The 224,578-nt window shown below is 63.5% G+C and carries 219 protein-coding genes and 2 tRNA genes (2 of these 221 cut by a window edge); 95 read left to right on the plus strand and 126 right to left on the minus strand.

The features are described 5' to 3' along the window. Together MesoLj_RS10335 and MesoLj_RS10340 are read left to right on the plus strand one after the other, a co-directional pair. Nucleotides 1–1,070: the 3' portion of a reverse transcriptase domain-containing protein gene (locus tag MesoLj_RS10335; protein WP_202325925.1), read on the plus strand. It extends 433 nt beyond the left edge of the window; 1,070 of the gene's 1,503 nt are visible here — the last part of the coding sequence; its start codon lies beyond the left edge, outside the window; the stop codon is at nt 1,068–1,070. A 41-nt stretch (nt 1,071–1,111) separates the two neighbouring features. Next, entirely contained in the window at nt 1,112–1,708 is a 597-nt protein-coding gene (locus tag MesoLj_RS10340; protein WP_244735527.1) for an SLATT domain-containing protein, read from the plus strand. On the opposite strand, the gene MesoLj_RS10345 is transcribed toward MesoLj_RS10340, so the two are convergent. The 7 genes from MesoLj_RS10345 to MesoLj_RS10375 all read right to left on the minus strand — a co-directional run bounded on the left by MesoLj_RS10345 (nt 1,705) and on the right by MesoLj_RS10375 (nt 9,281). Beyond that, entirely contained in the window at nt 1,705–2,589 is an 885-nt protein-coding gene (locus MesoLj_RS10345; RefSeq protein ID WP_202325927.1) for a 3'-5' exonuclease, read from the minus strand. The genes MesoLj_RS10340 and MesoLj_RS10345 overlap by 4 nt on opposite strands. 250 nt (nt 2,590–2,839) lie before the next feature. Then, nucleotides 2,840–4,159: a thymidine phosphorylase gene (gene deoA, locus MesoLj_RS10350; protein ID WP_202325928.1), complete on the minus strand. Its 1,320-nt coding sequence runs from the start codon at nt 4,157–4,159 to the stop codon at nt 2,840–2,842. After that, nucleotides 4,159–4,968: a purine-nucleoside phosphorylase gene (locus MesoLj_RS10355; protein ID WP_202325929.1), complete on the minus strand. Its 810-nt coding sequence runs from the start codon at nt 4,966–4,968 to the stop codon at nt 4,159–4,161. The genes deoA and MesoLj_RS10355 overlap by 1 nt, the downstream gene beginning before the upstream one ends. 13 nt (nt 4,969–4,981) lie before the next feature. Continuing rightward, the gene (gene cdd / locus MesoLj_RS10360) at nt 4,982–5,374 is read right to left on the minus strand and encodes a cytidine deaminase (protein ID WP_140771997.1); all 393 of its coding nucleotides are present in this window, start codon (nt 5,372–5,374) and stop codon (nt 4,982–4,984) included. 166 nt (nt 5,375–5,540) lie between these two features. Further along, the gene (locus MesoLj_RS10365; RefSeq protein ID WP_172372180.1) at nt 5,541–6,611 is read right to left on the minus strand and encodes an ABC transporter permease; all 1,071 of its coding nucleotides are present in this window, start codon (nt 6,609–6,611) and stop codon (nt 5,541–5,543) included. A 1-nt stretch (nt 6,612) separates the two neighbouring features. Beyond that, on the minus strand, nt 6,613–7,752 hold the full coding sequence (locus tag MesoLj_RS10370; protein ID WP_202325930.1) for an ABC transporter permease: 1,140 nt from the start codon (nt 7,750–7,752) through the stop codon (nt 6,613–6,615). Beyond that, the gene (locus tag MesoLj_RS10375) at nt 7,749–9,281 is read right to left on the minus strand and encodes an ABC transporter ATP-binding protein (protein ID WP_140771992.1); all 1,533 of its coding nucleotides are present in this window, start codon (nt 9,279–9,281) and stop codon (nt 7,749–7,751) included. Before MesoLj_RS10375 ends, MesoLj_RS10370 begins: the two co-directional genes overlap by 4 nt. Before the next feature lie 216 nt (nt 9,282–9,497). Between MesoLj_RS10375 and MesoLj_RS10380 the strand changes: the two genes are divergently transcribed. Together MesoLj_RS10380 and MesoLj_RS10385 are read left to right on the plus strand one after the other, a co-directional pair. After that, nucleotides 9,498–9,707 (plus strand): SlyX family protein, encoded by a 210-nt coding sequence (locus tag MesoLj_RS10380; protein ID WP_056577711.1) that lies wholly within the window; start codon nt 9,498–9,500, stop codon nt 9,705–9,707. A 17-nt stretch (nt 9,708–9,724) separates the two neighbouring features. Further along, nucleotides 9,725–10,144 carry a hypothetical protein gene (locus tag MesoLj_RS10385; RefSeq protein ID WP_202325931.1) on the plus strand — a complete coding sequence of 140 codons (420 nt, stop codon included), beginning with the start codon at nt 9,725–9,727 and terminating at the stop codon, nt 10,142–10,144. Nucleotides 10,145–10,628: 484 nt separating this feature from the next. Here MesoLj_RS10385 and MesoLj_RS10390 read toward each other — a convergent pair whose 3' ends face one another. The 4 genes from MesoLj_RS10390 to MesoLj_RS10405 form a co-directional block, all read right to left on the minus strand. After that, nucleotides 10,629–11,618 (minus strand): BMP family lipoprotein, encoded by a 990-nt coding sequence (locus MesoLj_RS10390; RefSeq protein ID WP_140771989.1) that lies wholly within the window; start codon nt 11,616–11,618, stop codon nt 10,629–10,631. A gap of 336 nt (nt 11,619–11,954) precedes the next feature. Next, nucleotides 11,955–12,617 (minus strand): peptide-methionine (S)-S-oxide reductase MsrA, encoded by a 663-nt coding sequence (gene msrA, locus MesoLj_RS10395; RefSeq protein WP_202325932.1) that lies wholly within the window; start codon nt 12,615–12,617, stop codon nt 11,955–11,957. Nucleotides 12,618–12,656: 39 nt separating this feature from the next. Then, nucleotides 12,657–12,980 carry a hypothetical protein gene (locus MesoLj_RS10400; protein WP_140771986.1) on the minus strand — a complete coding sequence of 108 codons (324 nt, stop codon included), beginning with the start codon at nt 12,978–12,980 and terminating at the stop codon, nt 12,657–12,659. Nucleotides 12,981–13,110: 130 nt separating this feature from the next. Continuing rightward, nucleotides 13,111–13,794, minus strand: a complete 684-nt coding sequence (locus MesoLj_RS10405; protein ID WP_244735339.1) for a hypothetical protein — start codon at nt 13,792–13,794, stop codon at nt 13,111–13,113. Between the two features lie 403 nt (nt 13,795–14,197). On the opposite strand from MesoLj_RS10405, the gene MesoLj_RS10410 reads away from it, so the two are divergent. Then, nucleotides 14,198–14,287: transfer RNA gene (locus MesoLj_RS10410), tRNA-Ser, on the plus strand. Between the two features lie 498 nt (nt 14,288–14,785). Here MesoLj_RS10410 and MesoLj_RS10415 read toward each other — a convergent pair. Both MesoLj_RS10415 and MesoLj_RS10420 read right to left on the minus strand, forming a co-directional pair. Continuing rightward, a complete protein-coding gene (locus tag MesoLj_RS10415; RefSeq protein WP_140771982.1) occupies nt 14,786–15,181 on the minus strand; it encodes an ArsR/SmtB family transcription factor in 396 nt (131 codons plus the stop codon). 496 nt (nt 15,182–15,677) lie between these two features. Continuing rightward, on the minus strand, nt 15,678–16,511 hold the full coding sequence (locus tag MesoLj_RS10420; RefSeq protein WP_202325933.1) for a class I SAM-dependent methyltransferase: 834 nt from the start codon (nt 16,509–16,511) through the stop codon (nt 15,678–15,680). Between the two features lie 260 nt (nt 16,512–16,771). Here MesoLj_RS10420 and MesoLj_RS10425 point away from each other — a divergent pair, with 260 nt between their 5' ends. Then, nucleotides 16,772–17,074, plus strand: coding sequence for a DUF982 domain-containing protein (locus MesoLj_RS10425; RefSeq protein WP_172348624.1), 303 nt, complete (start codon nt 16,772–16,774; stop codon nt 17,072–17,074). A gap of 156 nt (nt 17,075–17,230) precedes the next feature. On the opposite strand, the gene MesoLj_RS10430 is transcribed toward MesoLj_RS10425, so the two are convergent. Together MesoLj_RS10430 and MesoLj_RS10435 are read right to left on the minus strand one after the other, a co-directional pair. Continuing rightward, nucleotides 17,231–17,428 carry a hypothetical protein gene (locus tag MesoLj_RS10430; RefSeq protein WP_202325934.1) on the minus strand — a complete coding sequence of 66 codons (198 nt, stop codon included), beginning with the start codon at nt 17,426–17,428 and terminating at the stop codon, nt 17,231–17,233. Between the two features lie 153 nt (nt 17,429–17,581). Beyond that, nucleotides 17,582–17,818, minus strand: a complete 237-nt coding sequence (locus MesoLj_RS10435) for a DUF6894 family protein (RefSeq protein ID WP_140771976.1) — start codon at nt 17,816–17,818, stop codon at nt 17,582–17,584. A 219-nt stretch (nt 17,819–18,037) separates the two neighbouring features. Between MesoLj_RS10435 and MesoLj_RS10440 the strand changes: the two genes are divergently transcribed. Beyond that, a complete protein-coding gene (locus MesoLj_RS10440) occupies nt 18,038–18,757 on the plus strand; it encodes a Crp/Fnr family transcriptional regulator (RefSeq protein ID WP_202325935.1) in 720 nt (239 codons plus the stop codon). A 165-nt stretch (nt 18,758–18,922) separates the two neighbouring features. On the opposite strand, the gene MesoLj_RS10445 is transcribed toward MesoLj_RS10440, so the two are convergent. Then, nucleotides 18,923–19,420 carry a YciE/YciF ferroxidase family protein gene (locus MesoLj_RS10445; protein ID WP_202325936.1) on the minus strand — a complete coding sequence of 166 codons (498 nt, stop codon included), beginning with the start codon at nt 19,418–19,420 and terminating at the stop codon, nt 18,923–18,925. A gap of 81 nt (nt 19,421–19,501) precedes the next feature. Further along, nucleotides 19,502–19,783: a hypothetical protein gene (locus MesoLj_RS10450; protein WP_202325937.1), complete on the minus strand. Its 282-nt coding sequence runs from the start codon at nt 19,781–19,783 to the stop codon at nt 19,502–19,504. Here MesoLj_RS10450 and kdpF point away from each other — a divergent pair. The 6 genes from kdpF to MesoLj_RS10485 all read left to right on the plus strand — a co-directional run bounded on the left by kdpF (nt 19,782) and on the right by MesoLj_RS10485 (nt 27,954). Next, a complete protein-coding gene (gene kdpF / locus MesoLj_RS10455) occupies nt 19,782–19,871 on the plus strand; it encodes a K(+)-transporting ATPase subunit F (RefSeq protein ID WP_019861144.1) in 90 nt (29 codons plus the stop codon). The genes MesoLj_RS10450 and kdpF overlap by 2 nt on opposite strands. A 20-nt stretch (nt 19,872–19,891) precedes the next feature. Continuing rightward, entirely contained in the window at nt 19,892–21,595 is a 1,704-nt protein-coding gene (kdpA, locus tag MesoLj_RS10460) for a potassium-transporting ATPase subunit KdpA (RefSeq protein ID WP_140771971.1), read from the plus strand. A 213-nt stretch (nt 21,596–21,808) separates the two neighbouring features. Continuing rightward, nucleotides 21,809–23,902 carry a potassium-transporting ATPase subunit KdpB gene (gene kdpB, locus MesoLj_RS10470; protein WP_202325938.1) on the plus strand — a complete coding sequence of 698 codons (2,094 nt, stop codon included), beginning with the start codon at nt 21,809–21,811 and terminating at the stop codon, nt 23,900–23,902. Nucleotides 23,903–23,913: 11 nt separating this feature from the next. Then, nucleotides 23,914–24,477: a potassium-transporting ATPase subunit KdpC gene (kdpC, locus tag MesoLj_RS10475; protein WP_202325939.1), complete on the plus strand. Its 564-nt coding sequence runs from the start codon at nt 23,914–23,916 to the stop codon at nt 24,475–24,477. Nucleotides 24,478–24,535: 58 nt separating this feature from the next. Next, a complete protein-coding gene (locus MesoLj_RS10480) occupies nt 24,536–27,265 on the plus strand; it encodes a sensor histidine kinase (RefSeq protein WP_202325940.1) in 2,730 nt (909 codons plus the stop codon). Beyond that, nucleotides 27,265–27,954 (plus strand): response regulator transcription factor, encoded by a 690-nt coding sequence (locus tag MesoLj_RS10485; RefSeq protein WP_140771964.1) that lies wholly within the window; start codon nt 27,265–27,267, stop codon nt 27,952–27,954. The genes MesoLj_RS10480 and MesoLj_RS10485 overlap by 1 nt, the downstream gene beginning before the upstream one ends. Before the next feature lie 26 nt (nt 27,955–27,980). On the opposite strand, the gene MesoLj_RS10490 is transcribed toward MesoLj_RS10485, so the two are convergent. The 6 genes from MesoLj_RS10490 to MesoLj_RS10515 all read right to left on the minus strand — a co-directional run bounded on the left by MesoLj_RS10490 (nt 27,981) and on the right by MesoLj_RS10515 (nt 32,906). Beyond that, nucleotides 27,981–29,417 (minus strand): MFS transporter, encoded by a 1,437-nt coding sequence (locus tag MesoLj_RS10490; protein WP_140771963.1) that lies wholly within the window; start codon nt 29,415–29,417, stop codon nt 27,981–27,983. Nucleotides 29,418–29,710: 293 nt separating this feature from the next. Next, nucleotides 29,711–30,196, minus strand: coding sequence for a DUF992 domain-containing protein (locus MesoLj_RS10495; RefSeq protein ID WP_140771961.1), 486 nt, complete (start codon nt 30,194–30,196; stop codon nt 29,711–29,713). A gap of 165 nt (nt 30,197–30,361) precedes the next feature. Next, entirely contained in the window at nt 30,362–30,838 is a 477-nt protein-coding gene (locus MesoLj_RS10500) for a DUF992 domain-containing protein (RefSeq protein ID WP_202325941.1), read from the minus strand. A 206-nt stretch (nt 30,839–31,044) separates the two neighbouring features. Further along, nucleotides 31,045–31,884, minus strand: coding sequence for a tetratricopeptide repeat protein (locus tag MesoLj_RS10505; RefSeq protein ID WP_202325942.1), 840 nt, complete (start codon nt 31,882–31,884; stop codon nt 31,045–31,047). A 192-nt stretch (nt 31,885–32,076) separates the two neighbouring features. After that, a complete protein-coding gene (rpsU, locus tag MesoLj_RS10510; protein WP_010911429.1) occupies nt 32,077–32,343 on the minus strand; it encodes a 30S ribosomal protein S21 in 267 nt (88 codons plus the stop codon). Between the two features lie 176 nt (nt 32,344–32,519). Then, complete coding sequence (locus MesoLj_RS10515; RefSeq protein ID WP_064981678.1) at nt 32,520–32,906, minus strand: SET domain-containing protein; 387 nt, start codon at nt 32,904–32,906, stop codon at nt 32,520–32,522. Nucleotides 32,907–33,225: 319 nt separating this feature from the next. Between MesoLj_RS10515 and MesoLj_RS10520 the strand changes: the two genes are divergently transcribed. From MesoLj_RS10520 to MesoLj_RS10555, 8 genes are all read left to right on the plus strand, one after another. Beyond that, nucleotides 33,226–34,479 (plus strand): sarcosine oxidase subunit beta, encoded by a 1,254-nt coding sequence (locus MesoLj_RS10520; RefSeq protein ID WP_140771954.1) that lies wholly within the window; start codon nt 33,226–33,228, stop codon nt 34,477–34,479. 2 nt (nt 34,480–34,481) lie between these two features. Next, nucleotides 34,482–34,904, plus strand: coding sequence for a hypothetical protein (locus MesoLj_RS10525; protein ID WP_140772785.1), 423 nt, complete (start codon nt 34,482–34,484; stop codon nt 34,902–34,904). A gap of 11 nt (nt 34,905–34,915) precedes the next feature. Further along, nucleotides 34,916–35,227, plus strand: a complete 312-nt coding sequence (locus tag MesoLj_RS10530; protein ID WP_023765878.1) for a sarcosine oxidase subunit delta — start codon at nt 34,916–34,918, stop codon at nt 35,225–35,227. After that, entirely contained in the window at nt 35,224–38,232 is a 3,009-nt protein-coding gene (locus MesoLj_RS10535) for a sarcosine oxidase subunit alpha (RefSeq protein WP_202325943.1), read from the plus strand. Before MesoLj_RS10530 ends, MesoLj_RS10535 begins: the two co-directional genes overlap by 4 nt. Continuing rightward, the gene (locus MesoLj_RS10540) at nt 38,225–38,809 is read left to right on the plus strand and encodes a sarcosine oxidase subunit gamma (RefSeq protein ID WP_202325944.1); all 585 of its coding nucleotides are present in this window, start codon (nt 38,225–38,227) and stop codon (nt 38,807–38,809) included. The genes MesoLj_RS10535 and MesoLj_RS10540 overlap by 8 nt, the downstream gene beginning before the upstream one ends. Nucleotides 38,810–38,868: 59 nt before the next feature. After that, entirely contained in the window at nt 38,869–39,102 is a 234-nt protein-coding gene (locus MesoLj_RS10545; protein WP_140771947.1) for a hypothetical protein, read from the plus strand. Between the two features lie 78 nt (nt 39,103–39,180). Next, a complete protein-coding gene (locus MesoLj_RS10550) occupies nt 39,181–39,966 on the plus strand; it encodes a ThuA domain-containing protein (RefSeq protein WP_202325945.1) in 786 nt (261 codons plus the stop codon). After that, complete coding sequence (locus MesoLj_RS10555) at nt 39,966–41,015, plus strand: Gfo/Idh/MocA family protein (protein WP_202325946.1); 1,050 nt, start codon at nt 39,966–39,968, stop codon at nt 41,013–41,015. Before MesoLj_RS10550 ends, MesoLj_RS10555 begins: the two co-directional genes overlap by 1 nt. Before the next feature lie 131 nt (nt 41,016–41,146). Here MesoLj_RS10555 and MesoLj_RS10560 read toward each other — a convergent pair whose 3' ends face one another. From MesoLj_RS10560 to MesoLj_RS10585, 6 genes are all read right to left on the minus strand, one after another. Continuing rightward, nucleotides 41,147–41,395 carry a DUF680 domain-containing protein gene (locus tag MesoLj_RS10560; RefSeq protein ID WP_202325947.1) on the minus strand — a complete coding sequence of 83 codons (249 nt, stop codon included), beginning with the start codon at nt 41,393–41,395 and terminating at the stop codon, nt 41,147–41,149. 188 nt (nt 41,396–41,583) lie between these two features. Next, nucleotides 41,584–42,228: a TetR/AcrR family transcriptional regulator gene (locus MesoLj_RS10565; protein WP_140771940.1), complete on the minus strand. Its 645-nt coding sequence runs from the start codon at nt 42,226–42,228 to the stop codon at nt 41,584–41,586. Between the two features lie 92 nt (nt 42,229–42,320). Beyond that, complete coding sequence (locus MesoLj_RS10570) at nt 42,321–43,097, minus strand: SDR family NAD(P)-dependent oxidoreductase (RefSeq protein WP_140772783.1); 777 nt, start codon at nt 43,095–43,097, stop codon at nt 42,321–42,323. Between the two features lie 12 nt (nt 43,098–43,109). Continuing rightward, nucleotides 43,110–44,144 (minus strand): phosphotransferase family protein, encoded by a 1,035-nt coding sequence (locus MesoLj_RS10575; RefSeq protein WP_202325948.1) that lies wholly within the window; start codon nt 44,142–44,144, stop codon nt 43,110–43,112. Continuing rightward, complete coding sequence (locus tag MesoLj_RS10580; protein WP_019861112.1) at nt 44,141–44,626, minus strand: MaoC family dehydratase; 486 nt, start codon at nt 44,624–44,626, stop codon at nt 44,141–44,143. The genes MesoLj_RS10575 and MesoLj_RS10580 overlap by 4 nt, the downstream gene beginning before the upstream one ends. A gap of 39 nt (nt 44,627–44,665) precedes the next feature. After that, nucleotides 44,666–45,481 carry an SDR family oxidoreductase gene (locus MesoLj_RS10585; RefSeq protein WP_202325949.1) on the minus strand — a complete coding sequence of 272 codons (816 nt, stop codon included), beginning with the start codon at nt 45,479–45,481 and terminating at the stop codon, nt 44,666–44,668. A 120-nt stretch (nt 45,482–45,601) separates the two neighbouring features. Between MesoLj_RS10585 and MesoLj_RS10590 the strand changes: the two genes are divergently transcribed. The 6 genes from MesoLj_RS10590 (at nt 45,602) to MesoLj_RS10615 (ending at nt 51,549) form a co-directional block, all read left to right on the plus strand. Then, nucleotides 45,602–46,843, plus strand: coding sequence for an acyl-CoA dehydrogenase family protein (locus tag MesoLj_RS10590; RefSeq protein WP_202325950.1), 1,242 nt, complete (start codon nt 45,602–45,604; stop codon nt 46,841–46,843). Between the two features lie 53 nt (nt 46,844–46,896). After that, on the plus strand, nt 46,897–47,934 hold the full coding sequence (locus MesoLj_RS10595; RefSeq protein WP_202325951.1) for a zinc-binding dehydrogenase: 1,038 nt from the start codon (nt 46,897–46,899) through the stop codon (nt 47,932–47,934). A 220-nt stretch (nt 47,935–48,154) separates the two neighbouring features. Then, nucleotides 48,155–49,351 (plus strand): glycosyltransferase family 87 protein, encoded by a 1,197-nt coding sequence (locus MesoLj_RS10600; protein WP_140771932.1) that lies wholly within the window; start codon nt 48,155–48,157, stop codon nt 49,349–49,351. Next, nucleotides 49,344–50,330, plus strand: a complete 987-nt coding sequence (locus MesoLj_RS10605; protein ID WP_140771930.1) for a glycosyltransferase family 2 protein — start codon at nt 49,344–49,346, stop codon at nt 50,328–50,330. The genes MesoLj_RS10600 and MesoLj_RS10605 overlap by 8 nt, the downstream gene beginning before the upstream one ends. Next, nucleotides 50,327–51,142 carry a ChbG/HpnK family deacetylase gene (locus tag MesoLj_RS10610; RefSeq protein WP_202325952.1) on the plus strand — a complete coding sequence of 272 codons (816 nt, stop codon included), beginning with the start codon at nt 50,327–50,329 and terminating at the stop codon, nt 51,140–51,142. The genes MesoLj_RS10605 and MesoLj_RS10610 overlap by 4 nt, the downstream gene beginning before the upstream one ends. Further along, nucleotides 51,139–51,549: a GtrA family protein gene (locus MesoLj_RS10615; protein ID WP_202325953.1), complete on the plus strand. Its 411-nt coding sequence runs from the start codon at nt 51,139–51,141 to the stop codon at nt 51,547–51,549. The genes MesoLj_RS10610 and MesoLj_RS10615 overlap by 4 nt, the downstream gene beginning before the upstream one ends. A gap of 62 nt (nt 51,550–51,611) precedes the next feature. On the opposite strand, the gene MesoLj_RS10620 is transcribed toward MesoLj_RS10615, so the two are convergent. From MesoLj_RS10620 to MesoLj_RS10630, 3 genes are all read right to left on the minus strand, one after another. Further along, on the minus strand, nt 51,612–54,743 hold the full coding sequence (locus tag MesoLj_RS10620; RefSeq protein WP_202325954.1) for an efflux RND transporter permease subunit: 3,132 nt from the start codon (nt 54,741–54,743) through the stop codon (nt 51,612–51,614). Next, entirely contained in the window at nt 54,740–55,900 is a 1,161-nt protein-coding gene (locus MesoLj_RS10625; RefSeq protein ID WP_202325955.1) for an efflux RND transporter periplasmic adaptor subunit, read from the minus strand. The genes MesoLj_RS10620 and MesoLj_RS10625 overlap by 4 nt, the downstream gene beginning before the upstream one ends. 184 nt (nt 55,901–56,084) lie before the next feature. Further along, on the minus strand, nt 56,085–56,912 hold the full coding sequence (locus tag MesoLj_RS10630) for a MurR/RpiR family transcriptional regulator (protein WP_135881356.1): 828 nt from the start codon (nt 56,910–56,912) through the stop codon (nt 56,085–56,087). Between the two features lie 136 nt (nt 56,913–57,048). On the opposite strand from MesoLj_RS10630, the gene MesoLj_RS10635 reads away from it, so the two are divergent. The 9 genes from MesoLj_RS10635 (at nt 57,049) to MesoLj_RS10675 (ending at nt 67,864) form a co-directional block, all read left to right on the plus strand. Further along, nucleotides 57,049–57,867 (plus strand): N-formylglutamate amidohydrolase, encoded by an 819-nt coding sequence (locus MesoLj_RS10635; RefSeq protein WP_140771921.1) that lies wholly within the window; start codon nt 57,049–57,051, stop codon nt 57,865–57,867. A 21-nt stretch (nt 57,868–57,888) separates the two neighbouring features. Then, nucleotides 57,889–59,448, plus strand: a complete 1,560-nt coding sequence (locus tag MesoLj_RS10640) for an amino acid permease (protein WP_140771919.1) — start codon at nt 57,889–57,891, stop codon at nt 59,446–59,448. Nucleotides 59,449–59,535: 87 nt separating this feature from the next. Continuing rightward, the gene (locus MesoLj_RS10645; protein WP_056577936.1) at nt 59,536–60,906 is read left to right on the plus strand and encodes a glutamine synthetase family protein; all 1,371 of its coding nucleotides are present in this window, start codon (nt 59,536–59,538) and stop codon (nt 60,904–60,906) included. Nucleotides 60,907–61,084: 178 nt separating this feature from the next. After that, on the plus strand, nt 61,085–62,473 hold the full coding sequence (locus MesoLj_RS10650) for an aldehyde dehydrogenase family protein (RefSeq protein ID WP_202325956.1): 1,389 nt from the start codon (nt 61,085–61,087) through the stop codon (nt 62,471–62,473). A gap of 18 nt (nt 62,474–62,491) precedes the next feature. Next, nucleotides 62,492–63,664 (plus strand): iron-containing alcohol dehydrogenase, encoded by a 1,173-nt coding sequence (locus MesoLj_RS10655; protein ID WP_202325957.1) that lies wholly within the window; start codon nt 62,492–62,494, stop codon nt 63,662–63,664. Nucleotides 63,665–63,906: 242 nt separating this feature from the next. Next, entirely contained in the window at nt 63,907–65,013 is a 1,107-nt protein-coding gene (locus MesoLj_RS10660; RefSeq protein WP_140771915.1) for an ABC transporter substrate-binding protein, read from the plus strand. Between the two features lie 64 nt (nt 65,014–65,077). Continuing rightward, nucleotides 65,078–65,995 carry an ABC transporter permease gene (locus tag MesoLj_RS10665; protein WP_140771913.1) on the plus strand — a complete coding sequence of 306 codons (918 nt, stop codon included), beginning with the start codon at nt 65,078–65,080 and terminating at the stop codon, nt 65,993–65,995. Beyond that, on the plus strand, nt 65,992–66,783 hold the full coding sequence (locus MesoLj_RS10670) for an ABC transporter permease (RefSeq protein ID WP_140771912.1): 792 nt from the start codon (nt 65,992–65,994) through the stop codon (nt 66,781–66,783). Before MesoLj_RS10665 ends, MesoLj_RS10670 begins: the two co-directional genes overlap by 4 nt. Nucleotides 66,784–66,799: 16 nt before the next feature. Next, nucleotides 66,800–67,864, plus strand: a complete 1,065-nt coding sequence (locus tag MesoLj_RS10675; protein ID WP_140771910.1) for an ABC transporter ATP-binding protein — start codon at nt 66,800–66,802, stop codon at nt 67,862–67,864. A 20-nt stretch (nt 67,865–67,884) separates the two neighbouring features. On the opposite strand, the gene MesoLj_RS10680 is transcribed toward MesoLj_RS10675, so the two are convergent. Next, on the minus strand, nt 67,885–68,511 hold the full coding sequence (locus MesoLj_RS10680; protein WP_202325958.1) for a glutathione S-transferase family protein: 627 nt from the start codon (nt 68,509–68,511) through the stop codon (nt 67,885–67,887). Nucleotides 68,512–68,634: 123 nt separating this feature from the next. Between MesoLj_RS10680 and MesoLj_RS10685 the strand changes: the two genes are divergently transcribed. The 3 genes from MesoLj_RS10685 (at nt 68,635) to MesoLj_RS10695 (ending at nt 72,166) form a co-directional block, all read left to right on the plus strand. Next, complete coding sequence (locus MesoLj_RS10685; protein ID WP_202325959.1) at nt 68,635–70,188, plus strand: cation:proton antiporter; 1,554 nt, start codon at nt 68,635–68,637, stop codon at nt 70,186–70,188. Between the two features lie 216 nt (nt 70,189–70,404). Next, a complete protein-coding gene (locus MesoLj_RS10690) occupies nt 70,405–71,313 on the plus strand; it encodes an endonuclease/exonuclease/phosphatase family protein (protein ID WP_202325960.1) in 909 nt (302 codons plus the stop codon). A gap of 7 nt (nt 71,314–71,320) precedes the next feature. Beyond that, the gene (locus MesoLj_RS10695) at nt 71,321–72,166 is read left to right on the plus strand and encodes an EamA family transporter (RefSeq protein WP_202325961.1); all 846 of its coding nucleotides are present in this window, start codon (nt 71,321–71,323) and stop codon (nt 72,164–72,166) included. Between the two features lie 6 nt (nt 72,167–72,172). Here the strand turns inward: MesoLj_RS10695 and MesoLj_RS10700 are convergent, their stop codons facing one another. The 14 genes from MesoLj_RS10700 to MesoLj_RS10765 all read right to left on the minus strand — a co-directional run bounded on the left by MesoLj_RS10700 (nt 72,173) and on the right by MesoLj_RS10765 (nt 88,273). Next, on the minus strand, nt 72,173–73,390 hold the full coding sequence (locus MesoLj_RS10700; protein WP_202325962.1) for an MFS transporter: 1,218 nt from the start codon (nt 73,388–73,390) through the stop codon (nt 72,173–72,175). Between the two features lie 89 nt (nt 73,391–73,479). Next, nucleotides 73,480–73,797, minus strand: coding sequence for a Dabb family protein (locus MesoLj_RS10705; RefSeq protein ID WP_172348672.1), 318 nt, complete (start codon nt 73,795–73,797; stop codon nt 73,480–73,482). 11 nt (nt 73,798–73,808) lie between these two features. Beyond that, nucleotides 73,809–75,437, minus strand: a complete 1,629-nt coding sequence (locus MesoLj_RS10710; RefSeq protein ID WP_202325963.1) for a GMC family oxidoreductase — start codon at nt 75,435–75,437, stop codon at nt 73,809–73,811. 11 nt (nt 75,438–75,448) lie between these two features. After that, nucleotides 75,449–76,210 (minus strand): 3-ketoacyl-ACP reductase, encoded by a 762-nt coding sequence (locus tag MesoLj_RS10715; protein WP_202325964.1) that lies wholly within the window; start codon nt 76,208–76,210, stop codon nt 75,449–75,451. Then, nucleotides 76,207–77,721: an FAD-dependent oxidoreductase gene (locus MesoLj_RS10720; RefSeq protein WP_202325965.1), complete on the minus strand. Its 1,515-nt coding sequence runs from the start codon at nt 77,719–77,721 to the stop codon at nt 76,207–76,209. Before MesoLj_RS10720 ends, MesoLj_RS10715 begins: the two co-directional genes overlap by 4 nt. 88 nt (nt 77,722–77,809) lie before the next feature. Then, the gene (locus MesoLj_RS10725) at nt 77,810–78,925 is read right to left on the minus strand and encodes an ABC transporter ATP-binding protein (RefSeq protein WP_202325966.1); all 1,116 of its coding nucleotides are present in this window, start codon (nt 78,923–78,925) and stop codon (nt 77,810–77,812) included. A 20-nt stretch (nt 78,926–78,945) separates the two neighbouring features. Next, nucleotides 78,946–79,890, minus strand: coding sequence for a carbohydrate ABC transporter permease (locus MesoLj_RS10730; RefSeq protein WP_140771888.1), 945 nt, complete (start codon nt 79,888–79,890; stop codon nt 78,946–78,948). Continuing rightward, complete coding sequence (locus tag MesoLj_RS10735; RefSeq protein WP_140771886.1) at nt 79,887–80,843, minus strand: carbohydrate ABC transporter permease; 957 nt, start codon at nt 80,841–80,843, stop codon at nt 79,887–79,889. Before MesoLj_RS10735 ends, MesoLj_RS10730 begins: the two co-directional genes overlap by 4 nt. A gap of 154 nt (nt 80,844–80,997) precedes the next feature. Continuing rightward, nucleotides 80,998–82,251 (minus strand): ABC transporter substrate-binding protein, encoded by a 1,254-nt coding sequence (locus tag MesoLj_RS10740; protein ID WP_056595179.1) that lies wholly within the window; start codon nt 82,249–82,251, stop codon nt 80,998–81,000. Nucleotides 82,252–82,309: 58 nt separating this feature from the next. Then, nucleotides 82,310–83,821: an aldehyde dehydrogenase family protein gene (locus tag MesoLj_RS10745; protein ID WP_202325967.1), complete on the minus strand. Its 1,512-nt coding sequence runs from the start codon at nt 83,819–83,821 to the stop codon at nt 82,310–82,312. Nucleotides 83,822–83,834: 13 nt separating this feature from the next. Further along, entirely contained in the window at nt 83,835–84,611 is a 777-nt protein-coding gene (locus MesoLj_RS10750) for an enoyl-CoA hydratase/isomerase family protein (RefSeq protein ID WP_202325968.1), read from the minus strand. Next, a complete protein-coding gene (locus tag MesoLj_RS10755) occupies nt 84,604–86,154 on the minus strand; it encodes an acyl CoA:acetate/3-ketoacid CoA transferase (RefSeq protein ID WP_446720325.1) in 1,551 nt (516 codons plus the stop codon). Before MesoLj_RS10755 ends, MesoLj_RS10750 begins: the two co-directional genes overlap by 8 nt. 47 nt (nt 86,155–86,201) lie before the next feature. Next, nucleotides 86,202–87,218: a Gfo/Idh/MocA family protein gene (locus MesoLj_RS10760; RefSeq protein ID WP_202325970.1), complete on the minus strand. Its 1,017-nt coding sequence runs from the start codon at nt 87,216–87,218 to the stop codon at nt 86,202–86,204. Beyond that, nucleotides 87,215–88,273, minus strand: coding sequence for a LacI family DNA-binding transcriptional regulator (locus MesoLj_RS10765; RefSeq protein ID WP_140771878.1), 1,059 nt, complete (start codon nt 88,271–88,273; stop codon nt 87,215–87,217). Before MesoLj_RS10765 ends, MesoLj_RS10760 begins: the two co-directional genes overlap by 4 nt. Before the next feature lie 239 nt (nt 88,274–88,512). Between MesoLj_RS10765 and MesoLj_RS10770 the strand changes: the two genes are divergently transcribed. The 5 genes from MesoLj_RS10770 (at nt 88,513) to MesoLj_RS10790 (ending at nt 94,776) form a co-directional block, all read left to right on the plus strand. Further along, nucleotides 88,513–89,667 (plus strand): dihydrodipicolinate synthase family protein, encoded by a 1,155-nt coding sequence (locus MesoLj_RS10770; protein WP_202325971.1) that lies wholly within the window; start codon nt 88,513–88,515, stop codon nt 89,665–89,667. Between the two features lie 99 nt (nt 89,668–89,766). Then, on the plus strand, nt 89,767–90,825 hold the full coding sequence (gene gmd, locus MesoLj_RS10775; RefSeq protein WP_202325972.1) for a GDP-mannose 4,6-dehydratase: 1,059 nt from the start codon (nt 89,767–89,769) through the stop codon (nt 90,823–90,825). A 13-nt stretch (nt 90,826–90,838) separates the two neighbouring features. Next, complete coding sequence (gene fcl / locus MesoLj_RS10780) at nt 90,839–91,813, plus strand: GDP-L-fucose synthase (protein ID WP_202325973.1); 975 nt, start codon at nt 90,839–90,841, stop codon at nt 91,811–91,813. A gap of 6 nt (nt 91,814–91,819) precedes the next feature. Beyond that, nucleotides 91,820–93,256, plus strand: coding sequence for a hypothetical protein (locus MesoLj_RS10785; RefSeq protein ID WP_202325974.1), 1,437 nt, complete (start codon nt 91,820–91,822; stop codon nt 93,254–93,256). A 101-nt stretch (nt 93,257–93,357) separates the two neighbouring features. Beyond that, the gene (locus tag MesoLj_RS10790) at nt 93,358–94,776 is read left to right on the plus strand and encodes a tetratricopeptide repeat protein (RefSeq protein ID WP_244735341.1); all 1,419 of its coding nucleotides are present in this window, start codon (nt 93,358–93,360) and stop codon (nt 94,774–94,776) included. A gap of 137 nt (nt 94,777–94,913) precedes the next feature. Here the strand turns inward: MesoLj_RS10790 and MesoLj_RS10795 are convergent, their stop codons facing one another. Continuing rightward, nucleotides 94,914–96,581 carry a sulfatase-like hydrolase/transferase gene (locus tag MesoLj_RS10795; RefSeq protein WP_202325975.1) on the minus strand — a complete coding sequence of 556 codons (1,668 nt, stop codon included), beginning with the start codon at nt 96,579–96,581 and terminating at the stop codon, nt 94,914–94,916. An 848-nt stretch (nt 96,582–97,429) separates the two neighbouring features. Here MesoLj_RS10795 and MesoLj_RS10800 point away from each other — a divergent pair. Then, nucleotides 97,430–97,648 (plus strand): hypothetical protein, encoded by a 219-nt coding sequence (locus MesoLj_RS10800; protein ID WP_202325976.1) that lies wholly within the window; start codon nt 97,430–97,432, stop codon nt 97,646–97,648. On the opposite strand, the gene MesoLj_RS10805 is transcribed toward MesoLj_RS10800, so the two are convergent. Both MesoLj_RS10805 and cpdR read right to left on the minus strand, forming a co-directional pair. After that, nucleotides 97,637–97,711 (minus strand) — tRNA-Val (locus MesoLj_RS10805). The genes MesoLj_RS10800 and MesoLj_RS10805 overlap by 12 nt on opposite strands. Before the next feature lie 105 nt (nt 97,712–97,816). After that, entirely contained in the window at nt 97,817–98,179 is a 363-nt protein-coding gene (gene cpdR, locus MesoLj_RS10810) for a cell cycle two-component system response regulator CpdR (RefSeq protein WP_006199474.1), read from the minus strand. Between the two features lie 163 nt (nt 98,180–98,342). Between cpdR and MesoLj_RS10815 the strand changes: the two genes are divergently transcribed. Both MesoLj_RS10815 and hisN read left to right on the plus strand, forming a co-directional pair. Then, nucleotides 98,343–99,284 carry an N-formylglutamate amidohydrolase gene (locus MesoLj_RS10815; RefSeq protein ID WP_140771865.1) on the plus strand — a complete coding sequence of 314 codons (942 nt, stop codon included), beginning with the start codon at nt 98,343–98,345 and terminating at the stop codon, nt 99,282–99,284. A 368-nt stretch (nt 99,285–99,652) separates the two neighbouring features. Further along, entirely contained in the window at nt 99,653–100,426 is a 774-nt protein-coding gene (hisN, locus tag MesoLj_RS10820) for a histidinol-phosphatase (protein ID WP_202325977.1), read from the plus strand. A 6-nt stretch (nt 100,427–100,432) separates the two neighbouring features. On the opposite strand, the gene MesoLj_RS10825 is transcribed toward hisN, so the two are convergent. From MesoLj_RS10825 to MesoLj_RS10840, 4 genes are all read right to left on the minus strand, one after another. Next, nucleotides 100,433–101,263, minus strand: a complete 831-nt coding sequence (locus MesoLj_RS10825; RefSeq protein WP_202325978.1) for a helix-turn-helix transcriptional regulator — start codon at nt 101,261–101,263, stop codon at nt 100,433–100,435. Nucleotides 101,264–101,370: 107 nt separating this feature from the next. Beyond that, nucleotides 101,371–101,616: a DUF1127 domain-containing protein gene (locus tag MesoLj_RS10830; RefSeq protein ID WP_202325979.1), complete on the minus strand. Its 246-nt coding sequence runs from the start codon at nt 101,614–101,616 to the stop codon at nt 101,371–101,373. Between the two features lie 3 nt (nt 101,617–101,619). After that, complete coding sequence (locus MesoLj_RS10835) at nt 101,620–101,775, minus strand: hypothetical protein (RefSeq protein WP_202325980.1); 156 nt, start codon at nt 101,773–101,775, stop codon at nt 101,620–101,622. A 163-nt stretch (nt 101,776–101,938) separates the two neighbouring features. Then, nucleotides 101,939–102,916 (minus strand): alpha/beta fold hydrolase, encoded by a 978-nt coding sequence (locus tag MesoLj_RS10840; protein WP_140771856.1) that lies wholly within the window; start codon nt 102,914–102,916, stop codon nt 101,939–101,941. A gap of 476 nt (nt 102,917–103,392) precedes the next feature. On the opposite strand from MesoLj_RS10840, the gene MesoLj_RS10845 reads away from it, so the two are divergent. Beyond that, nucleotides 103,393–103,860 carry an Hsp20 family protein gene (locus tag MesoLj_RS10845; RefSeq protein ID WP_013893124.1) on the plus strand — a complete coding sequence of 156 codons (468 nt, stop codon included), beginning with the start codon at nt 103,393–103,395 and terminating at the stop codon, nt 103,858–103,860. 69 nt (nt 103,861–103,929) lie between these two features. Here MesoLj_RS10845 and MesoLj_RS10850 read toward each other — a convergent pair whose 3' ends face one another. Beyond that, the gene (locus MesoLj_RS10850) at nt 103,930–104,982 is read right to left on the minus strand and encodes a threonine aldolase family protein (RefSeq protein ID WP_202325981.1); all 1,053 of its coding nucleotides are present in this window, start codon (nt 104,980–104,982) and stop codon (nt 103,930–103,932) included. 492 nt (nt 104,983–105,474) lie between these two features. Here MesoLj_RS10850 and gltB point away from each other — a divergent pair, with 492 nt between their 5' ends. Further along, nucleotides 105,475–110,205, plus strand: a complete 4,731-nt coding sequence (gene gltB / locus MesoLj_RS10855; RefSeq protein ID WP_202325982.1) for a glutamate synthase large subunit — start codon at nt 105,475–105,477, stop codon at nt 110,203–110,205. A gap of 143 nt (nt 110,206–110,348) precedes the next feature. Then, nucleotides 110,349–111,803 (plus strand): glutamate synthase subunit beta, encoded by a 1,455-nt coding sequence (locus tag MesoLj_RS10860; protein WP_202325983.1) that lies wholly within the window; start codon nt 110,349–110,351, stop codon nt 111,801–111,803. A 154-nt stretch (nt 111,804–111,957) separates the two neighbouring features. Here MesoLj_RS10860 and MesoLj_RS10865 read toward each other — a convergent pair whose 3' ends face one another. Both MesoLj_RS10865 and MesoLj_RS10870 read right to left on the minus strand, forming a co-directional pair. Continuing rightward, nucleotides 111,958–113,193, minus strand: a complete 1,236-nt coding sequence (locus tag MesoLj_RS10865) for an SGNH/GDSL hydrolase family protein (protein ID WP_202325984.1) — start codon at nt 113,191–113,193, stop codon at nt 111,958–111,960. A 124-nt stretch (nt 113,194–113,317) separates the two neighbouring features. Beyond that, nucleotides 113,318–114,541, minus strand: coding sequence for a lytic murein transglycosylase (locus tag MesoLj_RS10870; RefSeq protein ID WP_140771846.1), 1,224 nt, complete (start codon nt 114,539–114,541; stop codon nt 113,318–113,320). A 211-nt stretch (nt 114,542–114,752) separates the two neighbouring features. Here MesoLj_RS10870 and galU point away from each other — a divergent pair, with 211 nt between their 5' ends. Next, nucleotides 114,753–115,658 carry a UTP--glucose-1-phosphate uridylyltransferase GalU gene (gene galU / locus MesoLj_RS10875; protein WP_027030893.1) on the plus strand — a complete coding sequence of 302 codons (906 nt, stop codon included), beginning with the start codon at nt 114,753–114,755 and terminating at the stop codon, nt 115,656–115,658. Nucleotides 115,659–115,814: 156 nt separating this feature from the next. Here galU and MesoLj_RS10880 read toward each other — a convergent pair whose 3' ends face one another. Beyond that, nucleotides 115,815–117,596: an outer membrane beta-barrel protein gene (locus MesoLj_RS10880; protein ID WP_202325985.1), complete on the minus strand. Its 1,782-nt coding sequence runs from the start codon at nt 117,594–117,596 to the stop codon at nt 115,815–115,817. A gap of 195 nt (nt 117,597–117,791) precedes the next feature. Here MesoLj_RS10880 and MesoLj_RS10885 point away from each other — a divergent pair, with 195 nt between their 5' ends. Next, complete coding sequence (locus MesoLj_RS10885) at nt 117,792–118,793, plus strand: KpsF/GutQ family sugar-phosphate isomerase (protein WP_140771842.1); 1,002 nt, start codon at nt 117,792–117,794, stop codon at nt 118,791–118,793. A 175-nt stretch (nt 118,794–118,968) separates the two neighbouring features. Here MesoLj_RS10885 and MesoLj_RS10890 read toward each other — a convergent pair whose 3' ends face one another. From MesoLj_RS10890 to MesoLj_RS10925, 8 genes are all read right to left on the minus strand, one after another. Then, entirely contained in the window at nt 118,969–119,433 is a 465-nt protein-coding gene (locus MesoLj_RS10890; protein WP_056577499.1) for an NfeD family protein, read from the minus strand. Nucleotides 119,434–119,453: 20 nt separating this feature from the next. Then, a complete protein-coding gene (locus tag MesoLj_RS10895; RefSeq protein ID WP_140771840.1) occupies nt 119,454–120,404 on the minus strand; it encodes an SPFH domain-containing protein in 951 nt (316 codons plus the stop codon). 121 nt (nt 120,405–120,525) lie between these two features. Then, a complete protein-coding gene (locus tag MesoLj_RS10900) occupies nt 120,526–121,737 on the minus strand; it encodes an NAD(P)/FAD-dependent oxidoreductase (protein ID WP_202325986.1) in 1,212 nt (403 codons plus the stop codon). A gap of 155 nt (nt 121,738–121,892) precedes the next feature. Continuing rightward, entirely contained in the window at nt 121,893–122,957 is a 1,065-nt protein-coding gene (gene hemH / locus MesoLj_RS10905; protein WP_202325987.1) for a ferrochelatase, read from the minus strand. Nucleotides 122,958–123,095: 138 nt separating this feature from the next. Further along, a complete protein-coding gene (locus MesoLj_RS10910; RefSeq protein ID WP_202325988.1) occupies nt 123,096–125,189 on the minus strand; it encodes a bifunctional metallophosphatase/5'-nucleotidase in 2,094 nt (697 codons plus the stop codon). A gap of 286 nt (nt 125,190–125,475) precedes the next feature. Then, nucleotides 125,476–125,853, minus strand: coding sequence for a hypothetical protein (locus MesoLj_RS10915; RefSeq protein WP_056577483.1), 378 nt, complete (start codon nt 125,851–125,853; stop codon nt 125,476–125,478). A gap of 182 nt (nt 125,854–126,035) precedes the next feature. Further along, on the minus strand, nt 126,036–127,481 hold the full coding sequence (locus MesoLj_RS10920; protein WP_140771832.1) for a homospermidine synthase: 1,446 nt from the start codon (nt 127,479–127,481) through the stop codon (nt 126,036–126,038). 185 nt (nt 127,482–127,666) lie between these two features. Further along, on the minus strand, nt 127,667–128,413 hold the full coding sequence (locus MesoLj_RS10925) for an SDR family NAD(P)-dependent oxidoreductase (protein ID WP_202325989.1): 747 nt from the start codon (nt 128,411–128,413) through the stop codon (nt 127,667–127,669). A gap of 107 nt (nt 128,414–128,520) precedes the next feature. Between MesoLj_RS10925 and MesoLj_RS10930 the strand changes: the two genes are divergently transcribed. Beyond that, on the plus strand, nt 128,521–129,399 hold the full coding sequence (locus MesoLj_RS10930) for a LysR family transcriptional regulator (RefSeq protein ID WP_202325990.1): 879 nt from the start codon (nt 128,521–128,523) through the stop codon (nt 129,397–129,399). Nucleotides 129,400–129,405: 6 nt separating this feature from the next. Here MesoLj_RS10930 and MesoLj_RS10935 read toward each other — a convergent pair whose 3' ends face one another. The 6 genes from MesoLj_RS10935 to MesoLj_RS10960 form a co-directional block, all read right to left on the minus strand. Then, a complete protein-coding gene (locus MesoLj_RS10935) occupies nt 129,406–130,338 on the minus strand; it encodes a heme-dependent oxidative N-demethylase family protein (protein WP_202325991.1) in 933 nt (310 codons plus the stop codon). Next, complete coding sequence (locus MesoLj_RS10940; RefSeq protein ID WP_140771825.1) at nt 130,335–130,622, minus strand: YciI family protein; 288 nt, start codon at nt 130,620–130,622, stop codon at nt 130,335–130,337. Before MesoLj_RS10940 ends, MesoLj_RS10935 begins: the two co-directional genes overlap by 4 nt. A gap of 13 nt (nt 130,623–130,635) precedes the next feature. After that, complete coding sequence (locus MesoLj_RS10945) at nt 130,636–131,298, minus strand: aminotransferase class IV family protein (protein ID WP_140771823.1); 663 nt, start codon at nt 131,296–131,298, stop codon at nt 130,636–130,638. Continuing rightward, the gene (locus MesoLj_RS10950; protein ID WP_446720326.1) at nt 131,247–132,404 is read right to left on the minus strand and encodes an aminodeoxychorismate synthase component I; all 1,158 of its coding nucleotides are present in this window, start codon (nt 132,402–132,404) and stop codon (nt 131,247–131,249) included. The genes MesoLj_RS10945 and MesoLj_RS10950 overlap by 52 nt, the downstream gene beginning before the upstream one ends. 157 nt (nt 132,405–132,561) lie before the next feature. Beyond that, a complete protein-coding gene (locus MesoLj_RS10955; protein ID WP_202325992.1) occupies nt 132,562–133,329 on the minus strand; it encodes a proton-conducting membrane transporter in 768 nt (255 codons plus the stop codon). A gap of 360 nt (nt 133,330–133,689) precedes the next feature. Then, entirely contained in the window at nt 133,690–135,528 is a 1,839-nt protein-coding gene (locus tag MesoLj_RS10960) for a M3 family oligoendopeptidase (protein WP_202325993.1), read from the minus strand. Between the two features lie 172 nt (nt 135,529–135,700). On the opposite strand from MesoLj_RS10960, the gene MesoLj_RS10965 reads away from it, so the two are divergent. The 3 genes from MesoLj_RS10965 to MesoLj_RS10975 all read left to right on the plus strand — a co-directional run bounded on the left by MesoLj_RS10965 (nt 135,701) and on the right by MesoLj_RS10975 (nt 139,897). After that, nucleotides 135,701–137,227: a sigma-54-dependent transcriptional regulator gene (locus MesoLj_RS10965; RefSeq protein ID WP_202325994.1), complete on the plus strand. Its 1,527-nt coding sequence runs from the start codon at nt 135,701–135,703 to the stop codon at nt 137,225–137,227. Nucleotides 137,228–137,729: 502 nt separating this feature from the next. After that, entirely contained in the window at nt 137,730–139,544 is a 1,815-nt protein-coding gene (locus MesoLj_RS10970) for a DUF882 domain-containing protein (protein ID WP_244735343.1), read from the plus strand. A 176-nt stretch (nt 139,545–139,720) separates the two neighbouring features. Further along, nucleotides 139,721–139,897, plus strand: a complete 177-nt coding sequence (locus MesoLj_RS10975; RefSeq protein ID WP_202325995.1) for a hypothetical protein — start codon at nt 139,721–139,723, stop codon at nt 139,895–139,897. Nucleotides 139,898–139,999: 102 nt separating this feature from the next. Here the strand turns inward: MesoLj_RS10975 and MesoLj_RS10980 are convergent, their stop codons facing one another. After that, nucleotides 140,000–140,893, minus strand: coding sequence for an AraC family transcriptional regulator (locus tag MesoLj_RS10980; protein ID WP_202325996.1), 894 nt, complete (start codon nt 140,891–140,893; stop codon nt 140,000–140,002). 130 nt (nt 140,894–141,023) lie between these two features. Here MesoLj_RS10980 and MesoLj_RS10985 point away from each other — a divergent pair, with 130 nt between their 5' ends. Next, nucleotides 141,024–141,773, plus strand: a complete 750-nt coding sequence (locus MesoLj_RS10985; protein ID WP_202325997.1) for an SDR family NAD(P)-dependent oxidoreductase — start codon at nt 141,024–141,026, stop codon at nt 141,771–141,773. 4 nt (nt 141,774–141,777) lie between these two features. Here MesoLj_RS10985 and MesoLj_RS10990 read toward each other — a convergent pair whose 3' ends face one another. Beyond that, nucleotides 141,778–142,416, minus strand: coding sequence for a 2-dehydro-3-deoxy-phosphogluconate aldolase (locus MesoLj_RS10990; protein WP_202325998.1), 639 nt, complete (start codon nt 142,414–142,416; stop codon nt 141,778–141,780). A gap of 229 nt (nt 142,417–142,645) precedes the next feature. Between MesoLj_RS10990 and trhO the strand changes: the two genes are divergently transcribed. Further along, a complete protein-coding gene (gene trhO, locus MesoLj_RS10995) occupies nt 142,646–143,575 on the plus strand; it encodes an oxygen-dependent tRNA uridine(34) hydroxylase TrhO (RefSeq protein WP_202325999.1) in 930 nt (309 codons plus the stop codon). A gap of 118 nt (nt 143,576–143,693) precedes the next feature. Continuing rightward, entirely contained in the window at nt 143,694–144,434 is a 741-nt protein-coding gene (locus MesoLj_RS11000) for a tellurite resistance TerB family protein (protein ID WP_202326000.1), read from the plus strand. 33 nt (nt 144,435–144,467) lie between these two features. On the opposite strand, the gene MesoLj_RS11005 is transcribed toward MesoLj_RS11000, so the two are convergent. Beyond that, a complete protein-coding gene (locus tag MesoLj_RS11005; RefSeq protein WP_202326001.1) occupies nt 144,468–144,734 on the minus strand; it encodes a hypothetical protein in 267 nt (88 codons plus the stop codon). On the opposite strand from MesoLj_RS11005, the gene MesoLj_RS11010 reads away from it, so the two are divergent. Further along, on the plus strand, nt 144,723–145,478 hold the full coding sequence (locus tag MesoLj_RS11010; protein WP_202326002.1) for an SDR family oxidoreductase: 756 nt from the start codon (nt 144,723–144,725) through the stop codon (nt 145,476–145,478). The two genes, MesoLj_RS11005 and MesoLj_RS11010, sit on opposite strands and share 12 nt — an antisense overlap. Before the next feature lie 30 nt (nt 145,479–145,508). Here MesoLj_RS11010 and MesoLj_RS11015 read toward each other — a convergent pair whose 3' ends face one another. Both MesoLj_RS11015 and MesoLj_RS11020 read right to left on the minus strand, forming a co-directional pair. After that, nucleotides 145,509–145,883 (minus strand): YciI family protein, encoded by a 375-nt coding sequence (locus tag MesoLj_RS11015; protein WP_202326003.1) that lies wholly within the window; start codon nt 145,881–145,883, stop codon nt 145,509–145,511. Nucleotides 145,884–146,034: 151 nt separating this feature from the next. Beyond that, complete coding sequence (locus MesoLj_RS11020; protein WP_202326004.1) at nt 146,035–147,219, minus strand: pyridoxal phosphate-dependent aminotransferase; 1,185 nt, start codon at nt 147,217–147,219, stop codon at nt 146,035–146,037. Nucleotides 147,220–147,302: 83 nt separating this feature from the next. Here MesoLj_RS11020 and MesoLj_RS11025 point away from each other — a divergent pair, with 83 nt between their 5' ends. The 4 genes from MesoLj_RS11025 to denD all read left to right on the plus strand — a co-directional run bounded on the left by MesoLj_RS11025 (nt 147,303) and on the right by denD (nt 150,282). Next, nucleotides 147,303–147,989, plus strand: coding sequence for a GNAT family N-acetyltransferase (locus tag MesoLj_RS11025; protein ID WP_202326005.1), 687 nt, complete (start codon nt 147,303–147,305; stop codon nt 147,987–147,989). A gap of 32 nt (nt 147,990–148,021) precedes the next feature. Further along, nucleotides 148,022–148,993, plus strand: a complete 972-nt coding sequence (locus MesoLj_RS11030) for a cation diffusion facilitator family transporter (RefSeq protein WP_202326006.1) — start codon at nt 148,022–148,024, stop codon at nt 148,991–148,993. 89 nt (nt 148,994–149,082) lie between these two features. Beyond that, nucleotides 149,083–149,295, plus strand: coding sequence for a hypothetical protein (locus MesoLj_RS11035; protein ID WP_140772773.1), 213 nt, complete (start codon nt 149,083–149,085; stop codon nt 149,293–149,295). A 12-nt stretch (nt 149,296–149,307) separates the two neighbouring features. Next, a complete protein-coding gene (gene denD / locus MesoLj_RS11040; RefSeq protein ID WP_202326007.1) occupies nt 149,308–150,282 on the plus strand; it encodes a D-erythronate dehydrogenase in 975 nt (324 codons plus the stop codon). A 171-nt stretch (nt 150,283–150,453) separates the two neighbouring features. On the opposite strand, the gene MesoLj_RS11045 is transcribed toward denD, so the two are convergent. The 4 genes from MesoLj_RS11045 to MesoLj_RS11060 all read right to left on the minus strand — a co-directional run bounded on the left by MesoLj_RS11045 (nt 150,454) and on the right by MesoLj_RS11060 (nt 154,648). Further along, nucleotides 150,454–151,683 carry a nickel/cobalt transporter gene (locus MesoLj_RS11045; protein ID WP_202326008.1) on the minus strand — a complete coding sequence of 410 codons (1,230 nt, stop codon included), beginning with the start codon at nt 151,681–151,683 and terminating at the stop codon, nt 150,454–150,456. Next, nucleotides 151,680–152,348 carry a DUF1007 family protein gene (locus tag MesoLj_RS11050; protein WP_140771796.1) on the minus strand — a complete coding sequence of 223 codons (669 nt, stop codon included), beginning with the start codon at nt 152,346–152,348 and terminating at the stop codon, nt 151,680–151,682. The genes MesoLj_RS11045 and MesoLj_RS11050 overlap by 4 nt, the downstream gene beginning before the upstream one ends. Nucleotides 152,349–152,548: 200 nt before the next feature. Beyond that, nucleotides 152,549–153,448, minus strand: coding sequence for a LysR family transcriptional regulator (locus tag MesoLj_RS11055; RefSeq protein WP_140771795.1), 900 nt, complete (start codon nt 153,446–153,448; stop codon nt 152,549–152,551). A 3-nt stretch (nt 153,449–153,451) separates the two neighbouring features. After that, nucleotides 153,452–154,648 (minus strand): amidase, encoded by a 1,197-nt coding sequence (locus tag MesoLj_RS11060; protein ID WP_202326009.1) that lies wholly within the window; start codon nt 154,646–154,648, stop codon nt 153,452–153,454. Nucleotides 154,649–155,189: 541 nt separating this feature from the next. Here MesoLj_RS11060 and odc2 point away from each other — a divergent pair. Both odc2 and MesoLj_RS11070 read left to right on the plus strand, forming a co-directional pair. Further along, nucleotides 155,190–156,323 carry an ornithine/lysine decarboxylase gene (odc2, locus tag MesoLj_RS11065; protein ID WP_056578400.1) on the plus strand — a complete coding sequence of 378 codons (1,134 nt, stop codon included), beginning with the start codon at nt 155,190–155,192 and terminating at the stop codon, nt 156,321–156,323. Nucleotides 156,324–156,475: 152 nt separating this feature from the next. Then, complete coding sequence (locus MesoLj_RS11070) at nt 156,476–157,045, plus strand: GNAT family N-acetyltransferase (RefSeq protein ID WP_202326010.1); 570 nt, start codon at nt 156,476–156,478, stop codon at nt 157,043–157,045. Between the two features lie 86 nt (nt 157,046–157,131). Here MesoLj_RS11070 and MesoLj_RS11075 read toward each other — a convergent pair whose 3' ends face one another. The 4 genes from MesoLj_RS11075 to MesoLj_RS11090 all read right to left on the minus strand — a co-directional run bounded on the left by MesoLj_RS11075 (nt 157,132) and on the right by MesoLj_RS11090 (nt 159,271). Further along, nucleotides 157,132–157,416 carry an SCP2 sterol-binding domain-containing protein gene (locus tag MesoLj_RS11075; RefSeq protein WP_013529756.1) on the minus strand — a complete coding sequence of 95 codons (285 nt, stop codon included), beginning with the start codon at nt 157,414–157,416 and terminating at the stop codon, nt 157,132–157,134. A gap of 194 nt (nt 157,417–157,610) precedes the next feature. Continuing rightward, nucleotides 157,611–158,132, minus strand: coding sequence for a hypothetical protein (locus MesoLj_RS11080; protein ID WP_140771792.1), 522 nt, complete (start codon nt 158,130–158,132; stop codon nt 157,611–157,613). Nucleotides 158,133–158,262: 130 nt separating this feature from the next. Beyond that, nucleotides 158,263–158,688, minus strand: a complete 426-nt coding sequence (locus MesoLj_RS11085; protein ID WP_140771791.1) for a hypothetical protein — start codon at nt 158,686–158,688, stop codon at nt 158,263–158,265. Between the two features lie 13 nt (nt 158,689–158,701). Beyond that, a complete protein-coding gene (locus tag MesoLj_RS11090) occupies nt 158,702–159,271 on the minus strand; it encodes a rod-binding protein (protein WP_202326011.1) in 570 nt (189 codons plus the stop codon). A 242-nt stretch (nt 159,272–159,513) separates the two neighbouring features. Between MesoLj_RS11090 and MesoLj_RS11095 the strand changes: the two genes are divergently transcribed. From MesoLj_RS11095 to MesoLj_RS11105, 3 genes are read left to right on the plus strand one after another with little or no spacing between them, the layout of a single operon-like run. Further along, a complete protein-coding gene (locus MesoLj_RS11095; protein WP_202327243.1) occupies nt 159,514–160,299 on the plus strand; it encodes a DUF1295 domain-containing protein in 786 nt (261 codons plus the stop codon). Beyond that, entirely contained in the window at nt 160,296–161,324 is a 1,029-nt protein-coding gene (locus MesoLj_RS11100) for an SAM-dependent methyltransferase (protein ID WP_202326012.1), read from the plus strand. The genes MesoLj_RS11095 and MesoLj_RS11100 overlap by 4 nt, the downstream gene beginning before the upstream one ends. Before the next feature lies 1 nt (nt 161,325). Continuing rightward, nucleotides 161,326–161,910, plus strand: a complete 585-nt coding sequence (locus MesoLj_RS11105; RefSeq protein ID WP_244735345.1) for a hypothetical protein — start codon at nt 161,326–161,328, stop codon at nt 161,908–161,910. A gap of 6 nt (nt 161,911–161,916) precedes the next feature. Here the strand turns inward: MesoLj_RS11105 and MesoLj_RS11110 are convergent, their stop codons facing one another. Next, nucleotides 161,917–162,327: a DUF2177 family protein gene (locus tag MesoLj_RS11110; protein ID WP_181179857.1), complete on the minus strand. Its 411-nt coding sequence runs from the start codon at nt 162,325–162,327 to the stop codon at nt 161,917–161,919. Nucleotides 162,328–162,452: 125 nt separating this feature from the next. On the opposite strand from MesoLj_RS11110, the gene MesoLj_RS11115 reads away from it, so the two are divergent. The 3 genes from MesoLj_RS11115 to MesoLj_RS11125 all read left to right on the plus strand — a co-directional run bounded on the left by MesoLj_RS11115 (nt 162,453) and on the right by MesoLj_RS11125 (nt 165,188). Next, nucleotides 162,453–162,836, plus strand: a complete 384-nt coding sequence (locus MesoLj_RS11115) for a DUF2147 domain-containing protein (protein ID WP_202326013.1) — start codon at nt 162,453–162,455, stop codon at nt 162,834–162,836. 155 nt (nt 162,837–162,991) lie between these two features. Further along, the gene (locus MesoLj_RS11120; protein ID WP_202326014.1) at nt 162,992–164,338 is read left to right on the plus strand and encodes an NAD(P)/FAD-dependent oxidoreductase; all 1,347 of its coding nucleotides are present in this window, start codon (nt 162,992–162,994) and stop codon (nt 164,336–164,338) included. A gap of 16 nt (nt 164,339–164,354) precedes the next feature. After that, a complete protein-coding gene (locus tag MesoLj_RS11125; protein WP_202326015.1) occupies nt 164,355–165,188 on the plus strand; it encodes a DUF1365 domain-containing protein in 834 nt (277 codons plus the stop codon). Here the strand turns inward: MesoLj_RS11125 and MesoLj_RS11130 are convergent. The 4 genes from MesoLj_RS11130 to flhA all read right to left on the minus strand — a co-directional run bounded on the left by MesoLj_RS11130 (nt 165,185) and on the right by flhA (nt 169,095). Continuing rightward, entirely contained in the window at nt 165,185–165,694 is a 510-nt protein-coding gene (locus MesoLj_RS11130) for a GNAT family N-acetyltransferase (RefSeq protein WP_244735346.1), read from the minus strand. The two genes, MesoLj_RS11125 and MesoLj_RS11130, sit on opposite strands and share 4 nt — an antisense overlap. A 179-nt stretch (nt 165,695–165,873) precedes the next feature. Beyond that, entirely contained in the window at nt 165,874–166,257 is a 384-nt protein-coding gene (locus MesoLj_RS11135) for a hypothetical protein (RefSeq protein WP_202326016.1), read from the minus strand. 1 nt (nt 166,258) lies between these two features. Further along, nucleotides 166,259–167,011, minus strand: a complete 753-nt coding sequence (gene fliR, locus MesoLj_RS11140; protein ID WP_140771778.1) for a flagellar biosynthetic protein FliR — start codon at nt 167,009–167,011, stop codon at nt 166,259–166,261. Then, entirely contained in the window at nt 167,008–169,095 is a 2,088-nt protein-coding gene (gene flhA / locus MesoLj_RS11145) for a flagellar biosynthesis protein FlhA (protein ID WP_140771776.1), read from the minus strand. Before flhA ends, fliR begins: the two co-directional genes overlap by 4 nt. 172 nt (nt 169,096–169,267) lie before the next feature. On the opposite strand from flhA, the gene MesoLj_RS11150 reads away from it, so the two are divergent. Next, nucleotides 169,268–169,567, plus strand: a complete 300-nt coding sequence (locus MesoLj_RS11150) for a putative quinol monooxygenase (protein ID WP_202326017.1) — start codon at nt 169,268–169,270, stop codon at nt 169,565–169,567. 39 nt (nt 169,568–169,606) lie between these two features. Here the strand turns inward: MesoLj_RS11150 and MesoLj_RS11155 are convergent, their stop codons facing one another. Next, a complete protein-coding gene (locus MesoLj_RS11155) occupies nt 169,607–170,080 on the minus strand; it encodes a MarR family winged helix-turn-helix transcriptional regulator (protein ID WP_202327246.1) in 474 nt (157 codons plus the stop codon). Between the two features lie 62 nt (nt 170,081–170,142). Between MesoLj_RS11155 and MesoLj_RS11160 the strand changes: the two genes are divergently transcribed. The 10 genes from MesoLj_RS11160 to MesoLj_RS11205 all read left to right on the plus strand — a co-directional run bounded on the left by MesoLj_RS11160 (nt 170,143) and on the right by MesoLj_RS11205 (nt 180,004). Next, complete coding sequence (locus MesoLj_RS11160; protein ID WP_202326018.1) at nt 170,143–170,871, plus strand: NAD-dependent epimerase/dehydratase family protein; 729 nt, start codon at nt 170,143–170,145, stop codon at nt 170,869–170,871. Between the two features lie 15 nt (nt 170,872–170,886). Continuing rightward, nucleotides 170,887–171,399: a cupin domain-containing protein gene (locus MesoLj_RS11165; RefSeq protein ID WP_244735348.1), complete on the plus strand. Its 513-nt coding sequence runs from the start codon at nt 170,887–170,889 to the stop codon at nt 171,397–171,399. A 156-nt stretch (nt 171,400–171,555) separates the two neighbouring features. Further along, nucleotides 171,556–173,337, plus strand: a complete 1,782-nt coding sequence (locus tag MesoLj_RS11170; RefSeq protein ID WP_202326019.1) for a chloride channel protein — start codon at nt 171,556–171,558, stop codon at nt 173,335–173,337. Between the two features lie 157 nt (nt 173,338–173,494). Next, the gene (locus MesoLj_RS11175; RefSeq protein ID WP_140771765.1) at nt 173,495–174,154 is read left to right on the plus strand and encodes a helix-turn-helix domain-containing protein; all 660 of its coding nucleotides are present in this window, start codon (nt 173,495–173,497) and stop codon (nt 174,152–174,154) included. A gap of 39 nt (nt 174,155–174,193) precedes the next feature. Next, nucleotides 174,194–175,270 carry an extracellular solute-binding protein gene (locus tag MesoLj_RS11180; protein WP_140771763.1) on the plus strand — a complete coding sequence of 359 codons (1,077 nt, stop codon included), beginning with the start codon at nt 174,194–174,196 and terminating at the stop codon, nt 175,268–175,270. Nucleotides 175,271–175,295: 25 nt separating this feature from the next. After that, nucleotides 175,296–176,165, plus strand: coding sequence for an ABC transporter permease (locus tag MesoLj_RS11185; protein WP_140771761.1), 870 nt, complete (start codon nt 175,296–175,298; stop codon nt 176,163–176,165). Continuing rightward, entirely contained in the window at nt 176,165–176,962 is a 798-nt protein-coding gene (locus MesoLj_RS11190; protein ID WP_202326020.1) for an ABC transporter permease, read from the plus strand. Before MesoLj_RS11185 ends, MesoLj_RS11190 begins: the two co-directional genes overlap by 1 nt. Continuing rightward, on the plus strand, nt 176,959–178,074 hold the full coding sequence (locus tag MesoLj_RS11195) for an ABC transporter ATP-binding protein (protein ID WP_202326021.1): 1,116 nt from the start codon (nt 176,959–176,961) through the stop codon (nt 178,072–178,074). Before MesoLj_RS11190 ends, MesoLj_RS11195 begins: the two co-directional genes overlap by 4 nt. An 80-nt stretch (nt 178,075–178,154) precedes the next feature. After that, a complete protein-coding gene (locus MesoLj_RS11200; RefSeq protein ID WP_202326022.1) occupies nt 178,155–179,540 on the plus strand; it encodes an NAD(P)/FAD-dependent oxidoreductase in 1,386 nt (461 codons plus the stop codon). Between the two features lie 95 nt (nt 179,541–179,635). Continuing rightward, a complete protein-coding gene (locus tag MesoLj_RS11205) occupies nt 179,636–180,004 on the plus strand; it encodes a cupin domain-containing protein (protein WP_202327250.1) in 369 nt (122 codons plus the stop codon). 27 nt (nt 180,005–180,031) lie between these two features. Here the strand turns inward: MesoLj_RS11205 and MesoLj_RS11210 are convergent, their stop codons facing one another. The 31 genes from MesoLj_RS11210 to MesoLj_RS11360 all read right to left on the minus strand — a co-directional run bounded on the left by MesoLj_RS11210 (nt 180,032) and on the right by MesoLj_RS11360 (nt 208,398). Beyond that, nucleotides 180,032–181,675: an MFS transporter gene (locus MesoLj_RS11210; protein ID WP_202326023.1), complete on the minus strand. Its 1,644-nt coding sequence runs from the start codon at nt 181,673–181,675 to the stop codon at nt 180,032–180,034. Nucleotides 181,676–182,009: 334 nt separating this feature from the next. Then, nucleotides 182,010–182,276 carry a flagellar biosynthesis protein FliQ gene (fliQ, locus tag MesoLj_RS11215; RefSeq protein WP_013893193.1) on the minus strand — a complete coding sequence of 89 codons (267 nt, stop codon included), beginning with the start codon at nt 182,274–182,276 and terminating at the stop codon, nt 182,010–182,012. 13 nt (nt 182,277–182,289) lie between these two features. Beyond that, nucleotides 182,290–182,685 (minus strand): flagellar hook assembly protein FlgD, encoded by a 396-nt coding sequence (gene flgD, locus MesoLj_RS11220; protein WP_181179853.1) that lies wholly within the window; start codon nt 182,683–182,685, stop codon nt 182,290–182,292. A gap of 11 nt (nt 182,686–182,696) precedes the next feature. After that, nucleotides 182,697–183,140, minus strand: a complete 444-nt coding sequence (flbT, locus tag MesoLj_RS11225; RefSeq protein WP_140771750.1) for a flagellar biosynthesis repressor FlbT — start codon at nt 183,138–183,140, stop codon at nt 182,697–182,699. After that, nucleotides 183,137–183,484, minus strand: a complete 348-nt coding sequence (gene flaF, locus MesoLj_RS11230; protein ID WP_140771748.1) for a flagellar biosynthesis regulator FlaF — start codon at nt 183,482–183,484, stop codon at nt 183,137–183,139. The genes flbT and flaF overlap by 4 nt, the downstream gene beginning before the upstream one ends. 29 nt (nt 183,485–183,513) lie before the next feature. Continuing rightward, entirely contained in the window at nt 183,514–184,557 is a 1,044-nt protein-coding gene (locus tag MesoLj_RS11235) for a flagellar hook-associated family protein (protein WP_140771746.1), read from the minus strand. 3 nt (nt 184,558–184,560) lie between these two features. Continuing rightward, nucleotides 184,561–186,015, minus strand: a complete 1,455-nt coding sequence (flgK, locus tag MesoLj_RS11240) for a flagellar hook-associated protein FlgK (RefSeq protein WP_202326024.1) — start codon at nt 186,013–186,015, stop codon at nt 184,561–184,563. A 27-nt stretch (nt 186,016–186,042) separates the two neighbouring features. Further along, nucleotides 186,043–187,299: a flagellar hook protein FlgE gene (locus tag MesoLj_RS11245; protein ID WP_202326025.1), complete on the minus strand. Its 1,257-nt coding sequence runs from the start codon at nt 187,297–187,299 to the stop codon at nt 186,043–186,045. A 79-nt stretch (nt 187,300–187,378) separates the two neighbouring features. Beyond that, nucleotides 187,379–188,047, minus strand: coding sequence for a response regulator transcription factor (locus MesoLj_RS11250; protein WP_019860967.1), 669 nt, complete (start codon nt 188,045–188,047; stop codon nt 187,379–187,381). Nucleotides 188,048–188,271: 224 nt separating this feature from the next. Beyond that, nucleotides 188,272–188,859, minus strand: a complete 588-nt coding sequence (locus tag MesoLj_RS11255; RefSeq protein WP_056578273.1) for a transglycosylase SLT domain-containing protein — start codon at nt 188,857–188,859, stop codon at nt 188,272–188,274. Then, nucleotides 188,789–190,156 (minus strand): flagellar hook-length control protein FliK, encoded by a 1,368-nt coding sequence (gene fliK, locus MesoLj_RS11260; protein ID WP_202326026.1) that lies wholly within the window; start codon nt 190,154–190,156, stop codon nt 188,789–188,791. The genes MesoLj_RS11255 and fliK overlap by 71 nt, the downstream gene beginning before the upstream one ends. Then, nucleotides 190,153–191,526, minus strand: a complete 1,374-nt coding sequence (locus MesoLj_RS11265; protein WP_202326027.1) for a chemotaxis protein MotC — start codon at nt 191,524–191,526, stop codon at nt 190,153–190,155. The genes fliK and MesoLj_RS11265 overlap by 4 nt, the downstream gene beginning before the upstream one ends. Continuing rightward, a complete protein-coding gene (locus MesoLj_RS11270) occupies nt 191,523–192,902 on the minus strand; it encodes a MotB family protein (protein WP_202326028.1) in 1,380 nt (459 codons plus the stop codon). Before MesoLj_RS11270 ends, MesoLj_RS11265 begins: the two co-directional genes overlap by 4 nt. Continuing rightward, complete coding sequence (locus MesoLj_RS11275; protein WP_202326029.1) at nt 192,899–193,519, minus strand: hypothetical protein; 621 nt, start codon at nt 193,517–193,519, stop codon at nt 192,899–192,901. The genes MesoLj_RS11270 and MesoLj_RS11275 overlap by 4 nt, the downstream gene beginning before the upstream one ends. Nucleotides 193,520–193,522: 3 nt before the next feature. Then, nucleotides 193,523–195,172 (minus strand): flagellar basal-body MS-ring/collar protein FliF, encoded by a 1,650-nt coding sequence (fliF, locus tag MesoLj_RS11280; protein WP_140771733.1) that lies wholly within the window; start codon nt 195,170–195,172, stop codon nt 193,523–193,525. Between the two features lie 131 nt (nt 195,173–195,303). Further along, nucleotides 195,304–196,374: a flagellin N-terminal helical domain-containing protein gene (locus MesoLj_RS11285; protein WP_202326030.1), complete on the minus strand. Its 1,071-nt coding sequence runs from the start codon at nt 196,372–196,374 to the stop codon at nt 195,304–195,306. A 274-nt stretch (nt 196,375–196,648) separates the two neighbouring features. Then, the gene (locus MesoLj_RS11290) at nt 196,649–197,644 is read right to left on the minus strand and encodes a flagellin N-terminal helical domain-containing protein (protein WP_202326031.1); all 996 of its coding nucleotides are present in this window, start codon (nt 197,642–197,644) and stop codon (nt 196,649–196,651) included. A 252-nt stretch (nt 197,645–197,896) separates the two neighbouring features. Then, a complete protein-coding gene (fliP, locus tag MesoLj_RS11295) occupies nt 197,897–198,628 on the minus strand; it encodes a flagellar type III secretion system pore protein FliP (protein WP_056578257.1) in 732 nt (243 codons plus the stop codon). Continuing rightward, nucleotides 198,625–199,119: a flagellar basal body-associated FliL family protein gene (locus MesoLj_RS11300; RefSeq protein ID WP_202326032.1), complete on the minus strand. Its 495-nt coding sequence runs from the start codon at nt 199,117–199,119 to the stop codon at nt 198,625–198,627. The genes fliP and MesoLj_RS11300 overlap by 4 nt, the downstream gene beginning before the upstream one ends. A 20-nt stretch (nt 199,120–199,139) precedes the next feature. After that, nucleotides 199,140–199,850 carry a flagellar basal body L-ring protein FlgH gene (gene flgH / locus MesoLj_RS11305; protein ID WP_202326033.1) on the minus strand — a complete coding sequence of 237 codons (711 nt, stop codon included), beginning with the start codon at nt 199,848–199,850 and terminating at the stop codon, nt 199,140–199,142. Continuing rightward, the gene (locus MesoLj_RS11310) at nt 199,847–200,431 is read right to left on the minus strand and encodes a MotE family protein (protein ID WP_140771722.1); all 585 of its coding nucleotides are present in this window, start codon (nt 200,429–200,431) and stop codon (nt 199,847–199,849) included. Before MesoLj_RS11310 ends, flgH begins: the two co-directional genes overlap by 4 nt. A gap of 3 nt (nt 200,432–200,434) precedes the next feature. Beyond that, nucleotides 200,435–201,676: a flagellar basal body P-ring protein FlgI gene (locus tag MesoLj_RS11315; RefSeq protein ID WP_140771720.1), complete on the minus strand. Its 1,242-nt coding sequence runs from the start codon at nt 201,674–201,676 to the stop codon at nt 200,435–200,437. Continuing rightward, nucleotides 201,673–202,209, minus strand: coding sequence for a flagellar basal body P-ring formation chaperone FlgA (gene flgA / locus MesoLj_RS11320; RefSeq protein ID WP_202326034.1), 537 nt, complete (start codon nt 202,207–202,209; stop codon nt 201,673–201,675). The genes MesoLj_RS11315 and flgA overlap by 4 nt, the downstream gene beginning before the upstream one ends. 6 nt (nt 202,210–202,215) lie before the next feature. Then, nucleotides 202,216–203,004 carry a flagellar basal-body rod protein FlgG gene (flgG, locus tag MesoLj_RS11325; RefSeq protein ID WP_140704515.1) on the minus strand — a complete coding sequence of 263 codons (789 nt, stop codon included), beginning with the start codon at nt 203,002–203,004 and terminating at the stop codon, nt 202,216–202,218. A gap of 10 nt (nt 203,005–203,014) precedes the next feature. Then, on the minus strand, nt 203,015–203,338 hold the full coding sequence (locus tag MesoLj_RS11330) for a flagellar hook-basal body complex protein FliE (RefSeq protein WP_202326035.1): 324 nt from the start codon (nt 203,336–203,338) through the stop codon (nt 203,015–203,017). After that, nucleotides 203,335–203,751, minus strand: a complete 417-nt coding sequence (gene flgC, locus MesoLj_RS11335) for a flagellar basal body rod protein FlgC (protein WP_140771716.1) — start codon at nt 203,749–203,751, stop codon at nt 203,335–203,337. Before flgC ends, MesoLj_RS11330 begins: the two co-directional genes overlap by 4 nt. A 2-nt stretch (nt 203,752–203,753) precedes the next feature. Next, nucleotides 203,754–204,134, minus strand: coding sequence for a flagellar basal body rod protein FlgB (flgB, locus tag MesoLj_RS11340; protein WP_202326036.1), 381 nt, complete (start codon nt 204,132–204,134; stop codon nt 203,754–203,756). Between the two features lie 156 nt (nt 204,135–204,290). Continuing rightward, a complete protein-coding gene (locus tag MesoLj_RS11345) occupies nt 204,291–205,169 on the minus strand; it encodes a hypothetical protein (protein ID WP_202326037.1) in 879 nt (292 codons plus the stop codon). After that, a complete protein-coding gene (gene fliI, locus MesoLj_RS11350) occupies nt 205,150–206,547 on the minus strand; it encodes a flagellar protein export ATPase FliI (RefSeq protein WP_202326038.1) in 1,398 nt (465 codons plus the stop codon). The genes MesoLj_RS11345 and fliI overlap by 20 nt, the downstream gene beginning before the upstream one ends. Before the next feature lies 1 nt (nt 206,548). Beyond that, complete coding sequence (gene flgF / locus MesoLj_RS11355; RefSeq protein WP_056578233.1) at nt 206,549–207,274, minus strand: flagellar basal-body rod protein FlgF; 726 nt, start codon at nt 207,272–207,274, stop codon at nt 206,549–206,551. A gap of 2 nt (nt 207,275–207,276) precedes the next feature. Next, entirely contained in the window at nt 207,277–208,398 is a 1,122-nt protein-coding gene (locus tag MesoLj_RS11360; RefSeq protein WP_202326039.1) for a DUF1217 domain-containing protein, read from the minus strand. Nucleotides 208,399–208,559: 161 nt separating this feature from the next. Between MesoLj_RS11360 and motA the strand changes: the two genes are divergently transcribed. The 6 genes from motA (at nt 208,560) to MesoLj_RS11390 (ending at nt 213,518) form a co-directional block, all read left to right on the plus strand. Then, nucleotides 208,560–209,435, plus strand: coding sequence for a flagellar motor stator protein MotA (motA, locus tag MesoLj_RS11365; protein WP_140771708.1), 876 nt, complete (start codon nt 208,560–208,562; stop codon nt 209,433–209,435). A 32-nt stretch (nt 209,436–209,467) separates the two neighbouring features. Next, nucleotides 209,468–210,415, plus strand: coding sequence for a FliM/FliN family flagellar motor switch protein (locus MesoLj_RS11370; RefSeq protein ID WP_202326040.1), 948 nt, complete (start codon nt 209,468–209,470; stop codon nt 210,413–210,415). Between the two features lie 17 nt (nt 210,416–210,432). Continuing rightward, a complete protein-coding gene (gene fliN, locus MesoLj_RS11375) occupies nt 210,433–210,831 on the plus strand; it encodes a flagellar motor switch protein FliN (RefSeq protein WP_140771704.1) in 399 nt (132 codons plus the stop codon). Between the two features lie 46 nt (nt 210,832–210,877). After that, nucleotides 210,878–211,888: a flagellar motor switch protein FliG gene (locus MesoLj_RS11380; RefSeq protein WP_202326041.1), complete on the plus strand. Its 1,011-nt coding sequence runs from the start codon at nt 210,878–210,880 to the stop codon at nt 211,886–211,888. 116 nt (nt 211,889–212,004) lie between these two features. Then, nucleotides 212,005–213,087: a flagellar biosynthesis protein FlhB gene (gene flhB / locus MesoLj_RS11385; RefSeq protein ID WP_202326042.1), complete on the plus strand. Its 1,083-nt coding sequence runs from the start codon at nt 212,005–212,007 to the stop codon at nt 213,085–213,087. Then, nucleotides 213,084–213,518, plus strand: a complete 435-nt coding sequence (locus MesoLj_RS11390; protein ID WP_140771698.1) for a hypothetical protein — start codon at nt 213,084–213,086, stop codon at nt 213,516–213,518. Before flhB ends, MesoLj_RS11390 begins: the two co-directional genes overlap by 4 nt. A gap of 185 nt (nt 213,519–213,703) precedes the next feature. Here MesoLj_RS11390 and MesoLj_RS11395 read toward each other — a convergent pair whose 3' ends face one another. Both MesoLj_RS11395 and MesoLj_RS11400 read right to left on the minus strand, forming a co-directional pair. Further along, nucleotides 213,704–214,474 (minus strand): response regulator transcription factor, encoded by a 771-nt coding sequence (locus tag MesoLj_RS11395; RefSeq protein WP_056578217.1) that lies wholly within the window; start codon nt 214,472–214,474, stop codon nt 213,704–213,706. Continuing rightward, nucleotides 214,471–215,181, minus strand: a complete 711-nt coding sequence (locus MesoLj_RS11400; protein WP_140771696.1) for a helix-turn-helix transcriptional regulator — start codon at nt 215,179–215,181, stop codon at nt 214,471–214,473. The genes MesoLj_RS11395 and MesoLj_RS11400 overlap by 4 nt, the downstream gene beginning before the upstream one ends. A gap of 507 nt (nt 215,182–215,688) precedes the next feature. On the opposite strand from MesoLj_RS11400, the gene MesoLj_RS11405 reads away from it, so the two are divergent. After that, on the plus strand, nt 215,689–216,882 hold the full coding sequence (locus MesoLj_RS11405; protein WP_202326043.1) for a TMEM43 family protein: 1,194 nt from the start codon (nt 215,689–215,691) through the stop codon (nt 216,880–216,882). A 70-nt stretch (nt 216,883–216,952) separates the two neighbouring features. Here the strand turns inward: MesoLj_RS11405 and MesoLj_RS11410 are convergent, their stop codons facing one another. After that, nucleotides 216,953–217,984, minus strand: coding sequence for a histone deacetylase family protein (locus MesoLj_RS11410; RefSeq protein WP_140771692.1), 1,032 nt, complete (start codon nt 217,982–217,984; stop codon nt 216,953–216,955). A gap of 23 nt (nt 217,985–218,007) precedes the next feature. Beyond that, nucleotides 218,008–218,661, minus strand: coding sequence for a TetR/AcrR family transcriptional regulator (locus tag MesoLj_RS11415; protein ID WP_140771690.1), 654 nt, complete (start codon nt 218,659–218,661; stop codon nt 218,008–218,010). A 259-nt stretch (nt 218,662–218,920) separates the two neighbouring features. Here MesoLj_RS11415 and MesoLj_RS11420 point away from each other — a divergent pair, with 259 nt between their 5' ends. From MesoLj_RS11420 to MesoLj_RS11440, 5 genes are all read left to right on the plus strand, one after another. After that, nucleotides 218,921–220,600 (plus strand): amidohydrolase, encoded by a 1,680-nt coding sequence (locus MesoLj_RS11420; RefSeq protein ID WP_202326044.1) that lies wholly within the window; start codon nt 218,921–218,923, stop codon nt 220,598–220,600. A gap of 139 nt (nt 220,601–220,739) precedes the next feature. Continuing rightward, nucleotides 220,740–221,834, plus strand: a complete 1,095-nt coding sequence (locus MesoLj_RS11425; RefSeq protein WP_140771687.1) for an ABC transporter ATP-binding protein — start codon at nt 220,740–220,742, stop codon at nt 221,832–221,834. Continuing rightward, a complete protein-coding gene (locus MesoLj_RS11430) occupies nt 221,834–222,754 on the plus strand; it encodes an ABC transporter permease (protein ID WP_140771685.1) in 921 nt (306 codons plus the stop codon). Before MesoLj_RS11425 ends, MesoLj_RS11430 begins: the two co-directional genes overlap by 1 nt. Continuing rightward, the gene (locus MesoLj_RS11435) at nt 222,747–223,547 is read left to right on the plus strand and encodes an ABC transporter permease (RefSeq protein ID WP_140771683.1); all 801 of its coding nucleotides are present in this window, start codon (nt 222,747–222,749) and stop codon (nt 223,545–223,547) included. The genes MesoLj_RS11430 and MesoLj_RS11435 overlap by 8 nt, the downstream gene beginning before the upstream one ends. Nucleotides 223,548–223,569: 22 nt before the next feature. Further along, nucleotides 223,570–224,578 carry the 5' portion of an ABC transporter substrate-binding protein gene (locus tag MesoLj_RS11440; protein WP_140771681.1) on the plus strand. The gene runs 26 nt beyond the window's last position, so only the first 1,009 of its 1,035 coding nucleotides appear in the window; the start codon lies at nt 223,570–223,572; the stop codon falls past the right edge of the window.

Consider the following 224,578-nt stretch of genomic DNA (forward strand, 5'->3'; position numbering starts at 1 on the left):
ATGCTATCTTAAAGATCAAACCACTTTTGAACCGAGAGAAGGTATTCGTTAGCCAGTACGACTTTTCCAAATATTTCGATAACATAGGACACTCATTTGTAACTAGGTCGCTTGGACTCAGCGGCCCCTTTCTCACAACCAGCATGGAGAGGGCTCTTATCCAATCAGTGATGACGCACACGTTCAGTGATGGTTTATCGTCAGGGGTCCGGTCCGTGGGAACCCCACAAGGGAACACGCTGTCTCTCTTCGTCGCAAACGTCGCTGCCCATAGCCTTGATCAAGAACTATCAATTCTCAATGGCTCGTTCGCGCGGTTTGCCGATGATTGTGTTGTCATCAATTATGCTTATGAGGACGCGCTGAAGTGCGCTGAAGCGTTCGCCAAATTTTCGGAGGTTAGTGGCGTCTCTATTAATCGTGATAAATCAATAGGTATTCGATTATTTTCAGAACGACCGGCCGAGATGGCGAATATTGGCCATTTTAATTTTTTGAGCTATCGATTTTCTCCATCTGGCCTTTCTGTAAGCGAAAAATCAATTCGCACAATTAAATTACGCTGTGCGAAGATCATATATAACAACTTGCTGTTGCACCCGAGGCGCACTGGTAAGATATCGGCGAAGCGTTTTGGTGCTGGATTTTATGATTGGGACCTCGTAACTTGTATAAACGAGTTACGAAAATACATATATGGCGGTCTGAGCCAATCAAAATTAGAGGGATATCTTGCCGGTACTACGAAAGTTGGTCGTGTGCTGGGCGCGGTTTCGTATTTCAGTTTGGTAGAGCAGGGCCATCAGTTCCGCGCTTTGGACGGCTGGTTGTTGGACGTGATAAGGCGTGCATTGAAAAAACGGCGCGAGATCGTCAAGGCGGCAGTTGGAAAGACGCTGAAGCCTGTAACCATGAAAAAATTGACCTCCGGAGAATGGTATAATTTCCCCGGCCTCGACATGGAGACCAAGATGCCTAGCTTCTTTCTTGCTTGGCGCTCAGCTAGAAAGAGTTGGGCTCAGCACGGGCTAGGAGGGGTCGACACAACTGGCATGGGGTATTCATATTGACGCAGGATGAAAGAGAATACTTTGATCACCTCGTAAAAATTATGCTTCAGACGCGTGGAGTTAGGTTTACTGCGTCGGAGACAGAGAGGAAGAAGGATTTACACAGCATAATAACTATAGCGTTTCTGTCTATTTATCTGACGGGATGGGCATTTGTGTCGGCCCTTTATCCCGAGGCTTTCAACGCATTTGATCTCCGGGTATTGAGCATTGTTTCGGTGATGGCATCGATATCGCTTCTGGTCATATCCCTATTTGACTACGCGGCGGGCCGCGCGGTTCAATCAGAAAAGTTGTTGCAGAATGCGCTTATGATAAGCCCTTTGGCTCGCGAGATGGAAAGACAGCTTGTCTCTCCAAACCCTAATGTGAAGCGGTTGGGTGATATTGCTTCCGAATACGAACATTTGATCGCGAACACGGGAGTAAACCACACCAGCGCTGACTACCGGCTGTGGGCGTTCGAAAAACGGCAACCGAGTAATTGCATTGAACGCTTGCTGCTGCCGCCAATGAAAATGGTGAGGCGCAGCTTGCTTTTCATGTATTCTGCGATCTTTCAACTCTGCATTATCATTGTGGTGCTCATGGCGACGGTTTGGCTTGCCGTCAATGTATTTTCAGTTGCACCACATTAGTCTCGAAAGCGCTCGAAGGCTGTTAATTTCTCTGCCGTGACCTCGGTGCCGTTTGAGTCTTGGGCCTTGAGCGTTGCCAGTTCTTGTTCGATCATATGGGGCGGTAAGGTAGTTTGCCAGTAACCGGTTTGCCCTCCGCCGGCCTGTCGCCAACGGTATCCTCGGGCTCGTAGTGGCGCAGCCGTCTCGAACCGGCCGCGTACTTGCACTCGGTATGTCGGCAACCGTGCACTTTCCACAATTTTAGTGAACGCAGACTGGTCACCCAACCTAATTTGCAGCAACTGTAGAAGCGCATTGCAATCGCCCATGGCACGATGCGGATCGTAGAAATAGCCGCTTTCAAGTAGCAGATACTTGAGCCTGCTGCTTTCGTAGCCGAATGCCTTCCAGTCCACGCCCGTAGCTGAGCACGCCCACGGTTTTTGCGAGAATATAGGATCGAGTTTCTCGCATTTTGGCCGATCAAAGGAAGCGTTATGAGCGATGATAATGTCTGCTTTCTCCACAAACGCGGTCAACGCGACATGATCAATCTGTCGCCCCCTCAATTCGCTGTTCGTTATGCCCGTAATCCGGGCTGCGTCGGCGGTCAGCGGCTTGGAGGGTTGTTGCAGCGCCTCAAACTGAGAAATTGGACCTATTAACTGTGTGCCCTCGTCATAAGCTACAGAGATCATGGCAATCTCCACGATCTCATCAGAGGCATCGAGCCCTGTAGTTTCGGTATCGAGAAGGATGGCCACCTTGTCCTTGCCGGAGACTGGTCGAACCGTGGATGAAACGCGAGGTACCCGACGAAGGACACGATATTGACCGAGTTCCTCCAGTGTTTTGATGAGTGTCTCGTTTTCCTCGCTTGTTGTCACGCGATGGTTCATCTGTCCTCTAATATCACAGTCAGCGGGCGGCGATCCGCTGGCGCACCTTAGCATATGCAAATGGGGCGGGCTTGGCGGGTCGGAATTGTCCTACGCTACAGCGCTTGTTTGTACGCGCGCCATAAGACCTCCGCCTGCCAGAATTGGCGTAGATATAGGTTGCGCAACGTTTTGCCGCAACTGGGAGCGCTGAAAGCCGGGGTGACCGCGGTTCTGCCAGCCATTTCGCAGACCTATCACGTAGGGCAACCTAGCCGCGCGGCAGGATGCGCCGGATGACGGTTTTGTCCGCCGGTGGTTTCGAGGCGCCGATCGTATAGGCCGAATGCACGGCTGCGGCCGCCGCCTCGGCATCGGAGGGCGAGCGGGCGTGGACCAGCGCCAGGGCATCTCCGGCATGGACTTCCGCACCTATTGGCAGCAGCCTGGTGATGCCGACGCTGGGGTCGATCCTGTCGTCAGGCCTTGTGCGCCCGCCCCCCAGGCCAACCACCGCAAGGCCGATGTCGCGGGTGGCGATGCCGGTGACGAAGCCGTCCGCCGTTGCCTTGACCGCGAATTCCGTTGCCGGTTCCGGCAGATACTTTTCCGGCTTCTCGATGAAATCGGCGGGACCGCCGAGCACCGCCACCATGCGCGCGAAGGTGGCGGCGGCGCGGCCGCTGGTAAGTGTCTCCGTGGCGCGCCGCAGGCCATCCTGGTTGGACGACACCAGTCCCGCCGACTGCAGCATTTCGGCGGCCAGCGCCAGCGTCACATCTTCCAGGCGCCGGTCGCGCAGACGGCCGGTCAGGAAGTCGACGGCGTTGCGGACTTCGACGGCATTGCCGGCCGCCGAGGCCAGTGGTTCGTTCATGCCGGTGATCAGCGCAGAAACCTTCAGCCCGGCGCCGCTGGCCACCTCTACGAGGCTGTTGGCGAGCGCGGTCGCGTCGCGCGACTTCTCCATGAAGGCGCCATTGCCGACCTTGACGTCGAGCACCAGCGAGCCCAGGCCGGCGGCCAGCTTCTTCGACAGGATCGAGGCGGTTATCAGCGGCACCGATTCCACGGTGCCGGTGACGTCGCGGATGGCATAGAGCCGGCGGTCGGCAGGCGCGAGATCGCCGGTCTGGCCGATGATGGCGCAGCCCGTTTCCAGCACCGCCCGGCGAAACAGCGCGATGTCGGGCTGGCTGACATAGCCTGATATCGCATCCATCTTGTCCAGCGTGCCGCCGGTATGGCCAAGGCCGCGGCCCGAGATCATCGGCACATAGGCGCCGCAGGCGGCGACGATCGGCGCCAGCATCAGCGAGACATTGTCGCCGACGCCGCCTGTCGAATGCTTGTCGGTGACAGGCCCCGGCAGGTCCGACCAGTCGAGCACGTTGCCGGAATCGCGCATGGCGAGCGTCAGCGCCACGGCCTCGTCGCGGTTCATGCCGTTGAAGAACACCGCCATGGCGAAAGCCGCAGCCTGGCCGTCGGTGACGGCGCCCGATGTCACACCGTCGATGAAGGCGGCGATTTCACGAGCCGGCAGCCTCTGGCCGTCTCGCTTGTGGCGGATGATTTCCTGGGGAAGCATCAGCTCTCCAGCAGTCCGTCGCGGAACACGCGCTGCAGGACCGTTGCCAGCCGCGAGCCGCCAACCGGCGCCATATCCTTGGTCTCCTGGTGTGAAAGCTCGGCTCCGGTCATGCCGGCGGCCAGATTGGTGATGACCGAGCAGGCGGCGACGCGCAGCCCGAGGAAACGGGCGAGAATGACTTCCGGCACGGTCGACATGCCGACGGCGTTGGCGCCCATGACGCGCGCCATGCGGATCTCGGCCGGCGTTTCGAAACACGGGCCGGAAAACCACATATAGACGCCCTTGTGCAATGCGGTGCCGGTGGCCTTCGCCGCGCGCTCGATGGCCTTGCGGATGCCGGCATCATAGGCTTCGGTCAGGCCGACAAAGCGGCGGTCGCTCGGCTCGCCGATCAGCGGGTTGGTGCCCGAGAAATTGATGTGGTCCGTGATCAGCATCACCGATCCCGGCGACATGTCGGGATCGACCGAACCGGCGGCATTGGTGAGGATCAGTTTCGTGATGCCGATGCCGGCGAGCACTTCCAGCACCGGGCGCATCGCCGCCGCGTTGCCATGCTCGTAGTAGTGGGCGCGGCCGGACAGCATCAGCACCGGCGTGCCGGCAAACAGTCCCGCCACGACCTCGCCGGCATGGCCGCTGACGCCGCTCCTGGGAAAGCCAGGCAGGTCGGCATAGGACACGCGTACCGGATGCTCGATCCGGTCGACAAGCCCGCCGAGGCCCGAACCCAGCACCAGCGCCGTCGACGGCGCCAGCCCGTCCAGCCTTTCGATAAGATGGTCCACCGCCTTTTCGGTCATTGCAGCCAGCCCATCATTTCAAGATGTCGCCGCGAAAACCATAAGGCAGCATGTCGCCCATGGTCACGGTCTCGACGACTCCGGTATTGTCGCAGAGATAGAGTTTTGTGTCCGGCTGGCAGAATTCGGCCAGCCGCTGGCGGCAGCCGCCGCAAGGCGAGCATTTGGCCATGCGTTCGGCAAGGACGGCGATTTCGACGATCTTGCCGCCGCCAGCCATGATGTAGTGGCCAAGCGCTGTCGTCTCGGCGCACCAGCCCTCCGGATAGGAGGCAACCTCGATGTTGGCGCCGGTGAAGACGCGTCCGTCCTCGGTGCGCAAGGCGGCACCCACCGGAAATTTCGAGTAGGGCGCATAGGCCTTGGCCATGGCGGTTCTGGCCGCTTCGAACAGATCATGCGACATTCAGTTGTTCTCTCCGATGATCGTGTCCAAAACCCGGCGCATCCTTGCGCCGAGCCGTCGGCCCTTAAAGCGCGTCGCGTCGAAACGGATCCAGGCGACGCGCTTCAATTTTTTGTCTTATGCATGTCGTTCTCCCAAAACCGAGGTCACTTTTGGGCGACATGCATTAGCGTTCCTTGACGTAGGGCACGCCGCCGGCGCGCGGCGGGATTGCCTTGCCGATGAAGCCGGCGAGCAGGATGACGGTGAGGATATAGGGCAGCGCCTGCATGAACTGCACCGGCACCTTGCCGATGATCGGCAGCGGCGAGCCCTGCAGGCGTATTGCCGCGGCATCGAGGAAGCCGAACAGCAGGCAGGCGAACATGGCGTTGACCGGCTTCCATTTGGCGAAGATCAACGCGGCGAGCGCGATGTAGCCCTTGCCGGCGGTCATGTCCTTCACGAAGCCGCCATTCTGCACCATCGACAGATAGGCGCCGGCGACGCCGGTCAGGATGCCGGTGCAGATCAGCGCGCGATAGCGCAGCCAGGCGACCGAGATGCCGGCGGTGTCGACGGCGGCCGGGTTCTCGCCGACGGCGCGCAGCCTGAGGCCGAAGCGGGTGCGAAACAGCACCCACCACGTGAACGGCACCATCGCGAAGGCGAAGTAGACGAGGATGGAATGACCAAGCACAAGCTCGGCGAACACCGGGCCGAAGCCGGGGATCCTGGCGAGCGCATCGAACAGCAGCGCCGGCAGGTAAAGGATGAGCCCGCGGATCGAAGCCAGGACATCGGCGAGGCTTGCGGTGCTGAAGCTGTAGGTGGACAGGAAGTTCGAGATCACATCAGCCGTTATCGATTCAAACCGTTCGCCCGGCTGAAGGGCCGGGGTGCGCCCGCCCTGCTGGAACCAGGCCTGGCCCAGGATGATGGTCGATCCGGCGGCGATGAAGTTGATGGCCACGCCGGAGACGATCTGGTTGCCGCGATGGGTGATGGAGGCGAAGCCGTGCACCATGGCGAAGGCGACCGAGATCAGGATGGCCATGCCAAGGCCGAGAAAAGCCGAGTGGAAGACCGAGGCCGCGGCGGCCCCGGCGAAGGCGCCGACCAGCATCTTGCCTTCCAGCCCGATGTCGAAGATGCCGGACCGCTCGGAGAAGAGGCCGGCAAGGCAGGCGAGCAGCAGCGGCACCGAAAGGCGGATGGTGGAGTCGAGGACCTGGACGACAGCGTTGAGAAGATCCATCTCAGGCGCCCTTTCCCTTGACCGCTTCCATGCCGACCGACCGCGGACTGAACGAGGCGAACAGCGCCTGGATATAGGGCCTGAACATGTGTTCGAGCGCGCCGGCGAACAGGATCACCAAGCCTTGAATGATGACGATCATGTCGCGGCTGATGGCCGGCATCTCGAAGGCGAGTTCGGCGCCGCCCTGATAGAGCATGCCGAACAGGATCGCCGCCAGCACGATGCCGACCGGATGCAGGCGCCCCATCAGCGCCACGGCAATGCCGACGAAGCCGGCGCCGGAGACGAAGTCGATTGCGACATTGTGCTGGTCGCCCATCACCGGGTTGAGCGCCATCATGCCGGCCAGCGCGCCCGAGATCATCATCGCGGTGATGATGATGCGGGCTTCCGAGATGCCGGCATAGCGCGCCGCCTTGGGGCTGTGGCCATAGGTGCGCATCTCGTAGCCGAGCCTGGTGCGCCAGATCAGCAGCCAGACCAGGAAGGCCATGACCAGCGCCAGCAGGAAGGTGACGTTGAGCGGCGCCGAACGGATCTTGGCGCCGAACAGTTCGATGATCCAGTTGAGCTTCGGCAGTTCGGCGCCGGCGAGGAAGTTGCGGGTTTGCGGGGCTTGCGACCCGGCCGGCTTCAACGGCCCGACCAGCAGGTAGACCATGATCGAGGCGGCGATGAAATTGAACATGATGGTGGTGATGACGATGTGCGAGCCGCGCCTGGCCTGCAGATAGGCGGGGATCAGCGCCCACAAGGCGCCCACCAGCGCCGATGCGACGATGGCCAGCGGGAAGGTCAGCCACCAGGGCAGCACGCTGTCGAAGGACAGGCAGACGATGGCGATGCCGAGACCGGCAATGTAGGCCTGCCCCTCGGTGCCGATGTTGAACAGGCCGCAATGCGCCGCCACCGCCACCGAAAGCCCGGTGAAGATGAAGGTGGTGGCATAAAACAGGGTGAAGGCGATGCCTGTTCCCTTGCCGAAGGCGCCCTCGACCAGGATGACGGCGGCGCGGAATGGATTTTCGCCGACCAGAAGCACGACGAAGCCGGCGACGATGAAGGCCACCGACAGGTTGATCAGCGGGATCAGCCCATAGTCGGCCCAGGCCGGCAATTTGGCGTAAGGCGTGCTCAAAGGGCGGCCTCCTGGTGCTCGACACCCGCCATCAGCAGGCCAAGCTCGCCCTCGGTCGCCTCCGGACCGCGCTCGCCGACGATGCGGCCGGCAAACATCACCAGGATGCGGTCGGAGAGCGAGCGGATCTCGTCGAGCTCGACCGATACAACCAGCACTGCCTTGCCCTGGTCGCGCATGGCGATCAGGCGCTTGTGGATGAATTCGATGGCGCCGACATCGACGCCGCGCGTCGGCTGGCCGACGATCAGCACGCCGGGATCCTGTTCGATCTCCCGCGCCAGCACGATCTTCTGCTGGTTGCCGCCGGAGAAATTGGCGGTCTTCAGGCGTGGATTGCCCGGACGGATATCGTATTTCTCGATCTTGTCCCTGGCATCGGCCATGATGGCATCGACGTTGAGGAACGGCCCTTTGAGATAGCGGGGGTCGTCGTGATAGCCGAGGATCGAATTCTCGTGCTCCTCGAAGGCCAGAACCAGGCCGACATGGTGGCGATCCTCCGGCACGTGCGCCAATCCCCGGTCGCGCAGTTCGCCGGGATCTGCCGCCCCGGTCAGGTCGATCGGCTTGCCGTCGAGCATGACCGAGCCGGAAACGGCGCGCCTGATGCCGGAAATCGCCTCCAGCAGTTCGGATTGACCATTGCCGGCGACACCGGCAATGCCAACGATCTCGCCGGCGCGCACGTCGAAGGAGATGTCGTCGACCATGGTGACGCCGCGCGTATCCTTGACGGTCAGCTTCTCAACCGCGAGCTTGACGGCGCCGGCTTGCGCCTCGCCCTTCTCGACCCTCAAGAGCACGCGCCGCCCGACCATCAGTTCGGCCAGTTCCTCGACGGTGGTCTTCTTCGTCTCCCTGGTCGCCACCATCGTGCCCTGGCGCATCACCGACACGGTATCGGTGATGGCCATGATCTCGCGCAGCTTGTGGGTGATCAGCACCACCGTCTTGCCCTGTTCCTTCAACTGCCTGAGGATGCGGAACAGGTGGTCGGCCTCGGCCGGCGTCAACACACCTGTCGGCTCGTCGAGGATCAGGATCTCGGCGCCGCGATAGAGTGCCTTGAGGATCTCGACGCGCTGCTGCAGGCCGACCGGCAGTTCCTCGATGATGGCGTCGGGATCGACCTCCAGCCCGTATTCGCGCTCCAGCCGCTCCAGTTCCGAACGCGCCTTGGCGATGCTGCTCTTGAGGAGAGCATCGTTCTCCGCGCCGAGGATGATGTTTTCCAGCACCGAGAAGTTGTCGACCAGCATGAAATGCTGGTGCACCATGCCGATGCCGAGCGCGATGGCGTCATTGGGTGTCTTGATCGAAGCCGGCTTGCCGCCGACATGGATCTCGCCGCTGTCGGCCTGGTAGAAGCCGTAGAGGATCGACATCAGCGTCGACTTGCCGGCGCCGTTTTCGCCGACAATGCCGTGGATGGTGCCGCGCGCGATCTCCAGATTGATGTCGCGGTTGGCGCGAACCGCGCCAAAACTCTTGTTGATGCCAATCAGTTCGATTGCCGCTTGCACCATGCAGCCTTGTCCCACTCTTATTTTTTTATCGCTTGGTCAAAATGCCTAGCATGACGCTCCGCTCATGCCAATTGGCCCGAGCAGAGCCCACTCTCGACAAATCCCCGCGCGCTTGTCAATTTCGAACGTGGCCGACGCTCTCACATTCGCTAATATGGCGAAGCCGATTTGACACTTGTGGCGCAAGGCATCGCGGTACGAAACTGGGGACTTTGCATGACCATGCCCGCCGACCGGCTGACGACGCTGGAAATCCGCGCCGCCGAGCAGGAGAAGACCATCGAGGAATTGTCGGGCCAGATCGCCGAGCAGTGGACGGTGATCGAGCGCATGCAGCGCAAGCTTGACGCGCTGACCGAACGCTTCCTGGCGTTGGAGGAACAGGCGGCACCCGACGTCCCTGTGACCAAGCCGCCGCACTGGTAGGGGAGGGGGCGGGAGCCATGGCCAGTGAAAGCGATCGCATCGCACGGGCCGGCGATTATGTGCTCGGCCTGATGAACGATGCCGAGCGTGAACGGGCAGAGCGCGATCTGGAGATCGATCCTGCCTTCCGCGACGCGGTGGTGCGGCTTGCCGAACGCATGCATGTTTTCGACCGCGTCGAAAAACCCGCCTTGCCCGCCAATCATTGGACGCTGGTCACGCAACGCCTCGCCGAGTTGCCGCAGATGCGCAGTGTTGGGCTGGACGGGTCGAAACCAACGCCGGTGATCCGCAGTCTGGAGCGCCGGCCTAACGGCATCGGCGTGCATTCACTTGGCGGCCGGCGCGGCGCCGTCATCGCCATCGTGCTGATCGCGGTCTTCGCGCTGGGCTATCTCGTGGGGGTTTGGTCTACCGGCGGCGCGCTTTTGCCCTGACCCTTGCATGATCGCATAGGGTGCTCCCCCACTCCGTCTCGGCTTCGTCGAGCCACCTCTACCCCCACATCCGTGGGGGAGAGGAAACCCAAGCCTTTCAAGGCAGCGATCCTCGGCGATTAGCGATCTCCTCTCCCCCATGTACATGCAGGGCAATCGCATATGAGTTTTTATGAAGAGGACCCCCACCCTTAATCCCTCCCCACAAGGGGGAGGGAGACTTGGTAGGCGCTGATCTCCGCAAATTGCCTAGGCTCGATGCCAAAAAAATGGCATGCGGCAGCGTTCCCTCCCCCTTGTGGGGAGGGTTAGGGTGGGGGTCCTCTTCGCAAAAAACCATATGCGATTGCCCTGCATGTACATGGGGGAGAGGTGGCTCGGCGAAGCCGAGACGGAGTGGGGGCTGGCACCGCCTTATTCGACTGTCTCCAAAACAAAACCGCTGGGCTTTCACCCGGCGGTTCCAAACCTCAGTGCTTGCCGATCAATACGGGCAGGCGTTGTCAGCCGTGTAGTCGTGCACCTGGATCTTGCCGGCGATGATGTCGGCCTTGGCCTTTTCGACGGCGGCCTTCATCTCGTCGGTCACCAGCGCCTTGTTGTTGTCGTCCATGGCATAATCGACGCCACCTTCCTTGAGGCCGAGGTTCTCGAGACCGCCCTTGAAGGTGCCGTTCTTGCCGTCCATGAAGGCGGTGTAGACGGCAACGTCGACGCGCTTCATCATCGAGGTCAGCACCTTGCCGGGCTGCAGGCCGTTCTGGTTGGAATCGACGCCGATGCCGAGCTTGCCGGCATCAGCCGCCGCCTGCAGCACGCCGACGCCGGTGCCGCCGGCCGCGGCGTAGACCACGTCGGAGCCCTGGTCGATCTGCGTCTTGGCGATTTCGCCGCCCTTGGCCGGATCGTTCCAGGCAGCCGGCGTGTCGCCGGTCATGTTCTGGATGACTTCGGTGGCGCCGGCCGCCTTGGCGCCGCCGACATAGCCGCATTCGAACTTGCGGATCAGCGGGATGTCCATGCCGCCGATGAAGGAGACCTTCTTGGACTTCGATGCCATCGCGGCCATGATGCCGACGAGGTAGGAACCTTCATTCTCCTTGAACACCAGCGAGCGGACATTGGGCAGGTCGACGGCATCGTCGATGATGGCGAAGTTGAGATCGGGATATTCGGCCGCGACCTTCTTCAGCGCGTCCTCCCAGGCGAAGCCGGCCATGACGATAGGGTTGTGGCCGTCCTCGGCGAAGCGGCGCAGCGCCTGCTCGCGCTGCGAGGCGTTGGACACCTCGAATTCGACATAGGGCGTGCCGGTCTCGGCCTTGAACTTCTCGGCGCCATGGTAGGCCGCCTCGTTGAAGGATTTGTCGAACTTGCCGCCCAGATCATAGAGGATGGCCGGCTGGACATCGGCGGCGAAAGCCGGAAGAACCATTGCGGTTGCGGCCAGGAGGCCGAGAACGATACGTTTCATGTGATCCACACCCTGTCGGTTATTTTTTCCGTTACGCCTCGCTTGCCCGCCCGGTTCTGCGGCAGGCATGCGACGTCAGCCAGGAGTGTATTTCCTCCCGCTCGGCGGCAATCTGGCACGGCCCGAAACAAAATTCACGCGGAATTTTGACCTTTTGGAAAAGCGTGCCACGGGCAGGCCGTGCAGCAGTCCGATCCTTGCGCGATAGAGCGGTTCATCGTTTCACGGATACGCCGAACCGCTCTAACTTCGTGTTTTGACGCAATTCCTGTTGGCAGAGCGCCATGCGCTTTGCCTGGGAACCGCTTCGCACTTTTCCTGGAATTGCCCTGGCCGTCAGGAGGCGGCGGCCGGCATGGCGCAGGCTATGCCGGTGCCCTTAAGGTTGCAGTAGCCGTGAGGGTTTTTCGCCAGATATTGCTGATGGTCGGCTTCGGCGAAGTAGAAGGCGGGCGCCGGTGCGATCTCGGTGGTGATACCGCCGTGGCCGGCACCCCGCAGCGAGGCCTGGTAGGCCTCGCGCGAAGCGCCCGCCGCCTGGAATTGCGCATCGCCCGATGTGTAGATCGCGGAGCGGTAGGCGGTGCCGACATCATTGCCCTGGCGCATGCCTTGAGTCGGGTCGTGGCTTTCCCAGAACAGCCGCAGAAGGTCGGCATAGGAGACGGTTTCCGGGTCGAAGACGACCAGCACCACTTCGGCATGGCCGGTCAGACCGGTGCAGGTTTCCTGATAGGTCGGGTTGGGCGTGATGCCGCCGGCATAGCCGACGGCTGTGACCCAGACGCCTTCGGTCTGCCAAAACATGCGCTCCGCGCCCCAGAAGCAGCCGAGCCCGAACATCGCCGTCTCAAGCCCATCGGGATAGGGGCCCTTGAGCGGCCGTTTCGAAACAAAGTGCCTGGGCGCGGTCGCGATCGCCCTGGCGCGGCCGGGCAGCGCCTCGGACGGCTTCGGCAGATTGAGTTTCCGGTTCAGCATGTCGCTCAGAAAGAACATGCGCGGCCTTCCTTCCCTTGGCGGGATGCAAGAAATCGATCAATTGGTGGCGAATTGGCCCGTGCGCCGCTGGCGCCTGTAGCCGATGGCGTAAAGCAGGAAGGCCAGCACCGCGAACACGGCAAAGCCCGGCTGGTTGAGCACCCAGGCGACGGCGCCATCCCACAGAAGCGGGCCGGCCTTGGCGCGGACAAAGGTTTCGAACGCCGCCCGCGTGTCCGGCGAGACGGCCAGCCAGCTGGCGTTGAGCGGGGTCAGCACCAAGGCCGAAGCCGCCACCGTGCGCGTCGTGTCGAGCACCGCCATGATGACGGAGACCGACAGCGCGATCATGGCGGCAAGACGAAAAATGAAGCGAAACATCAAGCTCTCCCCCGGCCGATCCCAGACGCTTTCCCTGGGATCTCCGGCACGTGTCCCGAACGAGAAATAGAATGCGCGTGACCTGCCCGCAACCGCGATACGCGAATTTGAAGGCTTGGGCCTTCCGCCCCTACGCCATCGGCCTGCGTCCGCGCCGGTGAACGAACCAGACGGCGAGAATACCGCCGCCGATCGCGCCGACCACCAGCCCGGCGAGGCCGATGAAGGCGGCGAAATAGCCGCAGCCGCCCTCGAAGCAGCTGACCTCGGCGACCTCGGCGATCACGGAACCGGCGAAGAAGCCGCCTAGGGCGCCGACAACGGCGCCGAGGATGATGCCGAGCAAGGCGGCGACAATCGAAACGAAAACCGGCGGCGCCTCGGTTTGCTGCTTGGCATAAACGGTCTCGGCGCCGGAGCCGCGGCGCAGCAGGTAGATGCACAGCAGGCCGATGCCGATCTCGATGGCGGTGATGCTCAGGCCCCTGGCGGAGAAGACGAAATCCGGCACGGTAAGCACATAGGCCTGCCTTGCCAGCAGCCAGACGATGGTGGCGACCTGCCAGATGGTGAAATGGCGTGGGAAGCGCCCGGAGCGGCCAAAGGCGAGGCCGAGCAGATAAAGACCCCACAGGATGGTGATGACATTGGCGACGAGCCCGCCAAGGAGGAAATAGAAGATCTTGTCCGGCAGGCCGGAATTTCCGACCAGCCACCAGGCCGACGCCAGGCCATAGACCGACCACGCCATGACGAAGATGAGCCAGCCCACGGGGACGTAGGACAGGTCGTTGCCCGCGCGCCCGGCCGGCATCTGTCCACTGCCCGGTTGCTCACCTGATGTCATGTCCGGACGATGCCCCCCGCAAAGCCTCAGCTTCACTCGACAGGCGGCCGGCGGCGAAGTCAAGCACGGCAGGCCTTGCTGGCTTGGCTGTGCACATCATTCGCGGCGCGGGCACCCCGAAAACGGGCGCGACAGCGGCCTTGCGAAACACCATGTGTCCGGCAAAGCGAATAGACTGCCGTTATGGCTTGGCATTCGGCGCGGGATCGACTAGATGAGCCCCGCGCCTGTTGCTTTGACGGCTCAGGTGCCGGGGAAGGATGTCCGCTGGTTGGGCGGCGTCCACGGCGCGGACATTCCGCACCGAAGCCCCAAGGGAGAGCATCTCCCCAACCCGCGCGGCGAAACCGGCCGGCGCGAAGGCAAGGACGGAGAGGTGGCCGAGTGGTTGAAGGCGCACGCCTGGAAAGTGTGTTTACGGGAGACCGTAACGCGGGTTCGAATCCCGCTCTCTCCGCCATTCCACAGGAACCGCAAGCCATAGCCGTCGAAGTAAACGGTGTTTCGCTTCACACCTAAAAATTCGAGCTTCGCTGTAAATGATCAGCACTGCGAGCGCGCCCTTTGGCAACCCCAGGCATTGCCTTCGGCGGGAAATTTGCGCCAACCGCGATGAAGCCGCCGGCGGCAAGCATCAATGCGCAGGCCAAACGCAAAAAGCCCGCCGGTGGAGCCGGCGGGCCTTCAATGCTTTGCTTTAAGAGATCAACCAAGCGGCGGTGTGGTTGAAGGGCCCGATGCAGCAGTGACGGTCGAAAGGCGGTCGCGTTTCGTGAGCACGGGCTTTTCGTAGATTTTCTTCATTCCTAGAACCCCTTAGACGTTGGTGAAACTGCCTGCGCCGCTGCCGCCGCCAAACGCTCGCGTCTGGTCAGGATCGGCTTCTCGTAAATTTTCTTCATGGGAATCCCCCGGTTGTCCCTCAAGCCGGCAACGTGCCTTGCGCGAACCAAAATTGTCAACCCGGCGGATTTGAGGGTGCCCCGGGAAGCATGTCATTTCGGGCCAGATCATCCAGCAGCCGGATGACAGCCTTGGCGTCTTCCGACTTGCAGGAATAGTAATGCCAGGTGCCTTCGGCGCGGCATTCCACAATCCCGTGTTCAACAAGCACGCTGAGATGTTTTGAAAGGGTGGTCTGACTGCCGCCCACCCGGGAGACCAGGTCGGTCACCGTTCTTTCCTGATCCACCAAATGAATAACTATCAACAGGCGCTTGTCCTGCGCCAGGACAGCAACCCACCGCGCCGCGACGCCCGCCTGCTTGCGCAGCGTAAGGCGTTTGGTCCGGCGCCACCGCAGAGCGGGGTTTGCCTTGATTTCCGCAAGTCTTTGCCTGACGTATGAGGCCATTTTTATGTCCCTGTCCGCAGCGGAGCAAAATCGTTGCCCCGGCTTCGCGAGTCAACAGGCGTCAAAAAGGCCCACTGCCGGATAGGTAATGGCAGCGGGCCAGGGTCCGAGTGCTGGGATCAACCAGCATAGGTCAACGAGCTGCCGCGGAGTTGGTTGCGACTACCACCGCAACCCAACAAGCCGAATCGGCTATTCTCCTTTCGGCATGCGGGCCTATGTCTCCAAGCAGTCCTATTCAGCCCGAGCGTCGTTCATGCCTGCTCCTCGTCGTCTAATAGAATACACGGCAATCGTTGCGCTGATCTGGCGATATGGTTCGCGGTCAAGAATTGGCTTCCTGAACAGATGATGTGAGGTGCTGCCCCGCAGTGCGCGCCAGATGGCCTCAGCAGCACCGTTTTTCACACTTGTGATATCGTCGTTGGTCCGCCGGAAGGGGTTGGCTCCGCGGTCAATTTGGGGATGCGCGTGGGCAATCTGACGGACCGGTTGATCAACGGCCAAGTGAGCGAGCCCGTTTGACAAGGCGATCAAGCCAGCGATCAAGCCTCGTTTCCGGCCGCGTTCGTTCGATTGCCGTCCTTTCTCCCTTGGCTGAAGCAGGCTTTGTGCAGACGATCAGGTCTGTGTATTCGCCAAGGATGCCGTGCGTGCGATCGGCGAAGCGATACACGCGAACATCAAATGCCGCCCACTCCGCGATGGCCAGATGCAGATCGTAGCCGTAGTCGATAGTCACGATTGAACCTTCGTTGCTAACCGGATTTCCGTGGATTTCCGGCTCCTTCAAATGCTCTCTCGTTCCATCCCCATGCTGGATGAACCTGCGTTCCCACGCGCTGGTCTGAGATTTCCGGACCGGAAAAGTACAGATGTAAATTCCACCGGGTCTCAGAGTTCTGAAGACCTCGGAAACTACCTTGTCCGGATGATACACGTGCTCCATCACGTCAAGCGTCACCGTGATATCAAAGCTGCAATCACCAAAAGTCAGATTTTCGAGATCCTCGTTGCGGACCCCCTTGTGCATCGAGCCAAATGGCTGGTCCGGGAAGTATTGAGACGCAATGTAGTGTCGCGCGTCACGTTTCATGACCGCCGATATGCCCCTGCTTACGGGCGAGGACTCATGGATATGCAAGCCGCGCCAGTCGGGTCTCAGCTCGTTGAGGATGAGCGCCAGTGCTCGTTCCCGGGGGATTGATCCCTGCGGGCAGGATGTGCAGACCAACTCGTCACGCAGCCAGGCGCCCTTTGCCACAAATTCCGTATTTTTCTGGCAAATCGGGCAAAACCCGGAAATTTTCCAAGCCTGAAAGTCCCTCATGGTTGTCGATAGCCGATAGCCGGCGACATCTCAACCGGCACCATCCACCGTGTGCGTGGCCGGGCCAGGCGAGCGAGGTTTTGTATACGCTGGCTGGCGCGAACGGTGGCTGCCGAAAAGCGGCAAGCGGGCAATCGCCGTTTTCTCGACTGGCAACTCTTGGCCCGGAACCTCTTGGCCCTCCGCGCGTTTCACGGCGTCCCATTCGTGGACCAGCCCGGATATCTCTCCTGGCGCTGCGACAATCAGGAGCCCGCTTCATGCACGACAAGCTGTTTCATTCACCGGTCGCACTGACCGTCGGCCTCGGCTTCAAGCGCGAGATCGCCTCGTTGGCCGAAATGCACGACTTCCTGACCAATTGGACGACCTCGCGCCGCGGTCCCCTCCATCGCAATGCCGTGGAGGCGTGTGGCCTCGCATTGGAAGGCTGCATCACCAGGGATGAGGCGCGCCATGCGCTCGTCGAATTCGCGAAAGCCGCCGGCATCCTCTGGCCGGAGATCGAGCCGGTCATCGTGGCGCGCGCCGTCGCGCGCGGCTATGGCGGCTACGCCGCCTGAGTTCGAGGCCACCTCCGTTGTGGTGGCCAATTTCGCATTGGCCATCATGGAAAGCCCGGCTTGGCCCTCCCGAGCCGGGCTTTCGCCTTTGCCGCGCGAAGATCGCAAAGATCACAGCTATTTTTACCGCTAATGTTGCGCGGCGCCTTTGGGGCATCAACCTTTCGAATGTGCGCCCCGGCGCGTCGGCTTGAGCCTCGCCGGATCAGGCTCCGGCGCTGACTGCGCCGCAAGGCGCAATTCTCTCAACCTGGCTGTCTTTGCCTCGCGAGCCGCGCGCTCGGCGTCAATCACGATCTGCGATTCACGCTTGGCGCGCTCGTCACGCTGGGTGTCGACCTTTGCACGGACCATGTGCTGCTACCTCCATCCCACGGGGCGTTGGTTCGGAACAATCGCCGCCTCCATCATCCGCCGGCTCCGCATGGTGCAGCGTTGCGGCAAGGGTCGCGATTACAAATGATGGTCGGGACACTTTTTGCCGCCGATGCCTGAAGCGAAGAGCTGTCAGTCACACCAACCGGACGAGACGACGAGCGACGCCTCGAAGATCTGGCGTCCGCCCTCGTCGCGGACCTTGACCGTGATGGCGGTGTGGTCGTTTTCGATGATCTCGTCGCGGACGATGTCAGGCAGGATGCGGATTGCCTCGCGCCGCATGCGCTCGCGCGTTTCGAAGACCTGGCCGTCATCATCCACCGTGAGACCGTCGCCATTGTAAAGGTCAAGATAATATCGAGGCATGATGGGCTGGACCTCAGACTGATGAAATGGCGAGATATTCAATCGACAATTCGCAGACTGGACAGTTGTTCCATCAGCGGCGGCATTTGCTGCGGAACAAGCAGCTCTAACAAATGTTAATGCCTATCAGCGGCCAAAGGCTTAGTGCATCCCGAGCCGCCTTTGCTCCCGACAGAACACATGGCGATGGCTTCCGAAGCCCTTTCGCGGGAGATTGCGGTGCTTGAATCCCTCTACCTCAACCTGGGCCAGCATGACGCGCTGTCAGACGCCGAGAAGGCGCTGCTGGCCGGCGCCATGACCTTCGAACGGCATTTCGCCATCGGCCAGGACATCGTCGCTTCCGGGTCGCGGCCGACCTATTCGACGCTGATCCTTGACGGGCTGGCGGCGCGCTACAAGGTGCTGGAGGATGGCGGCCGGCAGTTCACCTCGTTGCAGGTGCCCGGTGACTTCGTCGATCTCCACGCCTTCCTGCTGAAGACCATGGATCACGGCATCGTCGCTTTGTCGCCTTGCCATGTCATGTTCGCCGATCACGCCCGGCTTCGCACCATCACCGAGCAGGCGCCGCATCTCACACGGCTCTTATGGCTGGACACGCTGGTCGACGGCGCCATCCACCGCGAATGGATCGTCGCCATGGGGCGGCGCTCCAAGACCTCACATCTGGCCCATCTCGTCTGTGAGCTTTTCGTGCGGCTGCAAGTGGTGCAACGGACCAACGGGATGAGCTTCCATCTGCCGCTCTCGCAAGCAGAGATGGCCGACGTGCTTGGCCTCTCGGTGGTGCACATGAACCGGGTCATCGGCGCCCTGCGAAAGGTCGGCGTTGTCAGCTGGGCGAACCACACGGTGACCATCCTCGACTGGCACCGGCTGCAGGAAATCGCCGAGTTCGATCCAACCTACCTCAGCATGATGCGGGAACCACGCTAAGGTATGTTGATGTCCAGGTGAGGCCGGCCTGCAAAGGATGGCTTTCCGCGCTTCCGGTGCCCACGTACTTCAAGCACGCTCCGCTCCGGTTCTCGAACCACCGCTTTCGGCGCGGCCTGACCTTGAATCCCACACGCCTTAAGGGCCGCTCCGACCTTTGCGGATCTATGCCGCTTCCGCCGCGACGTTGACCGCCGACTCCGCGATCTGCGTCAACGCTTCATCAGTCGCCTTCTCTTCCTTCAGCGTCGCTTCGAGCAGTGTCACGGCCTCGGTCAGGCCGAGTTCACCGGCCCACGTCCTCAGCGTGCCATAGCGTGAGATCTCATAGTGTTCGACCGCCTGCGCGGCGGCCAGCAGGCCGGCGTCGAGCGCGGGCGATCCCTTGTACTCCTCCATGATTTCGGCACCTTCCTCGGTGATGCCCATGATGGCCGCGCAGGTCTTGCCGACCGGCTTCTTGCCGATGACGCCGAAGACTTTCTCCAGCCTCGCAACATGGCCCTCGGTCTCGGTGCGGTGCTTTTCAAAGGCGGCCTTCAATTCGGCGCTTTGCGCGGCCTTGGCCATTTTCGGCAGCGTCGCCAATATCTTCTTTTCGGCGAAATAGATGTCCTTCAACGTGTCGTGAAAGAGGTCGTCGAGCATTTTCTGCTTTGCCATTGTCATCTCCTTTGGTGATCCCTCAAGGCCGACAATCTCCGGCCGCAAGATTCGTTCCCGCCGTTGCGAAGCGGAAAACCTTTATAAAATTCCTATTTCTTTCCGCCCTTGGCCGTCTCGAACCTTTATGGCGATCGGGTCCATATTCCCTATTGGAAAACGTCGAACGCTGTCACTGCTCGAAGTGCGGCGCGCCGTTTCACGTAATTGTCCGCCTGCATCCGGCAGGTGCGAAGTAAAAAGCGGAAGCAAGGAAGAAGCACAATGGACATCATTGTTGTCGGGATAGGGCTTTTGTTCTTCGCCCTGTCCTTGGTCTACGTCAAAGCCTGCGACAGAATTTGAGCTGAAGGATCGCATCATGCTTTTCGATTACATCCTCGGTGGCGGCGTGACCTTGTTCCTGCTCGCCTACCTGACCTATGCGCTCGTTCGTCCAGAACGCTTCTGAAGGCACGGAAAGCCACAGCCATGACACTCAACGGTTGGATACAGATCCTGGTCTTCTGCGGGATCATCGTTTTGCTGACGAAGCCGCTTGGCTTCTACATGCACCGCGTCTTCAACGGCGATCGCACACTGCTTTCGCCGATCTTCGGCCCGCTCGAGCGCGGACTTTACCGCGTTTGCGGCACCAGCGAACGCGAGGAGCAGCACTGGACCAGCTATGCGGTGGCCCTGCTGCTCTTCAACGTTGCAGGCTTCCTGGTGCTTTACCTCCTGCAGCGCCTGCAGGGCAGCCTGCCCTACAACCCGGCCGGCATGAGCGCGGTCGATCCGGCGCTTGCTTTCAACACCGCCGCCAGCTTCGTCACCAACACCAACTGGCAGAACTATGGCGGCGAAAGCACCATGTCCTATCTCGTGCAGATGGCGGGGCTGACCGTTCAGAATTTCGTTTCGGCGGCCACCGGCATCGCGATTGCGGTTGCGCTGATCCGTGGATTTGCCCGTGCCTCCGGCAAATCGATCGGCAATTTCTGGGTCGACATGACCCGCTGCACGCTCTACCTGCTCCTGCCGCTGTGCATCGTGCTGACGCTTGTCTATGTCTGGCTCGGCATGCCGCAGACGCTTGGGCCTTACGTCGACGCCACCACGCTGGAAGGCGCCAAGCAGACGATCGCTCTCGGCCCGGTCGCCTCCCAGGTCGCCATCAAGATGCTCGGCACCAATGGTGGCGGGTTCTTCAATGCCAATGCGGCACATCCGTTCGAGAATCCGGACGCGATCTCCAATCTGATCCAGATGGTGACCATCTTCGCGCTGGGTGCCGCGCTGACCAACGTCTTTGGCCGCATGGTCGGCAACCAGCGCCAGGGCTGGGCGATCCTCGCCTCCATGGGCGCGCTGTTCATCGCCGGCGTCGCCGTCTGCTACTGGGCGGAGGCCGCGGGCAATCCGCTGGTCCATGCGCTGGGCATCGACGGCGGCAACATGGAAGGCAAGGAAACCCGCTTCGGCATCGCGCTCTCGGCGCTGTTCGCTGTCGTCACGACGGCCGCATCCTGCGGTGCGGTCAACGCCATGCATGACAGCTTCACGGCGCTTGGCGGCATGATCCCGCTCATCAACATGCAACTCGGCGAAGTCATCGTCGGCGGCGTCGGCGCCGGCTTCTACGGCATCCTGATGTTCATCGTGGTCGCCGTCTTCGTTGCCGGCCTGATGGTCGGCCGCACGCCCGAATATCTCGGCAAGAAGATCGAGGCCAAGGAGGTCAAGATGGCGATGCTGGCCATACTGTGCCTGCCGCTGGCGATGCTGATCTTCACGGCTATCGCCGTTGTCCTGCCCAGCGCCGTGGCTTCGATGGCCAATGGCGGCCCGCACGGCTTCTCCGAAGTGCTCTATGCCTACACTTCGGCCGCGGCGAACAACGGTTCGGCCTTTGGCGGCCTCACCGGCAACACGCCCTGGTACAACATCACCATCGGCATCGGCATGCTGATGGGCCGCTTCCTGGTCATCATCCCCGCGCTTGCCATCGCCGGCGCGCTGGCGGCCAAGAAGACGGTGCCCGCCTCGGCCGGCACGTTCCCGACAGACGGTCCGCTGTTCGTCGGGCTGCTGGTCGGCGTCATCGTCATCGTCGGCGGCCTGACCTTCTTCCCGGCGCTCGCCGTCGGGCCGATCGTCGAGCACCTGGCGATGATCCACGGGCAGACCTTCTGAGGCGATCATGCCCTGGTTCAGCACCATGCGCCGCAGGACCCGGCGGCCAGCCGGCAATGAGGGGGAGGCGAAGCCTCCTCCCTTCCCGACCGTGTCCACATTCCTTGGCATTGCGGCGGTCATGATCGTGATCTGGCTGCTGGTCTACGGCCCACCCTTTTCGGCATCCAACCGACCGGTGCCGCCCACCAACACTGAAGCCGGAGCTTCAAAATGAGTCACACGAAATCGGCCAGCATCATGGATGCCGGCATTCTCTGGCCCGCCATTGGCGGTGCCTTCCGCAAGCTCGACCCGCGTACGCTGGCCCGCAACCCGGTGATGTTCGTCGTCGCCGTCGTCTCGGCGCTGACATCGGTGCTGTTCATCAGGGATCTCATCGTCGGCGGCGGCGATCTGCGCTTCACATTGCAGATCATCATCTGGCTGTGGTTCACGGTGCTGTTCGCTAATTTCGCCGAAGCCGTCGCCGAGGGGCGCGGCAAGGCTCAGGCGGATTCACTGCGCAAGGCGCGCACCGAGACCCAGGCAAAGCTCCTGGCCGGCGAAGACAGGACCAAGTTCAAGCTCGTGCCCGGCACCAGCCTGAAGGTCGGCGACATCGTCCTGGTCGAAGCTGGAGACATCATCCCGTCGGACGGCGAGGTGATCGAAGGCGTCGCCTCGGTCAACGAAGCGGCGATCACCGGTGAGTCGGCCCCCGTCATCCGCGAATCCGGCGGCGACCGCTCGGCCGTCACCGGCGGCACGCAGGTGCTGTCCGACTGGATCCGCGTGCGCATCACCGCCGCCTCCGGCCACACCTTCCTCGACCGCATGATCTCGCTGGTCGAAGGTGCCGAACGCCAGAAGACGCCCAACGAAATCGCGCTCAACATCCTCTTGGTCGGCATGACGCTGATCTTCGTGCTGGCCACGGCGACGATCCCGAGCTTTGCCTCCTATTCGGGCGGCTATATCTCGGTGACCGTTCTGGTTGCCCTGTTCGTCACCCTGATCCCGACCACCATCGGAGCGCTGCTGTCGGCCATCGGCATTGCCGGCATGGACCGGCTGGTGCGCTTCAATGTGCTCGCCATGTCCGGCCGTGCCGTGGAGGCCGCCGGCGACGTCGACACGCTGTTGCTCGACAAGACCGGCACGATCACGCTCGGCAACCGCCAGGCGACGGAATTCCGTCCGGTCAAGGGCGTCACCGAACAGGAACTGGCCGACGCCGCGCAGCTTGCTTCGCTCGCCGACGAGACGCCGGAAGGCCGTTCGATCGTCGTGCTGGCCAAGGAGAAATATGCCATCCGCGCCCGCGACATGGCGACTTTGCACGCAACCTTCGTTCCCTTCACCGCGCAGACCCGGATGAGCGGCGTCGACGTCGACGGCTCCTCGGTGCGCAAGGGCGCAGTCGATTCCGTGCTTGCCCATGTCAACCAGTCGACATCAGCCGGCCACGCGACGCGGCCGAACAGCGATACGGTCAGGGATCTGCAGGCAATCGCCGACGAGGTCGCCAAGTCCGGCGGCACGCCGCTGGCGGTCGAGCGGGACGGGCGCCTGCTCGGCATCGTGCACCTCAAGGACATCGTCAAGGGCGGCATACGCGAGCGTTTCGCCGAGCTGCGCAAGATGGGCATCCGCACGGTGATGATCACCGGCGACAACCCGATGACGGCGGCGGCAATCGCGGCGGAGGCCGGCGTCGACGATTTCCTTGCCCAGGCGACGCCCGAGGACAAGCTGAAGCTGATCCGCGACGAGCAGGCCAAGGGCAAGCTGGTTGCCATGTGCGGCGACGGCACCAACGACGCGCCGGCGCTGGCGCAGGCCGATGTCGGTGTCGCCATGAACACCGGCACGGTGGCGGCGCGAGAGGCCGGCAACATGGTCGACCTCGACAGCGATCCGACCAAGCTGATCGAGATCGTCGAGATCGGCAAGGCGCTGCTGATGACGCGCGGCTCGCTGACCACCTTCTCGATCGCCAACGACGTGGCCAAGTATTTCGCCATCATCCCGGCCATGTTCGCCGTCTTCTATGTCGCGCCCGGCCAGGCAACCGGCCCGCTGCAGGCGCTCAACATCATGCATCTGGCGACGCCGCAGAGTGCCATCCTGTCCGCCATCATCTTCAACGCGCTGATCATCATCGCGCTGATCCCGCTGTCGCTGCGCGGCGTCAAATACCGGGCGATCGGTGCCGGCGCGCTGCTCAGCCGCAACCTTCTCGTCTACGGCCTCGGCGGCATCATCGTGCCGTTCGTCGGCATCAAGATAATCGACATGGCCGTCACGGCCCTTGGCCTTGCATAAGGATCATTCCGATGCTCAAGCAAATCAGACCCGCGATCATCATGATCGTCTTCTTCACCGTGCTGACCGGCCTGGTCTATCCCCTGGGCATGACCGGCATCGCCCAGGCGCTATTCCCGCGTCAGGCCAATGGCAGCCTGATCGAGAAGGACGGCAAGGTCATCGGCTCCGAGCTGATCGGCCAAGCCTTCGCCAGCGACAAGTATTTCCATGGCAGGCCTTCGGCCGCCGGCAACGGCTATGATGCCGGCGCCTCCAGCGGTTCCAATCTCGGCCCGACCAATCCCAAGCTGATCGACCGCATCAAGGGCGACACCGAGAAGCTGAAGGCGGAGAATCCGAACCAACCCGTGCCGATGGACCTGGTGACGACGTCAGGCAGCGGCCTCGATCCGCAGATCAGCCCGCAGGCCGCCTATTTCCAGGTGCCGCGTGTGGCCAAGGCCAGGGGCCTCGACGAGGCCAAGGTCAAGGCGCTTGTCGACGGCCAGGTCGAGGCAAGGGAACTCGGCTTCATGGGAGAGCCGGCGGTCAATGTGCTGACGCTCAACATGGCGCTGGACGCCGCGAAATAAGTGATGGCCGGTGCCGGGGATCGACAGCATCCCCGGCGCCATTCATGATCGGTTCTTGATGCCGGAAGACAGAAGCAACGAGAACAGACCTTCCCCCGACGCGCTGCTCGAGCATGCCGAGCGGGAAGGGCGCGGCCGGCTGCGGATATTCCTCGGCGCCGCGCCCGGTGTCGGCAAGACCTACGAAATGCTGATGTCGGGCCGCGCCAGGCTGACCGACGGCATCGATGTGGTGATCGGCATCGTCGAGACGCATGGCCGCAGGGAAACCCAGGCCCTGGTCGAGGGTTATGAAGTCATCCCCCGCCGCAAGGTCGACTACAAGGGGCGCATCCTCGAGGAGATGGATATCGACGCCATTCTCGCCCGGCGCCCGGCGCTGGTTCTCGTCGACGAACTCGCCCACACCAACGCATCCGGCAGCCGTCACCCCAAGCGCTATCTCGACGTCCAGGAGATCCTGGCGCGGGGCATCGACGTCTACACGACGCTCAACATCCAGCATGTCGAAAGCCTGAATGACGTCGTGGCGCAGATCACGCGGGTCAGGGTGCGTGAAACGGTTCCCGATTCCATCATCGACCAGGCCGATGACGTCGAAATCATCGATCTGACGCCCGACGACCTGATCAAGCGACTGGAGGAGGGCAAGGTCTATTTCCCCAACACCGCGCAGCGCGCCATCGAGAATTATTTCTCGTCAGGCAATCTGACGGCACTGCGGGAACTGGCGCTGCGCCGCACGGCCCAGCGTGTCGACGAGCAATTGCTCAATCACATGCAGTCCCATGCCATCCAGGGTCCCTGGGCCGCGGGCGAGAGGGTGCTCGTCTGCGTCGACGCAAGACCGGGCGGTGCGGCCCGCATTCGCTACGCACGCAGGCTGGCCGACCGGCTTCGTGCGCCATGGACGGCGCTTCATGTCGATACGCCTCGCTCGGCCGGCATGTCCGAGGAAGACAAGGACCGGCTCGCCACGCTCCTGCGCCTTGCCGAGCAACTCGGCGCCGAGGTGACGACCATTCCCGGCCAGAATGTCGCGCAGGACATTGTGCGCCATGCGACGGCGAACAATTTCACCCATATCGTGGTCGGCAGGCCGACGCGGTCGCGCTGGCGCGAGCTGATCGAGGGCTCGCTTACCTATGACCTGATCCGCAATGCCGGCGATATCAGCGTCCACGTCATTTCGGGTACCGAGCGGGACACCGAGGCTAGTTCGAGAAGCGTCAGGGCGGCCGACGAGCAATGGCAATTCCAGATATGGCCCTATCTCAAGGCTACGGGGTTTGTCGCCGGCTCGCTGGCCTTCGCCGTCCTGCTCGACCAGTTTCTCGACGTTCGCAACCTCGCCATCATCTTCCTCATCGGGGTGCTGACATCGGCGGTGACCGGTGGCCTCTGGCCGGCTCTCTATGCCTGTGTCGTCAGCGCCCTTGCCTTCAACTATTTCTTCCTCGAGCCACGCTATACGCTGACGATCCGGGATCCGGAGAGCATTGTCGCGCTTGGCGTGTTCCTGGTCGTTGCCGTCATTGCCAGCAACCTGACGGCGCGCGTGCAGCGCCAGGCGGTCGCCGCCCGCTCGCGGGCGCGGGCGACGGAAGATATTTATCTCTTCTCCAAGAAGCTCGCCGGCGCCGGCACGCTCGACGATGTGCTGTGGGCCACCGCCTTCCAGATCGCTTCGATGCTGAAGCTGCGCGTGGTGCTGCTGCTGCCGGAAGACGGCTCGATTACCGTCAAGGCCGGCTATCCGCCCGACGATACGCTGGCCGAGGCCGACATCGCCGCAGCCCGCTGGGCCTGGGAGCACAACCGCGCCGCCGGGCGCGGCGCCGACACGCTGCCTGGCGCCAAGCGCCTCTACCTTCCCTTGCGCACGGGGCGCACCGCGATCGGTGTCGTCGGCCTCGACAATGACAAGCAGGGCCCGCTGCTGACGCCCGAGCAACAGCGCCTGCTCGACGCGCTGGCCGATCAGGCGGCGGTGGCGATCGAACGCATCCAGCTCGTCGCCGATGTCGACCGCGCCAAGCTCGCCGCCGAAGCCGACCGGCTGCGCTCGGCTTTGCTGACTTCGATTTCGCATGATCTGAAAACTCCCCTCTCGGCCATCATGGGAGCGGCCGGCACGCTCAAGGAATTCGCGCCCGATCTGCCCGAGCAGGACCGGGTGGAGCTTCTGTCGACGGTGATCGACGAATCGGAGCGGCTGAATCGCTTCATCGCCAACCTGCTCGACATGACCAAGATCGAATCCGGTGCGATGGAGCCGAATTACGCCCTCCATTATGTCGGGGATATCGTCGGCACGGCGCTCAACCGCGCCCGCAAGATCACCAGCGAACACAAGATCGAGGTCGATATTCCATCCGATCTGCCGATGCTGAAGCTCGATCCCGTGCTGTTCGAACAGGTCCTGTTCAACCTTCTCGACAATGCGTCGAAATATTCCCCGCCCGGCTCAACGATCCGCGTGCAGGGATGGGCCGACAATGGGTCCGTCATCGTGCAGATCATGGATGAGGGGCCGGGCATCCCGGCGCAGGACCTGGAACGCGTCTTCGACACTTTTTATCGGGTGCGCAAGGGTGACCAGGTGCGCGCCGGCACCGGGCTAGGTCTATCGATCTGCCGTGGCTTCGTCGAATCGATGGGTGGCACGATCTCGGCCGCCAACCGGACCGACCGCCCCGGTGCCGCTTTCACCATCAGGATGCCGGTGCCGGCGGAAATGCCCGATGCCGACAATCGTGGCGAAGAGACCAGCGTGGATCAGCCGTGATGACCAACTCGAATGTCAGGATACTGGTTGTCGATGACGAGCCGCCGATCCGCAAGCTGCTGCGGGTCGGGCTTGGCAGCCAGGGCTATTCGGTCAGCGAGGCGCCGAACGCCAAGGTGGCGATCGAGCTGATGGAACAGGAAAAGCCGGACCTGGTGCTGCTCGACCTCGGCCTGCCCGGCATGGGGGGCCATGATCTCCTGCGCAAATGGCGTGACGAGGGCGTCGACATTCCCGTGGTCATCCTCTCCAGCCGCACCGATGAGGCCGGTATCGTCAACGCACTGGAACTCGGCGCCGACGACTATGTCACCAAGCCATTCGGCATGAACGAACTGGTGGCGCGCATCCGCGTGGCGCTGCGGCACAAATTCCAGCAGCAGGGCGAGAAGCCGATTTTCCAGAGCGGTGACCTCAGCGTCGATCTGGTCAAGCGCATCGTCAAGGTCGAGGGCAAGGAGATAAAGCTCTCGCCGAAGGAATACGACATATTGCGCATCCTGGTGCAGCATGCCGGCAAGGTGCTGACCCACCACTTCATCCTGAAGCAGATCTGGGGGGACTCGACCGACGTGCAATATCTCAGGGTCTATGTCAGGCAGCTCAGGCAGAAGATCGAGAAGACCCCGGACCAGCCACGCTACATCACCACCGAAACCGGTGTCGGCTATCGTTTGCGGGTCGAGTAGGACAATCTCCTTCGATTGACCCCGAGTCAGCCAATGGCTTCCAGCGGCCGGTTTGCCGTCGATGATGCCCGCAAGGCCGCCAGGCAGCCGAGAATGCCAAGCGGGACGAAGGCCAGAAAGAGCCAGCTCGCGACATTGGCCGCCGCGTCGTGGTTCAGCCCCTGCGAAAAGCCGCTGGCATTGGCGACGATGCCGGCGAGAGCGGCGCCCACGGCATAGCCGATACGCTGCATGGTCGGCACCGCGGCCGAGGCGATGGTCTGTTCGTCGTCCGGAGCGGAGGCGACGATGACGCGGGTCAGGAACGGCCAGGCGATGCCGAAGCCGCCGCCTTGCAGCAGGGCGCAGAGCAGGATCAGCGGGATCGAGCCGAGCGGTATCGTGTAGGCGAAGCCGGCGATGCCCGCCGCGATCATCAAGGCGCCGCACACAATGATCAGCCGCTCGCGCTGAGGCGGGGCGTTGGCGACAAGGATCGACAGGATCGACCAGGCGATAGATTCGGCAGCGATAATGTAGCCGGTGGTCAGCAGCGGAATGTCATGCAGGCTGGTCAAAAGCAGCGGTCCGTAGACGCCGAAGGAACAGGTCGCGATGGAAAAGGCGGCGACCATGGTCATGCCCGCGCCCACCGGCGTCCGCCACGAGAACAGCCGCGCCGGGAAAAGCCGTGAGCGCGGCTTCAGCGCGTCGACGTAGAAGAACAGCGCCAGGCCGGCCAGGCCCAGCACGATCAGCAGCGAGGAGCGCAGCAGCGCGATATCAACGCCGGCCGAGGCGATCAGCACCACGGCGACGGCAAGACAGCCAAGCGCAGCGAACGGGAAGGGGGGTGCCTTGCCCGCGCCGGCGATGGGTCGCTTTGCTTCCGGAGTGTTCAGAACGAGGAAGCTGGCCAGAGCCATGGCGGTGCCGCCGAAGGTGAAGACGCCGAAGGCCCAGCGCCACGACAGAAGCTCGGTCATGATCGCGCCCAGCAACGGGCCGCTGAAGGCGGCGACGCCCCAGATCGCCGACATGATGCCGAAAAGCTGCGGCCAGATGGCGCGTGAAAACAGCCGCTCGACCGAGACGAAGGCCAGCGACACCAGCGCGCCGCCGCCAAGGCCCTCGATCAGGCGGCCGGCGAGGAACAATTGCATGGAGGGAGAGGTGGCGCAGATCAGCGCGCCGGCGGCATAGAGCAGGGCCGCGACGACCATGTTGGTGCGCAGCGCCACATAGCTCACCATGCGTCCGGCCGCGGCGCCGGCGACGATGGCGCCGAGTTCGTAGACCGCCAGCGACCAGCCGACGAGCTGTACGCCGGCCATTTCACCGACCATGGCCGGCATGACGGTCGCCACCATCGTCTCATTGGTAGCGTGCAGCAGGATGCCGAGGCTGATGAAGCAGAAGCGCGCCAGGTCGCCGCTCGCCCACAATGCGCGCCAGTCGACCCTGTTTGTGCTGATTTCAGTCATATCCACCCTATGCTTTGCATATCTCGATCGCGGCGTACGGCACCAGAAGCCAGCAAGGCTTTCCGGCAGGACCATGCGCGGCGATAGCGCCGTATCCAGGCGCTGCTCAGTCGGGGCAGGTTTGTAAGACCTCAACCACGGTTGAGTTCAAGCGGTTCGTTTCGGTGGATCATCGCAACGTTCGAGATTGGCCGAAGCCTCGCAACTTCGTCGTCACCCTAAACGCCAGGCTCAGAGACGCCACCATTCCTCAGAGTTGATGACGAAACGACAAGCGACCGCCCTTGACGCGATCAGTTCTCGATGCTGCGCAGTTGGAACTGGCTGACGCCGATGGCGAGATTGACGCCGGTCTGGGTCTGCAGGCTGAGTGGCTGGAGGGTGAAAGCCTGCGAAGAGCCGCCGACCAGAAGATTGGCGCCGGCTCCAACGGCCGCCGTGACCTCCGCGCTGGCGCCGATATAGTCGCCCGCCAGCGCACCGGGCGCGTAGATGTTCTTCAGCGGCGTCAGCACGAGCCATTGCATCACCGCCTGCTTGGTCGTGCCGATGTCGAGGCCGTATTTGTTGACGGCACCGAAATAGGCCTCAGGCGCGAAGGTCTTGTCGGCCGGAGTGAAGGTGCAGCTGAGGTCCTTGGACGAACCGAAGATGAAGCCGGTGCCGCCTGATATGGCGCATTCAAGGGTACCGAGTTCGATGCCGCGGTCCTGCGCCTGCGCTGGTGCCGCGCCAAGCACGAGTGCAATCACGGCAGCGGCGATGGCTGTCTTCGGCATGGCGTTCCCCGGGCGGTTCGGAACCGCTCTATCTTTTTGTGACGCGATTCCAGACGGAAAGCCGTTTCACACTTTTCCTGGAATTGCTCGTAAAATCAAACGGCGCGGAACCATCCTATATGGTTCCGCGCCGCAAGGTAGAGAGGAGCGAGTAGCTCCTTGCGATCACTTGAGCGAGTGGATCAGCTGAAGCGAGGTGACAGCCACGGCGAGGTTGACGCCGGTCTGCGCCTGGACGCTGAGCGGCTCCAGCATGAAGGCGCTGTCGAAGCCGCCGACCAGCAGATTGGCGCCGCCGCCGGTTACGACGCTCGCCTCGGCGTTGACGCCATAATAGCTGCCGGCAAGGTCACCCGCGTCACGGTCGCGGGTTGCGGCCAGCACGGCCCAGACGAGCTGGCCCTGATGCGTCTGGCCGAGATCGACGCCGATCTTGGAGATGACGCCGGTATAAATCTCCGACGGTCCGTGATGGTGAGGACGGAAGACGCAGGACACGCCCTTGTTGGAGGCCACGATATAGGCGGTGCCGCCGTCGATGGTGCAGTCGAGCGTGCCGAGCTGCAGCCTGCCGGCGCTGGCCGGGGCGGCAGCGAACACGGTCGTTGCAAGGGCAGCGGCGCAGACGAGTTTCTTGATCATGGGAGGGTCCTTTCGCAAATCGCTTGGAAATAACGGCTTGAATGGCCAGACCGTTCCGCTGAAAACTTGGCGCGAACAAGGCAAGGGTTAACGGCCTGCCGCAGGGGTTAATGCACGGTTGCCGGATTGCGGGCGATCTTCAGCGCCGCGTGTCCTTTTGGACACGCGGGATGGCGCTGCAATATCGGGATCGGCCGAAGCCGAGGTCAGCTGACGCGGGCGAGGCCATCCTTGGCCGGCTGATAGCTGGGGTCGAGGCGCACGGCCTCGCGATAGGATTTCGCCGCCTTGGCCTTGTCGCCGCGCCGCTCGTAGATCAGCGCCTGGTTGGCCCAGGCCTCGGCGTTCTTGCCGTCGAGCTTGATGGCCATGTTGAAGTCGGAGAAGGCATTGTCCTCGTCGCCCGTCGCCAGATAGGAGAGGCCACGGCCGTTGTAGGGCTCTGCCGCATCCGGCGCCAGCGAGATGGCGGTCGAGAAGTCCTCGATGGCGAATTTGTGCTGGCCCTGGCTCTGATAGATCAGGCCGCGATTGTGATAGGCGCGGGCGTCCGTCGTATCGAGCTGGATCGCCTTCTGGAAGTCGCTGAAAGCATCCTGGGTCCGGCCCGCCTTGCGGTAGAGATTGCCGCGGCCGATATAGGCGGCATCATAATTGCCGTTGATCTGGATCGATCGGTTGTAGTCGGCGAGAGCGGCTTCCTGGTTGCCGAGGAAGCGCTGGATGAGAGCCCGGTTGGAATAGGCCTGGTAGAAATTCGGGTTGAGCTGGATGGCCTGGTTGAAGTCCTTGAGCGCCGCCTGGTACTGGCCGCCACGGCCATAGGCCGAACCGCGCACATTGTAGCCTTCCGGATCCTGGGGATTGCGCTGGATCACCGTCGACAGCGAGGAGATGTTCTCGCTCGATCCCTGCGCCTTGTCGATGTTGTTGAACTCGCCGGTCGGCCCCGATGTCTGGCACCCGGCAAGCATCAGGGAAAGCAGGGCCGCTGTCAGGGCGAAACCACGCAATGCGGTCCCGCGCTCCACGCTTGTTGCGTTCATGTCTGCCCTGTCCTCACTTGCGCCGTCGTTCAGGTCCGGTTCCCCCCTCCGGGCCGGGTCACAATGTCATAAACTGTCAGAGCGTGATTTGTGCGCCCAGATGGTCGCGAGTCGCTCTAAACAAAAAGGTGGCGGCGATTCCGCATCGCGCCACCTCAGTATCCTTCGAAAAGGACGAAATATTGGCGATAATCAGCGCGGCGGACGCGCTGCACCGGCAGCGCCGCCGGCAGCCACCGGACGCGGCGTCATCGGCAGCAGGCCTTCGCGCTGGGCGCGCTTGCGGGCCAGCTTGCGGGCGCGGCGGACGGCCTCGGCCTTTTCGCGGGCGCGCTTCTCGGAAGGCTTCTCGTAGTGACCGCGCATCTTCATTTCGCGGAAAATGCCTTCGCGCTGCATCTTCTTCTTGAGCGCGCGAAGCGCCTGATCAACGTTATTGTCGCGGACGAGTACCTGCACGGGCAATCCTGTCTTTCGGGTTTGATATCATCAGGCAAGTGGCCATAGCCACTAGCCTCCGCGGCGGTCGACACCACGAATTGTGGCGGCTGATAGCAGAATCAGGCCGCGCTGTCCACAGTCGAAATGCAGGACGTCTGCCAAATTGCCACGGTAGCGCCGAGATAGGGCGCCGACTACGCCGTGGCCAGGTGCAGCCGCTCGAAATCCTCGAAGAATTCGCCGTAGTCGCAGGTGATCTCCTCGCCCGCGGCGATGTCGCGCGTCGCGGTCGCGCCGCCATACTGTGAAAAGTCGGTGTTCGGCGTCGCCGAATGGTTCATGAAGCGGCCATTGTCGACCTCATAGACCATGAAACCCGGCCGATCAGGGCTCGGATAGGCGTAGCGATCGAGCAATTCCTTGAGAGGCTGCGGTGCGGCCTCGTATTTGTCCATCGGGATCAGCCGGTCGAAATCCGGGTCGAGCCGCCAGATCGAGGCGCCTTTCCGGATCGGTTCGGCGGCGAACATGCCGACGCCCTCGATTGCGCTCGCGGCGACATAGGTTCGGATCAGCATCATGGTTTCGGGACCCGTTTCGACACGAGACGGAATCGCCAAATCGCGCGGAAAAAGCAAGACCGGCAAGCTGCGTCACTTGGACGAACAGGCCTGTTGGCGGCAAAAACCCTTCACGTCCGGTTGATCGACGGAAGCCACCGAACCGGCCAATGTCTCGACGCCCTCGCATGGGTCTTTTTCGTCGCGGCGCAAAACGGCAAGCGCCGTCGCAAACAGCGCAAGGGTGGAAGCGCTGTTTCGCTAGTGATACACCTCGCGCGCCGGGCCTGACAAAAGCCTGGCTGCAATCCGCGAGATCTGTTGGCGCGAGGCTGGGACGTTGAAAAAATATTCGGTATTCGCCATCGCCCGCGAGGCCATGCGCGGCCACAAGGGGTGGGAGGAGCAATGGTCCTCGCCCGAGCCCAAGAAGGAATACGACGTCATCATCGTCGGCGCCGGCGGCCATGGCCTGGCCACCGCCTATTATCTTGCCACGGTGCACGGCATCACCAATGTCGCGGTGCTGGAAAAGGGCTGGCTCGGCGGCGGCAACACCGGCCGCAACACCACCATCATCCGCTCCAACTATCTCTATGACGAGAGCGCCGGCATTTACGACCACGCGCTGAAGCTGTGGGACGGGCTCTCCCAGGAGCTCAACTACAACGTCATGTATTCGGCGCGCGGCGTCATGATGCTGGCGCATAATGTGCACGACATCCAGGTGCTGAAGCGCCATGTCCATGCCAACCGGCTGAACGGCATCGACAATGAGTGGCTGACACCGGAGCAGGCGAAGGAATTCTGCCCGCCGCTCAACATTTCGAAGGACGCACGCTACCCGGTCGTCGGGGCTGCCCTGCAGCGCCGTGGCGGCACGGCGCGCCACGACGCCGTTGCCTGGGGCTATGCGCGCGGCGCCTCGGCGCGCGGCGTCCACATCATCCAGAATTGCGAGGTCACCGGCGTCAAGCGCGCGCCGAACGGCGCGGTCATGGGTGTCGACACGACGCGCGGCTTCATTGGCGCCAAGAAGGTCGGCGTGGTTGCCGCGGGCCATTCCTCGGTCATCATGAATATGGCCGGCGTGCGCATGCCGCTGGAAAGCTATCCGCTGCAGGCGCTGGTGTCGGAGCCGATCAAGCCGGTCGTGCCCTGCGTGGTGATGTCGAACACGGTGCACGCCTATATCTCGCAGTCCGACAAGGGCGAGCTGGTGATCGGCGCCGGCACCGACCAGTATGTCTCCTATTCGCAGACCGGCGGCCTGCACATTCTGCAGCATACGCTGGATGCCATCTGCGAGATGTTCCCGATCTTCACGCGCATGAAGATGCTGCGCTCCTGGGGCGGCATCGTCGACGTCACGCCCGACCGCTCGCCGATCCTGGCCAAGACCCCGGTACCGGGCCTCTATGTCAATTGCGGCTGGGGCACGGGCGGCTTCAAGGCCACACCCGGGTCGGGCCATGTCTTTGCCCACACGATCGCAAAGGACGACCCGCATCCGATCAATGCGCCCTTCACCATCGAGCGCTTCCGCACCGGCCGCCTGATCGACGAGGCGGCTGCGGCGGCGGTGGCGCACTGATGATGATGGCCGAAATGGCTGTCGCGATGCCGCTGATGCTGGCGGGGGAACAGGGCATGTTCCATTTGCCGTCGCCAGAAGAGGTGCGCACGCAGCCGATCAGCCGCGCCGGAAACGAGGCCAACTGGCCGTTTTCCGTTGACGACGGCATATTGGCCTGCGTGTGGAGCGGTGGCCAGAAGGTGGTGATGTTCGTGGAGAACAGGCCTGCCGATCTCGGCGAGGACGATCCATTCGAGCCACGCCGCGTCATCGTCACGACGGATCCGGTGCAACTCACCATCGGCAACATGGCGTATCGCGACCTGTTTCGTCCGGCCGCGAGTGTCGAGGAGCGCATCCGGCTCGTCGCGCCGTTTGCGGCAATGGGCCAGAAGCTTTGCGACCAACCCCCCGGCGCCCGCGTCGGCCACGGCGAATTGTAGGAACGAACAGAATGCTTCTCATCCGCTGCCCCTATTGCGAGGAAGAGCGCCCGGAACTCGAATTCCGCAACGCCGGCGAGGCGCATATAGCGCGCTCAGCCAACATGGCCGGCGAGAGCGACGACGACTTCGAGAAATTCTTCTTCATCCGCTCGAACCCCAAGGGCATCATCTATGAACGCTGGCGGCACATGCATGGCTGCGCGCGCTTCTTCAATGCCGTGCGCGACACCGTCACCGACAAGTTCGTCATGACCTACAAGGCCGGCGAACCCAAACCCGCCAAGCTGCCCAAAAACTCCAACGAAGTGGTTGCCAAATGAGCGGCGCGTTCCGCATTCCGGGCGCCGGTCGCCTCAGCCAGGCCAAGACGGCGCGGTTCAGCTTCGACGGCCAGTCCCATACCGGCATCGAGGGTGATACGCTGGCGTCGGCACTGCTTGCCAATGGCGTGCATCTGGTCGGCCGCTCGTTCAAGTATCACCGCCCGCGCGGCTTCCTGTCGGCCGGCGCGGAAGAGCCCAACGCACTGGTGCAGATCGTGCGGGACGATGCGCGCAAGACGCCGAACGTGCGCGCCACCGTGCAGGAACTCTATGACGGGCTCGCCGCCAACTCGCAGAACCGCTGGCCGTCGCTGTCCTTCGACGTCGGCGCGGTCAACGACCTGGCGTCGCCGCTATTTTCGGCCGGCTTCTACTACAAGACCTTCATGTGGCCGAAAGCAGCCTGGAAGAGCCTTTACGAGCCCAAGATCCGCGAAGCCGCCGGCCTCGGTGTTTCTCCGGACAAGCCCGATCCCGACCATTATTCCTCGCGCTACGCGCATTGCGACGTGCTGGTGCTGGGCGGTGGTGCCGCCGGCATCGCGGCGGCATTGGCCGCGGCCGAAACCGGCGTGCGCGTCATCCTGGCCGACGAGCAGGCCGAGTTCGGCGGCAGCCTGCGTTTCGAGACCGGCGCGAAGATCGACGGACAGAACGGTTTTGCCTGGGCTCAAGCGGCGGTGGCGAAGCTCGCCGCCATGGACAATGTCCGCGTGCTCTCGCGCACGACGGCCTTTGGCTACTACGCGCAGAATTTCGTCGGCCTGGTCGAGCGCGTCAGCGATCACCTGAAAGCCCCCGGCCATGACCTGCCGCGCGAGCGGCTGTGGCAGATCCGTGCCAAGCGCGTCGTGCTGGCCTCCGGCGCCATCGAGCGCCATATGGTGTTCGCCGACAATGACCGGCCCGGCATCATGCTGGCGGGCGCGGCGCGCACCTTCCTCAACCATTATGGCGTAGCGGTCGGCAGAAATGTCGGCGTCTATACCGCCAATGATTCAGCCTATGCGGCGGCGATCGACCTCAAGAAGGCCGGCGTCAACGTCGCGGCGATCGTCGATCTGCGCGACAACCCGACTGGGCCGGTCATCGACGAGGCGCGGGCGCTTGGCATCGAGATCAATTTCGGCCGCGCCGTGATCCGCGCCGGCGGCAAATTGCGCGTGTCGTCGATGACGGTGCAGCCGAAGAATGGTGGCGGCGAGCGTACCATTCCCGTCGATGCGATCCTGATGTCGGCCGGCTGGACACCGTCGGTGCATCTGTTCTCGCAGTCGCGCGGCAAGGTTGCCTTCAACGACGAGACCAAGCGCTTCGTGCCCGGCACCTATGCGCAGGACTGCGTCTCGGTCGGCGCCTGCAATGGCACGGATGGGCTGGCTGCGACGGTGGACGAGGCCTATGCCGCCGGTGCCAAGGCGGCGAAGGATGCCAATGCCAGGGATTATGGTGCGAAGACTGCCAAGGGCACCAAGCCGAAGGTCGATGCCTCGGAGAGCTGGTCGCGCGGCATGCTGGGTGCCGCACCCGGCGCCGGGCCGGACACGACGGTGAAGGCGTTCGTCGATTTCCAGAACGATGTCACCGCCAAGGACATACGCCAGGCGGTGCATGAAGGCATGCGCTCGATCGAGCACGTCAAGCGCTTCACCACCAATGGCATGGCCACCGATCAGGGCAAGACCTCCAACATGCATGGCCTGGCGATTGCCGCCGAGACGCTGGGCAAGCCGATCCCCGAAGTCGGCCTGACCACCTTCCGTGCGCCCTATACGCCGGTCACTTTCGGCGCGATCGTCAGCCATGCGCGCGGTCCGCTGTTCGATCCGACACGCAAGACGGCGACGCATCCGTGGGCCGAAGCGCAAGGCGCCGTGTTCGAGGATGTCGGCCAGTGGAAGCGCGCCTGGTATTTCCCCAAGGCGGGCGAGGACATGCATGCGGCGGTCGACCGCGAGTGCGTCGCGGTCCGCACGACGGCGGGCCTGTTCGACGCCTCGACGCTCGGCAAGATCGAGGTGGTCGGGCCGGATGCGGCGAAGTTCATGGAGCTGCTCTACACCAATCCGTGGGAGAAGCTGGAGCCCGGCCGTTGCCGCTACGGCATCATGCTGCGCGAGGACGGCTTCATCTATGATGACGGTGTCGTCGGCAGGCTGGCGCCGGACCGCTTCCATGTGACGACGACGACGGGCGGGGCGCCGCGCGTCATGAACCATATGGAAGACTATCTCCAGACCGAGTTCCCGCACTTGAATGTCTGGCTGACTTCGATCACCGAACAGTGGGCGGTCATCGCGGTGCAGGGTCCCAAGTCGCGCGACATCATCGCGCCGCTGGTCGAAGGCATCGACATGTCGGACGAGGCGCTGCCGCATATGTCAGTGCGCGAAGGCAGGATCTGCGGCGTGCCGACAAGGCTGTTCCGCATGTCGTTCACCGGCGAGCGCGGCTTCGAGGTCAACGTGCCGGCCGACTATGGCCAGGCCGTGTGGGAGGCGCTGTGGGCCGAGGGCCAGAAACATGGCGCTGCCGCCTACGGCACGGAGTCCATGCACGTTCTGCGCGCTGAGAAGGGCTACATCATCGTCGGCCAGGATACGGACGGTACGGTGACGCCGAACGATGCCGGTCTCGACTGGGCGGTCGGCAAGAAGAAGGCCGACTTCGTCGGCATCAGGGGCATGGCGCGGCCGGATCTGGTCGCCAAGGGGCGCAAGCAGCTGGTCGGCCTGAAAACCAAGGATCCCAAGGTGGTGCTGGAGGAAGGCGCGCAGATCGTCGAGGATCCCAAGCAGGCGATCCCGATGAAGATGATCGGCCATGTCACCTCCAGCTACTGGTCGCAGAATTGCGGCCGCTCGATCGCGCTGGCGCTGGTCGCCGGCGGTCGCGAACGCATGGGCGATACGCTCTACGTGCCGATGCCGAACGGGGTGATCGAAGTGGAGGTTACCGGCATGGTGTTCTTCGACGAGACGGGAGGCCGCCTCAATGGCTAAGGCTGCTGCAAAGAAGACGGCTGCGGCCGCATCGCCTTCGGTGGACCGCCGCCCGGCATTGGCCGGCCGCGCCACATCGGGGGCCGGCGTGAAGGTTGAAGTGCTGCCGCCGGCCGAGCGCATCTCGCTGCGCGCGCCTGAGGCATCGGTCGCCGCGCTTTCCAAGGCGCTTGGCCTGGCTTTGCCGAAGAAGCCGAAAACTTCCGTCTCGAAGGGCGGGCGCACCGCGCTGTGGCTCGGCCCTGACGAGTGGCTGGTGATCGACGAGGCTGGCAACGATCCACTCGCTGATTGCGCAGGGGTTGCCGCGCTGCATTCGGCGGTCGGCATCTCGCACCGCAACATCGCGATATCCATCGCCGGCCCGGCGGCCGAAACCACGATCAATTCGGGCTGCCCGCAGGATCTGTCGCTCGAAGCCTTCCCGGTCGGGGCGGCCTCGCGCACCATCCTGGGCAAGGCCGAGATCGTGCTGTTGCGCACCGCCGATGATGCCTTCCGGGTCGAGTGCTGGCGTTCCTTCTCGGACTATGTCTTTACTTTCCTCTCCGAGGGAGCCCGCGACGCGGCTGGCTGACCCCGGAACGTTTGCCGCCCGCGTCCGTTGTGCGGCGACAGCTCGAGGGAGAAACGCCGATGCCGTCGAAGTCCGCGCCGAAGTCGCCGCAGTCCAAAGCCAAGACCGCGGCGGTCCGCTCGCTCGAACACGAGCGGCGTGAGGCCGACGCCGAAGAGGAACTCGAGGAAGGCCTGGAGGATACTTTCCCGGCCAGCGATCCGGTGTCGATCACCAGTTCGGCTATCCCCGGCGCGCCCGCCAAGCCCGGCAAGGCCAAGACCGTGCCTGGCCGGAAAACCCGCAAGCCCTGATTTTCCGTAATTTTGGTCGCTAGGCATCTTCCCAAGGCCTCCGCAGATGCGATATTCAAAGCGCTTTGGAGAGGAATAATGCCGATAAAAGCTGTTGTCTGGGGCGAGAACGTCCATGAGCAGACCAATGCCGCCGTGCGCGACCTCTATCCACTGACCATGCATGGCACGATTGCCGCGGCGCTCAACCAGGACCAGGGCATCAAGGCGACCACCGCAACTCTGCAGGAACCCGAACACGGTTTGAGCGAGAAGCGCCTCGCCGCCACCGATGTGCTTTTATGGTGGGGGCATGCCGCGCATGGCGAGGTCAAGGACGAGATCGTCGAGCGGGTGCAGAAGCGGGTCTGGGAAGGGATGGGGCTGATCGTGCTGCATTCCGGCCACTACTCGAAGATCTTCAAGCGGCTGATGGGCACGCCCTGTTCGCTGAAATGGCGCGAGGCAGGCGAACGCGAGCGCGTCTGGGCGATCAACCGCGGCCACCCGATCGCGCAAGGCATCGGCGAATGCCTGGAGATCGGCGAAACGGAAATGTATGGCGAGCCGTTCGCGGTGCCGGAGCCGCTGGAGACGGTGTTCATCTCCTGGTACGAGGGCGGCGAGGTGTTCCGGTCCGGGCTGACCTACCAGCGCGGCGCGGGCCGCATCTTCTATTTCTCGCCCGGCCACGAGACCTATCCGATCTATCACAATGAGGGCGTGCAGCAGGTGCTGCGTAACGCCGTGCACTGGGCGCACAATCCGGCGCCCGCATGGTCGGGCATCACCAATGCGCCCAACGTGCCGACGGACAAGGCCAAGGAGAAGATCGTGCAGAAGGGCCTGCGCTTGCATGCCGATGGCGACAAGGGCCTCAACTGATGCATCGACTTCTTCTGCTCGGCACCGGCGGCATTGCCGGGCATCATGTCGAGGAGTTCGCAACGTTACCCGGCTGCATCATCGTCGCTTGCGTCGATCAGGTGCCAGGCCGCGCGGCTGCATTCGCGGCCGCCAACAAGATCGGCGACTTTTTCGAGAGCCTGGAGGCGGCGATTGCCTGGGGCGCGTTCGACGCCGCCATCAACGCGACGCCGGACGGTGTGCACAAGGCAACGACGCTGGCGCTGTTGGCCGCCGGCAAGCATGTCTTTTGCGAAAAGCCGCTGGCGCCCAACCATGCCGACGCGCTGGCGATGACGGAAGCGGCCGAAGCGGCTGGCGTAATCAACATGGTCAACCTGACCTATCGCAATTCGCCGGCGATCCAGGAAGCGCGGCGCATGGTGCAGGCCGGGAAGATCGGCGCGTTGCGCCATGTCGAGGCGAGCTACCGGCAGAGTTGGCTGGTCAGTAAATCCTGGGGTGACTGGCGGGTCGAGGACAAATGGTTGTGGCGCCTGTCGAGCCGGCACGGTTCGACCGGCGTGCTGGGCGATGTCGGCATCCACATCCTCGACTTCGCCACCTATGGCGCCGCTCAGGATATCGTCAGCCTGCATGCTGATCTGGTGACGTTTCCGAAGGCCGAAGGCGACCAGATCGGTGACTACGTGCTCGACGCCAATGACAGCGTGGCTATGACGGCGCGGCTGACGTCCGGCGCACTCGCCACGATCGTTGCGAGCCGCTACACGACGGGCCATGCCAATGATCTGTCGCTGGCGCTGCACGGCACCAACGGGGCCATCAAGGTCGAGACCGACGGCAAAGTATCGAGCCTGTCCGCGTGCCTTGGCGCGGATATCGACGAGCAGCGCTGGCGGATGCTGGCGCCGCCTGACGTCAAGCGCAACGCCCGGCGCTTCGCCGATGCGCTGGATAGCCGGCAGAACGGCGATCCGTCCTTCCGGCGCGCCGCCGACATGCAGAGGCTGATCGACGCCGCCTTCGAGAGTTCAGCTGCCAAGCTGCCGATTACAACAGGCTGACATGGCCGCCCGGCCGGCTTGCGCCGGTCAGGCGCGTTTCGGCGTAACTTTTTGTTTGGACGCAATTCCCAAGGGCAAGCGCTACGCGCTTGTCCCGGGAAAACCGCTGCACACTTTTCCTGGAATTGCTCTTAGAACGCGCTAGGCACGATCCAGGGATTGATGCTGATGCCAAGGCGCGGGCCCTTGCCTTCGGCCTTGTTTTCCGTGGCGGCCTTCTTCTCGACCGAGCCGGTCGATGCGCAATCGAGCTTCACATTGGTCTTGGTGTCGACGCAGGTCGCGGCCGGCGGGTGCTTGACCGGCTGGGTGGCACCGGCGGCGAAGGCCGAGCCGGAAAGGGCCAGCACTGCGGCGAGGGTGAGGAGCGCCTTTTTCATTGTCAGTCTCCGTTTTCGACGGTTGAATTCTTTTCCGTACATGTACGGTACTGCGTACAAATACGACCGCCGATCACGAAGTGCAAGTCAAGATCGTACGCGTACGATAAATTTTTCGTTAACCAAGAATCTGCCCTCGGTTTGGTTCGAAGGGAGGCGAGGAAGCGTGGAAACGAACGAGATGTCGTTCAGCAGTTGACCGGTGCGTCGGTCAATGGCGGCACGTTCTGCGTGCTGAGTGCGGCCAGTTGGAAATCGCACATGCGTTTCACGAAAGCATGCGGGTCGCCGAAGGGATAGAAGGGAAAGGTGATCAGCAGCGAGATCGTGCCGTGGCCGACCGCCCACAGCATGGTGGCGATGGCGCGCGGATCGCCTTGCAGTTTTCCGGCGGCGACGCAGGCTTCGACCCGCGTGATCAGCACCTTCATCGCCGGGTTGGCCTCGTGCATTTCTTGAAAACTCCGACCTTCCGGCGGCCTGGTCTTTTCGGTCATGAAAACGGTGCGGTATTCATTGGGATTGCCGAGCCCGAAGGCGGCATATTCGGTCATCACCGCCTGCAAGGCCTCGATCGGATCGTCGGACGGATGCTCCTCGATGCGGCGGGCAAGCGTTTCGAAGGCGTCCTCTGCCAGCGCGAACAGGATGTCCTGCTTGTCGGCGAAGTAGGAATAGACCGACATCGGCGCATAGCCGACCCGCTTGGCCAGCTTGCGAATGGTCAGGCCTTCATAGCCTTCTTCCTGGACAAGCTTGTGCGCGGCCTCGACCAGTTCGGAGCGCAGCTCGGCCTTTTGTTTTTCGCGGCGTGTCTGGACGCTCGGCGGCAAGATCCCGTGCCTTCGTTGGGTTGGTGCGTGGCTAAATTATATACGCTGTACGGAAACGGACAAGGGCGTCGCAGGTTCCCAAACGGCAGGCGTCAGATGGCACCGACACCGCCGTCGACGGCCAGTGCATGGCCGGTCATGAACGAGTTGGCCGGGTCGGCGGCGAACAGGATGGCGGTGGTGATTTCGTCGACCTCGGCCACGCGCCGCATCGGTACGCCGCGTGTCAGCTCGGCCAGGGCTTCCGCCTCCGATGCGCCGGAGACGCGCACGAAACTGTCCACCATCGCCGTCCTTGTATGCGCCGGGCAGATGGCGTTGATGCGCAAGCCCTTGCTGGCATATTCGATTGCCGCCGAGCGGGTCAGGCCGACGACGCCATGCTTGGCGGCGGCGTAGATCGAGAGTTTCGGCGCGCCGGACAGGCCGGCGGCCGAGGCGATGTTGACGATGGCGCCGCCCCTGGCCGTAGACCTGAACTGTCGTTCCATCTGCGGGATCTGGTGCTTCATGGCGTAGAAGACGCCAAGCAGGTCGATCTCCAGCACGCGGCGGGCTTCGTCCGACGGCACCTGTGGCAGGCGCACGAAACTCTGGACGATGCCGGCATTGTTGACGGCGACATCCAGCCGGCCGAATTTCTCGACCGCCAGCCCGACCAGATCCTCGGACAGTTTTTCGTCCGCGATGTTGCCGGCCAGGATCGCCGTTTCGGACGGCAAGGTCGCGGCAAGATCGGCGAGCGCCCTTTCGTCGATGTCCGACAGCACTAGTCGGGCGCCTTCGGCGGCAAAGCCCTTGGCCGCACCACGGCCAAGCCCGCCGGCGGCACCCGTGATCAGCACCGTTGCTCCGTCAAAGCGGCCCATCATGGCTCCCCATCATCTCTGCTTGTCGATCAGTTCCGCGGCGAGACGCGAAAGCAGCTTCACCGCCTCGCCATAGGTCCTGGCCTTTTCGGGGTTGGAGGCGTTGCCATCCAGCGCGCGCCTGTAGACGCCCTGGCAGATCGCCGCCAACCGGAAGAAGGAGAAAGCGAGGAAGAAGGTCCAGTTGCCGATGCCATCCAGCCCGCGCCGGCGGCAATAGGCGGCGACGTAGGCCTCTTCGGAGGGGAGCCCGAGCGCGGCGCGGTCGATACCGCCCAGGCCGCGAAAGCCGGAAGCATGCGGCAGACGCCATTGCATGCATTGATAGGCGATGTCGGCGAAGGGATGGCCTGACGTCGACAGTTCCCAGTCGAGCACCGCCAGAACCCTTGGCTGGTCCGGCGCGAAGATCAGATTGTCCAGCCGGTAGTCGCCATGCACCAGAGAGACACGGCCGTCATCCGCGGGCATGTGCGTCTCCAGCCAGGCAATCAGCCGGTCCATGTCGGCAATGGTGCCGGTCTCCGAGGCACGATACTGGCTGGTCCAGCGTGCCAGCTGCCGTTCGAAATAATTGCCCGGCCTGCCGAAATCGGCGAGACCCACGGCCTCGACCTCGACATCGTGCAGGGCCGCGAGCGTGGAGTTCATGGCGTCGTAGATCGCGGCGCGCTCATCATTGTCGCGCGCTTCAGGCAGCGCCGGATCCCAGAAGATGCGGCCGTCGAGGAAATCCATGACGTAGAACATGCGGCCGATCGGCGAGCCCTCCGCCGACAGATGCAGCATTTCGGGTACCGGCACGGCGGTGACGGCCAGCGCCTTCATCACGCGGAATTCGCGGTCGACCTGATGCGCCGATTTCAGCAATTGCCCGGGCGGCTTGGCACGCAGCACGTAGCGGCCGCTGGCCGCCGTCAGGAGATAGGTCGGATTGGACTGGCCGGATTTGAATTTTTCGATTGACGCGAGCCCGCAAAAGCCCGGGATTTCCGCCTCGAGATAAGGCGAAAGCGCTGCCTGGTCGAGCGCGTTGGCGTCGCTCATGCGGTCTCGGGCTGGCGCTCGATCAGGGTCAGCGTCAGCCAGCGAGCGGTCAGCGCCGGCTTCTTCGAGCCCTCGATCTCGATCGTCACGTCGTGCGCCGTCTGCACCCAACCCGAGGGTCTCACCTTGACATCGGCCAGCACGAAACGGGTGCGTATGCGCGCGCCGGTCTTCACCGGGGCCAGGAAGCGCAGCGAATCGAAGCCATGGTTGACGCCCATCTTGCCGTTTTCCAGCGGCGGCATGGTCTCGAACGTCATCGCCGAAAGCAGCGACAGCGACAGGAAGCCATGCGCGATGGTGCCGCCGAACGGCGTTTCGCGCTTGGCCCGCTCGGGGTCGCAGTGGATGAACTGGTGGTCGTCGGTGGCGTCGGCGAACTGGTCGATCATGCGTTGCGTGACCACCCGCCACGGTGAGACGCCGACTTCCTTGCCGACACTGGCCAGAAGCACATCGAGACTGATTGGTTCCACGCTCATGTCCTCCAGTTCACCTCCGGCTTCTGCGGCCGGAAAATGTCATTCCTTGAACAAGGTCAATCCATGCTGCACCGACTGCCCGCCGTCGATCGGCAGGATGGCGCCGGTGACATAGCTGCCTGCACGGCTGCACAAATAGAGTGTTGCGCCGGCAATGTCATCCGGTGCGCCGATACGGCCGATCGGAACGTGGCCGCCGACATGGCTGGCCTGTTCATCCGTGCCGGTGGCGAAAGCCGTCATGCGGCTCTGGAAGGGGCCGGGGGCAAAGGCGTTGACGGTGATGCGGCGGGCGGCGAACTCGAGCGCGAGCGTCCGCGTCAGGTGATGCACCGCGGCCTTGGACGCCGTGTAGGAATAGGCATCGTCGGCCAGCGGCTGCGTACCCATCACCGAACCCAGATTGATCACCCGGGCCGGATCGCTATCGCTTGCGGCGGCTTCGAGCAGCGGCAGCAATTCGCGCGTCAGATGGAAAACCGCGGTGACATTGACGCCGAAAACCTTCGCCCATGCCGAATAAGGGAAACTCTCCAGCGGCGCGCCCCAGGAAACGCCGGCATTGTTGATCAGAATATCGAGTTTTCCGGTCCGCGCCTTGACCTCGGCGACGAGTGCGGCGATGCCGGCCTCACTTGAGACGTCGCCGGCAAAGCCATCGGCCCGGCCCGGCGCGCCAAGCCCGTTCAGTTCGGCGGCGACCTTGATGCAATCCTCGCCCTTGCGCGAAGCGATCATCACGTCGGCGCCGGCTCTCACCAACGCGGTTGCCGCCATGCGGCCGATGCCCGTCGCCGCTCCCGTTACCAGAGCCGTCTTGCCGGCCACAGAAAACAGCTCGTCGAGATAGGCCATTCCAATCCTCCACGCTTCGCCTCGCCGTCGGGCAAAGAGTTCGCGTTGACAAGGCTATCCGAAGTACGGTCATCCTTGCCACGGGTAAAATGCCCGGCCTGCATGAAGGGTTAGCGACCGATGACGGAGATGAATCTCGGCATGACCGAGCGGCTAAAGCCGATCCACGCACGCGTCGCAGCCATGGTGCGCGACGAGATCATGCCGCTCGACAAGGAATTCTTGGGCGAAGTGGGCAAGGCAGGCGACCGCTGGGTCTACAGCGCGCGCCAAAGCGAGATCCTCGAAGGGCTGAAGAAGACCGCAAGGGAGCGCGGCCTGTGGAATTTCTGGCTGACCGGCTCGGATCGCGGCTACGGTCTTTCCACTGTCGAATACGCCTATCTGGCCGAAGAGATGGGCAAGGCGCATTTGGGGGCCGAGACCTTCAACTGCTCGGCGCCCGACACCGGCAACATGGAAGTGCTGGAACGCTACGGTTCGGCCGACCATAAGAAAGCGTGGCTGGAACCGTTGCTCGAGGGCAAGATCCGCTCGGCCTATCTGATGACCGAACCGGACGTGGCGTCATCCGACGCCACCAACATTTCGATGCGCTGCGAGCGGCAGGGCGACGACTACGTCCTCAACGGCGAAAAGTGGTGGGCGTCAGGCGCCGGCGACCCGCGCTGCGCGATCTATATCGTCATGGTGCGGACCGGTGGTGACGAGGAACCGCAGCACCGCCGCCATTCTATGATCCTGGTGCCTTCGGATACAAAGGGCGTGACCAAGGTTCGCGCCATGCAGGTCTATGGCGACGATGATGCGCCGCATGGTCACATGCACCTTCGCTTCGACAATGTCCGGGTCCCGGCCTCGAACCTCATTCTTGGCGAGGGCAGGGGGTTCGAGATCGCGCAAGGACGGCTCGGCCCCGGCCGTATCCATCACTGCATGCGCGCCATCGGCCAGGCCGAGATGGCACTGGAGATGCTGTGCCAGCGTTCGGTGCGGCGCGAGGCCTTCGGTCAGCCCCTGGCGAAACTCGGCGCCAATTTCGACATCATCGCCGAATGCCGCATGGAAATCGAGATGGCCCGGCTGCTCTGCCTCAAGGCGGCGTGGATGATCGACCAGGGCGATGCGCGCGCGGCCGCCCCCTGGATCAGCCAGATCAAGGTCATCGCGCCGCGCGTCGCGCTGAGGATCACCGACGAGGCGGTGCAGATGTTCGGCGCGCAAGGCATCAGCCAGGACACGCCGCTGGCGCGCTCATGGACGCATCTGCGCACGCTGCGTCTCGCCGACGGCCCCGACGCCGTGCATCGCCGCCAGGTGGCGCGGACGGAGCTGAGGAAATACACGCAGGAGAAGATCTGAGCAGCTCGGCCCGCCGCATTCGCGGATTTCGCCGACGAACAAGGAGTGTGACAATGACCATTCCCTCCGAAATGAAGGCGCTGCTCCTGGTCGGTGACGGCTACACCAGGACACCGAGCGGCAGCGTGCTCGAGGCGATGGAACCCTATCTCGAGCCGGGTAGCATCGCGGTGCCGGCGCCCGGACCGAGCCAGGTGCTGATCAAGGTCAGCCTGGCCTCGATCAATCCATCCGACGTCGCCTTCATCAAGGGCCAGTACGGCCAGCCGCGCGCCAAGGGCCGGCCGGCCGGCTTCGAGGGGGTCGGCACCATCGTCGCCGGTGGCGACGAGCCTTATCCGAAAAGCCTCGTCGGCAAGCGCGTCGCCTTCGCCACCGGCCTCAGCAATTGGGGCTCGTGGGCCGAATATGCCGTCGCCGAGGCAGCGGCCTGCATTCCGCTGCTCGACACGGTGCGCGACGAGGACGGCGCGGCGATGATCGTCAATCCGCTCACCGCGATCGCCATGTTCGACATCGTCAAACAGGAGGGCGAAAAGGCCTTCGTCATGACCGCCGGCGCCAGCCAACTCTGCAAGCTGATCATCGGCCTCGCCAGGGAGGAAGGCTTCCGGCCTGTCGTCACCGTGCGCCGCGACGAGCAGATCGCGCTGTTGAAAGAGATCGGCGCTGTCCATGTGCTCAACGAGAAGGCGCCGGATTTCGAGGCCACGCTGCGCGAGGTGATGAAGGCCGAACAGCCGCGCATCTTCCTCGATGCGGTCACCGGGCCGCTGGCTTCCGCCATCTTCAATGCCATGCCGAAACGGGCGCGCTGGATCATCTATGGCCGGCTCGACACGGACGCCACCATCATCCGCGAGCCCGGCCAACTGATCTTCCAGCACAAGCATATCGAAGGCTTCTGGCTGAGCGAATGGATGCGGCAATTCAAGGAGCGGCGCGCTCCCGCGATCCTGGAAGCGCAGAAGCGTTTTTCCGACGGGCGCTGGTCGACCGACGTCACGGCCGTCGTGCCGCTCGCCGAGGCAATCGCGCGGGTGCCGGCGGAACTCGCCAAGCCCAACGGCAAGGTTTTCATCCGGCCTTGATGCCGTTCGAAGGCGTGCGAAAGCGCGAAAAAGAAGGCTTTCTGAACACCTTTCCCAGCGAGATCGTTGCCATGCCCGACCATCCGCGACGTCCCGCGAAGTTGATGGCCGCGTCTTTCAGCCCCCTATGCCGTGCAGCTTTGTCCGTGATATGCCGCCGCCATCGAATGCCGGGACGGTGCTGGACTGAGCCTGTCCCGGATGTTGTTGGGGTGTCTTGATGACGATGTCCAAGCCGGTTTTCGACCGTTTGGGATTTGGCCTGTGGATCGGAGCGTTCCTGGTCGTTCTTGTCCTGGTCTTGTGGTCACCCCATACGCGGACGGTCTGGCAAGCCTATATAGACGGCAGCGAGGCGCTGCTGGCCCGCCGGCCGCTCTACAATATCCAGTCCGAGATGGGATATCTCTATGCGCCGGCCTTTGCCGCGCTCTATGTTCCGGTGGTGAAGCTCGGCCCGCATCTGGGCGGCCTGGTGTGGCATACTATCGGTTTCGCGGCGCTGACCTTCGCCGCGATGCGGCAGGTGCGCAAACTCGGCGGCGGGGAATTGCCGTGGCTGCTTTCCTTCGGGCTGTTCCTTGCCCTGCCGATGGCGCTGGGTGCGATCCGTAACGGCCAGGCGACAATCCTTTTGACCGGTGCCTGCTGGCTTGTCACTTTGTCGGCGCTCGAAGGGCGGCGCGCCGAAACCTTCTTCTGGGCTTCGCTTGCCATCATAGCCAAGCCGACCGCGATCATCATGCTCTTGCTGGTGGGAGCCCTGCGTTTCCGGCTGATACCGGTGCTCGTGCTGGCGGTACTGTTCGTGCTCGCCTTACCCTACGCTTTCGCGCCCGCCGGCTATCTCAACGACCAATATCGTGCTTTCGCCGGGATGCTGACCGCGATGGCGGTCGACAACACCAGCCATTTTGTCCCCACCGACTTCACGGCACCGTTCACCAAAATGGGGCTGCCCATCCCGGAATTCGGCGCCACGATCGTGCGCATCGTCATGGCCCTGTTTACGCTCTCAGCCGTCATCTGGTTTGACCGCAAGCTCGAACGCGGAACGGCTGGCCTCGCCATCTTCCTGACGGCGACGTTCTACATGTGCGTCTTCAACCCGCGCGTCGAGCCCAACACCTATGCCATGATCGCCGTTCCCGCCGGCCTCGCTATTGCCCTGTTGTGGCGCGAGGAACGAGGCGGCATGTTGGCCTCGGTGCTGTCCGTTATGCTGCTCCTGACAGGATTGACGGGCGTCGAGCGCCATATCCAGGATTTCACGTACCCCTGGTTCCGGCCGATCGCGGTCACCCTTATCGCCGGTTCCCTGATCTGGTGGTTTTGGGCGAGATCCGGTGACAAGGGGGCGCGAGACATGATGAGGCGAGACAAGGTGATGAATGAAAGGCCTGTCGCAAATGGCTGAGTCGCGGCCCGTTCTCGATATCGTGGCGCCGTTCCTCAATGAGGCGCAATCGGCATCGGCTTTTGCCGCATTGCTCGACAAGCTTGAAGCCGCGGTAGCGCAGCGTTTCGGCATGGAACTCCACAAGATCCTGGTCGACGACGGCAGTCGCGACGATGGCGCCGAGCGGTTTTCGCGGGCGCTGTCGGGTTCCTGGGAGATCGTGCGGCTTAGCCGCAATTTCGGCAAGGAGGTCGCGGTGCTCGCCGGCCTCGACCGGTCGCGCGGCGACATGGCGCTGGTCATGGACGCCGACCTCCAGCATTCCATGGACACCAGCCTGAAGATGATCGCAGAGCTGGTGGAAAACCCCGATATCGATGTGGTCTACGCGCAGAACGACCGCCGGGAGGCGAGCTGGCGGCGCAGCCAGCTGGCGCGGCTTTTCTACAGCCTGATCAACAGCAGCCAGCGTTTCGACATTCCCGAGAATGCGGGAGATTTTCGCGTCATGCGTGGTGCCGTGGTGCGCGCGCTGACGAGCCTGCGCGACAAGCGGCGCTTCAACAAGGGCCTGTTCGCCTGGGCCGGCTTCCGCCAGAAAGCCATACAATATTCGCCGGAGAACCGTGTCACCGGGACGTCGAAATGGAGTCGGCTCAACCTGATCGCCTTCTCGCTGGAAGGCTTTACCTCCTTTTCCGTCATTCCGTTGCGCATCATCAGCCTGAGCGGGATGCTGGCGGCGTTGGCGGGCCTCGTCTACGGAGCCAAGGTCTTCTTCGAGGTGATGTTCTACGGCATCGCCGTCCCCGGCTATCCCAGCCTTATGGTCGCCGTCGTCCTGCTTGGCGGCCTCAACCTCACCTTGCTTGGCCTGATTGGCGAATATGTCTGGGTCACGCTCTCGGAAAGCAAGGACCGGCCGGTCTATATCGTGCGCGATGTCATGCGCGGCGAGATGGCCCCCGACCGGCCGCCGGGCGCTTCCGGAACATGACGCGGCGCATCCGCCTGATCGCCGACGATTACGGCCTGGCGCCCGGCGTCTGCGCCGGGATTCTCGACCTGCTCGATCGCGGCCGCCTGACCGGCACCAGCTGCATGACCGGCTTTCCGGAATGGCCTGACGCGGCGGCGCGTATCAAGCCGCTGTGCGGCCGCGCGGCGGTCGGTCTGCACCTGACCCTTACCGACCAGCCGGCCATCACCGGCCGGTCGAGCCTGGCGCCGGAAGGCCGGCTGCCGCCGCTGCGTTCGCTGGCATTGCCGGTCCTGCGCGGCCGCGTCGACGCGTGGGACGTCCATGCCGAGCTCGATGCGCAGTACAACCGCTTCGTCGAGGCGTTGGGCCGCCAGCCTGACTTCATAGACGGGCACCAGCACGTGCATTTCCTGCCGGCCGTGCGCGCATGGCTGCGGGCACGTTTTTCCGAAGGCGCCAGGCCGGCGTTGCGCGGTGCTCCGGCGATTGGCAAGGCCGCCGTGGCGCCTAAAGTCGCGGCAATCGCTGCCCTGGCCGCCGGCTTCAACCGGTCGATGGCGCGCGCCGGCTTCATCATTTTCGAACCGCTCGCCGGCATCTACGACTGGCGGCAACCCGAGAGATTTTCTCCGGTTCTGCAAGCTGCCGTCGAAGCACTGCCGCAACGGGGTCTGTTCATGTGCCATCCCGGCCATGTCGACGAGACGCTGCGGGCACGCGACCCGATGCAAAGCGTGCGCGAGGTCGAATTCTCGGTCCTGGCCTCGGACGCGTTCGGCGCGAGCCTGGCGCGCGCCGGTGTCGAGATCATGGACGGCAAGGGATGAGCGGCGCGGAGCAGCCTCGCCGTTCGACCGGCAGCAAGATCGTGCGCTTTGCTATTGTCGGGCTGGCGAACACGGCCATCGACCTTGCCGGCTTTTTCCTGCTGCTCAAGCTGCATGTCTCGCCGCTGCCGGCCAATGTCGTCTCATGGTCCATCGCCGTCGTCTTCTCTTTCGTGGCCAATGGCTTCTGGTCGTTCGAGCGCAACCACGCCATCCGGCTGCATGACGCCTTCCTGCGGTTCGTCTCGCTTGGGGCGCTGATTTCGCTCGGCGTTTCCAGCCTGTCGATCGCACTCTTCGCCGGCATCGCCGGCGTGTGGCCGGCGAAGATCGGCGGCGTCATCGTGGCGGCAGTGCTGAATTTCCTCGCCGCGCGCTGGTCGATCGAAGGACGGCTGCTGAAATAGCGGCACTGTCTTGTCTGACGAAGCCGCGGGCGGAAAACAGCCATCCGCTTCCCGGATTTTGCCTACTCCGCCGGCTCCATATTGGTGTAGGCGGCTTCCTCGAGCTCACGCTTGAGGCGTGCCTCCTCATGGGTCTTCGGGGTGACGAAGCGGCCAAGCAGCAGGTAGGCGACGGGCGTCAGGAACAGCGTCGAGATGGTGGCCAGCCCCAGCCCGCCGACGATCACCCAGCCGAGCGCCACGCGCGCCTCGGCACCGGCGCCGGCGGCCAGCACCAGCGGCACGCCGCCAAGTATGGTGCAGATCATCGTCATCATCACCGGCCGCAAGCGAATGGTCGAAGCCTGCTCGATCGCTTCGCGCACGCCGAGCCCACGGTCGCGCAGCTGGTTGGCGAATTCGACGATCAGGATGCCATTCTTGGCCATGACGCCGACCAGCAGCACCAGGCCGATCTGGCTGTAGGCGTTGAGGCTGGTGCCGGACAAGAGCAAGGCAAAGATCGCACAGGCGAGGCCGAGCGGCACGGTCGCCATGATGATGACGGCGCTGACGAAGCTTTCGAACTGCGCTGCCAGCACCAGAAGGATGATGACCAGCGCGAAGCCGAAGATGGTGACCATGGCGCTGTTGGTCTCGCCCAGCGTCGCGGCCTCGGCCAGCGGCAGGATACGGCTGCCCGGCGGCAGCAGCGGCGTGGCGATCTCCTCGGCGCGGGTCAGCGCGTCGCCAAGCGCGAAATTGCCCGAGAGGTTGGAGGTGATGGCCACCGATGGCTGCTGCTGCTCGCGCGACAGAGACGGCGGCACGGCGCGTTCGGTCAGCTTGGCGATGGTCGACATCGGCACGAAGCGGCCGTCGCCCGTCTTGAGGAAGACGTTTTCCAGATCGGTCGGATCGTTGATCGGGTTGGTGGTGGAGACCAGCTTCACGCCATAGCTGCGGTCGGCGATGTAGACATCGACGACATCATTGCCGTCGAGCATGGCCTGCATCGTGTTGGCGAGCCCCGTAATGTCGATGCCGAGATCGGAGGCGCGCTCGCGGTCGATGGCGACGGCCAGCTGCGGTTGCGTCGGATCGATCGACAGGCGCGGCGTCTGGAAGCGCGAGTCCTTCTGCATCTCGGCGATGATCTTGACCGCCGCGTCGCCAAGCGCCTTGCGGTCGTTGCCGACCAGCGCGAACTGCAGGCCGTTGCCGGCGCCGCGGATGCCAAGGCTGTTGGGCTGCACCGGGAAGATGCGCACGCTCGGCACCTGCTTGGTCAGCTGGCTGATCTCGGCCATGATCTCCTGCTGGCTGCGGCTGCGCTCGTTCCAAGGGGCGAGCGTCATCACCATGAAGCCGGAATTGTAGGAGCCGTTCTGGCCGGCATTCTCGAAGGTTGAGCGGATCTCGCCGGAATCGCGCATCGGCTGGATCAGCTTCTCGATCTTCTGCATCTGCTGCGTCGTATAGTCGAGGCTGACGCCTTGAGGGGCATTGATGCGCAACAGCACCGCCGCGCGGTCCTCGGTCGGTGTCAGTTCCTGGCGGATGGTGCCGAACAAAGTGAAGGCGGTGCCGGCAAACAGCACAGCGACCAGAACCACGATCCAGGGCGCGTCGAGGCAGGCGTGCAGCGCGCGCCTGTAGGCGGCATTCAGCGCACCGCCGATACGGGCGCCGATGCCCTGGCCGCCTTCATGGTGGAGCGATGCGTTTGTCAGCATGCGCGAGGCGAGCATCGGGCAAAGCGTCAGCGCCACCACGCAGGACAGGAGCACCGACATGGCAAGCACGAAGCCGAATTCGCGGAACAGGCCGCCCGTCTGGCCCGGCAGGAACGAGATCGGCACGAAGACGGCAACCAGCGTCAACGTCGTGGCGACGACGGCGAAGAACACCTCCTGGGCGCCGAGCACGGCGGCGGCGCGTGGTCCCATGCCTTCGTTGCGCCGTCGCACGATATTTTCCAGAACGACGATGGCATCGTCGACGACAAGGCCCGTGGCCAGCACCAGGGCGAGCAGCGTCAGGATGTTGACCGAGAAGCCGGCCAGATAGATTGCGGCGATGGTGCCGATCATGGCGACCGGCATCGACAGGCCCGGGATCAGCGTCGCGCGCCAGTCGAGCAGGAAGACGTAGATGACGATCAGCACCATGGTGACCGACAGGCCAAGCGCGATCTCGACCTCGTGCACTGCGCCCTTGACGAAGACGGCGTCGTCGCTGGTGATCTTGATCGCCATGCCCTTGGGCAGGTTCTCCTGCAGCTTGGCGACGGCGGCCTGGACGCCGGTCGAAATATCAAGCGTGTTCGATTCCGCCTGGCGGATGATGCCGATACCGATGCCGGTCTTGCCATCGGAACGCAGCGTGGTCTGGCCGACATCGGGGCCGAGCGTGACAGTGGCGACATCGCGGATGCGCGTCGTGCCGCCGATGATGATGTTTTCGAATTCCTCGGGCGTGGTCACGTCGGCGGTGGTGCGGACGATCAGGTCCTGGTTGGTCGTGGTGATCGAACCGGCGGGCGAATCGAAAGCAACCGAGGCAAGGGCTGCCCTGAGATCGGCCACGGTGAAGCCGAGGCTGGCGAGCTTGTTCTGGTCGACGTCGATGCGGAAGATCTTGTCGCGGTCGCCATAGACCTGGACGTCGGCGACGCCAGGCACGGCGGCCAGTTCATCCTCGATCTGGTCCTGGACCACCACGGTCATGTCCTGGATCGACATGTTGTCCGAGGTCACCGCCAGGCGCATCACTGCATCGGAATTGGCATCGGCCTTGACGATGCGGGGCGGATCGGCCGTGTCCGGCATCTGGTTGGCGACGCGGCCAACGGCATCGCGCACGTCGGAGGCGGCGACATTGAGGTCGACACCATCGTTGAACTCGATGGTGACACGGCTCGAGCCGAAGGAGGAGGAAGAAGAGATCGACTTGACGCCGGAGACACGGGCGACGGCGCCCTCGATCGTGTCGGTCAGTTCGCGGTCGACGGTCTCGGCGGCCGCACCCTCGAAAGTGGTCGAAACGGTGACCACCGCGCGATCGACATCGGGCAATTCACGGATCTCGACGCCGTAAAAGGCCGCGAGACCGGCAACCGCGATAAGCACGTTGAGCACGAAGGCCATGACCGGCCTGCGAATGAACAGGGCGGTGAAGCCGGTATCGCTGGCGGCGTTGGCGGGTGCGGTCATGAGCCTTCGGCGGTGTTGGCGGCGCGCTGTTCCTGGCCGGCGATGCGGACCTCACCGCCTTCGCTGACGCTCTGGGTGCCTTCGGTGACCACCATGTCGCCGCTGTCGATCTCCGCGTCGATCAGAACGGTCTCGGTGTTGCGCTGGATGATGCGCACCGGCACGCGTTTGGCCTTGCCGTCCTCGATCTGCCAGACATAGGCGCCGTCCGACCCCCACAGGATCGCCAGCGGGCTAACGGCCGGATAGGTCTCACCGGGGAATTTCATGGTGATGGAGAACGACATGCCGGCGCGCAGCGAATCGGCGGGATTGGCTATCTTGGCCTTGACCAGCAGCGTGCGGCTCTTCTCGTCGATGTGGTTGTCGATGGCCGAAACCGTGCCGGTATAGGCGTTGCTGGGATTGGCGATCGGCGTCGCGGTCAATTGAGCGCCGACCTTGACGGCGGCGGCGAAGCGCTCGGGCACCTGGAAATCCACCAGGATCGAGGAGCGGTCGTCGAGGGTGGCGATCGCCGACTGGTTGGTCACATAGTTGCCGGCCGATATCGGCAGGATGCCGACGGTGCCGGCGATCGGTGCCAGGATGGAGCGGCGCTGCAGCGCAAGCTCGGCGTCCTGGAGCGCCAGCTTGGCATTCGACAAGGTCACCTCGGCGTCGGCCACCGCCACCGGGGTGGCGGCATTCGAGGCGCGCAGCGATTTGACGCGATCGAGCTTGGATTGCGCATCCTGCAAAGCGAGTTTCGCCCGGTTCTGGGCGATGACCTCGGTCTCGGAATCGAGCGTCGCGATGATCTGTCTCTTGTCGACATGGCTGCCGGACTCGACCAGCAGTTCGGCAAGGCGGCCGGAACTGTAGGGATTGACGGTCACCGAAGCGTTGGCGCGGCCGGTGCCGATCGCCTGCAGGCGATCGTTGATAACAGCCGAGGCGGCCGGCGATGCAACGATGGTGGCAATCTGGGCACGGTTGCCCCCCGTCTGCCGCGAGCCACCTGCCGCCGTTTCCTTCGTTGGAGGTGTCGCGCCATAGGCCCAGTCGATGCCCCAGCGCGCCAGCACTTGCGGGGCGCCGGGGTAGAAGCGCGCCCACGCGGCCGCGGCGGCGACCACGATCACAAACGCAAGGACAATCTGTTTCCAGCTCGGCATCGATACTCCAGCGGCAAAAATCGTCTGCCGGTTCCAGGTGGAAGCGGATGCAGCGACGATACGGGCTGGCAGCGAACACCGGCCACGCCACACCCGATATCACCGGTTTATGGCAATTATCACGCAATCGTGCACATTAAATCTCGGTAACGTGAAATCCGCGACGCCCGGTTGGAGCGGATGCCTAACGCAGGCCTTCCATCTCGCGGATGCGACGGGCACCGTCGGCTTCGAGCTGTCTTGTGACGGCGCCGATCAACGTTTCGGCGACGACGAAAAGTGCCGCCGAAGAATCCCATGCCGACGGCACGGCGGTTCGTCCGGCGATGACATGGCGGGCAAACCGGGCGATCGGCGACAGCCACTGATCGGTGAACAACACGATCTGGACGCCGCGCTGGTGGGCCTTCTCGGCGAAGCGGACGAGACTGTCCTGGTAGCGCCTGATGTCGAAGATCACCAGTACGTCGCGCTTGCCCATGTCGATCAGCCGGTCGCGCCACATGCTCTCCTGGCCGGCGAGGTGAAAGACATCGGGCTGGATAACGGCAAGATGGGCGGCCATGTAACGCGCCAGCGGGTCGGTGAAGCGGCCGCCGATCAGAAATGTCTTGCCACGCCGATCGGCGAGCCGCGCCGCGATATCGGCAAGCTGCCTGTCGGAGAGGTGGCGGAAGGTCTCGCGCATATTGTCGAGCGTCGCTTCCAGCATCGGCGAGACCGTGCCGCCGCCGGGCGAGGGCGGGTTGAGGGTTCGTATCGCCGGCGATTGCAATTGCGCCGCCAGTTCGTCCTGCAGGGTCGACTGGAATTCCGGATAGTTCTGGAAGCCGAGCCGGGCCACGAAGCGCAGGATCGTCGGCGAGGAGACACCGGCCGCGGCCGAGAATTCGGCGACCGTCTTCAGGCCGATCATCGGATAGCTCGCAATCAGCGTCTGGGCCGCGCGCCGTTCGCCGGCCGGCATCGCGCCGATGCGGTCGGCGATCAGTTCGGCAATGCTGGAAATCATGTTTTCCCCCACCCGCTGGCCCTGCCCACGAGATCGCATTTGACAAAGCCGGGCAAACTGTATGAAATCATCCACAGGGACGCAATGAGGCAAAATACGTAACATACGATACAGCGCTCCCCGGGGACGGCAGACTATGGAGAAAGCACGGCCCGCCAGCCTTGCATCGTCTGATACCGTGGGGGTGACCAACCCTGGCGGATCAAGCCCCTTCGTGCTGACCTGCGATCACGCTTCCAATTTCCTGCCCGCCGAATTCGGTACGCTCGGCCTTGCCGCCGAGGACCTGTCCCGCCACATCGCCTGGGATCCCGGCGCGCTGCCGGTTGCGCTGCGCATGGCGCAGGCGCTGGATGCGACGCTGGTCGAAACCAGAATCTCGCGCCTCGTCATCGACTGCAACCGGCCGCTCGATGCGCCGGACCTGGTGCCGCCCGTCAGCGAAACGACGGTCATTCCCGGCAATGCCGGCCTGACCGACAAGCAGCGCGCGGCGCGGGTCGCCCTGTCATGGCAGCCGTTTCACGGCGCCATCGAGCGCATCGTCGAGGAACGGCTGGCGCGCGGCCAGGAGACCCGGCTGGTTTCCGTGCATTCCTTCACGCCCGTCTACAAGGGCCGCAACCGGCCCTGGCATATCGGCATCATCCACGATGAGGACCGCCGGCTGGCCTCGCCGCTGATATCGGCGCTCGGGCGGCTTGCCGGCATTACCGTCGGCGTCAACGAACCCTATTCGCCAGCCGACCGCGTCTATTTCACGCTGGAACGGCATGCGCGCTCGCGCGGGCTGCCCTGCGCGATGATCGAAATCCGCAACGATGAAATCTCCGGCGAGACCGGGCAGCGGAAATGGGCGGATCTGCTCACGGGCATTTTTTCGGATCTGGAACCAGAGGAGGCCACGCGGCCCAGATCGCATTCAGTCAGAAAGTCAGTCCAATCGGCCAGCTGAAAAACAAACAGGGGACTTCCAATGGCAGCACCGGGTTATACAGACGTTGACAAGGCGGAGGACGTAAAGCACCTCCACAGCATGGGCTATGCCCAGGAACTGGAGCGGCGGCTCAGCCGCTTTTCGAATTTCGCGGTTTCCTTCTCGATCATCTGCATCCTGTCGGGCGGTATCAATTCGCTGGCGCAAGGCACCTCTGGTGCCGGCGGCATCGGCATCGGCATCGGCTGGCTGGTCGGCTGCTTCGTGTCGCTGACCTTCGCGGTCGCCATGTCGCAGATCAGCTCGGCCTATCCGACCGCCGGCGGGCTCTATCACTGGGGTTCGATCCTCGGCAATCGCGGCACCGGCTGGGTCACGGCCTGGCTTAACCTGCTGGGCCTGATCACCGTCCTCGGCGCCATCAATGTCGGCACCTGGACGTTCTTCATCGGCGCTTTCGGGCCGGCGCTGGGAATTGACGGCTCGCTGACCAACCAGATGATCTTCCTGGTCGTCATCACCGGCCTCCAGGCGCTGATCAACCATCTCGGCATCAAGCTGACGGCGAAGCTGACCGACTTCTCCGGTTATCTGATTTTCTTCGGCGCGATTCTGATCGCGGTGGTCTGCCTGATTTTCGCCGAGCATTGGGATGTCAGCCGTCTCTTCACCTTCCACAACTACTCCGGTGATGCAGGCGGCGGTGTCTGGCCGTCGGTGTCGAATGCCTGGGTGTTCGCGCTCGGCCTGTTGCTGCCGATCTACACGATCACCGGGTATGATGCTTCGGCGCATACATCGGAAGAAACCATCAAGGCGGCCTCTTCCGTGCCGCGCGCCATGGTTATGTCGGTCGTCTGGTCGGCCCTCTTCGGCTATCTGTTCCTCGCCGCTTTCGTGCTGATGATCCCAAACATGGACGATGCCGCCAAGCAGGGCTGGAACGTGTTCTTCTGGGCCTTCGACCAACGCGTTCCCTCCGGCCTCAAGGAGTTCGTCTATCTCGTCGTGTTCATCGCGCAGCTTCTGTGCGGTCTCGCCACCGTCACTTCGGCGTCGCGCATGATCTTCGCCTTCTCGCGTGACGGCGGCCTGCCCGGCTCGGCGACACTCGCCAAGGTCAGCCCGACCTACCGCACGCCGGTGGCGGCGATCTGGACGGCATCGATCCTGTCGGTGCTGTTCGTCTGGGGCTCGACGCTGGTTTCAGTCGCCGGCACCTCGGCCTACACCATCGTCGTGTCCTGCACCGTCATCTTCCTGTTCCTGTCCTTCACCGTGCCGATCGTGCTCGGCATGCTGGCCTGGGGCACGCCGAAGTGGGACAAGATGGGGCCGTGGAACATGGGGCGCGGCGTGTTCATGCTGTTCGCCTTCCTGTCGATCGTATCGATGATCCTGATCTTCATCATCGGCATCCAGCCGCCGAACGACTGGGCGCTCTACATCACCGTCGGCTTCTTCATTCTGACGGCGATCGTGTGGTTCGCCTTCGAACGCAACCGCTTCCAGGGGCCGCCGCTCGGCGACATTATCGCGGCGCGCCAGGCAGCGATCAAGGCGGCGGAGCAGGCGGTCGGCGAAACCGGCGGTCACTGATCTCGACCATCAAGGCCATGGCCGGCATCGTGCCGGCCATGGTTTCGTTTATCCCTTTCAACGACCAAGCATTGGAGCGCCAAAGGAATGGCCGGAAATTTCTCGTTCGATCAGTTGAAGAAAGCGGTCTCCAGCGGCGAGATCGACACGGTGCTGGCCTGCATCGTCGACATGCAGGGGCGGCTGGCGGGAAAACGGTTCCTGGCGCAGTACTTCGTCGATTCCGCGCATGACGAAACGCATGGCTGCAACTATCTCCTGGCCGCCGACATCGATATGGAGCCGGTGCCCGGCTACAAGGCGGCGAGCTGGTCGAAGGGCTATGGCGATTTCGTCATGAAGCCGGACCTTGCCACGCTGCGGCGCATTCCGTGGCTGGAAAAGACCGCGCTGGTGATCTGTGACGTGCTTGACCACCACACCCATGACGACCTGCCGCATTCGCCGCGCGCGATCCTGAAGAAGCAGGTCAAGCGGCTGCAGGAGCGCGGCTATATCGGCTACTTCGCTTCCGAGCTCGAATTCTATCTGTTCAACGAGACCTATGATTCCGCTCGCAAGAAGCACTGGCAGGGCCTCGATACCGCTTCGCCCTATATCGGTGACTACCAGATCGGCATCACCACCAAGGAAGAAGGCGTCATGCGCCGGCTTCGCAACGAGATGGAAGCGGCCGGTATCCCGATCGAAAACTCCAAGGGCGAATGGGGCCCGGGCCAGGAAGAGATCAATGTGCGCTACGCCGAAGCGCTCGACATGGCCGACCGGCACGTCATCCTGAAGAACGGCGCCAAGGAGATCGCCGAGTCCGAAGGCAAGGCGATCTCGTTCATGTCCAAGTACAATTACGGGCTCGCCGGCAATTCCAGCCACATCCACAATTCGCTGTGGAGCGCCGACGGCAAGACGCCGCTGTTCTTCGACAAGAAGGCCGACTGGACGCTGTCGACGCTCGGCCAGCAATGGGCGGCCGGGCAACTGAAATATGCCAAGGAATTCACCTGGTTCCTGGCGCCCTACATCAACTCCTACAAGCGCTTCCAGGCCGGCACCTTCGCGCCGACCAAGATCATGTGGAGCGAGGACAACCGCACCGCCGGCTTCCGCCTGTGCGGCGAGGGCACCAAGGGCATCCGCATGGAATGCCGTATCGGCGGCGCCGACCTGAACCCCTACCTCGCCTTCGCGGCGCTGATCGCCGCCGGCCTTGCCGGCATCGATGAGAAGCTGGAGTTGCAGAAGCCTTTCGTCGGCGATGCCTATCAGGCATCTCGCTTGCCGGAGATCCCGAAGACGCTGCGCGACGCCACCGAGACGCTGGCCAAGTCGAAGATGCTGAAGCAGGCGCTCGGCGAAGACGTGCTCGAGCACTATGTCCATACCGCCAAGTGGGAGCAGTTCGAATACGACCGCCGCATTACGGATTGGGAACTGCACAGAGGGTTCGAGCGGTACTAGGGTAGCAGCCAACGCCCGGCGCTGCCCCTCACTCTTTCCCAGTGAGAATGGGAAAGAGTGCGCCAGCGTTGGAGCGCTTCCCTTCCTCGCCACTGCGGGAGAAGGTGCCGGCAGGCGGATGGGGGTAGCGCCAAGCCATGTGATTTTCGATTGTTGTAAAAGTGCGAGGACTTAGAAAATGACCGAAACGGTCAAACTCATTACCCCCATAGACGGCTCGATCTATGCCGAGCGGCCCGTGGCAACGGACCAGGCGATCAATGCCGCTGTCGAGCGCGCCAAGGCGGCGCAGGAGAAATGGGCCGAGACGCCGATCGTCGAGCGCGGCAAGTACATGCTTGCGATGCTCGAAGCGCTGGTGGCGATGACCGATGAGATCGTGCCCGAGATCGCCTGGCAGATGGGGCGTCCGGTGCGCTATGGCGGCGAGTTCGGCGGCGTCAAGGAACGCACCAATTACATGGTCGAGATCGCTGAGGCGGCGCTGAAATCCGTGCCGGCATCCAACCCGAAGGACGGCTTCCGCCGCTACGTGAAGAAGGATCCGCTCGGCGTGGTCATGGTGATCGCGCCCTGGAACTATCCCTATCTGACCGCCGTCAACACGATCGTGCCGGCGCTGATGGCCGGCAACGCCGTCATCCTCAAGCATGCGGCGCAGACGCTGCTGGTCGGCGAGCGCTTCAGCCAAGCCTTCGAGAAGGCCGGCCTGCCCAAGGGTGTGTTCCAGAATATCGTGCTTAATCACGTCCAGACCGAAAAGCTGCTTGGTTCGGGCAAGATCGACCATGTCAACTTCACCGGTTCGGTCGGCGGCGGCCGTGCCATCGAAAAGGCGGCGGCGGGCACCTTCATGACGCTCGGCCTTGAGCTTGGCGGCAAGGATCCGGCCTATGTGCTGCCCGACGCCAAGATGGATCACGCTGTCGCCAATCTGGTCGACGGCGCCTTCTACAATTCCGGCCAGTGCTGCTGCGGCATCGAGCGCGTCTATGTGCACGAGAAGGTCTATGACGAGTTCGTCGAGGGCTTCATCGCCGAGACGAAGAACTATGTCGTCGGCAATCCGCTGGAGCAGACGACGACAATGGGGCCGATGGCGCAGGCGCGTTTCGCCGACCTGATCCGTGAGCAGAAAGCCGAAGCGCTGCGCAAGGGCGCCAAGGCGCACATCAACATGAAGGTGACTAACGACAGGGCGGGCTCGCCCTATCTGGCGCCGGAGGTGCTGACGCAAGTCGACCATCAGATGAGCGTCATGCGCGAGGAAAGCTTTGGCCCGATCGTCGGCATCATGAAGGTGCGCAACGACGAGGAGGCGATCGCGCTGATGAACGACAGCCCCTATGGGCTGACGGCCTCGATCTGGACCAGGGATACCGAGCATGCGGTGGCGATCGGCAACCGGGTCGAGACCGGCACTGTGTTCATGAACCGCTGCGACTATCTCGATCCGGCCCTGGTCTGGACCGGCGTCAAGGACACCGGCAAGGGTGCGGCACTGTCAGCCATCGGCTACGACAATCTGACCCGGCCGAAATCCTTCCACCTGCGCGAAGCCATCTGATTTTTCGAAAGACAAGCAATGTCCAAGCTGATCTCCAAATGGAACTACCCCACCACCGTCCGCTTCGGCGCCGGGCGCATCAAGGAATTGCCTGAGGTGTTGGCGGCTACCGGCATCAAGCGGCCGCTCTTCGTCACCGATCCGGGCCTGGCGAAACTGCCGGTCGTCGCCTCGACGCTGAAGATTCTCGACGATGCCAAGGTGCCCTACGGCGTGTTCTCGGAGGTGAGGCCGAACCCCGTCGAGTCCAACCTCACCGCCGGCATTGCCGTGTTCAAGAAGGGCAAGCATGACGGCGTCATCGCCTTCGGCGGCGGCTCGGCGCTCGATCTCGGCAAGCTGATCGCCTTCCAGGCGGGCCAGACGCAGCCGGTATGGGATTTCGAGGATGTCGGCGACTGGTGGACGCGCGCCAACTCCGACACCATCGCTCCGATCATCGCGGTGCCGACCACGGCTGGTACCGGATCGGAAGTCGGCCGCGCCGGTGTCATCACCAATGAGGAGACGCACACCAAGAAGGTCATCTTCCATCCGAAGCTGCTGCCGGCGATCGTGATCGCCGATCCGGAGCTGTCGGTTGGCATGCCTGGCTTCATCACCGCCGGCACCGGCATGGATGCGCTTGCCCACTGCCTCGAAGCCTATTGTGCGCCGGGCTACCATCCGATGGCCGACGGCATCGCTGTGGAAGGCATTCGCCTGGTGTTCGAGAACCTGCCGAAGGCCTTCGCCAACGGCAAGGACCTCGTCGCGCGCGCCCATATGATGAGTGCGGCCGCCATGGGCGCCACCGCCTTCCAGAAGGGGCTGGGCGCCATCCACTCGCTGTCGCATCCGGTCGGCGCGCTCTACGATACCCATCACGGCATGACCAATGCCGTGTTCATGCCCTATGTGCTGGCCTTCAATCGCGACTCCATCGAGGAGCGTATTGCCCGGCTCGCCGCCTATTGCGGCATCAAGGGAGGCTTCGATGGCTTTGCCAAGGCCATCATCAAGCTGCGCAAGGAGTTGAAGGTGCCGCACGCGCTGCCGGGCCTGATCAAGGGCCTCGACATGGACAAGAAGCGCAAGGCGCTGATCGCGGACATGGCGGTGGTCGATCCGACGGCCGGCGGCAACCCGGTCAAGCTGACAAAGAAGGCGGCGCTGACGCTGCTGGAAAACGCTATCGCCGGCACGATCTGACGGCGTGTGACTGCCAGAAAATTGATCTGGAAAATCAGGGCAAACCAAGGGGGAAGGATGAAATGCAAGGCACAAGGTGATTAGCCGGAAAAATAAGTGACGGCTAATTGCTACAGTCGGTTAAAAAGAGTTAACTTTTTCTGCTGCCGGCCAAGGGTTTCACAAAGCTTTCATCTGGCTGTCACATGAAAACGATACCGCATCGCAGGCGTTCAACAGCGTCAGTTCAACGGAGAGAACACATGTTCAAATTCACGGGGAAGGTGCTTTCCCTTTCGGCCGCGACCCTCATGGTGTCGTCGGTGATTTCGTCCGCGGCTTCGCTGGACGATCTCGTCAAGGCCGCTAAGGCCGAGGGCCAGCTCACCACCATCGCGCTGCCGCACGACTGGTGCGGCTACGGCGACGTCATCGCCGGCTTCAAGGCGAAGTATCCGGAAATCACCATCAACGAGCTCAACCCCGATGCCGGCTCCGGCGACGAGGTCGAGGCAATCAAGGCCAACAAGGACAACAAGGGCCCGCAGGCACCCGACGTCATCGACGTTGGCCTGTCCTTCGGCCCGACCGCCAAGGCCGATGGCCTGCTGCTGCCTTACAAGGTGTCGACCTGGGACTCGATCCCGGACAGCGCCAAGGATGCAGATGGCGCCTGGTACGGTGACTATTACGGCGTTCTCTCGTTCATGGTGAACAAGGACCTGGTCAAGGAATCGCCCAAGGACTGGGCCGATCTCCTGAAGCCGGAATTCGCCAATTCGGTGGCGCTTGCCGGTGATCCGCGCGCTTCCAACCAGGCCATCCAGGCCGTCTACGCTGCTGGCCTTTCCGGTGGCGCGGCTGCTGGTGAAGCCGCCGGCACCGCTGGCCTCGACTTCTTCAAGAAGCTCAACGCCGCCGGCAATTTCGTTCCGGTCGTCGGCAAGCCGGCAACGCTCGCCCAGGGCCAGACCCCGATCCTGATCAACTGGGACTACAATGCGCTCGCCGGCCGCGATACGCTGAAGGGCAACCCGCCCGTCGACGTCATCGTGCCGAAGACCGGCGTGGTCGCCGGTGTCTACGTGCAGGCGATCAGCGCCTTTGCGCCGCATCCGAACGCAGCCAAGCTTTGGATGGAATACCTCTATTCCGACGAAGGCCAGATCGGCTGGCTGAAGGGCTATTGCCACCCGATCCGCTTCAACGATCTCGCCAAGAACGGCAAGATCCCCGCGGACGTGCTGGCCAAGCTGCCGCCGGCGGAATCCTATGCCTCGGCCGCGTTCCCGACGCTCGACGAGCAGGGCAAGGCCAAGGAAGCGATCAGCAAGAACTGGGACGCCGTTGTCGGCGCCAACGTCAAGTAAGACTTGAAATCCACCGGGCGGCCGCGAGGCCGCCCGGCTTTCCCTCGAAGACGGTAGCCGGCGCATGACCGATCTTACGCTTTCAAATCAGGCACTTGCCACCAAACCCGCGCCGCCGAACGAGGCGACCGCCTTCCGCCTGCCGACGCAATGGATCGGCGTGGCGCCGTTCTTCATCTTTGCCCTGATGTTCCTGATCCTGCCCACGCTTTATCTCGTGCTGGGCGCGTTTCAACGCGGTGACGGCTCGTTCACCCTGGACAACATCCTGCAGCTGGTCACCGACCCGTCGATCAGCGCCTCCTATTGGGTTTCGATCAAGATCAGTTTCTGGTCGGCCATCATCGGCGCCTTTGCCGGCCTCGCAATAGCCATCGCGATCGTGCGTGGCGGGCTGCCAAGCTGGACGCGCTCCGCGACACTGACTTTTTCGGGCGTCGCGTCGAATTTCGCAGGCTTGCCGCTGGCGTTCGCGTTCCTGGCAACGCTTGGCCGCGTCGGCATCGTCACCACGCTTTTGCGTGACGTCCTCAATATCAACATCTATGCGATGGGCTTCAATTTCCTCACCACATCGGGCCTGATCGCGGTCTATCTGTTCTTCCAGATCCCGCTGATGGTGGTCATCATCGTGCCGGCCATCGACGGATTGAAGAAGGAATGGGGCGAGGCGGCGGCCACGCTTGGCGCCACGCAGTCGCAGTATTGGCGCATGGTGGTCATCCCGGTGATATGGCCGAGTTTTCTCGGCACCGTCATCCTCTTGTTCGCCAATGCGTTCGGCGCCATCGCCACGGCTTACGCGTTTGCCGGCCCGGCGCTCAACATCGTTCCCATCAAGCTCTATTCGCAGATCAATGGTGACGTGCTGCACAATCCGCAGCTTGGCTACGCCATCGCCTTCGGCATGATCGTCATCACGGGCTTGGCCAACGTCTTCTACATCTGGTTCCGGACTCGCTCCGAAAGGTGGCTGAAATGAAGTCGGGTAAGTTCTGGGCCTGGGTCATCTTCGTTGTCGGCGCGGCTTATTTCTTCATACCGCTGATGGCGACGGTCGAGTTCTCGTTGCGCATGCGCCGCGGCGTTCATTCCTTCGACGCCTATCGGATCGTGCTCGGCGACGCGCGCTTCCAGTCGACCTTCCTGTATTCGGTGATCGCGGCCATCTTCACCATCATACTCGGCGTGCTGATCGTGGTGCCGGCTGCCTATTGGATAAGGCTGCGTCTGCCGCAGCTCAGGCCGATCGTCGAATTCATCACCTTGCTGCCGCTGGTCATTCCGGCCATCGTCATCGTTTTCGGCTATATCAGGATGTACGGTTCGAATTCGCCGCTGCCGTTCCTGGGAAGCAATATGGGTGCGAACGCCCTGCTGGTCATCGGTTATGCAACGCTGTCGCTGCCTTACATGTATCGTGCCGTCGACACCGGCCTTCGCACCATCGATGTGCGCACGTTGACGGAAGCGGCTCAAATCCTGGGTGCCGGCTGGGGCACGATCATTGGCCGTGTCATCCTGCCCAATGTCCTGATTGCCGTGCTGTCGGGCGCCTTCCTCACCTTTGCCATCGTCATTGGCGAGTTCACCATGGCGAGCCTGCTCAACCGCCCGGCCTTTGGTCCTTACCTGCAGAATATCGGCGCCAACCGTGCTTATGAGCCGGCCGCCCTTGCCATCATCGCTTTCGCCATTACCTGGGGCTGCATGTCGCTCATCCAGATCCTGTCCCGCTTCGCGCCGAAATCGGCGAACCGACCGAACTGACCTGAGAGAAAAAGCCATGGCCGAGCCATTTCTGTCCATCCAGCATGTGCGAAAGTCCTACGGTTCCAACACCGTGGTCCAGGATTTCAGCCTCGACGTCGAGCCGGGCGAATTCGTCTCGTTCCTCGGACCGTCCGGCTGCGGCAAGACGACGGTGCTGCGCATGGTCGCCGGCTTCGAGGAGCCGTCGGCCGGCAAGATCGTCGTTGCCGGCAAGGACATTACGCGGCTGAAGCCCAACCAGCGCAATGTCGGCATGGTGTTCCAGGCCTACGCGCTGTTCCCGAACCTGACCGTGGCACAGAACATCGCTTTCGGACTGAAGGTCGCCGGCATGTCGAAGGCAGATGCCGACAAGCGCGTCGCCGAGATGCTCGACATGATCAAGCTGCCGCAGATGGCCGACCGCTATCCCTACCAGCTCTCAGGCGGCCAGCAGCAGCGCATCGCGCTGGCGCGCGCGATCGCGCCGAAACCGAAGCTGCTGCTGCTCGACGAGCCGCTGTCGGCGCTGGACGCCAAGGTGCGCGTGTCGCTGCGCGAGGAAATACGCTCCATCCAGAAGAAGCTCGGCATCACCACCATCTTCGTCACCCATGACCAGGAAGAGGCGCTGTCGATCTCCGACCGCATCGCCGTCATGTATGGCGGCAAGGCCGAGCAGGTCGCCACCCCATTCGAGATCTACAACCGGCCGGCAACCAAGTTCGTGGCGAATTTCGTCGGCACGCTGAACGTGCTCGAGGGCAAGGTCACCGATGCCGCGTCCGGCAAGGTGCAGGTCAACACGCAGGAAGTCTCTCTCAAGGGCAAGCTCAACGGCTCGAAGTCGGGCGACACGCTGTCGCTGGCGCTGCGGCCGGAAGCGATCTCGCTCGGCCGCCAGCCCGGCCGAGACTCCAGCTTGACCGGAGAGATTTCCGAAGTGCACTTCCTCGGCTCGGTGATCCGCGTTCGCGTCGGCATCGGCGGCAACACGGTGTCGCTCGACACCTTTAACAACTCCGCCACCCCGCCGCCCGCTGTCGGCGAGAAGGCCGAGATTTCGTTCTCGTCGGGGGATATGCTGGTCCTTCATTGAGATGCCGTTGAGCGCTGACCTCAAGCCGGCGCGATGAACGGCTGCGATATCTCCTGAAAGACGGCCAAGGCTTCCATACGCTTGGCGTGTGCGCCGAGGGCCGGGAAATCGGCCAGCGACACCAGGCCCGGATGCGCCTCGCCGATAAAACGCAGCACCGCCGCGACCGCGATATCGGCATGACCGATATGGTCGCCGAACCAATACGCTGTCGGACGTTCGGCCCGTTCGGCCTCCAGCATGGCGAGCACCGCCTCTATCTGCATGCGGCAGCGCCCGATCCAGACATGGGAAATCTTCTCGTGCAGCCGCTTCTCGTAGAACAGGCTGACCGCCTTGTCGCCGAGCCCGGTGGCCAGGGCTGACACTTTCAGCGCCTGATGACGCATGGGCTCGCTCACCGGAAACATCCTGCGATCGGCCGGAACAAGGCTGTCGAGATAGTCGAGGATCAAATGGCTTTCGATCAGCACCTCGCCATTGTCCAGCACCAGGGTCGGCACCCGCGTCAGCGGATTGTAGGGACGGATCTTCTCGGCATCCCCGAAGGCCGACCACGGACGGTGCTCGAAGGAGATGCCATACAGGGTCAGCGCGATGCCGACACGGCGCACGAAAGGCGAGTCATATTGGCCGATGAGGATCATACCTGTCTTTTAAGCGGGAGGTGGTTTGACGCCTACTGCCAGAGGGCTTGAGTTTGATGGCCAATCCACCGCATCCTGCAGGCATATCCGCGCCGGCAATCCCGTCTCACGGAAGTACCGCTCATGGCTCTTTTCGAACTGACGCTTGTCCTGCTTTTGACTGCCGTCGCGCTGACAGCGCTGTCGCGGCGGCTGGAGATACCCTATCCGTCGCTGCTGGCCTTGGCCGGGGTTGCGATCGCCTTCGTGCCCGGTGCGCCGATGATCGAGATCGATCCGGAGCTGGCGCTTGCGCTGTTCATCGCGCCGGTGCTTCTCGATGCCGCCTATGACACCTCGCTGCGCGACCTGAAGCGCTACAGGCTGTCGCTGGTGCTGCTGGCACTTGGCGCCGTTGTCTTCACCACTGTCGTCGTTGCCTTCGTCGGCTGGAAGATGGCCGGCCTGCCAATAGCGGCGGCGATCGCGCTCGGCGCCATCGTCGCGCCGCCGGACGCGGTGGCGGCATCCGCCGTACTGGGGCAATTCAAGGTGCCGCACCGCATCACCGCCATCCTGCAGGGCGAGAGCCTGCTCAACGATGCCACGGCCCTCCTGATCTACCGGCTGGCCGTTTCGGCGGCGCTCGGCTCGATCATGTTGAGCAACGCCATTCCGACGATCTTGCTGTCGACCATTGGCAGTCTGGTCGCGGGGTATGTGCTTGGTCGCTTCTCGCTGCTGACGCTCACCCGCATCGAGGATGCGGCGAGTAGCACCGTGGTGCAGTTTGCCGGAACATTCGGCGTTTGGATCCTGGCCGACAGGCTCGGTCTTTCCGCCATCATCACCATCGTCGTCTACGCCATCACCATCGCGCGCCGGGCGCCCCGCCGCATGTCGGCGAGACGCCGCGTCAGCACCTATTCGGTCTGGGAGTCGGCGGTGTTCGTGCTCAACGTGCTGGCTTTTGTGCTGATGGGCCTGCAGGCGCGTTCGATCGTCGGCCGGCTCTCCGGCGAAGGGCAGGGCGAAGCCTTTCTCTTTGCCGCGACGGTGCTGGTTGTCGTCATCGTGGCACGCCTCGTCTGGGTGGCGAGTTACGTTGCCATCATCCGGTGGTTCGCCCGCCTCGGCGGCGAAGACCGGAGGCGGGACGCGCCGACGTTTCGCGACGCGGTGCTTGTCGGCTGGTGCGGCATGCGCGGGCTTGTGACGCTGGTGGTGGCCATTGCCCTGCCGGCCGGTTTTCCCGGCCGCGATCCGATCGTGCTTGCCGCCTTCGCCGTGGTCCTGGGCACGCTGGTGTTGCAGGGGATGACGCTGAAGCCCTTGCTGCGGATACTCAACTTCGATCCGGACAGAACGGTCGACAATGAGGTGGCGCAAGCGCGCGTCGCCGTCATGCAGGCCGCACTCGACGTGTTGAGCCGCAAGACGTCAGCCGCGGCGGCTGTCGTGCGCGAGCAGTACGAGGCCCAGCGTGTTATTGCGGAAAACCCGGAGGACGCACAGGCGGCAACCGAATACGACCGGTTGCGGCTCTATGCCATCAATCGCCAGCGCGACACGCTGGAGGAGTTGCGCCGCAACGGCACGATCGGCGACGAGGCCTATCATCGGCTGGAGGAAGAGATCGACTGGGCGGAACTGGCGGCCTCACCGGCGGGCCGGTTCCAGCCGCTGACGACGGATTAGGACGGTTCCCCGCGGGATCTGACCCGCCGGCGTTGGCACGAGAAGCCTCGCGGCGTTTTCCGGCGCGCGGAGAATACCGAAGCGATCCGGAATCGGTGCATGATCGCACAGCAGGCGCAGGGGAGGCTTCTGGCACAAGCCGCTTCCATTCTCCTGCACATTGCAACCAATCCACCGAACCGCTACTGCCATCACCGAAAGTGAGCCGGATAAGCAATGAAGCTGGTCAGCTACAACATCCAGTACGGGTTCGGCGGCGACGGGCGCTACGATCTTTCGCGCGCGGCGCGGGTCGTCGACGGTGCCGACATCATTGCGCTTCAGGAGGTCGAACGCCACTGGCAGCGCAGCAATTTCGACGACCAGCCGGAACTGCTGTCGCGCCTGCTGCCCGGCTATCACTGGGTCTACGGGCCGGCCTTCGACATGGATGCCAGCGAGCGGCGCGATGGCCGCCTGATCAACCGGCGCCGGCAGTTCGGCACCATGGTGCTGTCAAGGCTGCCGATCGTCTGGTCTCGGCTGCATGCGCTGCCGATGCGCCGGACGCTGCGGCCGCTCAACACCCGCAACGCGGCACTCGAATGCATGATCCGCACGCCCGCCGGCCCGGTGCGGGTGTTTTCCCTGCATCTCGCCCATATCGCCGCGGAAGAGCGGCTTGAACAGATCGACTATCTGCTGGCCGAGCATCGCCGCGCGCTATCTGACGGCGGGCCGTGGAGCGGCACTGATGACGAACCTTCGCGCAACTGGACCAGCGGCGAGGCCGAGCCGGAAAATCCGCTGGCGGCGATCTGGATGGGCGATTTCAACATGGAGCCGGGCAGCGCCGAATACCGCCGCATCGTCGGCAGCACGCCCTATCATCGCGGTGCCGCCTATCTCGACGGCTTCGTCGATGCGGCTTCCGTTGCCAGCGAACCGGCGGCGGATTTCCACACGCATGAGAAGATCATTGACGGCAGACTGGCAAAGCGCCGGCTCGACCACTGTTTCGTCGGCGGGGTGTTCGCCGGACGGGTGCGCTCGGTGGGATCCGACATAGGCGAGGTGGCGTCCGACCACTTCCCGGTCCGGATCGATATCGATCTCGAGACGCCCTTCGGCTTGGGAGGTCGATAGACCTGAAATGACGCTTTTCGTCTTCTTCGCGGTGCTTGCCGCCGCCGCCATGCACGCGATCTGGAACGCGCTGGTCAAGGTCCATCTCGACCGCTTCCTGTCGATCACGCTGATGACGCTCGGCATGGGTGCCGCCGCACTCGTGGTGCTGCCCTTCGTCGAAGTGCCGAAGGCCGAGGTGTGGCCCTACATCATCGCCTCGGTCATCTTCCACATGGGCTACCGCACATTCCTGATCGGCGCCTACCAGGCCGGCGATTTCGCCCAGACCTATCCTCTGGCGCGCGGCACGGCACCTTTGCTGGCCGCGATTGGAGGCATGTTCGTCGTCGCTGAAGTGCCCGCGCCGCTCGCCATTGTCGGCATACTGCTTTTGTCGGCCGGCACGCTGGTGATGTCGTTTCGCGGCGGTGCGCATCTGGAGAAGCTCAATCTGCGCGCGGTCGGTTTTGCCTTCGGCACCTCGGTCTTCATCGCCAGCTACACTCTGTCCGACGGCAGCGGCGCGCGGCTGGCGGCAACGGCGCAGAGCTACGCCGCCTGGCTGTTCATCTGCGATGCTTTTGGCGCGCTGGTGCTGTGCCTGATTTTTCGTGGGCCCAAGGCGCTTCCGGTTCTGGCGCGCGACTGGAAGACCGGGCTGTTCACCGGCGTGCTCAGCGGTGCGGCCTACTGGATCGTGATGTGGGCGATGACCAAGGCGCCGATCGCCTCGGTGGCGTCGCTGCGCGAGACCTCGATCCTGTTCGCCATGATGATCTCGGTCTACGCGCTCGGTGAGAAGATGACGGGTTGGCGCGGCGCGGCCGCGCTCAGCATTGTTGCGGGTGTCATTGCGCTGCGGCTGGGCTAGCCGCCTCTAACTCAGCACCGTCATCACCTGGCCGCGCCGTTCCGGGCTGAAGCGGATGACGACGATGATGCAGACGGCGACCACGCCGGCGAACAGCGCCAGCGCGTAGCCGTAGCTGCCGCCGGGCGCCTCGGCTATGCTTGCCTGGTACGGGCCGCCATAGGACGCCGCGAGATTGCCCGCCTGGTAGATGAAGCCGGGCAAGGTCGCGCGCACCGCACCCGGCGACAGTTCGTTGAGATGCACAGGGATGACGCCCCAGGCACCCTGGACCGCGACCTGCATGACGAAGGCGCCGATGGCGAGCATGAAGGGCGTGGTGCTGTAGGCCCAGAGCGGGATCGACGGCAGGGCGATCAGGCAGGCAAACGTGATGGCGTTGACGCGGCCGATCTTCTCGGACAGCGCGCCAAATGCCAGGCCGCCGACAATGGCGCCGAGATTGGCGACGATGGTGATCCAGCTCACCGTGTGCGGGTCGAAGCCGTGCTGCTTCTTCAGGAAGGTCGGGTAGAGATCCTGCGTGCCATGGCTGAAGAAGTTGAAGAACATCATCAGGACGACGGCATAAAGCGCGACGCCCCAGTGCTTCTGCAGCGTTTCCAGCAGCCCCGGCTTCACCGATTTCTGTGCCTCGACGAAGGCGGGCGATTCCGGCACGTGCGAGCGGATGAAGAGCACGATCAGCGCCGGCACGAAGGAGAGCAGGAACATGGCGCGCCAGCCGATCGTATAGCCGCCGATGGTCTGCTGATAAAGCAGGCCATAGACCACCGCCGCCAAGAGGTAACCTGCCGGATAGCCGCATTGCAGGATGCCCGAGACCATGCCGCGGGCACTCGGCGGGATGGATTCCATGGCAAGCGAACTGCCGAGCCCCCATTCGCCGCCCATGGCTATGCCGAACAGAGCGCGCAGCGCCAGGAAAATGCCGAGATTGGGCGAGAAGGCGGCGAGCGCGCCGATCACCGAATAGCTGACGATGTTGAGCATGAGCATGGGTTTGCGCCCATATTTATCGGCGAGCATGCCAAAGAAGAACGCGCCGATGAAGCGCGTCGCCAAGGTCAGGAACAGTGCCTTTGAGACTGCCGGGACATCTGTGTGGAATTCACTCGCAATATCGGTGAGCAGGAATGTCAGAAGGAAGAAATCAAAAGCGTCGAGCGTCCAGCCCAGAAATGAGGCCAGAACGGTTTTCTTCTGCTCACCAGTGAGATTCAAGGCATCCTCCTTTGGTCCCCCAAAGGAACGATATGTCGCCCTGCTCGCAAAAGAGAACAGCGATCAGCCGGCTTTCGAAGAGCCGCCGGTCACTTTTTCGTAAGATCGAGATCGAAGACCATCAATCCATCGGTGCCGCCTTCGAGTGCGGCGACCAGTCTTGCGCCGGCGCGCTGGTGCGCCTCATGCACGAGATAGGCGTCGCGCGCGGCGGCATCGCGGAAATCGATGGTGAAGCCGTGATTGAAGCCGCGCGCAAAAGGCTCCGGGCTGACATTGGCGCTGAAGTGGACGGTGTCCATGCCGTCGATCACCTGTCGCAGCGCTTCCAGGTCGGCATGGATCGCCGCGCGCTCGCTGTCGGGAACATCATCGCGAAACCTGACGAAGACGCAGTGCCTGATCATTTTCTTTCCTTTCAAGCAGCCCGGTTTCCGGAAAACACAGCCGGTGGCAGCGGTTCGCGACCGAGGATCAGGTCGGCGCCCTTTTCGCCGACCATGATCGTCGGTGCATTGGTGTTGGAGGAGGGCACGCGCGGCATCACCGACGCGTCGCAGACGCGCAAGCCTTCGATACCGCGCAGCCGCAGGTCCGGTGTCACCACGGCCATGTCATCATGACCCATGCGGCAGGTGCCGACAGGATGGTGATCGGTCTTCGAGGTGCGGCAGGCATAGTCGACCAGTTCGTCATCGCTGGCCAGCGACGGGCCGGGCAGCACTTCGCGCAGGACGTAGGGGGCAAGCGCCTTCTGCCGCATGATCTCGCGCGCCAGCCGCAGCCCCTTCAGTGACATGGCCCGATCATAGGGGTCGGACCAGTAGTTCGGGTCGATCAGCGGATGGTCGGCCGGGTCGGCGCTCTTCAGCCGCACAGTGCCGCGCGAGCGCGGCCGCAGGAAGGCCGAGTTCAAGGTGACGCCGGGGTTGTGCAGCTTCTCGACGCCGGCCTCGATGCCCGAGCCCAGGCCGAGATGGAACTGGATGTCGGGCGAGGCGGCGGTCGGGTCGGCGTACCAGAAGCCGCCGGTCTCGAACAGGCTGGAAGCCACCGGCCCCTTCTTGAGCAGCAGGTACTGCAGGCCAGCCCAGGCCGTGCGGTGCAGCTTGGCGTAGTTGTCGTAAGTATGGTCGCCGGTGCACTCGGCGATGACGAACAGATCCAGATGGTCCTGCATGTTGGAGCCGACGCCGGGCAGGTCGTGCACCGGCGTGACGCCGACCGATTTCAAATGATCGGCCGGACCGATGCCCGATTGCATCAGCAGTTTCGGCGAGCCGATGGCGCCGGACGAGACGATCACCTCGCGCTCGGCGCGCAGGATCTTCTTCTCGCCCCCCGGTTTGTCGGCGATCTCGACGCCAATGGCGCGGCCCTTCTCGACAACGATGCGGGTGACCAGCACGTCGGTTCGGACGGTGAGGTTCTTGCGCGCGCGGATCGGCTTGAGATAGGCGACCGAAGCGGATGAGCGCCGGGCGTCCTTCTGCGTCAGCTGGTAATAGCCGACGCCTTCTTGGGCAGCGCCGTTGAAATCCGGATTGAAGGGAATACCCATCTCCTGGCCGGCGCGGAAATAGGCCTCGCAGATCGGCAGCGGCGAGATCGGATTCGACACGCCCAGCGGTCCCTGGTCACCGTGGAAATCGTTGGCGTAGCGCTGGTTGTTCTCGGCGCGTTTGAAGTAGGGCAGCACATCGCGATAGCCCCAGCCGGCGAGGCCCTCTTCCTTCTCCCAGGCGTCGTAGTCGCGGGCGTTGCCGCGCGTGTAGATCTGGGCGTTGATGGAGGAGCCGCCGCCGACCACCTTGGCTTGCGTGTACCAGAAGACGCGGTCCTTCATGTTTTTCTGCGGCACGGTCGACCAGCCCCAGGACGCGATGCCCTTGGTCATCTTGGCGAAGCCCGCCGGCATATGGATGTAGGGATGCCAGTCCTTGCCGCCGGCTTCGAGCAGCAGCACGGAATTCGCCGTATCCTCGCTCAACCGGTTGGCCAGAACACAGCCGGCCGGGCCGGCGCCCACGATGATGTAATCGGTCATGTCGTTTCCACTTACAATCGCGGCACGGAGAGCGCGCCATCGACATTGATGATCGAGCCGGTCGAAAAGCCGAGCTTGCCGGTGGCAAGCGTCGCCACCACCGAGCCGATGTCGGAAGCCTCGCCCCAGCGTTTGGCCGGCACCAGTCCGCCGTCGATCAGGGCATCGTATTTGGCGGTCACGCCTGCCGTCATGTCGGTGCGGATGATGCCGGGCCGCAGCTCGAACACGCCGATGTTTTCTGGAGCGAGCCGAAGCGCCAGGTTCTTCACCCACATGGAAAGCCCGGCCTTGGAGATGCAGTAGTCGGAGCGTTCCGGCGAGGCCATGTCAGCGCTGACCGAGGTGATGGTGATGATCGATTGTGTGCGGTCGCCCGGTGTGGCCAGCATCGCCTTGGCGACGGCCTGGCTGAGAAACACGGTGCCGCGCAGGTTTATGCCGAGCGTACGGTCGAAATTCTCCGGTTTCAGCTCCATCAGGTCGCCGCGCACCACGGCACCGACGCCGGCATTGTTGACGAGGCAGTCGATGCGGCCGAAGGCACGCAATGTGGCATCGACGAGTGCCGCGTGGCTGGCAAGATCGGCGATGTCGCAACGGACATAAGCGAATTTCGCGCCGCGTGCCGTGATGTCGGTCGCCAGATCGTCCGGCGCCTGTTCGGCCAGATCGGCGACCAGAATGTCGAAGCCGGCATCGGCCAGGGCCTGGGCACAGGCAAGACCAATGCCGCGCGCGCCGCCGGTGACGATGGCCGCGGGGCGGGTCATGCGGCAAGCTCGCTCTTGCGGATATGTTCGGCCACCCGCAGCGCTTGCGCTGCGATCGACAGGGCCGGGTTCACCGCGGCCGATGTCGGCAAAAAACTGCCGTCGACGACGAACAGGTTCTGGTGGTCAAACGACCGGCAGAATGGATCGAGCGGCGAGGTCGCCGGATCGCCGCCCATCTTGATCGTGCCGCACTGGTGCGAGGGCGTGCGTTTGTCGAAGGGGCGCGACAGCACGATGGGATAGCCGCAGGCGCGGAAGTTTTCGCGCATCACCTTGGTCAGCCCGTCGAGCGACTGCATGTTGGAGCGCCGCCACTGCATGACGATGTCCTTGCCGTCGACCATGATGCGGCTTTCCGGATCGGGCAGGTCCTCGCACATCAGGTACCAGTCGACGGCATGGCCGGCCATGTAATCCAGCGCGAATCTCGGCATCGTCTTCACATTGGCCTTCAGCATGTTGCCGTCGATCTTGCCGAGCAGTTGGACATTGCCCAGTGGTTTGCCGCCCTTGCCGTCCGAGAGGTAGTAGTCGTTCAGCATCAGCGTCTTCTGGTAGACGGCATCATTTCTCCGGCGCGGGTCGATGGCCAGCATGGCGCTGGAATTGTGGTTCATGAAATTGCGGCCGACCTGGTCGGAGCGGTTGGCAAGGCCCTTGCCGCCCTTGCCGTTGTTGGATGATGGCGAACGCAGCAGGATGACGGCGGAGTTGACCGCGCCGGCGGACAGGATGACCAGTTTTGGCGTGACTTTCTTCGCCTCGCCCTTCTGCCGGTAGTGAATGGCGGCGATGTTTTTACCATCGGGCGCCGCTTCGAGATATTCGACATAGCAGCCGGTCTCGAGCCGGATGTTGCTGTCCTTCAACGCCGCCGCGAGCGGTGCCGTCTGGGCGTCCATCTTGCCTTGACCGGTGTTTGGAAAAGCGTCCCAGCCGGTCCTGCCTTCTTTCAGCCAGGTGTCGATGTCGACGCCGAGCGGCAGCGAGGCCGGATGCAGGCCCAGCCCCTTGAGTTCGGCGCGGGCACGCGCGATCGGCGTTTCGTCGGGCACCGGCTTGTAGGCGTAGGGGATCGAGTGGAACGGCTCGGTCGGGTCTTCCCCCAGCGTGCCGCGCACACGAAAGAGCTGCTCTGCCTTCGAATACCAGGGTTCGAACTCGTCATAGGAAAACGGCCATGCCGGCGAGGCCCCGCCGAAATGCTCCATGGCGGAGAAATCTTCCTTGCGGTAGCGGATAAGCACCGCCCCGTAGAATTTCGAATTCCCGCCCACATAATAGTAATTGCCAGGATTGAAGGCGGCTCCGCCGGCTTCGCGCCACATCTCCTTCGGCCGGTAGTGGCCGTCGACGAAGATGGAGCGCGTGTCGCGCGCATGCGGCGTTGCCGGCAAGGGCTCGCCGCGCTCCAGCATCAGGATCGAGGCGCCGCTGCCGGCCAGACCGGAGGCGATCGTGGCGCCGCCGATGCCGGAGCCGATGATGACGATGTCCGGATTTGTCATGGCCTAAATCGCGTCCCGACGCGCTTCAGGTTTTTGTTTTGATGCATGTCGTTGCCCCAAAACCGGATCCACTTTCGGGCGACATACATCAGCGTATGCGGTTCTCGGTCGCTGGATCGAAGAACACAGCCTTGGTCAGGTTGAAGGCCAGTGGCGTGTTGGTGCCCGGCTGGATGTTGGCGTCGGCGCGCAGACGCGCGACCACGCCCTTGCCGCCGAGATTGGTGACGGCGAAGGTGTCCGAGCCTGCCGGTTCGACAACCTCGATATGGCAGTCGGCGGTGGCGATATGCGAGGCGTTGCGCTCCGCGCCCTCCGGATCGGTCAGGGCCTCCGGCCGGACGCCGAAGATGACCGGCTTGCCCTTGAACGCCGACAGTCCGGCTGGCGCATTGGCCATCGGCAGCGTGATCGGCTGACGCGCCTCGCGGTCGAGCACGACAGCCAGATCGCTGCCGTTGCCGCCAATGGTCGCCGGGATCAGGTTCATCGCCGGCGAGCCCATGAAGTCGGCGACGAAGACATTGCTCGGGTTATTGTAGATCTCGGCCGGCGTGCCGAATTGCTGCACCTCGCCGTCTCGCATCACGGCGATCTTGGTGGCCAGCGTCATCGCCTCGATCTGGTCGTGGGTGACGTAGACGATGGTTGTGCCTGTCGTGGCGTGGAGGCGCTTGATCTCGATGCGCATGTCGGCGCGCAGCTTGGCGTCGAGGTTGGACAGCGGCTCGTCGAACAGGAACAGTTTGGGGTCGCGCACCAGCGCCCGGCCCATGGCGACACGCTGGCGCTGGCCGCCCGAAAGCTGGCTTGGCTTGCGCTGCAGGAGATGGCCGATCTGCAGGACCTTGGCCACCTTGTCGATCGCCTTCTGGCGCTCGTCGGCGGGCACGCCGCGCATTTCCATGCCGAAGGAGATGTTCCCGGCCACCGTCATGTTCGGGTAGAGCGCATAGCTCTGGAACACCATGGCGATGTCGCGTTTGGATGGGTGCAGATCGTTGATGGCGCGGCCGTCGACGCGGATCTCGCCCTCCGTGATCTGCTCCAGGCCGGCGATGGTGTTGAGCAGAGTGGACTTGCCGCAGCCTGACGGGCCGACCAGCACCAGGAAGCCGCCCTTTTCGAGTTCGACGTTGATGCCCTTCAGGATCTCAACATTCCCGAAGCGCTTCTTCAGCCCATCAATTTCCAGAAAAGCCATGGTCGTTCCTTCTGAATTGGTCAGCCCTTGACCGCGCCCGCCATCAGCCCGCGCACGAAATAGCGGCCGGCGACGACATAGACGATCAGGGTGGGGAGAGCCGCGATCATCGCGGCCGCCATGTTGACGTTGTATTCGACGACGCCGGTCGAGGTGTTGACGACGTTGTTGAGCGCCACCGTCATCGGCATCGCGTCGCCGGTGCCGGCGTAGGCGGAAGCGAACAGGAAGTCGTTCCAGATGTTGGTGAACTGGTAGATGACGGTGACGACGAAGATCGGCATCGAGTTCGGCAGCATGATGCGGCGGAAGATCTGGAAGAAGGAGGCGCCGTCGACCTGTGCGGCCTTGATCAATTCGGTCGGGAAGGCCTCGTAATAGTTGCGGAAGAACAAAGTGGTGAAGCCGATGCCGTAGACGACATGGACGAAGACAAGGTTGACCGTCGGATTGCCGAGGCCGAAGCTGGTGCCGACCGAGTTCTGCAGCGAGACGCCGAAGCGGCCGAGGCTGCCCAGGATCGTCGCCATCGGCAGCAGCACCGACTGGAACGGGATGAAGCAGGCGAACAGCATCAGCCCGAACACCAGAGTCGCGCCGCGAAAACGCCATTTGGTCAGCACGTAGCCATTGAGTGCCCCGAGCATGGTCGAGATCAGCACGGCCGGAACCACCATCTTGATGGAGTTCCAGAAATAGCCCTTGATGCCGGCGCAGGTGAGACCGACGCAGGTCTCGCCCCAGGCCTTCAGCCACGGGTCGAAGGTCGGCGCCTTGGGCAGCGCCAGCATGTTGCCGTTCTGGATCTCGTCCATGGTCTTGAACGAGGTGACCAGCATGACGAACAGCGGCATCAGGTAGAACAGCGCAAACAGTGCCAGAAGCCCGTAGATGACGATGCGGTTGACGAGTTTGACGTTGACGCCGCCTGAAGCCTGGCGGGCGGGAGTGGTGACAGCGCTCATCGCGGCTTCTCCCTGAGTTCGGAATAGAGATAGGGCACGATGATGGCGACGATGGTCATCAGCATGATCACGGCACTGGCCGAACCGACAGCCATCTCGTTGCGCTTGAATGTGTACTCATACATGAAGTTGGACGGCAGCCAGGCCGAGCCGCCGGGGCCGCCGCTGGTCAGCGCGACCACCAGATCGTAGGACTTGATGGCGAGGTGGGCGAGCACGATGAAGGCCGACAGGAAGATCGGCCTGAGCAGCGGAATGACGATGCGGCGGTAGAGCTGGAAGGTGGTGGCGCCGTCGATCTGCGCCGCCTTCATGATCTCGCCGTCAATGCCGCGCAGGCCGGCCAGGAACATCGCCATGATGAAGCCGGAGGCCTGCCAGACACCGGCGATGACCACCGTGTAGATGACGAAATCCTTGTTCTTGATCCAGTCGAAATGGAAGCTCGTCCAGCCCCATTGATGCAAGGTCTGCTCGAGGCCGAGTCCTGGATCGAGGAACCATTTCCAGGCGACGCCGGTGACGATGAAGGACAGCGCCATGGGATAGAGGTAGATCGGCCGCAGCACGCCTTCGCCGCGAATCTTCTGGTCGAGCAGGATGGCCAGGAACAGGCCGAGCGCCAGGCAGATCAGGATGTAGAGAAAGCCGAAAATGCCCATGTTGGTGATCGACGTGTACCAGCTCGACGGCGGGTCGGTGTCGAAGGTCCAGCCCCACAGCCGCTGATAGGCGCGCGCGCCGGTGATGACATAGGACGGGAAGGTCTTGGAATTGGTGAAGGACAGATAGATCGTCCACAGGATGAAGCCGTAGACGAAGACGATGGTGATGGCGAAGCTCGGCGCCAGTACGATCTTCGGCAAGGCGTCCTGCAGGCGCGAGCGCACAGAGGCACGGGGGCGTGCATGCTCCGGCGTCAGCTTGATCTGGCTTGTTGCTAGCGTGCTCATGAGCTCCTCCCGTTTTCGGGTCGTCCCTGCGCTGCCGTCAGGCGGCAAGGCGGCCCGTGCGGACGGGTCCTTGGTCGGCATGGTGTCGAGCCGGCCAATCGTTAAGATGAAACCTTCCCCGCCGAAGCGGGGAAGGTGTTTTCGTGGCCGGCGCTTACTTGGCGTCGTCGATCGCCTTGACCAGTTCGGTCACGGCTTCGTCCGAGGTCTTGATCTGGCCATGGACGAACTTCGAGACGACGTCCTTGTAGGCATTGGCGACCGCCGGAGGCGCGCCATAGCCCTGGGCCAGCGAGCCGAACAGCGTACCGCCGTCATTGGCTGCCTTCAGGTCGGCGATGCCCTTCTTGCCGCAAGCGTCGAAGTCGGTGTCGGGAACGTCGGTACGGGCCGGAACCGAACCTTTGACGACGTTGAAGGCCGACTGGAAGCTCTTCGACAAAGTGGCGGTGGCCAGTGCGACCTGGGCGGCCTTGCGGTCGTCCGGAACGTTGAACATGCCGAACATGTCGGAGTTGTAGATCACGGAGCCGTCAGTGCCCGGGAAGCGGTAGCACAGGAAGTCGGTGCCCGGGGTCTTTTTGGCGGCGTGGAACTCGCCCTTGGCCCAGTCGCCCATGACCTGCACCAGAGCATCGCCCTTGATGACCATGGCGGTGGCAAGGTTCCAGTCACGGCCCGAGAAGTTCGGGTCGACATAGGTGACGAGCTTGGCCAAATTGTCGAACGACTTCTTCATCGTGTCGGACTTGAGCGAAGCGTCGTCGAGGTCGTTGAAGGCCTTCTTGTAGAACTCGGGTCCGCCGGTTGACAGCACGACCGAGTCGAACATGGTGGCTTCCTGCCAGTTCTGGCCGCCGAGAGCGAGCGGGATCACGCCTGCAGCCTTGGCCTTGTCGAGCAGGGCAACGAAGTCGTCGAAGGTCTTCGGCTCGGTGCCGCCGATCTTGTCCATGACGGCCTTGTTGATCCACAGCCAGTTGACCGAGTGGACGTTGACCGGAGCCGCGACCCACTTGCCCTCATAGACCGAGAATTTCTGCAGGGCGGCCGGAACCGACTTGTCCCAGCCTTCCTTCTTCGCCGTCTCGGTCAGGTCGCCCATGACGCCGGCCGCCGCATAGTCGAGCACGGTGTAGCCGAGCATCTGCGAGGCGGTCGGATAATTGCCGGCCGCGACCATTGCCTTCAGCGCGGTCATGGCGGCGTCGCCGCCACCGCCGGCCACCGGCACGTCCTTCCAGGCATAGCCTTCCTTGGCCAGATCGCCCTTCAAGACGTTGAGGGCAGCCGCTTCGCCGCCCGACGTCCACCAATGCAGCATCTGCACTTCCTTGACGTCCTCGGCATGGGCGGCGAAGGCCAGACCCGATGCGAGAGCCGTTCCGATAAGCAGTTTGCGCAACATGTACTTCCTCCCTTGTTGCATTACACGACCGGTGGAAGCCCACCGGGTTCTTCCAAACTCAGCCGACCCACCATCCTGTGCGCTGGCCGCGATGAAACTGGATTGTCTTTTCCTCGGTATAGTCCTCGACGGCGCGTTTGCCGAGTTCGCGTCCGAGACCGGACTGCTTGTAGCCTCCGAAAGGCAGCTCGGGATAACCTTCCATGAATGTGTTCACCCAAACCGTCCCCGAACGCACCCCACGCGCCACCGACATGCAAGTGTCGATGCTGGCGCTCCACACGCCCGCCGACAGACCATAGGGCGTGTTGTTGGCGATGTGCAACGCCTTTTCAATCGTTTCAAAAGTCAGCACGGAGAGCACCGGCCCGAACACTTCTTCGCGTGCGATGGCCATGTCCTCGGTGACGCCGCGGATGATGGTCGGGTTGAGATATTGGCCGGCATTGGAGGCCAATTGCCGGCCGCCGCTGTAGACATTGCTGCCGCCGCTTGCAGCTGCCGTTACGTAACCGGTCACCTTGGCCAGATGGTCGGACGAGATCATCGCGCCGACCTTGGTTCGGTCGTCCAGTGGATCTCCCACTGCTACTCTCGACGTAAGTGCCTTTACGGTGGCAAGAAAATCGTCGGCGATCGCCTCGTGCACAATCAGCCGGCTGCCGGCATTGCAGCATTCGCCGGCATTGAAGAAGCCGCCGAACACCGCCGCGTCGGCGGCCGCTTCGAGATCGGCATCGGGGAAGACGATCTGGCCGTTCTTGCCGCCGAGCTCCATCGAGACCTTCTTGAGCGACTGCGCAGCGGACGCCATCGTCATCTTGCCGACGCGGGTCGAGCCGGTGAACGACACCATCTCTACCAGGGGATGGCTGACCATCGGCGCACCGACATCGCCGCCCAGGCCGGCAACGATGTTGACGACGCCGGCGGGCAGGCCGGCCTCAAGCAGGATGTCGCCGAGCACGAAGGTCGAGGCCGAGGTCATCTCGCTCGGCTTGACCACGGCCGTGCAGCCGGCGGCAAGCGCGAAGGGCAGTTTCTGGCTGACGATCAGGAACGGGAAATTCCACGGCGTGATGATCGAGACGACGCCGATCGGTTCGCGCACGACCACGCCCAGCATGGCGTCGCCGAGATTGGCGTAGCTCTCGCCGTGCAGCGTGCGGGCGAGCGAGGCGGCATAGCGCCAGATGTCGACGGCGCCGCCGATCTCGCCGCGCGCCTGGGCAATCGGCTTGCCCGATTCCAGCGCGTCGAGCCGGGCGATGTCTTCCAGCCGCGTCTCGATCAGGTCCGCCGCTCTGAAAAGGATCGCGGCGCGCTCGGCCGCCTTCATGCGAGGCCAGGGGCCGGTCTCGAACGCCCTGTGCGCGGCTTGCACGGCCGCTTCCACCTCGGCCTCGCCGGCCTGCGCATAGCGCGAAACGGTGAAGCCATGGCCGGGGCTCTTGCGCTCGATCGTGCGGCCGTCGCGGGCATCGACATGCTTGCCGTCGATCAGCAGCCGATAGGTTTTCGGCGCGGCTGACGCCTCGGCGGGCATGGCGATGTTGAGGGGGGCGTTCATCAGGATTTTTTCTCTAGCTTCTTGAAAATGCTGGTTTCTGCTTGGTCTTGAAGGCGCTTACACCAGCCTTGAGGTCTCCGGAGAGCGCGATGAAACCGCTGGCCAGTGCTTCCGTTGCCGCCGCACTGTCCTCGCCTTCGGCCACGGCGATCATCAGCTTGGCGGCTTCGGTCGCCAACGGCCCGCGGTGGGCGATTTTTTCGGCCCAGCTTTTGGCCTCGGCCAAGCCGTTGCCGGTTTCAACCACCCTATCGACCACGCCAAGGGCCAGCGCTTCGGGGGCGAGAAGTATCTCGCCACCCAACGCCAAGCGGCGCACTGTCTGGGCTCCGAAGCGGCGTACGGCGCGCTGCGTGCCGGACCAGCCGGGCACGACGCCGATCGAGGTTTCGGGGAAACCCAGTTTCACCTGCGCCTCGGCGACGCGAAAATCGCAGGCGACGGCAAGCTCCAGCCCGCCGCCCAGCGCATGGCCCGACAGCACGGCGATTGTCGGCTGCCGCAGCCGCGCCAGCCGGTCGAACACCCGGTGGCCGTAGCGCACCCATTGCACCTGGAAGTCGGCCGCGTTCATCTGCGCCCACGCCTCGACATCGCCGCCGGCGCAAAAGCCCTTGCCTTCGCCGCGCAGCAGCACGACGCGCACGCCATCAGCGGCCTCGGCCGTGTCGAGCGCCGTTTCCAGCGCCCGCAGCATCGGAATATCCAGCGCGTTGAATTTTTCCGGTCGCCGCAAGGTGACGATGCCGATGGCGCCGTCCTGTTCGAAGGTGACGAGAGGCTCAGCCATGCGTGCCTCCGAGCGAGGCGCCGCCATTGAGCGACAGGCCGATTGGCCGATCCTGATAGAGCGCGGCCGGAGTCACCTTGAGGTCGTTGGCGACGCCAAGCGGTGTTTCCGACTGCGCCAGCACGTCGCGCTCGAGATCGATGCCGGGCGCCAGTTCCGTCACCATTAGCCCATCAGGCGTCAGCTTCATCACGCAGCGCTCGGTGACATAGGTGATGTCCTGCCCTTGAGCGACCGCGCGCCTGCCGGAGAAGGAAATATGCTCGACCTCGTTGACGATCTTCTTGACCTTGCCCTCCTGGTCGATGCGGATGCCGCCATCGGCCAATGAGAGTTTCGCGCCGGCATTGAAGAAGCCGGAGAAGACGATCTTCTTCGCCCGCGACGTGATGTCGACAAAGCCGCCGGCGCCGGCGGTGACATGCGGCCGCGCCGATAACTTCGAGACATTGACAGAGCCGTGGCGGTCGATCTGCAGGAAGGAGAGCAGCGAGGCGTCGAAGCCGCCGGCCTGGAAATAGATGAACTGGTGCGGCGAGGGCATGATCGCCTCGGCATTGGAGGCACAGCCGAACTTGAAGTCGAGCAGCGGCACGCCGCCGACCGCGCCCTGCTCGATCACCCAGGTGACCTTGCCGTGCTGGCCTTCTTCCAGGAGGATGCGCGGCACATTGGCGGAGATACCGAAGCCGATGTTGACGGCCATACCGTCGCGCAATTCCATGGCGACGCGGCGGGCGATCACCTTCTGCACGTTCATCTCGGCATTGCGGAAGGTCGACAGCGGCCGGAAGATCTCGCCCGAAATCGCCGGATCGTAGGGCGTCAGCGTCGTCTGCAGCTGGTCGGGCGCGACCACGATGTGGTCGACCAGCACGCCGGGCACGCGCACGTCGTGCGGCTTCAGCGTGCCGTTCTCGACCACACGCTTGACCTGCGCGATGACGACGCCGCCATTGTTGCGGGCGGCGAGCGCCTGCTCGAGGCCGCCAAGATAGGCACCTTCATGCTCATAGGTGAGGTTGCCGCGCTCGTCCGCCGTGGTGGCGCGGATGATCGACACCTGCGGCACGATCGAGCGGAAATAGAGCCATTCCTCGCCGTCGAATTGCTGCACGGAAACGATTGGCTCGCTTGCCGCCGCGTTCATGGCGCAGCCCTGATGGCGCGGATCGGCAAACGTGTCGAGACCGACCTTGGTCAATACGCCCGGCCGCTTGGCGGCGGCTTCGCGGTGCATGTCGAACAGGATGCCGGACGGCACATTGTAGGCGGCGACCGAATTGTCGCCGATCATTTTCCAGATCTGCGGCGGCTCGGCGGAGGAGGGGCCGGATGGATAGGAGCCGCACAAAGTGCGCTTCAGCAGGCCGGGCTTGGCAAGGTGATCGATGCCCTTGATGCCATACATGTCGCCGGCGGCGATCGGGTGCAGCGTGGTGATGTTCTTCGGGTGACCTTCCGCGTCGAAACGTTCGCCGATGGCGGCCAGCACCGCGTCCGGACAGCCAAGGCCGCTCGATGACGACACGGACACGACCATGCCGTCCTTGATCAGGCTGGCTGCCTGCGTTGCGGAAACGACCTTGCTCACTTCAGGCTCCCGAGTTTCGGGTCGATCTTGACGGCCTTGCCGGAGCTAGCCGATTGCAATGCCGCCTCGGCCGCGGTGAGCGACCAGATGCCGTCCTCGCCGGTGGCGGCAGGCCGGCCCTTGCCGAGGATCGCGGCGTGGAACTGACGCACGGACCTGACGTAGAGATCCTCGCGGTCGAAGCTCAATTGCTCCTCACCCTTGGCCGTGCGCAACAGCACTGAGCCGTCCGGCTTCTGGGTCATGACATTGCCGGCGATCAGCGAGCCTTCCGAGCCGTGCACCTCGAAACCGGTGCCGGCGAATTTGGTGGTGAAGCCCTCATGCGACTGGGCGATAAGGCCCGACTTGAAGCGCCAGATGCACATGGCGCCGTCTTCCAGCCCGCTACCGGCCATGCCGGCGGCTTGCGTGAAGGTCGAGACCTCGACCGGATCGTCGCCGAGCACGAAGCGCAGCGTGTCGGCATCGTGCACGGTGATGTCGAGCACCACGCCGCCGCCCGCTTCCGGCTTGGTGATGCGCCAGCCCTGCAGGTTCTCCGGCAGGTAGACGGAATGGAAAACGCGTGCGGCGATCGGCTTGCCGATGCGGCCGGTGGCGATGGCGTCCCGCATGGCGCGATGCGCACCGGCGTTGCGCAGATGATGGTTGGTGCCGAGCACGACGCCGGCAGCGCTGGCGGCCGCGACCATCTTGCGCGCGTCGGCGCTGGTCAGCGCCAGCGGCTTCTCGCACAGCACATGCTTTCCGGCCTTGATGGCGGCAAGCGCCTGCTCGAGATGCAACTCGTTGGTGGTCGAGATGTAGACGGCGTCGATGCCGGATCCAAGCAGGGCATCGAGGCTCGACACGGCGGCTGGAATGCCATTTTCCCGCGCATAGGCCGTGGCGCGTTCCGGGCTGGAACTCATCACCGTCGCGACCTCGCCATCCTCTTGCGCACGAATGGCATTGATCATGAATTGCCTGGCGATCGTGCTGGCGCCGATCAGTCCCCACTTGATGCTCATGCCGCGCCTCCCGTTCCTGCAGGCCTGTTTCGTGTGCGGCGATCCGGGCCGCAGCTTTCCCTGACAACGAGATTGACCGCGCCGATATGGTCTTCGGCACGCGTGGTACGCGACTGGATCATCTTGAGCATGACGTGTGCGGCGCGTTCGCCGAGACCGGCGGTGTCAACCGCGACGCTGGTCAGCGCCGGCATGTAATGTTCGGCCTCGACCACGTCGTCGAAGCCGACGACGGCGAAATCCGGTCCCGGCTCAAGCCGGCGCTTGCGCAATGCCAGCATCACGCCGAAGGCGACGGCATCGTTGAAGCAAAGCGCCGATGTCGGCGGCTCGGCCATTGCGAGCGCGGTTTCCAGGCAAGCAATGCCGCCCTTGCGGCTGGTCTCGCCCTCGATGACGAGCACGTCGCGAGTGGCGATGCCCAGCGTTTCGCAGGCTTCGCGAAAGCCGCCCAGCCGTTCCTGATAGACCACCAGGTCCGATGTGCCGCCGAAGAAGGCCAGCCGGCGATGCCCTTTGCCTATGAGATGAGCAGCGGCAAGATAGGCGCCGCGATGATTGTCGGGCGCGATCACCGGGATGCGGCTTTCAGGCAAGCGGCGCATGGCGAAGACGACCGGCACGCCAGCCATCTCCAGCCGCCGGAAAGCGCCCGGCGTGGTGCCGCGCGCCGGTGACACGATGAGGCCGGCGACGCCTTGCTCCATCAGCGACTTCAGCACCTCTTCCTGGCGTACCGGATTCTCCGCCGTATTGGCGATGAAGGGCACGATGCCGGCCGACTGGAAGACGCGCTCCATGCCAACCGCCAGTTCGGCGAAGAACGGATTGGTGAGATCATTGATGACCATGCCGATGACGTTGGAATGGGCCTTGCGCAGATTGGCGGCGCCGCGGTTGTAGACATAGCCGACATCCTCGATCGCCTTGCGCACCTTGACCGCCGTCTCGGGCCGGATCAGCCCGCTGCCCTGGAGCACGAGCGACACCGTCGATTTGGACACGCCTGCCTCGCGGGCAATGTCGAAGATCGTCGCCTTGGCCCGGCTGGCCATCCCGATATCTCCTCCCGGTTTCGGTTCAAGTTTATTGGAACGTTCTAATCACTGCTCCAATCGAGAGTCAATCGGGATTTTTTCCCGGCCTGAAGAATCGATAGTTTGGCGCTATAGGCCCTGTCCAGCAACGAGCGGCGTGCTGCGATGCAGCATTTTACAGAAGGCCGCTCGTGAATCTTAAAGGTTCTTGATTTATTGGAACGTTCCATTTATAGGCGCGGTAAAGGGAGAGCTCGATGGATATTGCCTTGCCTGGTGAGGGTGGCTACAGCAGCCGCTACGCGCTTGTCGGACAGCCGGTGCAGCCGGTAATCGGCGCGCGGTTTTCGCGCATCGCCTATGCCGCCGCGCATGTCGTTGCCGATCCCCATGAAATGACCGATCCATGGTCGCGGCCCGTGGTCGACTGGGACAGGACTATGGCGTTCCGCCATCATCTGTGGCGGCTCGGCTTCCGTATTGCCGAGGCGATGGATACGTCGCAGCGCGGCATGGGTTTCGACTGGCCAAGTGCACGGGACTTGATCCGCAGGTCGATCGCCGAGTCCCGCACGGTCGATGGCGCCGATCTTGCCTCGGGCGCGGGAACCGACCATCTGGCGCCGGCGTCGGCCAGGACACTGGATGATGTGATCGCCGCCTATGAGGAGCAGTTCGCTTTCATCGAAGGACAAGGTGGCAAGGCGATCATGATGGCCAGCCGCGCATTGGCGGCGGTGGCGAAGGGACCGGACGACTACGCCACCGTTTACGACCGGATTCTCGCCCAGGCCTCCGGCAAGGTCATCCTGCACTGGCTGGGCGACATGTTCGACCCGGCCTTGAAGGGCTATTGGGGCAGCGACGATTTCGAGACCGCGCTCGATACGGTGGTCGCCATCATCGAACGTCACGCGAACAAGGTCGAAGGCATAAAGATATCGCTGCTCGATGCCGGCAAGGAGGTTGCGCTCCGCGATAGGCTGCCGCCCGGCGTCGTGATGTTCACTGGCGACGATTTCAACTATCCCGAACTGATCGCCGGAGACGGCCGTGGACATTCGCACGCCTTGCTCGGCATTTTCGACGCCATCGCGCCGGTCGCCAATGCCGCCCTGGCAAGGCTCGCCGAGGGCGACCGGGCCGGCTATGACGCGCTTATGGCGCCGACGGTGCCGCTGTCGCGAAAGATCTTCGAGGCGCCAACCGAATATTACAAGGCCGGCATTGTCTTCATGGCCTGGCTGAACGGCCACCAGGATCATTTCACGATGATCGGCGGCATGCAGTCGGCGCGCGGCATCCGCCACTATGCGGAGGTCTTCCGCCTTGCCGACCAGGCAGGCCTGCTGGCCGATCCCGACCTTGCCATATCGCGGATGAAGAGCCTGTGCGCCGTGGCGGGCGTCTGAGCCGAATGAAATTCGGCTAGAAGTATCCCCCGCTTGGGAGATTTGCGATATTGGTCTCAGCCCGTATTGGGGAAGCGCGGATCAGTGGACCAGTAGCCGATGGCAGACAAAGTGGCCCTCATAACCGGGGTAACCGGCCAGGACGGGGCCTATCTCGCGCAGTTGCTGCTGCGAAAGGGCTATATCGTTCACGGCGTCAAGCGCCGTTCGTCCTCGTTCAACACCGAGCGTATCGACGATATCCGTGTCGACCCGCATGAACGCGACACCAGCTTCTTCCTGCACTATGGCGATCTCACCGATGCCACGAACCTGATCCGGCTGGTGCAGGAGACGCAGCCCTGCGAAATCTACAATCTCGGCGCCCAGAGCCATGTCCAGGTCAGTTTCGAGACACCTGAATACACGGCCAATGCCGATGCCCTGGGGACGCTCAGGCTGCTCGAGGCAATCCGCATCCTGCGCCTGGAAAAGACGGTGCGCTTCTACCAGGCCTCGACTTCGGAACTTTACGGCAAGACCCTCGAGGTGCCGCAGCGCGAGACGACGCCCTTCCGTCCCTGCTCACCCTATGCGGCCGCCAAGCTCTATGCCTACTGGGCGACGGTAAACTATCGCGAGGCCTACGGCATGTTCGCGGCCAACGGCATCATGTTCAACCATGAGAGCCCGGTCCGCGGCGAAACCTTCGTGACCCGTAAGATCACGCGGGCAGTTGCCTCGATCCACCATGGCCGCCAGGAGACGCTCTATCTCGGCAATATCGATGCCAGGCGCGACTGGGGTCATGCACGCGACTATGTCGAGGGCATGTGGCGTATCCTGCAGCACGACGAGGCCGACGATTTCGTGCTGGCGACCGGCGAGGAGCACTCGGTGCGCGAATTCGCCGAACTGGCCTTTGCCGAGACCGGGAGGACCATTCGCTGGCAGGGGCACGGTGTGGACGAGATTGGCGTCGACGCCGGCTCGGGCGCCGTTCTGGTGCGTATTGATCCGCGCTATTTCAGGCCGGCGGAAGTCGACCTGCTTGTCGGCGACCCGTCCAAGGCCAGGACCAGGCTCGGCTGGTCGCATGTGACCGGGTTCAAGGATCTGGTGGCGGAGATGGTGCGGTCGGATCTGGCCCGCGCCGACAGGCCCAGTGGCCGTTCCTGACGGAGGCAGTGCGATGAACGAGACCTTCGATCTCAAAGGCAAGCGGGTTTTCGTGGCCGGGCATCGTGGCATGGTCGGGTCCGCCGTCGTGCGCAGGCTGGCGGTCGAGGACTGCGAGATCCTGACCGCGACGCGCGCCGAACTCGATCTCCTCGATCAGGCCGGCGTGCGGCGCTGGATGGCCGACCGTCGGCCGGATGCCGTGGTGATGGCTGCGGCCAAGGTCGGCGGCATCCTTGCGAATGACCGGTTTCCGGCCGATTTCCTCTATGACAATGTCGCGGTGCAGACCAATCTCATCGAGGGCGCCTTCCGCACCGAAGTGGGCAAATTGCTGTTCCTCGGTTCATCCTGCATCTATCCAAAACTGGCGCCGCAGCCGATCCCCGAGGAGGCCTTGCTGACCGGCCCGCTCGAACCCACCAATGAATGGTATGCGATCGCCAAGATCGCCGGGTTGAAACTGTGTCAGGCCTATCGGCGTCAATACGGCGTCAACTACATCTCGGCGATGCCAACCAATCTCTATGGTCCAGGTGACAATTTTCACCTTGAATCCAGCCACGTCATACCTGCGTTGATGCGCAAGGCACATGAAGCAAAGCAGGCCGGCCACAAGACCCTGCAGGTGTGGGGATCGGGCACGCCGATGCGCGAGTTCCTGCATGTCGACGATGCAGCCGATGCCCTGGTCTCCCTCCTGAAAACCTACAACGGGGAAAGCCATGTCAATGTCGGTTCGGGTCAGGACATCACCATCGCCGAATTGGCCAGGACGGTCGCCTCGATCGTCGGCGGAGACGTGGAGATCACGTTCGATGCGACCAAGCCGGATGGCACACCGCGCAAGTTGCTGGACGTTTCGCGGCTGTTTGCCACGGGATGGCGTCCCCGGTACTCGCTGCACAGCGGGCTGGAGCAGACCTATGCATGGTTCCTCCGGCATATCGAAGCCGGCCAGGTCCGGCTGACAGCACTGGAAAGTTGATGCCGCTTGGGTGATTTCTCGACGAAGACATTGGCGGCGACCAGGGCGGATGGCCTTGGAGGGCGCCTGCTTGCCATGGTCAATGCAAAATGTCTCGCCGACAAAATGGGGTGCCGTTTCGGCTTCACCTGGAACCGCCGGTCCATCGACGACATGCAATTCCATATTGTCGATTCCGTCGACAAGGTTTTTGCCGCCGAGTTCATCGAAAGACACTGGCTGGGTGAGAAGATCGACACTGCCCGGTTCGGCGTCCTCGATGGAACCCGGTTCACCCGGTCCAGCCTGGCGGCCGACGCCCTTCAAAACGGCTTCCAGGGGTGGATCTGCGATGATTTCCGCATCCTGAGATCGTTCCGGCAGGGCTGGTTCAGGACGATGCTGCCCGCCAACAGGTCGGCCCGATCGAGGCATCGGACGTTTGGCACGTTTGGCTTTTCCGAATCCGTGAGAGCCACGATCGCCGCTGCCGGCAAGCCTCGGTTTTCCCGGCCGATGGCCGCGCTGCATCTGCGCAGCGGCGACATCATCCACGGGAATTATCGCTCGGAGCTGGAGTTTTGCGACAAGGTCATTCCCGCACCTCTAGCCAAGGCGATCGTATCGAAACTGGCGTCAAAAGGCCTGGCGACGCTGGTGATCGGCCAGGACCGGGCAACGCTCGACTATCTGAAATCGGAGACCGGAGCCTTCCTCGCCGACGATTTCGGCGCGAGCCAGTTTGAAGACGAGACACTCAAGGCGTTTTTCGAAATGGCATTGATGGCTCGGTGTCGACAGATCCATGCGGGAAGCAGCGTGTTCGCGACAATCTCGTCGGTGATGGGCGGCATCCGGGTCATCAGGCCAAGAGCCTTGTTCGGCAATCGCGGGACAGCGACGGTCATCCTGGACGAATTGAAGGCTCGGCAATCCGATTACCATCCGCTGGAAGCCGCCTTTGGTTATCAGTCGGCCTTCGTGCTGACGGAACGCAGCACCAGCCCGGCGCAGGCGAGGGGAATTCTCGAAAAGGCGGCCGCGCTCGATCCACAAAACCCTGCCTATGCATTGAAGATGGCGGCCGGCTATTTTCGAGACCGGAATTATCAAGGCGGCGAGGCGGTTCTGAAAGCGTTCATGCTCAAGGAGGTCGACGCCCGCGCCGAAAATCCGATGCGGATTCTGCAGGTTCTGACCCGCCCCTCGGCGCGTGGCCACATCATGGCCGGTGACTTCGAACTCTACCTTGCCGCGGCCAAGGCAGGGTATCCCTATGCCGCGGCATGCTCGGCCCAGATCCTTCACACGGCTCTGGGCAGAACCGAGGCCGCCTTGGCGATGGCTGCGCTTTCCCTCAAGGCGGAACCCGCCAATCGGCTTTTCCAGGAGATCGAATCGGCGGTCCGGGCAAGCGCGACGGCAAGCGACAGCTCGTCCGTGCGGCAACTGGCCGGCGGTTGACGCGTTCGGACCTCGCGGTGGATTGGAACAGACATATGCATGGTTTCTCCGCCACATTGAAAAGGGCGACGTCCGGCTCGGGGCTGCGTGACGGAGGATCGATGCTGATTGTCGTCAACAGGGAAGATGGGCTGGGCGGCCGACTGCTGGCGATGGCCAATGCGAAAGCCCTTGCCGACAGGCTCGGCTACCGCTTCGGTTTCATCTGGAGCAGCCGGGATATCATCGATCAGGAATCGCATACGGTCGACGTGGTCGGGAAGATCTTCTCCGCGGATTTCATCGACAAGCACTGGCTGGGCGATACGATCAAGGTTGCCGACTTCGGTGTCCTTGGCGGCACGGCCTTCGCACAGTCGGACCTTGAAGCGGCGGCAAGAGGGGGAAAGCTGCGCGGCTGGATCTGCGACGACTTCGACGTTCTCGATTTCTTCCGTGACCAGGGTGTTCAACCGGATCGGTCCGAAGCGCTGCGGGCCTTCGGGTTCGCGCCGGCCGTGCGGCAGGCTCTGGATGCCGCCGGCAAATGCCGCTTTCCCGGCCCGATGGCCGCCTTGCATCTTCGCAGTGGCGACATTGTCTACGGCCACCATCGCAGAAGGCTGGTTTTCGCCGACAAGGTCATCCCTTCGACCCTGGCCAAGGCTGTTGTGTCGGAGCTCTCGTCGAAGGGCCTGACGACGCTCCTTGTCGGCCAGGATCGCGCGACGCTCGATTATGTCAGCGCGCAAACCGGGGCAATGCGGACCGACGATTTCGGTGCCGCGGACTTCAAGGGAGAGGAGGCGCTCAGCGCATTCTTCGAGATGGCGCTGATGGCAAGGTGCCAGCAGATCCATGCCGGCAACAGCATCTACGCGGCGGTAGCGTCCGTCATGGGCGAGGTCCCGTGCCTGGACATCAGCGCGCTGTTCAGCAAGCCGCGCGCGTCGGAAATCATCATGCAGGAATTGCAGGCGCATCAAGCCGACTATCATCCCCTTGAAGCCGCCTTTGGCTACCAATGGTCGTTCCTGTCGCTGGAAGACAAGATCGACCCGGCGCGGGCAAGGGAGTTGCTGGAAAAGGCCCAGGCGCTCGATCCGGAAAACGACGCCTATGACCTGAAGCTGGCGGCGGCGCATTTCCGCGAAGGCAACTATCCGGCCGGCGAGGCCATGCTGAAATCGCTGATGATCAGCCAATCCCGGCTGCGCTCCAAAATTCCGTTGCCGATGATGGATATCCTGACCGACCGGATTGGCGGCTTCCTGACGATGGCCAGGGATTTCGAGGTCTTCCTCGCGGCGGCAAGGGCCGGCTATCCCTACGCCATGGCGTGCTCGGCCTATGTCCTGCTCGAAGTGCTGGACGACAGGAAGTCGGCGGTGGAGATGGCGGCAAGGCTGGTGAAGATCGAGCCTGGAAATGCGATCTTCAGGAGAATCAGGCGGCGGGTCGAGCTTGGCAAGAAGCCGAAATCCGGTCGGCTGGCGAAGGCACGGTGGCGGCTCGGCCGGCTGAAGACGTTGTGGATCTGACGCCTCACGGTGCGATTGCCGAGCGCCGCATCGGAGACCCGATCTATGACAGGCGATACAGGTACCATCTGCTGGCCCACTGGCGTGATCAGGTGTCCGGGATCAAGCCCGCCAAGCTCATTGCAATGTAACCCCCGTCAGGGGCCATCAGCCTTCGCTGACGCCATATCCGGCAGCAATCTTTGTGCGTCAGGCTCGAGGTAGTTCAGTGACAGATCTATCGAATTCCAATGCACGGAGTCGGAGAACAACCCGAAGATGTCACCGCTGGTGAATTGCGGGGAGCGGGACGTTGCGGCGAAGAGCGACTCGTCGTATTCGGACGCGATGTCGGCGGGACTATAGCCCATCAGCTCCAGCACGGTGGGGACGATCTGGAAATGGCTCGCCTTGTCGCGATTGGCCGCGGCGCCGACTGCGAAACGCGCCCTCAGCGCCGGATCGGCGGCATAGGCCATCAATGGAACAAGACCCACACGCGGATCGGGATCATAGATGGTGCAGTGGGTCGATTTGCCGACGTTCAGCGCCTGTCCGTGGTCGGACGTATAGATCATCGCGGTATTCGAAAGATCGGCGCTCTCGAACAGCTTTTTCATGAAGAGGTCGACCGACCAGCGGACCGCATTGCGGTACGACGCCAAGCGTGTCATGGCCGTGTCCTTGCCGGCCGACGCGACTGTCGGTCCGTAGACGGCTTCCGATGCAGGATAGGACCAGTCATAGGGAAAATGAGCGCCGTTCTTATTGGCGTAAATGAAGACTGGCTGGCTGCCGGCCAGCTCGCCGCGCAGGATGTCGATCAACCGGAAATCGGCGCGGTCCATTCGTACGTCGTCCATGAAATAGGTCTTGTCGATGTCGCGCTTTTCTCGCACCGTCATGAAATTCGTGCTCCCCAGGAGGACGGCTGCCTTGGCGGTCGACTGCGCGTCGATATATACCGTCCGGTATCCGGCCTTCTTCGCGTACTGCCAGATCGTTGGGTTGGTGTTGACGGAATGGGCGAGATCGCGGCGCGACGCCGTGAGGCGCAGTATGGCGTTCGAATAAACACTGCAGTCGCCGCCGGACACGGCGGGACCGAAATCGACAAATCTGTCGGCGAGGGCGGCGATGTTCGGTGTGTACGAATTGCCAGGCGAGAGATCGACGAAATCGGCGCGAACGCTTTCGTCGATCATCATGACGATGTTGCGAGGCCTGGCCTGCGCCGTGGCGTTCCATGTGACGGCGCGTCGCTCCGGGGCGCCTTGTGTCACGATCCGCTCCGCGGCCATCGCGGACAGAGCCAGCGGAGCAAACTGCTTCGGCAGGCCGGAGGAGCCGCCTCCGTCCTTGGCATAGACCACGGCCGCGATAATCAGGATCGGCAGCAACGGGAGCCACGCCATGCGCCTTACCCATATCGAGAGCCGGGCGCCTGTCACTGCCGGTGGAATCGAAATCGACGTCACGCCAAAGGCCATGATCGCCACGGCGGGCCAGATCAGCCGATCGTAGAAACCAGCGGCCTCGCCGATGGAATTGCGGCTTGCCCAGAGGGAAAGGATATCGAAGACCGACAGATCGGCGTGACTTACCTGGAAATAGACCCAGGCTGCCGCGCTCGACAGTGCAAGCGGCACGGCCCATAACAGGCGTGTGACGAGCCGGGGCTGGAATGACGCAAACAACAACGCCACCATGGCCAGTCCCCAGATTGCGAGGAATGGAGCCAGCGTGGTGAAGCGCCCGTTGGCGAACAGATTCCCGACGCGATCCCAGAAATCGAAATTGGTGACCGCCACGAAAATGGCGATCATGGTCAATTTGACACATATGGCTGTAACGCCCCAGCGACTGCGATGATGGGCCGGAGCCTGATCGATGCGTTCACCCGCCCCAGGCATGACGACCCTCCGTATTTTGTATAGTTTTGACGACAGGGCCGCGGTGATCGTTGCGTTGGACGTGCACCGGTCTCGGAGACGATTCCGAACTGCGGACAATCCACTCGGCCGCCCCTGGAAAACGGCCGTTCAGACAGCGTTCCAAGAAGCTGCCGCCCCGCATCGGGGCTTTGTTCGGTGACCGGCGGTCAGCGAAGCGTTCGCTGGTACAGCTTGGTTCGTGCGTCCACCGACGACGGAACCATTGGGCAAACGCTCGCATGCGCTGCAGTTCGTCGAACTCCAGCCGCGATACTCCTCGCCACGTTGAACCGATCCCCTGGCGTAGCATCAGCGTTTCAAGATCGCTGCCATTGCGCTTGATCAGTTGGCGAGGTTGGTCTTCCGGTATGCTCCGTGCTCCACCAGGTAATCATAGTCTGCAGCCACCTGCCATGCGTATGCGGTTGTCCGGCGGCCACGCAATGGCGGGTGGGCCTTTAGCAGCCTAACTAACCTGATGCCTCATGGGCCTTCAGTTCCAGCAATATGTGCTGATCTGAAACCCGTAGCTTCATTCATATGAAGGAGGCCGGTGTGCGATCCCCCGGCTGCTGGTTTTCGCGACAGCCGCCTCTACCTGGACCCCAAGCGAAAAGAGTGGGTCGGGTCGGCAGCCAATGCGGCGCGATGCATTGGGGAGGGGCGTTGCGGAAACGAACAAGCGTCAGCCGCCGGTGCGGCCGGGAGGGCGAACCAGCGCACACTTGCGCCGATGGAAGATGCTCGACGACATCGCGCGTGACGAAGCCGCCGGGCAGGCTGATGAACCCGTATCGATCTATCTGAATGTCGTGAGCCAAATGGGGCGCGGCGTGGCGATGAGGTCCGTGGCCACCACCACGTTGATCTTCAGAAGAACGCGGCCGAGGTTTGGACCGGGTTTCTGGGCCAACCGGCACAAGGTCTTAGCCAAGTATTTGAAAGGATGGTGGGCGTGACAGGGATTGAACCTGTGACCCCTGCAATGTCAATGCAGTGCTCTCCCGCTGAGCTACACGCCCATCCGAAGCCGCGCATACACCACTTTTGGTCCGGCGCGTCAATAGCAGGAAAAAGGAAAGAAGGCGTCGTCTCGCCGCAGCGGCGATGCCCTTGTGGAAAGCGGCTCAGGCCGCCTGCAGCATCTTCTCGACCTCATTGACGAGATCGCGCAGGTGGAAGGGCTTCGACAGCACCTTGGCGTCTTTCGGCGCCTTGGAATCCGGGTTCAGCGCAACGGCGGCGAAACCGGTGATGAACATGACCTTGAGGTCGGGATCGATCTCGGTGGCGCGCCGTGCCAGCTCGATGCCGTCCATCTCCGGCATGACGATGTCGGTCAGCAGCAGCGAGAACGGTTCCTCGCGCAGCCGCTCATAGGCGCTGGCGCCGTTGTCGAAATCGCTGACCTGGTAGCCGGCGCGTTCCAGCGCCTTGACGAGGAACCGACGCATATCGTCGTCGTCTTCCGCCAGAAGAATGCGTGCCATGATATCCCGTCCGAATCACCCGCCCGAGACTGCCGCCCGGGCAGCCCGTTAACCATCCTGTATATGAGGAGGTGACGGTAAACATCAAGTGAACGCGGCGAAGCATTATCCGCATTTGGCAAGGCGATGAGGACGGCGAAATGCTGGACATGCGGCCAGCAAGGTGGCACTTTCATGCGATGATGCATTGGTGTTTTCGGGTTCGTGCAAATTGAAGACGGCAGCCGAGGATTTTTCGGTCGTTCAACCCTTCGAAATCCGATCGGGCGCCGAGCAGCGCGTCCCCTTCCTGTTCAACTCACCACATAGCGGCCGCTACTATCCGGAACGCTTCCTTGCCATGGCAAGGCTCGACCGCAACGCCATCCGCCGCTCGGAGGATTGCTACGTCGATGAATTGTTCGGTGGCGCCGTGGCGCTGGGCGCACCGATGCTGGCGGCGAATTTCCCGCGCGCCTATCTCGACGTCAATCGCGAGCCATGGGAACTCGACCCGCGCATGTTCGCCGAGCCGGTGCCATCCTTCTGCAACATCCGCTCGGCGCGGGTGGCGGGCGGGCTTGGCACCGTGCCGAAGCTGGTGGGCGAGGGGCTCGACATCTATTCCGGCCGCTTGCCTCTGGCCGAAGCCGTTGCCCGCATCGAGGCCGTGTACAAACCCTATCACGAAACGCTGAAGCGGCTTTTGACCAGGACCCATGCCCGTTTCGGCTTTGCCGTGCTGATCGACTGCCATTCGATGCCGGCGAGCATCCGCGTCGGCGACAGCGGACTGCGGCCCGATTTCATAATCGGCGACCGTTTCGGCATTTCGGCCACCGCTGCCCTGACCGAGACCGCGATCGGCCTGCTGACCGCCATGGGCTATACCGTCGCCCACAACAAGCCTTATGCAGGCGGCTTCATCACCGAGCACTATGGCCGCCCGGCGCGCCATCTGCATGCGTTGCAGATCGAGGTCAATCGCGGGCTCTACATGAATGAGCGGACGTTTGAGAAGGCCGCCGGCTTCGACGCGCTGGCCGATGACCTGACGCGATTCTCAGCGGATCTGATGGCAATGCCGGACCATCACTTCATCGACCTGCCGCTGGCGGCGGAGTGAAATCGGGTCTTGTCCGTGCATGTCGTTGTCCCGAAACCGCCAGGCGCTCTTGGGTGACATGCCATTGAAACCGCAGTGTAAAAAAAGACCGCATCGTTTGCACGATACGGTCGAAGTCTAGGGAGGAAACGCCCAAGGAGGGCATGGACAGGAAAACCTGTCCGAGGTCGAGGGTATTGTGCAGTGCACAAATGTCAAGCGATCTTCAGGCTTTTTTAATTCAGAGTGATGTGGAAACTGCGTTTCGATGACGTTGATGTGACATTTGGGCAACAGCCGTCGCGACGAATAAATCGATAAACAGGCTTGTTTTGGCGGGAAAGTGTCGGCAGAGCCCGGTTGGGCACTCTGCAATGCGGGAGAATCAGTTGGACGTCAGCATCGATTTCATGCGCCGCATCGCGCAGGCGGCAGCGGCGGAAACCCTGCCGCGCTTTCGCGCCCAGGGTGCGGTGGCCAACAAGGAGCAGGGCAGTTTCGATCCGGTCACGGAAGCCGATCGCGAGACGGAACGCGCCATCAGGGCGCTGATATCGGCGCAGTATCCCGACCATGGCATTCTCGGTGAGGAGCATGGCAGCGAGAACATCTCCAGCCGGCATGTCTGGGTGATCGACCCGATCGACGGCACGCGGGCCTTCATTTCCGGCCTGCCGGTGTGGGGGACCCTTGTCGGGCTGACGGTCGACGGCGACGCGGTTGCCGGCATGATGGCGCAGCCCTTCACCGGCGAACTGTTCTACGCCAACGCCTCCGGCTCGCACTATGAAGGGCCGGGCGGACCGCGCCAACTTTCGACCCGCAAGACGACAAGGCTCGACGAGGCAACGCTGTTCACCACCACGCCGGCGCTGTTCAAGGGCGAGGCGCGCACGCGCTATGACGCGTTCGAGAAACAGGTCCAGCTCGCCCGCTACGGTGCCGATTGCTATGCTTTCGCCATGATCGCCTCGGGAAGCGTCGACATCGTCGCCGACCCCGGCCTGAAGCCCTACGACATCGTGGCGCTGATCCCGATCATCGAGAAGGCGGGTGGTGTCGTCACCACCTTCGACGGCGGACCGGCGGAAAAGGGTGGCGATGTGCTGGCGGCGGCGACGCCGGAGCTTCACGCGGCCGCCATGGCTGCCCTGCGCGGCTGATCGGCCTCAGCGCGATCTGATCGAGCGCTGGAATTCCGCGGGCGTACGGCCATACACCTGCTTGAACGACGCGCTGAAATGGCTGTGGCTGGAAAAGCCGAGGTCCATGCCCAGCGTGGTCAGATTGTCGTAGCGGCCGAGCAGGTCGAGCCCGCGCGCCAGACGCAGGCGCAGATGATAGCGATAGAGCGGCATGGCCTCGACCTGCTGGAACAGCTGGGTCAGATAGACCGGCGAAACGCCGACCTCGGCGGCAATCCCGGCCAGCGTCCAGCGCCGCGACAGATCCGACGACAGCACGAGCTTGGCCCGGTCGACCAGCTTCTGCCGTCCCGGGCTGGCACCCGCGACATGCGAGGTGCGCTCGCCGAGCGAGCGCCGCACCAGTGTCAGGGCAAGCGTCTCGGCTTCCAGTGTTTCGGCGATATTGCGGCTCAGGCTGTGGCGCAGCATTGCCACCAGTGCCTGCGCACGCGGGTCGATGCGCCGGCGCTGGCGCCGAAACGCCAGGCGGTCGGCTGGGCGCAACTGCTCCTTCGGCGCCAGTTCGCGCAGCTGGCCTTCCTCCATGACGAGATCGAGGCAGGCATCGCCGCCCTCGACGGGGTGGCTGACCTGATAGGGCTCGGCTTCATTGAAGAACAGCAGCTGGTTGGCTTCCGCGACAGCGTCATTGCGGCCGACATGGCGCACGAAGACGCCGCGATAAGGAAACACCAAATGCGTGGACGACGTGCATTCCTCATCGCTCCTGTGACGGCATTCGCCGCTGCAGACGACGTCCCGCACCTTGACGATGCCGGTATCGAGAAGCGGCTGAACCGTGAATTGCGACATGGCCGTTGCGCTTTCTTCTCACGCCGAAAAATCATTCCGGCATCGCGATGGGCACTTTACGCGAACGGCCTGCCCATTCCTGTCAGGAGACTTCTCGAAAACGCCTCTCAGTTCCGCAATTGGCGCTTGAACTCCGAATAGACCTGGCCGCGTGACAGGCCGATGTCCTTGAGCTGTTCATCGCTCATTTCGAGCAAGGCAAGGCGGCTTCGGCGTTTCTCCATCTGACGGCCAAGCCATCTGGCCACGGCAACGCATTGGGCGGGCAGGGTCCGCCGGAGGGTTTCGGTGCGGATTACCGGCGCCGGGCCCGGGCCAGCCAGGCGTTGCGCCGCGGCATGATCGGGGCGCATGGCTCAACCCTCGCTCACGCCGGACGCCGAGGCGCCGGCTTCATTCAGCGCCTTGGCGCATTCCTCGCAGCAGACCTCGACGGTCTTGCCGCCGACCTTGACGCGGATCGGGTTGGCGTCCAGCTGGCAATCGCAGACGGCGCAGGTTTTCTCGGTCATGATCTCATCTCCATGGCGTTCAATTCGACGCATGCAGATGAGCATTCCCGGGTGGGTCGGGCTGTCAGAATCTTTAGCACTTTGCGTGCTGCTAGGCAGGCCGAAGCCCCCTTCCTGACAACGCTGTGTCAGCTATGCCTGCCCATGGAGGACAGCGCCATGGTCAGGCCGTCGGGTCGTCGGAGCCGGGAATGAAGGCGTCGAAGGCGGCCAGGAATTGCTCGCGGTAGAGGTCGACTTCCTGCAGGATTTCATGCTTGGAACCGTCGATCATCAGCAGGGAACCGAGCCGCAGGCTTCTGGCATAGGTTTCGACCGCCTTGGTCGAGACGACCTGGTCGGTACCGGCGGCGATGATCAGCAAGGGCACCTGGATCCGGGCCATGAAGTCGGGGTCGCTGATTGCTTCCGACGCCTTCGCCGCTGCCTGCAGCCAGCGGATCGTCGGGCCGCCAAGCGCCAATTGCGGATGCTCTTCATAGATGCGCGTGTTGCGCCGATAGCGCTGAGGGTCAGAGGTCACCTTGTTGGCCTCGAACGGCAGTGTCTGTCTCGGCCGCGGACCCCAGGCGGCGTAGAGCCGGCCGAGCCCCAGTGCACAGAAAAACGAACACACACGGCGGACCGTCCCGATCGAGACCGGCAGGTCGGGCAAGGTCAGGAACGGCGCGATCAGCACCATGCGGCGCACACGGTTCACCATGGACGGCGCGGCAAGCAGCGTGATCACCGCACCCGCCGAGTGGGCCAGGATATAATACGGCCCGCGACAGTCAGGCAGCACGATCTCCTCGAAGAACTGCTCGAGGTCCGCGGTATAATCGCGGAACGACCTGACATAGCCGCGCTGGCGATCGCGGATCAGTCGGTCGGAATCGCCCTGGCCGCGCCAGTCGAGCGTGGCGACACCAAAGCCTCGGGCGGCAAGGTCGCGGATGGTTTCGAAATACTTCTCGATGCACTCGTTGCGGCCGGACAGCAGCACCACCGTGCCGCGCATCGGCCGCGCCACCGCCGCGAACAGGCCATAGCGGATCTTCTTGCGATCGCGCGTGACGAAGAAGCCGCCGGTGGCGTTTTCCGGTCGCGGATTGCCCTCGGTTTCGTGGAAAAGCGGCGTGTCGTGGAGAAGGTCCGTCATTCGGCGCTTTGTGCTCGGCGTCTCACCAGCCTTTCGCGGCTGGCCTCGTCAAGGTGATAGACGTCAATGCGTCAAAAGCAAAGGAATTCCGGGCGAGGGGAGATCGGCAACGGGAAAGCCGGAAGCCGCTTGAGAGCGTACTTCCGGCCCCTGTCGATCCGGGAGGAAGGGACGTTAACACCCGGTTCGGCCTCGTTGCGGCGCCTTTGCGAAAACTAGCGCCGCCAATCCTTGATCTTGAGGTCACTCTAGCGGCACACGTCTGAACGAGCGCCGAAGGTCCGGTTCATCTGCCGTTCATCAAGGGGGCGGGCGGCGTGGTTTTTTGCCATTCGGCGAAACTTGAAATGCATTCGGGCGCTCCCCAAATGTGGAATGCGGTCGCCAATGTCGGGGCCGCTGGTCTTCCCGAAACGCCGCTCAAGGGTTTCGCACCGACCATACGCAAACCATGTTGCTCAACAGGAGAACACCTCATGCGTCACGTTGATTTTTCCCCGCTTTACCGTTCGACCGTCGGCTTCGACCGTCTCTTCACCATGCTGGATTCGCTTGCGCAGCCGGATGGCGCGCAGACCTATCCGCCCTACAACATCGAGCGTACCGGTGAGGATTCCTACCGAATTTCGATGGCTGTCGCCGGCTTCTCGGACGAAGAGATCTCGATTGAAGCCCACCGCAACGTGCTGACCGTCAAGGGTGAGCGCAAGGACGAGGGCACCGGCGAAGGCTCCGAGCTGCTCTATCGCGGCATTGCCTCCAGGGCCTTCGAGCGCCGCTTCCAGCTTGCCGACCACGTTGAAGTCGTCGGCGCCGCGCTGAAGAACGGCCTGCTCTTCGTCGATCTCAAGCGCAACATTCCCGAGGAACTGAAGCCGCGCAAGATCGCGATCACCTCGGCCCCGGCCAAGGCCAAGCAGATCGAGGCCAAGACCGCTGCCTAACGTTTAAGTCTCCTCCCGAGACGGAAGCGGCGCCGAAAGGCGCCGCTTTTTTGTTGTCCGCAAGGTCGCCTATCCGGCGATCAACTGGCCAAAGCGGTCGACTTCCTCGGCTGACGTCGCAAAGCTGGTGACGAAGCGATAGAGCAGTTCGTCCTCGCCGACATGGCCGTCAAATCCATGCGGCTTGTGCCAATCGTAGAAGGCGGCACCGGCGGCCTGCAGCCTGTCGGCTTCGGTTTTCTTGATCACCGCGAACACCTCGTTGGCCTGCGGCAGCCAGGCCAACTTCGCATGGGCCGAATCCTCGATTGCCGCCGCGAGGCGTGCGGCCATGGCGTTGGCGTGGCGCGCGGTATCGAGCCACTGATCGTCCTTGAAGTAGGCTTCGAACTGCGCCGCGACGAAGCGCGACTTGGAAAACAGCTGGGCGGCGCGCTTGCGCAGGAAGGCCAACTCCCTGGCGCGGTCGAGGTCGAACAGCACGATCGCCTCGGCGCACCAGCAGCCGTTCTTGGTGCCGCCGAAGGACAGGATGTCGACACCGCGTTTCCAGGTCATTTCGGCCGGCGTCGTGTCGAGCGCAACCAGCGCATTGGCAAAGCGGGCGCCATCCATGTGCAAGGGCACGGAATGCTGCTTGGCGATGGCCGAAATCGTCTCGATCTCATTCAGACCATAGATGGTGCCAACCTCGGTCGACTGGGTGATCGAAACCGCCATCGGCCGTCCCCAATGGACGATTTCGGGCGCGAAGCGGCCAATGGTTCGCTCCAGATTGTGCGGGTCGATCTTGCCGAGCGCGCCGTCGATGGCATGCAGCCGCGCGCCGCCGGAAAAATATTCCGGCGCACCGCACTCGTCTTCGATGACATGCGATTCGCGGTGGGCGAAGGAAATACCACCAGGCTTGTTGAAAGTGGTCAGCGACAGCGAATTGGCGGCGGTGCCGGTCGCCACGAAGAACACCGCGACCTCGCGTTCGAAAATCTCGCTGAAGCGCTGGTAGACTGCCTGGTCGAGCGCGCTGTCGCCGTAGGCAGCGGCAAAGCCGGCGGACGCGGCCGACAGGCCGGCAACGATATTGGGATGGGCGCCTGCCCAATTGTCGGAAGCGAAGAACATGCATCTGCCTGTGTTGGGGAAATCGGCGCGGAGTTGACCGGTTTAACGCGTCAACCGCAAGAGCCAGATGCTGGAAAACCGTTGAAGCCAGCCGTGGCGGCAGGCGGGAAACGGCGACTGAAGCTTACGTTTTCTCTCAACTTCACGTAATTTTATGTCGCGGAAGCCTCAAGTTTTTTGTGAATCGGTCTTGTGTGCGCCAGGGAATTCTGCCATAAAAATTTAGGACAGTAGTGCTGTCTTATTTTGTCGCACAAAACAGGCTGGATTGGCGTAAAATATTGGCCTCTCCGGCTGTTGCCGCGAGCGACAGGTGGACGGCCAGACGCTGGCCTGTACGATACCAGATGCGAACCATGCGGAAAGCCGCCTGGTTCGGCAAGGATTTCGCAAGACGTGCCGCAAGGATCAGGGTGAGCCAAGCGCTTGCCGAGGCAAATTAGCGACCGAAGAATGGCCAGCGCCTGAAGGGCTGGAATGGAGGACAGGACAATGACGGACATGACGCTCTCTGCGACGAACGGCCAGGCCGCGCAGACGAAAGCGGCTGCCGTCAAAAATACACCTCGAACCGACATTGGCCGAACCGGTTTTGCCTCTCAGGGCCTCTACGATCCGCGCAACGAGCATGACGCCTGCGGCGTCGGCTTCATCGTCAACATGAAGGGCGTGAAGTCGCATCAGATCGTCAAGGACGGCCTTGCCGTGCTCGAAAACCTGACGCACCGCGGCGCCGTCGGCGCCGACCCGCTGGTCGGCGACGGCGCGGGTGTGCTGGTGCAGCTTCCCGACCAGTTCTTCCGCGAGGAAATGGCCGCCAACGGCATCGAACTGCCGCCGGCTGGCCAGTATGGCGTCGGGCACTGGTTCATGCCGCAGGACGCGGCGCTGCGCGCCCATATCGAGGACATCATCGCCGAATCGGCGCAGTCCGAGGGGCTGCCTCTGCTCGGTTTCCGCGACGTGCCCGTCGACAATTCGTCACTGTCGAAGGCGCCCGACATCGTGGCGTCCGAGCCGTTCCACCGCCAGGTGTTCATCGGCCGCACGGCGGACATTCCCGATGATGAGGAATATGAGGCCCGGCTCTATCTGCTGCGCAAGGTTATTTCGGGCCGCATCTATGCCGAGAACGACAACAAGGATATCGGCGCCTATTGCGTGTCGCTGTCGGCGCGCACCATCGTCTACAAGGGCATGTTCCTGGCCTATCAGGTCGGCGCCTATTACAAGGATCTCAAGGACCCTCGGTTCGAGACGGCGCTGATCCTGGTGCACCAGCGTTTCTCGACCAACACCTTCCCGTCGTGGAAGCTGGCGCACCCCTACCGCATGGTCGCGCACAATGGCGAGATCAACACGGTGCGCGGCAACAACAACTGGATGGCTGCGCGCCAGGCGTCCGTCGATTCCGAACTGTTCGGCAACAACATCTCGAAGCTGTGGCCGATCTCCTATGACGGCCAGTCCGACACGGCGTGTTTCGACAATGCGCTCGAGTTCCTGTTCCAGGGCGGCTACAGCCTCAGCCACGCCATGATGATGCTGATCCCGGAAGCCTGGGCCGGCAACAAGCTCATGGATGCCGACCGCAAGGCTTTCTACGAATACCATGCCGCGCTGATGGAGCCGTGGGATGGGCCGGCCGCGGTTGCCTTCACCGATGGCCGCCAGATCGGCGCCACGCTCGACCGCAACGGCCTGCGCCCGGCACGCTACATCGTCACCGATGATGACCGCGTCATCATGGCTTCGGAGGCCGGCGTGCTGCCGGTGCCGGAGGAGAAGATCGTCCAGAAGTGGCGGCTGCAGCCCGGCCGCATGCTCTTGATCGACCTTGCCAAGGGCCGCATCGTGCCTGACGAGGAGATCAAGTCGGAGATCGCCACCAAGCATCCCTACAAGACCTGGCTCGCCAACACGCAGCTCATCCTGGAAGATCTCAAGCCGGTCGAACCGCGCGCGCTGCGCAAGGACGTGAGCCTGCTCGATCGCCAGCAGGCATTCGGCTACACCCAGGAAGACACCAAGCTGTTGATGTCGCCGATGGCGACCACCGGCCAGGAAGCCGTCGGCTCGATGGGCACCGACACGCCGATCTCGGCGATGTCGGACAAGTCGAAGCTGCTCTACACCTATTTCAAGCAGAACTTCGCCCAGGTCACCAATCCGCCCATCGATCCGATCCGCGAGGAGCTGGTGATGAGCCTGGTGTCCTTCATCGGGCCGCGGCCGAACATTTTCGATCTTGTGGGTAGTTCGCGCCGCAAGCGGCTCGAAGTGCGCCAGCCGATCCTGACCAATGGCGATCTCGAAAAGATCCGCTCCATCGGCCACACCGAGGACCGTTTCGACACCAAGACGATCGACATCACCTATGGTTCGAACGAAGGCTCCGCCGGCATGCAGGGCGCCATCGACCGGCTCTGCGAACGCGCGGAGGCGGCGGTTGCCGGCGGCTACAACATCATCATCCTGTCCGACCGCCAGGTCGGGCCGGATCGGATCGCGATTCCCGCCCTGCTGGCGACGGCCGCTGTGCATCATCACTTGATCCGCAAGGGGCTGCGCACCTCCGTCGGCCTGGTCGTGGAATCCGGCGAGCCGCGCGAAGTGCATCATTTCTGCTGTCTCGCCGGCTACGGCGCCGAAGCGATCAACCCTTACCTTGCCTTCGACACGCTGCTCGACATGCACAAGCGCGGCGAGCTGCCGGAAGAGGTAGATGCCTACGAGGTCGTGTCGCGCTACATCAAGTCGATCGGCAAGGGCATCCTCAAGGTGATGTCCAAGATGGGCATCTCGACCTACCAGTCCTATTGCGGCGCGCAGATCTTCGACGCCATCGGGCTCAAGACCGATTTCGTGCAGCAGTATTTCACCGGCACCGCGACGCTGATCGAAGGCGTCGGGCTGGATGAGGTCGCGGGCGAGACGGTCAGCCGCCATACCGATGGTTTCGGCAGCGATCCGGTGTTGCGCAGCAGCCTGGATGTCGGTGGCGAGTACCTCTTCCGCATGCGCGGCGAGGCGCATATGTGGTCGCCCGACGCGGTCGCCACCTTGCAGCACGCCGTGCGCCAGGGCTCGTGGGAGACGTTCAAGGACTATTCCGCGCAGATCGACAGCGAGACGGCCCGCGCGCAGACCATCCGTGGCCTGTTCAAGATCAGGCTGGCGGACGAGACCGGGCGCAAGAAGGTCGCGCTCGACGACGTCATGCCGGCGGCCGACATCGTCAAGCGCTTCTCGACCGGGGCGATGTCGTTCGGTTCGATCTCGCGTGAGGCGCACACCACGCTGGCGCGCGCCATGAACCAGATCGGTGGCAAGTCGAACACCGGCGAGGGCGGCGAAGAGGCCGATCGCTATCTGCCGCTGCCTGGCGGCGGCAAGAACCCGGAACGCTCGGCGATCAAGCAGGTCGCCTCGGGCCGCTTCGGCGTGACGGCAGAATACCTCGTCAATTCCGATGTCATGCAGATCAAGGTCGCGCAGGGCGCCAAGCCTGGCGAGGGCGGCCAGTTGCCCGGCCACAAGGTCGACGCGACCATTGCCAAGGTCCGGCACTCGACGCCGGGCGTCGGCCTGATCTCGCCGCCGCCGCATCACGACATCTATTCGATCGAGGATCTGGCGCAGCTGATCTACGATCTGAAGAACGTCAATCCGGCGGCCGATGTATCGGTCAAGCTGGTCTCGGAAGTCGGTGTCGGCACGGTCGCGGCGGGTGTCGCCAAGGCGCGCGCCGACCACATCACCATCTCGGGCTATGATGGCGGCACGGGTGCCTCGCCGCTGACCTCGCTCAAGCATGCCGGCTCCCCGTGGGAAATGGGCCTGGCCGAAACGCACCAGACGCTGGTGCTCAACGGTCTGCGCAGCAGAGTCGCGCTGCAGGTCGATGGCGGCTTGCGCACCGGGCGCGACGTCATCATCGGCGCGCTGCTCGGCGCCGACGAGTTCGGCTTCTCGACCGCACCGCTGATCGCGGCCGGCTGCATCATGATGCGCAAGTGCCACCTCAACACCTGTCCGGTTGGCGTCGCCACCCAGGACCCGGTGCTGCGCAAGCGCTTCAAGGGCACGCCCGAACATGTCATCAACTTCTTCTTCTACGTGGCGGAAGAGGTGAGGGCGCTGCTGGCCGAAATGGGCTTCACCCATATCGACCAGATCATCGGCGACGCCGACCTTCTGGAGAAGCGCGACGTGATCCAGCACTGGAAGGCGCAGGGCCTCGACTTCTCCAAGATGTTCTACAAGCCCGATGTGCCGCATGAAGCGGCGCACTGGACCGAACGCCAGAAGCATCCGATCGACGACGTGCTCGACCGCAAGCTGATCGAACTGGCCAGGCCCGCGCTGGAGGCCAAGCAGCCGGTCAAGATCGAGGTCGACATCCGCAATGTCGACCGTTCGACGGGCGCCATGCTGTCGGGCGAAGTCGCCAAGCGCTTCAAGCACAAGGGCCTGCGCGAGGACACCATCCAGGTCAAGCTGACCGGCACCGCCGGCCAGTCCTTCGGCGCCTTCCTGGCGCGCGGCGTCTCGTTCGAACTCGTCGGCGCCGGCAACGACTATGTCGGCAAGGGCCTGTCGGGCGGACGCCTTGTCATCCGGCCACCGGAAGAGGCCAGGATCGTCGCTGCCGACTCCATCATCGTGGGCAATACGGTGCTCTATGGCGCTACCGAGGGCGAAGCCTATTTCGCCGGTGTCGCCGGCGAGCGTTTCGCGGTGCGCAATTCGGGCGTCGCTGCCGTCGTCGAAGGCGTCGGCGACCATGGCTGCGAATACATGACCGGCGGTGTCGTCGTCGTCATCGGCAAGACCGGCCGCAACTTCGCCGCCGGCATGTCGGGCGGTGTCGCCTATGTGCTGGACGAGGCGGGTGATTTCGCCGAGCGCTGCAACATGGCGATGGTCGAGCTTGAGCCAGTGCCGGAAGAAGACGATTTGATGGAAAAGCTGCTGCACCATGGCGGCGACCTCGACCACAAGGGCCGTGTCGACGTCACGGGCGACATGACCAGCCATGACGAGGAGCGGCTCTACCAGCTGATCTCGAACCACGTGCACTACACGGGTTCGGTGCGCGGCCGCGAGATCCTCGACGACTGGACGACGTTCCGGCCGAAATTCCGCAAGATCATGCCGGTCGAATATCGCCGCGCGCTGATCGAGATGGAGCGCATGCGCATGGGCGTCGCGGCCGAATAGACCTATGAGAACTGCCGGGGAGCCCAGGCTTCCCGGCCCACCTTCATCGACAGTTTGACCTCCGGGGCAAGGTTGCCATGGCTGCCTCAAGAGGTTAACGGGTGCGGCGAGAACCGCACCATCTGGACAGCAGGAACTGGACTATGGGCAAGGTAACAGGCTTTCTCGAAATCGACCGGCAGGTGCACAAGTACCAGCCGGCCTCCGACCGCATCCGGCATTTCCGCGAATTCACGCTGCCGATGTCGGACAAGGAGGTCGAGAAACAGGCCGCGCGCTGCATGGATTGCGGCATTCCGTTCTGCCACGGGCCGACAGGCTGCCCCATCCATAACCAGATCCCGGACTGGAACGACCTCGTCTACAACCGGGACTGGGACAACGCGATCCGCAACCTGCATTCGACCAACAATTTCCCGGAATTCACCGGCCGCATCTGTCCCGCGCCCTGCGAGGAAGCCTGCACGCTGAACCTTGAGGACATTCCGGTCGCCATCAAGACGGTGGAACAGGCTATCGCCGACAAGGCCTATGAGACTGGCCATATCAGGCCCTATCCGCCGGAGAAGAAGACCGGCAAGCGGGTTGCCATCATCGGCTCCGGCCCGGCCGGCATGGCGGCTGCGCAGCAGCTCGGCCGCGCCGGCCATGACGTCCATGTCTACGAGCGCGAAAGCCGCCCGGGCGGGCTGATGCGCTACGGCATTCCCGACTTCAAGATCGAGAAGCACTATATCGACCGGCGCATCGAACAGATGCAGGGCGAGGGCGTGACCTTCCATTGCGGCGTCAATGTCGGCGTCGACAAGCCTGTCGCCGAACTGCTCGCCGAACATGATGCCGTGCTCTATTGCGGCGGCTCGGAAACGCCGCGCGCGGCCAATATTCCGGGAGACGATCTCGGCGGCGTGCATGACGCCATGCCTTATCTGGTGCAGCAGAACCGCCGCGTCGGCGGCGAGCCGATCCAGTCGGTGGCCTGGCCGTCGCATCCGATCATCGCCGGCGGACAGCATGTCGTCGTCGTCGGTGGCGGCGATACGGCGTCCGACTGCGTCGGCACCGCCTTCCGCCAGGGCGCGGTGCGGGTCACCCAGCTCGACATCCGCCCGCAGCCGCCGGAGAAGGAAGACAAGCTCGCGGTCTGGCCCTATTGGGCGACCAAGATGCGCACCTCGTCCTCGCAGGCCGAGGGTGCGGAGCGCGAGTTCCAGGTGGCGACACTCGAATTCATCGGCGAAGACGGCCAGTTGACCGGCGTCAAATGCTGCGAGGTCGACGAGAAGCGCAAGCCGATCGCAGGCACCGAATTCGTCATCCGCGCCGATCTCGCCTTCATCGCCATCGGTTTTGCCGGCCCGGCGATGGCCGGCGTGGCGAAGGAGCTGGAGGGTGAGATGAAAATCACCACCGACAGCCGCCGCTCCCGGAATGTCGAGGCCAATGACCGCGACTACCGGACCAGCGTCGACCGGCTCTATGCGGCGGGCGATGTCCGCCGTGGCCAGTCCCTTGTCGTCTGGGCGATCCGCGAGGGCCGCCAGGCGGCGCGCTCGATCGACGAGGCGCTCATGGGGTCGACCGTATTGCCGCGCTGAGATCGTTTGGAAACTCTACTCCTGCGGCCATCTGAGGGCGTTTTCTGTGCTTCCGGTGCTCACGTACTTAAATGTACGCTCCGCTCCGGTTCTCGAAAACACCATCATATGACTCGCAGGAGCGAGTTTCGAAACGGTCTCGGAGGCTCCGCTACTAAGGGGTGATCGCCGTCGTCGTGTCGGCCGCGGCGGCCGTCGCCGGCGGCTCGGCCTTGGGCGGCCAGGAAAAATCGTCGGCGCGTCCAGGCGACGCCTCGGAAGCCTTGCCCTCGATCACCAGTCGTTCCCCGGGAAGAGCCGGATTGGCTTTTGCCGGGGGCGCGGCGCCGAGCAGTTCGGTGCCGCCGTCGAGTGCTGGGTCGCTGAGCAGCATGGGTGCGGTGCGGTCGATTACGATGGGTGCCGCGGCCGGCGCCGGAGCCTCGACGGGCGCACCCGCCGGTGCCGTCGCCGGGGCTATGCTGCCGGGCGCGGCCAGGCCCAGGATCTTCATCAGCGGCTTTTCGGTGTAGAAGGCGAGCTTGCGCTTGCCGGCCTTGGAGACGTTGATGCCGTCATCGGCGCGCAGCCGAACAGGCTGGCCGTTCATGTCGGGGCCGGTGGTGACGAAGGCGCCGTTCTCATCGACGAACCCGTCCCAGACATCGACGAATTCGCCGCCATGGCTTTCAGCGGCCTGGTGATAGATGTCGTTGAAGGCCAACATGTCGGAGGTCATCTTCGGCACCCGGAAGGCCGGCATGCCGACCCACAGGAAGGGCACCTTGGCGGTGGCGATAGCCTTGCCGAGTGCATCGGTCCGGCGCTCATATTCCTTGGTCCAGTTCTCGGACCGGGGTTGCTCGCGCACGTCCCCCACCTTCATCTGCTGGCGATCGTTGGAGCCCAGCATGACGACCACCGCGGCCGGCTTCTCGGTCTCGATCAGCGATTTGATCTGTTCGGGCCAGTTGTAGAAGTCATCGCGCACGAAGCCAGACGAGCCATTGCTGCGCACGACGATCCTGACGCCGGGATTGTCGGCGAAGGCGGTGTCCAGGCCTTCGGCAAGGCCGGACGCCATGAAGTCGCCGACCACCAGCACGGTGCGGGCGTCCGGCGCCTTTTCGACCACTGGGGTTTCAGGCTCCGCCGGCGGGCGCGGGGCCCGCGGTTTCTTGGGCTTGGGTTTTGGTTTTGCCTTTTCGATATCGAGCGGTGGCTCGACGCGCTCGCTGCGGCGCGGGAAAAGCAGATCGCGCAACGACCAGCCACGGTTTTGCTGCGGCTGTTCCTGTGCCATGGCCGGCGCATGGAAGGCAGCGGCGGCGCCGACCGCCAGCAGGACGATCGCCAGAAAAAGGATCGGCGTGCGACGAACAAGGATCGCGATACGCGCGGCCGAAACCAATCACTCCTCCATCCCCTTGCGCCCGATCCCGCAAACCGGAGCCGGTTTTGCGGCCGGGCGCAAGTTCAAAGTGCCATGGCGCCGGATGCGTGCGCCAAAAATGCGCGCGGCGGCGTCGCTGGCTCTATTTTTGCCTGAGCCATTTGAGCACTTCCATGCTCGGATAGCCGTCCTGGGTCAAGCCGACCTTTGCCTGATAGGCCATGATGGCGGTTTTCGACCCGTCGCCGATCTTGCCGTCGAACTTGCCGTCGTAAAGCCCGTGCTGCGAAAGCCGCTTCTGCAACTCCTGCCTTTCCTCGAAGGAGAGCTTGGTGAAGGGCCGCTTCCAGTCCTGGACAAGGCCGTTGCCACCGGCGATCTCGTCGGCGAGAAGACCAACGGCAAGGGCATATTTGTCGGCGTTGTTGTAGGCCTTGATGACCGAGAAATTCCTGATCATCAGGAAAGCCGGGCCGCCACGGCCGTCCGGCACCTTCAGCGTCGCCTTGTCGGTGAGGTTCTTGAACGGCTTGCCGCTGGCCCTGACGACGCCGAGCGCTTGCCATTGCGCCAGCGTCTTCGAGCCGCCCGGCAGTTTGCCGGCCGGTATGGCGACTTCGTAGCCCCAGGTCTTGCCGGCCTGCCAGCCATTCTTCTTCAACAGATTGGCTGACGTCGCCAGCGCATCGGGGATGGAATTCCAGATGTCGCGCTTGCCGTTGCCGTCCATGTCGACGGCATAATGCTGGTAGCTGGTGGGGATGAACTGGGTCTGGCCCATGGCGCCAGCCCAGGAGCCCATCAGGTGGCTTTCGTCGATGTCGCCGGTCTGTAGGATCTTCAGGGCCGCGACCAACTGGGTGCGGGCATATTTGGACCGCTTCGGGTCGCCATACCCCAAAGTCGCCAGCGAACGAATGACGTTGCGCATGATGTCGTCGCGCTTGAGTATCTCGCCATAGTTCGATTCCATCGACCAGATGGCGAGCAGGATGTAACGGTCGACGCCGAACCTCGCCTCGATCCTGTCCAGCCACGGCTTCCACTTTTTCGCCATCTGCTGTCCGACGGCGACGGACTGGTCGTGGACGCGGTTGTCGAAATAATCCCAGGCGGGCGCGGTGAATTCGGGCTGGGTGCGCGCCTTTTCCAGCACCACCGGATCGGGCTCCTTGATGTCCCGGAAAGCCTGGTCGTAGACCGCGCCGGAAACGCCGCCCGCGACAGCAGTGGCGCGGAAGCCGGCGACCCATTGCCGGAAACCGGCGTCAGCGAAAGCCGGACCGGTGGGCATCAGCAGGGCGAGCGAGAGGCTGGCTGCCGTCATGACGCTGGTCAAACGTTTTGCGGCATTGCGAACGGACATGTTTTCCTCCTTCTCTGTCTCAGGAAAGACCATTCATCGCCGAACCGGGTTAGGAATTAGTTTACCATAGGCGTCGCCTGGAACGAAAAGACACCTCGATGCTTTAACCGGTGGAAGTTTCCCTCACCCGCTCCAGTAATCTTCAATTCCGGCGTGAAAATGTCGCCAGGCGGGGATTGCGGAGCCGGCCTGCAAACGGATAATTGAAAGCATGAAGAGAGTTCGCAAGGCAGTTTTCCCGGTCGCCGGTCTCGGCACGCGGTTCCTCCCGGCCACCAAGGCCGTTCCCAAGGAGATGCTGACCGTCGTCGACCGGCCAGTCATCCAATATGTGGTGGATGAGGCGCGGGAAGCGGGCATCGAGCATTTCATCTTCGTGACCGGCCGCAACAAGGCGGTCATCGAGGACCATTTCGATATCCAGTTCGAGCTCTATGACACACTGGCGCAGCGCGGCAAGGACGAGCAACTGGCCCGCCTGCAGCGGCTGCAGCCGGCGCCGGGGCAGACCAGCTTCACCCGCCAGCAGGTGCCGATGGGGCTCGGCCATGCCGTCTGGTGCGCGCGCGAGCTGGTCGGCGACGAGCCGTTCGCGCTTTTGTTGCCCGACATGATCATGCAGTCGGAAAAGAGCTGCATGAAGTCGATGGTCGAACTCTACGAGGAAACCGGCAACAACATCATCGCCGTGCAGGAATGCGACCCGGCGGAGGCCCACAAATACGGCATCGTCGGCCGTGGCGAGGATACGCATCACGGCTTCCGCATCACCGAGATGGTGGAGAAGCCGAAAACCGGCACAGCACCCTCCAACCTTTACATCAACGGCCGCTACATCCTGCAGCCCGAGATCTTCAAGATCCTGGAAGGCCAGGAAAAGGGCGCCGGCAACGAGATCCAGCTCACCGACGCGATGCTGAAGCTGGAGAAGCAGCAGGCCTTCTACGGTTACCACTATCAGGGCCGCACCTTCGACTGCGGTTCGCCGGAAGGTTTTGTCGAGGCCAATGTCGCCTTCGCGCTGTGGCGCAGCGACATGAACGAGAACATGGCCGGTGTCATCCGCACGCTGCTCGACGAGATGAAGCCGTCGGAGCGGCGTGGGGCCGCGTTTTAGGGTACGCCGATATTCAGGTGAGGCCGGCCTGCGAATGGCGGCGTTCTGCGCTTCCGGTGCTCACGTACGAAAAGTACGCTCCGCTCCGGTTCTCGAACACCACCATTCTCGGCTCGGCCTGACCTGAATCTCGACATACCCTTGGCGCGAATGCGTTCAGCGCTGCACTTTGAGGCCAAGGTAGATGCTGTTGGCGGTGTAGTCGCGGCCGGGCAGGTTGCTGGTCAGCTTCTCCGTTCTCACCCGGCTGGTGAGACCGGCATAGCGGTTCAGCCACCAGGTCAGTCCGGCCTCGGCGCTCAATATCCTGTCATGGCCATCGATGCCGATATAGTCTCGCCAGTCGAGCCCCAGAGCCGCATTTGCGGTGAGGTTGGCACGGATCAGCCGTTCCCCCGTCAGGCGGCCGGAATAGAGGATATCGCCGCTTTCGCCCGCGGTGGTCGTGGTTTCGACGGTGGTCTTGCCGGTCAGGCCGATCGTGGTTCCGCGCTGCGGCGACCATTTGAGGTCGGCGTTGACGGTGGCGCCCGAAATCGCTTCCAGGCTCTTGTCATCGATCGCTTCCCTCAGCCAGCCGGCGGAGAATTCACCCGACAGCTTCTCACCCATGTCGAGTTGCAGGCCGGCGCGCGCGCCGAGCCGCGTCGAGGAGCGCTCGAAGCCTTCATTGTCGATGCGCTGATCGTAGACCCGGCGGCCGACCTCGATCTCGGTGAACGGGGTGAGGGCCGGAGAGATTTCGTAGCCGGTGCGCAAGGTCGCCGTATAGAGCGTGTTGTCCTGATCCTTCTGCGACAGCGAGGTGCCGTCCGAAAGCTCCGCGTCGCCATAGAAGTCGTGCGAGACCGCGCCGGTCAACGTGTACTGCATCTTGCCGGCGGCCTTTTCGACACCGAGGCTGCCGTCGATCGTCTGGCGCAGCGGCTGGGTACTGACGCCGGCAATGGCGTTGGGCGATGACGCCGTTTCCGGCACGGCTTCGTAGCCGAGCTTGGCGATGGCGCGCAGTTCATTGTCGAGATCGACATTGAGCTGGCCTTCAATGCGACCCTGCGCGTCGTGGACCGGGTAGCCCGACACGGTCTCGCGGAACAGGCCATAGCCGTCGATGGTGGCGGAGTTCTCGCGCCAGTCGGAGATGGCGGAAAAGCGCAATGCCGTTTCCGACAGCAGTGCCGATGTGCCGGCACTGCTCGAATCACCGTTCGTGGTCGCGGTCAGACCCTGTTCGATCGACGGCCGGATGACGAAGGATCCCCATTTGACGCCGGTGGCGGCGAATGGATCGTCCTCGGCTTTCTTGTTCTGGCCTTCGATGGCGGCGGTGCGCTCGGCACCGGGGTCGAGTTTCTGCCTGTCGGCGCTGTCCACGGTCAGGGCGCGGCGGTTGGCCGTTTCCTGATCGGTCGCGGCGTTGTCGGCATCGTCTGTCGCGGCGGCGTTAGTGTCCCTGGTCGCGGCTGTCGTGTTCTTTTTCTTTTTCGATTTGCCGGTCGTTGTGGCGTCCGTCCTGGTCTGGTCCTGATCCGCGGCAGTCTGCCTGGCGGTCGATGGACGACGGCGAGGCTTGGATGGCGTCGGAGTGTCGGTCGAGGGGTCGTCGGTCGCCTGCGGTGGATCGAAAATGCTGCCGGTGGCGGCGTTCGTGTCGGTGTCGTCGGGGACAGCGCCGGCGCTGGCCGGCAAATAGGTGCGTGGCGGCGTATCGTCCTGCGCGGCCGGCGCCTGCTGGCCCTGGGCGGCAAGGGCGAGTTGCCTTGCCTTGCGTTGCTGGTCGGACAGGATCGCCGATTCCGAAACCTCGCCGCGCAGCTCCGTTTCCTGGGCATGAAGCAGGCCCGGACGCGTCAGCGCAAAGATGCTGGTCGCCAGCAACAAGGCGCATACCGCCTTGCCCTGTCGTCCTCTTGATTTTTCTGGCTGGGCCCCGGACATCGCCACCACTGCTTGCGCGGCGCTATGCGCGCCATACTTACCGAACCGTAAATGGTGATGGTTAACGGAGGGTTGAGGCGGTTGCCGTTCGGCCGGTTAAAGCGGGGATCGCGCGGCGCGCGGGAGGTCCCGCCCGGGGGCATCAGTGCCATTTCCGTTGGACAGGCGGACGGCAAAGCGCTAATCGCATCATCCATGCATGCGAGACCTCTCGATAAGAAGCCCCTGGACCGGCAAGCGTCGATTGATTCGGCCCTGAGAACGGTGGCGACCGAGCAGGCGGGGATCGCCGCCCTTGCCGAAGCGCTCGAGAATGGACTGGCCGCGCCTTTCGCGCAGGCTGTCGACATGATCTCGAACATCGAAGGCCGGCTGATCGTCACCGGCGTCGGCAAAAGCGGTCATATCGGCTCGAAGATCGCGGCCACGCTGGCCTCGACCGGCACACCGGCCTTCTTCGTCCATCCCGTCGAGGCCAACCATGGCGATCTCGGCATGATCGCCAGGGACGACGCCATCATCGCCATCTCCTGGTCGGGCGAGAGCAAGGAGATGATGGGCATCGTCGCCTATTCCAGGCGCTTCTCCATTCCGCTCATCGCCGTCACATCTGGAGAGACATCGGCGCTGGCGCGCGCCGCCGACGTCGTGCTGCTTTTGCCGCGCACCCCGGAGGCCTGCCCGCACGGCTTGGCGCCGACGACGTCGACGCTGCTGCAACTGGTCGTCGGCGACGCGCTGGCGATCGCGCTGCTCGAGGCGCGCGGCTTCACGCCGGACCATTTCCGCACCTTCCATCCCGGCGGCCAGCTCGGCGCCAACCTGACCATGGTCTCCGAGATCATGCGGGTCGGCGACCAGATACCGCTGGCCGCGCTCGGCACCAAGATGCCGGAAGCGGTGATGACGCTGTCGCAGAAGAAGGTCGGCTGCGTCCTGATCGTCGACACCAATGGCGAATTGGCCGGGATCATCACCGACGGCGACGTGGCGCGCAACCTGCACCGCAACCTGGCCGACGTCATCGTCGACGAGGTGATGACCCGCACCCCGAAGACCGTTGACCCGCAGACGCTTGCGGGCACCGCGATCGCGCTGCTCAACGAGCACAATATCGGCGCGCTGGTGGTGACCAAAAACAACATGCCGCTCGGCGTGGTGCATTTCCACGACCTCCTGCGCATCGGCGCCGCCTAAGATGTGCTGATATTCAGGTGAGGCCGGTCTGCAAATGGCTGATACCTGCGCTTCCGGTGCTCACGTACGAAAAGTACGCTCCGCTCCGGTTCTCGGTATCAGCCATTTTCGACTCGGCCTGACCTGAATCTCAACACATCTTGTGCGTCGGCGCCCGGCCTGAAAGTTTCAAAATTCAGACACGCTCCACCGTCAGTTCCAGGTCGGTATCGGCTGCCCCGGTGACACGCACCTGCGTGCCGGCCGGCAGGTCGGGGCCGGAGACACGCCATAGCGTGTCGCCAAGCTTGATGCGGCCACGGCCGTCCCGGATCGGTTCGGCAAGCGTTGCCATCCTGCCGACCAGTTGGGCGCCGCGCCGATTGAGCAGCGGCTGGTCCGTCGGGTCGTGGCGCCGGCTGACCCATCGCTTGCCGACATAGGCCGAGAGCAGCGACAGCGCCAGGAAGGCGAGGACCTGAACCTGCCAGGTCCAGATCGCCGCATCCCAGATCAGCAGCGATATTGCGGCGATGATCAGGGCAGCAATGCCGATCCAGAGCATGAAGATGCCCGGCGCGATGATTTCCATGACCAGCAGGACGAAGCCCAGAACCATCCAGGTCCAGGGTCCGAGTTCGGAGATGACGCGATCGAACATAAGAGGGACCTCCTATGGACTCAGTTTTCGTTCGGCCGCACGACGGGCGGGCGGGCGGCCTGGCGCTGGGCGCCGGTCGTGCCTTCGCTGCGGAAGACTTCCTTGGCGATCTCGCCAATGCCGCCAAGCGTGCCGATCAGCGACGAGGCTTCCAGCGGCATCAGCACCACCTTGCTGTTGGTGGCCGAACCGATCCTGGTCAGGGCCTCGGTGTATTTCTGGGCGACGAAATAGTTCAGCGCCTGCACGTCGCCCTTGGAAATGGCTTCGGACACCACCTGGGTGGCGCGGGCTTCGGCCTCGGCCGAACGTTCGCGCGCCTCGGCGTCGCGGAAAGCGGCTTCCTTGCGGCCTTCGGCCTCCAGGATCTGCGACTGCTTGAGGCCCTCGGCGGCGAGGATCTGCGCACGCTTGTTACGCTCGGCGGTCATCTGGCGGCCCATCGATTCGATGAGGTTTGCCGGCGGGTTGATGTCCTTGATCTCGACGCGTGTGATCTTGATGCCCCACGGATGCGCCGCCTCGTCGACAACGCGCAGCAGGCGCTCGTTGATGGCATCGCGGTTCGACAGGAGCTCATCGAGGTCCATCGAACCCATGACGGTACGGATATTGGTCATCGTCAGGTTGAGGATGGCGTTCTGCAGGCCGGCAACCTGATAGGCGGCCTGTGCCGCATTGAGGATCTGGTAGAAGGCGATGCCGTCGACACCGACGATGGCGTTGTCGCGGGTGATGATCTCCTGGCTCGGAACGTCGAGCACCTGCTCCATCATGTTCATCTTGGCGCCAATGCGGTCGACGAACGGCGTGATGATGTTGAGGCCGGGGCTCAGTGTCTTGGTATAACGACCAAAGCGTTCGACGGTATAGTTATAGCCTTGCGGAATTGTCTTGATGCCTTTGAACAGCACCAGCACGACAAGCGCGACAAGAACAATGATCGCAATATCGAAACCACTGAAATCCATTTGGCTCTCCCTCAGAAGCGGGCCGCGAGAGCCATTCCCGCGCAGCCGACTTCACCAAAGACTTAAGTGTGTTTCAGGTGCGTTACAATCAGGTGATGAGGGATTGTTTGCAGATTTACAATCAACGGTTGAAAGCGAACAGCTCTGCATCCGTGTCGGTCATCCCTTTGATCGAAGCGGAAACAATTTCGGAAGCGATGCGCGAGAAAGTGATGCCATTGCCGCCATAACCCATGACGGCATGGATGCGAGGATGCCTGGGGATGGCTCCGATATAGGGCAGGCCGGTGGTGGTTGTGCCGAAGGAGCCGGTCCAGGCGAATTCGGGCCTGACATCGAGTTGCGGAAATACAAGGCCAAGCTTTTCGGCGATGCGTGCGGCCTTGTCGGCGATCAGTTCATCGCGCCGCGTCTCGTCGACAAAATCCTCGTCCTCGCCGCCGCAGATGACGCGACCGTCGGCGGTCGCCCTGACGTAGAGGTAGGGGTCCGACGCTTCCCAGATGAATGCCGCGCCCGGCCAGAGCTTTCCCGGTTGCGGGCGGGTTGCGATCGCCCAGGTCGAGATGATCTGGTGTGCGGCCGCCGGCACGATGTCGACCAGTTCATAGCCAGTGGCCAGAACAACCTGCCGTGCGGTGATGGTCGGGCCGTCCTTTGTGGCCACGACCACCTCGCCGGTACTGTCCTTGATCGCCGTCGCTTCGACGGGAGCGTAAAACCGTGCCTTTCGCTCCAGCGCCTTGAGCAACAGCCCGGCCGTCAGCTTGCGCGGGTCGAGCGCGATATTGCCATGGCTGAGGATGGCGCCATCGCGGTCGATGCCGAATGTCTCCGCCAGAGGCCGCGGTGTCAGATAGGACGCGGCAATGCCCGCTTGCCGCCGCGCTTCGGCTTCATCGCGAAGTTCCGAGGGGCCGAGCATCGTGCCAGCCAGATAGAGCGACTGGGTGCGGCGCAGGCGACAGTCGATTGCGAGATCCTCGATACGGCCAGCCAGGTTGGAAACCGCGAGCCGCGAGCGCCGCCAGGCCTGCTCGGCGCGGGCCCTGCCGATCATCTTCGAGAGCATTGAAAGCGGCTGGTCGATTTCGAACTGGACGAGCGCGGTGGTCGCTGCGGTCGAACCCTTGAGCGGCCCACGCCGGTCGATGCAGATCACGGAGTGACCATCCGCCGTCAGCGCCTCTGCCATCATGGCGCCGCTGATGCCCATGCCGATGATCAGGACGTCGGTCTTGACGTCCCGGGTCAGCGCCGACGTCGGCACGGCCGGCGCCCGGTAGGCGGACCAGACGGTCCGGCCAGTTCTGAGGTCGAGTTTGCGGGGCATCGAATTCTCCGGAAGGTGCGGCTCAACGCCCCGGAGTGGCTGTTGTTCCGATGTCAGAGCGGCTCACCGCTTCACGGAAACGGCGAGCCGCTCTAACTCTTTGTTTGACGAAATTCCGGACGGAAAACCGTTTCACACTTTTCCTGGAATTTCTTCTAGACCCAGCCGGACAGTTCGCGCCGCACCATCGCCTCGATCACCGCCATCCCCTCGGCGCTGTCGTTGAGGCAAGGGATGTGGGCGAAGTTCTTGCCGCCGGCGTGATGAAACGTCTCGGCCGCCTCGCGGCCGATCTCGTCCAGCGTCTCGATGCAGTCGACGGAAAAGCCGGGATTGACGATGGCGATCGATTTCACGCCGTCCTTGCCGAGTTTCTCCACAGTCTTGTCGGTGTAAGGCTGCAGCCATTCCTGGGCGCCGAAACGCGACTGGAAGGTGGTGATGAGCTTGCTCTCGCTCCAGCCGAGCTTTTCGCGCAGCAGCCGCGTCGTTTCCAGGCAATGCGCCTGGTAGGGGTCGCCCTTGTCGGAATAGGGTTTCGGGATGCCGTGATACGAGGTGATCACCACCTCCGGCTCGAAATCGAGGCTCGCCAGATGCCGCTTGATCGAGTGGGCCAGCGCTTCGATGTAGACGGGCTCGGCATAATAGGGCGGAACGCTGCGGATGGCCGGTGCCGCCCGCATCTTCATCAGCGCGCGAAACAGCTGGTCATTGGCCGTGGCCGTCGTGGTGGCGGAGTACTGGGGGTAGAGCGGAAACGAAACTATGCGGTCGCAACCCTGGGCAACCAGCCTTTGGGCAACGCTTGCCGTCGAAGGGTTGCCGTAGCGCATCGCCCAGTCGACGACGACATTGGGCAGGTCGCGCAACGTCTCGGCCAGCTTTTCGCCCTGGGCACGCGTGTAGGTGCGCAGCGGCGACTCGTTCTTCTCCTGGTTCCAGATCCTGGCGTAATTGGCCCCCGACTTCTTCGGCCGCGTGGTGAGCACGAGCCCATAGAGGATCGGATACCAGATCGCCTTGTTGAGCTCGATGACGCGCGGATCGGACAGGAATTCCCTGAGATAACGCCACATCGGCTTGAACTCGGTGCCGTCGGGCGTGCCGAGATTGACCAGCATGACGCCGACCTTGCCGGCCTCGGCCGGTTGGGATCCGGTAGGCTGCGGACCGGAGGCCTTCACGGCTTTGGGGTCGACAGGAGTGGAAAGCGTCATAATTGGTCTCCGAACACGGCGCGAAACTAGCGATGCCACGCCGGTTTTCAATGCAGCGTCTGGCCGCACCTTACCTGAAAACGCAAAACCCGCCCGGTTTCCCGGACGGGTTTTGCGTCGAAGAACCCTGAAGCGGTGTTATTTCGGCGGGATGGTCAGCGTCGCGCCGAGGGTAAGCCGGTGCGGCCTTTGACCCTTGTTGGCGTCATAGATGAGTTTCCACTTGGTGGCGTCGCCATAGGCCTTCTTTGCCAGATCCCAGTAGGTATCGCCGGTAACGATGACATGGCTGCCTGTTGCCGGTGCGGCTTCAGCCGGTTCAGCAGGCTTTGCGGGTTCCGCTGGGACGGGTGCCGCCGGCGCAGGAGCAGCTTCGGCCGGTTTTGCCGGTTCGGCTGGTGCAGGGGCTGGAGCAGCGGGTGCCGGCGGGGGAGGCGCTGCCTCTGTCGCGATTGCCGGTGGCGTGTTGGCGATGTCGCCCGAGTTGGCAGGCAGTTCGGGCATCGCGGGTGCAACCTCGGCGGGCTTTGCCGGTTTCGCGGCCTCGGCCGGCGCCGTCTCCGCCGGCTTTGCGGGTTCGGCTGGCTTGGTCGGCTCGGCGGCGGGTGCCGCCGCGACAGTCGCGGCGATCTCGGTGATGCGGCCGTCGAGCTTGGGTGTGTAAGGCCGGTGGGCACCGAGGTAATCGGCAACGACCTGTTCGAGGCCGGGGCCGTAATCGTAGGCGTTCTTGGCCTTGTCGGCGAAGACCTTGTAGCCGTCGCCGCCCTGGCGCACGTAATTGTTGGTGGCGACGAGATAGTCCTTGTCGGGATTGATCGGCGCCCAGGCGCCGTTCTCCATGACCTCGACGGATTTGACGCGGCCCGCATTGGGCGCGACCGACTTGTCGAAGGAATATTTGAGGCCCGCCACCTGCGGGAAGCGGCCGGCGCCGTCCTCGATCTGGCTAAGACCGCCTTCGAGGCCGGCGACCAGGTCCTTGCCGGAAATCTGGAAGGTGGCCAGCGTGTTCTGGAACGGCAGCACGGTCAGCACCTCACCCATGGTGACGGTGCCCTTGTCGATCGAGGCGCGCAGGCCGCCGCCATTGGAGATGACGATCTCGACGCCCTGTCCCTTGACGCGGTCGAGTATGGCGTCGGAGACGAGGTTGCCCATCGCGCATTCCTTGGCGCGGCAATTCTCGCGGCTGCCGTCGATGACGTCGGTGGTCTCGGCCACTTCCTTGTTCTTCAGGGCTTCGATCGGGGCGCCGAGTTCCTTGATGCGGGCGAGCACGGCGGGATCGGGCGTGATCGACTTGTCGAGATAGATGGGGTCGCCGCTCGCCGACTTGACGACGCCATTGTCGTCGAACACCACCTTGAACTCGCCGAGATATTTCGAATAGGACGCCGCCTGCACCACAGGCACCTTGTAGCCGTCCGGGTTGTCGACCATCGTCGGGTAGGGGCCTAGCGCCTTCGGATCGGTGTTGGACAAAAGCGTATGGCTGTGGCCGCCGACAACCACGTCGATGCCCGGGATCTTGGCGATGACATCGCGCTCCCTGTTGTAGCCGATATGGGTCACCGCGATTATCTTGTTGACGCCTTGCGCCTTCAGCTTCTCGACTTCCGCCGTGATCGACTTGACGTCGTCCGCGATGGCGATGTTCGGGCCGGGGGAAGCGAGCTCGGGCGTGTCGTTGGTGACGGCACCGACAATGCCGATCTTCTGTCCGCCGACCTCGACGACGATCGACGGCTTGATCTTGCCCGCCGCGCCGGACTTGTCGTTGGGCACGACATTGGCACTGACGATCGGGAACTTCGCCTTGTCCAGGTAAGGCACCAGCGCGCTCTCGCCGTCGTCGAATTCGTGGTTGCCGAGCGTCACAGCGTCGGGTTTCAACTGATTGAGGAATTCCTCTTCGACGGCGCCCTTGTAGGTGGTGTAGAACAGCGATCCCTGGAAACTGTCGCCCGCATTGAGCAGCAGCACGTTCTGCCCTTCGAGCTTCTTGCGTTCCTGGGCGATCGCCGTGATCAACCGGCCGGCGCCGCCGATGCACTCGCCCTTGGTCTCCTCGTCGGCCGAACAGGTCGACTCGTATTTGTTGTTGCCTTCGATGCGGCTGTGCCAGTCATTGAAATGCAGAATGTTCAATGTGTAGTCGGCAAAAGATGCGCCGGCCGACAGGCCAAGCGCCGATGCGGACAGGGCCAGAATGGCGGCAATCTTCGTCATCTTCGTCTCCCGGTAGGCTGATCAGAAGCGTTTAACGCCCTTGCTTGACTGGGATATAACAGCCAGCGTTTTGACCATGTTCCCATCGCGTTCCGGCTGACGCAAGCAGAAATGCCGTCGGTATTTTCTTGCGAAAAACCGGGGGTATCTTCTTGCGAAAAACCGGGGGTATTTTCTGGCGAAAAACCTGGGGTATTTTCTGGCGAAAGTTCTGGTGAAAGCCCGGGGCGCAAAAAAGAACGGCGGCCAGTGGCCGCCGTTCCCGATGAGTCCTGTGTTCGCCGGTTCAGGCGCGTCGCGTTAGCACGAAGTTCTGGCCGGATGAACTGGTGCAGTTCAGCTGGCTGGTGGAAACCAGCAGGCAGTTGAAGCTAACCGGCGTCTGACGGATCAGCGACGTGCCGTTGATCTCGACCGAGGTGGCGCCGGTCATCGTGTAGCTGCCATCGGCCAGCTTCTGGCCGGTGTCGGTGGCGACGGTCGTGAATTTACCACCTGTCAGCGTCGACAGGCCGGTGCCCTTGGCATCGATCCACGAGCCCTCGACGCCTTTCGGCGCGGCTGCCATCGGCGGTGCATCGGGACCGCTTGTGGTGCAGGCAGCGAGCATCACGGCAAAGGAACCCGCCACGCCCATCGAAAGAATTTTGCGCGCAATAGTCATCTGAAATCCTCTCCAAACGCACCGGCCCAAAAATCGGATTCGATTTTGGAAGGCATGATGCGAACGTCCAAAGTGCTGGAACGGGCGTGCGTCCCGCAAGACGCACGCTGCCCCAGGCCGCATCTCTTCAATCGCCCGATTTCCGGGCGATTGCAAGGCAATGGCGCAGGGTGTGCGCGATGCTATCGGACGAGGATGTTGCGGAATTGCCACGGATCGCTGCGGTCGAGGTCCTCGGGGAAGAGCCCCGGGCGTTTGTCGAGCGGCGTCCAGTCGGTGTAATGGCCTTCGACCGGCCCCAGATAGGGCGACTGCACTTCCAGACAGCGCCGGTAGTCCATCTCGTCCGCCTCGACGATGCCGGCGTCCGGATTTTCCAGGGCCCAGACCATGCCTGCCAGAACCGCCGAGGTGACCTGCATGCCAGTGGCGTTCTGATAAGGCGCCAGCTTGCGCGCCTCGGCGAGCGAGAGGTGCGAGCCGAACCAGTAGGCATTCTTGTCGTGGCCGTAGAGCAGGACGCCGAGTTCGTCGACGCCGTCGACCAGCTCGTTCTCGTCAAGCACATGGTGTACCGGTTGAGGCTTGCCGGCGGCACCGAACATCTCGTCCAGCGACAGCATCGCGTCGTTGCAGGGATGGTAGGCGTAATGGCAGGTCGGCCGGTATTGCACCTTGCCCTTCTTGGAGCGCACGGTGAAGAAATCGGCGATCGAGATCGCCTCGTTGTGGGTCACCAGCAGGCCGTATTGCGGGCCCGGCGTCGGGCACCAGGAGCGCACGCGCGTGTTGGCGCCGGGCTGCTCCAGGTAGATCGCGGCCTTGGAGCCGTGCTTGTGCTTCTTGGCGTTCTTCGGCATCCATTTCTCATGCGTGCCCCAGCCGAGTTCGGCCGGCTGCAGGCCTTCGGAGATGAAGCCCTCGACCGACCATGTGTTCCAGAACACATCCATCGGCTTTGGTTTCTTGGCGCGCTGGGTGTCGCGTTCGGCGATATGGATGCCCTTGACGCCGGCCTTCCTCATCAGCTTCGCCCAGCCCTCGCGGTCTTCCTGTGCGGGCTCGGAAAACTCAAGGCCAAGATCGGTGGCGAGGTTCACCAGCGCCTGCTTGACGAACCACGAGACCATGCCGGGATTGGCGCCGCAGGTGGAAACCGCCGTAGCGCCGCCCGGTTTGTCCTGCTTTTCCTTGATCAGCGATTCGCGCAGCGCATAGTTGGTGCGGCTGGCATTGTCGGCGTTGGCGTCGAAATAGAATCCAAGCCAAGGCTCGACGACGGTGTCGATGTAGAGCACGCCGAGCTTGCGGCAGAGCCGCATCAGGTCGACCGAGCCGGTGTCGACCGACAAATTGACGCAAAAGCCCTGGCCGCCGCCATTGGTCAGCAACGGCGTCAGAAGCTTCTTGTAGTTCTTCTCGGTCACTGCTTCCTGGACGAAGGCGATGCCGCGCTCGTCGAGCAGCTTGCGGTCGGTGTCGCGCGGATCAAGGACCGTCATGCGCGACTTGTCGAACTTGAAATGGCGCTCGATGAGAGGCAGCGTTCCCCGTCCGATCGAGCCGAAGCCGATCATCACCACAGGGCCGGTGATCTCGCCGTAGACTGGCCAGTTTTCATTCGCCATTTTATCGAGCACTCCTTAAAAATCACTCCAGAACAGCCGCTTGGCCGCGGCGCGACAAACCATAGATCATTGTCACAATAAAGGGAAAAGCAGCGAAACGCCTGGGAACGCCGCTTTGGAAGTGCTCCGCGAGGCCACCGGGAGGCCATTGCCTGCCCGATGGCGGATGTTGAGCCGGCGTCGTATCAACGAGCGCCGCCGGACGCGTTGATGCGTTCGCCGGTCAGCCACGCCGCCTCGTCCGAGGCGAGGAAGGCCACTGTCGGGGCGATGTCGTCCGGCTTGCCGAAGCGCTGGCCAAGGGGGACGCCGGCGATCAGCATATTGCCGAAATCGGTGCCGACCATGCCTTCGGTCATTTCGGTGTGGGTATAGCCAGGAGCCACGATGTTGACACGGATGTTGCGGGCTCCGAGTTCTCTCGACAAGCTGAGCGTCAGCGTATCGATCGCCGCTTTGCTGGCGGAATAGAGGCTGGTGTTCGGCACCGGGTTCCAGCTCGAGATCGTGCCGATGTTGACGATGCTGCCGCCAGTCTCGGGGAAGTGGCGCATGGCTGCCTTGGTGGTCAGGATCGTGCCCAGCACGTTGGTGTCGAACAGCCGCCGATAGTCCGCCTCACTGGCTTCCTCGAAAGTGCCGAAGCTGGCGGTCGCGGCGTTGTTGATCAGAATGCTTGGCTTGCCGAATGCGATCTCGGCGGCCTCGAACGTCTTCTCGACTTCGGCGGCCTCGGCCACGTTGCCCTGAACCGCGGTCGCCTTGCCGCCGGCGGCGACGATCTCCTTGACCGTGCGTTCCGCAGCCTCGCGGCTGGAGGCGTAGTTGACGACGACAGCGGCGCCTTCCGCCGCCAGCCGTTTGGCGATGCCCGCACCGATGCCTCGCGCGGCGCCGGTGACGATGGCGACCTTGTTGTTGAGCTTGCCCATTTTGGTTCTCCGAATGGATGGATGGATTTGACAACCGCCAATTGGCCATTCCTGGATGGGTCAGGTAGAGTGAACAAAACCATATAACTAATTCCAAGGTGGAATAAATGGACAGGCTCATGGTGATGAACACCTTTATAAGGGTCATCGAAACCGGCTCGTTCTCGGCGGCCGCGCGACATTTGCGCGTCGGGCAGCCAGCCGTCTCGAAGGCCATCGCGCAGCTTGAGGAACGGCTCGGCGTTCGCCTGCTGTCGCGCACCACCCGAGGTCTGTCGCCGACCGATGCCGGCCTCAGCTTCTATGAAGGCGCCAAGCGCGCGGTCGACGAGGCCGACGAAGCGGAGAACGCGGCGCGTGGCACCGCGGCGGCGCTTACCGGTTTGCTGCGCATCGGTACGTCGGTAACCTTCGGCCGCCTGCATGTCGTGCCGAAGCTGAAAGCCTTCCTGGACGCTCACCCAAGGCTAGACGTCGAGGTGGCGATGGACGACAGGAACGTCGACCTCGTCGAGGAAGGGGTGGATGTCATGCTGCGTCTGGGTGAAAGCTTCGCCCCCGCTCATATCGGGCGCAAGATCGCCACCTGTCGTCGTCTGGTGGTAGCGGCACCCTCCTACCTGGCACGCGAGGGCGAACCCATCGCGCCGGATGAGCTGTCGCGGCACGAGGCGATCCTTTTCGTCCGGGCAGGCACTTCCAGCCGCTGGACGTTCCGGCGCGGCGCCGAAGAGGTTTCGCTTGCCGGCCAAGGGCGGCTGCGCGTGACTTCCGCCGAAGGGATACGTGAGGCGGTGCTTGCCGGCATCGGCTTCACGGTCGGCTCCGAATGGATGTTCGACGCGGAGCTGCGCAGCGGTGCCGTGCGGCCGATCCTGGTCGACTGGGCGCTGCCGCCTGTCGAATTGTGGGCGCTGTTTCCAGCCGGACGCAAGGCCAGCGTCAGGGCAAGGACATTCGTCGATTTCCTGGCGGGCAGCCTGTAGCCGGCTTCAGCCGGCCATCGTCTTCAAATGTTCGATCAGCCGGTCGCGGTCCGATGTCAGGCCCTTGTAGTCGAGCTGGTCGAGATCGAGCGCTTCGAGCTGGGCGGCAAAGGACAGAGCAAGCGTCGCCCGATCCGGGTGCCGCTCCAGCACGGCGAGCGGGTCGAGATGGATGCGGATGGTGAAGAGGATGTCGCGCGAGGCGGGCAGCTTGCGCAGCGTCTGGCGCTCGACGCGGATGAAGGCGTGCGCCTTGACGTCACCATCGGGGAACCGTGTCGGCCGGCTGGTGGCACGGTCGATGCGCTCGACATTGGACAAGGGATGGTAGAGCGCATTGTCGGCCTGGATCGACCAGTTGAAGCGCTCGACCGCTTGGCCCTGCAGGCCGTCGAACATGCGGTTGATGAGTTCGGCGGGGCGCGTGCCCGGGCCGAAGCCGGGCACCGGCTCGTGAATCTGTTGCAGCGGCTTGCCGAATTTTTCGAGCAGCGACCAGGACGAGGGAAAGCACAGCGAGCCGGCGGCGAGCCGCCAGCCGCTGTCGTCGCGGCGCATCAGGATCAGGTCTTCCTGGACCAGCAGCGAGGCCGCGACCAGCGGCGCGTCGGCGAGACCCATAGGCAAAGCAGGGTGGTTCGCGGCGCCCACCACCTCGATGCCCGCATCGGTGTGGCGATGGGTGCGCGGAAATCGCTCCGGCAGATAGGCGCCGAGCAAGTCGAGCACTTCCTGCTGGGCGTCTCGCGTGCCGTCTTCCTCGACGAAAACCCGTTCGGGAATCTCGGCATAAAGCCGGCGCTTCTCGGCGAGATAGGGCAGGAGATGACCATCGACCTCGATCCAGTTCGCGGGGTCCAGCGGCTTCAGCCCGATGTTGAACAGCTTCGAGGAACCGTCATAAGGGGTATGGGTGGGCAGGGCTTCGACCAAGCTCATGCTTCCTTGAAGGCTTCGAGACCGGCGGCGGTCATCCTCGCCAGGAATTCGGTGACGTCGTAGTCCGCGGCGCCTGCCTTGGCGAAGGGGTCCGCGGCCAGCCTGGCATCGAGGATCTCGCGCGAGCATTGGGCGACGATGATGCCGCCGGTCCTCGGCTTCTTCGGTCCGGAGGCAATGAAGACGCCCTCTGCATAGCAGGCCTTCAGCCATTCGACATGCGCCGCCTGCAGGCGGTCGATCTCGGTCAGAGGCACCTTGTAGTTCAGCGAAACGACGAACATGGCGTTCTCCCGGTCACACCAGCCTTGCGGGGATCAAGCCGCGCAGCGAATTGCCGACAAAGAGAGCCTTGGCCGACTTCAGATCGTCAAAGGTGTAGATTGCTTCCGCCGCCCGGCCTTCATCCAGAAGCGCGGCGCGCAATACGCCAGGCAGCAGGCCGCAGTCTAGCCGGGGCGTAGCCAGCACGCCGTCGCCGAAATCGGCGAAGACATTGGTGATGGTGCCTTCGCAGATCTCGCCGCGCTCATTGGCCAGGATCACCTCGTCGGCCTGGGTGACGAGATATTCGGATCGGGCATGGGTGTAGAGCTGGCGCCGGCTTGTCTTGTGGCGCAGCAGCGTATTGCTCGAATCGAGCCTGGTCCGTGCCAGCCGCAGCACCCAGACCTTGTCGGCGGCGAGCGGTTCGTAGGGTTGCGCCGAGGCGGTGGCTTCGCCGTTGCGCGCCAAGGCGAGCCGCGTGCGCATGGCGGTACGGGCGCCGTCGACCGCGTCGCCCAGCACGGCGCCAACCTTTTGCGGATCGCAGTCAAAGCCGAGTTCCGCCGCCGAGCCATAGAGGCGCGCAAGGTGGCGGTCGAAGCGCAGGAAGCCGGTCTCGGGCTGCCAGCGCATGGTCTCGATCAGCTCGAAATCGGCGGGGTCCCCGTCGCGAAGCGGGCCTTGAGCAGACACTCCTGATACTCCTCCTGCGCCGTCGAATCGAAGACGATGCCGCCGCCGACATTGTAGACGGCCTCGCCGCTGGCAAAGAGCGATATGGTGCGGATCGCCACGGAAAAGCGCATCGTGCCGCCGGGCGCGATCCAGCCGATGGCGCCGCAATAGACGTCGCGCGGCGTGCCTTCCAGATCGTGCAGGATCTCCATGGCGCGGATCTTCGGCGCCCCGGTGATCGAGCCACAGGGAAACAAAGCCGCGAAGATCTGGCGGATGGTGAGGCCAGGCAGCAGCTTCGCCCTGACGTCGCTCACCATCTGGTGGACGGTCGGGTAGCTCTCTATGCGGAACAGTTCGGGCACCTCCAGCGTGCCGACCTCGCTGATCAGCGAGATGTCGTTGCGCAAGAGGTCGACGATCATCCGGTTCTCGGCCTGGTTCTTCTCGTCATGGCGCAGGAAGGTCTTCTGCCGCTCGTCCTCGTCCCTGGTCGCGCCGCGCGGGGCCGTGCCCTTCATCGGATGCGTCTCGATCATCCCGGCGGCATTGATCTCGAAGAACAGTTCGGGCGAGCGCGACAGCACGATGGGATCGCCAAGCGCCACCAGTGCGCCATACTTCACCGGCTGGCGTTCGGTCAGCGCATCGAAGGCGGCAAGCGGGTCGCCAGACCATTGCGCCTGTACCGGGAAGGTCAGATTGCCCTGGTAGCAATCGCCTTGTCTGATGTGTTGATGCAGCCGCGAGAAACGCTTCTCGTAATCCTCGAACGACCAGGCCGCCCTTGCATCGAAGATCGGGCCGTTGGTGGCCGTTTCGTTGCGTGGCGGCACGGCGTCCTCGACCGGAGCGTCGAAGACGCCGAGGCAGATCAGCGGTGCGCGGCGCCGGCCCGGCAGCAAGGGAACGAGTTTCGGCTCGAGCAGGTAGCCCGCCTCATAGGAGAAATAGCCGGCCAGCCATTTGCCGGCGTCGTGCGCGGCCTGCGCTGCTTCCAGCGCCGGCAGGAAATCACGCGCCTCATGCGCCACGATGATGTCGGCCGGCCGGTCGAAAACGAGCTGGCGCGCGCTTTCGTCGTTGCGGAAAATGGCGGCGGGCAGGGACATGGGGACCAGGATCGATGAAGCCGTCGATCGCTCTATATGGGGGGCCGCCCGCGTGCAATCGAGGGAACGGCACCTTGCCCCTCAAAGCCGACCTCTTGGCGGCCTTGTCCGCCAAAAAGAAATCGGCGGGGCCTGTGGCCCCGCCGGCTTGGTGATCTGCCTGTGCGGTTCAGGTGTTGCTGGCAGTCCCGGCTGTCGGAAACTGCTTGGCGAATTCCTTCTCGTCACCGGCGGCGAGCAGCTTGGCTTGCTCGATCCAGTGTTCGCGCGCGATGCGGCCGTCGAAGTTCATCACGTCCTCGATCCGCTTGATGTCGGCCGCCGTCCAGGCGGCGATCTGGGCGAAGGTGGTGACGCCCTGCGCCTTGAGCAGCTTCTCGTTGACCGGGCCGATACCGATCAGCCGGCGCAGATTGTCGGGCTTGCCCGCCGCAGGCTTGGCTGCCGCCGGTGCGGCCTTCTTGGCGGCTGCCGGCTTGGGCGGGGCCGAGCTCTTTGCCGAGGAAGCGGCGGAGGCCGCGGCTTTGTTTGCAGCGGGTTTGGCTGCCGCTGGCTTCGGCGCCGCCGACTTGGCGGCGGCGGCTTTTGCCGGCGCTGCAGGTTTGGCAGGCGCAGCCTTGGCCGCGGGCGGAGCGGATTTGGCGGCGGCCGGCGTCGACAGCAGGGCTGCCGGGGGTTGGCTGGCGGCCTTTGCTCCGCCACCCGTTGAAGCCTGCGCGTCGCGCAACTGGCGCTCGAGGTCGGCGCGGGTCTTGCCGCATGCATTCAGTTCGCCGGTCAGACGGTCGCTGTCGGCACGCAGCCGGTCGCGCTCGCCGCGGGTTCGGTCGAGGTCGCCGCGAAGGCTGTCGAGTTCGCCACGCAGGCGACCCCAGATGAACCAGCCAACCAACACGCCTACCAGGAACGCCAGGACCACATAGAAAAAAGTGCCCATTGTCTCTCTCCAGTCAGATCCGTCTGCCGTGGGTCATGACCTTCGGCGATGGACTACTCGGTGATGTTTCCGCGGGTTCGCAGAACAGCCGGCTTCGGTTCGAGCTGTTGGCAATCGGCTTTGCTTGCCCATGGCCAACGGCCGTTGTCGCGTTCGCCTGAGCGTCACGGCCGGCTGAGATTTCCCTCGCCGATCCGCATGCGCTCCGGCTGAGCTTGGAGCGAAGGCTATCATAGAGCTTACGGAAAGCTATGGGAAAAACTTCTGCCTAGAGTTCTTCAAGAACAAATATTTAGCGCAAGAATACTGCAATCCCAACATGCATTCCGGCTAAACTGTTCTGCCGATGCGAGACGCGTCTCAGCTGTCGAGGGATTCCAGTTCGTCGATCAGGCCGCTGATCACGCCAAGCCCGATCTGCCAGAAGGCGGGATCGGTGGCGTCGAGGCCGAAGGGCGCCAGAAGCTGCGAATGATGCTTTGTGCCGCCGGCGCGCAGCATCTCGAAATACTTGTCCTGGAAGCCGCGCTCGGCATTCTGGTAGACGGCGTAGAGCGAGTTCACCAGGCAGTCGCCGAAAGCATAGGCATAGACATAGAAGGGCGAATGGATGAAGTGCGGGATGTAGGTCCAGAAGACCTCGTAGCCTTCGCGCAGCTTGATCGCGGGCCCCAGGCTTTCGGCCTGCACTTCCAGCCAGAACTGGCCGAGCCTGTCGGACGTCAGTTCGCCGTTGCGGCGCTCGGCATGCACCTTGCGCTCGAATTCGTAGAAGGCGATCTGGCGCACCACCGTGTTGATCATGTCCTCGACCTTCTGGGCGAGCATGGCCTTGCGCCCACGCCTGTCGGTGGTCCGCTCGAGAAGCGAGCGGAAGGTCAGCATCTCGCCGAACACGGAAGCGGTCTCGGCCAGCGTCAGCGGCGTCGAGGCCATCAGCGCGCCCTGGCCGGCGGCCAGCACCTGATGCACGCCGTGGCCGAGCTCATGCGCCAGCGTCATCACATCGCGCGGCTTGCCCATGTAGTTGAGCAGCACATAGGGGTGCGCCGACGGCACGGTCGGATGGGCAAAGGCGCCAGGCGACTTGCCGGGCCTTACCGGGGCGTCGATCCAGTTGCGGTCGAAGAAGGTGCGCGCGATCTCGGCCATCTCGGGCGAGAAGCTCTGATAGGCGGACAGCACGGTGTTCCTGGCCTCGTCCCAGCCGATCACCGCTTGCGGCGTCTCCGGCAGTGGTGCGTTGCGATCCCAGTGGTTCATCACCTCCATGCCGAGCCACCGCGCCTTCATGGCGTAGTAGCGGTGCGACAGGCGCGGATAGGCCTCGCGCACCGCGGCGGCGAGCGCATCGACCACGCCGCGCTCGACACGGTTGGCGAGATGGCGTGAATCCGCGATGTCCTCGAAGCCGCGCCAGCGGTCGGATATTTCCTTGTCCTTGGCCAGCGTGTTGGTGATCAGCGTGAAGGTGCGCAAATTCTTGCGGAAGGTCGCGGCCAGCGCCTCGGCGGCGCGGCGGCGCACCTCGCCGTCGGCATCCTGCAAACGGTTGAGCGCCGGCTCCAGTGTCAATTCCTCGCCATCGATGTCGAAGCGAAGGTCGGTCATCGTCTCGTCGAACAGGCGGTTCCAGGCGCCGCGTCCAGTGATCGACTTCTCATGGAAAAGCTGCTCGACTCGATCCTCGAGCTGGTAGGGCTTGTCCATGCGCAGGTCGAGCACCCAGGGCCGGTAGTGGCCGAAAGCGGGATCGCCGGCGAGCGCGCTTTCGATCGCGGCGTCATCGATCAGGTTCAGTTCGAGCGCGAAGAACAGAAGATGCGCACTGGCGTCGGTCATCCTCTCCTGGATGTCGCCATAGAGCTTGGCGCGCTGGGGGTCGGCGGTGTTGCCGGCGTAGACCAGGCCGGCATAGGAGACGATGCGCCCGATCAGTTCCTCCAGCGCCTCGTAGGCCACCAGTGCCTCGCCCAGCTTGCCGGCGTTGCCGCGCCCGGCCTCGGCCGCGAGCGTACCCTTCCAGCGGGTCTCGAAAGCGATCGCGTCGGCGGCGGCCCTGGCGATGTCACGCTTCAGTTCCGGGGCTTCCATGCCGGCATAGAGGTCGGCAAGGTTCCATTCCGGCAGATCGCCAAGCTCGGCCGCGCCCTGACCGGACGCTGGTGCCGCAAGCCGCCGACCAAACATCATGCGCATCGACATACCTTCTGTGAATCACGGGGTCAGAATCAAGTGGCCAGAATCGGGGAGAATGGAGAAGCCGGTCAAATCCTAAGGAATTCGTTCACCGGGTTTTTTGAAACCTTGTTTAGAACCCTGTGCCAAGATGATCCATGGGGATTTCGGGCGCGGGCAAATCAAGACAGTCATGACAGGTTCCATACTCATAGTCGATGACGATCCCGTGCAGCGCCGGCTGCTCGAGGCCGCGGTGACGCGCTTCGGCCACCCGGCGATCGTCGTCGACGGCGGTGCCGCCGGCCTCGAAGTGCTCGACGGGCCAACGGCCCGCGACGTTTCGGTGGTGATCCTCGATCTGGTCATGCCCGGCCTCGACGGCATCGGCGTGCTGCAGGCGATGCGTGAACGCGACATCACCGTCCCGGTCATCGTCCAGACCGCCCAGGGCGGCATCGAAACCGTTGTGTCGGCGATGCGCCATGGCGCCTTCGATTTCGTCGTCAAGCCGGCCTCGCCCGACAGGTTGCAGGCGTCGATCGCCAACGCGCTCAAGGTCGAAGCGGTCGAGGGCGAGGTCAAGCGCACATCGCGCAGGCGCGGCGGACTGCTGACCTTCAGGGACATGATCACCCACAGCCCGGCCATGGACAGGGTGATACGGCTTGGCCAGAAAGCGGCCGCCTCCAACATCCCGATCCTGATCGAAGGCGAATCCGGCGTCGGCAAGGAGCTGGTGGCACGCGCCATCCAGGGCAGCGGCGACCGCCGCTCGAAGCCTTTCGTCACCGTCAATTGCGGCGCCATCCCCGACAATCTGGTCGAATCGATCCTGTTCGGCCACGAGAAGGGCTCGTTCACCGGCGCCACCGACAAGCACACCGGCAAGTTCGTCGAAGCGCATACGGGCACGCTCTTCCTCGACGAGATCGGCGACTTGCCACTCGACGTCCAGGTCAAGCTGTTGCGCGCCGTGCAGGAGGGCGAGGTCGATCCGGTCGGCGGCCGCTCGACCGTCAAGGTCGACATAAGGCTGATTTCGGCGACGCACCGCAACCTCCTGCAGCAGGTCAAGGACGGCAAGTTCCGCGAGGATCTGTTCTACCGGCTGAATGTCTATCCGATCTTCGTGCCGCCGCTGCGCGACCGCCGCGACGACATTCCGCACCTGGTCACGCATTTCATGGAGAAGGTGGCACCGGCCGACCCGCGCCATCGCCTGCAAGGCATTTCGACGCCGGCACTTGCCGTGCTGCAGGCCTATGACTGGCCCGGCAACATCCGGCAGCTGGAGAACGCCGTCTTCCGCGCTTCGGTGCTGTGTGAAGGCGACGTGCTCGATGTCGATGATTTTCCACAGATCCGGGCGCAGGTCGAAGGTACCGTCAATCTCGAAACGGATGTCGCCACGCCACCGCCGCTGGAACCTCGCGACGATGATATCCTGGCCGGCGAGGCAGCCTCGATGGCCGAGGCCGAACTGCCCCCCCGGCTTCAGCCTCGCTTCGGCACCCTGCGGGCGCTCGATGAACGCGGCAATGTGCGGGCGCTCGCCGACGTCGAACTCGAGATGATCAAGCTTGCCATCGACCATTACAACGGCCAGATGAGCGAAGTCGCGCGCCGCCTCGGCATCGGCCGTTCGACGCTTTACCGCAAGCTCAAGGAATACGGCATCGACCCGGAGACCGGCCGCGTGGAACGGCTGGCGTCCTAAATCGCATCGCGCCGAACCGGATAGCCGCCGCGTGTCAGGCCATGTTCCCGTGCATGTCATTCGCCCCGAAACCGAGGCCACGTTTGGGCAACATGCATCGGACGCAAGGCCGGGACCAGCTTGCGATGCCAGAGTTTGTCCCGCTGTCAGCGGGGTTCGGCCGGAATATGGCAAGCCCGTGGACAGCTCTGTTCACGCATTAAGGCTAATGGTAACAGATCGTGTTCTGTCAAAAGCCGGAATCCTGATCTAAACCAGCGGTTTACCAAGAAACCTTGTGAACAATTTTTGACGGGATATCGCCATGGTGTTACCGCATTTCGGCTTCAATAAGCGATGATTAACCATTAGGATTGATATTCGGATGTGAAAACCACACGTCCGTTTGGGCAAATCCGGGGACAAACGGCAGCCTGCAAGGCCTTTTGATTTGAACAGAATCGAACGACTCACAAACGGGCGGCATCATCATCTGAGCGTCTGGCCGAGATGGCTGGCAGCGGTGATTGTCGCTTTTGGTTTTGTTGCCGCGGCCGCCACCGGCGCCCAGGCCGAAGTTCGTTCGCTGAAGCTCTACCACCTCCACACGCACGAGAAGGCGGAGATCGTCTACAAGCGCAATGGCCGCTACGATCCGGAGGGCCTGAGGAAGATCAACATCATCCTGCGCGACTGGCGCCGCAACGAGCCGACCAAGATGGATCCGCGCCTGCTGGACCTGGTCTGGGAGGCATATCGCGAAAGCGGCGCCACCGACTATATCCAGGTCGTCTGCGGCTACCGTTCCCCGTCGACCAACTCGATGCTGCGCAGCCGCAGCCGCGGTGTCGCCGAGAAGAGCCAGCACATGCTCGGCAAGGCGATGGATTTCTACATTCCCGGCGTGCCGCTGAAGAAGCTGCGCAACATCGGCCTGAAGATGCAGGGCGGCGGCGTCGGCTACTATCCGACCTCCGGTTCGCCGTTCGTCCATATGGATGTCGGCAATGTGCGCCACTGGCCCGGCATCAGCCGGCAGGAACTGGTCAGCCTGTTCCCCAACGGCAAGACCCTGCATGTGCCGAGCGACGGCCGGCCGCTGCCGGGCTATGAGCAGGCAATGGCCGCCTACAAGGCGCGCAAGGGTGCCGGTACGCCCAATGTCGAGCTTGCGAGCGCCGGCGGCAGCGGCAAGAAGTCCGGTGGCTTCCTCTCCGCCTTCTTCGGCGGTGGCGGCGACGATGAAGCCGACGACAGCGCCGACGTCGAGACCGCTTCGGCTGCCCCTGCGCCCAAGCCTAGAAACCTGAAGCCGGCCGCGACCGCCAAGAGCAGCAACCTGCCGGGCATCGCCATCGTCGCGCCCGAGAACGCGCAGCGCGCCAACATCCCGCAGATTGCCGACGAGCAGGCTCCGGAACCGGTGAAGGACACGCCGGAAACGATCATCGCCGCGCTGCCGGCCAAGGAGATTCCGCTGCCCGATTTCGCGCCGCGGCCGAAGGCCGATGTCGGTGCGCAGCCTGAGAATGTTCCGTTCGCCATGGCGGACGCGACTGCGACCACCGAACAGGCCGTGGCGACCGCGCAGGCGCCGGCGAACATGCCGTTCAGCAAGGCTGATCCCACCACTGTGACGGCGGCGGCCGCGGCGGCCGATCCGGCGCAGGTTGCCGTCAACAACATCCCCTTGCCGACGTGGCGTCCCGAACGCACGCTTCCGGCCGATCTCGCACCGCCGCCCAGCAAGGATGTGCTGATGGCGCTGGCGGATACGGCCGAACAGGGCAAGACCGCGTCCGATGCGTTCTCGGTGCTGCCGACGGCGCGTCCCGAGCCGGCCAAGCCGGACGCCGTCAAGGCCGTGCTGGACGAGGCCAATGCCCAGGTCGGCAATGCCGACGAATACAAGGTTGCGTCGCTGTCGGAAGAACCGCGCTCGGCCTTCAACGATCCATCAGGTGTCGATGCCGCATCGCCACGCCAGGCGGTTGCCGCCCGCCCGGCCGGTTCCGATCCGGCCGCCGCGATCGGCGCCGGCGTGAAGACGACCCGCAAGGAAGCCAGGGCCACCGCCCGTGACCAGAAGCCCGGCCCCAGGGCCATGGTGGTCGCAGCAGCGCCCCAGGCCGCCCGTTGGGCGCTGACCAGCGGCGAGAACGTCGCCACCGCTTCGAGTGCGACGACGGCGCCGGGCTACGCCTACAACATCGTGCATACGCCGCCGAGCGAGGTCTATACGGCCGGCTTCCAGCCGAGCAACCAGGTGGCCGACGCCAACCGGTTCACGGGCAACGCTGTCAAGTTCATGTCGGTGGCCCGCTTCCAGACGAAATAGCCTGCTGGCCAGACGAGACAAAGCCGCGCCGGGCGACCAGCGCGGCTTTTTGCTGTCCGGGCGTGATGCGTGAGGCGCGAACCCCGCGGATCACGCGCGGCTGAACTTCTCGTGAGGCCGGAACGGCCTGGCTGTTTGCGGGTTAGCATGGGTACGTTCCAACCCTGGGGATATTCATGAAGAAAATTCTACTGGCATCCGTTCTGGCATTGGTTGCAGCATCTGCCGCGATCGTTCCATCGCAAGCCGAAACCGTGATCATCAAGAATGGCAAGCATCACTGCAGGACCAAGCTGGTCACGCATTGGGTGCACCATCACAGGGTGACCGAGAAGGTCAAGGTCTGCCGCTGATCCGGAACCGCTGGGATCCGGGAGAATTGGCCCGGTCGACGAGAGTCGGCCGGGCTTTTCATGTGCCAGCTGACGCAGCGCTTACGCTTGGTTCCGAGCGCTTTAGTCGATTTCCATCGTGGCTGCTTCGCCCCTGGCCAGAAGCCGCGCTGCGTCGCGCGCCGGCGGTAATCCGAAATGGCGCGCATATTCCCGGCTGAACTGGGAAGCGCTTTCATAGCCGACGGCAAAGGCGACACGCGTGGCGCTGCCCGGCTCCGCGATCAGCAGATGACGAGCCTCCAGCAGACGCACCTGCTTCTGATACTGGATCGGGCTCATGGCGGTCGCCGCCTTGAAATGGCGATGGAACGAGGCATTGCTCATATGCGCCAGTTCGGCCAGCTCCGTCACATCGATGGGTTCGTTGTAGTGTGCTCGTATCCAGGCGGTGGCGCGGCGTATCTGTGACAGGCGGCCATCAGCGTGCGCGAGCTGCCGCAACTTCGCCCCTTGCGGACCTTGCAGCAAGCGGAATGCGATCTCGCGCTCGAGCATGGGCGCGAGCACGGGGATTTCGGTTGGGCGGTCGAGCAGCCGCAGCATGCGGCGCCATGCATCGAGCAGTTCGTCATCGGCCCGGTTGGTCACGAAGCCGTCGCCGTCGACCGCCGGCTTGTGGTCGATGATCAGGGCGGCGATCAGACCGACATCGAGAGCGAAGGCGATGGCCGTGTAGGGACGGGCGCTGCTCGCCTCGATCAGTTGGCTGGTGGCCGGCGTCTCCACCGCATAGATGAAATAGCTGCCGGCGCCATAGCGAAGCGTGCGGTCGCCGATCAGTACCGTCTTGGTCCCCTGCAGCACGAACAGCGCCGTCGGTTGGCAAAGCTCGGGCAGCGGCGGGGTCGCAACCTCGCTGCGGCCGATCGTGACGCGCGGGATCGCCGTTTTCGTGCGCCGCCCATGCGCATGGCGGCCGGCGATGCCGATCAATTCCTGCAAAACCTCTTCCATTCTTCAGCATTGCCGATCCGGGCGGCCCGCGCAACTGGTTGAGAGGATTAGGCAAGAGGACGCGAGTATCCGGCGCGCGAAACCGGCCGAGGCACGTCATCTCTAGGTCACCAAAGAAGGAGACATCGATATGACGACGCAGAGGAATGCGCTGGTCACCGGCGCCAACAAGGGTATCGGCCTCGAGACCGCTCGCCGGCTGGCGACAAAAGGGTTCAAGGTCTGGCTCGGCGCCCGCGATGCCGGGCGCGGGGAGGCCGCGGCGAAGGCGCTGCGCAACGACGGGCTCGACGTCGAATGGCTCGAGCTGGACGTCGCCAGCGACGACAGCGTGGCGGCCGCGGCCAAGGCCCTGACAGCACAGCTATCCAGCCTCGACGCGCTGGTAAACAATGCCGGCATTGCCCCCGGCTATGTCGACGCGCTGGGACCGGACGGCCGCTACGAACGGCCCCCGAGCCGCGAGGATGTCGCCGATATGAAGGCCACCTATGACGTCAACGTCTTCGGCCCGGTTCGCGTCACCCAGGCATTCCTGCCGCTGCTCTTGGCATCGCCCGCCGCCCGCATCGTCATGGTCAGCAGCTCTCTCGGCTCGATCGCGCGCGCCGCCGGCAACAGTCAGTCGCCCAATGTCATGGGTTATGGCAGCTCGAAAACAGCGCTCAATGCCATCACCGTGGCCTTCGCCCGGGAGCTCTCGCCGCGCGGCATCATGGTCAACGCCGCCGCTCCGGGCTACACCGCGACGGACCTCAATGCGCATAGCGGCGGGCGTACGGTGCAGCAGGCTGCCGGGATCATCGTGCAATTGGCGACGCTGCAGGCGGGCGGGCCCACCGGTGGGTATTTCGATGAGAACGGTCCGCTGCCCTGGTGATCGGTTATTTCCTGAGCTTGCTCGCTTCACGTGCAAGCGCTTCGATCTCGTCCCACTTGCCCGCCTTGACCATGTCGTCGGGCGCGACCCAGGAGCCGCCGACGCAGATGACATTGGGCAGGCTGAGATAATCGGCGGCATTCTTGCCGGTGATGCCGCCGGTCGGGCAGAATTTGACGTCGGCGAGCGGCGAGGCGAAGGCCTTCAGCGAAGCGATGCCGCCGGACTGCTCGGCCGGGAAGAATTTCAGGAAGCGCAGGCCAGCCTCGCGCGCGGCCATGATCTCGCCGGGCGTGATGGCGCCGGGCAGCAACGGGACGGCGCTGTCTTTCGCCGCGGCCAGAAGCTGGCTGGTGATGCCGGGGCTGACAATGAATTTCGATCCAGCCGCCGCCGCTTCACCGAACTGGCGGGCGTCGAGAATGGTGCCGGCGCCGACAATGGCGTCCTCGACTTCGGCCGCAACGCGGCGGATCGCTTCCAACGCATCGGCGGTCCTCAGAGTGATCTCGATCGCCGGCAGGCCGCCACGTGCCAGGGCGCGGGCCAGCGGCACCGCATCGGCAACATTGGCGATCTTCAGCACCGGTATGACCGGCTGGCCATTGAGGAGCGACAGGAGTTGTTCGGTCTTGCTGGGCATCTGTCTCTCCGTATCCTAAGCGCGTCGCATGAATCCGTCTCGGCGTAGCGCGCTCCTGGTTCATTTCAACCGATTAGCAGACGGGTGTTTGCCTGTCCACGAAACCGGTCGCGTCGCGATGTCACGCGCTGTCGGACAGCTTATCGGCTCTTCCCCGACAGGGCCATGACAGGCGCCAAAGCCCGTTTCACCTTGAAACAGCATTTACGAGCGTCTAGTTGCTCTGGCAATGACACCGTCCACACCATCCCACCCCGTCCGCGTCGCCGCGCTCTACCGGTTTGCCCGGCTCGATGCCTTTGACGAACTGCGCGCGCCGCTCGCCGCCTTCTGCTGCGGCCGGGGCATCAAGGGCACGCTGCTCCTGGCGCATGAAGGCATCAACGGCACGGTCGCGGGCAGCGAAGCAGCGATCGCCGAACTGATCGATCATATCGAAGCCATCGACGGGCTGGCGGGCCTCGAGGTCAAGTATAGCGGCGCCGCGGAAATGCCCTTCCACCGCATGAAGGTGCGGCTGAAGCGCGAGATCGTCACCATGGGCATCGAGACCATCGACCCGGCGACGAGCGCCGGCACCTATGTGGCACCGGCGGATTGGAACGCGCTGATTTCCGAGCCCGACACGATCGTCATCGACACGCGCAACGCCTACGAGGTTTCGATCGGCACCTTCAAGGGCGCGGTCGATCCGGCGACCGCGAGCTTTCGCGAATTCCCGGCCTGGGTGGAAGCGCATCGAGCCGAGCTCGAAGGCCGCAAGGTGGCGATGTTCTGCACCGGCGGCATTCGCTGCGAAAAGGCGACGGCCTATGTCAAGTCGCTCGGCTTCGAGGACGTGTTCCACCTCAAGGGCGGCATTCTCAAATATCTCGAGGAGGTTCCGGCCGAGCAGAGCCTTTGGCAAGGCGAGTGCTTCGTCTTCGACGAGCGGGTTTCCGTTTCGCACGGCCTCGCCGAGGGAGACGCCGAACTCTGCCGTGCTTGCCGCCATCCGCTGACGGCAAGCGAGCTGGCGTCGCCGAAATATGCGGCCGGTGTCTCGTGCCCGCATTGCTTCGATGCCCGGTCGGACGAGGACCGTCAGCGTTATGCCGAGCGCCAGCGGCAGGTCGAGCTTGCCGAGGTGCGGGGCAAGGGGCCGCATATCGGGTCCTGAATGAGGCTCCGGAGCCGCGGCAAAGCGGCGGCCTGTCATTGCAATGTCAAGTCCCGGGACCTACGTCTTCGGCGTTCGAAACCTGCCCGTTCGGCCGGGCACATGCTGGAGGCACTGAATGTTCGATCCCAAGAAGCTTCTCGACGATCTGCTCGGCTCGCAAATTCCCGGCACCAGCGGCACCGTCCGCGACAAGGCTGGCCAGGCCGTGCAGATGGCCAAGGACAATCCGCTTGCGGCCGGCGCGCTCGCGGCCGTGCTGCTTGGAACCGGCGCCGGTCGTCAGGTGACAGGCACGGCGGTAAGGCTCGGTGGCCTGGCCGCGATCGGCGGTCTCGCCTACAAGGCCTACCAGAACTACAAGGCCGGCAATGCTCCGGAGCAGGCGCCCGCGGCCGGCGAACCGGAATTGCTGCCGCCGCCCAAGGACACCGCCTTCCACCCTTCGCAGGCGCCGCAAGGCGAGGATGAGTTCACGCTGACGCTGGTCCGCGCGATGATCTCGGCGGCCAAGGCCGACGGCCATGTCGACGACGAGGAGCGCAAGAAGATCGCCGGCAAGCTCAGCCTTGCGGGGATCGGCACCGATGCCGAGAAATTCCTGATGGCGGAGCTGGAAAGCCCGCTCGACCTCGACACGCTGGTCGCGGGTGCCCAGACCGACGCGCAGAAGCTCGAACTCTACACCGCATCGCGGCTCACCATCGATCCCGATACACGCGCCGAGCGCGGCTATCTCGACCTGCTGGCCGGCCGGCTCGGTTTGCCGGACGCGCTGGTCGACCATGTCGAGGCGACGGTTTCGGCGGCCAAGGTTCCGGCTGGCAAGGCAGGCACCTCGCCCAACCCGCGCTGGTAGGCCAAAACGGCACAGAGAGCCGTTTACCTTTCGTTAACTCAGGAAGCGCATGATTCTACATAGTCGGATCGGCTTTTCCTCCTCCCAAGCCCGGTTCAGATCAGGGCGGTCGCCAATGACCGCCCTTTTTGTCGGCCCCTGCCGGGCTTTCTCCGAAAACGGATTCCACTTTTTCAAGGGCATGCCCTGGCGGCCGCGCTTGCCATCGCTGCCGTCATTTGCGATGCCTTCTGCCGAGCAAAATCCCTGAAAATCAGGCACGCGCGGCGCGGCCGGAGGATATCTGTCATGACCGAGCAAAAAACCGCCATCGTCACCGGCGCCGGGACGGGTATCGGCAAGAGCGTTGCCACGGCGCTGCTCAAGACCGGCTGGAACACCGTGTTCTGCGGACGCCGCAAGTCGGTGCTGGATGCCGCCATCGCCGAGGCCGGCCGGACCGAGGCCAGGGCTTTGGCGGTCGCCTGCGACATCAGCAAGGCCGGCGAGGTCGACGATCTGTTCGAGACGGTGGCGGAGGCCTTCGGCCGTGTCGACCTGCTCTTCAACAATGCCGGCATGGGTTACAAGTCGACGCCGATCGACGAGATCCCGGTCGAGGTCTGGAATGATATCGTCGGCGTCAATCTCACCGGTTCGTTCCTGTGCGCCCGCGCCGCCTTCGGCGCCATGCGCAAGCAGCGGCCGATGGGCGGCCGCATCATCAACAACGGCTCTGTGTCAGCCTATGCGCCGCGCCCGGGCTCGGTGCCCTATACGGCGACCAAGCATGCCATCACAGGACTGACGAAGACGCTGGCGCTCGACGGGCGACCCTATGACGTCGCTTGCGGCCAGATCGACATCGGCAACGCGCTGACCGACATGGCGCAGCCGATGACCGTCGGCGTGCCGCAGGCCAACGGCTCCATCGCCGCCGAAGCGGTGATGGACGTCCAGCGCGTCGCCGACGCCGTCGTGCACATGGCGAGCCTGCCGCTCGACGCCAATGTGCTGTTCATGACCGTGATGGCGACCAAGATGCCGTTCGTCGGGCGTGGTTGAGCGGCGGGCACCGGCAGGGCTTTCGCCGCTTCATTTTCCCGCCAGCGGTACGCCGGGCTTGAAGAGCAGAATGGGCCTGATCTCGTAGACGGCGGTCGGATTGACGCGGCGAAGGTCGCGGGCGATGGCGATTGCCTCGTCCCGCGTGGCGCAGTCGACGACATAGAGGCCGAGCAACTGTTCCTTGGTTTCGGCGAACGGGCCGTCGATGATCACGCCGTCGCCAGGGCCGCGCAAGGTGCAGGCATCCTGTGTCGCTCCCAGACGCGCGGACGGTCCAAGCGTGCCTTCCTCATGAAGCCGGGTGTTGATCTTGAACAGCTCGGCCATCAGCGCCGCATCTTCTTGCGGCGTCAGCGCCTTGATTGCGTCTTCCACGTGATAGGCAAGGATTGCATAAAACATCTAGGGCATCCCGGTTCGATCCTGATCTCAGGACCGTAACCGTTCCCGACATGGACGCACAGTCTTGGCCGTGAGCCTCCGGACGGATCATGACATCGACATGGCGGCCGGCCGCAAACCATCCGAAAATGGCTCCGGCCTGCTTTGAGGCCTACTTGGCCAGGAACGCCCCGATCCGCTCCAGCGCGCGCAAGATGTTCTCCTCGGAATTGGCGTAGGAGAGCCTGACATAGCCTTCGCCGAGAATGCCGAAATCGGGGCCGCCGATCAGCGCCACGCCGGCGTCGTCGAGCAAAGCGGAGGCGAGCTTCTTTGCCTTCCAGCCGGTCTTCGACACGTTGGGGAAGGCGTAGAATGCGCCCTTGGGCGTGATGCAGGAAATGTTTGGCAGAGCGTTCAGTCCCTCGACCACGACCTTCCTGCGGCGGTCGAAGGCGCGCATCATGGTGTCGACGTCGTCCTGCGGGCTGTCGATGGCGGCGATGCCGGCGAACTGGCTCGGCGCGTTGACGCAGGACCAGCAATTGACCGCCAGCTTGCGCACCTTGTCGTAGAGATGCGCGCCCTTGTCGCCGTTCGGCCAGATCGACCAGCCCATGCGCCACCCGGTCATCGCCCATGTCTTGGACCAGCCATTGAGCACGATCAGCCGATCGCGGATCTCGGGATAGCCGAGCAGCGAGCAATGCGTCTCGCCGTCATAGGTCATGACGTCGTAGATCTCGTCGGAGAGGATCGCGACATCAGGATGCTTCTCCAGTCCCTTGACCAGCTTTTCGATCTCGGCACGCGGCGTGACGCCGCCGGTCGGGTTGGCCGGCGAGTTGAGGATCAAGAGCCTGGTCTTCGGGGTGATCAGCGCCAGCGTTTCTTCCGCCGAGAAGGCAAAGCCGTTTTCCTCGCGCATCGGCACGGGAATGGGGGCGGCACCGGTGAATTCGATCATCGAGCGGTAAATGGGAAAACCGGGATCCGGATAGAGGATCTCCGCGCCGGGTTCGCCGAACATCAGGATGGCGGCGAACATGGTCGGCTTGCCGCCGGGCAGGATCATCACCGTCTCGGGCGAGACCTCGACGCCCGTGGTGGTCAGCGTGCGGCGAACCACCGCTTCGCGCGTTGCCAGAAGCCCGTTGGCGGGTGTGTAGCCGTGATGGCCGTCACGCAGTGCCTTGATCGCAGCCTCGACGATATGCTGTGGCGTCTTGAAGTCCGGCTGGCCGATGCCGAGATTGACGATGTCGCGGCCCTGTTGGGTAAGTGCGGTCGCCCTCGCGAGCACCGCGAAGGCATTTTCCTCGCCGAGACGGTCGAAGGCCGAAATCGTGTGGAGCATTTTTCCCGTCCATGTGGTTCTTGCTGTGAGGTCGTGTTTTTGTGAGCTTCGGCCCGCAAAAGTCAAACGGATTGGAGTCTTCGGTGTCGGAAAATCTCGCGAATTGGCAGCCACGCCCGCGTCCGGAGCGCAAGGCGATCGACGGTCGCTATGTCCGGCTTGAACCGCTGAGCGCCGCAAGGCACGGTGATGGGCTCTATGAGGCGTCTTCCGTGTCCGATGTCGACGGCCGCTTCGCCTGGCTGCCCGACTATCCGCCGGAAACCCGCGCAGCCTTCCAGCCATGGCTGGATAAGGTCGAGGCCAGCGAGGACCCGCTGTTCTTTGCCGTCATCGACAAGGCCAGCGGCAAGGTCGCCGGACGCCAGACATTGATGCGCATCGATCCCGCTTACGGGGTCATCGAGATCGGCAACATCTATTGGGGGCCGCTGATCTCGCGCAAGCCGGGCGCGACGGAAGCGCAGTTCCTGTTCATGAAATACGTCTTCGACGATCTTGGCTATCGCCGCTACGAATGGAAATGCAACAACCGCAACGAACCGTCGAAGCGCGCCGCGGAGCGGTTCGGCTTCAAGTTCGAGGGCATTTTCCGCCAGCACCTCATCGTCAAGGGTGAAAACCGCGACACCGCATGGTATTCGATCATCGACAAGGAATGGCCGGCCCTTCGCAAGGCCTATGAGGCGTGGCTCGATCCGGCCAATTTCGATGGCGACGGCCAGCAGAAGCGGCGGCTCGAGGATTTTCGCTCGGCGTTCGGGGCGTGAGCTGATTTCGGGGCTCAACGGGAGTTTGCCATTTGGCGCATACCCATTCCCACGACCACGGCGGCCATGATCATGGCGGTGCCGGTCACGTGCATGGCTCTACCGACAAGAAGCGTGTGCTGGTCGCGGCCTGCCTGACGGCAGGGTTCATGGTGGCGGAAGCGCTTGGCGGCCTCTTCACCGGGTCGCTGGCGCTGCTGGCCGATGCCGGCCACATGCTTGCCGACGCCATCGCGCTTGGCCTTGCCTGGTATGCCTTCCATCTTGCGGGGCGGCCGGCGACCGGCCAACTCACCTACGGTTTCGGCCGGGTCAAGACCCTGGTGGCCTACACCAACGGCATCGCCATCTTCGTCATCGCGCTGTGGATCGTCTACGAGGCATGGAGGCGCCTGCAAATGCCTGCGCCGGTGCTGGGCGGCCCAATGCTGGTGGTGGCGATCCTTGGCCTCCTGGTCAATATCGCCTCCTTCCTGGTGCTGCATGGCGGCGACCGCGAGAGCCTCAACATGCGCGGCGCCATCCTGCATGTAATGGGCGACCTGCTCGGCTCGGCGGCGGCAATCGTGGCGGCATTGGTGATCCTGGCGACCGGCTGGACGCCGATCGACCCGATCCTGTCGGTGCTGGTCTCGCTGCTGATCCTGTCGACGGCATGGTCGCTGATGCGCGCCGCAGCGCACGTGCTGCTGGAGGGCGTGCCGCCAAGCCTCGACCGGGATCTCATCGCCAGTGATCTCGCGGTAACGGTGAAAGGCGTGCGCGAAGTGCACCATATGCATATCTGGTCCATCGACGGCTCAAGCAACATGGCCACACTGCATGCCTGCCTCGACGAGGGCGTCGACGCGCATCAGGCGGTCAGCACCATAAAGAAGCGGCTTGCCAGCGAGCACGGCATCAGCCATGCCACCGTGGAACCGGAATTCGGCCAATGCGCCGACGAGGGCGATGACCACGATCATGGGCACGATGCGGCCCCGCATCACGACCACCACCACTAGGTTCGATCCGTTGATATCGATCGGCCTTGCCTCAGGAGTTCCATAGCTTTGAAAGCCAGCCCGACGAACGCCTGCTGTCCCGGTGCAGCATGATGGACCGCGACACCAGGAACGCGGCTATTGCCGCGCTGTGGATCATGCTTCTGTTCGGCATCGCGGCCTTCTACCTGCCGACTGTGATGCTGGCACTCGGCAGTTTTTCGACCGTGCTGGCCGGCATCTTCGGCATCGTTTTCGTGCTGGCGTTTTTCCTCGTGTTCTGGCTGCGCGCGCGCAGCCAGCGCAAAAATCAGGGCAAGTAAGGGATATCTGACATGCGCATTCTGATCACCGGCGCCGCGGGCATGGTCGGCCGCAAGCTCATCGCCAGGCTGGCCAAGGACGGCACGCTGCGCGGCAAAAAGATCACCGCGCTCGATTTGCATGACATCGTGCCACCGCAGGCCCCGGCCATGGATGGCGTGAGCATCGACACCCATACCGGCGACCTTGCAGAAGCGGGCGCCGCCGAGAGCTTGGTGGCGTCGCGGCCGGATGTCATTTTCCATCTCGCCGGCATCGTGTCGGGCGAGGCGGAATCGAATTTCGATCTTGGCTACCGCGTCAATCTCGACGGTACGCGCGCCCTGTTCGATGCCGTCCGCCTGGCGGGTTTTGCGCCGCGCGTCGTCTTTACCTCGTCGATCGCGGTGTTCGGCGCGCCGTTCCCGGATGTCATCCCCGATGAGTTCCATCCGACGCCGCTGACCTCCTATGGAACGCAGAAGCAGATGAGCGAGGCGCTGCTGGCCGATTATTCCAGGCGCGGCTTCTTCGACGGTATCGGGATCCGGCTGCCGACGATCTGCGTGCGGCCCGGCAAGCCGAACAAGGCGGCCTCTGGCTTCTTCTCCGGCATCATCCGCGAGCCGTTGAGTGGCCAGGAGGCGATCCTGCCGGTGCCGCGCTCGGTCGTGCACACCCATGCCAGCCCGCGCTCGGCGGTGAACTTCCTGATCCATGCGGCCGAGATCGACGGTGCCGCCGTCGGGCCGCGCCGCAACCTTACGATGCCTGGCGTCGCCGTTACCGTCGGCGAGCAGATCGAGGCGCTGGAGCGCATCGCCGGGCCGAAGACGGCAGGCCTGATCCGCGAGGTGCCAGACGAGACGATCTGGGCGATCGTCAAGGGTTGGCCGACCCGCTTCGAGGCAAGACGCTCACGAGAACTCGGCTTCAGCGCCGAGAAGAGTTTTGACGAGATCATTCGCGCGCATATCGAGGATGAACTGGGCGGCAAGGTGTATTGATATTCAGGTGATGCCGGCCTGCGAACGGCTGATACCTGCGCTTCCCCGTTCTACTGCGTCGCAGTAGAACTGTGCTCACGTACTTTGAGTACGCTCCGCTCCGGTTCTCGGTACCAACCGTTCTCGGCACGGCCTGACCTGAATCTCAACACACCCTTCGGGTGCTACTGGTCAAACGCTGCCGGTTAAGCTCGCCGACAAAAGCAGCAATCCGAACAGGAAGACAAAGGCGGCGCCGCCGATCTCGACGATCGAGTGGATGCGGTTGCCCATGCGGCCGTCGCCGGCGAAATACACCGCCCAGTTCTTGGCGGTCACGGCAAGCGTCGCCAACGCCGAGACGGTGATGGCGGTGCCCAGCGACATGGCCAGCACCGACAGCAGGCCGCCCAGCCAGAGCCCGTTGAGCAGCGCGAAGCTGAGCACGATCAGCGCGCCGGAGCAGGGGCGGATGCCGACTGCCGCCACCGCCGACCAGGCGGTGCGCCAGTCGAAGCGATCGCCCGACAGCAGCGCCGGATCGGGCGCATGCGAGTGGCCGCAGGTTTCGCAGACCTCGCCCGCCGCATGGTCGTGATGTCCATGATCGTGTGTGCCGTGATCATGATGGTGGTCATCCGCGCCATGGCCGTGATGGTCGTGCGAATGGTCATGAACATGGTTGTGATCGTCATGCACCTGCAGCGCGTGCGAACGGGCATGCGCCGAATGGCTGTGCGCGGCATGCGAATGGCCGGCGTGGGAATGACCGGCATGCGAATGGCCGGCATGGGAGTGGCTCCCATGGGAATGGCCCGCATGAGCCGCGGAAAGACTGTAGGCAGGTGCTCGGCCGAACAGGCGCAGGATGGAAGGGCCGAGCTTGCGCCACAACAGCCAGGCGCCGAACAGGGTAACCAGGGCAAAGCTCATGATCTCCATGAACCAGGCCGCGTCTGTCATCGAGATGGTGGTGCCGCGCAGGACGAAATAGGCGAGCAGCATGACCACGATCGCCGTCAGGCCCTGCAGCAGGGCCGAGACGAAGGACAACAGGATGCCGCGCCGCAGCGCCACTTCATTGGCGACCATGTAGGACGAGATCACCGCCTTGCCGTGGCCGGGGCCGGCGGCATGGAAAATGCCATAGGCGAAGGACAGGCCGATCAGGATCCAGATTTTGCTGCCATCCTGGCGCATAGCCTTCATGGCGCCGGCAAGAGCGCGGTAGAATTCCTGCTGCCGCAGGTTGATCCACATCAGGATGTGGGCGAACGGACCGGTGGTCGGCGCCATACCGTCATTGACGCCGATGCCGAGTGAACTCTGGGCGTGCGCGGCGTTGGCGAAATGCATCGCGGCAAAGGTGAGGGCCAACAGGCCGAATGCCAAACGCAGGGACGGTTTCGTCACCGGCTTCATCCTTCTGGCTGACAGGTCAGTTCGAGCTTGGTGGCAAAGATCTTGCTCATGTCGGTGCCTGTCGGGTCGTTGAAGAAGGCATCCGTCAGTGTCTTCTGGTTTTCCTTGATGGCCTCATCCGGATCCGGACGGATCACCTTGCTGGTGCAATTCGACGGCAGGCCCTCGACCGTGATGTTGGAATCCTCGGTGAAGTCGATCGCCGTGTAGAAAGTCGGATCATAGACGCCGATGTCGATCGTGCCGGTCAGCTTGATCGGCGCCTTGGGTTCGGACTCGAACAGGATGATCAGCTGGTCGTTGTCGAAATTGGCCATCAGGTGTGGAGGCGGCACCATCGTCACGTCCTTGCCGTTCTGCGTGACGAGCTGGAAATAGTTGAATTCGGCCAGAGAGGCATGGACGGTGTCGGCGACATCCTTCAGCTCCTTGTCGTCAAGCTTCAGGTCCGAGTTTTTGTCGAACTCCATCATGACAGTACTCGAAAACAGGTCGTCGAAGCGCCAGAGATGGCGCAGCGCTTTCACACTTTGGTGATCCGGGGACAGGATCACATCGAGCCGCGCCTCGGCGAAGACGTGCGGATGCACGTAAGCCGGTCCCGTGGCGGCAAAGGTCGCCACCAAGGCCGAAGCCAGTGTGATTGCGTGCCGCTTGAGATGCATTCCCGGTCGCGATTCCCTTGGCTTTGGAGAGGAACCGAAGGTCACCAGAAAGGGGGCGAAATTGGGACCGCCAGTGCGTGTCACCCAAAAGTGCGCAGCGGTTTTGGGACGATGACACGCACCAAGCTCAAAGCGTGTCAGCCAAAAGTGCGCAGCGGTCTTGAGGTAACGACGGGCACGCTGCGAGAATTCGAGGCCGCTCACGCGATCTCACGCGTCCTGAACCACTGCACCAGGAAGTCGACGAAAACGCGGACCTTGGCCGGCAGATAGCGGCGGTGCGGGTAGACGGCGAAGATGCCGCCGCCCGACAGGATTCGGTCATCGAGCGCCGTCACCAGCTGGCCGCTCTTGAGATCGGGAGCGGCGATGAAATCCGGCAAGATGCAAAAGCCAAGTCCGGAAATGGCGGCGGCCCGCGCCGCCATCGGGCTGTTGACCTCGATCGGACCCGACACCGCGACGCTCAGCTGATCGTTGTTGTCGCCCTTGAACGGCCAGTTGTTCAGCCCGCGGCCATTGGTGTCGACGATGCAGGGCATGTGGCCGAGATCCTGCGGCCGCGTCGGCATGCCATGCTTGGCGATCAGTTCGGGAGAGGCGCAGAGTTTTATCGAGAATGGCGCCAGCCGCCTGGCGATCAGCGACGAATTCTCCAGGCGCGAGATGCGCACCGCGAGGTCGAAGCCTTCCTCGACCAGGTCGACGAAGCGGTCGTCGAGCTGGATGTCGAGCACGATGTCGGGGTGCTGCTTGGCGAAGTCGATCAGCGACTGGCCGATCGGCGCATCGGCGAAAGTGCGCGGCGCCGACAATTTGATCCTGCCGCGCACGTCGCCGGAGGATTCGCGCACGGCGTCCGCCAGGCTGTCGACCTCGCGCACGATCTCCGAGGCGCGCCGGTAGTAGGTGTGGCCGGCCTCGGTCATCGAGAACTGGCGCGTGGTGCGGTTGAGCAGCAGCGCGCCGAGTTCGTCTTCCAGTTCGCGCACATATTTCGACAGCAACGCCTTGGAGCGGCCGATCTTGCGCGCCGCCGCCGAAAAGCCCTCGGCCTCGACGACGTCGATGAAGGCGCGCATGCGGGTCAGTGTGTCCATGGTTCAGGCCCTCTTTGCTGCGTCGAGAAGTTTTCGGCCGAGCCGTATCAGGGCAACGTCGCTGCCGGAAGGGCCAAGCAGCGACAGGCCGAACGGTGCGCCGGCGACAGAGCCGATGGGCAAGGTGATCTGTGGAAAGCCTGAGAGCCCGGCCAGACACAGAAGATGCAGGGCTCGCTCGCGATAGGCCTGGAACTGCTCCGGCGTCGAGTCGACATAGGGCGCCGGGCCCGGCACCGTCGGCAGGACGAGGAAGCCGTCCTTGCCGAGCAGGGCGCTCAGTTCGCCGCGAAAGGTCAGCCGGCGCACCTTCTCGGCCTGCGCTGTCCGGTCGTCGACGGCGCGGCCGAAGCCGAAGCGCTCCTCGACGCCGGGGCCAAGGTCGCGTTCGCCGCTGGTGATCCATTCGCCATGCACGCCCCAGGCTTCCTTGGCCTGCAGGCGGCGAAAGCACCAGTAGAGTTCATCCGGGGAAGAGGAGAAGTACGTTGTCGGCGTCGCCAGTGCACCGAAAACCGCGCTCGCCAGTGCCTTCATCCTGGCATATTCGGCTAGCGCAGGGCGCGCCACCATCTCGTCCAGCCAGGTGAGCGACAGCGGGCGGTCCAGCGAATGCAGGTGAGGGTCGCGGCCAAGCAGCAGTTTGCCGACGGTCTCATAGGTCTCGATGTCGTCGGCGAACCAGCCGAATGTGTCGAAGCTTGGCGCCAGCTTCATCGTGCCATCGAGCGAAATGCGGCCATGCGTGGTGCGCAGCCCGATCAGCCCGCAAAAACTCGCCGGCGCACGGATCGAGCCGCCGGTGTCGGAGCCGGTGGCAATGTCGGCCAGCCTGCCCGCCACCGCCGATGCCGACCCCGACGAGGAGCCGCCGGTGACGCGGTCGGGGGCCGCGGGATTCACCGGAAACGGAAAATGCGCGTTCTGGCCGAACAGCGCGAAGGCAAGCTCGTCGGTCTGGGTCTTGCCGGCGAAGCGTGCTCCGGCCTCGAGAATCGTCTGCACGGCGGGCGCCGTGCGCGAGGCGGCCTGGCCCTCGGCGAACTTCCGCAAATTGCCACAGCCGGTGCGGTAGCCGGCAACATCGTAGATGTCCTTGACGGCCAGCCGCAGGCCGGCGAGCGGGCCGAGTTCGGCGTGCGCCACCGGCATCTGGCGAAGATCGAGGAAGGCGTTGTAGGGGCCGTGCGTGCCTGTCATCGTTCGATATCCGGATACGGTTTTCCCAACATTGTTCGATGCCAGAAATTTTACAACCTGCGATACGATTTTTATTGATTGTGAAACCCTTCGCTCCTATATCGCGCTTGCCCAAAGTCGCACGTGCCTGTGGGTGTCCGCCGATCCTCGAATGGTGAGGGAAATCGGTAAGGTAACTGGAGCTAACCCCTCCAGTCGGTTTAGCGGCCAACCGCCAGACCGAGGACACCTTGAAGCAACGACGGTGCGGGCCTTTCTGGTTCTCTGCCGGTTGTCCAAAGACCGGGGTTACTGAAGAGGCACACCTTCATTGCCGGCAGTGCGGAACGGGGTTCTCCCAATCCAAGCCAAGGCAGACAAAGCGAACCGAAGCCGGGCAAGGCTAGGTTCATCGCCGCGAGACGGCGTTTCATGGTTCCGGGGTCTCCACCGGCTGGTTCCATGGAATTTTCGTCCCGCCTTTGTTTGACCGCGTGTTCGCGAGGCCGACAGCCCGCGTCCGCACCCTTGTGCGCGCCGAAAGGCGTGATGGAGAAACCCGATGGCTACTCAGCGCATCCTCGACTTCCTCGCCACCCGACGTCCGTCCGGCCCCTGCCTCGTCGTCGACCTCGATGTCGTGCGCGACAATTTCCGCGCCTTCGAGAAGGCGCTGCCCGATTCCAAGATCTACTATGCGGTGAAAGCAAACCCGGCGCCGGAAATCCTGCGCCTCCTTGCTGCGATGGGCTCGTCCTTCGACACCGCTTCCGTTGCCGAAGTCGAGATGGCGATGGACGCGGGTGCGCCCGCGGACCGCATCTCCTTCGGCAACACCATCAAGAAGGAGCGTGACATCGCACGCGCCTACCAGCTCGGCATCCGCCTGTTCGCGGTCGACTGCGTCGAAGAGGTCGAGAAGATCGCCCGCGTCGCTCCCGGCGCGCGCGTGTTCTGCCGCGTGCTGACCGACGGCGAAGGCGCCGAGTGGCCGCTGTCGCGCAAGTTCGGCTGCGTGCCTGCCATGGCCGTCGACGTGCTGCGTCATGCCAAGGGCCTTGGTCTCGATGCCTATGGCGTGTCGTTCCACGTCGGCTCGCAGCAGACCGACCTGACCGCCTGGGACCGCGCGCTGGCCGACGCCAAAAAGGTGTTCGCCACGCTCGCCGAGGAAGGCATCGTCTTGAAGATGGTCAATATGGGCGGCGGTTTCCCGACCCGTTACCTCAAGGACGTGCCGGTGGCACAGGCCTACGGCCAGGCGATCTTCTCGGCGCTGCGCAAGCATTTCGGCAACGCGCTGCCCGAGACCATCATCGAGCCGGGTCGCGGCATGGTCGGCAATGCCGGTGTCATCAAGTCGGAAGTCGTGCTGATCTCCAAGAAGGCGGACAATGACAATGTGCGCTGGGTGTTCCTCGACATCGGCAAATTCGGCGGCCTCGCCGAGACCATGGACGAGGCGATCCGCTACCCCCTCGTCACCCGCCATGACGGCTCGGAGACCGCGCCTTGCGTGCTCGCCGGCCCGACCTGCGATTCGGCCGATGTGATGTACGAGAAGACGCCATATCCGCTGCCCTTGTCGCTGACCATCGGCGACGAGGTGCTGATCGAAGGCACCGGCGCCTACACGACCACCTACTCGGCGGTCGCGTTCAACGGCTTCGAGCCTCTCCGATCCTACGTGATCTGACGGCGCTTTCTCAGCGCATTTTCGAACGGCGAACCGGTCACAACTTCGCCTGAAAATGCGCTGAGAGCCGGTCGGATCATCCCAGGTGGGCGCTTGTCGTCCACCCGGGTCTCGCTTGTGGAACAGATCTCCGCTCGTGAAGGATTGCGGAAATGGAAATGTCAGTTGAAATCGTAGCTCATGCGCCGGCCTTCTCCATGGTCGCCGAAACCGCCGCCGACATGGCTATGCGCGAAGCCTTGCTCGATCGTGCCATGGGGCCGATGCGGCGGAAAAAATCGTCGGAGAAGCTGCGGCGTGGCCGTCGGCCCTCGGAAGGCCTGGCCTTCGTCGCGCGCGATGCGTCGGGCGGCGTGGTCGGCACGGTGCGGCTGTGGGACGTCGCGCTGGGCGAGGGCGGTCCGTCAGCGCTGCTGCTTGGCCCGCTCGCCGTCGATCCGTCGCTCAAGAATGCAGGCATCGGCTCGGCGCTGATGCGGCATGCCGTGGCCGAAGCAGCGCGTCTCGGTCACGCGGCGATCCTGCTGGTTGGTGATGCGCCCTACTATGGACGTTTCGGCTTCTCGGCCGCCAGGACCGGTTCGCTCGCCATGCCGGGACCTTATGAGCGGCACCGCCTTCTGGCGCTGGAGCTGGTGGACGGCGCGCTCGACGGCGCGCACGGCACGCTGAAGGCTTCCGGCCGCAAGCTGAAGGCGCCGGCGCCGACAATGGCAGCCTAAGCGCCAAGTCCGCTTAAAACAAAACGCCGCCTGAAAAAGGCGGCGTTTTTCGTGGGCCATGAGCCCATCGCTGCAATGGAGTCGGCTCAGCCGATCAACTGGCTGAGCGCCATGGCGACGGTCATGTCGCCTTCGACTTTGATCTTGCCGGTCATGAACGCCATGGTCGGGTTCAGATCACCGGCGATCAGCGAGTCGAGATCGTCGAGCGAGAGCTTGATGGTGCAGTCGGTCGGGGCATCGGTGTTCGAGACGGTCGCGCCGTCGATGACGATGACGCCGTCGCTGCCGGTGTCGAATTTCACGGAACGATCGAATCCGCTGCTGGCCACGCGCGACTTGATCTTCTCGGCAATCTCCTGAACGCTCACGCTGTTCTCCCTGTCTGGTTGCATCTATCGCGCAGGGCATTTCGGTCCGGCTGAAGCCCACGCAGCACTTCGCGATCATGGTCGCTGGCGCATATAGCTTTGGATTGACGTTTACGTCAACGCGGATTGCGGAGACTGGTTCCTATCGCCGCACCGGGTGAAGTGTCGGGACCAGCCATGCCGGCCAGTGCCGCTCAATGCGCGCTGGCCGGCTTGGCCGCCTCGGGCGCCGTGGTGCCGGCATCCTGCCGGCGGCGCAGCCAGTTGTCGCGGATCTCGTCCTTGCTCAGGAAATTGACCTGGTCGATCAGAACCTCATGCACGAGGGTTGAGCCGACGCGGGTGTTGACGGTGTCGCGGATCGCGGCGCGGAAGGCGTCGAGGTCTATCGCCTCCTTCTTGCCGAAGTCGATCTGGGGGTGTGCGTAGAGATAGCTGTAGACCTCGTCGGTGATCAGCGCCTCGGCCGGAATCGACAGTTTCTTTATCTGCTCCGGCTCGACGGTGTAGACGAGCTTGGCCAGGAAGTAGCCGTCGATCCTGGAATCGTGGATCAGCGGCACCGAAATGATGTCGGTCTTGACGTAATCCAGCCCGCCCAGCATCGGCTTGGGTTTCTCGCCGACGCCGCGGTCGCCCGCGGCCTGGAACGAATAGAAGACCGCGCCGAGCGTGGCGGCGCAGACCCAGACCGCGATGGCGATGACCTTTATCATTCGGAACTCGAGCCCGGCATCACCGCGCTCTAGAGCCTGTTCCATCCCGATTCAATCGGGATGGGGCTCTATCTCTTTGTTTGAGCATGACCTTTTCCAAAAACCGGCATCCACTTTTCGGAATCATGCTCTAGCCCTTCATCCGGCCGAACTCGCCGGCGGAGTAGGTGCCGTCGGTTTCGGCGCGCTGGATGGCGCTGCGCAACAGGTTGGCGACCTCGTTGACGGCGCTCAGATGCGCCAGGATCGCCGCCTCGTTCTTCACCAGTTTCTGGCGCAGCCGGGTCAGGCCCTCGCGGTGCTGTTCGAGGAACTCGGCTTCGCTGCCGCCCTTCATGGCGCGGGTCAGTTCGTAGAGATAGCGGCTCTTGCGGGCGTTGGAGGCCTTGAGGTCATAGCCGGTATCGCTGCGGATGCCGGCGGTCTCTTCCTCGACCACCTCCTCGATGCGGCCAATGATGGCGGCAAGGTTTCCAGGCCGCGCGAATGGGATCGGAGCCTCCGGCGCGGTCGTGCGCGCTGGCAGGTTGGCGGTGAATTCGGAAGAGTCGGCCATGGTGTTTCCCAGTCTAGATCTTGGTGTCTGTTTTTATGGTTGTCTCGTCGCCGGTCATCGACCTTGCGGCCTTGCGCTGCAATTCCTGGACGAGCGAGGTGGACAGACGGGTTTGCTGATCGATCTCGGTCTTTTCCGGTCCATTTGAAACCGGGCCGATCGGCACCTTGCGCTTGCCGTCGAGATAGTGGTCGGCGAGCAGCGACTTGGCGATGCCGATGCCGCCGCGCTCGGCCATGACGTCGGCGACGCGCTCGGCCAGCTGCGATTTCCACATGTCGCCGGCAAGACCGGTGCCGTAGACGCCCTCGGTGTCCTTGGGCAGCATGTTCTGGATGAAGGTTTGCAGGACCATCGCCTCGAACTTCTTGAATTTCTTGGCCGGATCGGTTCCGGCCGCATGCTCGGCGGTGGCGCGTGACAGGATCGAGCCGGCATCGACCGACGCGGCGGTCTCGACCGAGAACGTGCCGGCAGCGCCGGCCGCACGCTTCGTCAGCGCGGCACGGGCAGCCTCGATGTCCGCTGGCTCCGCGGCTCGGGCGACATCCATAACGATGTCGCTGGGTGGAGAAATCGCCAAGAAGGTCCGCCTTTTTGCCAGGTTTCCTTGGCCAGACCATGCCTCAACAAGCTTGTGGCAGGCTTGCCGGTTTGCATTTTGCCGTTCGGCCGCGATGCGCGTCCGGCAAAACTGCAAGGGCGCGAGAAACTTGCCACCGTGTCGACCCGTAACTCACCCAACAGATCACAGTGATCGTGCAGGGCCATATTGTGACGTTTGCAATCTTGTTTATCGGTGTCGGCATTTGCGTTTTTCTCGCCATGTCGGTCGCCTGGGTGGTTGCGATTAGAAGCGGCAAGTCCGGCTGGGTGGATGCGATCTGGTCGTTTGCGGTGGGCGCCGCCGGCATCGCCATGGCGATTGTTCCATTGCCCGGCTGGCAGCACGCGTCGACAAGGCCGCCGATCGTCGCCCTGCTCGCGGCGATCTGGTCGATCCGGCTTGGCCTGCATATAGTCGTCAGGACCCTGAACGGTGGTGACGATCCGCGTTACGCGCAACTGCGCAGCGAATGGGGTGGGGATTTTCCGCGCCGGCTGTTCTGGTTTCTGCAAGTGCAGGCCTGCGCTGCCTTGCTGCTCTCACTTTCGATCTTCGCTGCCGCCCGCAATCCGGTACCGCAACTGCAAATCGGCGACTGGCTAGGCATCGTCATTTTGGTGATTGCCATCCTTGGCGAAGGCGTGGCCGACCGCCAGCTCGCACGGTTTCGCGAAAACCCGGCAAACAAAGGGAAAGTCTGTGACGCCGGGCTTTGGGGACTTTCGCGCCATCCCAACTACTTCTTCGAGTGGTTCGGCTGGCTGGCCTATGTCGTGATCGCACTGGATTTGACCGGCGCCTACGCATGGGGCTGGGTGGCAGTGTCCGGCCCGCTCTTCATGTACTGGCTCCTGGTCCATGTGTCCGGCATCCCGCCGCTCGAAGCGCACATGCTGAAATCACGTGGCGACACGTTCCGTGCCTATCAGGCGCGCGTCAACGCATTCTGGCCAGGTCCGCCCCGCCATACCTCTCCCCAAACTTCGAAAGGTCAGCCGTCATGAGCCTCATCGCATCCGCCATATGCACGGTCGAACGCAACCGGTTTCCTGACCCCGTGACCCGGACGGGGATTGATTTTCTGGTCGGACGCACCCGCCGAAACCTGCTGGAGAGCCCCGCCAAGCATGAGCAGGCCTTCGTCCATGCCATGGCCGATCATCCGATTGCCGAGCACACAGACGCTGCCAACGAGCAGCATTACGAATTGCCGCCGGCTTTCTTTGGTCTGGTTCTCGGGCCGCGGCGCAAGTACTCCTCATGCTTCTACCAGCGTGGTGACGAGACCTTGGAGCGGGCCGAGGTGCTTGCTCTGGAGGAGACCGTCGCGCACGCCGATCTGGGAGATGGCCAGGACATCCTGGAACTCGGCTGCGGCTGGGGTTCGCTGACGCTGTTCATGGGAGAGCGTTTTCCCGCCGCCAAGGTCACCGCAGTCTCCAACTCTGCCCCCCAAAGGGCATATATCGAAGCGCAGGCCCGGGAGAAGGGCCTCGCGAACATCCGCGTCATAACCGCCGACATGAACAGCTTTCATCCGAACGGCATATTCGACCGGATCGTTTCGGTCGAGATGTTCGAGCATATGTCGAATTGGCAAAAGCTGCTCGAACGCGTGCATTCCTGGCTGACGCGGGAAGGGCGGCTCTTCATCCATGTCTTCACCCACAAGAGCCGGTCCTACCGTTTCGACCATCGCGACAAGTCCGACTGGATCGCACAGCACTTTTTCACGGGCGGCATCATGCCGAGCCACGAACTGATCCGGCATTTCCCAGCACTGTTCGAGGTCGAGCAGGAATGGCGATGGAATGGGCGCAACTACCAGCGCACCGCAAACCAGTGGCTTGCCAATCTCGACGCCAACCTGCCCGAGATCGACCTTATCCTCGCTCAGGTCTACGGCAAGGACGCCTTGATCTGGCGCCGGCGCTGGCGTCTGTTCTTCCTCGCGACCGCCGGGTTGTTCGGACATGCGAACGGCGAGGAATGGGGCGTCAGCCACTATCGCCTGCGGGCGGCCAAGTAGATTGGCAACGCCGGCCCGATCGGGAGTGCTGGGGGCAGGCTGGCAGGCGGCGAAGGCCTACTTCGCCGATGACGATCCTCTCGTTGCCGCCGCCAATCTGGTCGCGCTTGTCGTGCTGTGGAACCAGCCCTTCTATCCGCTCTATGTCTACTGGGCGGTCGGTCCCGACATTGCGCCGACCTTCTACACATTCATCTCGACGCCGTTCTTCCTCGCGGTGCCGGCTGTTGGGCGCATCAACGCCCGGGCCGGCCGTGCGCTGCTGCCGCTCGCCGGGATAGGCAATACGGTGCTGAGCGCCAAGGTGTTCGGCGTCGCCTCCGGCGTGGAGGTTTTTCTGCTCCCTTGCGTGCTGCTCGGCTTCGTGCTGTTCCGACCGAGTGAACGGATCATTGCGATCGCCATAGCGGTCGTCGGTATGCTGGCCTTCACGGTCCTGCATGGGCGCTACGGCGCACCCATCCACCTCTATTCGATCGAGGAATATGCGGGTTTTCTGAAAATGAACGCACTTAGCGCCGGCACGCTTACAGCCTTCATCGGTCTTCTCGTGATGAACCTGATTGGCCTCTCGGCCAAGCACTGACGGCCGCTACGCCGTTCGCGACAGAGCACTGCAGACGAGAAACCCCGCTGTTGCCGCGATAGCGGTGAGCACGGTTCCCCAAAAGATATCCGCGATGGTGACCGCGACGGGCCAGTTCCTCAGCGTCGCCTGGTTGGTCAGATCGTAGGTGGCGTAGGCGCAGAAGCCGAACACAGCGCCGTGCACCGCCGCGGTCGCCCACGATCCGGTCTGCAAGGCTGGCTGCACCGCGAAATAGACCGCGCCGCCAATGTAGATGATGTAGAAAAGTGCTGCCGCCTTGACGTCGAAACTGTCGAGCAGGATCGGCCCCAGCAACGGCTTGTAAAGCCGGCTGGCCATCACCGACAGCCAGACGGCGTCGACACACAGGAACACGATCGCCGTCGTCAGATAGGCGATGCCGTAGGTCTTGATCATTTTCGCTCCCGAATTCGCGCTGGCTGTCGTTCAGCAACGGTTTTTATCGGCGATAGTTTCGAGGGGACGAAACTCACTCTGCCTGTCGACCGTACCTTCGCAAACAGATGACAGGGTGAGTGATGAACCGACTGGCAGCGGCGGCAGCTCTGGTAATTTGCGTCCCGCTCTGCGGATCGGCGTTTGCGGCATCGGCGCCTGACCCCAGCGGCACGTGGAATCGCGGTGATGGCAATGCGAAGGTCCGGATCGCTCCATGCGGCTCGAACATCTGCGCGACCAATGTCTGGATCAGGGATACCAGCGGCGGCGAAGCCGTAGGCGACAGGCTTGTGATGACGCTGCGGCCGAAGTCCGCCGACACGCTGGCCGGCAAGGCCTTCGATGCAAAACGCGCGCTGACCTATGCGATCCAGCTCAAGGTGGCCGGGCAGAGGCTGGTCACGCGTGGCTGCGTTGCTGGCGGGCTGGTTTGCAAGTCGGTCAACTGGTCTCGCGCCCGCTGACCGTGCGAGCGACCGGTTCAGTTCGGCACCTCTTCACCTCGCGATGAAATAGCTCGACCTCACAGTGAAACTCACGCCGCATCCTCCCGTATCTACAAAGTTACCTCCGGGCGCTGCCAGTGCCTTACAGGATTGATTTCCAACAAGGATTCTCGATGAACATCGTGCCTATCAGTCGTGGTCGTCCGGACGGCAAGAAGAAAATCGCTGTCATCGGTTCAGGGATTTCCGGCGCTGCCGCCGCATGGGCTTTGCATGCGAGCGCAGACGTTACTCTTTACGAGGCATCCCACCGCGCCGGCGGCCATACCGCCACAGTCGACATCGACTATGACGGCACACCGATTTCGGTCGACACCGGCTTCATTGTCTACAATGAGCTGGCCTATCCGGATCTGACCGCGCTGTTTTCGCATCTTGGCGTGGCCACGCATGAGAGCGACATGGGCTTTTCGCTATCGCTCGACGGTGGCAAACTCGAATGGTGCGGCTCGACGCTGCGCACCATATTCGCCCAGAAGCGCAATGTCTTTTCGCCCGGCTTCCTGTGGATGCTGCGCGAAATCCTGCGCTTCAACAAGGCGTGCATCGCCGAGCGCGACTCCGGCACCTTGGGCAACGTCTCGATCGGCGACTATCTTCGCACCCGCGGTTTCTCCGCGGGTTTTCGCGACAATTATCTCATGCCGATGGCGGCGGCGATCTGGTCGACTCCGCGCGCCAAAATGCTGGACTATCCGGCCGCAAGCTTCATCAGCTTCTTCGAGAACCATCGGTTGATCGACAATGATACGCGGCCGATGTGGCGCACGGTGAGCGGCGGTTCCCGCAACTACCTGCAAAAACTCTTGGCGCCCCTCGGGTCGGCTTTGCGCCTGTCATCGCCGGTCAAGACGATGGTGCGCGATGCGTTCGGCATTACTGTCTGGGCCGGCAATGACACGCCGGAGCGCTTCGACAATGTCATCATTGCCGGCCACAGCGACCAGGCACTTGCCATGCTCGGCGATGTATCGAGCGTCGAAGAATCGATCCTGTCAGCAATACCGTATCGGCCCAACCGGGTCGTACTGCACAGAGATCCCCGCCTGATGCCGAAGCGGCGGGCCGCCTGGGCGGCCTGGAATTATCTGCGCTGCTCTTGTGACGGTGCAGAACCGGAGGTGTCGGTCACCTACTGGATGAACCGCCTGCAAGGGATCGATGCCGCAAAGCCGCTCTTCGTTTCACTCAATCCGGTCGTCGAGCCGCGACCGGAACTGGTCTTCGGCGAATGGATGTTCGACCATCCCCAATACGATGCTCGCGCCTTGTCCGCGCAAGCCCGCCTCGATGACATCCAGGGCGCGCGCGGCACCTATTTCGCCGGTGCATGGACCGGCCACGGCTTTCATGAAGACGGTTTACGGTCGGGCCTTAACGCGGCGATTGCGCTTGGTGCTGAAGTGCCGTGGCGGCGCGGCGTGGAGGCTTCGCCCAAGGCGCTCATGGCTGCGGAATAAAGGCCTTTTGCGAGCTATGGAGCAACGCGTCACCACCCTGGAGCAAAATGGTCCGCCGCCACTGGCGGCGGGCGTGCTCTATCCGGGTGAGGTCATGCATGCCCGACTGAAGCCGTTCGGCCACCGCTTTGTCTATCGCGTGTTCTCATTGCTGGTCGACATAGACAGGCTACCCGAACTCGGCCGCATGACATGGCTGCTGGGGGTCAACCGGCCCGGCCCAGCCTCTTTCCGTGAGAGTGACCACGTCGGGATCCCAGGCGAAACCCTTCGGGTTTTCGCCGACAGGCTGCTTGCCGATGCAGGCCTTGGCAAGCCGGCTGCGCGTGTGTTGTTGCTCGCCTATCCCCGCATCTTCGGCTACGTCTTCAATCCGATCTCGGTCTATTTCTGCTACGACGAGGCCGGCGCGCTGATCGCCTTGATCTATGCCGTGCGCAATACCTTCGGCGGGCGGCATTTCTACGTCGCGCCGATCATGTGCGGCGAACTCGGCCCCGGAGGGGTGCGCCAGACAAAAGCCAAGCTCTTTCACGTCTCGCCCTTCATCGGCATGGATGCGCGCTATCATTTTCGCATCCTGCCGCCCGGCAGGGCGGTCAGGCTTCGCATCCATGAGACTGAAAATGGCGAGCCATTGCTGTCGGCGACCTTTGCCGGAAGCGCGCGCCCGCTTGCCACGCTGAACCTTTGCGCATGCCTGATCAAGTTTCCGCTGATGACCTTGAAAATCATTTTCGGCATTCACTGGGAGGCACTGAAATTGTGGCTGAAAGGCGCACGGTTTCATCCGAGCCCTGAAACCCCGAAGGTTGCCGAGCCACAAGCGGATGTTTCGTTGCGAACCTAGACCGCCCGCAGTGAACATCCGTTGCCTGCGTCGAGCGCAAAACGTTCGCAGCGCTCGCCGTCGGACTCATCGATGAAGCTTTCGATATGTTTGAAGCCGAGCTTTGCCAATATTCGCAGCGACGCGAAATTGCGCGTCGCCGCCTCTGCCGTCACCTGTTCGAGCTCCAGGGTTTCAAAGGCGTAGCGCAGGACTTCGCGCGCCGCCTCGCTGCCCAGTCCGTGCCCCCAATGCGCACGCGCCAGCACAAATCCCAATGCGGCTGCCCTGGCGCCGGTTGCGTCGAAGGACAGGGTTATCGTTCCGATCGCGTCCGATACTCCTGTTTGGTCCATGGACCACTGGATCGCCTTGCCGTCGGCGAACCGCTGACGCGAACGGGCGAACCATCGCTCGCCCGCGTCTATGTCGTCGGGAACGGGATCGCCGGCCAGAGAGGCGGATTCGACATCCGTCGCGCGCGCGAACCATGCCGGGATATCGCTTTCGCTCGGCGCCCGAAGCACGAGCCTTGGTGTCGTGAGCCTGGGAAATCGGACTGCTTCCATGGGGGCATTTTTGACCTGAGGCCGCGCCAATGCAACGGTGCCGGCAGACCGCACCGGTGGAAATGCGAAACGCAACCTTGTTCGACGAACCAGGACGGTTGCCCGAGGACAATCGGGTCCTCGCCAAATTCCCTCAGCTACTCCTCGCCCCGCTTCTGCGCGATCAAATCAAGCCGCTCGCGGTCGGAGCGTTCGCGTTCGTCGCGGTTGCGCACATCCTTGTAGGCACGCTCGACCATATTGGTGCGCGCATTTGCCGTGGCGATAAGGCCGACCTCCTGCCTGGCGCTCTCCAGGCTCTTCTCCTGGCGTACCACCGCCTGCGCGATGCGGCGATGATAGAGATCGGGGAACAGACCGGAGAGGGAATTGTCCTGGTCGAAATGGCCGATCAATTCCCTGGCCTCGGCCTCGGCGGCGTTTGCCGCGGCCAGGAAGGTGGCGTGGCGGGTCTCGTGCAGCGCCTTCAGCTGCTCCTGCACCTTGACCAGTTTCCGCAGGCGGTCCTTGCGCGTGCTCATGTCACCTCGCCAGAGTCAAGTCGACGAAGCCGTCGACGAACAGCGACAGCATGGTGCCGACGGCGAAATAGAAGATGATCATGCCGCCGGCGATGACGAAGGGCTGGGAGATGAAATAGATCGGGATCTGCGGGGTCAGCTTGTTGACGAAGCCGATCGTCAGATTGACCAGAATGGCATAGGCGACAAACGGGCTGCCGAGGCGGATGACCAGGAAGAAGGTGTCCGACACGGTGTCGGTGATGTCGACGAGCGCTGCCTGGGGGTTGAAGAAGACGTTGACCGGCGCGACCGTGTAGGACGCCACCAGGGCGCGCACGATCTCATGGTCGAAATCGAAGACGAACAGCATCAGCAGCGCCGAGAACGAGATGATCGCGGCAAGGGCGGCCTGCGGTTCCGGTTCCTCGATCGCCGGTCCGCCCGAGCCGCCATAGCCGATCAGCATGGCGATGGCCGAGCCCATGAAGCGCAGCGCCTCCATGTAGAGCCTGGTCATGGCACCGATCAGCCCGCCGACCAGAAGTTCCGAGATGATCATCGGCACCAGGATCTGCGGGCGCGGATCGACGAAGGGAATGATGCGGTCCCACAGGAAGGCGAGCAGGCCGCCAGTGGCAGCGACCGCCACGAACAGCCGGACCTGGACCGGCACGCGGGCGCTGGACAGGCCCGGCATCAGCATGAAGCAGGCGCCGATGCGGCAGAAGGCCAGGAACGCCGCGATGACGACGCTCTGCGAGAGAACGCTCACGATATGGTTCCGAGCACCTTGATCTCGACGCCCTTGGCGATTTCGACGTGAGAGAGCACCGGCAGCGTGGTGAACAGGCGTTCGATGATCATGCGCACATAGGGGCGGGCGTCCGGGGCGGTGACAAGGACGAAGCGCTCGCCGGCCTCGAGGAATTTCTTGATCGCCTTGGTGGCGTCCTGGCCGAATTCCTCGAGCTGGCGCGGATCGATGTCGAACTCGCGCACCTCGCCCTTGGCGTCGCGCTTGAGGCTTTGGTGGAAGGCGAGGTCCCAGCGGTTGCCGAGGCGCAGCACCTTGAGCACGCCGCCTTCCGAAAGGTCGCCGCAGATCTGCTGCGCCATGCGGATGCGCACATGTTCGACGATCTGCTCGGTGCGGCGCACATGCGGCGCGATCTCGGCGATGGCCTCGATGATCAGGTGCAGGTTGCGGATCGAGACGCGCTCGGCGAGCAGCAGCTTCAGCACCGCCTGCAGGCCGGGATAGGAGATGTGCGTGGTGCAGATCTCATCGGCGAGCTTGCGGTACTCCTGGTCCTGGCGTTCGAGCAGGGCCTTCATGTCCTTGTAGGACAGGAGCTGCGGCAGGTTGTTGCGGATGACTTCGGAAAGATGCGTGAGCAGCACCGACATGTTGTCGGCGAAGGTGTAGTTCTCGCGCTTCAAGTCCTCGGCGAAGGTTTCCATGACGGAATAGGCGCGCATGCCGAAGGCCGGCTCGCGGATTTCTTCGCCGGGTATTTCGGGCACGTCGCGGCTGCCGAGCAGCACCATGATCTCACCGACGCGCATCGAATATTCGGCCACCACCGTGCCGTGCACCTTGATCTGGTAACTCTTCGGCGGAATGGCGAAGTCGTCGGCGACGCGCACTTCCGGCACGACGAAGCCGTATTGCTGGGCGAATTTCTTGCGCATCTTGGCCATGCGGAAGACCAGCTCCTGATGCGAGACCAGGAGCCGGGTCGACAGCTGCTTGCCGATCAGCAGTTCGATCTCGGCGGTGGCGAGCGAAGCCTTGACCGAGTTCTTCTCTTCCTCGGCCTTGGACACCTTCTCCTGGGCCTTCAGCGCCTCGGCCTCGGCGACTGCCCGGTTGGCGCGCAGCGGAATGATGTAGCCGAGGCCGGCCATGCCGCCGGCCAACGCGAAGAATGGAAACAGCGGCAGGCCGGGCATCAGGCCGAGCAACACCAGCAGCGCCGCCGCGACGTAAAGCGCGCGCGGATGGGCGCCGAGCTGGCCGAACACGGCCTGGTTGGTCGAGCCGCGGGTGCCGCCCTTGGAAACCAGCAGGCCGGCGGCGAGCGAGACGATCAGCGCCGGAATCTGGGTGACCAGGCCGTCGCCGACCGACAGCTTGATGAACACATCGGCGGCCTCGCCCATGCCCATGCCGTGCCTGATGTAGCCGATGGCGATGCCGCCGACGATGTTGATGGCGGTGATGATAAGACCGGCGATGGCGTCGCCGCGCACGAATTTCGAGGCGCCGTCCATCGAGCCGAAGAAGGAGGATTCCTCTTCCAGTTCGCGGCGGCGCAACTGCGCGGTCTTGTCGTCGATCATGCCGGCGGAGAGATCGGCGTCGATCGACATCTGCTTGCCGGGGATGGCGTCGAGGGTGAAGCGGGCGCCGACCTCGGCGATACGCGTGGCACCCTTGGTGATGACGATGAAGTTCACCACGATCAGGATCATGAAGACGATGAGGCCGATGACGAAGTCGCTGGCCATTACCAGCTTGGAGAAACCGGCAATCACGTATCCGGCCGCATGCGTGCCCTCATTGCCATGCGACAGGATCATGCGCGTGGTGGCGATGTTGAGCGATAGCCGCAGCATGGTGGCGATCAGCAGCACGGTCGGGAACGAGGAGAAATCGAGCGGCCGCTGGATCCACAGCGCGACCATCAGGATCAGCACCGAAAGCGCGATCGAGAAAGCGAGACCGATGTCGATGAGGAAGGCCGGGATCGGCAGGAACAGCACGGCCAGGATGATGACGATGCCGAGCGCGAAGAAGATGTCGCGGCCGTTCTTGGCCACCGCGCCGGGCTGGATGCTTTCGCTGATCGCCATTTAAGTCCTCGAACCATAGGCTGCCGCGCATACGACAGCCCGGCGAGGGTAGCTGGCCAAGCTTGCGCGAGGGTGGGAGACCTTGTTTTATGCATCTCGTCTTCCCAAAACCGCGGCCACTTTCGAGCGACATGCAGTAGGCGGATAGACCATCTCGCAAGAAGGAAAGCCCATGCTGCTGATCATCGGCACGATCCGTCTGCCGCCCAACAGGTTCGAGGAGGCAAGGTCCGCGATGGAGCGCATGATCTCGGGCAGCCATGCCGAGACTGGCTGCCTCGAATACTCCTATGCCCGGGATGTGCTCGACGCGGGGCTGATCCGAGTCACGGAGGTGTGGCGTGACAAGGCGGCGCTCGATGCGCATTTCCGCTCGCCGCACATCGCCGAGTGGCGTTCGAGCTGGCCGGCGCTTGGCATAGGCGAGCGCAACCTCGTGCTCTACGAAGCCGGCGAGCCGATGACAACCTGATCGGCCGCCGCTCGACAATCGTCAGCCGCCGGCAAACGATCAGGGCACGGATGTGTCAGCCATGGCGACGCCGACCAGCCAGCGCCTGACGGCTCTTTCGTCCTCGGACGACAGGCCTTCCGTCAGTTCGCGCTCGATGGCATGCACCCGCTCGCGGCATTCCCGCAGCAGCGCCTGTCCGCTGTCGCTGAGCTCGATATGCTGGATGCGGCCATGGACGGCATGCGGCCTGCGCACCAGCGAACCGGCCCGTTCGAGATTGGCGACGATGACGCTGAGCGTTTGCGGGGTGAGCAGCGCCAACCGGGCCAGATCGGCGTTGGAGAGGCCGGGATAGGCGCCAAGCATGGTCAGCGTGGCAAATTGCGGCTGCGTCACGCCGAGATCGGCCAGCGCCCTGTCAACCCTCAGCCGATGCGCGCCGGCGGCCTGCCGCAGGAGATAGCCGAGATAGCCTTCCTCGCCGCGCTTGCCTTCGCCCGGAGCCGGAACTGTCGGATTTGCCTTGCGCATCATATCAGAGCTCTTATATGTTGTTCGTGTGCTGATACTACGACGATGTGGAGTTCATGACGATGGGGCATCGAATTTTCCTTGCCGGCGCTTCTGGCGCCGTCGGGCAGCGGCTGATCCCGCAGCTTCTGGCCGCCGGCCATCATGTGACGGGTACCACGCGCAGTCCTGACAAGGCCGCGACACTGCGTGCCCTCGGCGTCGAATCGGTGATCGTGGATGTCTTCGATGCCGAGGCCCTGTCGCGCTGCATGCTTGCCGCCCGGCCGGACATCGTCGTCCATCAATTGACCGACCTGCCGCCAGGGCTGGATCCGAGCCGGATGGGCGCGGCGGTCGTTCGCAATGCCCGCATCCGCGAGGAGGGTACCCGCAATCTGGTCGCGGCGGCCGCCGCGTTCGGCGCCCGGCGCATGGTCGCCCAAAGCATCGCCTGGGCCTATGCGCCAGGACCAGAGCCGCATGGCGAAGCCGACCCGCTGGACGGCGGGGCGAGCGGCAGTCGCGGCATCAGCGTCGGTGGCGTCATCGCCTTGGAAAAGGCTGTTCTCAACGCACCATTCGCCGGCGTCGTCCTGCGATATGGCCAGCTCTATGGACCGGGAACGGGAACCGATGCGGCTACCGGCGCCTCGCCTGTGCATGTCGATGCTGCTGCCCATGCGGCGCTGCTCGCACTCGAAAAGGGCGCGCCCGGCGTCTTCAACGTGGCGGAACCCAACCAGGCTGTCTCGACGCAAAGGGCGGTCGAGGAGCTGGGTTGGCGTGCTGATTTCCGTTTGCCCGCCTGAATCGGAGATATCGAGATGATCGGCAATCGAGCTCGTCCGCGCGCCGGCGAATTTGTCATCGCGGCCAGCGCTGTCGGGGTTTTGTTCGCGCTCGCGGCAAAGTGGGCCGGCCCCGGTTTCACAGGCATCGTGCCGAAAGGCATGGAAATGCATGTGCAGATGGCAAATGCCGATGTGAACGGTGTTGCCGGGGCGCGGCCAAAGACGGTCGTCACGCCGGTCTCCTGCGAAAAACTGCCTGACGTGCCGGGCAAGTCGATCACCACGGTGATCGTGGCATTTCCACCAAACGGTTTTACGCCTCGTCACCGGCATCCGGGCTCGGTCAGCGCCTTCGTCCTGAAGGGCACGCTGCGCTCGCAGCTGGAAGGCAGCCCGGCCGCGGTCTTCACCAAGGGACAGACATGGTTCGAGCCGCCCGGCGCGGTCCATCTCTTCGCCGAGAATGCCAGCACCACCGAGCCCGCCGAACTCTTGGCGACCTTCGTCGCCGATGACGATTGCGGGCCGCTGACCATACCGGACTGACCGCGGAGCCGGCTGCCTCGCGATCAGAAGGCTGCAAGACGAAATCAGCTGGTTTCACGGCCACAATGGCGCCTTTGATGTCGCCATTGTGGTTGTCATGTCGTGCCGCCCGGCGTATCAGGCGGTTCTGCCTTTTGATGTCGGCGAGCCGCCCCGGTGCTTTCCAGAAACCACAGCGAAGTCTACGCCCGCCGGCTGCGCGCGGTGCTTCTGAGATCCATTCCTCTGCTCGAGGCGCGCGGCATTGCCGTGGTCATCCTCGCCGGCGTCGTCGGCGTCATGGCGGGCATACTGGTCACCGCGATGAGCCAGATCGTGCAGGATTTGCACGGGCTCCTGTTCGGCGTCCAACCCGGCGGCCGGCTGTCCGGCATGTTCTCGCTCGCCAATCCGGTTCAGGCGCTGATACCGGCGATCGGCGGCGCGCTGCTCGGGCTGACGGTGATCTGGCTGCGATTGCGTAAATTCCGCACTCCGGTCGATCCGATCGAGGCCAACGCGCTCTATGGCGGGCGCATGTCGCTGACCGATACGTTCATCATCGCCGGCCAGACCATGATCTCCAGCGGCTTCGGCGCGTCGGTCGGACTGGAAGCCGGCTACACGCAGGTCGGGTCCGGCCTGGCATCGCGGCTGGCGCGCATCTTCAGGCTGCGCCGCAACGATGTCCGCGTCCTCGTCGGCTGTGGCGCGGCCGGCGCCATCGCTGCCGCCTTCGATGCGCCGCTGACCGGTGCCTTCTATGGCTTCGAGCTGGTCATCGGCATCTACTCGGTCGCCAATGTCGCGCCGGTCATGACGGCCGCGATCTGCGCTTCGCTGACGGCTGAAATGTTCGGCGGCGTGCCGTTTCCGCTCGAGCTTTCAGGACTGCCGCAACTCACCGCCAGCCAGTACGTGCCGTTCCTGCTGCTCGGGCTGCTCGGCGGCGCCGCTTCGATCGCCATCATGCAGCTGGTGACGCTGATCGAACGTGGTTTCAACAGGCTGTCGGTCGATGCCTCGCTGCGCCCCGTCATCGGCGGCGTCATCGTCGGCCTCCTGGGGCTGATCACGCCGCAGGTCCTGTCCAGCGGCCACGGCGCGCTGCATCGCGAGTTCGCCATGAACTATGGTCTGACCGTGGTGGCCAGCGTCTTCGTGCTGAAATTGGCGGCGTCGGCGATCTCGCTTGGTTCGGGCTTTCGCGGCGGCCTGTTCTTTGCGTCGCTGTTCCTCGGCGCACTGCTCGGCAAGGCTTTCGCCGGCATGATGGCGCTGATCTCGCCGGCAACCGGTATCGACCCTTCGGTCGCCGCCGTCGTCGGCATGACTTCGCTTGCGGTCGGTGTCGTCGGCGGCCCGCTGACGATGACGTTCCTGGCGCTGGAATCGACCCGCGACCTGACACTGACCGGCGTCGTGCTGGCGGCCTCGATCATGGCGGCGATCCTGGTGCGCGAGACATTCGGCTATTCGTTCTCGACATGGCGCTTCCACCTGCGCGGCGAGACGATCCGCAGCGCCCACGATGTCGGCTGGATGCGCAGCCTTACCGTCGGCTCGATGATGCGCAAGGACATCAAGACCATCGATGCCTCGACGACACTGGCCGCCTTCCGCAAGCAGATTCCGCTCGGATCCGGCCAGCGCGTCATCGCCGTCGACCCGGGCGATCAGTATGTCGGCGTGCTGATCGTGGCCGAACTGCACAGCGATCCCTCCGGCGGTGACGTGCCGGTACGCGATCTTGCCCAGTACAAGGATGCGGTTCTGGTGCCCAGCATGAACGTGCAGGCCGCCGCCGAGACGTTCCAGCGCGCCGGCGCCGAGGAACTGGCCGTCGTCGAGGATTTCACCGACCACATCGTGCTCGGGCTGCTGACCGAGGGACATCTCATGCGGCGCTATGCCGAGGAGCTAGAAAAAGCGCGTCGGGACCTGTCCGGCGAGGGGTAGGCTCCCTACGCGTTCCGACGGTCGCGGCTTACTTCAGCCTACAGATCATCCCAGCTTGCAAGCCTGGCCCAGCCATTGGCGAGGTCCTGGCGCCACGCGTGGCTTGCCAGTTGTGCAGTGGTACTGTACACATTGTTAAGTGAAGCGAGGAGATAGCATGCGCAAGGCCTCTGGCGCGGCTTCGGTAAAGACGGGCGACGCGCCCGCCGCGACCCATGCACATGAAGTGCTGGGCATGCGCCTCAAGAGCCTTCGCCTCGCCCGCAGGTTGTCATTGCGGGAGCTTGCGGAGGCGACTGGAACCAGCGCCAGTTTCATCAGCCAGCTCGAACGCGGCCTGACCGGGGCCAGCACCGCATCGCTCAACCAGATGGCTTCGGCGCTTGGCGTCAGCGTCGCCATGTTGTTCGAGGAAAGCGCGGCGCAAAACCATGGCGTCCTGAGACGAAGCGAGCGGCCGAGCCTGCCGCCCAGCGACGGCTGCCGCAAGATGCTGTTATCGCGCCCGCCGCTGAGCGACATGGAAGTCTATGTCGGCGAATTCGACATTGGCGGTTCGACCGGGCCCGATCGCTACACTCATGGCGACGCGCACGAGATGCTCGTCGTGCTGCGCGGGATCGTCGAGGTCTCGCTGGGTGAGGCGCGCCACGTGCTCGAGGAGGGCGACAGCATCGAATACACGACGTCGACACCGCATCGCTCAGAGAACATCGGCAGTGGCCGAGCCGAAGTGATGTGGATCATCGCGCCGCCGACCTCGGCGCGCGCCGAACTCGAACAATATACGGCCTGGAAACCGCTCGCGGCCAGGTAGTCCGATCAAAACGCGGGCATGAATGGGAGAGTTAGTGTGATGTTTAAATCGAGATTTGCAGGCCTTGGCGCCATTCTGGCGCTTGGCGTTGTGGCCGGCGCGGCCTTTGCGCAGGACAAGCCGGTGGCGGGCGAGGTGAAGGAAGGCTCGCTCAAGGGCAAGACTCTGACGCTCGTTTCCTATGGCGGCATCTACCAGGACGGCCAGGCGGCCGCGCTGAAGGAATTCGCCGACAAGTCCGGCGTCAAGCTGCTCAATGACGGCCCGACCGAGATCGCCAAGTTGCAGGCGCAGGTCGAGTCCGGCAACGTCACCTGGGACGTTGTCGATACCGACGACCTGCCGCCTTACGTCTATTGCGGCAAGCTGTTCCAGAAGCTGGATCTGACCAAGCTCGACGTCTCGAAAATCCCGGAAGGTCAGGTCGGCGAATGCTCGGTGCCGGCGATGAACTACGGCGTCGTGCTGATGTACAACACCGAGAAGTACAAGGATAATCCGCCCAAGAGCTGGGCCGACTTCTTCGACACGGCAAAGTTCCCGGGCGTGCGCGGAATCGACGGCTCCGGCAGCCCGACCGGCGGCTTGCTCGAACAGGCGTTCAAGGTTGCCGGCGGCGACCCGAAGGCAATGACGGTGGCCGATATCGACAAGGCCATCGACGTGGTCCGCAAGCTCGGCCCCGACACGATTTTCTGGAAGACGGGTGCCGAATCGCAGCAGCTCGCCGAATCCGGCGAAGCCGATATGCTGATGATGTGGACCGGCCGCGCCATGACCGCGGTCAAGAACGGCGCCAAATATGCGCCCGCCTGGCAGGATTGGCTGGTGGTGATGGACCAGATGACGATCCCGGTCGGCGTCAAGGACACGGACGCGTCCTATGCGCTGCTCAATGCCTATCTCGGCAAGCATGCCCAGGAAGTCCTGGCGGAGCAGACGTCCTATACGCCGATCAACAGCGACGCGCAGCCCAAGGTCGACGCTTCCGTTGCCGCCTTCCTGACCAATACTCCGGACCGCCAGAAGCAGGGCTACAAGCAGAACTTCAAGTTCTGGGTCCCGAATTTCGCGGTGGCGCAGGAGAAGTGGTCGGCGCTGATGGCCGGCAACTGACCGGCTGACCAAGAAGGCAAGGCCCGTGAGCGCGCACGAACCGACGACGCCATCCGCCCCGAAACGGGCCGGATGGGCATGGCGGCCGTTCGCGCTCACGCTGCCGGCGCTGGTGTTGCTTGCCGCGGTGATAGGTTATCCGCTGCTCACCATCGTGCTGCGCAGCCTGTCGGAACCGCAATGGGGCGTGCAGAATTACGCCTGGTTCTTCGGCGCGCCCATCAATCTCACGGTGCTACAGCGCACTTTCACCATCTCGGCCTGGGTGACGATCGTCTGCGTGATCTGCGCTTACCCTTACGCCTATCTGATGACCGCCGTCGGGCCGCGCGTGCGGCTCGTCCTGGTGCTCTGCGTGCTCATCCCGTTCTGGGTAAGCGGCGTCGTGCGCACGCTCTCCTGGGTGATCCTTTTGCAGGATTCGGGCGTCATCAATTCGCTGCTGCGCGCGGCCGGTTTTGACGGCATCCGGCTGATCCGTACCCAGACCGGCGTGGTGATCGGCATGGCGCAAGTGCTTCTGCCCTTCATGATCCTGCCGCTCTACTCGGTGATGAAGGGCATCGACCTCAGGCTGATGCGGGCTGCGCAAAGCCTCGGCGCGCGACCTTCGCGTGCGTTCTTTACCGTCTACCTGCCGCTGTCGCTGCCCGGCGTCTATGCGGGCGCGATCATCGTGTTCATCCTGGCTCTGGGCTTCTACATCACGCCGGCGCTGCTCGGCGGGCCGCGCTCGACCATGCTGTCGACGCTGGTGCAGACCCAGGTGCTCAGCCTGCTGCAATGGGGCCGCGGCGGTGCCATGGGCGTGGTGCTGCTCGTCACCACGTTCGTGCTTCTGGCGCTCGCGGCACCCGTGATGCGCTCGCGGTACCGAGAAGCGGGACGGAGCTGATGGAGATGAAGCCGCTCACCCGCGTGATCCTCGGCCTCGTCTGCCTGCTGGTGGCGATATGGCTTGTCGCGCCGACGCTGGTCGTGGTGCCGATGTCGTTCAACGAGAACAAGTCGCTCGCCTTCCCGCCGCAAGGCTTCTCCTGGCAGTGGTACCAGAACTTCTTCACCAATCCGGACTGGTCGTCGAGCTTCCTCAACTCGCTGAAGGTCGCCTCCGTGGTGGCGGTGCTGGCCACGGTGCTTGGCACGCTCGCGGCCTTCGGCCTCGATCGCATGAAGGCAGGGCCCGCCAACCTGTTGCGGATGCTGATGCTGACGCCGATGGTGGTGCCGGGCGTGGTGCTGGCCATCGGCATCTACGCCGTCTATCTCGACACCCATCTCGTCGGCACGCTGCTGGGCTTCGTGCTTGCCCACACCATCCTTGCACTTCCCTTCGTGCTGATCGCGGTTTCCGCCAGTCTCGAAGTGTTCGACAGGCGCCTCGAGACGGCGGCGGCAAGCCTCGGCGCGGGAGCGCTGACCGCGTTTCGCACGGTGACGCTGCCGCTGATCCTGCCCGGCATGCTGTCCGGCCTGCTCTTTGCCTTCGCCACCTCTTTCGACGAGATCGTCGTGTCGCTGTTCATCACCAACCCCTATCTCAAGACCTTGCCCGTGCAGATATTCTCCTCCATCACCCGCGACGCCGACCCGACGGTTGCCGCCGTCGGCACGATCCTGCTTTTGGCCACCACGATCCTGATCGGCGGCGGCATGCTTCTTCTTGGCCACGAGCGGAAAGGACGCCCATGAAGCCGGGACAGGAGAGCAAGGGCGCGGCGATCGATCTCGAATCGATCAGCAAGGCCTATGGCGGCTTCAAGGCGCTGGATGGCGTTTCGCTGCGGATCGAGCCCGGCGAGTTCATGACGCTGCTTGGCCCGAGCGGTTCCGGCAAGACCACGACGCTGAACGTCGTGGCCGGCTTTACCGACGTGACCAGTGGCAAGCTGCAGGTCGGCGGCAAGAGCGTGGTCGGCGTGCCGGCGCACAAGCGCAACATCGGCGTTGTCTTCCAGCACTACGCGCTTTTCCCGCATATGAGCGTCGGCCGCAACGTCGCCTATCCGCTGACGCTGCGTGGCGTCGACCCGGCGGAGCGAAAGGCGCGCGTGGCAAGAGCGCTGGACATGGTCAAGATGGGCGACTTCGCGCATCGTTACCCCAGCGAGCTGTCGGGCGGCCAGCAGCAGCGCGTGGCGCTGGCCCGCGCCATCGTCTTCGATCCGCCGCTGCTTTTGATGGACGAGCCGCTCGGCGCCCTCGACAAGAAGCTGCGCGAATGGCTGCAGCTCGAGATCAAGCGCATCCATCGCGAACTCGGCACCACCTTCGTCTATGTGACGCACGACCAGGAGGAGGCGCTGGTCCTGTCGGACCGCATCGCCGTGTTCAATCGCGGGCGGATCGAGCAGGTCGGCACCGGCCGTGAACTCTACGACGAACCGACGACGCTGTTCGTCGGCCGCTTCATCGGCGATTCCACGGTGCTGCGCGGAGAGGCGCGAAGCGACGGCGCAAGCACGGCGCTGACCATCGCCGGCGAGACGGTGACGGCGCCGCGGCGGATGGCGGGCGAAGCCCGTCCGGTCATGTTGCTGCGTCCAGAAAAACTCGTCATCCGTCGGCCAGGCCAGAGCGCTGCGGGCACCACCAACCGGCTGCCGGGGACGATCGCGGAAGCCATCTATCTCGGTTCGGGATCGAAATATGAAGTCAGGCTCGCCGACGGCTCCACGGCGATCGTGCGCTCGCCGCTGACCGGCGACAGTTTTGGCCTGGGCGAGAAGGTGGAGCTTTGCTTCGACGGTGCCGATGCCAAGCTTCTGGCCGATGACAGCACCGCCGACGCGACGCTGACCTGATCATCTTTTTGTTTTAACGCAATTCCGGACGGAAAACCGCTTCACACTTTTCCTGGAATTGCTCTACCGAAAGTCATCCCATGCAAGCCAAACGCAACGGCGACATATCGTTCTGGTATGCGGATCTGGGCGGGGTTCCCACGCCCCGGCCGCCCTTGCCCGGCGATGTCGAGGCCGATGTCGCGATCGTCGGCGCCGGCTATACCGGGCTGTGGACGGCCTATTATCTGAAGAAGGCCAAACCATCGCTGCGCGTCGTGCTGATCGAGCGCGAGTTTGCCGGCTTCGGCGCTTCGGGCCGCAATGGCGGCTGGCTGTCGGGTGGCTTCTCCTGGTCGCGCGAAAAATATCTCAAGACCTCGACCCGGCAAGGGGTGAGCGCCATGCAGGCGGCCATGGCGGGCTGCGTCGACGAGGTGATCCGGGTGGCGAGCGCGGAAGGCATCGATGCCGATATCCGCCGCGTCGACAATCTGACGGTGGCCACCAACCCGGCGCAGCTCGAACGCGCGCGCGAGGAATGCGAAACGATCCGCGCCTGGGACGTCGATCCGGACCGCGTCGAGATGCTGGATCAAGCGGCGACGCGGGCACGCATCGATGTGCGCAATGTCATGGGCGGCTTCGTCGTCCATGGGCAAGCGCGGGTGCAGCCGGCCAAGCTGGTGCGCGGGCTTGCCGCCGCCGTCGAGCGCCTCGGCGTGCCGATCTACGAACAGACGACGGTGACGGCCATCGCCAAGGGCACAGTGACGACCGACCACGGCACGGTGCGAGCGGAGACCGTCATCCGCGCGACGGAGGGTTTTACCGCAGGCATTCCCGGCGAGGAACGGACCTGGCTGGCGCTCAACAGCGCGCAGATCGTGACCGAGCCGCTGCCGGAGGCGCTTTGGCGCCAGATCGGCTGGGAAGGTCACGAGCTTCTCGGCAACGCCGCCCACGCCTATTGCTATGCCCAGCGTACGCGCGAGGGACGCATCACCATGGGCGGGCGCGGCGTGCCCTATCGCTACGGCTCGCGCACCGACGTCAATGGGCAGACGCAGCAGGCCACGATCGACCAGCTGCATCAGATCCTGACGACGCTGCTGCCGCAGACGGCGAACTGCCGCATCGAGCACGCCTGGTGCGGCGTGCTCGGCGTGCCGCGCGACTGGTGCACGACCGTTGGCCTCGATCCCGCCACCCGTATCGGCTGGGCCGGCGGCTATGTCGGACTTGGCGTGTCGAGCTCCAATCTTTCGGGGCGCACGCTGGCTGACCTGATCCTCGGCCAGCAGACGGAGCTGACGAGGCTGCCCTGGGTCAACCGCAAGGTCAGGCCATGGGAGCCGGAGCCGTTCCGCTGGCTCGGCGTGCATTCGATGTACCAGCTTTATCGCATCGCTGACGGACGCGAAGCCGCCGGGCTTGCGCATACGTCGAGACTGGCCGCGCTCGCCGACAGCATTACGGGTCACTGAAGCGGTTCAGCGTTCGCTGAACCGCTCCAGCAATTTGTCTTTACGCAATTGCGGACGGAAAACCGCTGGACACTTTTCCTGGAATTGCTTTGTTCATGGAGTCCAACTTGATCGACCTTTCGACCTTCCACGATCTCGCCAAGACCGACATCGGCGCGTTCTCACCCAAGCCCACTTCCATCGAGGGAGATCAGGTCGAAGCGGCGCGCTCGCTTTTCCAGTCACCGGACGGCACCGTCGATATCGGTATCTGGGAGTGTACGCCCGGCCGCTTCACCGCCGACCGGTCGGATTCATCGGAAATTTGCCACATCATTTCCGGACGGGTGGAGGTGAGCCGCGCTGACGGCGAGGCGCGTGAACTGGGGCCGGGCGACCTTCTCGTGCTGCCGCGGGGATGGAAGGGCGAATGGCGGATCCGGGAGACCACGCGCAAGCTCTACATGATCCAGTCGGCGGGGTGATCGACGGACGTCAGCGGCGTATCGAAATCAGTGCTCGATCGGCCCCTTGGCCATCACCAGCGCTGTGCCGGCGGTGGTCGGACGCTCGATGACACGCCGTACGCGCGGCGGTTCGTCACCGCTGTGCAGTGCCCGCAGGCGATCGCCGACCATGGCATCGGCATGGGTGATGCGGCCGTTGTGCCTGACATATTCGAGCCAGGTCGGCGTGTGGTAGTGCTCGATCCATATCGTCGGATTTTCGAGATCGCGCGCCAGTGTCCAGTTGCGGGCACCGTCGCGGCGGCGGATGCGGCCGCGTTCGGCCATGGTGGCGAGGAATTCCGCCTCGTCCTCATGGCGGATGATGTACTCGATCATGATGGCGATAGGCCCGCTGCGCGGCTTCAGGTCGAGCGCCAGATGCGGCTCCTTGAAACGGTTGAGCGGGTCGAGGTTCAGCACCTGCTGCTGCGGCAGCGGTAGCACCAGGCCGATGGCGCCGCCGGCGAGCATGGCGATGGCGGCCGCGATCAGCGCCGTCTCGGCGCCATGCGCATCGGCCACGACGCCCCATATCCAGCTGCCCAGCGCGATGCCGCCGAAGGTCGCGGTCTGGTAGACCGACAGCACCCGGCCGACCACCCAGCGTGGCGTCGCCATCTGCACGGTGACGTTGAAGTGCGACAGCGCGATTACCCAGCAGGCGCCGCCGACCAGCAGGCCGAGCGACGTCTGCCAGGCGTGATGGCTGATCGCGGCGTTGAAGGCGCAGACGGCGAAGCCGGCGAAGGCACAGCGCACCATCGTCTCGCTGGAGAGCATTTGCCGCAGCCGCACGCTGATCAGCGCGCCGCCGACGGCACCGATTCCGAACGAGCCAAGCATGATGCCGTAGGTCAAGGCGTCGCCCTTGACGACGTCGCGCGCGACGAGCGGCAAGAGCGCCAGGACAGCGCCGGCGCTGAAGCCGAAGGCGGCACCCCTGACCAGCACCTTGCCGATGTTGGGCGACATGGCGACATAGCGCAGGCCGGCGCCCATGGCAGCACCCAGAGACTCGCGCGGCAAGGTCGATACCGGCACGTCGGGCTTCCAGCGCGCCATCACGACGATAAGGCCGATATAGCTGACCGCGTTCGCCGCGAAGGCGGCCGCGGCGCCGGCGGCCGCGACAATGATGCCGCCGATCGCCGGGCCGACGCTGCGTGTCAGGTTGAACCCCATGGAGTTCAGCGCAACGGCCGCGGGCACCTTGTTGCGGGGAACCATGTCGCCGACGGACGCCTGCCAGGATGGGCTGTTGAGCGCCGTGCCGCTGTCGATCAGGAAGGTGAAGGCAAGCAGCGTCCAGGGCGTGATCAGGCCATACCAGGTGAACACCGTCAGGAGCACCGAGACGACGAGCATGAAGGTCTGCGCGACCAGCATCACCTTGCGGCGGTCGAAGCTGTCGGCGATGGCGCCGGCGACAAGCGCGAACAGCATGATCGGCAAGGTGGTCGAGGCCTGGACCAGGGCGACCTGATAGGGCGAGGTGGCGATCGTGGTCATCATCCAGGCGGCACCGACGCCCTGGATCAGACCACCGAAATTGGAAACGAGACTTGCGGACCAGACGGCTCGGAAAATGCCATGCCGGAAGGGCGCCAGCGCCGAAGCGCCTTCGCTATCCGGTTTCTCGTCAATCATGGATGGGTCCCTGCCACAGCGTGCTGATCCTTGCGGTGATCCGTTTCTCCGCATCGTTTGCCGAAACTATGGCATCGCGCCGCAAAGGGCGAATGCGATGCGAGGAAGATCATGGTCCAACAAGGGGATAGAGGAGGGCCACACCTCCGCATCGCGAAAACCCAAGCCATCGCTCACGGCCGGACGCCGGCCATGGCGCACATGGTCCGCCGGTCGGTCCGGGGTGGTCCGGGGTTTTGCGAGAGGCCCTTGCGGCGAACGCCGCTATAGAGCCCTGCGACTTGCCGGATCATGGACGTCTCGGACGGCCCCCCGTGCATCCCCGCTGGTTGCGTCAGAACCCGTTCTGGATGCGCTCGAAGATGACGTTGGTGAAGGCCGATATCTGGCCGCCGATGAACGGACCCGTGAGCGCCACCACCAGCATGATGGCGACGATCTTCGGCACGAAGGTCAAGGTGATTTCCTGGACCTGCGTCAGCGCCTGGATGAGGGCAATGCCGATGCCGACCGCCATGGCGACCAGCACAACCGGCGCGGAGGCGGTCAGCACCGTCCACACCGCGTACTGGACGATGTCGAGTGCGTCGGCCTCGTTCATGTGGGAGGTTGGCCTAGCTTGCCGGCTTGATCGACACGCCTGCGCCGACGGGGATCTGGGTGCCATCCTGCAGCACTGCGATCAGTCCGCTGCTGGCGAGCGTCACCGAAGACACGATGCCGGTGGTCTTGCCGTCGGCCGACGTGATCGAGCGGCCGATCAGCGCGTCGGCCTGCGACAGCGCCGAGGACTGCATGATCTGGTCGAGCTTGGTGTTGGTCTGCACCGATTGCTCGACCTGCGAGAAGGTGGCGAGCTGGGCGACGTACTGCGTCGAATCCATCGGCTTGGTCGGATCCTGGTTCTTCATCTCGGCGATCAGAAGCTTCAGGAAGGACTGGTAGTCGACCGCTGTCTTCGAGGTCGACGTGGTCGCCGAATTGGCGCCAACCGGTATCGTCGTCGTCATGTCCACGGTCATCAGTAGCGTGCTCCCACGGCCAGCGGGCGCGGTGCGCCCGGAACATCGTCATTGCCGCCAAGCGCGCGGCGTTCGAGAGGATAAAGCGAACGGATCGCCTTCAATGCCTCGTAGATATGATCCTCGCCGACCATGCGGTCGATCTGCTTCAGAGCGCTGCAGATATCAGCGTCCTCGAAACTCGCGATGAGCAGCGGCAATGAGCGGCGGAACATCTCGCGCGCCTCGCCAGCACCGGCCGGGTTGATCAGCATGACCTGAACGATGAAATACAGCTGCCTGAGCGGCGTCGATGCCTGGTCGGCCTGGATCACATGGCTTTCGAGCAGGAACTGCACGTCGTTCATCAGTTCAACGGTGACCTTGCGGTCGACGCGGATGACGGCCCCGTTGATGTAGATCTTCTCGTTGGGCTTCAGCGATATCTTCAGCGTGTTGGTCATTGAATGCCGTCGCGGATGATCTGGGACACTTCGATCAGCCCTTCGAAATTGTTGGTGCGGCCCTGGCGGATGTCCTCCGCCTCGCGCAGCAGCCATAAGCCGATGGAAATCAGGTTGGCGCGCAATTCCTTGGGAAGCGCATTGTCGCTGGAGCCGAGATCCTCGACGAAGGTAGTCCAGACGCGATTGGTGAAATGCAGTGCCTCCACCGCCTCCATCGAATCCTGGCCGGCCACTGCCGCCGCAGCCAGCATGTCGATCGAGCGGGTCAGGAGTTCGCGCTCACGATCCTTGGCATCCGAGACGGAGGTGCTTTGGACGTCGGCATAAGAAAATTGGTACATCGGTGGCTCTACCGTTCCGCTGGGAGTTGTCAGGTCAGGTAATTCAACAGGCTGAGCTGCTGCAGGCGCGCCGTCAGAGCGAAGGACGTCTCGATATGCTGCGTCAGATCGGCGACGCGGGTCGCGGCTTCGGCCGGGTCGACGGCCTCGAGATCGAGGATGTGCCGTTCGAACAGGTCGACCTGCGTCTTCATGCGGTCGCTGGCATCGGAGACACGCTTCTGTACGATGCCGGTTTCGGACTGGACCTGGGCGATGCCGCTCAGCGCCTCGCCGACCAGTGTCTGCGAATGGCTGACGATGCTGTCCTTCGCCGCCTGGCTGATGTTGGTGGACATCAGGCTGGAGACAATGGCGGCGGCCATTGCGAGCTTCTTGATGCCGTCGCTGTTGGCGCTGGTCGAGGTGGCGGTGGTTTCGTTGAGGGCGATGCGGCTGACGATCTGCTGGTCGGTGGCGTTCGACATGTTGGCCTGCCAGCCCGCGCCGAGGAATTGCGGCGTAACATCGTTGGTGATGAAGTCGTCCATCTGGGCGGTGGTGATATTGGCGGCGGCCGGATCATCGGGCGTGAAGCCGAATTTGGCGACGAAGGAGGCATCGAAGGCGGCCTTGGCCGTTGAGCCGGCGGCGGTGAAATCGTTGATCGGCTTGACGTCGGTGTTGGTGCCGGCGAACAGATACTCGCCGTTGACACTGGTGTTGAGGATCGAGGCAAGCTGCTGGATCGTCGTCTGGCCGGTCGATTGGGTCAGGCTGTCGGAGTTGTCGCCCGAAGATGCGGTGGTCAGGCTGGACAGGAAGGTCTGCGCCACGCCGGAGAGCTGGCCGAGCGCGGTCTGGGTCGACGCAAGCCGGGCGGTGACCAGCCCGTTGGAATCGACGATGACGTTCAGCCGGTCGAGGTCGCGCGAAAAGGTGACGGACTGGGCGGTGCGTCCGCCCAATGCCAAGCCGACATCGGCGACCTTGCCGGTCGATGATTCCTTCGTTGCTTTGACGAGGTCGGCCTGCATGCGCATCTGCTGATAGCGCATGGCATTGGAGAGGGCGGCCGAGGAAACTGAGGTCATGGATTATCCCACCGCGTTCAACAGGGCCGTCATCATGTCGTCGACGGTCTTCATCATCCGGGCTGATGCCTGGTAGGTGTGTTCGAGGTCGAGCAGCAGCGACATTTCCTGGTCGACATTGACGCCGGTCGCATTGGACAGCGCCTCGGAGCTGCGCTGCGCCAGTGCCTCCTTCGCGTCGGCGGCGGTCGAAGCCTGTTGGCGCATGCCCTGGAGCCAGCCGATCGAATTGGCGGCGTAGTCGGAAACGCTGGAGGTCGCCGAAATGCCGGCGGCGGGATCGAACGTCATCGGCTGGTCGAGCCGATCGCCATAGGCGACCAGAAGGCTGGAATAGGAGGCGCCGCCGCTGGTGTTGGAGACGTAGGCCGCGCCGTTGGCGCCGCCGTCGCGCAGCAAGGTCGGATTGCCGCCGGTGCTCGGATCCATCGCCGTATTGATGCTGATCGTGGAAGCCAGGCCATTGACCAGAGTGCCTGCGGCGGGCACCGCCGGCGCGCCGGACCAGGTGAACAGGCCGGCGGCATTGGGCATCGATGTGGCGGTCTCTGCAAAGGCCGTGATCAGGCCGCGCGCGGTCTCGTCGAGCTGGCTCTGCATGGTCGAGGCGACGCCGTCGCGCAATTGCAGCAGGCCCGCAAGCTTGCCGCTGGCGCTGGTGTTGCCGCCGGCTCCCGCGGAGACCGGCACGTTGTCGATATAGACGGTGTTGCCGGCGGCTCCGGCGGCATAGCCGGCCGACGGGGTGAAGCTCACCGTGCGCGGTATGGTCTCGAACAGCGTGGTGCCATCACCCGTCGTGATGACCATGTCGTTGTCGCCGCGCGTGAAGGTCGATACCGGAACATAGTCCGCGATCTTTTTCAGCAGCGCGTCGCGCTGGTCGAGCGCGTCGGAAACATCGGTGCCGGAACGGGTCCCGGAAATAACCGCCTGGTTGGCGTCCTGGAACTGGCTGAGCAGCGAATTGAGGTCCTTGACCGCCGTGTCGATCTGGCTGTCGGTCTGGGTGCGGAAACTCTGAATGGCCTGGGAGCCTTCATTCAGGGAGCGCACGACCTGCTTGGCCGCGTCGATGACGCTGGAGCCGAGATTCTGGTTGGACGGCGAGGTGGCGTAGAGTTGCAGCGCCTGCTGCAGATTGGCGATGGCGGTCGAGGGCGAGGAGGCGTTGTCGACGCCGTTGACCGAAACGTCCAGCTGATCCATGCCGCTGTAGAGCGCGTTCTGGCCGCTATACGCCGACAAGGCGCTGAGATTTTGCCTAAAGAGCAGGTCGTTGGTTACGCGCTGGATATCAACCGAACGCGCGCCGGGCGCCGTGCTGGTGACGACGGCGATGCGGCGCGTGTAGTCTGGATTGGAGGCGTCTGCGACGTTGCGCGAGACAACGCTGGTCTGCCGCGCGGTGTTCATAAGCGCCGATTGGGCGATGCTCAATGCGGAAGATAACGACATGCTGGTCTTTCACGGGCCACGCCCGGTTTATCTCTTCAGGTTGACAAGGACGTCCATCAGGTCGGAACCGGTCTGGAAGACTTTCGAATTGGCGGTGTAGCTGCGCTGCGCCGCGATCATGTCGGTCAGCTCTTCGGCGATGTCGACGTTGGAATTCTCGAGCGCGCCGGAGATGATCGAGCCCAGCTTGCCTTCATTGGCAAAGCCGACGCGGACCGCGCCGGATTCGGTGCCCTGCGCGTAGACGTTGCCGGGGAGGGCCTTGAGCTGGTCGGGGCTCTGCACATCGGCCAGCGGAATCTTGTAGAGCGCCTTGGTGGAGCCATCCTTGTACTGGGCGTAGATGGTGCCGTCCTTGCCGATCTGGACCTTGTCGATGGTGCTTGGCGCGTTGCCGTTGACCTTCGCGTCGGAAACCGTGAAGCCGGTGCCGAGCTGGGTCATCGCCGATAGGTCGAGATTGAGGCTGGCGCCGCCCGGTACGGTAAAGGTAACGCCCGTGGTGGCGCCGGTGAGCTTGCCGGTGGTGGTGTCGAAGGTCAGGTTGGCTGTGCCGAGCGCGCCACCTGTGTAGGGGAACGATGTTCCCGGCGTCGCCTTGGACTGGTCGAAAACCGCCACCTGCCAGGTGCCGGCGCCGGTGTTGGTGAAATAGACGTCGAGCAGCTTCTTGTTGCCGAGATTGTCGTAGGCGACCATCGAGGATTTCGAAGTGTACTGCGCGCCCGCCGAGTTGGTGGAGGGCAGGTTGGCGGCGACGACCGGGGTCGCGCCGGCCGACAGGTTGCCGGTGTAGTTGCCCTCGGTGCTCGGCGTTGCGGTCATTCCCTGGTCGGAGATGACAACCGGGACCAGTCCTTCGAAGCCGTTCACCGTCGCCGCCGGGACGCCGTTTTCGTAGCTGTAGGCCATAAGCTGGAAGCCGGCCGCGTTGACCAGCCTGCCCTGTGCATCGGGAACGAAAGCGCCGGCGCGGGTCAGGAAAGGCGTGCCGCTCGGGTCCTGGACGACAAAGAAGCCGTCGCCGCTGACGGCAAGGTCGGAAACCGATGTCGTGTATTGAAGTACGCCCGGATCGCTGACCGACTGCCGGATCGTCGTGGTGATGCCGCCGGAATTATAGGCGCCTCCCGTCGACGGCATGATCAGCGTCGAAAATTCGGTGGAGGATCGCTTGTAGCCGTTGGTGTCGGAGTTGGCGATGTTGTCGGCTGTCGTCGACAGGCGGTTTGCCTGGGCGTTCATGCCGGAAACGCCGGTCCGCATCATTCCGTAGAGGCTCATCGAGATGTCTCCGCAATATCCATGCCACTGGCAGCGAGGCTACGCGCCCTGTCTTGCGCGAGGCTGGCGCGGCACGGCATCAGAACACGAGCCGGTAGCCGAGGAAGCGCTTGGAATCGATCGGGTCGGTGCCCAGCTTCTCGCGCAGCTTCTTGCGCAATTTGCTGATGTGGCTTTCGACAACGTTCTCCTCGACCTCTTCGTCGAAGATGCCGTAGATGGCGTTGAAGACCTGGGTCTTGGTGACGCGGCGGCCGCGGTTGCTCGCCAGATATTCGAGGATGCGGCGTTCGCGTCGCGGCAGGGGCAACGGTTGGCCGTCGATCTCGGGATCGCGGCCGTCCATGAAGATGCGCATGGCGCCGATCTCGGTGTAGGCGACATCCTCATGGGCGCGACGGCGGATGGCGGTGATACGGGCCAGGATCTCTCTGATATGGACGGGCTTGCGGATGACGTCGTCGACGCCGCTCTCGAACAACCGCAGCGTGTTCTCCAGCGAATGCTGCTCGCTGAGCGCAATGACAGGAGCGCCGGTGCGGTCGCGGATCTGGCGCGGCGAGATGGCGCCTTCGCGGCAGTCGCCGATCAGGAAGGCCCGCACCGAACGCAGGTCGGTATCGGCGGCCGAGTTCACCCATTCGCCGAATTCGCCGGGCGCGAAGCCCGCGCAGGCGACGCCCTCGCGATCAAAAAGTGAATTGTATCCCTCAGTCACGAGCTCTCGCTCGTCAACGATCACGATCATCGGCCCCGCCTTCCGAATCAGCACATCTGCCCCGTGGGGAAAGGCGTAACCGCTGGTGGGAATCGTGAACAACCATCATTTCTTGTAACTAGTTTCTTGGGAGTCTGGAATCGTACCGGTTGCATTAGCGTGCAGCCAGATATGCTTGCGGCGGGAAGTTCCGGGCAAGTCAAAACGGCAAGCCCAAAGCAGTGGAATCGGTACATTAGAACCAGAGAATGCGCTCACTGGTTGCAGAAGGCGCGGGCGTTGGTTGTCCATCTGCCAAAGCCGGTGGCGACCATGTTGGCGATCACCCGGCAGACATAGACCTTCTGCGCCGGGTCGTTGTCCGGGCCGGCATGATAACGGGCGACGGCCATCGACCAGGTTTCGTGGCGGGCATGGAGACTGGCCAGGAAACGCGCCGCGTAGTCGACGTTCTGGCGCGGGTCCAGCATGTCCTCGACGCTGCGGAAATGCGAGGCGTGGTAGTGGTGGTTGATCTGCATGCAGCCGAGATCGATCAGTGTCTTGCCCTCGCGCTGCGCGTTGGCGAAGGTGGCAAGGGCCTCGGTCCGACTCCTTGGGAAGACCGCTTTTCCTTCTATATTCAATGCATTAGGCTGAAGGCTCCCTTTCTTTCCCGTCTCGGTCAGGCCGACGGCATAGAGGATGCCGGCGGGCACGCCGTAGCGGTCGGCGGCGCGCAGGATCTCGGGCTCGCAGGGATTGGTGGCGGCGAGGGCGGCGTTCGCGAGGCTAGATAAATATATCGCCGCCAGCGCGCTCGCGAGATGGCGAAGCGGCGCGGCCGTAATCCTGCGCGTCATCATGGTTACCCCTTGCGGACTGCTGGCCCGGTTGCTGGCCGCCGGCTCCACTGTTGCCACCGCCAGAGTTTCCAGGCTGGAAGGAGGACTGGTCGCGGCCAGGCGCCGCGGCGGGCGAGGCGGTTGCATCCGCCCGGGTTGTAGCCGGAACGGCCACCGACGGTTGCATGATGGTGACCTTGTCAACCTCGAAGCCCAGCCCGCGCAGCGACTTGACGATCGCCTCGCTGTCGCTGGAAAGCCGGCGGTAGGCATCGTGCGTTTCGGGCTTCAGTTCAATCGAGAGTTGTTCTCTGGAGAGGCGAAGATGGGCGGTGACCATGCCCAGTTCGGCCGGGTGAAGTTCGATCTTCAACACATGTGTCGGAACGGCAACAGAGCCGGTCGTCTGGGTGGCCGCGGAGGTCGTTGAAAACGCCTGCCGCGGGCCACCATCTGCCGCTACGGCGTTGATTATGCTGAGCGCCGCCTGGCTCATGGGAGCTTGAGGCGGGGCAGGGAAGCTGCGCTCGGAGACCACGTCGATGCGCGCCGATGCCGGGAGCTGTTTTCCTGGCTCCAGCCGCAACGAGGACTGGACGTCGGCGATGGATTTCATCTGTGGCGCCGCCTGCTTCGACCCGGCGCCAGGCACCTCGGCGGCCGTCGTCTCGGGTAGCGGGCCGGGAGCGATTGCATTGTCATGCCGCGATACGCCAGCTGCGGCGTCGCGGACGGACTGGCCGTCGAGCTTTGTCAGCGGTCCGTCGACGAGCGATGCCCGCTCCGACTTCGTCATCGGTTCGAGGTCGTCATGCCCGGCGGAGGTCGCCCGATAGGCCTTGGGCAAGATCTGCCCGTCGAGCGCCGATTCCTGTCCGGCCTGGCCCGCGTCGGCCGACTTGGCCGATGTCGAGAAATGGCGCAGGTCATGAAACGCCATCAGCAAAGGCAGATGGTCGTCGAGCGGCGTTGCGCCGGCGTCGGTCGTCGGCGTTTCGGTGTCGGCGTCCTTGTCCGCCTCGACTTCCTTGCCGTCCTTCATGGATTTCGCAGCCGTCAATCCGGTCGCTGCGGTCCTCGCCTTGCCAGCCGGCATCGGTTCGTCCTCGCCGGTTTGCGCCGCAAGGCCGGCGGCAAGCTTGCTCCAGCGTGGATCGCGTGCCCCGGACTCGGTCGTCGGCTGCTTTTCCGCCTGGCTTGCGCCGCGATGCACCATCCTGCCGAAACCAGCATCATCCTTCTTTCCGGGCACAGCTGGCTGCTCCGTGCGCGTGGCGGTAAATCCTGGCAGGGCCGGGCCGAGGCTGGGGGTCATTTCGGAGCGGCTCCAAGCATCTGGTCGATAAGGTCGAGCTGTCGGCGGGTTTTCATCATGGCGGCGTCGGTCGGGTCGGTCGTGTCGGGACCGGCAGTGTTTGCCGGCGCCGATGCCGGCAGGACCGTCGCCGAGTCGGCCGGAGGCGTTGGCGCGCTCGGTGCGGCCGCTGCCGTGCCGCCGGATGGCGCAACGGCAGGCTGTTCGGAGACCGCACCCTCGACGGGCGGCAATCCGGCCTCGTCGGCGGCCTGCGTGGCGGTAACCTCGGTCTCGGACCGCGGTGCAACGGTTGCTGGTGCCGCATTTGCTGCCGGAAGGGAAGCAGGCGGCGCCACCACCTCACCGGCGATGGCTTGGGCGGCGTCGAGCAGGGCACGGTCACCGTCCGACAGCCTGCTGCGGTCGATCTTGCCAAGCTTGGTGCGAACGTCCTCGATCGTGCCCGACGTCACCGTGGACAGGCTGGAGTAGAGCTGGGCGCGCGGATCGCCCTGATTGGTGTTGCCGTCGCGGCCCTGTTCGGCCCGCGCCGAGGCGAAGGCCGACAACTCGCTGAGGCCGTCGATCGCGGCACGGCGGGCAATGCGCAGATAAATGACCTTCTCGCGCTCGGGATCCATCATCGAGGTGATATCGGCCAACTTGTCCTGGCTGATCGACATGTGCAGCGCGATGACGCCGGAAACGAAGGAATCGGCGAACTGGCTGGCATAGGGCGAATAGAGATAGCGCTCGACATACTGGGTGGACGTAAGCGCGAACCGCACGGCATCGCCCTGGGCCACGGCGATGCCGACCGAGCGCCGCAAGGCGGCTTCCTCGACGAGGGTGCCGGGGCTGAGCAGCTTGGCCTCGTCGAGCAGCGTGAGCGCCGCCGCCGGGTCGTCCGTCGCCATCAGCGATCCTTTGACCAGCGCAAGAAAGGCCCCGAGGTCGCTTGGCAATGTCATGGGGTCGATTGGCTTCAGGACTTCAATGGCGCCGGCGGGCCGGCCAACCAGATAGTTGATGATGCCCTTGGCAATCGAGAGATCCTGGGCATCCACCGGGTTGGCGCGGGAGACCGCCGCCTCGACGGTAGATGGATTGCCGCCGCTCATGCCGTAGACCAGCAGCGCACGAAAGTTCCTGGGATCCTTGAAGTCGTCTGCGTCCGCTGCGCGCAGGCGCGCGTCGGTCATCTGCAGCAGCTTGGCCTGCATTGGCATCGCGGCGTGATCGCCGGCGGCGATCCGATCCTGGATAAGCTGCAGCGAGCGCACCAGCTGGTAAGGCTGCAGCGTGTCCTGGGCAAAGCCGGCCGACGGATATCCAGCGGCCAGCAGCAACAGGCCCATCAGCCGGCTGGTGATGGCCGCGCGCTTCATCCGCCGGTCGCCATCAGGATCTCGATGCGGCGGTTGACCGCCGACATGGGGTCGGCGGGATCCTTCGGCTGGCGGTCGGCGAAGCCGGCGACCTCGGTGATACGGCGTTCGTCGACGCCGCCGCGCACGAGCATGTAGTAGGCCGAATGAGCGCGCGCCGTCGACAACCGCCAATTGTCATAGCTGGCGCTGCGGAAGGGGCGCGCATCGGTGTGGCCGTTGATGCTGATGGTGCCCTTCTGGCCGTTGACGATGCGACCGATCTTTTCCATTGCCAGCACCAGTTCGCGGCTCGGCACAGCCGATCCGACTTCGAACATGCCGAAGTCGAGCTGATCGGTGATCGAGATGACGACGCCCTTGTCGGTGGCCTCGACCGAGACGCCATCATGAAGCTTGTCGCCGGGCTTGAAAGCATCAGCCAGCTGCTGCTTGACGTCGGCGGCCGCCTTCAGCGCGGCGGCGGTGGGTGCCTTTTCCGCGGTCTCGGGCTTTGCAGCCTCTTGCTTCTCGACGGTTGCATCCGGCCGGGGCGCATCGGCCGCCTTGGCATCCGTGACCTTGCCATCCGCTGCCTCGGCATCGCTGGCTTTGGTTTCGCCGACCCTGGCCATAGCCGTGGCAACCTCCTTGCCATCCTTCGCCAGAGGCTCGAGCGGCGCGTCCTCGACCGGCGGGGCGGGCGGCACGGCCTTGACCTTGGCAACTTGCGTCTCGGCGGCCTTGTCGCCCGGCTTGAGGGGATCGCCCTCGATCTTGGCGCGCTGCGCACTCGCCTCGGCGGCGGGCGTGGCCACCTGCTGCGACCAGAAATCGGGTTCGAAGGGATCGCGGTAGGATGCGCCGCCCGAGGCGCCCGTCGCGGGACCGGCGCTCTGCGCGCCGCCATCACCCTTCTGGCTGACATTCTGCATGACGCCGGTGTCGGTGGCGATTTCCGAGAGCACGGCGTAAGGGTCGGCGAAGAGATGATCGTCTGACTGTTGCGGCTGCTGTGGCTCCTGCTTTTCCTGCTTGCGGTCGGATGAACCAGCCTCGCCATTGCCGCCCTGACCAGCCTTGGCTGTGGTCTTTTGCGGGTTTTGGGCAGTCGTGCCAATCGCGCTTGGCCCGTCGCCAAGGTCTTCCAGGCCCTTGCGGCTTGAATTGCGGTCGACCAGCTTGACGGGGTTGAAGTAACTGGCGACGGCCGCCTTGGTCTGTTCGTTGGCGGCGTTGATCAGCCACATGACCAGGAAGAAGCACATCATGGCGGTCATGAAGTCGGCGAAGGCGATCTTCCAGACGCCGCCGTGATGGCCTTCGTCGTGGTCACCATGGGCATGCCGCACGATGATGATCTCGTGCCTGCCGTGATCGGCCTCGGCGACACTCATGACAAGACCTCGGAAAGGGTTGCCGACCATTCGGCCATGCGTGTCTCGAACACGGCCTCGTCAATGGTCACCGTCAGGTCGAAGCCGGGCGCCTCGATGAAGTCGAGATTAGCAGCGCGTGGTCCAAGCGATGCCTTCAGCGTTTCGAACAGCGACAGCGGCCCGCGGACGGCGATGCGCACCGCTTCGCCATCGCCGACCGCTTCACGAACCGCGCCGGCAAGTGCTTCAAGCGAGCGCTTCTGCAGATCGTCGCTGACGACACCGCCGATGATGCGGGCGACCGTGGCGGCGACAAGATCCGTCACGCGCGCCTCCATGGCATCGATGCGTGTCGAAACGGCGTTGCCGACGTCGCCGCCGAAGCTTTCGAGAAAGATCCGTGCTTCCTCGGCATTGGCCTGGCGTTCCGCTTCCAGCGCCGCGTCATGGGCAGATACAAGGCGTTGCGCCAGCGTTGCCTCCGCCTGGGCGACCGCCTCGGCGATAAGCGTGCCGATATCGGCCGGCGGTGCGGATGCTTCCGGCTTGTGCTCGGACGTGGCCTGGGGCTGGCTGATGCGCGGCGCGCGCGTGCCGAAATCAGGGAGAAGATCGAAAAGGGCTGCGGAGGCCATGGGTTACGCCGCGACTTCCTGGGCCGCCCATTTGCGCAAGATCTGCGCGGTGCGCTCCTCATTGAGGTCGACCATGCGGGCAAGCCGCTCCTGTGGCGCCGGCCTGATCTTCTGGCGAAGATCGTCGAGCGGGGTAACGCCGGGCCGCGCGCCGGGCAAGGCGCCGATGGCGGCACCCGCATCGGCGGAAGCGGTTGCCTCCGGTGTCGGCAGCGAACGCTGGACTTCATCGAAATTGGGACCCGACAAAGCGGGCGTCGCCTTTGCCGTCAGCGCCGCCGCCATCGGCCGCAGGCCGAAGAAGGCCACAAGGAACACCACCACGATGAAGGCGCCGGCGTTGATCAGCGTGCCTGCGTGCTGGCCGATGGAATCCAGCATTCCAGCCTGTGGGATCGCCTCGCCATCCAGTCCGTCGATGAACTCGACCGCGGAGACGTCAATGACGTCGCCGCGCTTGTCGTCGAAGCCGGTGGCGGAACTTACCATCTTCTGGATCTCGGCGACGCGCTTGGCGATCTGCTCCGGGGTGGCGTCCTTGCCCAGGATCGTCTTCAGCCGGTCCTGGTTGACGACCACGGCGATCGACATCTTGGTGACGGTGTAGCCGTTGGAGACGGTGGCGATCTTCTTGGAGTTGATCTCGTAGTTGGTGATCTCTTCCTTGCGGTCGTTGGCCGAGGAGGTCTGCGGACCCTCGGTGCTGGTCGCCTGGGTCTCCGGCAGGTTCTGTTCGACGCTGGCCGGGGTGGAGGCCTGCTTCTGGTTGCTGTTCTCATTGGCGCGCACCGACTGCACCGAGCGTTCGACGCGCGACTCCGGATCAAAGATCGTCTCTTCGGTCTGGCGGGTGTCGGTGTTGACATCGGCCTTGACGCTGGCGCGGAAATTGTCGGGCCCGAGATAGGGGGTGAGCGCGCGGCGGATGTTGTCGCCGATCTGCGCCTCCACGGTCTGCTCGACGCCCAGCGTGCGGGCCGCGCTGGTGTTGGAGGGATCATCGCCGGCGGCCAGCAGGTTGCCGTTCGAATCGAGCACCGTCACCTTGTCGGCCGAAAGGCCTGGGACGGCGGCGGCAACGAGATGGCGGATCGACTGGGCGCTTTTCTCGGCGTCTATGCCGGCGTAGCGGATGACGACCGACGCCGAGGGCTGCTGTTCGTCGCGGCGGAAATTGGCGCGCTCGGACATGACGATGTGGACGCGCGCCGCCTTGATGCCCGATATGGACTGAATGGTGCGGGCGATCTCGCCTTCGAGCGCACGCACGCGGGTGATCTGCTGCATGAACGAGGTGAGGCCCATCGCGCCGACATTATCGAACAACTCGTAGCCGGCATTGGAACTGGTCGGCAGGCCTTTTTCGGCAAGCAGCATGCGTGCCTGCGCCGTGGTGCCGGCAGGCACCAGAACGGAGGTCCCGTCCGAACCGACGTCGAAGCCGATGCCGGCCTCGCCCAGCACCAGGCCGATCTGGTTCACGTCGGAGCGATCGAGCCCGACATAGAGCGTGTCGTAGGCGGGACGGTTGAGGTAGACCGAGGCGATGCCGATAACGCCCATCACCAGAACGGCGATGCCCGCGAGCATGGCGAGGCGCTTCACACCAAAATCGCGGAGATTCGAGATGATGCTCTGGATCTGTTCCGGCACGATAGAGCGACTCCCAGCATGATTGTCCGCCGGAACACTAGCCCTCGAAGCTTGTGCGAAAATGAAATCGGGCCGCGCTTGCGGCGCGGCCCGTGGATTGGAAGCAGGGGTAGCCGTCGGTTACGGCTGAATTAGCCGTTCTTGAACAGCGACAGGATCGACTGCGAGGAGCTGTTGGCGATCGACAGGGACTGGATGCCCAGCTGCTGCTGGACCTGCAGCGCCTGCAGCCGGGTCGATTCCTTGTTCATGTCGGCATCGACGAGCTGGCCGACGCCGCGGTCGATGGAGTCCATCAGGCTCTGCGTGAAGGTCTTCTGAAGGTCGATGCTGCTTTTGGCCGAACCGAGGATGGTGGCCTGGTCGGTCAGCTGGCTCATGACGTTGTCGATCTTGCCGATCATCTGGGTGATGATGTCGTCGGTTACGCCCGATGCCGTGATGTCGAGATTGAAGGCGGAAACGTTGTCGATCTTGGCAACCGTCGAGCCAGCCGCCGTCTGGCCAGCGGTGTTGGCGGCGATGTCGGTGGCTCCGCCGGCGAGCGCGGTCGCATAGGCCTTGTCGTAAAGGGTCTGCGCGGCCGTTGTCGCGTAGACGGAAGTCTTGCGGTCGAGCGTGCCCTGGTTCTTGACGGCGGTGGGGAGACCGGAATCGAACAGTTTCGTGCTTTCGACATCGATGTCGATCGTTCCGAGCGAGATGGCGCCTGACGAGGAGCGATTGAAGGATGAGACGATCTTGGCGTCGGGCTGGACGCCGTCATTGGCGGCGGTGACTTGCGTCGACGTCACCGACAGGAAATTCGAACCCGAAAAGGTGGCGGCATCGGCAAAGGACTTCATCTGTGCCTGGAGCGCGGTGATTTCCGTCTGCGTCTTTGCCTTGGCGGCGTCCGTCTGGCCGACGGTGGAAAGCAGCTTGGTCTTGATCTGGCCGATCGTCGTCAGGACATTGTTCATGCCGGTATAGGCGGTGTCGACCTTCGAGGCGCCGAGGCCAAGCGCATCCTGCACCGTCGACAGCGCCTGGTTGTCGGAGCGCATCGTCGTGGCGATCGACCAGTAGGCGGCGTTGTCGGCGGCCTCCGAGACCCTGTAGCCCGTCGAGATTCGGGACTGTGTCTGCTCAAGCGATTTGTTGGTGGCGTTGAGGCTTTGAAGTGCAGTCAACGCCGCAGCGTTTGTCATGATGCTCGCCAAGAAACTCGCTCCTTTTCCCAGGCCGGCTTCTCAAAAACCGGCGTTGCCCTCGCGAGCCGCTGGCCCGCCCCATCGATTGCCGTCGGCCCGACCGGGCCGATTCGCCAATCCGTTGTAAGCTATGGTTAACCATGACTAGCGCGTTATGGTTAACGCCCTGTTAAAGGCGCGCTTTCGAGGGTTAAGAAATGAGGGTTGCGTGGGGCTGGAGCAAACGCAAAACGGGCCGCGCTTTTGGCGCGGCCCGTCTGACGATGTAGCCGTTTGAGAGCGATCAGCCGCGGAAGAGCGACAGGATCGACTGCGACGAGCCGTTCGCGATCGACAGCGCCTGGACGCCCAGCTGCTGCTGAACCTGCAGAGCCTGGAGGCGGGTCGATTCCTTGTTCATGTCGGCATCGACGAGCTGGCCGACGCCGCGATCGATGGAGTCCATCAGGCTCGAGGTGAAGGTCTTCTGCAGGTCGATGGAGCTCTTGGCGGCGCCGAGCTTGGTGGCGGCGCCCGTCATGTCCTTGAGCGCGGCATCGACGACGGTCATCATCTGCTGGATCTGGGTGTCGCTGGCAGCAGTGGTGCCCGAGAAGATGGCCAGGCTGGCGACCGAATAGGTGTCGGTAGCCGCGGCGGCAGCACCCAGGGTCGGCGCCGAAGCCGTGGCAACTTCCGCGCCGGTGGTGCCGAGGCGATTGGAGTCGAGGATACCCTTCGACACGGTCGCAGCGGTGCCGGCTTCATACAGCTTGATGCTTTCCACGTTGACGTCGATCGTCGAGATCGAAACCGCACCGGCGGAGCTGCGGTTGAAGGCCGAAACGATCTTGACGTCCGCGGCGGCGGTGGCCGTCGCGCCGCTGTTTACCGACAGCATGTTGGTGCCGGAGAAGGTGGCGCCATCGGCGTAGGCCTTCAACTGCTTCTGAAGAGCGGCGATTTCAACCTGGGTCTTTTCCTTGGAAGCATCCGTCTGGCCGTAAGATGCGGTCAGCTTCTGCTGGATCTGGTTGATGGTGGTGATCGCGCTGTCCATGCCGGTGTAGGCGGTGTCGACCTTGGAAGCGCCGAGGCCGAGCGCGTCCGAAACGGTGGACATGGCCTGGTTGTCGGAGCGCATGGTGGTGGCGATCGACCAGTAAGCGGCGTTGTCCGAAGCCTGGGAGACGCGATAGCCCGTCGAGATGCGGGCCTGGGTGGTGTCGAGGTTCTTCTGTGTGGCGTTCAAGCTCTGCAGCGCGGTCAGCGCCGAGGCATTGGTCATGATACTGGCCATGGCTACTCGTACCCTAATTTTACAGGTTTTTTTGACATACCGGTTTGTCCGGTATGACGGAGCGGCATCATGCCAATGACCGTTGTTTTTGGGTCACCCGCCATCTGCGAGCGACTATGGCGGCAAGTCCCTACCAAAGGACTAAATCGGACGGTTAATCGAAAATAATTCGGGAGAATTCGATCACGGCTCCCGCACCGCCCAACCCCCGTCGGGGATGGCCTCCTTCGCCGGTGCGCGACGGAAAAAGAATCAGGTGAAGGAGCGCACCAGGCTGCCGACGAGCAGGTTCCAGCCGTCGATCAGGACGAAGAACAGGATCTTGAAAGGCAGCGACACCACGGTGGGCGGCAGCATCATCATGCCCATCGCCATGGTGATGGTGGCGACGATCAGATCGATGACCAGGAATGGCAGCACGATCAGGAAGCCGATCTCGAATCCGCGGCGGATCTCGGAGATCATGAAGGCGGGCACCAGGATGCGCAGGTCGACCGTCTCCTTGGCAACGACCTGGCCGCGCTCGCGGGCGAGGTCGGCGAAGAGATCGAAATCCTTGTCGCGCACATTGTGCAGCATGAAGGTGCGGAACGGATCCGAGATCTTCTCGAAGGCCTCGGTCTGGCTGATCTGGTTGTCCATCAGCGGCTTGACGCCGGTGTTCCAGGCCTGATCGAAGGTCGGCGCCATGACATAGAAGGTCATGAACAGCGACAGCGAAATCAGGATGAGGTTCGCCGGCGTCGACTGCAGGCCGATGCCGGCGCGCAGGATTGAGAAGGCGATGACGAAACGGGTGAAGCTGGTCACCATGATCAGCAATCCCGGCGCCACCGACAGCACGGTCAGCAGGCCGAACATCTGGATGATGTAGCCGACGGTGGTGCCGTCGGCCTTGCCGATGCCGCCAAGGTCCAGCTGCTGCGCCGCCGCGACGGAGGTGGCGGCACCGATCAATGCGATAGCGAGAAGGAATTTTCTCATTCGAGCAGCAATGTCCTGATGAGAATTTGCTTGGCATGCCCCTGGCTGCGGATCGAGGCTCGTTCCTCGAGATCCGCCTTCAGGTGCTGGTAACCGCTGGCGCCCTCGATCTGATGCATCTTCAGCGTACGCACGAAGGCCAGAAGGTCCTGATGGATGTCCTCCGTCATCGTTGGCGGCTGCGGTGCATCGTAGACCACGGATACTTCCATCCTGATCCAGGTGTCGGAGGGCGAGGCCATGTTGGTGGTGATCGGCGCCAGCGTGACCAGCGTCGGTCCCGTGCCGGCTTCGTGCGCGGCGGCAGGCTCCGCGACCTTGCCTTCATTCTCGGGCGCAACCGGCACCGATGACGGTGCGCCGACGCCCTTGAGATAGCCGCCGGACATCCAGCCCATGCCGATGGCGGCGGCCGTCACCACCAGCAGCATGGCGCCCTGGACCACAAGGGAAGGACCCTTGCGAGGCTGAACCTGTTCGATATTGGCCATGGCGTTTTGTTCTCCAATTCCTAGAACGGAAGAACCTGGTCGAGAACCTGCTGGCCGTAGGCCGGCTGCTGAACCTCGCTTATGCGGCCGCGTCCGCCGTAGGAGATGCGCGCCTCGGCGATACGCTCATAGGGGATCGTGTTCTCGGCGCCGATATCGGCCGGCCGCACGATGCCGGCGATGGTCAGCACCCTGAGTTCATAGTTGACGCGCACTTCCTGCGAGCCGCTGATCATCAGATTGCCGTTGGGCAGGACGTCCGTGACGACAGCCGCGACGTTGAGCTCGAGCGTTTCCGATCGCTTTATCTCGCCATCGGCGGTCGTGTCCGTCTGGGAGTTGAGCGCTCCGGAGCCCTTGCCGGCGGTGCTGCCGACCTTGTCCCATTGCGCGCTGATGTCGAAACCGAGCTTGCGGTTGGCGGTGCGGCTCCTGTCGTTCTGGTTCTTGAAGTTGGCGCGGTCGTTGATCTTGATCTTGACGGTCAGGATGTCGCCTTGGGACAGCGCCCGGGGATCGGTGAACAGCCGGCTCTGCCGATCGTCCCACAGTGAGAACTTCTTCACCGGCTGCCGCGGCGTCTCGGGATATTTGTACATGGATCCGGTGCTGCCGCCGTCGATGCCGGAGCCCACCGGCGACAGCGACGGTTCCTTGCCGACCTCCTTGAGGTTGGTTCCGCAGCCGGACAGTGCCGCGACCGCGCACAGGATGAACATTCTGCGGATCATGACGGATCTACCCTTCGGGCTGCGCTGGCCATGATGCCGGTGAGCGTTGCCGCCGCCTTCTGGTCCATTTCGTTGAGAATGACGCCGGCTTTGCGCGAATCGAGCTTCATCAGGATGGCCGCCGCCAGGTCGGCGTTGACCATTGCCAGCCGTTCTGCCGCCGCATCGGGTTTCATGCCGGCATAGATCTTGACGACGCCGTCCTCGGCCCGGGCGAGGAATACCTCGCGCCGCTTCAGCCAGGTCTCGTATTCGGCTTTCTTGGCGTCCAGCGCTTTCATGCGCTCGTCGATGCCGGCCTGGAGCTGCTTCAACTCCTCGGCCTGCAAGGCGTAGCGGCGGTCGCGCGCGGCGTCGGCGATGTTGGAACAGAAGCGCTCGATCTCGCTCTGGTCGGGCGCTTTCTCCCGCGCCAATTGCTGCGGTGCCACCGCGGGCTGCGCTCCCGGCAGAACCTGGCGAACAGTATCCTCACCATGCGCTCCGCCGGAAACGGACATGGCGGCTAGAGCCGCGACCGCGAACAGGATTGCGCGGGGGCGGCGCCTTTCATGGGATGAGGGAGACGAGATCATCGGCATCGCCTATTGGAGAACCAGATCGGCTTGCAGGGCGCCGGCCGACTTGATGCCTTGCAGGATGGCAATGATGCCATCCGGCTTGACGCCGAGGCGGTTGAGGCCGGAAACGAGGGTTTGCAGGTCGGGGCCGTCAAGCACGGCGACGCGGGCGTTGGGCCGACTGACGTCGATGGCGGTGAACGGCTCGACGGCGGTTTCACCCTTGGAGAAGGGTTCGGGCTGCACGACGCGCGGCGCTTCGGTGATGCGCACCGTCAGCGTGCCATGGCTGATGGCGACGCGAGAGATCTTGACGTCGTTGCCGATGACGATGGTGCCGGTGCGCTCGTCGATGACGACGCGGGCCGGCGTATCGGATTCGACCACTAGGTTCTCGATCTCGGCATAGAAGCGGGCCGCCGAAACGCTCTTCGGCCGTCTGATCTGGACGGTGCGGGAATCGCGCTCGGCCGCCACGCGCATGCCGAAGCGCTGGCTGGTGTAGTCGTTGATCGCGTCGGCGATGCGGATGGCGGTCGAAAAATCGGGGTTGCGCAATTGCAGCGTCAGCGTCGACTGGTCGTCGAATTCGGCTTTCACCTCCCGCTCGACGATGGCGCCGTTCGGCACCCGGCCGGCGGTCGGCACGCCTTGGGTCACTTGCTCGGCCTGACCCTGGGCGGTGAAACCCGAAACGATCACCGCGCCCTGGCCGACGGCGTAGATCTCGCCATCCGCCGCTTTCAGCGGTGTCATGATCAGCGTGCCGCCGGTAAGCGAGGTGGCGTCGCCCATCGAAGAGACGTCGATGTCGATGCGGGCGCCCGACTGCACATAGGGCGGCATGTTGGCGGTGACGATGACGGCGGCGACGTTCTTGGCGCGCGCGCTGCCGCCTTCGGTGGCGATGCCGAGATTTTCGAGCATGGCGCGGATAGACTGCTCGGTGAACGGCGAATTGCGCAGGCTGTCGCCGGACCCGGCGAGCCCGATGACGAGGCCGTAGCCGACCAGCTGGTTGTCGCGCGAACTCTGCAGCTGGGCGATGTCCTTGATGCGCGAGGCGACCTGGCCGGGCGGCAGCGAGCTTGGCCCGGGCGAGACGCGGAACATGCGGGTGGTGGTCGCCGGATTATATTCCGGATCGTCGTAGACGCCGCCATTCTTGGCGGCGAGATCGCGCTTGGCCTTGGGTGTCAGGCCGTCGGCGAGCGCCGGCTGCAGGCCCAGCGCGGCCGCGAGCAGAAGGGCAAGCGGGCGCATCATGAAGCGCTGACCTGGATGGTTCCGTCGGCCATCACCGTGCCGGAGAGGATCTTGCCGCTGTCGCTGTTGCGAACCTTGATGAGGTCGCCGGCCGAACCTGGCTGTAACGTCACGGCGGTTGCGGTGATCGTCAGTCCGCCAGCGACAAAGAAGACCTGCACCGCGGCACCCTGTTCGACCAGCCAGGCCTCGCGGATAGCGGCGGTCGGGATGTAGCGGCCGGGCAGCAGCGTGCGCTTGGCGATCTTGCCCTGAAGCTCCTCGGTGCGGGTCGCCATCGCTTCGGGCTTGTGCTTGCCCGGGATCAGCGTCACCTGCTTCAGGGCGGTAAGCTCGATCGTTTCGCCGGGATAGATGACCCGGTTGGGGATCAGTACGACCTCGCCGGCAGTCTGATTGCTGGCGATCTGCGTCGCCGATTGATTTGCCGACTGATTTGCCGATTCCTGGGCGAAAGCCGGCATGCCGCCGGCCACCAGCGCAAGGATCAGCGCGGTGCGGCGGAATGCGGAGCAGGAGATCGGCATGACCATCATCCGTTACCTGATGTTCTTGGAGACGACCGAGGCCATGTCGTCGGCGGCCTGGATCACCTTGGAATTCATCTCATAGGCGCGCTGCGCCGAGATCAGCTCGGTGATTTCCTTGACGGGGTCGACGTTGGAAGCCTCGAGATAGCCCTGCTGGATGGTGGCGAAGCCGGGGTCGCCGGGCACGCCGACATTGGCCGGGCCGGAGGCCGTCGTTTCCTGGAACAGATTGTCGCCGAGCGGTGCGAGGCCGGCCTCGTTGGCGAAGTTGACGATCTGGAGCTGGCCGAGATTCTGCAGGTCGGTCTGGCCGTCGATGCGGGCAAAGACCTGACCGGTCTTGTTAACAATGACCTCGACGGCGTCGACCGGCACGGTGATGGCCGGAATGACACTGGCGCCATCCACCGTCACCAGCTGGCCGGTGGCGTTGGTGTTGAAGGCCCCGGCGCGGGTGTAGAGCGTGCCGCCATCGGCGCCCTCGATCTGGAACCAGCCCCTGCCGGTCAACGCCATGTCGAAACTGTTGCCGGTGCTGGTCAGTTCGCCCTGTGTGTGCACGTTGCGCACGGCGGTCGTCTTGACGCCGAGGCCGATCGAGACGCCCTCCGGCACCAGCGAGGCATTGGAGCGATTGGGCACGCCCTGCGTGCGGTCGACCTGGTAGAGCAGGTCGGAGAATTCGGCGCGGGCACGCTTGTAGCCGGTGGTGTTGATGTTGGCGATGTTGTTGGCGATGACTTCCAGGTTCGTCTGCTGGGCATTCATGCCGGTGGCGGCGATGGCGAGTGCTTTCATGACCTACTCCTCAGATGCCCATGCGACTGACTTCGAGATAGGCCGAAACGACCTTGTCGCGGATGGCGACGGCGGTCTGAAGCGCCTGCTGGGCGCTCATCACGGCATCGACGACCTGGCGGGTATCGGCATCGCCCTTGAGCGCCTGCAGCGACACCTGCTCGGCATTCTGCAGCGTGTTGACGGTCTTGGACGCCGCCTGGCTCACCGCTTCCGCGAAGGAGGTGCCAAGGTTGCCGGCCGTGGCCGGCGCGACACCGCCCTGAAGCAGGTCCGTCGCCGTGTCGCCCAGTCCGGGCTTCAGGTTAAGCGCACCGACGCCATTCACGATCATTGGTTCCTCATCAGGTCGATGGTCATTGAAATGAGGTCCCGCGCCTGCTTCACGACTTGCAGATTGGCCTCGTAGGAGCGGTTGGCCTCGGTCATGTCGGCCATTTCGATCAGCACGTTGACATTGGGCATCTTGACGTAGCCCTTCTCGTCGGCGGCCTCGTTGCCGGGCTGGAATTCGATGGGAAAATTACTCGGATCGCGATCGATCGAGTTCACTTCAACCGTCGAGCTGCCGGACGCCCGGTCGAGTTCGGAGACGAAGCTGATGGTCTTGCGGCGATAGGGGTCGGCGCCGGGCGTGGTGCCGGTCGACTGGGCATTGGCGAGGTTTTCCGAAACCACGCGCAGGCGCTCGGACTGGGCGCCGAGGCCGGATGCTGCGACTTTCAGGGCTGCGGTCAGCGCGTCCATGATCAGCTCTTCACCGCCATCATCATCATCGAGTGGAAGGCCTTGACGATCGCCGTGTTGAGTTCGAAGGAGCGGCGTACTTCGCCGGCCTTGAGAAGCTGGTCTTCAAGCACGACGGTGTTCTTGGACGGCATGACCACGCCGTCATCTTCCTGCGGCTTGATGGTGAAGCCGGCATTGGTCGCCGCGCTGCCGAGATGGCCGGCCTCGGTGGCCTGCAGCGACACCGCGGTACGGTCGAGCACCTTCTCGAAGGGTTCGACATCGTTTGCCGTGTAGCCCGGCGTGTTGGCGTTGGCGATGTTGCCGGCGATCGCCGACTGGCGCACGGAAAGCCACTGCGCTTGCTTGGCGGCGAGATCGAAAAGGGAAACAGGCTCCATGGGAATCTCCGGGCATGTGCCCAAAGACTAGGCCGCCAGTCTTGCGCGGACCTTGCGGACAGCGGCTAGTGCATGACGCCGAAAAGCGTGAGCCGGTTTTCGGTCGACATCATGCCCTCTCTCCTTGATCCAGGGCAGGGCACAACCGCGACGGCCTTACCGGGAAAGCGGGATCACCTGGTTGGTGCTGGTCAGCATGACCCATTTGCCGTTGCGTTGCTCGATCGACGAGACCGTGCTCGAGTCCGGCAATGTCGAGCCGCGCTGAACCATCCACAGGCCGGTATCGTCCTCGATCATGGCGCGGCCGTTGGCGACATGAACCATGCGGAATTTCGCGACATCGGCGGGGAAGGGCTGGTCGCCGGGCGGCTGTGCCGGCGTGGCGCCATCCGGCACCGTTCCGGTGGCGAACAGATCGATGCTGGTGTTGGGAACATCCCTGGTCGTCAGCGGCGCGCTGCGCTCGGCGACCACGCCGCCGCCCTCGCGTCCCGAATTGGTGCCGGTGCCGCCAAACTTGATCGCCTGAACGCCGAATTGGTCCTGGTTGAAGAAGATATACCAGGGAAACAGGGCGCAGATCAGGCCGAGCGTGACGCCGAGCGCGGCGATGACGAAGTCGCTCCGCCGGTCTGCCTTCCTGGCCAATTTTGGAAATTGCGGCTTTGGCGGCTGCGGCCATTCGGTGACGGGAAACAGGCCGTCAATCAACGATTCGCGGCTTGCCTGCGTCGCCTCGGCAGCCTCGACGCGGGGAACCGCATGCATGGCGGGCACCGCAGTCTGAGCAAGAACAGGCTGGAATCTGGGGAGATCCGGCTCTGATCTGGGCACAGCCGGCTTGGCTCTGGGTAGAGCGGGTTTGGCGGCCCTGGCCAGCACAGCCGCGGTCTTGGCGGCTATGGCGCTGGCGGCCTTTGCCTTGGCGCTTCTCTCTTCCTCGGCCCGCGCTTCCTCGGCTGCCTTCGCCTCGGCAAGCATCTCGCTCAGGATGCGCTCGGTATACTGGCGTTCAGTCTCCTGGTTCGGCATTCAGCTTTCCCTTGAGATGGCGGGCAAGATCGGAGAACGGATCGGCCGAAGGGCGGTCCCTGGGCGATTGCGTCAGCGCCTCGTAGATCAGCGGCACCTGGCGCACGGCGATGTCGAGCTCGGCGTCGGCGCCGCCCTGATACGCGCCGAGCAGGCGAATGTCGCGCGTGTCCTCGAAGCGGGAGATCATCGATTTCAGCCGCGTCACCAAGGCGCGCTGTTCGATGCTCCAGGCCTTGCCGGCCAGGCGCGATATGGACGACAGCGGATTGACCGGTGGATAGCGGCCCTGCTCGGCGATCGTGCGGTCGAGCACGACATGGCCGTCGAGGATGCCGCGCACGGAATCGGCGACCGGATCGTTGTGGTCATCGCCGTCGACCAGCACGGAAATGATGGCGGTGATCGAGCCCTTGCCTTCCGCGCCAGGCCCAGCGCGCTCGAGCAGCTTGGGCAGTTCGGTGAAAACCGATGCGGGATAGCCGCGCGCGACCGGCGGCTCGCCAGTGCCTGTGGCCACCTCGCGCAAGGCATGGGCGAAGCGGGTGATCGAATCCAGCACCAGGAGCACGCGATGGCCCTGGTCGCGAAAGTGCTCGGCGACCCGCATGGCTGTGTCGGGCGCGCGCCGGCGCATCATGGCGCTCTCGTCACTGGTGGCGACGACGGCCACGGTCTTGGCCATGCTGTCGCCGATCGTGTCCTCGAGGAATTCGCGGACTTCGCGGCCGCGTTCGCCGATCAGCGCGACGACGACGGTGTCGAACGCGTCTGCGCCGGCGAGCATGGCGAGTAGTGTCGACTTGCCGACGCCCGAGCCCGCGAAGACACCCATGCGCTGGCCGAAGCAGAGCGGCGTGAAGATGTCGATGACCTTGACGCCGGTCATGAAGGCGGTGCCGACGCGTTGCCGTGCCATGGCACCGGGCGTGGTGCCGCCCGACATGTCGTCGCCCCTGATCAGCGGCGGGCCACCATCGATCGCCCTGGTGAGCGCGTCGATGGCACGTCCGCGCCATGAGGCGTGCGGCGCCACCGCGAGCGGACCCCTGCGGAACACGGCATCGCCGATACCGGCGTCGGCGCTGCGTTCGAAGGGAGCGATGACAACCTCGTCGCGGCTGATCTTGACGATCTCGCCACGGCGCGTGCCGGCCTGGCCGCGCTGCTCGACGATGTCGCCCAGCCTGGCGAAATCGGAAACACCGCGCACCTTGTAATGCGTGGGCGTGACTTCGGTGACCAGACCGCCACGCTTGACCAGCCCATCGGCGCTGCTGAAGCGGCGCCATACCCGCTCCAACGCGGCAAGCCGATCTTCCGGCGCCGGCTGGAGCTGAATTTCGGGTGCGCGGATGGAGGGCTGGCCGATCGGCATGCTACGACTTCGAGCCGAGCGTCTTGATCGCCTCGTCGGTGGAGGAATCCGTCTGCCGCATCAGGGCGGCGGTGTTCTCGAAGGCGCGCTGGACCATGATCAGGCGGGTCATCTCCATCACCGGATTGACGTTGGATTCCTCGACGAACCCCTGGGCGATGCCGACATCGGAGCGATCGGTGACCGGATCGGGGGTGCGCGAAGGCACGATGCCTGAATTGCCGTAGCGCACGAAATTCTCGCCCGGGTCGAAATTGTAGAGGCCGATCGAGCCGACAAGCTGGTCGTTCTGGCGCAGCGAGCCGTCGGCGCCGGCCTTGGGCGGGCCGTTGCGGGGGTCGAGCTGGATCGGCGCGCCGCCGGCGTCGAGCACCGGATGGCCTTCGATCGACATCAGCTCGCCATTCTCGTTCATCGAGAAGCGGCCGTCGCGGGTCATGACGGTGCCGGCCGGCGTGTCGATGGCGAACCAGGCGTCGCCCTGGATGGCGAAATCGAATGGATTGCCGGTCTCGGTCAGGGATCCGTGGGCACCGGAAAGATAGGTCTTGCCGGACGAGGCGAAGGATACCGATTTCTGCCCGGTGCCCGACACAACGTCCTCGAATTTCACGCCGGTGGCGCGGAAGCCCACGGTGTTGGCGTTGGCGACATTGTCGGCGATCGTGTCGAGCCGGCGCTCGAGCGCCATCTGCGCAGAAAGGGCGACGTAGAGACTGTCTTGCATGGTCAGAACTTCAACTTCTGCATGGCCATCATCAGGTCGGTGGAGATGCCCGACGTGACTGGCTTGGCAAAGAGCACGCTGATGGACGACACCGCGGTCGAGGTCGGGTTGTTGATCTCGTACATGCTGGTGAAGCGCGTCAGGAACTTGCTGAGCTTCGCGGGATCGGTGAAATCAGTGAGGTTGAGCTTCTGCTCGAACAACTGCGCCTGCTTGTCGATGTCGGCGGTGGCGAAGGAATCGGGCAGGCCCAGCGCGGTTCGAACGACGCTGGCGAGCGCCGTGTCGGCCAGCACGTCGTACCAGCTGGTGATGTCGGGCGCCTTGCGCTGGAAATAGAGCGCCAGCCGCACGCCCTCATTGGTCTTGCCGGCATCCTCCTCCAGCGTCTGGCGCATGTATTTGTCGACGGTCGGCTGTTGCGCCGCATTGATGGTGGTGGCGTTCTCGCCGTACTGCTCGAAATTGAAGGCCGAGGCCAGTGCCGCGTAGGCCGGATCCGTCTGCTTGTTGGCGACGCTGTCGGGGTCGCGCACGCCACCCTGCAGGACCTGTTTGATGAGGTCCTTGTCCTCGGTCGCCGAATCGAGACCGAACGCCGCCAGTGCATAGGTGTAGAGCCGGTCGTTCGACATCAGGTCGTCGATGGACTTCACCTTGGTGATGTTGGCGAGATAATACGTCGTCTCGCCCTTCACATAGTCTGAATTCGGATCGACGCCGGCGATCTGAGCCTGCGTGGCGTAGTTCTTTGTCACCAGCTGCTGCGCCTTGTTGTAGATGGTGGCGTCGGCGCCGTTGGCGGCGAAATTGAAGGCGCTGACGAACTGGGCATAGCGCTTGTCGGTCAGCTTGTTGGCGAAACTGTTGGGGTCGGTGACACCTTCCTTGAGCGCCTTGACCATGAAGGCCTTGGCGTAGTCCATGTTCTCCAGCCCGTAGGCCTTCATGGCATATTTGAACAGCCGGTCATTGTTGACGAAATCGTCGATCGATTTCACCTTGGTGATGTTGGCGAGATAATATTTGGTGTCGCGATCAACCGTCGGCTGTTGCTCGATGCGGTCGATAGACTTGTTGATGTCCTTGGTGATCAACTGGTAGCTGGTAAAGGTATTGAGCAAGAACGTGCCTCCGGCCGAAGCTATGCCGGCACAATAGCCGCACTTCCTTGCGCGAAACTGAATCGCCCTGACATTCGGTTCCACGGCAGCTCGGATTCAAGCCTCACACAAGGCACGGGGACTATCCCTTGCACCTGGTGTGAAATGCGGAAGGACCTGCCGTGGGCATTCTGATCGGACTTGTGGTGACGCTCGGCTGCGTCCTCGGCGGCTTCATGGCCATGGGCGGGCATCTGCACGTGCTGGTCCAGCCCTGGGAAGCCGTGGTCATCTGCGGCGCTGCGTTGGGCACCTTCCTGGTCGCCAATCCGATGAAGACAGTCAAGGATACCGGCAAGGGCATTCTGGAAGCCTTCAAGCAGGCGGTGCCGAAGGAACAGGATTATCTGGAAACGCTCGGCGTGCTGCACAGCCTGATGCGCGAACTGCGCTCGAAGTCGCGCAGCGAGGTCGAGGCGCATATCGACAATCCGGAAGAATCAGCCATCTTCCAGGCCTTTCCGACGGTGCTCAAGAATCACGATCTGATGGCCTTCATCTGCGACTACTGCCGCATCATCATCATCGGCAATGCCCGCTCGCACGAGATCGAGGCGCTGATGGATGAAGAAATCCAGACTATCAAGAGCGACAAGATGAAGGCCTATCACGCGCTGGTCGCGGTCGGCGACGGCCTGCCGGCGCTGGGCATCGTCGCCGCGGTGCTGGGCGTGGTCAAGGCGATGGGCGCGCTCGACCAGTCGCCGGAAATCCTCGGCGGCCTGATCGGCGCCGCGCTGGTCGGCACCTTCCTCGGCATCTTCCTGTCCTATGCCGTGGTCGGGCCCGTGGCCACCAAGATCAAGACGGTGCGCGAGAAGAAGAACCGCCTCTACATCATCGTCAAGCAGACGCTGCTCGCCTACATGAACGGCGCGCTGCCGCAGGTGGCGATCGAGTTCGGCCGCAAGACCATCTCATCCTATGAACGGCCGACGATCGATGCCGTCGAGCAGAGCACGATGAACACCGCTTCCGCCGAGAAGAAGGCCGCCTGAGCGATGCGCGACAGCTTGGTACCAGCACTGTCATGACCAGTCCGGGCAGCCCCTCGGAGGTCCGCTCGCTGATCATCGAGCGCCTGGTCGGCGACAGCGGCGAGGCGGGCCAGGTCATCGGCACCGGCCGCGGCATGGCCGAGCGCGCCGCGCCGCTGCTGCAGAAGAGCCTGACCAGTGAGCTTGGCGTCCCGGTCACCATCGATCTCAGGGCCGTCGAGGTGAGCCGCGTCTCGGAGGCACGATCGCGCGCTGGCGATACCTTCGCCATGACTGTCGTCGCGTCGTCCATGTCCTCCGATGCCATGACCCTGGTGATCGATGCACCGGCGATCGCGATCGCGGTCTGCACGCTGTTCGGCGGCGACCCGGAGATGCCGGCATCGCCGATAGAGCGCGATCTGTCGCAGATCGAGATCGATGTCTCGACCATGGTGTTCCAGCAGGTCGCGCAAGCCCTCAACGGATCGGGACGGCGCTCGCTCGACCTGCGCCTTCCCGTGCCGCGGGCGGCATCGGGCACCGAGGCGAAGCGGCACGTGCTGCGCGACGGCGCGGCGGTCCGCATCGTCTTTGGTATCTCGACACCGGTGGACAGCGGCACCGTCACGGTGACGATGCCGCAGCGTGTCGTTCTGGCCAGCCGCGATGGCGCTGCCGCCGGCGGCGAGGACGACCAGAGCGCGAGCTGGCGCCAGCGCTTTTCGGAAGAGGTGATGCGCTCCACCGTGGAACTCGAGGCCACCATGCCGCTGGCCCGCCTGACACTCGGCGACCTCGCCGATTTCGAAATCGGCCAGGTCATCGAATTCGAGGAAACGGCACAGTCGCGGGCACGCCTCGGCGCGCGCGGCAAGACGTTGTTCGTGTGCGAGTTCGGCAAGCTGGGGCAAAATTACACCGTCCGGATCAAGCATCCCTACGATGCCGGTCAGGACTTTATCGATGGGCTGATGCCGGCTTCCGCCGGGCGTGCCTGAGCATTTGGAGACGACGCATGGCCAAGACCAAGGTGGAAGCCGCCCTCGATCAACCAGACGACCAGCCCGACGAGCAGCTCGACCGTGCCATTGAGGAGTTGCGCGGCGTCCTGCATGAAGAGGAGCAACGTCCGGACGCGGCGTTCAGGGCCGCTTCATCGGCCAATTCGAACGTGATCATGAACATCCCGGTCGATGTCCAGATCATCCTCGGCAGCACCGAGATGCCGGTCTCCGACCTGATGGCGCTGCAGAAGGGCTCGACGGTGGCGCTCAACCGCCGCATCGGCGAGCCAGTCGACGTCGTGGTCAATGGCCGCAAGATCGCGCGCGGCGAGATCACGGTGCTCGAAAGCGATCCGTCGCGCTTCGGCATCAGGCTGACTGAAATCATCGCCGGCACGAAGGGCGCCTAGACATGGCTGGTGGGGCTTGCCGGTTGCAGCGGAGGCGAGAGGCAGCATGACACCGCTGACGACCTTGACGCGCGCGCAGAAGGCCGCCGCCATATTGGTGGCGATGGGCAAGCCATCCGCCAGCCGCCTGTTGAAATTCTTCAAGCAGGAAGAGTTGAAGGCGCTGATCGAGGGCGCTCGGCTATTGAGAACCATTCCGCAAAGCGATCTCGAGCGCATCGTCGCAGAATTCGAGGCCGAATTCACCGAGGGTGCCGGCCTGCTCGATTCCGCCGACAGGATGGACACCATCCTCAACGAATCCCTGTCGCCCGAAGAGATGAACGCGATCATGGGCAACAAGAAACCGGAGGCGGCGCCGGAAGGGCCACCGCCGATCTGGCCGGATCTTGAAAAGCTCGAACCCTCGCGGCTCGGCTCCTTCCTCGCCGGCGAACATCCGCAGACGGCGGCCATGGTGTTGTCGAAGCTGGCGCCGCAAGCGGCGGCGAGCGTGCTTTTGACACTGACGAAGCCGATGCGCGGCGAAATCATCAAGCGCATGGTGACGATGGCCAACGTTCCGGACGCCGCCGCCAGGATCGTCGAGAACCGGCTGCGCGCCAGCGTGCTGGCGGAAACCTCGACCAAGGACACGTCGGCGGGACAAGCGCGCGTCGCCAGCGTGCTCAACGAGCTGGACAAGCCGCTGCTCGAGGAGGTCATGCAGGATCTGGAGGCCGCCGGCACGCCCGATCTCGACGGTGTGCGGGCAAGGCTTTTCGCTTTCGACGACCTGCCATTGCTCACGCAGAAGGCGCGCGTGCTGCTGTTCGACGGACTGTCGACCGAGCTCGTCACGCTGGCGCTGCGCGGCACCTCGGCGGCACTCGCCGAAGCGGTCCTGTCGGCCATCGGCGCACGGTCGCGACGCATGATCGAGGCCGAACTCGGACAGGGTTCGGAGGGGGTACCCCTCGCCGATATCATGGCGGCGCGCAAGACGATCGTGTCGACGACGATCCGGCTGTCGCGCGAAGGCGCATTCGAGCTTCCGTCGACGCAGAACGCCGCCTAGAGCCGGATGACTTCAGGTCGAATCGACTGAAGTCTGAATCTGCCTCTAAATCAAAGGATTAGAGCATGATGTCATCCGAAAGCTGCCCCACACTTTTCGGCGTCATGCTCTAAATTATGTCCGACGCGACCGACAAGGACTCGAAAACCGAAGAGGCGACGGAGAAGAAGATCCGCGACACCATCGAGCAGGGCAAGCTGCCCCATTCGAGGGAAACCGCGATCCTGGCCTCCTTCGTCGCCATACTGGTGTTCACCGTCTTCTATGCCAAGGACGCGGTCATCAATCTCGGCATGTTCCTGTCGATGTTCCTCGAGAAGCCCGAAGCCTGGCCGATGGACACCGAGACCGATGTCATCGAGCTCTACAAGATTGTCATGCTGGAAGTGGGCCGCGCGATCGTCAGCCTGCTGGTGCTTTTGACCGTCGCAGGTATCGGTGCCTCGGTGCTCCAGAACATGCCGCAATTCGTCGGCGAGCGAATCAGGCCGCAGCTTTCGCGTATTTCGATCACCAAGGGCTGGAACCGGATGTTCGGTGCCCAGGGCTGGGTCGAGTTCCTGAAATCCCTGGCAAAGGTCGGTTTCGCCATCGCCGTGCTCACCTTCACGCTGTCGGAGGATCACCGCAAGCTGCTCGCCGGGATGATCACCAATCCAGTCGCCTTCGGTCTCGTCATCCGCGGCATCGCGGTCGACATACTGGTGGCGATCGTCTTCGTCATGGGGCTGATCGCGGCAATCGACATCGTTTGGTCGCGCTTCCACTGGAGGCAGGACCTGCGCATGAGCAAGCAGGAGGTCAAGGACGAGTTCAAGCAGTCCGAGGGCGACCCCATCGTCAAGTCCCGGCTGCGTTCGCTGGCGCGCGACCGCGCGCGCAAGCGAATGATGACGGCGGTGCCGCGCGCGACGCTGATCATCGCCAACCCGACCCACTTCTCGATCGCCCTGAAATATGTGCGCGACGAGGATGCGGCGCCGCTCGTGGTGGCCAAGGGGCAGGATCTGGTGGCGCTGAAAATCCGCGAGATCGCGAAGGAGCACAACATTCCGATCTTCGAGGACGTGGCGCTCGCCCGCTCCATGTACAAGCAAGTTTCGGTCGATAATGTGATCCCGTCGCAATTCTACCAGGCCGTCGCCGAACTGGTGCGGATCGTCTACTCGAAAAAGGCTGAGCGCAGACAGATTTCATGAATCGCCAACCGCACGCAAAATCCCGCGAGATCATCGTCGCCAACGCCATCGAGCAGGTGGTTGGCGAATTGCGGCTGATCGATGTCGCCGACTATATCGCCTTCATCCGGCTGGAGCATTTCGCGTGCCTGTCGGACCTGGTCGATTCAGCGGTGGAGCTGTTCTTCATGCCCGGCACGCTCAGGCTCGGCCACGGCGGCGAGGCGCATGTCGACTGGAGCGGCAGCCCGCGCATCGTGCTCGATCTGGAGTTGCGGCCACCCGGAGTGACCGTCTATTTCCAGCTGACGCTGAGCGAGGCCGGTAACTCGGTCGTGGTCAATTACGTGTCGTTCGAAAAGCCTGGCGAGGATCCCGAGCACAATACGGCGCTGCTGGAAGCGGTGATCGAAGAGGCCCGTATCCGCAAGGTGGAGCCCATGGCTTTCTGAGGTCTGTCGCGGGTCCGGCGAGACCGGTCTGCAAAAGGGCTCCCCGTGTTTCGGGTGCTCACATACCCAAGCCTACGCTCCGCTCCGGCTCTCGTTATCCACCGGTTTGGTCGCTTCGCGCCCGTCTTCGATCGCGGCTCGGCCGGGTCTCAATCTCAACAGACGTTGAGCGCCTCATCGTTTCATTATTCGATCAGGCCGAGCCGCAGCGCCTTGGCGACCGCCTGGTTGCGGTTGACGGCGTTGAGCTTCTGGGTCGACTGGGTCAGATACTGATTGGCTGTGTGCACCGACAGCTTCAGGAGCCGAGCGATCTCCTCGCTGGTGTTGCCGTTGGCGGTTAGCTTCAGGCACTCCAACTCGCGCTTGGAGATGGCACGCATCCTGCCGGTGTCACCCGGACGGATGCGGGCGACCGCGGCGAACAGGGAAAAGCAGCGGGCGTGGATTTCGTAGAGTGCATCCTGCGGCAGCGCGATCTCCGACCCCAGGAAGACGACAAGGCCGCACTGACCGCGATCGGCATGGACAGGAAAGGCGATGCCGCTGGTGCCGGGCGCCAGCGGCGCCATCTGCTCGGTCCAGGCGAGATTGCCGAACGTCTCGGTCATCGCGGCGACGCCGTCATCCGTCCACCAGCGTGGCTCCGTCGAGTTGTGGGTGTGGCGCACGATCTCCTCGCCATTGGCGCCCGAGATGAACTTCGTCGCCACGGCGATGCCGGGATAGTCGGAATCGAAACACGGGACCAGCCGTGCGCGTTCCGGCGACGGGCTGACGAAGAACAGGCCGAAGGCCGAGGCGTTGATATCGACCGCGATCCACCGGCAGCGGCGCACGGCATCGGGAATGGTGACGGCGTGATGTGTTTCGGAGCCGAGCGAGAAGGCGCCGAAGGGGCTGCGCTGATCGTTGAAGATCGCCTCCGCGGCGTCCTTGATGTCGGCCTGTTTCAAATGATGCCACTCCTGATCGCCGTGGCGATGGCCATCGCACGGTTGCTGGCCGCGAATTTCTGGATGGCGTGGGTGATGTAGCTGTTGACGGTGTTGGAGGAGACGCCAAGGATGACCGCCACTTCATCGGTGGTCTTGCCTTCCGAAACCCAGAACAGGCATTCGCGCTCACGATCCGACAGCGGATCCTGCATGGCCGCGGCGGCGATCAGCTGCGGAATGTGCGAGAGCGCGTAGCAGCATTTCAATTGCGCCTTCATCAGCGCCGGCTGATCGATCTGGCCTGATGTCGCCGCCGAGAACAGAGCAAACAGGCGCTGGCGGCCGACATTCAGCCTGAGCGAATAGATCTCGGCATGGCCGAGCACGTCGAGGAGACGGGCCTCTTCGCCGGAGACCAGCCCGTCGACGTCGGGCGCCTGTGCCGCCACCAGCGGTCTGGGCCGGATGCCGGGCGCGACGGTGAGCGCGCCCTGGGCAAGGCCGGCGATCAGCCGCTTGCCGATCAGTTCGATGGCGTCGAAGATCCAGTTGGAGGAGACGATGCGCGCGTCGTTGCGGTCCTGGTCATGGACGATGGCAACCAGCATGTAGCTGTCAGCGCCGATCTCGGCGGTCAACTCCATGAAGAAGCTGGTCAGATCACCGCGCGACGCCAGGCGCGAGCCCAATGTGTCGGATTGAAGAGGCGCGGCGGGACTGCTCATTTGTTGCTTTTGGCCGGAATCGTTTCTGATGCCCGGATGCTGGAGAGCCAGCCGCCGAACCCGAAAACGCGTTACTTTTACGAGACACACACGAGGCGCGGGGCCGCGCCCAACCAGACGGAATCCATTCAGGGAACGCGAAGCCGTCCGCGTCTGGCGCCGGAAGATTCCGGAACGTGAGACTTTGGGTGGTCGCCGCGCCCCCCGAGGACCGGCTGATTCGGGTCTAATCTACCCGTAGATGAATCTGACATCAAACGCGATTTGACAAAATCGAATCCGATGGACTCAGGCGCGACTCAGGGGGCCATTTTCGCGGCCTTCGACGGCGTGAAAATACCGGGACTGCGCAAGCCGGCCATATCGGCGATCGGCAGGTTGCGATAGATTCGCGAGCGCCGAAGGGGTGGGCACCTCCGGCAATCGAGTTCGTGAGCTGCAGGACGGATACGGTTGTCCGCAGCCGTGGCACGCGGGCTCCTGGCATCTTTTGTTTCGGGGGAAGCGATGAGCGATTCATTTCGGGAAGTCACATCCGTCTCGTGGTTCGGGCGGATCAAGCGGGCGGTTGGCGGGGTCATCTTCGGTCTGCTGCTGATCGTGCTGATGGTGATCGGGCTGTTCTGGAACGAGGGCCGCGCGGTGCAGACGGCGCGTTCGCTGGCCGAAGGGGCGGGCGCGGTGGTCTCGATCAACGCCGACAGCGTCGATGCCGGCAATGACGGAAAGCTGGTGCATGTCAGCGGGCCGGTGACTGCGGATAGCGGCCTGTCCGATCCGGATTTCGGGATCGCAGCGCAAGGGCTGCGTCTGTCGCGCAACGTCGAGATGTACCAGTGGAAGGAAGAGTCCAAATCCGAGACCACCAAGAAGCTTGGCGGCGGCGAGGAGACGGAGACCACCTACAGCTATTCGAAGGTCTGGGACGACAGCCAGATCGACTCGTCGGATTTCAAGAAGCCGGACGGCCATCAGAATCCGCCAATGGCGATCCACAGCCGTGCCTTCCAGATACCACAAGGCAAGCTCGTCGCCTTCGATCTGGACACGCCAGTGCTGGATCGCATCGACGGCGACAAGGCTTATTCGCTGTCGGCCAGTCAGTCGGCGGCGATCAAGGCCGCCTATACCGGGACGAAGCCGCTCAGCATCGTTGATGGCAAGATCTATCTAGGCAGCGACAACACAACGCCCGCGCTGGGCGACTACCGCATCGGCTACGAACTGGCGCCGCTCGGCGTCGTCAGCATTGTGGCGCGCCAGGCCGGCAGCCGGTTCGAACCATACCAGACGCAAGCCGGCGATGCGCTGCTGATGGTCGACACCGGCCAGGTGCCGGCCGACAAGATGTTCGCCGAGGCGGTGAGCGCCAACACGCTGATCACCTGGCTGCTGCGCGCCGCCGGCCTGCTGTTGCTGACGATCGGTTTCGCGCTCTTCCTCAGCCCGATCGGCGTGATCCTCGACGTCATCCCGTTCCTCGGCAGCATGGCGCGGATGGGGACCGGCATCATCGCCTTCTTCCTGGCGATCCTGGTCGGCACGACGACGATCGCGATTGCCTGGTTCTGGTATCGGCCGGTTCTGGCCGCGGGCATATTGGCGGCCGGTATCATCACGGCGGCGGCGGTCTATTATCTCGGCCGTTCACGCAAGGCTGCCGCACCCATGGGGACACCGAGCGCCGGCGCCGCGACGTAGCTGGCGAAAAGAAAAGGGCTGATATGCCGCCCTTTTCTCGCCTGTTGTTATCCGCTCCGGGTTTGCAGGCTTACCGATCCTCGAAACCGGTCAACACGCCGACGGCATTGATGCCGATCTCCTCGACGGCGTAGCCGCCTTCCTGGACGAACAGCGTCGGCAGGCCAAGCTTGGCGATGCGGCGGCCGATCTTGGGATAGTCCGCGCTCTTCAGCTTGAACTGGCTGATCGGGTCCTTCTCGAAGGTGTCGACGCCAAGCGAGACGACGACGATGTCGGGCGCGTAGGCAGCGAGCCTGGCGCAGGCATCCTCCAGCGAGGCGTTCCATGCGTCCCAGCCGGTGCCGAACGGCATGGGGTAGTTGATGTTGAAACCTTCGCCCGCGCCCGCGCCGCGTTCGTCCGCATGGCCGAGGAAGAACGGATATTCGACCATCGGGTCGCCATGCAGGTTGAGGACCTGCACGTCGGCGCGGTCGTAGAAGATTTCCTGCGTGCCGTTGCCATGGTGGTAGTCGACGTCGAGGATGGAGACGCGGGCCGCGCCCTGGTCGAGAAACCATTGCGCTGCGACGGCGGCGTTGTTGATGTAGCAATAGCCGCCCATGAAGCCGGCGCCGGCATGGTGGCCGGGTGGGCGGCAGAGCGCGAAGGCAGACCTTTCGCCGCCCTTGACCAGGCCGGCCGCGGTCAGCGCCACGTCGTAGGAGGACTTGATCGCTGCCCATGTGCCTTCGACGAAGGTGGCGCCGCCGTCGAAGGAATAATAGCCGAGCAGGGCGTCGATGCGCTTTGGCGGCACGTCGCCGCGCAGGCCACGCGTCGGCCAGGTGAACGGCATCGCCGAACCCTGGAAACCGGATTCCACCCATTGCGGCCAGACCGTCGGCAGGAAGTCGATATAGTCAGCCCTGTGGACGCGCTTGGCGGCGGCAAGGTCGTGCTCGAGCGGCAGGACGATCGGACCGAGCTTCTCGCTTTCCACCCGCGCCTTGATGAATTCGGCACGCGAGGGTTTTTCGAAACCCGGCACGATGGCCGATGTGACCAGTTCCATCTGGCCGGCATGGCCAGCATGAAGCGGTGAATAGACAGTCTTCATGAAATTCCTCTCGAAATGCGAAATCAGTCCAGGTTGAGATAGGGGCTCACCAGAGCCAGCCACATGGCTTCGACGTCGTCCTCGATGAGGTCGAATGTCCTGCGATCTCTCTTCAGTCCGACCAGCCGGCAGGCGTGCCCGACCTCCATCATCACCAGGCCGAGCCGTTTGGCGATCTTGTCTTCGAGAGCAGGATTCACATGCCGCAGCCAGGCTGCGTAAAGCGCGATGATCTGCTCGTCATATTCGTCCTGGATCGGCCTGAGATCGGCGTTGCCGGATATCGCCTCGATCACCGGCATCAGGGTCGCGTTCTCGAGATAGATGCTGGATGTGTCGATGAAGAGCTTGCGAACTTCGCGCCGGAACTCATCGCGGTTGGTGGGCCGGGGGACCTTGATGCGCTTCTCGATCACCTCGGGAAAGGAGGACAGCCAGCGCCGGGCGAGGTCCAGAAGGATGGCTTCCTTGTTGGGAAAGTATTGATAGACCGAACCGACCGACAGGCCCGCGCGCTGCGCTATGGCGAGCGTCGTCGGCGTCCTGGTTCCTTGCTCTCGCGTCAGGATCAGCGCCGCGTCGAGAATCCGGTCGACAACCCTGCTCGACCGTTGCTGCCGCGGCTGCTTGCGCGGCTCGAGCGCTATCCTGGTCTTGCGGTCGAGACTGCGCTTCACTGCTCGATGCCCTCGTTCCCCGCCTGGTCCCAACACAGGCGCGGGGTGCTGTCCACAATACATTCTAAATTCCGCATGTTGACAAACGCGAATAATCAGTCGCATTCTTTATCCACGCTGTCTCTTGAGATCACAAGGGGAATTTCAGAGCCGGCGTACTGACATTGTTTTTTGTCCCATGGCGCCGCTTCGCTGGAGCGGCAGACCGTTGGGTGCGGTGTTGTCGGTGTCAGTCGGTCATCAAAAGCGCGGAGTCGCGATGTCTGTTACGGGTGCGGATCACAATGCGGATCTGATCGTCATCAATGGTCGTGTGCTGACCATGGACGGAGGCAATCCCGTTGCCGAGGCCGTTGCCGTCAAGGACGGCGCCATCATCGCCATCGGCAGCCGCGCTGCAATCGAAGAGCTCAAGGGCTCGGCCACAGAAGTGATCGACGCCAAGGGCGGTTCGGTCCTGCCCGGTTTCATCGAAGCCCACATGCATCTGTTCTCGGGAGGGGCCGAACTCGCGCATCTTCAGCTTGGCGGTGTCCACGGCTTCGAGGCGCTGCAGAAGGCGATCCGCGACTATGCATCGAAAAAGCCCAATGCCCCGATGTTGGTCGGGCAGGGTGTCGATTATACGGTGCTCGGCAGCGAGCGGGTGACGCGCCACCATCTCGACGCGATCCTGCCGGACCGCCCTTTCTGCATGGCCGCGCCCGATCATCACACGATGTGGGCCAACACCAAGGCGCTGGAACTGGCCGGCATTCTGCATGGCCGCACGCTTGGCCCGGGCAATGAGATCGTCATGGGCGACGATGGCCTGGCGGCGGGCGAATTGCGCGAGGGCGAGGCCTTCGGTCCGGTGCTCGATCTTGCCGGCGAGGGCCGGGTGAGGCTGGGGCTGGCGACCGGCGGCGAGCCGGACCCGATGCCCTCGGCCGCCGAACGCGCCGCCGACCGCGACATCATGCGGCGCGGCCTCGCCTGGTGCGCGCGCCACGGCATCACCTCCATCCAGAACATGGACGGCAATCTCTACCAGCTCGAACTGCTGGCCGAGATCGACGCCGAGGAGGGCTTGCCCTGCCGCGTGCAGATCCCCTTCCACTACAAGAATTTCATGACGCTCGACATGCTCGACAAGGCGTCCGTCATGGCCGAGCGCTACAGCAGCGAGTGGCTGTCGTCGGGCATGGTCAAGGTGTTCTATGACGGCGTGCTCGATTCGTGGACGGCCGTCATGGTCGAGCCCTACGCCGACCGTCCGGACTGGGTCGGCGAGCCGCTGTTCACGCCGCAGCAGTTCATCGATCTGGCGGTCGCCGTCGACAGGCGTGGGCTGCAGATCGCCGTCCACTCGATCGGCGACGGCGCGGTGCGTGCGGTGCTCGACGGCTACGAGGCGGCGCAAAAAGCCAATGGCAAGCGCGACAGCCGTCACCGCATCGAACACATCGAGGTCACCACCACCGCGGACGTGCCGCGTTTTGCCGAACTCGGCGTCATCGCCTCGATGCAGCCGCCGCATCCGCCCGGCGCCATGGATTTCCCGCTCGAGCCGACCGTGTCGCGGATCGGGCCGGCCCGCTGGCCGCTGAGCTATGCCTGGCGGACCCTGAAGAACGCCGGCGCGCGTGTCGTCTTCGCCTCGGATTGGCCAGTGTCGCCGATCGACCCGATCCTGGGCATTCAGGCGGCAGTGATGCGCAAACCGTGGGCAGAAAGCGATCCGGACCAGAGTTTCTCGCTCCAGGAATCGATCGCCGCCTACACGGTCGAGGGCGCCTATGCCGAATTCGCCGAACATCGCAAAGGCGCGCTGAAATCAGGCTATATGGCCGATCTGGTGGTTTTGTCTGATGACATCGAGAAAACGGCGCCGGCCGATCTGCACAAGGTGCGCCCGGTGACGACGATCTGCGGTGGCAAGATCACCTATCAGGCCTGACAATGGCATGAGGCTTGCTGGCTAAAGACGGACTGAACTGTGATTCAATGCCGGGCTTGCCAACCTACCGGGCGTGTGGTCACATCGAACAGGGGAACAGCTCCGCCAGCAAGAGCGGGGTCAACAGTGAGGCGTAATCGTGCCGGACAAACCGGGTCGGAATGCGATTGAAGTAGTAAACGTCAGTAAAATTTTCGGATCGGGTGAGGGGCAGGTCGCTGCCCTCGACAAGGTCTCGGTGTCCATTCGCGAGAACGAGTTTTTCACGCTGCTGGGACCTTCCGGCTGCGGCAAGACCACCCTTTTGCGGCTGATCGCCGGCTTCGACTTTCCAACCGCCGGTGAAATCCTGCTCTACGGCCAGGACATCGCGCCGCTGCCGCCGTTCAAGCGGCCGGTCAACACCGTCTTCCAGTCCTATGCGCTGTTCCCGCACATGACCGTGGCCGACAATATCGGGTTTGGCCTGGAGATGCTGGGCAAGCCCAAGGCCGAGATCAAGGCGCGCGTCGCCGAGATGCTGAAGCTGGTCAAGATGGAAGCGCTGGCGGGCCGCCGCACGGCCCAGATTTCCGGTGGCCAGCAGCAGCGCGTGGCGCTGGCACGGGCGCTCGCGCCGCAGCCGAAAGTGCTGTTGCTCGACGAACCGCTCTCTGCGCTCGATTACAAGCTGCGCAAGGAGATGCAGATCGAGTTGAAGCGGCTGCAGCACGAAACCGGCATCACCTTCATCTTCGTCACCCATGACCAGGAAGAAGCGCTGACCATGTCGGACCGCATCGCGGTGATGTCGTCGGGCAAGATCCTGCAAGTCGGCTCGCCCTGGGACATCTACGACAAGCCGGCGGAACGCTTTGTCGCCGACTTCATCGGCGAGACCAATTTCCTCACCGCCGCCATATCGGGCGCCGGCAATGGCAAGGCGCGCGCGACGCTAAAATCCGGCACGACCATCGAGGCCACTGTTGCCGAAGGGTTCCAGCCGAAGGACAACGCCACCGTGGTGGTGCGGCCCGAGCACGCCAAGCTGACCAAGGACAAGGGCGACCTGTCGGGCACGGTCGAAAACATCGTCTATTTCGGTACCGACACGCATATCCATGTCCAACTCGACAGCGGCGAAGCCTTCACCGTGCGCCAGCAGAATACGCGCAGCGCAGGCTGCGGTTTCGAACGCGGCGACAAGGTCGGCGTCCTGATCGGCAACGACGCCGCGCAAGTGCTGAGGGACTGATGGCCACCGCGGAAGAAGTCGCCAAGGCCGCCGAACGGCGCGATGTCCGTGACCGCTGGCTTTTGTCGGCGCCGGCGCTGCTGGTCATCCTGCTCGCCGCCACCGGCCCGTTGCTTATCGTGCTCGTCTATTCGTTCCTGACGCCCGGCGCCTATGGCGACGTGAAATGGCAGTTCTCGTCCGACGCATGGACATCGGTGTTCCTGGAACGCGATATTTTCGACGACACGCTTTCGCTCGCGGCGGCGCATGTCACCATCTTCTGGCGCTCGATCAAGCTTGCGGTGGTAACGACGCTGGCGACCTTGGCGCTCGGGTTCCCGACCGCCTATTTCATGGCCACGCGCAGCGAAAAGACCCGTGACCTCTGGCTGTTCCTGATCACCATCCCGTTCTGGACCAACCTGCTGATCCGTACCTTCGCCGTGCTGCAGATCATCCGCAACGAAGGCATCATCAACACCATCCTTTTGAAGCTCGGCATCATCTCGGCGCCGATCCAGATCCTCTACACCGACACCGCGATCCTGATCGGCATGGCCTATGTCTACCTGCCGCTGATGGTGCTGCCGATTTACGCCAGCATGGAGAAGCTCGACTTTCGCCTGGTCGAGGCGGGCTATGATCTCTACGCGACACGCTTCAAGGTGCTGCGGAAGATCATTTTCCCGCTGGTCAAACCCGGCGTCATCGCCGGCTCCATCCTTGTCTTCATTCCAGCCCTCGGCGCCTATGTGACGCCAAGCGTGCTTGGCGGCGGCAAGAACATGATGCTGTCCAACCTGATCGAATTGCAGTTCGGGCAGGGCCGCAACTGGCCGCTTGGCTCGGCGCTGTCGATCACGGTGATGATCATCGTCATGGTGGCGCTGCTCGCCTATGTGCGCAATGCCGGCAAGTCAGGGGTGCGTCATGGCTAGCAACTTCTCCATCAAGCACCAGCCTGGCTTCACCGCGATCGCGGCAACCTGTTTCGTCGTGCTCTATCTGCCGATCATCGTGCTGGTCGTCTACGCCTTCAACGCGGCGAGTTCGACATCCGAATGGGGCGGTTTCTCGATGAGATGGTTCCAGTCGGCATACCAGAACACGCAGGTCATCGACGCGACGCTGCGCTCGTTCCAGATCGGCGCCATCGCGGCGGTGCTGTCGACGATCTTCGCCACCATGGCTGCGCTCGCCACCACGCGTACCGCCTCCTATCCCGGCCTTACCTTCAAATACGCGGCGATCAACCAGCCGCTGATGGTGCCCGAGATCGTCACCGGCGTTGCGCTGCTGATCTTCTTCTCGCGCATCAAGATCTTCACCGGCTATTCCGGCCTCGGCTACCTGATCGCCGCGCATACGGCGTTCTGCATCCCGTTCGCCTACCTACCGATCCGGGCGCGGCTGGAGAACATGGACCTGACGCTGGAGCGTGCCGCGGCCGATCTCTACGCAACGCCGTGGAAGACCTTCCGCCGCATCACGCTGCCGCTTCTGTGGCCGGGCATCCTGGCCGGCCTGATGCTGGCCTTCGTCATCTCGCTCGACGATGTCGTCATCACCGAATTCGTCAAATCGGGCGGCCAGGACACGCTGCCCACCTACATGCTTGGCCAGATCCGCCGTGGTGTTACACCCGAGATCAACGCGATATCGACCGCTTTCCTGCTGCTTTCGGTCGCGATCGTCACGTTGTTTTTCTTTGTCAGCAGGAAACGAGACTGAACCTGAAATGGGAGATAGAACGATGAACTGGAAGACCACAGCGACCGCCATGGGGTTGGCGCTGCTCGCTTCGACGGGCCTCGCCCACGCCGACGGCGTGCTCAACATCTACAATTGGGGCAACTATACCAGCCCCGACGTGATCAAGAAGTTCGAGGACAAATACAACATCAAGGTGACCATCACCGACTACGATTCCAATGACACCGCGCTCGCCAAGGTCCGGCAGGGCGGCACCGGCTTCGACATCGCCGTGCCCTCGCAGACCTACGTGCCGATCTGGATCAAGGAAGGTCTCCTGCTCGAGACCGATCCGGGCAAGATGGAGAATTTCAAGAACGTCGCTCCGGAATGGGCCAATCCCGAGTTCGATCCGGGCCGCAAATATTCCGTGCCGTGGGCCTGGGGCACGATCGGCGTCGTCGTCAACACCGATGCCTACAAGGGGCCGGCCAACACGTGGGGTATCGTCTTCAACACGCCGGACGAGCTGAAAGGCAAGGTCAACGTCGTTCCCGAGATGGGTGACGTGATCTTCGCGGCGATCAAATATGTCGGCGGCGAGCAGTGCACGGACGACAAGGCGGTGCTGAAGAAGGTGCGCGACCTCTTGGTGGCGGCCAAGCCGAACTGGATCGCGATGGAATACAACACCATCGAGAAGATGGGTGCCGGCGACTTCAAGGCGACCAGCGACTGGAACGGCTCGGCATTGCGTCAGCGCCTGGCCAACCCGGCCATCCACTACAACTATCCGAAGGAAGGCTTTGGCCTGTGGAGCGACAACGTCGTCGTTCTCAAGGAAGCCAAGAACGTCGAGAACGCCAAGCTGTTCCAGAACTTCATCATGGATCCGGAAAACGCGGCGGGCCTCTCGGCCTTCCACCGCTATGCCAACGCCATCACCGGTTCGGACAAGTACATGCCGGCCGACATGAAGGACGCGCCGGAAGTCGTCATTCCGGCCGACGCCAAGCCGCATGGCGAGTTCCAGAAGATGTGCGCGCCGGAAACGCAGGAGCTCTACACCA

The sequence above is a fragment of the Mesorhizobium sp. 113-3-9 genome (assembly GCF_016756515.1).
Classification (GTDB): Bacteria; Pseudomonadota; Alphaproteobacteria; order Rhizobiales; family Rhizobiaceae; genus Mesorhizobium.

What these genes read in the sequence shown, in the direction of transcription:
- MesoLj_RS10340 (WP_244735527.1), top strand. Translation starts at nt 1,112, where the DNA reads ATGCTTCAGACGCGTGGAGTTAGGTTTACTGCGTCGGAGACAGAGAGG.
- MesoLj_RS10345 (WP_202325927.1), bottom strand. Translation starts at nt 2,589, where the DNA reads ATGAACCATCGCGTGACAACAAGCGAGGAAAACGAGACACTCATCAAA.
- deoA (WP_202325928.1), bottom strand. Translation starts at nt 4,159, where the DNA reads ATGCTTCCCCAGGAAATCATCCGCCACAAGCGAGACGGCCAGAGGCTG.
- MesoLj_RS10355 (WP_202325929.1), bottom strand. Translation starts at nt 4,968, where the DNA reads ATGACCGAAAAGGCGGTGGACCATCTTATCGAAAGGCTGGACGGGCTG.
- cdd (WP_140771997.1), bottom strand. Translation starts at nt 5,374, where the DNA reads ATGTCGCATGATCTGTTCGAAGCGGCCAGAACCGCCATGGCCAAGGCC.
- MesoLj_RS10365 (WP_172372180.1), bottom strand. Translation starts at nt 6,611, where the DNA reads ATGGATCTTCTCAACGCTGTCGTCCAGGTCCTCGACTCCACCATCCGC.
- MesoLj_RS10375 (WP_140771992.1), bottom strand. Translation starts at nt 9,281, where the DNA reads ATGGTGCAAGCGGCAATCGAACTGATTGGCATCAACAAGAGTTTTGGC.
- MesoLj_RS10380 (WP_056577711.1), top strand. Translation starts at nt 9,498, where the DNA reads ATGACCATGCCCGCCGACCGGCTGACGACGCTGGAAATCCGCGCCGCC.
- MesoLj_RS10385 (WP_202325931.1), top strand. Translation starts at nt 9,725, where the DNA reads ATGGCCAGTGAAAGCGATCGCATCGCACGGGCCGGCGATTATGTGCTC.
- MesoLj_RS10390 (WP_140771989.1), bottom strand. Translation starts at nt 11,618, where the DNA reads ATGAAACGTATCGTTCTCGGCCTCCTGGCCGCAACCGCAATGGTTCTT.
- msrA (WP_202325932.1), bottom strand. Translation starts at nt 12,617, where the DNA reads ATGTTCTTTCTGAGCGACATGCTGAACCGGAAACTCAATCTGCCGAAG.
- MesoLj_RS10400 (WP_140771986.1), bottom strand. Translation starts at nt 12,980, where the DNA reads ATGTTTCGCTTCATTTTTCGTCTTGCCGCCATGATCGCGCTGTCGGTC.
- MesoLj_RS10405 (WP_244735339.1), bottom strand. Translation starts at nt 13,794, where the DNA reads ATGCCGGCCGGGCGCGCGGGCAACGACCTGTCCTACGTCCCCGTGGGC.
- MesoLj_RS10415 (WP_140771982.1), bottom strand. Translation starts at nt 15,181, where the DNA reads ATGGCCTCATACGTCAGGCAAAGACTTGCGGAAATCAAGGCAAACCCC.
- MesoLj_RS10420 (WP_202325933.1), bottom strand. Translation starts at nt 16,511, where the DNA reads ATGAGGGACTTTCAGGCTTGGAAAATTTCCGGGTTTTGCCCGATTTGC.
- MesoLj_RS10425 (WP_172348624.1), top strand. Translation starts at nt 16,772, where the DNA reads ATGCACGACAAGCTGTTTCATTCACCGGTCGCACTGACCGTCGGCCTC.
- MesoLj_RS10430 (WP_202325934.1), bottom strand. Translation starts at nt 17,428, where the DNA reads ATGGTCCGTGCAAAGGTCGACACCCAGCGTGACGAGCGCGCCAAGCGT.
- MesoLj_RS10435 (WP_140771976.1), bottom strand. Translation starts at nt 17,818, where the DNA reads ATGCCTCGATATTATCTTGACCTTTACAATGGCGACGGTCTCACGGTG.
- MesoLj_RS10445 (WP_202325936.1), bottom strand. Translation starts at nt 19,420, where the DNA reads ATGGCAAAGCAGAAAATGCTCGACGACCTCTTTCACGACACGTTGAAG.
- kdpF (WP_019861144.1), top strand. Translation starts at nt 19,782, where the DNA reads ATGCTTTTCGATTACATCCTCGGTGGCGGCGTGACCTTGTTCCTGCTC.
- MesoLj_RS10450 (WP_202325937.1), bottom strand. Translation starts at nt 19,783, where the DNA reads ATGATGCGATCCTTCAGCTCAAATTCTGTCGCAGGCTTTGACGTAGAC.
- kdpA (WP_140771971.1), top strand. Translation starts at nt 19,892, where the DNA reads ATGACACTCAACGGTTGGATACAGATCCTGGTCTTCTGCGGGATCATC.
- kdpB (WP_202325938.1), top strand. Translation starts at nt 21,809, where the DNA reads ATGAGTCACACGAAATCGGCCAGCATCATGGATGCCGGCATTCTCTGG.
- kdpC (WP_202325939.1), top strand. Translation starts at nt 23,914, where the DNA reads ATGCTCAAGCAAATCAGACCCGCGATCATCATGATCGTCTTCTTCACC.
- MesoLj_RS10480 (WP_202325940.1), top strand. Translation starts at nt 24,536, where the DNA reads ATGCCGGAAGACAGAAGCAACGAGAACAGACCTTCCCCCGACGCGCTG.
- MesoLj_RS10485 (WP_140771964.1), top strand. Translation starts at nt 27,265, where the DNA reads ATGACCAACTCGAATGTCAGGATACTGGTTGTCGATGACGAGCCGCCG.
- MesoLj_RS10490 (WP_140771963.1), bottom strand. Translation starts at nt 29,417, where the DNA reads ATGACTGAAATCAGCACAAACAGGGTCGACTGGCGCGCATTGTGGGCG.
- MesoLj_RS10495 (WP_140771961.1), bottom strand. Translation starts at nt 30,196, where the DNA reads ATGCCGAAGACAGCCATCGCCGCTGCCGTGATTGCACTCGTGCTTGGC.
- MesoLj_RS10500 (WP_202325941.1), bottom strand. Translation starts at nt 30,838, where the DNA reads ATGATCAAGAAACTCGTCTGCGCCGCTGCCCTTGCAACGACCGTGTTC.
- MesoLj_RS10505 (WP_202325942.1), bottom strand. Translation starts at nt 31,884, where the DNA reads ATGAACGCAACAAGCGTGGAGCGCGGGACCGCATTGCGTGGTTTCGCC.
- MesoLj_RS10515 (WP_064981678.1), bottom strand. Translation starts at nt 32,906, where the DNA reads ATGATGCTGATCCGAACCTATGTCGCCGCGAGCGCAATCGAGGGCGTC.
- MesoLj_RS10525 (WP_140772785.1), top strand. Translation starts at nt 34,482, where the DNA reads ATGATGGCCGAAATGGCTGTCGCGATGCCGCTGATGCTGGCGGGGGAA.
- MesoLj_RS10530 (WP_023765878.1), top strand. Translation starts at nt 34,916, where the DNA reads ATGCTTCTCATCCGCTGCCCCTATTGCGAGGAAGAGCGCCCGGAACTC.
- MesoLj_RS10535 (WP_202325943.1), top strand. Translation starts at nt 35,224, where the DNA reads ATGAGCGGCGCGTTCCGCATTCCGGGCGCCGGTCGCCTCAGCCAGGCC.
- MesoLj_RS10540 (WP_202325944.1), top strand. Translation starts at nt 38,225, where the DNA reads ATGGCTAAGGCTGCTGCAAAGAAGACGGCTGCGGCCGCATCGCCTTCG.
- MesoLj_RS10545 (WP_140771947.1), top strand. Translation starts at nt 38,869, where the DNA reads ATGCCGTCGAAGTCCGCGCCGAAGTCGCCGCAGTCCAAAGCCAAGACC.
- MesoLj_RS10550 (WP_202325945.1), top strand. Translation starts at nt 39,181, where the DNA reads ATGCCGATAAAAGCTGTTGTCTGGGGCGAGAACGTCCATGAGCAGACC.
- MesoLj_RS10555 (WP_202325946.1), top strand. Translation starts at nt 39,966, where the DNA reads ATGCATCGACTTCTTCTGCTCGGCACCGGCGGCATTGCCGGGCATCAT.
- MesoLj_RS10560 (WP_202325947.1), bottom strand. Translation starts at nt 41,395, where the DNA reads ATGAAAAAGGCGCTCCTCACCCTCGCCGCAGTGCTGGCCCTTTCCGGC.
- MesoLj_RS10570 (WP_140772783.1), bottom strand. Translation starts at nt 43,097, where the DNA reads ATGGGCCGCTTTGACGGAGCAACGGTGCTGATCACGGGTGCCGCCGGC.
- MesoLj_RS10575 (WP_202325948.1), bottom strand. Translation starts at nt 44,144, where the DNA reads ATGAGCGACGCCAACGCGCTCGACCAGGCAGCGCTTTCGCCTTATCTC.
- MesoLj_RS10580 (WP_019861112.1), bottom strand. Translation starts at nt 44,626, where the DNA reads ATGAGCGTGGAACCAATCAGTCTCGATGTGCTTCTGGCCAGTGTCGGC.
- MesoLj_RS10585 (WP_202325949.1), bottom strand. Translation starts at nt 45,481, where the DNA reads ATGGCCTATCTCGACGAGCTGTTTTCTGTGGCCGGCAAGACGGCTCTG.
- MesoLj_RS10590 (WP_202325950.1), top strand. Translation starts at nt 45,602, where the DNA reads ATGACGGAGATGAATCTCGGCATGACCGAGCGGCTAAAGCCGATCCAC.
- MesoLj_RS10595 (WP_202325951.1), top strand. Translation starts at nt 46,897, where the DNA reads ATGACCATTCCCTCCGAAATGAAGGCGCTGCTCCTGGTCGGTGACGGC.
- MesoLj_RS10600 (WP_140771932.1), top strand. Translation starts at nt 48,155, where the DNA reads ATGACGATGTCCAAGCCGGTTTTCGACCGTTTGGGATTTGGCCTGTGG.
- MesoLj_RS10605 (WP_140771930.1), top strand. Translation starts at nt 49,344, where the DNA reads ATGGCTGAGTCGCGGCCCGTTCTCGATATCGTGGCGCCGTTCCTCAAT.
- MesoLj_RS10610 (WP_202325952.1), top strand. Translation starts at nt 50,327, where the DNA reads ATGACGCGGCGCATCCGCCTGATCGCCGACGATTACGGCCTGGCGCCC.
- MesoLj_RS10615 (WP_202325953.1), top strand. Translation starts at nt 51,139, where the DNA reads ATGAGCGGCGCGGAGCAGCCTCGCCGTTCGACCGGCAGCAAGATCGTG.
- MesoLj_RS10620 (WP_202325954.1), bottom strand. Translation starts at nt 54,743, where the DNA reads ATGACCGCACCCGCCAACGCCGCCAGCGATACCGGCTTCACCGCCCTG.
- MesoLj_RS10625 (WP_202325955.1), bottom strand. Translation starts at nt 55,900, where the DNA reads ATGCCGAGCTGGAAACAGATTGTCCTTGCGTTTGTGATCGTGGTCGCC.
- MesoLj_RS10630 (WP_135881356.1), bottom strand. Translation starts at nt 56,912, where the DNA reads ATGATTTCCAGCATTGCCGAACTGATCGCCGACCGCATCGGCGCGATG.
- MesoLj_RS10635 (WP_140771921.1), top strand. Translation starts at nt 57,049, where the DNA reads ATGGAGAAAGCACGGCCCGCCAGCCTTGCATCGTCTGATACCGTGGGG.
- MesoLj_RS10640 (WP_140771919.1), top strand. Translation starts at nt 57,889, where the DNA reads ATGGCAGCACCGGGTTATACAGACGTTGACAAGGCGGAGGACGTAAAG.
- MesoLj_RS10645 (WP_056577936.1), top strand. Translation starts at nt 59,536, where the DNA reads ATGGCCGGAAATTTCTCGTTCGATCAGTTGAAGAAAGCGGTCTCCAGC.
- MesoLj_RS10650 (WP_202325956.1), top strand. Translation starts at nt 61,085, where the DNA reads ATGACCGAAACGGTCAAACTCATTACCCCCATAGACGGCTCGATCTAT.
- MesoLj_RS10655 (WP_202325957.1), top strand. Translation starts at nt 62,492, where the DNA reads ATGTCCAAGCTGATCTCCAAATGGAACTACCCCACCACCGTCCGCTTC.
- MesoLj_RS10660 (WP_140771915.1), top strand. Translation starts at nt 63,907, where the DNA reads ATGTTCAAATTCACGGGGAAGGTGCTTTCCCTTTCGGCCGCGACCCTC.
- MesoLj_RS10665 (WP_140771913.1), top strand. Translation starts at nt 65,078, where the DNA reads ATGACCGATCTTACGCTTTCAAATCAGGCACTTGCCACCAAACCCGCG.
- MesoLj_RS10670 (WP_140771912.1), top strand. Translation starts at nt 65,992, where the DNA reads ATGAAGTCGGGTAAGTTCTGGGCCTGGGTCATCTTCGTTGTCGGCGCG.
- MesoLj_RS10675 (WP_140771910.1), top strand. Translation starts at nt 66,800, where the DNA reads ATGGCCGAGCCATTTCTGTCCATCCAGCATGTGCGAAAGTCCTACGGT.
- MesoLj_RS10680 (WP_202325958.1), bottom strand. Translation starts at nt 68,511, where the DNA reads ATGATCCTCATCGGCCAATATGACTCGCCTTTCGTGCGCCGTGTCGGC.
- MesoLj_RS10685 (WP_202325959.1), top strand. Translation starts at nt 68,635, where the DNA reads ATGGCTCTTTTCGAACTGACGCTTGTCCTGCTTTTGACTGCCGTCGCG.
- MesoLj_RS10690 (WP_202325960.1), top strand. Translation starts at nt 70,405, where the DNA reads ATGAAGCTGGTCAGCTACAACATCCAGTACGGGTTCGGCGGCGACGGG.
- MesoLj_RS10695 (WP_202325961.1), top strand. Translation starts at nt 71,321, where the DNA reads ATGACGCTTTTCGTCTTCTTCGCGGTGCTTGCCGCCGCCGCCATGCAC.
- MesoLj_RS10705 (WP_172348672.1), bottom strand. Translation starts at nt 73,797, where the DNA reads ATGATCAGGCACTGCGTCTTCGTCAGGTTTCGCGATGATGTTCCCGAC.
- MesoLj_RS10710 (WP_202325963.1), bottom strand. Translation starts at nt 75,437, where the DNA reads ATGACCGATTACATCATCGTGGGCGCCGGCCCGGCCGGCTGTGTTCTG.
- MesoLj_RS10715 (WP_202325964.1), bottom strand. Translation starts at nt 76,210, where the DNA reads ATGACCCGCCCCGCGGCCATCGTCACCGGCGGCGCGCGCGGCATTGGT.
- MesoLj_RS10720 (WP_202325965.1), bottom strand. Translation starts at nt 77,721, where the DNA reads ATGACAAATCCGGACATCGTCATCATCGGCTCCGGCATCGGCGGCGCC.
- MesoLj_RS10725 (WP_202325966.1), bottom strand. Translation starts at nt 78,925, where the DNA reads ATGGCTTTTCTGGAAATTGATGGGCTGAAGAAGCGCTTCGGGAATGTT.
- MesoLj_RS10730 (WP_140771888.1), bottom strand. Translation starts at nt 79,890, where the DNA reads ATGAGCGCTGTCACCACTCCCGCCCGCCAGGCTTCAGGCGGCGTCAAC.
- MesoLj_RS10735 (WP_140771886.1), bottom strand. Translation starts at nt 80,843, where the DNA reads ATGAGCACGCTAGCAACAAGCCAGATCAAGCTGACGCCGGAGCATGCA.
- MesoLj_RS10740 (WP_056595179.1), bottom strand. Translation starts at nt 82,251, where the DNA reads ATGTTGCGCAAACTGCTTATCGGAACGGCTCTCGCATCGGGTCTGGCC.
- MesoLj_RS10745 (WP_202325967.1), bottom strand. Translation starts at nt 83,821, where the DNA reads ATGAACGCCCCCCTCAACATCGCCATGCCCGCCGAGGCGTCAGCCGCG.
- MesoLj_RS10750 (WP_202325968.1), bottom strand. Translation starts at nt 84,611, where the DNA reads ATGGCTGAGCCTCTCGTCACCTTCGAACAGGACGGCGCCATCGGCATC.
- MesoLj_RS10755 (WP_446720325.1), bottom strand. Translation starts at nt 86,154, where the DNA reads ATGGTCGTGTCCGTGTCGTCATCGAGCGGCCTTGGCTGTCCGGACGCG.
- MesoLj_RS10760 (WP_202325970.1), bottom strand. Translation starts at nt 87,218, where the DNA reads ATGAGCATCAAGTGGGGACTGATCGGCGCCAGCACGATCGCCAGGCAA.
- MesoLj_RS10765 (WP_140771878.1), bottom strand. Translation starts at nt 88,273, where the DNA reads ATGGCCAGCCGGGCCAAGGCGACGATCTTCGACATTGCCCGCGAGGCA.
- MesoLj_RS10770 (WP_202325971.1), top strand. Translation starts at nt 88,513, where the DNA reads ATGGATATTGCCTTGCCTGGTGAGGGTGGCTACAGCAGCCGCTACGCG.
- gmd (WP_202325972.1), top strand. Translation starts at nt 89,767, where the DNA reads ATGGCAGACAAAGTGGCCCTCATAACCGGGGTAACCGGCCAGGACGGG.
- fcl (WP_202325973.1), top strand. Translation starts at nt 90,839, where the DNA reads ATGAACGAGACCTTCGATCTCAAAGGCAAGCGGGTTTTCGTGGCCGGG.
- MesoLj_RS10790 (WP_244735341.1), top strand. Translation starts at nt 93,358, where the DNA reads ATGCTGATTGTCGTCAACAGGGAAGATGGGCTGGGCGGCCGACTGCTG.
- MesoLj_RS10795 (WP_202325975.1), bottom strand. Translation starts at nt 96,581, where the DNA reads ATGATCGCCATTTTCGTGGCGGTCACCAATTTCGATTTCTGGGATCGC.
- MesoLj_RS10800 (WP_202325976.1), top strand. Translation starts at nt 97,430, where the DNA reads ATGCTCGACGACATCGCGCGTGACGAAGCCGCCGGGCAGGCTGATGAA.
- cpdR (WP_006199474.1), bottom strand. Translation starts at nt 98,179, where the DNA reads ATGGCACGCATTCTTCTGGCGGAAGACGACGACGATATGCGTCGGTTC.
- MesoLj_RS10825 (WP_202325978.1), bottom strand. Translation starts at nt 101,263, where the DNA reads ATGTCGCAATTCACGGTTCAGCCGCTTCTCGATACCGGCATCGTCAAG.
- MesoLj_RS10830 (WP_202325979.1), bottom strand. Translation starts at nt 101,616, where the DNA reads ATGCGCCCCGATCATGCCGCGGCGCAACGCCTGGCTGGCCCGGGCCCG.
- MesoLj_RS10835 (WP_202325980.1), bottom strand. Translation starts at nt 101,775, where the DNA reads ATGACCGAGAAAACCTGCGCCGTCTGCGATTGCCAGCTGGACGCCAAC.
- MesoLj_RS10840 (WP_140771856.1), bottom strand. Translation starts at nt 102,916, where the DNA reads ATGACGGACCTTCTCCACGACACGCCGCTTTTCCACGAAACCGAGGGC.
- MesoLj_RS10845 (WP_013893124.1), top strand. Translation starts at nt 103,393, where the DNA reads ATGCGTCACGTTGATTTTTCCCCGCTTTACCGTTCGACCGTCGGCTTC.
- MesoLj_RS10850 (WP_202325981.1), bottom strand. Translation starts at nt 104,982, where the DNA reads ATGTTCTTCGCTTCCGACAATTGGGCAGGCGCCCATCCCAATATCGTT.
- gltB (WP_202325982.1), top strand. Translation starts at nt 105,475, where the DNA reads ATGACGGACATGACGCTCTCTGCGACGAACGGCCAGGCCGCGCAGACG.
- MesoLj_RS10860 (WP_202325983.1), top strand. Translation starts at nt 110,349, where the DNA reads ATGGGCAAGGTAACAGGCTTTCTCGAAATCGACCGGCAGGTGCACAAG.
- MesoLj_RS10870 (WP_140771846.1), bottom strand. Translation starts at nt 114,541, where the DNA reads ATGTCCGTTCGCAATGCCGCAAAACGTTTGACCAGCGTCATGACGGCA.
- galU (WP_027030893.1), top strand. Translation starts at nt 114,753, where the DNA reads ATGAAGAGAGTTCGCAAGGCAGTTTTCCCGGTCGCCGGTCTCGGCACG.
- MesoLj_RS10880 (WP_202325985.1), bottom strand. Translation starts at nt 117,596, where the DNA reads ATGTCCGGGGCCCAGCCAGAAAAATCAAGAGGACGACAGGGCAAGGCG.
- MesoLj_RS10885 (WP_140771842.1), top strand. Translation starts at nt 117,792, where the DNA reads ATGCATGCGAGACCTCTCGATAAGAAGCCCCTGGACCGGCAAGCGTCG.
- MesoLj_RS10890 (WP_056577499.1), bottom strand. Translation starts at nt 119,433, where the DNA reads ATGTTCGATCGCGTCATCTCCGAACTCGGACCCTGGACCTGGATGGTT.
- MesoLj_RS10895 (WP_140771840.1), bottom strand. Translation starts at nt 120,404, where the DNA reads ATGGATTTCAGTGGTTTCGATATTGCGATCATTGTTCTTGTCGCGCTT.
- MesoLj_RS10900 (WP_202325986.1), bottom strand. Translation starts at nt 121,737, where the DNA reads ATGCCCCGCAAACTCGACCTCAGAACTGGCCGGACCGTCTGGTCCGCC.
- hemH (WP_202325987.1), bottom strand. Translation starts at nt 122,957, where the DNA reads ATGACGCTTTCCACTCCTGTCGACCCCAAAGCCGTGAAGGCCTCCGGT.
- MesoLj_RS10910 (WP_202325988.1), bottom strand. Translation starts at nt 125,189, where the DNA reads ATGACGAAGATTGCCGCCATTCTGGCCCTGTCCGCATCGGCGCTTGGC.
- MesoLj_RS10915 (WP_056577483.1), bottom strand. Translation starts at nt 125,853, where the DNA reads ATGACTATTGCGCGCAAAATTCTTTCGATGGGCGTGGCGGGTTCCTTT.
- MesoLj_RS10920 (WP_140771832.1), bottom strand. Translation starts at nt 127,481, where the DNA reads ATGGCGAATGAAAACTGGCCAGTCTACGGCGAGATCACCGGCCCTGTG.
- MesoLj_RS10925 (WP_202325989.1), bottom strand. Translation starts at nt 128,413, where the DNA reads ATGGGCAAGCTCAACAACAAGGTCGCCATCGTCACCGGCGCCGCGCGA.
- MesoLj_RS10930 (WP_202325990.1), top strand. Translation starts at nt 128,521, where the DNA reads ATGGACAGGCTCATGGTGATGAACACCTTTATAAGGGTCATCGAAACC.
- MesoLj_RS10935 (WP_202325991.1), bottom strand. Translation starts at nt 130,338, where the DNA reads ATGAGCTTGGTCGAAGCCCTGCCCACCCATACCCCTTATGACGGTTCC.
- MesoLj_RS10940 (WP_140771825.1), bottom strand. Translation starts at nt 130,622, where the DNA reads ATGTTCGTCGTTTCGCTGAACTACAAGGTGCCTCTGACCGAGATCGAC.
- MesoLj_RS10955 (WP_202325992.1), bottom strand. Translation starts at nt 133,329, where the DNA reads ATGGGCACTTTTTTCTATGTGGTCCTGGCGTTCCTGGTAGGCGTGTTG.
- MesoLj_RS10960 (WP_202325993.1), bottom strand. Translation starts at nt 135,528, where the DNA reads ATGCGCATGATGTTTGGTCGGCGGCTTGCGGCACCAGCGTCCGGTCAG.
- MesoLj_RS10965 (WP_202325994.1), top strand. Translation starts at nt 135,701, where the DNA reads ATGACAGGTTCCATACTCATAGTCGATGACGATCCCGTGCAGCGCCGG.
- MesoLj_RS10975 (WP_202325995.1), top strand. Translation starts at nt 139,721, where the DNA reads ATGAAGAAAATTCTACTGGCATCCGTTCTGGCATTGGTTGCAGCATCT.
- MesoLj_RS10980 (WP_202325996.1), bottom strand. Translation starts at nt 140,893, where the DNA reads ATGGAAGAGGTTTTGCAGGAATTGATCGGCATCGCCGGCCGCCATGCG.
- MesoLj_RS10985 (WP_202325997.1), top strand. Translation starts at nt 141,024, where the DNA reads ATGACGACGCAGAGGAATGCGCTGGTCACCGGCGCCAACAAGGGTATC.
- MesoLj_RS10990 (WP_202325998.1), bottom strand. Translation starts at nt 142,416, where the DNA reads ATGCCCAGCAAGACCGAACAACTCCTGTCGCTCCTCAATGGCCAGCCG.
- trhO (WP_202325999.1), top strand. Translation starts at nt 142,646, where the DNA reads ATGACACCGTCCACACCATCCCACCCCGTCCGCGTCGCCGCGCTCTAC.
- MesoLj_RS11000 (WP_202326000.1), top strand. Translation starts at nt 143,694, where the DNA reads ATGTTCGATCCCAAGAAGCTTCTCGACGATCTGCTCGGCTCGCAAATT.
- MesoLj_RS11010 (WP_202326002.1), top strand. Translation starts at nt 144,723, where the DNA reads ATGACCGAGCAAAAAACCGCCATCGTCACCGGCGCCGGGACGGGTATC.
- MesoLj_RS11015 (WP_202326003.1), bottom strand. Translation starts at nt 145,883, where the DNA reads ATGTTTTATGCAATCCTTGCCTATCACGTGGAAGACGCAATCAAGGCG.
- MesoLj_RS11020 (WP_202326004.1), bottom strand. Translation starts at nt 147,219, where the DNA reads ATGCTCCACACGATTTCGGCCTTCGACCGTCTCGGCGAGGAAAATGCC.
- MesoLj_RS11035 (WP_140772773.1), top strand. Translation starts at nt 149,083, where the DNA reads ATGATGGACCGCGACACCAGGAACGCGGCTATTGCCGCGCTGTGGATC.
- denD (WP_202326007.1), top strand. Translation starts at nt 149,308, where the DNA reads ATGCGCATTCTGATCACCGGCGCCGCGGGCATGGTCGGCCGCAAGCTC.
- MesoLj_RS11045 (WP_202326008.1), bottom strand. Translation starts at nt 151,683, where the DNA reads ATGAAGCCGGTGACGAAACCGTCCCTGCGTTTGGCATTCGGCCTGTTG.
- MesoLj_RS11050 (WP_140771796.1), bottom strand. Translation starts at nt 152,348, where the DNA reads ATGCATCTCAAGCGGCACGCAATCACACTGGCTTCGGCCTTGGTGGCG.
- MesoLj_RS11055 (WP_140771795.1), bottom strand. Translation starts at nt 153,448, where the DNA reads ATGGACACACTGACCCGCATGCGCGCCTTCATCGACGTCGTCGAGGCC.
- MesoLj_RS11060 (WP_202326009.1), bottom strand. Translation starts at nt 154,648, where the DNA reads ATGACAGGCACGCACGGCCCCTACAACGCCTTCCTCGATCTTCGCCAG.
- odc2 (WP_056578400.1), top strand. Translation starts at nt 155,190, where the DNA reads ATGGCTACTCAGCGCATCCTCGACTTCCTCGCCACCCGACGTCCGTCC.
- MesoLj_RS11070 (WP_202326010.1), top strand. Translation starts at nt 156,476, where the DNA reads ATGGAAATGTCAGTTGAAATCGTAGCTCATGCGCCGGCCTTCTCCATG.
- MesoLj_RS11080 (WP_140771792.1), bottom strand. Translation starts at nt 158,132, where the DNA reads ATGATAAAGGTCATCGCCATCGCGGTCTGGGTCTGCGCCGCCACGCTC.
- MesoLj_RS11085 (WP_140771791.1), bottom strand. Translation starts at nt 158,688, where the DNA reads ATGGCCGACTCTTCCGAATTCACCGCCAACCTGCCAGCGCGCACGACC.
- MesoLj_RS11095 (WP_202327243.1), top strand. Translation starts at nt 159,514, where the DNA reads ATGTCGGTCGCCTGGGTGGTTGCGATTAGAAGCGGCAAGTCCGGCTGG.
- MesoLj_RS11100 (WP_202326012.1), top strand. Translation starts at nt 160,296, where the DNA reads ATGAGCCTCATCGCATCCGCCATATGCACGGTCGAACGCAACCGGTTT.
- MesoLj_RS11115 (WP_202326013.1), top strand. Translation starts at nt 162,453, where the DNA reads ATGAACCGACTGGCAGCGGCGGCAGCTCTGGTAATTTGCGTCCCGCTC.
- MesoLj_RS11120 (WP_202326014.1), top strand. Translation starts at nt 162,992, where the DNA reads ATGAACATCGTGCCTATCAGTCGTGGTCGTCCGGACGGCAAGAAGAAA.
- MesoLj_RS11125 (WP_202326015.1), top strand. Translation starts at nt 164,355, where the DNA reads ATGGAGCAACGCGTCACCACCCTGGAGCAAAATGGTCCGCCGCCACTG.
- MesoLj_RS11135 (WP_202326016.1), bottom strand. Translation starts at nt 166,257, where the DNA reads ATGAGCACGCGCAAGGACCGCCTGCGGAAACTGGTCAAGGTGCAGGAG.
- flhA (WP_140771776.1), bottom strand. Translation starts at nt 169,095, where the DNA reads ATGGCGATCAGCGAAAGCATCCAGCCCGGCGCGGTGGCCAAGAACGGC.
- MesoLj_RS11150 (WP_202326017.1), top strand. Translation starts at nt 169,268, where the DNA reads ATGCTGCTGATCATCGGCACGATCCGTCTGCCGCCCAACAGGTTCGAG.
- MesoLj_RS11155 (WP_202327246.1), bottom strand. Translation starts at nt 170,080, where the DNA reads ATGCGCAAGGCAAATCCGACAGTTCCGGCTCCGGGCGAAGGCAAGCGC.
- MesoLj_RS11160 (WP_202326018.1), top strand. Translation starts at nt 170,143, where the DNA reads ATGGGGCATCGAATTTTCCTTGCCGGCGCTTCTGGCGCCGTCGGGCAG.
- MesoLj_RS11165 (WP_244735348.1), top strand. Translation starts at nt 170,887, where the DNA reads ATGATCGGCAATCGAGCTCGTCCGCGCGCCGGCGAATTTGTCATCGCG.
- MesoLj_RS11175 (WP_140771765.1), top strand. Translation starts at nt 173,495, where the DNA reads ATGCGCAAGGCCTCTGGCGCGGCTTCGGTAAAGACGGGCGACGCGCCC.
- MesoLj_RS11180 (WP_140771763.1), top strand. Translation starts at nt 174,194, where the DNA reads ATGTTTAAATCGAGATTTGCAGGCCTTGGCGCCATTCTGGCGCTTGGC.
- MesoLj_RS11190 (WP_202326020.1), top strand. Translation starts at nt 176,165, where the DNA reads ATGGAGATGAAGCCGCTCACCCGCGTGATCCTCGGCCTCGTCTGCCTG.
- MesoLj_RS11195 (WP_202326021.1), top strand. Translation starts at nt 176,959, where the DNA reads ATGAAGCCGGGACAGGAGAGCAAGGGCGCGGCGATCGATCTCGAATCG.
- MesoLj_RS11200 (WP_202326022.1), top strand. Translation starts at nt 178,155, where the DNA reads ATGCAAGCCAAACGCAACGGCGACATATCGTTCTGGTATGCGGATCTG.
- MesoLj_RS11205 (WP_202327250.1), top strand. Translation starts at nt 179,636, where the DNA reads ATGGAGTCCAACTTGATCGACCTTTCGACCTTCCACGATCTCGCCAAG.
- MesoLj_RS11210 (WP_202326023.1), bottom strand. Translation starts at nt 181,675, where the DNA reads ATGATTGACGAGAAACCGGATAGCGAAGGCGCTTCGGCGCTGGCGCCC.
- fliQ (WP_013893193.1), bottom strand. Translation starts at nt 182,276, where the DNA reads ATGAACGAGGCCGACGCACTCGACATCGTCCAGTACGCGGTGTGGACG.
- flgD (WP_181179853.1), bottom strand. Translation starts at nt 182,685, where the DNA reads ATGACGACGACGATACCGGTTGGCGCCAATTCGGCGACCACGTCGACC.
- flbT (WP_140771750.1), bottom strand. Translation starts at nt 183,140, where the DNA reads ATGACCAACACGCTGAAGATATCGCTGAAGCCCAACGAGAAGATCTAC.
- flaF (WP_140771748.1), bottom strand. Translation starts at nt 183,484, where the DNA reads ATGTACCAATTTTCTTATGCCGACGTCCAAAGCACCTCCGTCTCGGAT.
- MesoLj_RS11235 (WP_140771746.1), bottom strand. Translation starts at nt 184,557, where the DNA reads ATGACCTCAGTTTCCTCGGCCGCCCTCTCCAATGCCATGCGCTATCAG.
- flgK (WP_202326024.1), bottom strand. Translation starts at nt 186,015, where the DNA reads ATGTCGTTATCTTCCGCATTGAGCATCGCCCAATCGGCGCTTATGAAC.
- MesoLj_RS11245 (WP_202326025.1), bottom strand. Translation starts at nt 187,299, where the DNA reads ATGAGCCTCTACGGAATGATGCGGACCGGCGTTTCCGGCATGAACGCC.
- MesoLj_RS11250 (WP_019860967.1), bottom strand. Translation starts at nt 188,047, where the DNA reads ATGATCGTGATCGTTGACGAGCGAGAGCTCGTGACTGAGGGATACAAT.
- MesoLj_RS11255 (WP_056578273.1), bottom strand. Translation starts at nt 188,859, where the DNA reads ATGACGCGCAGGATTACGGCCGCGCCGCTTCGCCATCTCGCGAGCGCG.
- fliK (WP_202326026.1), bottom strand. Translation starts at nt 190,156, where the DNA reads ATGACCCCCAGCCTCGGCCCGGCCCTGCCAGGATTTACCGCCACGCGC.
- MesoLj_RS11265 (WP_202326027.1), bottom strand. Translation starts at nt 191,526, where the DNA reads ATGAAGCGCGCGGCCATCACCAGCCGGCTGATGGGCCTGTTGCTGCTG.
- MesoLj_RS11270 (WP_202326028.1), bottom strand. Translation starts at nt 192,902, where the DNA reads ATGAGTGTCGCCGAGGCCGATCACGGCAGGCACGAGATCATCATCGTG.
- MesoLj_RS11275 (WP_202326029.1), bottom strand. Translation starts at nt 193,519, where the DNA reads ATGGCCTCCGCAGCCCTTTTCGATCTTCTCCCTGATTTCGGCACGCGC.
- MesoLj_RS11290 (WP_202326031.1), bottom strand. Translation starts at nt 197,644, where the DNA reads ATGGCCAGTATCATGACCAATGCCTCGGCGCTGACCGCGCTGCAGAGC.
- fliP (WP_056578257.1), bottom strand. Translation starts at nt 198,628, where the DNA reads ATGAGAAAATTCCTTCTCGCTATCGCATTGATCGGTGCCGCCACCTCC.
- MesoLj_RS11300 (WP_202326032.1), bottom strand. Translation starts at nt 199,119, where the DNA reads ATGGCCAATATCGAACAGGTTCAGCCTCGCAAGGGTCCTTCCCTTGTG.
- flgH (WP_202326033.1), bottom strand. Translation starts at nt 199,850, where the DNA reads ATGATCCGCAGAATGTTCATCCTGTGCGCGGTCGCGGCACTGTCCGGC.
- MesoLj_RS11310 (WP_140771722.1), bottom strand. Translation starts at nt 200,431, where the DNA reads ATGCCGATGATCTCGTCTCCCTCATCCCATGAAAGGCGCCGCCCCCGC.
- MesoLj_RS11315 (WP_140771720.1), bottom strand. Translation starts at nt 201,676, where the DNA reads ATGATGCGCCCGCTTGCCCTTCTGCTCGCGGCCGCGCTGGGCCTGCAG.
- flgA (WP_202326034.1), bottom strand. Translation starts at nt 202,209, where the DNA reads ATGGTCATGCCGATCTCCTGCTCCGCATTCCGCCGCACCGCGCTGATC.
- flgG (WP_140704515.1), bottom strand. Translation starts at nt 203,004, where the DNA reads ATGAAAGCACTCGCCATCGCCGCCACCGGCATGAATGCCCAGCAGACG.
- MesoLj_RS11330 (WP_202326035.1), bottom strand. Translation starts at nt 203,338, where the DNA reads ATGATCGTGAATGGCGTCGGTGCGCTTAACCTGAAGCCCGGACTGGGC.
- flgC (WP_140771716.1), bottom strand. Translation starts at nt 203,751, where the DNA reads ATGGACGCGCTGACCGCAGCCCTGAAAGTCGCAGCATCCGGCCTCGGC.
- flgB (WP_202326036.1), bottom strand. Translation starts at nt 204,134, where the DNA reads ATGGAGCCTGTTTCCCTTTTCGATCTCGCCGCCAAGCAAGCGCAGTGG.
- MesoLj_RS11345 (WP_202326037.1), bottom strand. Translation starts at nt 205,169, where the DNA reads ATGCCGAACCAGGAGACTGAACGCCAGTATACCGAGCGCATCCTGAGC.
- fliI (WP_202326038.1), bottom strand. Translation starts at nt 206,547, where the DNA reads ATGCCGATCGGCCAGCCCTCCATCCGCGCACCCGAAATTCAGCTCCAG.
- flgF (WP_056578233.1), bottom strand. Translation starts at nt 207,274, where the DNA reads ATGCAAGACAGTCTCTACGTCGCCCTTTCTGCGCAGATGGCGCTCGAG.
- MesoLj_RS11370 (WP_202326040.1), top strand. Translation starts at nt 209,468, where the DNA reads ATGACCAGTCCGGGCAGCCCCTCGGAGGTCCGCTCGCTGATCATCGAG.
- fliN (WP_140771704.1), top strand. Translation starts at nt 210,433, where the DNA reads ATGGCCAAGACCAAGGTGGAAGCCGCCCTCGATCAACCAGACGACCAG.
- MesoLj_RS11380 (WP_202326041.1), top strand. Translation starts at nt 210,878, where the DNA reads ATGACACCGCTGACGACCTTGACGCGCGCGCAGAAGGCCGCCGCCATA.
- flhB (WP_202326042.1), top strand. Translation starts at nt 212,005, where the DNA reads ATGTCCGACGCGACCGACAAGGACTCGAAAACCGAAGAGGCGACGGAG.
- MesoLj_RS11390 (WP_140771698.1), top strand. Translation starts at nt 213,084, where the DNA reads ATGAATCGCCAACCGCACGCAAAATCCCGCGAGATCATCGTCGCCAAC.
- MesoLj_RS11400 (WP_140771696.1), bottom strand. Translation starts at nt 215,181, where the DNA reads ATGAGCAGTCCCGCCGCGCCTCTTCAATCCGACACATTGGGCTCGCGC.
- MesoLj_RS11405 (WP_202326043.1), top strand. Translation starts at nt 215,689, where the DNA reads ATGAGCGATTCATTTCGGGAAGTCACATCCGTCTCGTGGTTCGGGCGG.
- MesoLj_RS11410 (WP_140771692.1), bottom strand. Translation starts at nt 217,984, where the DNA reads ATGAAGACTGTCTATTCACCGCTTCATGCTGGCCATGCCGGCCAGATG.
- MesoLj_RS11420 (WP_202326044.1), top strand. Translation starts at nt 218,921, where the DNA reads ATGTCTGTTACGGGTGCGGATCACAATGCGGATCTGATCGTCATCAAT.
- MesoLj_RS11430 (WP_140771685.1), top strand. Translation starts at nt 221,834, where the DNA reads ATGGCCACCGCGGAAGAAGTCGCCAAGGCCGCCGAACGGCGCGATGTC.
- MesoLj_RS11435 (WP_140771683.1), top strand. Translation starts at nt 222,747, where the DNA reads ATGGCTAGCAACTTCTCCATCAAGCACCAGCCTGGCTTCACCGCGATC.